Genomic DNA, 224,679 nt, shown 5'->3' with positions numbered 1-224,679 from the left:
TCGACCCGTCCTGCGTGACCAAGGGGTAAGCAGCATGTTCGGAAAACTCACATTAGAGGCGATCCCGTTCGATCAGCCCATCATTATGGGCGCGGCGGCGTTCATGGCGCTGATCGTCGTCGGCGTGCTCGGTCTCGTCACCGTGACCGGCAAGTGGAAGTACATCTGGACCGAGTGGCTCACGAGTGTGGACCACAAACGCATCGGCGTGATGTACATGATCGTGGCGGTGCTCATGCTCGTGCGCGGCTTCGCCGACGCGGTCATGATGCGTATCCAGCAGGCCATGGCGTTCGATTCGCCCGGCTACCTGCCGCCACATCACTTCGACCAGATCTTCACCGCGCACGGCGTCATCATGATCTTCTTCATGGCGATGGCGCTCATGGTCGGTTTCTTCAACCTCGTCGTGCCCCTGCAGATCGGCGCGCGCGACGTGGCGTTCCCGTTCCTGAACTCGCTTTCGTTCTGGATGACGGCGATCAGCGCGATCCTCATCAACCTCTCGCTCGTGATCGGCGAGTTTGCGAAGGTGGGCTGGCTCGCGTATCCGCCGCTCTCCGAATTGCAGTTCAGTCCAGACGTGGGGGTGGACTACTACATCTGGTCGGTCCAGCTCTCCGGTGTCGGCACGTTGATCACGGCCGTGAACTTCTTCGTCACGATCATCAAGATGCGCGCGCCCGGCATGACGCTCATGAAGATGCCCGTGTTCACGTGGACGGCGCTGTGCTCGAACGTGCTCATCATGGCCACGTTCCCGATCCTCACGATCGCGGTGGCGCTGCTCGGCCTCGACCGCTACGTCGGCACGCACTTCTTCACGAACGAGCTTGGCGGCAACGCCATGCTGTATCTGAACCTGATCTGGGCGTGGGGCCACCCCGAGGTGTACATCCTCGTGCTGCCTGCGTTCGGCATCTATTCGGAGGTGATGGCCACGTTCTGCAAGAAGCCGCTGTTCGGCTACAAGACGATGGTGTACGCCTCGTGCGCGATCATGGTGCTGGCGTTCCTCGTGTGGGCGCACCACTTCTTCACGATGGGTTCGGGCGCGGACGTCAACGCGTTCTTCGGTATCGCGACGATGATCATCGCCATTCCCACCGGCGTGAAGATCTTCAACTGGCTGTTCACGATGTATCGCGGCCGTGTGCACTTCACCGCGCCCGTGCTCTGGACCATCGGCTTCATGGTGACGTTCTCGATCGCCGGCATGACCGGCGTGATGCTCGCGATTCCGGGTGCGGACTTCGTGCTCCACAACTCGCTCTTCCTGATCGCTCACTTCCACAACGCGATTATCGGCGGCGTGGTGTTCGGTTACCTCGCGGGCCTGCAGTACTGGTTCCCGAAGGTGTTCGGTCTGAAGCCCAGCGAAAAGCTCGGCAAGGCGTCGTTCTGGTGCTGGTTCGTCGGCTTCTACGTGGCCTTCGTGCCCCTCTACGTGCTCGGTTTCATGGGCGCAACGCGCCGCACCAACCACTACGACGTGCCCGAATGGCATCCGTACTTCATCGTCGCCGCGATCGGCTCAGCGATCATCGCGCTCGGCATCGTGTTCCAGGTCCTGCTCTGGGTCATGGCCTTCGTCAACCGCAACAAGGCCGAATGCAAGGACGTGACGGGCGACCCGTGGGACGGCCGCACGCTCGAATGGGCAACGTCGTCGCCGCCGGCGGTCTATAACTTCGCGGTCATTCCGCACGTGGACGACATCGACGCCTTCGCACACATGAAGGAAGCGGGCCGCGGTCCGGGGCTCGTCGCGAAATATAGCGACATCCACATGCCGTCGAACACGTCGGCGGGCTTCTTCATCGGCATCTTCAGCCTCGTGCTGGGTTTCGCGGCAGTGTGGCACATCACGTGGCTTGCGGTGCTCGGGTTCGTTGGCGTCGCGCTGACGGTCATCCTCAAGAGCTTCGGCAACAACGACGGTTATTACATTCCGGCCGCGAAGGTCCGCGAGATCGAAGAACGCCGCTTTGGCACCGGCGCCGCCGTGCCCAAGCGTGACCTGGTCGCCGAGGAGGCAGTCTGATGTCACAGAAAACCAATGCGGCAACCTTTGCCGAACTCGCTCACCACGATCACCCACAGTCGCACTCGGTATTCGGCTTTTGGGTCTACCTGATGACTGACTGCCTGCTGTTCGCGGCGCTGTTCGCCACGTTCGGCGTGCTGGGCCACCAGTTCGCGGGCGGCCCCACGGGCAAGGACCTGTTCGACATTCCGGGCGTGGCGCTCGAAACGGCCGTGCTGCTGCTTTCGAGCATCACGTACGGCTTCGCGATGATCGGCGCGCACCAGCGCAAGAACGGCATGGTGCTCGGCTGGCTCGCCGTCACCTTCATTCTGGGCGCGTCGTTCCTCGTGCTCGAACTGCGCGAATTTTCGCACCTGATCGCAGAAGGCGCGGGCCCGCAGCGCAGCGCGTTCCTTTCGTCGTTCTTCACGCTTGTCGCCACGCACGGCCTGCACGTGTTCTTCGGCCTGATGTGGATGCTCGTGATGATGATCCAGGTGGTTCGCGCGCGGCAGCTGGGCGAGCAGGAGATCCGCCGCCTCACGTGCCTGAGCCTCTTCTGGCACTTTCTCGACGTGGTGTGGATCTGCGTGTTTTCTTTTGTCTATCTGGGGAGCGTGCTCTAAATGGCTCAATCTCATGCAGAGTCGCACGGCAGCCTCGGCAGCTATGTGGCGGGCTTCATTCTTTCGGTGCTGCTTACCGCGGGCGCATTCGGCATTGTCCTGCACGGCACGCTCGATGCCACCACGGCCATGATCGTGATCGCGGTGCTTGCCTTCGTGCAGGTGGTCGTGCACCTCGTGTTCTTCCTGCATCTGAACACGTCACCGGGGCAGGGCTGGAACGTGCTGTCGCTCGCGTACACGGTGCTGGCCGCCGCGTTCCTGATCTTCGGCACCATCTGGGTCATGCACAACGTCGGCGCACTCATGATGTCGCGTTAAGCGTTTGCCTCACGGGCTGGCGCCTCGCGCCCGCCTGAACTTGCGAAGCCGCACAGGCACCCGTCCTGTGCGGCTTTTTCGTTTTTGGAGCCAGGTCCACGTGCTTGACACCCATCCCGGGACACGCCTATTATGGCCATCAAATTGTTCGATTAACGATCATCGGTTCGACAGTCGAACAAATCGCACGAGGACGTGCGCGTTCGAGCTCCCATTTTCGCCCGCGCAGTCCGTCAATCTCAATCATCTTTGCATGGGATCGCATCAAGTGCCTGCGATCGAAAGGAGACTCACATGACGGAAGCATTCATCTGCGACGCGGTTCGCACGCCTATTGGCCGCTACGCGGGCGCCCTGGCCCAGGTTCGCGCCGACGACCTCGGCGCCGTTCCGCTCAAAGCGCTCATGGAGCGCAACAAGGACGTGGACTGGACGGCGATCGACGACGTCATCTACGGCTGCGCGAACCAGGCGGGCGAGGACAACCGTAACGTCGCGCGCATGTCGTCGCTGCTGGCGGGCTTGCCGCAGGCCGTGCCGGGCTCGACGGTGAACCGCCTGTGCGGCTCCGGCATGGACGCCGTGGGCATTGCCGCGCGCGCGCTCAAGTCGGGTGAAACCGGGCTGATGATTGCGGGCGGCGTGGAAAGCATGAGCCGCGCGCCGTTCGTCATGGGCAAGTCGGCGAGCGCCTTCGCTCGCGACGCCGCGATCTACGACACGACGATTGGCTGGCGCTTCGTCAATCCGCTGATGAAGCAGCAGTACGGCGTGGATTCGATGCCGGAAACGGGCGAAAACGTCGCCGTCGATTACAACGTGAGCCGCGCCGATCAAGATGCGTTCGCGGTTCGCAGCCAGCAGAAGGCGGCTCGCGCCCAGGCGGACGGGACGCTTGCGCAGGAGATCGTCGCGGTGACGATTGCGCAGAAGAAGGGCGATCCGATTGTTTTCTCGCGCGACGAGCATCCGCGTGAAACGAGCATCGAAGCGCTGGCCAAGCTCAAGGGCGTCGTGCGCCCGGATGGCTCGGTGACGGCTGGCAATGCTTCGGGCGTGAACGATGGAGCTTGCGCGCTGCTCCTCGCCAACGAGGAGAACGCGAAGCGTTTCGGGCTCGTGCCGCGTGCGCGCGTGCTCGGTATCGCGACGGCTGGCGTCGCGCCGCGCGTGATGGGCATTGGTCCCGGGCCCGCTACGCAGAAGCTCCTCGCGCGTCTGAACATGACCATCGACCAGTTCGATGTTATCGAGTTGAACGAAGCTTTTGCATCGCAAGGGCTCGCCGTGCTGCGCATGCTCGGCGTCGCGGATGACGATCCTCGCGTCAACCCTAACGGCGGGGCGATTGCACTTGGGCATCCGCTCGGGATGAGCGGCGCGCGGCTCGTGACGACCGCCACGTATCAGCTCCATCGCACGCAAGGTCGCTTCGCGCTTTGCACGATGTGTATCGGCGTGGGGCAGGGGATTGCGATCGCGATCGAGCGTGTCTGATTTTTGATCGCCCTGAATTGAAAAAGCCGCGGATCGATTTGGTCCGCGGCTTTTTTGTTTTGCTGCGCGCCTTCGTCCTTCCTTGAGGCGCTCTCGTTCAGGTTGGGTCGCCTACGTGCGGTTGCGACGGCAATGCCGAACGGTCCGCGGCCCGCGCAAGGCCCTTGTCGCGGTCGGCCGAGATATGGCTATTCGTTTCGCTCAAGCCCCGCTCGCTCATATGGCTCGCCGACCTTCCGTCCGCATGCAAGCTATGGCCGTGTGCGTGATGCCCCGCCCGGTCGCCCGCTCGCGCCAGGCCCTTGTCACGGTCCGCTGAAACGTGGCTGTTCGTGTTGCTGAAACCCACATGGCTCATATGGCCCAGCGACACGCCGTCCATGTGGCCGACGCTCGCGTGCCCAACGCCCACGCCCGCACCCAGCGCGGCGCCATTGCCATTTCCGCCGCCGTTGCCGCCTCCGCTACCACCGCCATTGCCGCCGCCATGCGCGTAGGCCGTAACCGATGCGCACGCCAGCAGGCAGGCCGCCGCTGCAATGATCGTTCGTGCTTTTCTCACTATCGTCTCCCCAAGACTTTCGACGCGTCGATTGTATGAGTAGCACCGATTGCCAGGTGTGCCCCATGTGTAATCGTCTGTAAGTACTGTATCGAGTCTGTCGGCGTGGTCCGTTGTTGCGGGCGCACGACGGTGATGTGCGTATGGAGTGCCAACTTTCAAAAAGCCTTCTGCAAACCTTTCCAGCATCCCGACCGGGCTATCCCGCATGCGGCGTCCCTGACTGCATGCATGTCGCCCCGCCATCTACTGGCGCATTCCATTGGTGCGCGTCTGTTCTGCGAATGTAGTTGTAAAATCAATCAAATTTTGCGACATGAGCGGATGGAATTTTGTCTTCCATGGTGGAATAGTGCTTAAAACAAGGCATTAAATAAATATCGATGTCTAAAAAATAAAATGAAGGAATCTCTATGGAAGCGCTCCCGCCTTTTGTGGAAGCGTTTCCGCCCGCCTGCCTCATTGATACAAGGCGCATAAGCACTAACCCGCACGCGCGAACGATGGTCGTCGACAAGCTACTGGCTTCCCCTGATATCGCTTACCCGAGAGCCTTGTCTCATGCGGTTTCGCGGGATCGGGAAGCATCGGTTCAGTGAAGGATTTAGCTAAAAGTGCCCCGCAAACAAAACGTTCATCAACGTTGCGGAGCGCACAATTCCCCGGTGAGAAATCAACTAAAAAGTAATCGCCTGCTCGACGAACTCGTTGACCGAGTCACACGAGAAGACGGGCAGGTCGGGGTGACCAATTAATCAATCAAGTGGAGTTAGACATGCAAAACATCATCGCTACGGCAAAGCGCTTCATCAACGACGAAGAAGGCGCAACGGCAGTCGAATACGGTTTGATCGTCGCACTGATCGCGGCGGTCATCGTAACCACCGTCAAGACGCTCGGCACCGACATCAATAACGCGTTCACCACGATCGTCAACGCGCTGTAACCGCTGCACCGTTCGGGGGGCGCCTGAAGGCGTCCACCCGAATACAAATCAATGAATGATGTGTCCGGCGATCGGTGTGCCGGACGATAGAACAAGCAGCGTGCCTGGCGTGTCCACCAAAGAGACACCTTGCCGCAACCGCTTGAACTACAAAAAAACCGAAACGGGGTAGACCATGATCATCGCGCATCTTCCGCCGCAGCCCATTCCGCTTGCGGTGACCTTGACAGTAGTGCTGGCGGCCAGCACGGACCTCACGACACGCCGCGTACCCAATCCCTTGATCGCATTCGGACTGATCGCATCGCTGGTAGCGCAGCTCTGGCTGAGCGGCCCGCTCGAGGGCTTCGCTCAATGGATCGAGGGCATTCTGGCGGGCTTCGCGCTTCTCTTTCCTGTTTATCTGCTCGGCGGCACGGCCGCGGGCGATGTGAAGCTCCTGATGCTCGTCGGCGCCTGGGTCGGCCCTGAAGCCACCCTGGCCGTCGCGATCATGACCTTCCTGTTCGGCGGCGGCTGGGCCCTCGCACTGGTTCTCGTGCGCGGACGCCTTTCCAGACTGCTCGCCAACGTCGCATGCCTGTTCGGCTCGCTGTCCCACGGCGGCCGGAAGCTGGGTCGCCTGGAAGAGATTCCGGGCGGGTCGGTCGGCATGATTCCCTACGCGGCCGCCATCGCCGCCGGGACCATCGTCGTGCTTTCCCGCGCCGCATAGTCCGGCCGCCGAATCCCACTGACACGCAACTAGCAAGGCGCCGCACGGCATGTCGCCGATCGACGCAATTTGATTAGGAGGACGACATGAAAAACAGGCGCGCTCTTTCCATGCTGGCGATTGCCATGCTCACCGGCTTTGCTGCGGTGCTATTCGCGTCGCGATGGCTCATTCAGACCTCGTCGGGGACGACGGTACCCGTGACCGTCGCTGCCGACGACATCAATCTCGGGCAGCCGCTGAACGAAGCGATGGTTCGCACGATCAACTGGCCGAGAGATAGCGTCCCGCCCGGCGCCTTCGCGACCCCGAAGTCGCTCGATGGGCGCGTGGTGCGCACGAGTCTCACGCGCGGCGAGCCGGTGCTCGAGTCGAAGCTCGCTCCGGTGGGAACGAAAGGCGGGCTCTCGGCCGTGATCGGCGAGGGGCGCCGCGCCATCACCGTGCGCGTGAACGATGTGGTGGGCGTGGCCGGCTTCGCGCTGCCCGGCAACTACGTCGACGTGATTGTGAATACCCAGCAGGGCGCCAATCACAACGATGGTCAAAGCATTTCCAAGATCGTCCTCGAGAAGATTCTCGTGCTGGCCGTTGCGCAGCAGGTCAATCGTGACGACACCGCGCCGAAGGTGGTCAATGCAGTCACGCTCGAAGTGACGCCGGAACAGGCCGAGCAACTCGATCTCGCGCGCAGCGTCGGCACGTTGTCGCTGGTGCTGCGCAACCAGGTGGACCACGACATGCTGAAGACGGACGGCGCGACCAAGCAAACGCTGCTCGGTCAACCGGTGCCCGTTCCGCTGCCGGCCGAGCCGCCCAAGCCGGTGAAGGTGAAGTATCACGCACGTGCGGAGGCGAAGCGAGACTGCATCGGCGTGCTTTCGGGGGTGCAGGGAAGTCAGGAATGCTTTTGAATCCATCTGAAGCGACTACGCACGTTAGATGCAAGTCGTGACAGGTACATAACGTGAGGAACGTGTGGATCTCGATCCAGACGATCTGCTACGGGGGACCACAAGATGAACGACCAAAAAGTTAAGCGGCTCGGGACGGACCAGCGAATTCACCGCCCATGGACGATCGCCACGGCGATCTGGGTCAGCGCCGGTCTCATGTGCGCGGGACCTGCTGGCGCCCAGGTGGCGGCCGAAGAGGGCGCACTCTCCAGGAACGCCGCCGCAGCGGCGCCGATGCAGATGGGGCAGATTGGCAAAGGACCGATGCAGATGACAATCAGCATGGGGCCGACGCCGGGCAGCACCGGCGCGCCCAAGGCCGTCGCAGGGCCGCTGCGCGGGCCGAACTGCGTGGGCGAGATCAGCGGCGAGCGCAGTGTCGTCGTGCCGCTCGGTAAATCGATTCTCGTGCCGGTCGACGAACCGGTGCGCAACCGCACGCTCGGCAACCCCGAGATCGCGCAGGCCACGATGGTGTCGCCGAGGACGCTCTATCTCGTGGGCCAGTCGGTCGGGACGACCAACATGATCGTGCAGGGCCGCAGCGGGACGTGCCAGGTGATCGACGTGATCGTGAGCGCGGACGCGGGCGGCCTTCACCAGGCGCTCGCGCAGCTTCTGCCCGACGAGCGCGACATTCGCGTCTCCACTGCCGCCGACAACCTTGTGCTCGCGGGGCACGTGTCGAGCGCCCAGGCGGCGCAACAGGCCGTCGAAATCGCGAAGGTGTTCGGTGTGACCCCGGCGGGTGGGCCCGGTGCCAGCACGAAGACGGGCGGCGTGATCAACATGCTGACGGTCGATTCGCCGCAACAGGTCATGCTCGAAGTGAAGGTGGCCGAGGTCGACAAGACGCTGATCGACCAGCTCGGCTCGGCGATCAACATCCAGGGCGGCTTCGGGTCCTGGACCGGCGCGCTCGTGAGCAATCTGCTCGCGGGCGTGTCGAGCGCATTCGCGCTTTCGAAGGCGAACAACAAGCCGTTCCAGCTCGCCATGGATGCGCAGAAGACCGATCAGCTCGTCAAGATTCTCGCCGAGCCGAATCTCGTGACGATCAGCGGCCAGGAGGCGACCTTCCTGGCAGGCGGCGAGGTCTTCATCCCGGTGCCGCAAAGTGGCGGAGGCTCAGGCGCCAACGTGTACACGCTGCAGAAGGAGGAGTTCGGCGTGGGCCTGAAGTTCACGCCCACGGTGGTCGGCAACGGCCGCATCAACCTCAAGGTGGCGCCGGAGGTTTCGGAGCTGTCGCCGACGGGCGTCACGCTGACCGCGTCGAACATCAACGGCTCGACGATCCTGCCGCTCATTACGACGCGGCGCGCCTCGACGACCGTGCAGATGGCCGACGGCGAGTCCTTCGCAATCGGCGGGCTGATCAGCAACAACATCACGGGCTCGCTCAAGGCGATACCGGGCCTCGGCGAGCTTCCCGTGCTCGGCGCGCTGATGCGCAGCACGTCGTTCCAGCAGGACCGCTCCGAGTTGCTCTTCATCATTACGCCGCATCTGGTGAAGCCGGTGAAGGCGCTCGCGCAGTTGCCGATGCCGACCGACAGCTTCACGCAGGTCAACGAGGCCGACGTGTACGCGACCGGCAACATGGAAGGGCGCGGTGCACGCAACACGGGTCGCTTCGCGCCTGCCGCGCCGCAATCGACGCAACCGGAGCCTGCCGGCGCGCCGCAGCCCGCGCCGTCGGCACCGACGCAGCCCGCCGCGGGAGCCGTCCCGGCGACGCCGGTCGCGCGGCCGGCGACAGTCGGCGAGATGGCGCTGCCGCACGAGAGCGGTGCCGTGGTGGTCGCGCAGGCGGTCGTCACGCAGCCGGTCACGGCGGCCCCGCTCGCGCCGCCACAGCCGGCGGGCGACGCTCAGCGCATCGAGCGGGATGCAGCCCGCATCGCCGCGGCCGAAGCCGTTGCTCACTGATCCGTGCCCAGGGGAACGTCATGACACGCAAACTTATCGCCACTCTTCGCCAGGCACTGCTGATCGTGCCGCTCGCGGCCGCACTCGGCGGTTGCATGACCAGCACGCCCATCTGGGATGCGCACTTCGGCGACGCCGTGAGGACGTCGATGCGCGCGCAGATCATCGACCCGGACGCCGCGCAGCACGCCTCGTCGCCGCAGGGCATCGACGGCAAAGCCGCCGACTCGGCGATGGTGCTCTACGACAAGTCTTACCAGCAGCCGCCCGCCGCCGACCACGCCTACTCGATGGGCGTAAACGGCAGCGCCGGCCAGTGAGGCGGCCGCGCACGGGCAACCTTCAGCGCAAGGATACGATCATGATCGACATACTCGTTACCTCAACGGATGAGGCGCGGCTTGGCGCTCTGCTGCGCCTGATCGCCGAATGCGGCGCCTACCGCACCACGCGTGTGAACGGCCGGCCTCTCGAGCTCGCGGGCCGCGCCGACACGCTCGAAGCGTTCGACGCGCTGATCGTCGACGCGCAGACGGTGCAGGGCGCGGACCTCGCGGCGGTGAGCGAGCTGTGCCGCCGCCACGAGCACCTCACGTGCATCCTGCTGCTTCCCGAGGCGTCGCCCGAGGCGCTGATCGAAGCGATGCGGGCGGGCTTTCGCGATGTGCTCACGGGCAGGCCGGAGCGCGCTGCGATCGGCGAGGCGCTGCAGCGCGCCGTTGGCCGGCGCGGCCAGCGCGGCGCGCGCGCCACGCGGATCGTCTCGTTCATGTCCTGCCGGGGCGGCGCAGGCACGAGCTTCATCGCGGCGAACGTCGCGCATCTCGTCGCGTCCATGCACGCGCAACGCGTGCTGCTCATCGATCTGAACCCGCTCTACGGCGATGCCGCGTTTCTCGTGACGTCCGAGACGCCGCCCTCGACGCTCGATCAGCTTTGTGCGCATGTCGACCGCATGGACGCGGCGTTTTTCGATGCGAGCGTCATGCATGTCGGCAGCCACTTCGACATCCTGGCCGGCGCCGGCGACCCGGTCAAGGCAGGCGAGATCCGTGCGGAGCGCCTCGAGTGGGTGCTCGGCGTCGCGATACCGCGCTACGACTGTGTGATCCTCGATCTCGGCCAGACGATCAGCCCGCTTTCGATGCTCGCACTCGATCGCAGCGACGAGATTCACGTCGTGCTGCAGACGAGCATGCCGCATCTGCGCGCGGGACGGCGTCTCATGGATATCCTCCAGTCGCTCGGTTACGGCCATGACAGGATCCGCCTCGTGCTGAACCGCCATACGCGCTACGGCGAGCAGGCGCGCGAAGCGGCGGCGGGCGTGCTCGGCATGAAGCCGCAGCAGGTCATTGCCGACGACCCTCGCGCGGTCGCCGAAGCGCTCAATCAGGGCGTGCCGATCGCAGACGCTGCGCGCAGCAGCCCGGTGACGCGCAGCCTGCAGGCGCTCGCCGCGAACATTGCCGTGCCCGTGCGCGCAACCGGCGGCACGAGCGCGAGGGGCGAGTCGCTCTTCGCGCGCCTCGTCGGCAGGCCGGCGACGCCGAAGCTCGGAACCCTTTAACGGAGACACGCCATGTCGCTTCGCGAACAGATCATCGGGCAACGCACGGAGGTGGGCGGTGCGGGGACCGCCGCCGGCCGGGCCCAATCCGACGCGTACCAGTCGTTGCGCTTCGAGATGCATCAGGCGGTGCTCGAACGTGTCGAACTCGAACGCCTCTCGCGCATGCCGCAGGAACAGATCCGCCAGGAGATCAGCGCGCTGATCGGGCGCCTTCTCGAGGACCGGAAGGCGCCGGCAAGCGACGCCGAACGCAGGCAGCTCTCCATCGACGTGTACGACGAGATGTTCGGCTTCGGTCCGCTCGAGGCGCTGCTGCGCGACCCGGGGGTTTCGGACATCCTCGTGAACACGGCGCGCCAGACCTATGTGGAGCGCAAGGGCCGGCTCGAACTCACCGACATCCAGTTCTACGACGATGCCCATCTGATGAAGGTGATCGAGAAGATCGTCTCGCGCGTGGGCCGGCGGATCGACGAATCGAGCCCGATGGTCGACGCGCGCCTGCCGGATGGTTCGCGCGTGAACGCGATCATCCCGCCGCTGGCCGTGGATGGCCCGCTCGTCTCGATCCGGCGCTTCGCCGTCAAGCCGCTGCAGGTGGCCGACATGGTCAATCTGCAGACGCTCACGCCACCCATGGCCGAGGTCCTCGACGGGCTGGCACGCGCCAAGGTGAACATCCTCGTTTCGGGCGGCACGGGTAGCGGCAAGACCACCTTGCTCAACGTGCTCTCGGGCTTCATTCCCGATAACGAGCGGATTGTGACGATCGAAGACGCCGCCGAGCTGCAGCTGCGCCAGGCGCATGTGCTGCGGCTCGAAACGCGCCCGCCCAATATCGAAGGACGCGGCGAGATCACGCAGCGCGCGCTCGTGCGCAACGCGCTGCGCATGCGGCCCGACCGCATCATCCTCGGCGAAGTGCGCGGCGCGGAGGCGCTCGACATGCTCAACGCGATGAACACCGGCCACGAAGGGTCGCTTGCGACGATCCACGCGAACACGCCTCGCGACGCGCTCACGCGCCTCGAGAACATGATCAGCCTGGGCGGCATCGCGTTGCCGCCGCGCACGATGCGCCAGCAGATCGCCTCGGCGATCACTGTGATCGTTCAGGTCGCGCGCTTGACCGACGGGCGCCGCAAGATCCTGAGCATCTCGGAGATCACCGGCATGGAAGGCGACGTGGTCAACATGCAGGAAATCTTCGCGTTCCGGCGCAACGGCATCGATTCGGGGGGCAACGTGCGCGGGTATTTCTGCGCGACCGGTGTGCGCCCCCAGTTTTGCGACCGGCTGTCCGCGTTCGGCGTGAACGTGCCGGATACGGTTTATGACCCGGGCCGTCGCTTCGAGACGATCTGAATCCTGCTCGGTGCATGCAAGGAGAAACGCATGAGCTCGACATTCATCACGGCAGCCGTGCTCCTGTTCGTCGCCGTAGTGCTGGGATGCCAGGGCGCGTGGGAGTGGTGGAACAGCCGCCACAGCGCGGTGGCCCGCCGTCTGCAGGCCCGTCTCGAAGCATTGGCGGCGGGGGGCGAAGCGCGCAAGGAAACGCTCTCGATCCTCAAGTCCCGGCGCCTGAGCAACTCGTCGCTGCTCGACCGTGCGCTGGGCATGACGCCGGGTATTCGCGCGCTCGACGCTTTCATCATGCAGGCGGGCGTACGCTGGTCGGTCATGGAGTTCCTCGGCATGTGCGCGGGGCTATCGCTCGCGGGTGCCGCAGTCGTATGGTTCGTGCATATGTCGCCCGCGGCGGTGCTTGCGGCTGCCGTGACCGGTGCGATCGCGCCCGTCGTCTATCTGAGGTGGCGCCGTGCACGCAGACTCCTGCAGTTCGTGCGCCAGTTGCCGGAAGTCTGCGACATGCTGGTGCGGGCGCTGCGCTCGGGACATGCCTTCTCCGGCGCGATCGACCTCGTCGGCACGCAGTTCTCCGAGCCGGCGGGCGGCGAGTTCCGCATCACGTTCGACGAGATCAACTATGGCGTGTCCCTCGGCGACGCGCTGACCGGACTCGCGAACCGCATGCCGGTGGCCGATCTGCGCTACCTCGTGATTGCCGTGCTGATCCAGCGCGAGACAGGTGGGAACCTGGCCGAACTGCTCGAAGGTATCGCGAGCCTGATTCGGGAGCGCTTCCGGCTCTTCGACAAGGTGCGGGTGCTCGCGGCCGAAGGCAAGCTGTCGGCGTGGGTGCTCGGCTTGCTGCCGTTCGGCTCGGCGGCGCTCATCCACGTGACCAACCCCACCTTTCTCGCGACGCTGTGGACGGATCCGGCGGGCGTGATGCTGCTGCAGATCGCGGCGTTCGACATGGTGTTCGGGGCGCTGTGGATTCGACGTATCGTGCGAATCCGCGTGTGAGGCGGTTTGGCTTTCGAGCAGAAAAAAAACACAGATTTCGACGGGGAAACATCATGCAAACGCTCGGCACAACGCAGTGGCTGTTGCTGGTCTGCCTGTTCGGCGGCGTGTGCGCACTGACCTTCGGTGCGCTCCATGTGCTCTCGCCGCGCAACCTGCGCCGGCGCATCGAGCAGGCAAGCGGCGAGGGGGGCGAAGGGGGGCTCGCCGCTGCGGCGCTCGCGGGCGGCCCCGGCGAGTCGGCATGGCTGGAGAAGCTGGCGGATCTTTCGGCGCCGCTTTCGAAGCTCTCGGTGCCCAGGGAAGGCTGGCATGTCTCGGCGCTGCGCGTGAAGCTCATGAACGCGGGCTGGCGCGCGCCGGGCGCGGTCGGCATCTACTTCGGCGCGCGCACCGTGCTGGCCATTTCGCTTCCGCTTGCGGCAGCCGTGTGGCGCGTGGGGTCGATGGCGCAGCTGGATCCGGGCCAGTTGCCGCTCCTGCTCGTCTCGCTCGCTGCCGTGGGCTACTACCTGCCTGGCGTCGTGTTGTCGCGCTGTATCGCGCGACGCAAGCGGACCATCTTCGAGGACTTTCCGGATGCGATCGACCTCATGACCGTTTGCGTCGAAGCGGGCCTGGGCCTCGATGCGGCCATGATGAAGGTCGCCGGGGAGATCCGGCTGCGCAGCCCTGTGGTCGCAAGCGAACTCGATCTGATGCTGCTCGAAATGCGCTCGGGCTTCTCGAAGGAGAAGGCACTGCGCAACTTCGCGATGCGCACCGGCGTGGAGGACATCGACGGGTTCGCGACGATGCTGATTCAGGCCGAACGCTTCGGCACGAGCATCGGCGCGTCGCTGCGCGTGCTATCGGACGCGTTGCGCACGCGCCGGCGCATGCGCGCGGAAGAGCAAGCGGCGAAGATCGCGCTGAAGCTGCTGTTTCCGTTGATGTTCTGCATCTTCCCGACGCTGCTCCTGGTGCTGATGGGGCCGGCGTTCATCAGCATCTACCGCTCGCTCGGGCCGAGCCTCTCGGGCGGCAACTGAGCGCGATTTCGCAGTGGATGGCACACACGCAGGGAGAGACACATGAAACGAGCGATGGCAGGCGCGCCACATCGGGCCGTCCTGGCGAGACGGCGTCAGGCCGTCACCTCTGGCCGGCATGCCCGCCGGTCGCCGCGCGCGGAGCGCGGTTCGACGATCGTCGAATTCGCACTGATCTTGCCGCTGTTGCTGATGCTGTTGTTCGGCATCGCGGAGATCGGCTTCATGCTCTACGACAAGACGGTGATCACCAGCGCGAGCCGTGCGGCCGCGAGACAGGGCGTGGCGTTTGGCGAAACCTCGACGGGGCAGCCGGTTTACCTTTCGGCCTCGACGATCCAGTCCATCGCGACAGGTGGACTATCGAGCATGCTGATCGGCCTCGGCAAAGCGACGACGCCGACCGTCACCGTCACGAGCTGCACGGCAGCAAGCAGCTGCACCACCGGAACCGGCTGCACCTCTGGCAACTCGCTGACGGTTGCCGTGAGCTACACGTTCCAGGGGCTCGTGCTGGGGGCCGTGATCAGCCCGTTCCCCGCGTCGTTCAAGAATGCGCTCACGCTCACGTCGTCCACGATGATGAGTTGCGAGTAGGGTCGCCACGCAGCTGCAAACCTTGCGAGGACCAACATGGACAAGATGACTCGACGCCGGCGCGTGGCGTGCATGCCGCGACTTTCGCGCCGCGAGAAGGGCACAGTCGCCATCCAGGTGGCCGTATTTCTCACCATGCTGCTTTTCGCGGCCGCTATTGCGATCGACATCGGGCGGTGGGTCGTCGTGCGCCATGAACTGCAAAATGCGGCGGACGCCGCAGCACTCGCGGGGGCACACACGTTGCCTGGTCAACTGGCCGCCAGCGCCGTACCCGCCACGTGGACGGCTGCCACGACCGCGGCGGACAGCGCCGCCACGCAATACGCCGGCGACAACGCCGCCAATGGCAAGGCGGCTTCGGCGCAGACCATACTCGTCGGCTACTACGACGTCGCCAACGTGCCGTCGACGGACGTTCCCACCTCGTTGTCGCAAACCATCACGTCGCCCACCGACAAGCCCGCCGTGCTCGTCACCGTCGGGCTGGCCGGCGGCAAGAATTTACCGCTGACTCTTGGATCGATGTTCGGCGTGACGAGCGTGCAAGCGAGTGCGACGGCCGTTGCCATTATTTCCGCGCCGGGGACGGCGCTGCCGGGCGTTCTTTTTCCGATCGCCATGAACCAGTGTGTTTATCAGAATCCGGCGTACTGGAGCAACGGTCAGCCGATCGCGGGCCAGGAGATCCAGATCGGCAATGGCGGGCCGTCGAACTGCGCTGGCGTGGCCGCGCAATGGACGGTGCTCACGCTCGACTCGAACCCGAGTGCATACGGCCCCTGCTCGGGCATGAGCCCGAGCAGCGTTCCCGCTGCCGATTGCCTGATGGTCAACGGCAACGGCCCCCCGCTATCGGTAGGCAATAACATCTCCATCCAGCCGGGCGTGAAGTCGACGATCTACAACAATTTCCCGGTCACGCCTCCCATGCAGGTGACGCTGCCGGTCGTTGCAGACGGCTCGATCATGAGCGGCGGCAGCGGTGGCGACACGCCGATCGTGGGTTTCGCTGCGTTCGACATTGACTACGTGATCGGGGCAAATGGCAATACGCAGCCACCATGCAAATCGAATCCGGTCTGCTCTAATTCGAAGGGCAATCCGCCATGCACGAAGTGCGTGATCGGGCATCTCACCTCGGGCCTCGCGGGGGGTACGACCGCCGGCGGCACCACGGCGTCATACTACGGCGCTGTCACGCCGCCGAGCCTCGCGCAGTTGCCATCGAGTGCGTGGTATTGAGCCCCTGCCGACGCAGACAGCAACGCCACGCTAAAAATAAGCATTTCGCGCTACGCAACAATTGCGCGATCCGTTTCAACACGTAATCGCACAGGATATTGAGCCTCTGCAAACTCCTCGGTAATTAGCCGTATTTGTTGGCGATAACTTGACCCGCCTTCGGCCAGGTAGCGTCCTCGTTTTAAGAGCCGCGCGTAGAATCGGCCGCACTTCGGCGCCACACGCCGATGCAAATACGGCAATCAATTCAAACCCGTTTGACGAGGAGAATGTGAATGACGAAGGCAGCGATTCTGGCGGCGGCATGGGTGATGGGCGTAGGCCTTTCGCAGGGGGCGTTCGCGCAAAACGACGCGCCCGCTTCGGCGCCGCAGGGGCAAAGCGCGCTCTCCAGCGCGGCGCAGGACGTGATTGCCAACGCGGAGCCGGTGCATATCCAGGCGAAGATCGTCGGCATCGATCGCGCTGCACGCGTCGTCACGCTGCGGGGGCCGCGCGGCAATGATGTCGATATCGCGCTCAGCCAGCAGGTCAACAACTTCGATCAACTTAAAGTGGGCGACACCGTCGACGTGCTCTACAAGAACGCGCTCCTCGTGACGGCCGAAAAGGTGACGGGCAAGGACAAGGGTATTCGCAAGCGTGTGGATACCAATGTCTATCTGCCCGCGTCGTCGGGCTACGACGCCGCGCGCCAGGTCGAAGTCCAGGCCACGGTGCAGCATATCAACGCGAAGAAGCGCGAAGTGACGCTGCGCGGCGCGTATCAGACCGTCACGCTGCAAGCCACGCCTGATATCGACCTCAAGACCTTGAAGGTCGGCGACACGGTCCACGCCGTGTTCGTTTCCGCTTATGCGTCGCAGGTGACGCCGGTCGCCGCCACGCAGTGAGCACCTAAAAAAGCCGGCGCAATATGGCGCCGGCTCCTTTTTACGATCCGAACGGGCGCCTCAGAAGGCGCCCGTTTTGCGTCTGGTCGTTACATGCCTGCCATGCACATGTACTTGATCACCACGTAGTCGTCCACGCCGTAGTGCGAGCCTTCGCGGCCCAGGCCAGACTGCTTCACGCCGCCGAACGGCGCGACTTCGTTCGAGATCAGGCCGGTGTTGATGCCCACCATGCCGTATTCGAGCGCTTCGGCCACGCGCCACACGCGGCCGATGTCGCGGCTGTAGAAGTAGGCGGCGAGGCCGAACTCGGTATCGTTCGCCATCCTGATCACTTCTTCATCGGACGAGAAGCGGAACAGCGGCGCGAGCGGCCCGAAGGTTTCGTCGCGCGCGACCTTCATCGCGGGCGTGACGCCGGTGAGGATGGTCGGCTCGAAAAAGCCATGGCCGAGCGCGTGGCGCTTGCCGCCCGTGGTCACCTGAGCGCCTTTCGCGAGCGCATCTTCGATATGCGATTCCACCTTCAGCACGGCCGCTTCGTTGATGAGCGGGCCTTGCGTCACGCCGGACTCCGTGCCGAGGCCGACCTTGAGCTTTTCCACCGCGTCGCGCAGTTTGGCCGCGAACGCGTCGTACACGGCGTCGTGCACGTAGAAGCGGTTCGTGCACACGCAGGTCTGGCCGCTGTTGCGGTACTTCGAGGCGATCGCGCCGGCGACGGCCGCATCGAGATCGGCGTCTTCGAAGACGATGAACGGCGCGTTGCCGCCCAGTTCCAGCGAGACCTTCTTGACCGTCGAGGCGCACTGGCTCATGAGCAGGCGGCCCACCGGCGTCGAGCCCGTGAACGAGAGCTTGCGCACCGTGGGGTTGCTCGTGAGCTCGCCGCCAATCGCCTTCGGGTCGCCCGTCACGACGCTGAATACACCGCGCGGCACGCCCGCGCGCTCGGCCAGCACGGCCAGCGCGAGCGCCGAGAACGGCGTGGCTTCGGCGGGCTTGAGCACGATCGGGCAGCCTGCCGCGAGCGCGGGGCCGACCTTACGGGTAATCATCGCGGCGGGGAAATTCCACGGCGTGATCGCGGCGCACACGCCGACGGGTTCCTTCGTCACGACGATGCGCTTGTCGTTGGCGGGCGTGGGGATCGTGTCGCCATAAATACGCTTGCCTTCCTCCGCGAACCATTCGAGGAACGACGCGGCGTAGCCGATCTCGCCCTTCGCCTCGGCGAGCGGCTTGCCTTGTTCCGTGGTGAGGATGAGCGCGAGGTCGTCGGCGTTTTCCATCATCAGGTCGTGCCACTTGCGCAGGATGACGCTGCGCTCCTTCGCGGTTTTCGCGCGCCATGCGGGCCATGCGGCATTCGCGGCGGCGATCGCGCGGCGCGTTTCGGCGGCGCCCATGCGCGGCACCGTGCCGATGACCGCGCCGGTGGCGGGGTTCTTCACTTCGAACGTAGCGCCGTCTTCAGCGCCTTGCCATTCGCCGTTGATAAAGGCGCTGGTTTGCAGCAGCGATGCGTCTTTCAGGTTCATGCTTGCACTCCGGTACGTGTTCATTCGATTCGCTTGGAACGACGAACGGCACAGCGGCAAGCGCCGGTGTGCCGTTTCGCGGCTGGCTCGCTGCTCGCGGGCCAGCATGTGGTGGGGGCTTACGCCGGCACGCCCACGGCTTCCTTGACCGACTCTTCGAGGATCGCGAGCGCTTCGTCGAACACGGTCTCCTGGATCGTCAGCGGGAACAGGAAGCGCACGACGTTCGAGTACACGCCGCACACGAGCAGCAGCAGGCCGCGGTTCAGCGCGGCGGTCTGCACGCGCTTCGTGAAGTCGGCGTCGGCTTCGCTCGTGCCCGGCTTGCAGAACTCTACGGCGTTCATCGCGCCGGGGCCGCGAATGTCGGCGATTTGCGGCACGTCGGCCTTCATCGCATTGAGCTTGGCCTTGAGCTTGTCGCCGAGCTTCGTGGCGCGCTCGCAGAGCTTTTCTTCTTCGATGATCTCGATCACTGCGTGGGCCGACGCCACGGCCAGCGGGTTGCCCGCATACGTGCCGCCGAGACCGCCGGGCGCTGCCGCGTCCATGACGTCCGCGCGGCCCACCACGCCCGAGAGCGGCATGCCGCCTGCCAGGCTCTTGGCGATCGTCATGAGGTCCGGCGTGACGTCGTAGTGTTCCATCGCGAACAGCTTGCCGGTGCGCGCGAAGCCCGTTTGCACTTCGTCGGCGATCAGCAGGATGCCGTGCGTGTCGCAGATTTTGCGCAGGCCGCGTACGAAATCGGCCGGCGCCTGGTAGAAGCCGCCTTCGCCCTGTACCGGTTCGAAGATGATCGCGGCGACGCGCTTCGGATCGATGTCGGCCTTGAACAGCATCTCGATGTGCTTAAGGGAGTCGGCCGTGCTGATGCCGTGGACCGAGTTCGGGTACGGGGCATGGTACACGTCGGCCGGGAACGGGCCGAACGCGAGCTTGTACGGGGCGACCTTGCCCGTGAGCGCCATACCCATCATCGTGCGGCCGTGGAAGCCGCCTGCGAAGGCGATCACGCCCGGACGGCCCGTATGGGCGCGAGCGATCTTGACCGCGTTTTCGACGGCTTCGGCGCCGGTCGTGAAGAAGGCGGCCTTCTTGGCGAAGCTGCCCGGCGCGCGCTGGGCGACCTTCTCGGCCAGCGAGACATACGACTCGTACGGCACGATCTGATAGGCCGTGTGCGTGAACTGGTCGAGCTGCGCCTTGATGGCAGCGACGATCTTCGGATGGCGGTGGCCCGTGTTGCACACGGCGATACCGGCGGCGAAGTCGATGAAGCGGCGGCCTTCCACGTCCCACAGCTCCGCGTTTTCGGCGCGCTCGGCGTAGAAGTCGCACATCACGCCCACGCCGCGCGGGGTAATGGCGTTCTTGCGGCTTTGCAGATCGGCGTTCTTGCTCACGTTCATCTCCTGTGGAATCGGTGTCAGTTCTGAAGTTGGCTGGCGGACCGGCAAGCAGTCCATGTCGCGACTATACTCACATTTGGCTCTAAATTTCAGAGCCATTCAGTGCAATCTTTAGGAGCCAATTTCGATGCGTGCGAGTGTTCTGTCCGATTGGCTGGCCCAACGGCTCGACCGCGGAAGCGCCCAGCCGGTGTACCGGCAACTGCACAAGCTGCTGCAGCAGGCGATCCTGTCGCGCGAGCTGCCGGCCGGGGCGCGGGTGCCGTCGTCGCGGCTGCTGGCGGCCGAACTGGGGATTGCGCGCAATACCGTGACGCAGGTCTACGAACAATTGGTGCTCGAAGGCTATGTCACGTCGGCAACGGGGCGCGGCACGTTCGTGGCGGACACGTCGCCCGACGAGATCGTGGGGGCGACGGAAATTGGCCCTATGCAAACGCGCAAAAATAGCGGCGCGTCAGGAGCCGTGCAGCCTTCGGGAGAAGTCGCAACTAACCGCCAGAGCGCGCGAGGCGCGGAGACGCTTGCCGCGGAGGCACCCGGAGCCGCGGCGGCAAGCGGACTGGGAGCCGCCACGCAGGCGCAGCGCCCCGCGGCGCGCGCACTCTCGGCGCGCGGCACGCGCCTGATTACCAGCGCGGGCGTATCGAAGCGCCAGGGCGGGGCGTTCATGCCCGGCGTGCCCGACGTCTCCCGCTTCCCCGCGCGCGTGTGGACGCGTCTGCACAACAAGTACTGGCGCAGCCTGCGCCCGGACCTGCTGACGTACGCGCCCGGCGGCGGGCTGGCGCTGCTGCGCCACGTGCTGGCCGACTATCTGCGCACTTCGCGCTCGGTACGCTGCTCGCCGGAGCAGATCATCATCACGACGGGGATTCATCAGTCCATCGACCTGGCCGTGCGTCTGCTTTCCGACCCCGGCGACACCATCTGGACCGAAGACCCGTGCTACTGGGGCGTGCGCAGCGTGCTGCATGTCTCAGGCCTCAATACGCGGCCGATCGCCGTGGACAGCGAGGGGCTCAACCCGTCGGCCGACGACTTCGCCGCGCCTGCGCCGCGGCTCATGCTCGTCACGCCTTCGCATCAGTACCCGCTCGGCATGGTGATGAGCCTCGCGCGCCGGCGCATGTTGCTCGAGTACGCGCGCCAGCATCAGTGCTGGATCATCGAGGACGACTACGACAGCGAGTTCCGTTACGGCAGCCGCCCGCTCGCGTCATTGCAGGGGCTCGATACGGCGGGGCAGGTGATCTACGTGGGCAGCTTCGGCAAGACGCTGTTTCCGGGCTTGCGCGTGGGGTATCTGGTCGCGCCGGAAGCGCTGGCGGAAAGCTTCGCGACCGCGAGCGCCGAGTTGTACCGCGAGGGGCAATTGCTGCAGCAGGCCGTGCTCGCGGAGTTCATCGCCGAAGGGCATTTCACCTCGCATATCCGCAAGATGCGGGCGCTCTACGGCCAGCGCCGCCAGGTGCTGCTGGACGCCGTTGCGCGCCGCTACGGCGACGCGTTGCCCGCCATGGGTGGCGACGCGGGCCTGCACGTCGTGATGCAGCTGCCCGAAGGCAGCGACGACCGCGCCGTGGCCGAAGCCGCGCTCGCGCGCAATATCGTGGTGCGGCCGCTTTCGGGGTATTACTCGTCGCGCGAGCGCGCGAATCCGGGCTTGCTGATCGGCTATGCCTGCGTGCCCGACGAGGAGATCGCGCCGGCGTTCGACACGCTTGCCGAGGCGATCGATACGACGCTACCCGCCTTCGTGTGAGCGAAGCCGTCACGACGGCGCGAGCCGCTCACAGCCGGATCAGCACCGCCCCGCAAGTCACGAGCGCGCACGCGACCATGCGGCGCGCCGTGAGCTTCTCGTTCATGAAGAGCCAGCCGATCAGTACGGCGAAGACCGACGAGAGTTCGCGTAGCGCGGAAACCATCGCGATAGGCAGATAACGGAACGCCTCGATCACGAGGCAATACGCCGTGAGCGCGAGCACGCCCGCGAGCACGCCGCGCGCGACCGCGGACTTCGACGTGAACATCCGCGCCGCGCCGCCGCGCAGCTTGCAGACCACGAGAAACTGCGGGACGTTCCAGAGCAGATACACCCACATGATGTAGCTGATGCCGTTACCGGCCAGGCGCGCGCCGAGTCCGTCGACGACCGAATACATCGCGATGAAAAGGCCCGTGAGCAGCGCATACGGTACGCTCTCGCCGGAAAAGCGCATGCCGCGCCTGAAAGCAAGCGACATGATGCCAAGCGAAACGAGCGCGACGCCCGTGGCCGCCAGCGCATGCAGGTCTTCGTGCGCGAACACCAGCGCCCCCCCGAATACGAGCAGCGGCGAAAGCCCGCGTGCGATGGGGTAGATCTGCCCGAAGTCGCCGCTGCGATAGGCGCGGATCAGCGTGAAGCAATACACGAACTCCAGCACCACCGAAGCGGCGATATACGGCCAGCTCGCCGGCGCGGGCAGCGGCAGCACGCACACGGCGATCGCGCTCACGACGATGTACGGCACCGAGAACATGCCGAGCAGCCAGAGGCGGTCGCCCGAAACATGGAGGAAGGCGTTCCAGCTCGCGTGCATGAGTGCCGAGAGCAGGACCAGCAGAACGACGAAACTGGCCATCGGGATTGCGAATCGAATGGTTTGTTGGAGACGCGGGCCGTTGCGGCCGCAATCATGTGATTATTCCAGCGAACGCGTGTGGCCGCCAGAAATAGGGAAAAGCCGTGCGAGCCGTCGTTGTGTTTCTATTCGGCTCGCGCGGCTGTTGGGGAACGCGTCAGATCACGCGCGCGCGCAGTCTTGCGGAGATCAGATCGATGGCCGTGACGACGACGATCACCATGATGAGAACGGCGCTGGTCTGCTGATAATCGAACGAGCGGATTTCTTCATACAGCACGACGCCGATGCCGCCCGCGCCCACCATGCCTACCACCATCGCCGAGCGCACATTCGACTCGAAGCGGTAGAGCGCATACGAGATCCACAGCGGCATGACCTGGGGCAGCACGCCGTAGATGATCTCGTCGAGCGGCGAGGCGCCCGTCGCGCGCACGCCTTCCACGGGGCGCGGGTCGATGGCTTCCACCGCTTCCGCAAAGAGCTTCGCGAGCACGCCTGTCGTGTGCACCCACAAGGCGAGCACACCGGCGAACGGCCCGAGGCCCACGGCCACGATGAAGAGCATCGCGAACACCATCTCGTTGATGGCGCGGCACGCGTCCATCAAACGACGCACGGGATGCAGCACCCAGGCAGGCGCGAGATTGTGCGCCGACATCAGCCCGAACGGCACCGCGCAGACGATGGCGAGCGCCGTGCCCCACAGCGCCACCGCGATCGTGACCCACATTTCCTGGGCATACGTGCGCCATTCCGTGAAGTCCGGCGGGAAGAAGCCGCGCGCGAACGTGCCCATGTTCGCGGAGTCGGAGAACAGGTCGAGCGGGCGCATGTCGGCGCCGCGCCACGCCACGCCGAGCAGCACGAACACGATGGCCCAGAGCGCGAGCGAGGACCAGCTGCGCTTGCCTGCCAGGCCGCTCGCCGCAAGGGCGGCCGCTTGCGGCGTGGCGGCGACGTTTGGCGTCGCCGCCGGCGTGGCAGCCGGCCTCGCGACTTCTGCCTGCGGCACGGCGCGTGAGCTGTCGAAATCCATTGCGCCCATTACTGCTTCGCAGGTGCGGCGAGCGCGCCGATCTTCGCGTCGATGGCCGCGATCTGGCTCTTGCGGTCGTCGTCGGAGAGATGCGTGTCGGCGGTGATCTTCTCTTTCTGCTGGAACAGCGCGACCTGGCGGATCGGCAGGAGCTGCGCGTCGCTGGCGGGCGCGAAGCCTGCATAGCCGGTGATATCGGCCATGATCTTCTTCTCGCGCGGATCGGTTTTGCCGTAGTGGTAGAAGAAGTCGCGCAGCTTCTGCTTGGTGGCTTCAGGCAGATCCTTGCGATACACGAGCGGGTCGGACGGAATGAGCGGCGAGGTCCACAGCACGCGCACCTGGGCAAAGCGGTCCGGGTGCTTCTGTTGCAGCGTGGAAAGCTCGATGGTGTTGTTGGTGGCGATATCCACCTTGTTGTTCACCACGGCAAGCAGGTTCGCTTCATGGCTCGACGGCAGCACGGTCTTGAAGTTCGTCGCGTTCACCGAAATGCCGCGCTTCGCGAAGAGGTAATAGCCCGGAATCAGCGTGCCCGAGGTCGAATTGGGGTCGCCCCAGCCGAGCGTGAGATCCTTAGTATTCTTGAACACATCGTCGATCGACTTCACGCGGCTGTTCACGTTGGTGATGAGCACCGACTTGTAGCCCGTGTCGCCGTTCGCGTAGAGCACCTTCGCGAAGATCTCGCCATTCGAGCGATCCACGGCTTCCATCGCCGAAGCGTTGCCGAAATAGCCGATCTGCACCTTGTTGAAGCGCATGGCTTCGATGATGCCCGAGTAGTCGGTGGCGAAGAACGCATTCACATGCAGGCCGGTCTGCTTGTTCAGGTCGTCGATGAACGGTTGCCAGCGTTGCTTGAGCACCGCCGACGAGTCGGTCGAGATGATGCCGAAGCTGAGGTCTTCCGCGTGAGCGGCCGCGCTGCCGAGCGAGGCAAACGCGACGGCGCCGGCGGCGCACCAGGAGAGCATGGAGCGGAACAGTTTCATTGGGGCGGTCCGTGGTGAGGGAAAACGTTGCGGGTTGGAAAAGGGTTGGGTTGCGCGATCAGGCCGCGCGAGGCTGCGCACCGAAGCGCGTTGCCGCGGGAGGCGCAGCATCGGGTTCGAGCAGCTCGCGCGCGGCGTTGCCATAGAGCTGTTGCAGCAGGGCGGGCGTGAGCGCCGCCGATGCGCCGTCGTACACCACGCACCCGTCGCGCAGCGCGATGGTGCGCGGGCAGTACTCCATGGCGATATCCACCTGATGCAGCGAGACGACCACCGTCAAGCCGTGATCGCGGTTGAGCATGCGCATCATGTCCATCACGCGGCGCGACGATGCAGGGTCGAGCGAGGCAATGGGTTCGTCGGCGAGAATGAGGCGCGCGCGCTGCACGAGCGCGCGGGCGAGCGCCGCGCGCTGCTGCTGGCCGCCCGAGAGATTCGAGGCGCGCTCGGCGACCTTGTGCGCGATGCCGACTTCGCCGAGCGCGGCCAGCATCAGCTCGCGTTCGGCGCGCGGAAAGCGGCCCGTGAGGCGTCGCCACAACGGCAGCCGCGACAGCGCGCCGATGAGCACGTTCGTTTCGACCGTGAGGCGATGCACGAGATTGAACTGCTGAAACACGAAGCCGATGTCGCGGCGAATGCGGCGCACTTCGCGCACGATGCGGCCGTCCTGCTGAATAGGACGACCAAGAATCTCGATGCGCGAAGGCTGCGGGTCGGAAGCCGTGAAGCCCGCAATATGGCGTAGCAAGGTCGATTTGCCCGAGCCCGATGCGCCGATCAGCGCGACCATCTCGCCAACGCCTACGCGCAGGTTGATTTCGTCGAGTGCCTTGCGGCCGCTGTCGAAGCTTTTCGAGAGGCGTTCGATGCGTATGGCGTCCATAACAATCCGTCGCTGTGTAGTCGAGGGCTCATTCTAGGAAGCGACTGTGACGGTTGAGTGAAGGTGTCGCGACGTCTAGACGACTACATGTTTTGCGGCCTTCCCATCGCGGAAAATTTCGCGAAAGATGTGACAGAGGCATGACGCTAAACATCTGTCACGCTCAATATCACGGGAAGCGGCTATATTGATGGGCGACGTACGTGCTGTCCCTGGTTTTCCTGACTTGTTGCTGACTCATTGTCGACAGGGGCGGCACTCGCAAGGCAGTTGTAGACAATGCGGCCGCACGCGGCGGCCCCGACCTGGGCGGCCCCACCTAGGCGGCCCCACCTAGGCGGCCCCACCTAGGCGGCCCCAACCAAACGAGCGACGAAACCCGGCGCCATATGCAGGCACTGAGCTTCCTACCCGACAGCTTCGAGGAATACGAGGATCTCAAAATGATCCTCGATGCCGGCGCGCGCTGGCTCGACATTCGCAGCGAGGGCGAAGTCGAGGTGCGCGGCCGTACGTTTCCTCTCTATGTGGCGGCAATCGGCTCGCGCGATCCGGCCGCGCCCGGCATTGGTTTTTTCGGGGGCATTCATGGGCTCGAGCGCATTGGCTCGCAGCTCGTGCTCGACTACATGCGCGCACTGGTGGGGCGTCTAGCCTGGGACGAACTGCTCCTGCGCCAGCTCGAGTCCGTGCGCATCGTGTTCGCGCCGATCCTCAATCCCGGCGGCATGTGGCTCGCCACGCGCGCGAATCCGAACGGCGTGGACCTCATGCGCAACGCGCCGCAGGACGCCGACGAGCGCGTGCCCTTTCTCGCGGGCGGCCAGCGCGTCGGCTCGTGGCTGCCGTGGTATCGGGGGCGGCGCGGCGCGGCCATGGAGATCGAGGCGCAGGCGCTCCTGAAGATCGTCGACGAAGAACTCACGCGGCGCCCGCTTTCCTTCGCGCTCGACTGCCATTCGGGTTATGGCTGGACCGACAGCATCTGGTTTCCATACGCGCGCACGCGCCGCCTCATACGCCATCTGCCCGAAATGTACGTGCTCAAGACGATGTTCGAGCGCGCGCATCCGCATCACGGCTACACCTTCGAGCCGCAGAGCCACCAATATTTGCTGCACGGCGACTTGTGGGATTGCGCGTACGATCGCGCGCCCGACAGCAACATCTTCCTGCCGCTCACACTCGAACTGGGCTCGTGGCTGTGGATCAAGAAGAACCCGCGCCAGATCTTTTCGCGTCAGGGCATGTTCAATCCGCTCTTGCAGCATCGCACCGCGCGGGTGCTGCGGCGTCACGCGAATCTGTTCGAGTTCCTCACGCGCGCCGCGTATTCCGCGCAGCGTTGGCTGCCCGAGGGCGTGATCCGCGAGGAGGTGCTGAAAAGCGCGATCGGGCACTGGTATCGCAAGCCGGGCACATGAGCGAACCGTGGATCCTGCTGCGCGGCCTCACGCGCGAATCGCGCCACTGGGGCGCGTTCGCCGCGCGGCTTGCGGCGCGCGACGGCGTGCTGCCGATCGACCTGCCGGGCAACGGCACCGCGGCCTACGTACGCTCGCCGCTCGCGGTGGACGACTACGTGGACGCGCTGCGCGCCGAGGCGCAGCGGCACGGCGCACGCGCGCCATACCGCGTGCTGGCGATGTCGCTGGGCGGCATGGTGGCGACGGCCTGGGCGCTGCGTTACCCCGAAGAAATAGACCGGCTCGCGCTCGTGAATACGAGCATGCGGCCTTTTAGCCGCATTCACGAGCGCTTGCGGCCCTCGGCGTGGCCTGCGCTCGTGCGCGTGGCGCGGCACTGGGATGGCGGCAACAGCGGCGACATTGCCGAGACGCTGATCCACGGGCTCACCTGCGCGCGCTGCGACACGCTCGCCGCCGACCTCGAAACGTGGCGCGCGATCCGCGCGAGCGCCCACGTGAGCCGCGCGAACGCGCTGCGCCAGCTAGCCGCCGCCGCGCGCTTCAAGGCGCGCGCCGTGCCGCGCTGTGCGGTGCTCGTGGTGTCGTCGCAAGGCGACCGGCTCGTGAACCCCGTTTGCTCGGCGCGGCTCGCGCGGGCCTGGGGCGCGCCGCACGTGGAGCATCCGTGGGCGGGGCACGATCTGCCGCACGACGATCCGCAATGGCTCGTCGATACGCTCCACGCGGGCGGCGTCGCCGCGAACGCCGCTGGCCAGGCCGCCGGGCGCGGTTGAGCGGCGCCGCCGCGCGTGCGCGCCGCCCACATCGTCTGTCCGGCGATTGCCCCATAATACGAAAACTCATCCGGCACTTTCAGGACGATTTCCAGACATGAACGACAAACCCGCCATTGGCGCCGCCGTGCCGCGCCTCACGAGCCTTTCGCACGGCGGCGGCTGCGGCTGCAAGATCGCGCCGGGCGTGCTTTCCGCGCTGCTCGCCCGCAGCACGCCGCTCACCACCGTGTTTCCGAACCTGCTGGTCGGCACCGAGACCGCCGACGACGCCGCGGTCTACAAGCTCAACGACGAGCAGGCCATCGTCGCGACGACGGACTTCTTCATGCCGATCGTCGACGACCCGTACGACTTCGGCCGCATCGCCGCGACCAACGCGCTCTCGGACGTCTACGCCATGGGCGGCAAGCCGATCCTCGCGCTGGCGCTCGTGGGCATGCCCATCAACGTGCTGCCGCACGACGTGATCGCGCAGGTGCTGCGCGGCGGCGAGGACGTGTGCGCGGCCGCGGGCATTCCCGTGGCGGGCGGCCATTCGATCGACTCCGTGGAGCCCATTTACGGCCTGGCGGCGCTCGGCGTGGTGCATCCCGAACGCGTGAAGCGCAACGCGTCGGCAAAGGCCGGCGACGTGCTCGTGCTCGGCAAGCCGCTGGGCGTGGGCGTGCTTTCCGCCGCGCTCAAGAAGGAAATGCTCGGCGACGCAGGCTACAAGGCGATGGTGGCCGCCGCGACCCTGCTCAACAAGCCCGGCGCGACGCTGGCGGAGCTGCCGGGCGTGCACGCCATGACCGACGTGACGGGCTTCGGCCTGCTCGGCCACACACTCGAAATCGCGCGCGGCGCGAATCTCACCGCGCGCGTGCACTACGCCGACCTGCCGTGGCTGCCGGGCGTGCAGAAGTTCGTCGATGACGGCGTGTACACGGGCGCCTCGGGCCGCAACTGGGCCTCGTACGGCGACGCCGTCACGCTCGCGCCCAGCCTGCCCGAAAGCGCGCGCACGCTGCTCACCGACCCGCAGACTTCGGGCGGCCTGCTCGTGGCCTGCGCGCCGGAAAACGTGGACGACGTGCTGGCGATCTTCCGCGCGGAAGGCTTTGGCGACGCCCGTGTGATCGGCGAACTGGGCGCAGGCCCGGCGCGCGTGGACGTCGCATGAGGGCCGTATGAGCGGAGAATCGCCGAAAGCCATCTTCTACGCGCTCGCTGCGAACTTCGGCATAGCGGTCTGCAAGTACGCTGCCGCGGCGTTCACGGGCTCGGGATCGATGTTCGCGGAGGCGATTCACTCCACGGCCGACTGCGGCAATCAACTGCTGCTGCTGTTCGGCCTGCGCCAGTCGCGCGAGCCGCCCACGCCGCTGCATCCCATGGGCACGGGCCGCGCGATCAACTTCTATTCGCTGCTCGTGGCGCTGCTGCTGTTTTTCGTGGGCGGTGCGTTCTCGGTGTACGAGGGCGTGCACCGGCTGATTGCGCGCGAGCCGTTGCGATTCGTGTATGTGGCGCTCGTCGTGCTCGGCATTTCCGTAGTGCTCGAAGCGTTTTCGCTTTACGGTGCGATGCGCGAGATTCGCAAGGGCGCGCCTACGAAGTCGTTGTGGCGCTGGGCGCGCGAAACGCGCGATTCCGACCTGCTCGTCGTGGCGGGCGAAGACATCGCCGCGCTGGCGGGTCTCGCCATCGCGTTCGCCGCCGTGCTGCTCACGGTCATCACGGGCAATCCGGTATGGGACGCATGCGGCTCGATCGGCGTGGGCGTACTGCTCATGCTGATTGCGTGGTTCATCGCGCGCGAAGTGAAGTCGATGATCGTCGGCGAATCGGCCAGCCCGGAAATGCGGCGCGATATCGAATCGTTCTTGCGCGCGCGGCCCGAGATTCGCAGCATCATCAGCCTCATTACCCTGCAATGGGGCAAGGAGGTGATGGTGGCGGTGCAGTGCGAAATGCTCGAGTACGACCACAGCCGCACCATGGTCGAGGCGATCAACGAGATCGAAGCCGATCTGCAGGCGCGCTTTCCCCTCGTGCGCTGGGTGTTTTTCGAGCCGGATTTCGTGAACCGGTAACGCCAGGGCCCGACGGTTGCAAAACCGCCGGGCCCTTTCACACGTTTCACATCTTCACGCGCGCTTCACATTTCAATGCCGAAACGGCGTCCACACGGGCGTGGTGTTGTCCCACTGCTCGAGTTCGGAAGGTACGGTCTGATTCATATTGGACTCCTACGTTTTTCGTCTTGCAATCGAAATGCCGATGCGTCTTGCGGGCTTATTCGCCAGCCTGCGCAACGCGCTGGGCGTTGTTCGCGCGGCTTTCCTGCAGCGCGATGCGTTGCGCTTGCGTGCGGCCGATCAGGCTTTGCTCGGGGTAGCTCGTCTTGTTCAGCGAAGGCAGCGTGCCGTCGCGATACGCGGCAGCGATTTCCGCCTTCACTTCGGCGCGGGTTTTCGGAGCGCTGTTGTCCTGGGCGAAGGCCGAAGCGCTGGCGGCGAGCGAGAGAACGAGCGTGGCGCCAATGGCGGCTGCGAGAGTGCGTTTCATGATCTGCTCCTTTTGTACTGATGCCACGTGGGTCGCGGCGACAGGAGCAAATGTAGTTGCGCAGCCGTTTGCGATAAACGGCCGGAACGCGAAAGCAATTGTCGAAAATCTGGAACAATCGCTGCACCGCGCCCGCAAAGCCTTTGCGGGCGCGGCTCTGAGGGTGGGCGCAGCGCTACGGCGTTACGCCGCCCAGCCTATGCGGCCCATTCCGAAATAACGGGCGTTTCGAGCGCCGGCGCGTTTTCGCGCTCTTCGAGCGTGCGCATCGTGCAGGCCTTGTCGAGCGAGGCGCGGCCGCTCAGGAGCGGGCAGCGGTCGAACACTTCGGCGATCCAGTCCACGAACACGCGCACTTTGGGTGACAGATGGCGGCTGTGCGGATAGACGGCCGAAATCGGCATGGGCAGCGGTTTGTAATCGGGCAGCACTTCGACGAGCGCGCCCGACTTCAGGTGCGGCAGCACCATGTAGCGCGGCCCCTGAATCAGGCCAAAGCCTTCGATGCCGCAGGTCACGTAAGCGTCCGCGTCGTTTACCGAGACCATGCTCTTGAGCTTGACCTCCACTTCCTTGCCGTCGACGAGAAACGCCCAGTCCATCACGCGACCCGTGCGCGACGAGAAGTAGTTCACGGCGCGATGCTCGGCCAGTTCTTCGAGCGTCTGCGGCATGCCGTGGCGCTCCAGATACGACGGCGCCGCGCACGACACGCCTTCGAAAATGCCAATGCGCCGCGCGACCAGCGACGAGTCCTGCAGCGCACCCACGCGCACCACGCAATCCACGCCTTCCTGCAGCAAGTCCACGGGGCGATCGGATAGCCCGAGTTGCAGGTCGATGTCCGGATAGCGCCCGTGAAATTCGCACAGCGACGGAATTATGATGAGCCGCCCGATCGAGCCGGGCATGTCGATGCGCAGTTTGCCGTGCGGCTTGCGGTTGCGATCCTGGAATGTGGTTTCCGTTTCCTCGACGTCCGCGAGAATGCGCACGCAGCGCTCGTAGTACGCCGCGCCATCGGGCGTGAGCGACAGACGGCGCGTGGTGCGATGCATGAGGCGCACGCCGAGAAACGCTTCGAGATTCTGAATGATCGTCGTGACCGAAGCACGCGGCATGTCGAGCGTTTCGGCAGCACGCGTGAAGCTGTTGGTATCGACGACGCGGGTGAACACCTGCATGGCCTGAAGGCGGTCCATTGCCACTCTCCAAAAAGCTTCGGTCGCACGGCGCGCGGCGTTCGAAAGAAACGCACGCGCAGAAAGAGGAGACAGATTGTTCAGGTGCGCCGAATTGTGTTGCCGGATTATAGGCATTTATTTGCAAGTCTGCCGAACCCACAATTCGTTCCATTCGAATCTACTCTCGCGCATTGCGCCGATTTGACATGGATGTCTTTAAACGCCCAACGTCTTGGACCTCCGCGGAGGAAGCGCCGCTGGCCGAAGTGCCCGCGGCCCTGCCTGTTACCGCGTCCGCCAAGCCTGGCAAGGTGCGCGCGCTGCTCACGACCGACGTGGTGATCGAAGGCTACGCCCAGCAGATTCCGCTGCGGCTGTACCGCCCGGAAGCCGCGAATGGTCTGCCGGTGTTGCTCTATTTCCACGGCGGCGGCTTCGTGCGCGGGTCGATCGAGGAAGCGGATGCGGTGGGGCGCTTTCTCGCAGAACGCTTACCAGCGCTCGTGGTGAGCGTGGGGTATTCGCTCGCGCCCAGGCACCCGTTTCCCGCCGCGCCAGAAGATGCGCATCGCGCGGCGCTGTGGGCGCTGACGCGGGCCCGCGCCTTCGGCGGCAATCCGAAGCGTGTGATCGCGGCGGGCCACGACGCGGGCGGCCAGATCGCCAACGTGCTCGCCTTCATGGGCCGCGATCGCGGCGACGTGAAGCTCGCGGCGCAGGCGCTGTTTGCGCCGATGCTCGACCCGAGCCTCACGCGTCTTGGCGACGAGGCGCGGCTTGGCTCGGATATCACCGCAAGCGAATGCGCGGCGTGTTATCGCGCGTATCTGCCCGATGCGACGCAGCGCATGCATCCCTACGCCGCGCCGCTCGAATCGCTGCGTCTTGGCGGCTTGCCGCCCACGCTCATCGTGACCGCACAGAACGACGTGCTGCACATCGAAGCGGAGAAGTACGCGAGCCGCCTGATCGACGCGGGCGTGCGCACCCAGGTGGTGCGCTACCCGAGCGTTTCGCACGCGAACCTCGCTGCGCATCCAGCCGCGCTCAGCGAGGCTGTACGGTTTTTCCAATGTTGCTTCGACGCGGGCGCGTCATAGACGAAGCACCCTTGCGGCGGTGCTGCCGAACCAGTGAAGAACAATCAACCATTATTTCTGGAGTCCGACATGTCACTTTTTTCGCAATCCCGAACCCGTATCGCGCTAGCGGTCATTGGCGTGCTCGTGGTCGCGGGCCTCGGCACCCTCGGGGCCATCCGCCTCGACTCGCACCCTGCCGTTGCCGCTGAAGCGCCGCCGGCACCCGAGGTCGATGTCGCAGCCGTGCTCAATCGCACCATCACCGACTGGCAGAGCTACTCGGGCCGCATGGCCGCCGTCGAGAAAGTGGAGATACGTCCGCAGGTTTCCGGCACGATCGTCTCCGTGAACTTCCGTGACGGCGCGCTCGTGAAGCAGGGGGAAACACTGTTCGTGATCGACCCGCGCCCGTACCAGGCGGCGGTCGATCAAGCCGCTGCGCAGCTGGCAGCCGCTCAGGCGCGCACGGGCTACGCGCAAAGCGACTGGGAGCGCGCGCAGCGCCTGATTGGCGACAACGCCATCGCGAAGCGCGATTACGACGAGAAGCAGAACGCCTCGCGCGAAGCGAACGCGAATCTCAAGGCCGCGCAGGCCGCGCTCGAAGCCGCGCAGATCAACCTGGGCTACACACGCATCGTCGCGCCGGTGGCGGGGCGTGTGTCGCGCGCCGAGATCACGGTGGGCAACGTCGTTTCGGCGGGCGCAAGCGCCGCGGCGCTCACGACGCTCGTTTCCGTTTCGCCCATCTACGCCGAATTCGACGCCGACGAGCAGACCTATCTCGACTACATCAGCCGCATGAAGGATGGCTCGAAGGTGCCGGTGGAACTGGGTCTGGCGAACGAATCGGGATATTCGCGCACCGGCACGATCGAGTCGGTGGATAACCGTCTCGACACCACGTCGGGCACGATCCGCGTGCGCGCGCGCTTCGACAACGCCGACGGCGCGCTGGTGCCGGGGCTGTACGCACGCATCAAGGTGGGCGGCAGCGCCCCGCACCCGGCGCTGCTCGTGGACGACGCCGCCATCGGCACCGACCAGGACAAGAAGTTCGTGTACGTCGTGGATAGCAGCGGCAAGATCGCGTACCGCACGGTGCAAACGGGCGGCCAGCAGGGCAACCTGCGCGTGATTCTGGGCGGCCTGAAGGCGGGCGACCACGTGGTGGTGAACGGCACGCAGCGCGTGCGCCCCGGTGAAGCCGTGCGCTCGCACATGGTGCCGATGAACGGCGACCCCGACGCCGATTCGACCAACACGGCAGCGAACCCCGGCGCCAAGGCAGCGAAAACGTCCTGACGAGCGGCGGGCGCAGGCGATCGCAGCGTACGCCTGTCCATCAGTCAGGATGCCTAAGCAGCAAGATTCGCGTCAAATTGAGCGTCATGAACAAGAGCAACCCATGAACATATCGAAATTCTTCATCGACCGGCCGATCTTCGCGGGCGTGCTGTCCGTGCTGATCCTGCTGGCCGGCGTGATCGCGCTGTTCCAGTTGCCGATCTCCGAGTACCCCGAGGTCGTGCCGCCTTCGGTGGTGGTCCACGCGCAATATCCGGGTGCGAACCCGAAGGTGATCGCCGAAGCCGTCGCCGCGCCGCTCGAGGAGCAGATCAACGGCGTCGAGAACATGCTGTACATGCAGTCGCAAGCCAATAGCGACGGCAATCTCACGCTCACGGTCACGTTTCGCCTCGGCACCGACCCGGACAAGGCCACGCAGCTCGTGCAGAACCGCGTGAACCAGGCGCTGCCGCGCCTGCCGGAAGACGTGCAGCGTCTTGGCATCACGACCATCAAGAGCTCGCCCACGCTCACGATGGTGGTGCACCTGATCTCGCCGGACAACCGGTACGACATGACTTACCTGCGCAATTACGCGCTGCTCAACGTGAAGGACCGCCTCTCGAACATCCAGGGCGTGGGCGAGGTGCAGCTGTGGGGTTCGGGCGACTACGCCATGCGCATCTGGCTCGACCCGCAGAAGGTGGCGCAGCGCAACCTCACCGCGAACGACGTGGTCAACGCGATTCGCGAGCAGAACGTGCAGGTGGCGGCGGGCGTGATCGGCGCGTCGCCTAGCGTGCCTGGCACGCCGTTCCAGCTCAACGTCAATGCCCAGGGCCGTCTGCGCACGGAAAGCGAGTTCGGCAACATCATCGTCAAGACGAATCCCGATGGCGGCGTGACGTACCTGCGCGATATCGCGCGTATCGAGCTGGCGGCCTCCGAATATGGCCTGCGCTCGCTGCTCGACAACAAACCGGCCGTTGCGCTCGCCATCAACCAGGCGCCGGGCGCGAACTCGCTCGCGATTTCGGACCAGGTGCGCGCGGCGATGAAGGAACTCAAGCAGGACATGCCGGCCGGCGTGGATTACCGCATCGTCTACGACCCCACGCAGTTCGTGCGCTCCAGTATCGAAGCCGTGGTGCATACGCTGCTCGAAGCGATCGCGCTCGTGGTGATCGTGGTGATCGTGTTCCTGCAAACGTGGCGCGCCTCGATCATTCCGTTGATCGCGGTGCCGGTGTCGATCGTCGGGACGTTCTCGCTGCTGCTTGCGTTCGGCTTCTCGATCAACGCGCTATCGCTGTTCGGGATGGTGCTCGCCATCGGCATCGTGGTCGACGATGCCATCGTGGTGGTCGAAAACGTGGAGCGCAATATCGCCAGCGGGCTATCCGCACGCGATGCGACGTATAAGGCCATGCAGGAAGTGAGCGGGCCGATCATCGCTATTGCGCTCACGCTCGTGGCCGTGTTCGTGCCGCTCGCGTTCATGAGCGGTCTTACGGGCCAGTTCTACAAGCAGTTCGCGATGACCATCGCGATTTCCACGGTGATCTCGGCGTTCAACTCGCTTACGCTTTCGCCGGCACTTTCGGCGCTGCTGCTGCGCGGTCACGGCGAGAAGGAAGACTGGCTCACGCGTGGGATGAACCTCGTGCTGGGCGGCTTTTTCCGCCGCTTCAACCAGGTGTTCCATCGCGGCTCGGAAAGCTATGGGCGCGGCGTGAACGGCGTGCTGCGCCACAAGGGCGCGATGCTCGGGGTCTATGTGGTGCTGATCGCCGCAACGGTGCTGATGGCGCGTGTGGTGCCGGGCGGCTTCGTGCCCGCGCAGGACAAGGAGTATCTGATCGCGTTCGCGCAACTGCCCAATGGCGCTGCGCTCGACCGCACCGAGAACGTGATTCGCGACATGAGCGCCATTGCGCTCAAGCAGCCCGGCGTGGAAAGCGCCGTGGCGTTCCCGGGCCTGTCGGTGAACGGTTTCACGAATAGTTCGAGCGCGGGCATTGTGTTCGTCACGCTCAAGCCGTTCAAGGAGCGCAAGGGCAAGGCGCTGTCGGCCGGCGCGATCGCGGGTGCGCTGAACCAGCAGTACGCCAGCATCAAGGATTCGTTCATCGCCGTGTTCCCGCCGCCGCCGGTGCTCGGCCTCGGTACGCTGGGCGGCTTCAAGTTGCAGCTGGAGGATCATGGCGCGCTCGGCTATGAGGCGCTCAACCGCGCGACGCAGGACTTCGTCAAGCGCGCGGCGCAAACGCCGGAGCTGGGCCCGACGTTCACGAACTATCAGATCAACGTACCGCAGCTGAACGTCGATCTCGATCGCACGAAGGCGAAGCAGCTTGGCGTGCCGGTCACAGACGTGTTCGATACGATGCAGATCTATCTGGGTTCGCTCTACGTGAACGACTTCAACCGCTTCGGACGCGTGTATCAGGTGCGCGTGCAGGCCGATGCGCCGTTCCGCCAGCGCGCCGACGACATCCTGCAACTGAAGACGCGCAACGCCGCGGGCGAGATGGTGCCGCTCTCGTCGCTCGTCACGGTCACGCCCACGTATGGCCCCGAGATGGTGGTGCGCTACAACGGCTACACCGCCGCCGACGTCAACGGCGGCCCGGCACCCGGTTATTCGTCGGGCCAGGCGCAGGCGGCGGCGGAACGGATCGCGGCTGAGGTGCTGCCGCGCGGCGTCAAGTTCGAGTGGACCGACCTCACGTACCAGCAGGTGCTGGCGGGCAATGCGGGCATCTGGGTGTTCCCGATCAGTGTGCTGCTCGTGTTCCTCGTGCTGGCGGCGCTTTACGAGAGCTTGACGCTGCCGCTCGCGGTGATCCTGATCGTGCCGATGAGCGTGCTGTGTGCGCTCACGGGCGTGTGGCTCACGCAGGGCGACAACAACATCTTCACGCAGATCGGCTTGATGGTGCTGGTGGGGCTCGCTTCGAAGAACGCGATCCTGATCGTCGAGTTTGCGCGCGAGCTGGAGCACGACGGACATACGCCGCTTACCGCTGCCATCGAGGCGAGCCGCCTGCGTCTGCGCCCGATCCTGATGACGTCCATCGCGTTCATCATGGGCGTGGTGCCGCTCGTGATCTCCAGCGGCGCGGGTTCGGAAATGCGTCATGCAATGGGCGTGGCCGTGTTCTTCGGCATGCTCGGCGTGACCGCATTCGGCCTGTTGCTGACGCCGGTATTCTATGTGGTGCTGCGCACGCTCGCGGGCGGCAAGATTCACGTCGCGCAGAAGGACAATGCGCGCAAGCCGCAGTCGATGGTCGACGCGTAAGGCGACAAGGGAAAATGATCAATATGACTAACGAATCCAGCTTGCGCTATCGCGCGCATGCCGTGCCGGGAGGCGGGCATGTCGCGCGTATCACACGAATCGCGGCGAGCGTCGCGCTCTTTGCCTGGCTCGCGGCCTGCTCGGTCGAGCCGACCTACAAGGTGCCCGACGCCGCCGTGCCCGCCGCTTACAAGGAAGCGCCGCAGCAAACGCAGAGCACGAATCCGCACGACGTGGGCACGTGGACGCCCGCGCAGCCCGCCGACGACACCCATCGCGGCGAATGGTGGACGGCGTTCGACGACCCGACGCTCGACAAGCTCGAGCAGCAGGCGCTCGAAGCGAACCAGGACCTCAAGGCGGCGGCCGCGCGCGTGCAGCAGGCGCGTGCCCTGACGCAGGCCGCGCGCGCCTCGTGGTTCCCGTCGATCGATGCGGGCTTCGGCCCGACCTATGAGCGCGCCTCGCCAGCTTCGCAGTATCTGCCGCAGAACGCCAATGTGCCCGCACAAACGCTGTGGCGCGCGCAGGCCACGGCGAGCTACGAGGTGGACCTGTTCGGCCGCGTGAGTTCGAACGTGCACGCGGCGCAGGCAGACGCCCAGCAAAGCGAAGCCTTGTTCCTCTCGGTGCAGCTCGCGTTGCAGGCCGACGTTGCGCAGAATTACTTCCAGCTGCGCCAGTTCGACTCCGACGTCGATTTGTACCGCCGCACGGTGGCGCTGCGCGAAGACGCGCTCAAACTCGTCGAGCGCCGCTTCAAGGAAGGCGACATCAGCGCGCTGGACGTCGCGCAGGCGCGCAACGAACTCGCGAGCGCGCGCGCCGACGCGGTGGGCGTCGCGCGTCAGCGCGCGGCCTCGGAGCACAGCCTCGCGATCCTGCTCGGCAAGGCGCCCGCGGACTTCACGTTCCCCGAAACGCCGCTCGCGCCGGTGCTCGTGCAAGTGCCGCCGGGCCTGCCTTCCACGCTGCTGGAGCGACGCCCCGACGTGGCCGCCGCCGAGCGCGCCATGGCGGCCGCGAACGCACGCGTGGGGCTCGCGAAGTCGGCGTTCTTCCCGCAGCTCAACATCACGGGTGCGGCCGGCTTCGAGTCGGCCACGCTCGGCGACCTGTTCATGTGGTCGAGCCGCGCGTTCCTGCTCGGGCCGCTCGCGGGTACGGCGCTCACGCTGCCGCTGTTCGACGGCGGCCGTCGCAAGGCGAATCTCGCCCAGTCGCGCGGGAAGTATGAAGAAGATGTTGCGCAATACCGCCAGCAGGTGCTCGTGGCCTTCCGCGAGGTCGAGGACAATCTCTCCGACCTGCGCCTGCTCGACGACCAGATCCGCGAGCAGAACGACGCGGTGAGCGCTTCGCAGCAGTCGGCGCACCTTTCGCGCACGCAGTACGAGGAAGGCGAGGTCAGCTATCTGAACGTGATCGACAGCGAACGGACGGTGCTCGTGTCGCAGTTGCAGGCCAGCCATCTGCAGGGCTCGCAGGCCGTGGCGACCGTCAACCTGATCCGCGCACTGGGCGGAGGCTGGGGCGACGCGAAGCCCGGCGACGCTCCGCCGGTGCCGCTCGCGGCGCGCTAGACCGCGCGTTGAACCGCGTGTCAAACCCCGCGTAAAAAGCTGCAACGCTCGCCGCCTGTGCATATCGCAGGCGGCGATTTCCTTTGCGCAATCGCTTCGTAGACCCGGCCCCGCCGCGCCCCTATCATCGTCTGGACCCATCTGGAGCCAACGCGATGGGCCCTCATCGCGTCGCTCCTCATTGAACGAAGTCCAACTTCCATCCGGGGAACGCGATGATCCGTGCCGTGCGCGCCGTGGGGCGCCCTTCCTTTTTCCAGCGCTTCGGCCTGCTGACGGCAATCGCCGTGTCGCTCGCGGCGGCGGCGCTCGACGCGCATGCCGACACCGCTACGCTCAAGATCGGCATTGCCACCACGCCGCAAACGCCCGCGCTCCAGGAGGCGGCGCGCGAGGCGAAAGCGCAGGGCGTGGACGTGAAGATCATCGAATTCACCGACTGGAATACGCCCAACGCCGCGCTCGCGAACAAGGATATCGACGCCAACTACTTCCAGCACACGCCGTTTCTGGAAAACGCCGAACAGCAGGGCGGCTACAAGTTCGTCGCCATCGCGCCGGGCACGATCATGAAGATCGGCCTGTATTCGAAGAAGGTGAAACGCTTCGAAGACCTGAAGGATGGCGCGACGGTCGCCATCGCGAACGATCCCGTGAACGGCGGCCGTGGCCTGCTGCTGCTGCAGCGCGCGGGCCTCATCAAGCTCAAGCCGGGCGTGGACTATCGCGCCACGACGCTCGACATCGTTGGCAATCCAAAACACCTCAAGATCGTGCAGCTCGAAGCGTCGCAACTCGCGCGCTCGCTCGACGACGTCGATCTCGCGCAAGGTTACCCAAGCTTCATCAAGCTCGCGGGCACCACCGATCCGAACAGCGCGCTGCTCTTCGACGGCGTGGAGAACAAGGCGTTCGCGATCCAGTTCGTGGTGCGGCCCGAGAGCGTGAACGATCCGCGCATCCGCAAGTTCATCGACATCTATCAGCATTCGCCGGCCGTGCGCAAGGAACTCGACAAGGCCTTCGGCAACCTCTACGCGGTCGCCTGGTAACGCGCGCAATTCGCGCACGAGGAGCAGCAATGATGAAATGGTTCGGAACGGCGCGCTTTATCGAGGCGGGGCCGGCAGCGGGCGAGGCGCAGGGCAACGCCGATGCGTCGCAGCCTGCGGTGGTGTTCGAAAACGTCGGCAAGACTTATGCGCCAGGCACGCAGGCGGCGCTCGCGGGCGTCGACTTGCAGGTGGCGCGCGGCGAAGTGTTCGGCATCATCGGGCGCAGCGGCGCGGGCAAGTCCACGCTGCTGCGGCTCGTGAACGGGCTCGAAAAGCCCACGAGCGGCGGCGTGCGGGTGAACGGCGTGGACGTGGGCGCACTCGACGAGCGCGCTCTGGTGGCGCTGCGGCGGCGCATCGGCATGGTGTTCCAGCACTTCAATCTGCTATCCGCGAAAACGGTGCACGACAACATCGCACTGCCGCTGAAAATCGCGGGTGTGCCGAAGGCCGACATCGAGGCGCGCGTGAACGTGCTGCTCGATCTCGTCGGCTTGAGCGAACGACGCGACGCGTGGCCCGCGCGCCTTTCCGGGGGCCAGAAGCAGCGTGTGGGCATTGCACGCGCGCTCGTGCACGAGCCCGATATCCTGCTGTGCGACGAGGCGACGTCGGCGCTCGACCCGGAAACCACGCGCGCCATTCTCGCGCTGCTGCGCGATATCAACCGGCGGCTCGGCGTCACCATCGTGCTCATCACGCACGAGATGGAGGTGATACGCGACGTCTGCGACACGGTCGCGGTGATCGAGCGCGGCGAGGTGGTGGAGCAGGGGCCCGTGTGGCGCGTGTTCGGCGATCCCCAGCACGACGCGACGCGCGCGCTCTTGCACACGCCCGGCCACGAGTTGCCCGACGACCTGGGGGCGCGTATTCACGCTGCGCCGCAAGCGGGCGCGCACGCGCTGTTCGACGTGCGTTTTACCGGCAACGAGGCGCAAGAGCCCGACCTCGCCACGCTCGCGCAGGCGTTCGGCGCGCAGGGCGTGCGGTTCGTGCATGGCGGTATCGAGCGGATTCAAGGGCGCGCGCAAGGGCGGCTAGTCGTTTCCGCACCGGTGCGAAACGCCGCCGAGGCCGCGTCGCTCGCCGAGCGTGCGCGTGGTCATGCGAGCCGCGTGGAGGTGCTGGGCTATGTCTGACGTGTGGATCACCGAACTCCTCGAAGGCATACGCGACACGTTGCTGATGGTCGGCGTATCGGCGGTATTCGCACTCCTGATGGGTATTCCCATCGCGCTGCTGCTCGTCACGACCGCGCGCGGCGGCATTCTGGAGCGGCCCGCACTCAACACCGCGCTGGGCGCGCTCGTCAATGCATTCCGCTCCACGCCTTTCATCATCCTGCTGGTCGCGTTGTTGCCGCTCACGCGCTTCCTCGTTGGCACGACGATCGGCGTGTGGGCCGCCGTGGTGCCGCTTTCCATTGCGGCCATTCCGTTCTTCGCGCGCGTGGCCGAAGTGAGCTTGCGCGAAGTCGATCGCGGCTTGATCGAGGCGGCCCAGGCCATGGGCGCGCAGCGCCGCCATATCGTCTGGCATGTGCTGTTGCCCGAGGCGCTGCCCGGCATGCTCGGCGGCTTCACGATCACCGTGGTGGCGATGATCGGCTCCTCGGCGATGGCGGGCGCCGTCGGCGCGGGCGGTCTCGGCGATCTCGCGATACGCTATGGCTATCAACGCTTCGACACGACGGTCATGGTCACCGTGATCGTGCTGCTGATCGCGATCGTCGCGGCGGTTCAGTTCACGGGCGACGTGCTGGTGCGGCGTCTTTTGCGGCGAACCTGAGCGACGCAAGCCGTTCGCCATGACGCGCGCGGCCCGCCAGCTGCGCGCTTCGCTTTTAGGGCATCACACTCGGGAAATATGGGAATGAACGAAGCACAGCGCCCACGCGGGCCGGAACACGACGCGCGTTTCGCCGCGCTGCTCGAAGCGCTGCGCGCGAGCGCCGCGCAACGCGATCTCGCAGGCGGCCACGCGGCCGCGGAAAAGCAGCGCATTGCCGACGCCGGGTTGCTCACGCTCGCGGTGCCGCGCGAATTCGGCGGGCAGTTCGGCGAGGACGGCGTGCGCTGGAGCGATATCTACGCGACGATCCGCGCGCTCGCGCGCGTCGACAGCGCGCTTGCGCATCTGCTTGGCTTCCAGTGCCTGCAGGTGGCGAGCGTCGAATTGTGGGGCAGCGCCGCGCAGCGCACGAACTGGCTGCAAGGCACCGTCGAGCATCGCTGGTGGTGGGGCAATGCCGTGAACCCCATCGACACGCGGCTCGTCGCGCAGTCGGACAGGGAAGGCGGCTGGCGTCTGCATGGCAGGAAGGGATTCTGTTCGGGCACCTACGGTTCGCAGATGATGACCGTGAGCGCGCACGATCCCGCTACGGGTAGCCCCGTGTTCGCGGTCGTGCCCACCATGCGCGCCGGAATCACGGTGCACGACGACTGGGACCCGATAGGCCAGCGTCAGACCGATAGCGGCACGGTATCGTTCGAGAATGTGGAAGTGCGCGCCGACGAAGTCTTGCAGCGCCCCGATACGCCGCGCGCCACGCTGCGCACGCTGGTCTCGCAAGGCGTGCTGACGAATCTGTTCGTGGGCCTCGCCGAAGGCGCACTCGAGGAAGCGCGCGCCTATGTGCTCGCGAACGGCCGCCCGTGGGTCAATTCGGGCGTGCAGCACGTAGCCGACGACCCGTTCCTGCAGCAGCGCTTCGGCGAGATGCGCGTGCAGTCGCTCGCGGCTGCGGTGCTGGCGGATCGTGCGGGCGCGCTGCTCGACGCCGCGTGGGACGAAGGCGAGGCGTTGAGCACGGCCACGCGCGCCGGAGTCTCGCTTGCGATTTCGGAGGCGAAGATCGTCGCGCATCGCGCCGCGCTCCAGGGCGGCGAGCAGCTTTTCGAGGCGTGCGGCGCACGCGCCACAGGCGCGGCGCTCGCGCTCGACCGGTTCTGGCGCAATGCGCGCGTGCATACGCTGCACGATCCGCTCGACTACCGCCTGCGCGACGTGGGCCGCTATACGCTCTTGAGAGAAGTGCCGCAGCCGACGCTGTACACTTGAGGGCCCGATCGCGTCACGTGCCGCGACGCGTCAACCCTTGAGGATCGAAGCGTTGGATTTCCGACTACCGACCACGGCAACGGCGCCGTTCTGCCCGTCCGAAGTGCAGGGCAGCATCGAGGTTTCGCCGCGCGCGCCGTTCTGGAAGAAGTTCTGGCAATTCGCGGGTCCCGGCCTGCTGGTGTCGATCGGCTACATGGACCCGGGCAACTGGGCCACCGACATCGAGGCGGGCTCGCGCTTCGGTTACAGCCTGTTGTTCGTGGTCGTGCTCTCGAGCCTCGCGGCGATCGCGCTGCAATGCCTTTCGATGCGTCTTGGCATCGTCACGCAGCGCGATCTCGCGGAGCTTTCGCGCGAGCGCTATTCAAGGCCCGTGGCGCTCGGCCAGTGGGTGCTCGCCGAGCTTTCGATCATCGCCTGCGATCTAGCCGAGGTGCTGGGCGGCGCGCTCGCGTTCCACCTCTTGCTGGGCTGCTCGCTGATGGTGGGTGTGGCGCTCACGGCGTTCGACACGCTAATTGTGCTGGGCTTGAAGGGCAAGAACTTCCGCTCGCTCGAGGCGATCATGGCCGGGCTCATCACCACGATCGGTCTCGGCTATGTGATCCAGCTCGCGCTCGTGAAGCCGCACTGGCCCTCGGTATTCGCGGGCGCGGTGCCGTCGTGGCACGCGATTTCCTCGGCGGAGCCGCTGTATCTGGCGATCGGCATTCTCGGCGCGACCATCATGCCGCACAACCTCTACCTGCATTCTTCGATCGTGCAGACGCGCGCCGTCAAGCGCGACCGTGCAAGCCTCGCGCAGGCCATCGGCCTGTCGCGCCTCGACACGATCGTCTCGCTGCTGATCGCGCTGCTCATCAACGCGGCCATCCTGATTCTGGCCGCGGCGGCCTTTCACGCCAACGGGCACACCCAGGTCACCGATATCGAACAGGCCTACAAGCTGCTCGCGCCGATCGTCGGCACGGGCGCGGCGGCAGTGCTGTTCGCGATCACGCTGCTTGCTTCCGGGCAAAGCTCGACGTTCACGGGCACCGTGGCGGGCCAGGTCATCATGGAAGGCTTCCTGCGGATGAAGATTCCGTGCTACCAGCGGCGGCTCATTACGCGCGTGCTCGCGCTGATCCCCGCCTTCGCGGGCGTCGCGCTGCTCGGCAACGGCGCGGTGGGCAAGCTGCTGGTGGCAAGCCAGGTGGTGCTGAGTCTGCAACTGCCGTTCGCGCTCTGGCCGCTCATTCGCATGACGAACGATCGTGCGCTGATGGGCGAGTTCGTGAACCGGCTCCCCACGCGGCTGCTGGCGTGGTTCCTGTTCGTCGTGATTTCGGCGGCGAACCTGTGGCTCGTCTGGCAGACGTTCAGCGGAAACTAGAAGCGGGAAAGGTGTAACAGGCGCGCGCCGTACAGGCGGCAAGCAGAGGCGGCAAACAAAGGCGGCAATCAGAAAGCGCTTCGCCGTCCGGTGCGCTCAGGCACCGGACGGTTTCGCGTCTTGGTCTCTCGTCCGGTTTAGCCGGATCTGCTCTCCTACGCTTATGCAGCCTCGGCAATGCCATCCGACGTTACCACTACCGGAAGGTCGCTCTCGGTCTGCTCGGCGCCCCGTCGCGCTGCAGCCGCCTTTTTCGTCTTGCCGGCTCGCGAAGGAGGCTGGCATGCGCCGCACACGACGTTGTGCTGAAGGTCGTGGCGATGCGCGACGAATTTACCGCCGCAACGGCAGCAAGGCGTCAACTGCAGAATATCGGCATCGAAAAACCGCACCAGGGTCCACGCACGCGTGAGGTCGAGCGCCGGCTCGGCCCCGCTGTGGCGGCAGTGTTCCAGATACAGCCGGAACCCCTTGGTGAGCGCGTCGAGATGCGAGCAACGCGCTTCGTTCTTGAGGAACAGGTACGTGTTATAGAACAGCGAGGCGTGGATGTTGGCCAGCCACGTCATGTACCAGTCCGCCGAGAACGGCAGCATACCTTTGGGCGGCGATACGCCACGGATCTCGCGATACAGGCGGATCATGCGGTCGCGCGAGAGCGTGAGTTCGCTTTCGAGCACCTGCATGCGCGCGCCCAGCTCGATCAGTGCGATCGCGCGGAATACTTCCTGAGCGTCTTCGGTGAGGCTGCGCCGCGTAGTCATGGACGTCACCCTCAGGCGAATTGACCAGCCGGCTGTCCCGCAAGCAGGATGGCCGCATGGGTAGCCGCCACGTCGGCATGCTTCGAAGTCTGCGTGAGCGCGGACAACATCGCATGGTCGTCGAAGCGGAAAAAACAGAGAAGCTGGTCGGAAGAGGCCAACCTGACGATCTGCGCGAGCGACAGAGCGCCAAGCAGATCGGCCAGTTCCGACGACAGTCCCAGTCGGAACATGCCGACCGGCTTGTCCTCGCGCAGCATGCGCTGTGCGAGCATCAGATACGACAAATTAATTTCGCGGATAGATTCCAGCGTCTCGCTGCTGCGGTCCATTTCTCTAGTTTCCGAAGCCCCGAATTTAACCCCCCGGCTTTTTCGCCGTTGTATCTTTTCTGGTCTTGTGGTCGATCTTCGCTCGTTGGCTCGATCTGACTCTTTGATACAGGTTGTTACATCTCGTAACAACCTTGGAGGGAATTGTATGAGGGCTTATCTCAGAAATCAATCCCTCGGATCAAAAATAATCGTACTGTTGTAAATTATTTTCGGTAAGTTTTGCTGCAATTTGAATCGTGCCTTGCGGCAGGCTATCGCGGCGCTGTTCGAGCCGGCCAAACAGGCCGTATAACCTTGGTTTATCAGGGTTTCCGCCAGATCGTCGATGCATGCGCAACGAATCGCCGCGAGACAGAAAACGTCGCCCGGTGGAATAAACGTTTAGAAATAACTTGGGTTGACAGGTAAAAAATACGGCTCTGCGGATTAATACCTATGACTATTGAGTTTGTAACAGGTGTTTCGACCCCGGCGACCTGTAACAGGGCAATGTGTAACTGAGATGTTACGAGTGCAGACGGTGGGACACACCGTTGGTTTCTGGAAAATATGCAGACTGGATATTGCGCGAAGATCGCACTTGTGAAACGTTTGCGATCCGCTGTCGAGACGCAATCCGGGTCGGGCCGGATTTTTGCGGCTTCAGGTCAGTAAGGGCACGGCTTCAATGAGGGCGGCGCCCACTAACAGACCGACTCGCGCGCCGGCGATACGCGGGCGACGAGCAGTCAGGCGATTTCAAAGTCGTTGTCGATAACCGTCGCGCCTCCTATACCGTATACAGCGACTGCCGACGTGCCGGTTATATCATGACGTGATATAAATGGCATACTGAAAGCGGCAATGCGGGTGCGGCGAGTTCGCCCACCCGGCGCCGGGCATCATCGGGGGAGGGATCATGGGCTCGTTCAACAGGATTCTGCTGTGTTACGACGCAACGCGCGAAGGCCGCCGGGCTTTGCGTGAGGGCGCCGACCTTGCGCGCGAATGCCACGCGCAAACGCATTTGCTGGCCGTGCTCGACCAGGCGCCGCTGCAATGGGGCACGGACATCGCGTCCGCCGTGCCGTTCGAAGCCGCGGAAGAGGCTGCGCGCGAGATTCTGCGTGACGGGGTGGCGTGCCTGCAGGACAAGGGGCTCGTGGCAACGGGACACTTCGTGGTGGGCCGACCGATCGACGTGATTGCGAGCTACTGCGCGGAACTCCAGCCCGATCTCATCGTGGTGGGCCACCACCGGCGCGGGCCGTTCAAGCGCTGGTGGGATGGGCGCGACGACCGCCTGCTGCTCGACCGCGTGTCGTGCAGCGTGCTGGTCGTCACCGCGCCGGATCCGGAGCCCGCGAAAGCGGCGGCCTGAGCCGCCGCCGCGACGCCCGAGCTGCAGGGATCAGCGCTGTGCCGCTCCGGCGCTGGGTTCGCCAAGAATCGGCGTGCGCTTGACTTCGGAGATGTAGAGCAGGATCAGCGAGACCCACACGATGCCGTAGAGCAGCATGAAGCAGCTCGAACGGATCTTGAGCCAGTCGAGCAGGATGCCGAACAGGATCGGCAGCAGAAACCCGCCCAGGCCGCCCGCCAACCCGACGATGCCGGTCACGATGCCCATGTTGGTCGGGAAGTCGTCGGCCACGTACTTGAACGTCGAGGCCATGCCGAACGCGAACACCGCGCCCAGCACGAAGGCCACCGCAACGAAGCCGAACACCGGCATGCTGATATGCAGCGCCGCCTGGCCGTCGATCGTGTGGATCACGAAGTCGGTGGGCGGGTACGAGAGAATGAACAGACAGATCCACGCCACCCACAGGCCCCACCACGTGACGGTGTGCGCGCCGAGCTTGTCGGCGAACACGCCGCCCACGGCGCGCAGGATCGAGCCCGGCAGCGAGAAGCCCGCGGCGAAGGCCGAAGCCATGACGAGCGACATGCCGTATTCGGCCTTCAGGTATTGCGGAATCCATAGCGAGAGCGCAGTGAAGCCGCCGAAGGTAATCGAGTAGTACTGGCACAGCCGCCACACGCGCGGGTCCGCCAGCACCTTGAACGAGTCGAGCAGCGAGCCGCTCGATTTGCCCGCGCCAGGGTCGCGCGCCGAACCGAACCAGAAAATCACGGCGGTCACGAGCAGCGCGACGGCGTAGACGCGCGGCACGAAGCGCCAGCCGTAGAGGTTTTCCAGCTGCGGCGTGACGAACAGGTTGACGGCGGCGCCCACCGTGCCCGCGCCGAAGAAGCCCATGGCGAAGCCGCGCTGGCTGGGCGGGAAAAAGCGCGCGACATACGGCGTACCCACCGCGAACGAGGCGCCCACGCAGCCGAGAAAGAGGCCGATGAGCAGGAATTGCCACAGCTCGCTCGCGTAACTGACGATATACACGGGCACGGCGCAGATCACGAGCAGCGTGGTCATGACGATGCGCCCGCCAAAGCGGTCGGTCCATGCGCCGAGCGGCAAGCGCATGAGCGCGCCCGTGAGCACGGGCGTGGCGGTGAGCAGGCCGAACTCGGTGCTGTTGAGCTGGAGCTCCTCGCGCAACTGCACGCCCAGCACGCCGAACATCATCCACACCACGAAACAGACGAGAAACGCGAGCGTGCTGACGAGCAGGACGGACCATGCCTTCGCGCCGACTTTCTCCGGCTGGGCTGCGCTCGCTACGGGGCGCGCCTGTTCGCTACGCAGATTCATGTTGCCTCCATCGCATGGGGGTGCACATCGACTTCACTGGACGAGTGGGCTCGTCGCGGCTTCCAGCGCGGCATTTTCGAGCGTCGCCTCGGAAGCCAGGATCGATACGTACTGCTGGATGGCTTTATGGCGCACGCGTTCGCTGAGAAAGCGCGCGATCTCGCCCGAGACTTCGTCGTAGGGCACCGGATTGCCCGGCACGCGCTGATCCACGCGCACGAGATGAAAGCCGAAGCGCGTGCGCACGAGGCGTGGCAGAACCCCGATGTCGGCGCAGTCGAACAGCGCCGATTCGAACTCGGGTACCGTGTCGCCGCGCGTGAGCTGGCCGAGGCTCCCGCCCACGCCCGCCGAAGGGCAGTTCGAGAACTGGCGCGCCAGCGCCTCGAAGGTGTCGGGCGCCTGCTGCAATTCGCGCAGGGTCTCTTCGGCCTTCTGGCGCAGCAGCGCGAGCGGCACGCGGTCGGTAATGGCGAAGAGGATGTGGCTCGCGTACACGAGTTCGTTGCGCACGAAGCGCTTCGCGTGCTGCGTGTAGTAGCGCTCGCCGTCTTCGCGCGTGGCCTCGGGCACGCGCAGCTCGCGTTCCAGCAGCGTGTCTAGCGCGCTGTCGTCGAGTTCGGCGTCAGGGGCCAGCAGGTCCAGCGCCACGGCGCGCTGGCGCAGCAGTTCGTGCACGACGAGCGTGCGCCGCGCGGCGAGCGCGGGGTCCGGTTCGTCGGCGTGATTGCCGCGCTCAGCCTCGATTGCCGCGAGTCCGATCTCGACGTCGTTCACGCGGGCAGGCAGGTCCTGCTGCTCTTCATGGGGGACCGCATTCATCATCGATAGCGCTCCTGGTTCCGGTTGTGGCGATTTAGCGCTTGCGCACGAGCTGGTACGGACGGATCAGATAGAACACCGAAGCGATGCCGCTCCAGATATGGACCATGCGCGTGAAGGGAGAAACGAGGAAGATCGTGAAGCCGAGCGCGATATGGGTCTGATAGACGAGCGGCACGCCGTCCAGCAGCCCGGCGATATTGGGCCGGAACGTCACCACGCCTTTCACGTAGTCGGTGAGCTGTTCGAACATCAGGCCGTCCATGTGGCGCGACGAGAGCACCACGGTCGCGAGCCCGAGCGCGAGTTGCACCCACAGCATGAACACGATGAGGATGTCCGACGCTTTGCTGTTCACGCGGATGCGCGTGTCGCCGAGCCGCCGCACGATCAGGATCGTGAGCCCGACAATGGCGAAGCTGCCGGCCACGCCGCCCGCGACCATTGCGAGCAACTGGTGCACGGTGGCCGAGATGAACGGCGCGACGAGCCAGTGCGGCGCGAGAAAGCCGACGAAGTGACCCATCACCACGACGAGAATGCCCCAGTGGAACAGGTTGCTGCCAAGGCGCAGCGCGCCGCGCCGCAGCAGTTGCGAGGAGTCGCTCTTCCACGTGTACTGCTCGCGGTCGAAGCGCACGAGCGAGCCGAACAGCAGCACCGCAAGGCAGATGTATGGATAAATGCCGAACAGAAACTGATGGAAGTATTGGCCCATGACGGCTCCTTGCTTGCGGTGTCCGAACAACGTGCTCAGCTAGCGTGTTGCGTGGTTTCAGCGTGGTGCTCGCCGCGGGTGGAACTCCACGGGCGCGATGGCCGGGCGCTCCGCGCCCATGAATTGCACGGGCTCGTCGGCCCAGGCCGCGTCGAGCGCTCGCAGGTGCTCCTTGTCGTGCGGCTTGCCCGCGTCGTCGTCGTGCGCGGCCTCGGGCAAATCGGTGCCGCCCGCGCCCGCGAGCGGCAGCAGTGCGCCTATCACGTAGGCGTAGTGGCTGTTGCGCCGGCTCAGCTCTTCGGTGATCGATTGCAGGATCGCGACGGTTTCACCCAGCAGCGCGCGCGCGTCGTTCGCCTCCAGGATCGAGAGGTATTCGAGAAACACGGGCAGATAGTCCGGCAACTGACCAGGCTGCAACAGCATGCCGTGTTTCTCGTAGGTCTGAACGAGGTCGATCATCGCCTGGCCGCGATCGCGTGACTCGCCGTGCACGTGCTCGAACAGATGCAGCGACGTTGCGCGGCCGCGATCGAACAACGCGACATAGTTTTCCTGCAGCGCGAGCAGATCGCGCGAACCGAGATAGTCGAGGAAGCGTTCGAGCTTCTCGCGCGCTTCGGCGCCGAACGCGCGCTCGCTGCGCACCATCGCGCGCAGCTCGTGCACCGCCTCGACGAGCTGCGCATCGGGGTACTCGAGCAGCAACGCAACGAGCCGGTACGTCATGGGCTGGGGACGAGCAGCGAACATGGTCAGATCTCCTGAATGGGTATCTTGCGATGCCCACTCTTCGGCGCGAACAGGCTCGCCTCCGATTTGCCGTCCGAGCAGCCATTGCCGAACGTGAAGCCGCACGACGAACGCAGGTCGAAGGCGTCTTCCGCGTACTCACGGTGCGTGGTGGGAATCACGAAGCGGTCTTCGTAGTTCGCGATCGCGAGATAACGGTACATCTCCTCGACCTGAGCCAGCGAGAGTCCTGCTTGTGCGAGCACCTGCGGGGCGTCCACGCGGTCGACCTGGCGCGCGCGCATGAACGCGCGCATGGCGAGCAGACGCTCCAGCGCGACCTGCACCGGCTTTTCATCGCCGGCGGTAAGGAGGTTCGCGAGGTAGCGCAGCGGAATGCGCAGCGAGTGCACGTCGGGCAGCCAGCCGTTCATGCTGAGTTCGCCGCTATTGGCGGCCGCATTGATGGGCGAGAGCGGCGGCACGTACCAGACCATCGGCAGCGTGCGGTACTCGGGGTGCAGCGGGAAGGCGATGCGCCAGTCGATCGCCATCTTGTACACGGGCGAGCGTTGCGCGCCGTCGATCCACGCCTGCGGAACGCCGTCGCGCGCGGCCTGCTCGATCACGGCCGGATCGAACGGGTCGAGGAAGACGTCGAGTTGCGCCTGGTAGAGATCCTTTTCGTCGGCGACGCTCGCGGCCTCTTGAATGCGATCGGCGTCGTAGAGCAGCACGCCCAGATAACGGATGCGCCCCACGCAGGTTTCCGAACACACGGTGGGCTGACCGACCTCGATACGCGGATAGCAGAAGATGCACTTCTCGGCTTTGCCGCTTTTCCAGTTGAAGTAGATCTTCTTGTACGGGCAGCCCGAAACGCACATGCGCCAGCCGCGGCACTTGTCCTGATCGATCAGCACGATGCCGTCTTCCTCGCGCTTGTAGATCGATCCGGAAGGGCATGCCGCCACGCACGCCGGGTTCAGGCAGTGCTCGCACAGGCGCGGCAGATACATCATGAAGGTGTTCTCGAACTCGCCGTAGATCTCCTTCTGCACGTTCTCGAAGTTATAGTCCTTCGAACGCTTCTCGAACTCGCCGCCGAGAATTTCTTCCCAGTTCGGGCCCCACTCGATCTTCTCCATGCGCTCGCCGCTCACGAGCGAGCGCGGCCGCGCAACCGGCGTGGCCTTCGTGTTGCCCGCTTCCTGCAGATGCGCGTAGTCGAACGTGAAGGGCTCGTAGTAGTCGTCGATTTCCGGCAGATGCGGATTCGCGAAGATTTGCGCAAGCAGGCGCCACTTTCCGCCCAGGCGCGGCTCGATCTGGCCGTCGGCCTTGCGCACCCAACCGCCGCGCCAGCGCTCCTGGTTCTCCCATTCCTTCGGGTAGCCGATGCCGGGCTTCGTCTCGACGTTGTTGAACCACGCGTATTCCATCCCCTCGCGGCTCGTCCAGACGTTCTTGCAGGTGACCGAACACGTATGGCAGCCAATGCACTTGTCGAGGTTCAGCACCATCGCAATCTGCGCGCGCACTTTCATGAGCTTTCTCCTTCGCGGACGGCCGCATTCACAGCGGCAGGCAACGGACCAACGGGCGTTTCCTCTGTGTCGAGCCAGTCGACGTTCTTCATCTTGCGCACGATGAGGAATTCATCGCGATTCGAGCCGACCGTGCCGTAGTAGTTGAAGCCGTAAGCGAGTTGCGCATAGCCGCCGATCATGTGCGTGGGCTTGAGTGAAATGCGCGTGACGGAGTTGTGAATGCCGCCGCGTGTGCCCGTTATTTCGGACCCCGGCGTATTCACGATTTTTTCCTGCGCGTGGTACATCATCACCATGCCGCGCGGAATACGCTGGCTCACCACGGCGCGCGCGCAAAGCGCGCCGTTCGCGTTGAAGCATTCGATCCAGTCGTTGTCGACCACGCCGATCTGCGCCGCGTCCTTCTCCGAGATCCACACGATCGGGCCGCCGCGCGAGAGCGTGAGCATCAGCAGGTTGTCGGTGTAGGTGCTGTGGATGCCCCATTTCTGGTGTGGCGTGATGAAGTTCAGCGCGAGTTCGGGGTTGCCGTTCGAGCGCGAGCCGGCCATCTTCTCGTAGCTGCCCGTGTCGATCGGCGGCTTGTACACGCACAGCGCCTCGCCGAACGCGCGCATCCACGTGTGGTCCTGGTAGAGCTGCTGGCGGCCGCTCAGCGTACGCCAGGGGATCAGCTCGTGCACGTTCGTATAACCCGCGTTGTACGACACGTGCTCCGATTCGATGCCGCTCCACGTTGGCGACGAAATGATCTTGCGCGGCTGCGCCTGGATATCGCGGAAACGGATTTTTTCGTCGGCGCGGGCGTCGGCGAGATGCGCGTGCTCGATGCCCGTGAACTTCGAAAGCGCTTCCCACGCCTTCCTGGCGACCGCCCCGTTCGTTTCGGGCGCGAGCGAGAGAATCGTTTCCGCGGCGTCGAGCGCGGTCTCGATGCGCGGGCGGCCCTTCGCGTCGCCGGCGTCCTCCGACTGGTCGCGGTAGTTCAGCGCGCCGAGCTCGTGGACTTCGTCCTCCGTATTCCAGCTAATGCCCTTGCCGCCGTTGCCGAGCTTGTCCATGAGCGGCCCGAGCGAGGTGAAGCGGTGATACGTCTCGGGGTAATTGCGCTCGACCGTGACCACGCCCGGCATGGTCCTGCCCGGAACCGGCTCGCATTCGCCGCGCTTCCAGTCTTCCACGCCGAATGGCTGGGCCAGTTCGCCCGCGGCGTCGTGCGCGATGGGCGCGAGCACTACGTCGCGCTCGACGCCGAGATGGCCGACGCTCAGTTCGGAAAAACGCTTCGCGATGGCCTTGAAGATCTCCCAGTCGCTGCGCGCCTGCCACGCGGGGTCCACCGCAGCGGAAAGCGGGTGAATGAACGGGTGCATGTCGGACGTGTTCATGTCGTCCTTCTCGTACCACGTGGCCGTGGGCAGCACGATGTCCGAGTACATGCAGGTGGTGGACATGCGGAAGTCCAGCGTGCAGAGCAGGTCGAGCTTGCCCTGGGGCGCTTCCTCGTGCCAGACGACTTCTTCGGGACGCGGCACGCCGTCCTTCACGACTTCCTCGCCCTGCACACCGTTCGTTGTGCCCAGCAGATGCTTGAGGAAGTACTCGTGCCCCTTGCCCGACGAGCCGAGCAGGTTCGAGCGCCATACGAACAGGTTGCGCGGGAATACGACCGGATTGTCGGGGTCCTCGCAGGCGAGCTTGAGGCTGCCGTCTTTCAGGCGGCGCGCGACTTCGGCGCCGGCCTTCGCGGGGTCTTCGAGCGAGCGGCCGAGCTCCAGCGGATTGCTCGTGAGTTGCGGAGCCGAAGGCAGCCAGCCCATGCGCTCGGCGCGCACGTTGTAGTCGATCGGCGCGCCGTGATAGTCGGCCTTGTTCGCGAGCGGTGAAAGCAGATCCGTGGGGTTCATCGGATCGTAGCGCCACTGGTCGGTGTGCGCATAGAAGAACGACGTGGCGTTCATCTGGCGCGGCGGCCGGTTCCAGTCGAGCGCGAACGCAAGTGCGGTCCAGCCTGTTTGCGGGCGCAGCTTTTCCTGGCCCACGTAATGCGACCAGCCGCCACCGGACTTGCCGACGCAGCCGCACATCACGAGCATGTTGATGATGGCGCGATACGCCATGTCCATGTGGAACCAGTGATTGATGCCCGCGCCGATGATCACCATCGAACGGCCTTCGGTCTTGTCCGCGTTCTCGGCGAACTGGCGCGCGACGTTGATGACGTCCGCGCGCTTCACGCCCGTGATCGCTTCCTGCCACGCGGGCGTGTAGGGCACGTCGTCGTCGTAGCTGTGCGCGAGGTCCTTGCCGCCCAGGCCCTGATCGAGCCCGTAGTTGGCCACGAACAGATCGTAGACGGTGGCCACGAGCCGCTCGCCGGCGGGCGTCGCCACGCGCCGCACGCCAATGCGGCGGCTCAGCACCGGCCCGTGCGCGGTGTGCGGGAAGTGCGGATGCGCGACGTTGCCGAAGTAGGGGAACAGCACGTCCACCACGTCGTCGTGCTTTTCCACGAGCGAGAGCGCGGGCTTGAGCGGCGCGCCATCGACGCTTTCCTCGCGCAGGTTCCACTTGCCGCGATCGGCGCCTTCCTGCTGGCCCCAGCGAAAGCCCACCGAGCCGAGCGGCACCGCGAACTCGTGGGTCGCGCTGTCGATCACCACGGTCTTCCATTCGGGATTGTTGTCCTGCGCGAGGGCGCCGTCGAAGTCGGAGGCGCGCAGATAGCGGTCGGGCACGTACTGGCCGTCGCGCTCGACGAGCGTGACGAGGCAGGACATGTCGGTGAAACGGCTGCAATAGTCGGCGAAATAGGCGCTCTTGCCGGCGAGGTGATACTCCTTGAGGATCACGTGGCCCATGGCGAGCGCGAGCGCCGCGTCGGTGCCCTGCTTGGGATGCAGCCAGATGTCGCCGAACTTCGCGCCTTCGGCGTAGTCGGGGAAGATCGACACGATCTTCGCGCCGCGATAGCGCGCTTCCACCATGAAGTGCGCGTCGGGCGTGCGCGTTTGCGGCACGTTCGACCCCCACATCACGATGAATGACGAGTTGTACCAGTCGGCGGACTCGGGCACGTCGGTCTGCTCGCCCCATGTTTGCGGCGAGGCGGGCGGCAGGTCGCAGTACCAGTCGTAGAACGAGAGGCACACGCCGCCGATGAGCGAGAGATAGCGCGAGCCGGCCGCGTACGACACCATCGACATCGCGGGAATGGGCGAGAAGCCGATCACGCGGTCGGGGCCGTGGCGCTTGATGGTGTGCACGTTCGCTGCGGCTGCGATTTCGAGCACTTCGCTCCAGTCTGCCCGCACGAAGCCGCCAAGACCGCGCCGCGTTTGATAACTTTTGCGCGCGGCATCGTCGTCGACAATGGCGGCCCACGCGGCAACGGGGTCGAGCGTGCGGCGCTTTTCGCGCCACAGCTTCACGAGCGCGCTGCGCACGAGCGGATACTTGAGGCGATTGGCGCTGTAGAGATACCACGAATAAGATGCGCCGCGCGAGCAGCCGCGCGGTTCGTGGTTGGGCATGTCAGGGCGAGTGCGCGGGTAGTCGGTTTGCTGCGTTTCCCACGCGACAATGCCGCCCTTCACATAGATCTTCCACGAGCAGGAGCCCGTGCAATTCACGCCGTGTGTGGAGCGCACGATCTTGTCGTGCTGCCAGCGTGTGCGGTACGCCTCCTCCCATTTTCGGTCTTCGTCTGTGACGGCGCCGTGACCGTCTGCGAATTGTGTTCGTGCCGCCGTGAAGTAACGCAGACGATCCAGAAAATGGCTCATGGCATCTCCAGCTTGTGTGTGCGTCAGGGACACCCGTATTTAAAAGTAGGAACAAGAAGAAGTAAAGGGGATGAATGTAATTGCTTTCGACGTATTTGTACGGATATATCGATTTTTCGCACTATTTGTCGAGCAGATGGCGAAACGTCACTTATGCAAAATGCACGTTATCGAGCGGATATGTTTGAAAACGATTCGTGTTTTAAAGCTTTCTGTCGATGATGGAAATCCCCATGAATTCATGGGTGAATCGCTCGGTTGGGCGCGGCGCGGCTTTTCCGGATTGCATCATCGGGCTGGAAATGATTCGTAAATCGGGTCCAAAAAACGCGCGAATTTTTGTAATTGATTGGGATTCACCCCACCCGAATACTTTGCTGCACGCCGAATTGCACGATCGTTGCGTGCGCATGAATCTAGAATGATTATTCCCGCTCGTTTCACGCGCCCGACATATTATCGGGCGCACCCGGCGCGGCCGCCTTGGGCGCGTCAAGGCGCGTGGTTGCGCAATGCCTGAGCGGTGCGCGGGTCGGCGGGAAAGAACGCTTCGATTGCCAGCTCGGAAAGCGTGATGTCGACCGGTGTGCCGAACACGGTGGTCGTGCTGTAGAACGCCAGTTCGCCAAGCACGGTGCGCACGCGCAGCGGCACGGCAATGTGATGGGCGATCGGTTCGGCGCTCGCGTTCGCTACGCCGGGCGGCGTGGGATACGTCGCGAGTTCCTCGTGTAGCGCGGCGAGCGCGGGGTCGGCGCACGCGTCGATCTGACGTTGCAGGCGCGTGAGCAGATGCGCGCGCCACTCGTGCCAGTTGACGATGCGCGGCGCCATGCCCTCGGGATGCAGCGAAAGCCGCAGCGCATTGATGGGCGCGGCGAGCAGCGCAGGCGAAGCGTCGCCGATGAGCGGCGCGAGCGCGCCGTTCGTGGCGACGATATTCCAGTGGCGGTCGACGGCCACGGCGGGATACGGTTCGTGGCCGCGCAGCACAAGATCGACCGCCTCGCGTGCGGCGGCGAGCTGCGGGTCGTCGAGCGCGCGTTCGCGATAGAGCGGCGCATAGCCCGCCGCCACGAGCAGCGCGTTGCGCTCGCGCAGCGGCACATCGAGTTGCTCGGCCAGATGCATGACCATCTCGCGGCTCGGCAGCGCGCGGCCCGATTCGACGAAGCTCAGGTGGCGCGTCGAAATCTCGGCTTCGGTTGCGAGCAGCAACTGGCTCATGCGCCGGCGCGTGCGCCAGTCGCGCAGCATCTCGCCGACGCTGCGGAGCCCGGCGCCGGACGGCGCGGCAGGGAGGATGGAAGCGAGCGTGTTCATGCCGCCGATTCTAGCGAAACGCGCGGGCAAGGCGATTACGTCTGAGGTAAAGAATTGGCCGGCAGCGGATATATGAAAACCTTGGGTTTATGTCCCTGCTGCATTCGTGGACGACGTTTACCGTGGGCCGCGCTATCGCCTAGAATGAAAAGTCTCACGGACTGTGGCGTCGCGCAGAGGAGACTGCCATGAGGGAAACCGTTGCTGCTTATCTGCTCGGACCAGGCGTCATGTTGCTGGTGTGTGCGGCCATGTGGGCCGTGTCGCGCCGCAGCAGAGGCGCGCTCGAGGCGCGCCTGACTCGCTGGCTCGACGCGCATCGGCCGCACGGCATGCATCACAAGCATTGAGCGTGCCAGCGCCGCGTCGGTTTGCGCGATGGCTTGAGCGCATCGCGAACGGATCGCGCCAGGGCTCGTCAGGCAAATTCCATAGCATTCCGAATCAATTCCCGAGTTAGTTCGTTTCGCTCCGGCGCATGGCGCGCCGTTCTTCGTGCCGCCTCGTCTGCTACTGCCGCCTCAAGTCGAGGGAACTGACCGTGCGCCTCGCGGTCATTCCGATATTGCATACCGGAGCCCTCCATGACCCGTCCCGCCGATTCCTTCATCATCTTCATCGCCCGCATCGCGCTCGCCATTCTGTTTCTCTGGGGCGGTGCCATGAAGCTGCTGGGATACGCGGGGTTCGTCGGCTACCTGCACTCGAAGGGCGTGCCGTATGCCTCGTACGGCGCGATCGTGGCGACCGCCGTCGAACTGCTCGGCGGCATTGCGATCGTGCTGGGCGTGCGCACGCGCGCGGTTGCGTTCCTGCTGGCCGTGTACGCTATCGTCACGGCGATACTCGGCCATGACTTCTGGAACATGACCCAGGCCGCGGCGCAACAGGACGCGGTCATTCATTTCTGGAAGAACGTGGCGATCGCGGGCGGTTTCCTGCTGCTGGCCGTGACGGGCGCGGGACGTGCTTCCATTGATGGTCTGCGCGCGCCGCGCGGCGGCGGCCTGCGAGGCTGACGGCTTCGCGTGGCGAAGCGCGAGTGTCGAATTGCAACCACCGGGCAACCGGGTGTAGAGGGAGCAGGCCTTGATACAGAACTTCGACTTCAACGTGGCAGGCAAGACCGGGCAGTTCTGCGCAAGTCTTGCGGAAGACGGCACGCGGCGCGTGTTCATCAGCGACGCGGATACCGCGAAGACGCTGGTGATCCTCGACGCCTCCGGACTCATCGGCACGCTCAAGGCAGAGCTCGAGGAGCCCGACCAGCTGATCGCTCACGCCATCCGCAAGGCGCAGAACGATGGCTTGATCGCCCGCGCAATCGACTCCGGCGCGATCCAGGAGGCGTCGCTGTAGGTCGGCACGCCAGTTCGCTGTTGCATCAGCGCGATTCCGGTTCGTTCACCCGCGCCGGCGCGGCGTGGCGCCCGCCCGCATGCGCCGGATCGGTCCTCACGAACCAGGCGAGCCCGGCCGCCGTGAGCAGGAGCGCCGTCGAGACCGCGGTTTCCGCGCGCAGGCCGGCTACCACCTGCGCCGCGCCCGCCCCGCCCGCGAGCGCGCCGAACGCCGCCACCCCTACCGCCCCGCCCGCCTGACGCGCCGTATTGAGCAGCGCAGAGGCCGTCCCCGCGCGCGCCGGCTCGACTGAGGAGAGCACGGCCGTGGTCATCGCCGGGACGGCCAGGCCCATGCCGGAGGGAATCAGCAGAAAGGCGAGCAGCACGAAGGCGAGCGGCGTCGCGGCGTCAACGCTGATCAGCAATGCGTAGCCGGCACCCGCAATCAGCGCGCCGATGATCATCGGCCGGCGCGTGCCGTAATGTGCCACCACATGGCCGCTCACGATGTTCGAGAGCAGGAAGCCGGCGGTGAGCGGAATGAACGCGAGGCCCGCCTGCAGTGGCGTCTCTCCCCGCGCATGCTGCAGATAGAGCGCGAGCACGAACACGGTGCCGTAATACGTGAGATTCACGCAGATACCGAACAGCACCGCCGCGCTGAACGTGCGGTTGCGCAGCATGGCGAGCGGCAGCATAGGGTCGCGTGCGCGTGCCTCGAGTGAGACGAACGCAAAACCCGCGACCAGCGCGAGCGCAAAGCCGCCCGCCACGGCCCAGTGCGTGAAGCCGAGCGGCCGCCATTCGATCACGGCGCCCGTAAAGGCCGTGAGCGCCACGATGGCGAGCAATTGGCCGGGCGCATCGAGGCTGCGCACGGCGGGCGCGCCGGCAGCGCTGGAGGCGTGCGCATGGCGGCGCGGCGGGGGAATCCACGCGAGCGCGGCCCACAGGCCTGCCGCGCACAGCGGCAGGTTCACGAGGAAAATGCTGCGCCAGCCGAACGCCGCGATCAGCAGACCGCCCGCCACCGGGCCGGCGGCGATCGAGATGGCGCCGGCGGCGGTCCAGAAACCCACTGCGCGCGCCCTGAGCGCCCGGTCGTGGCGGCACGCTTCGTTGAGCAGCGCGAGCGAATTGGGCAGCATGGCCGCGGCGCCTGCGCCCTGCAGCGCGCGGGCGGCGACCAGCATGACCGGATTGGCCGCGAGTCCGCAGGCCAGCGAGGCGAGCGCGAACACCACGAGCCCGATGGCGTAGAGGCGGCGCGCCCCGTAGCGGTCGCCGAGCACGCCGCCCGAGAGCATCAGCACCGCGAAGGCGAGCGTATAGGCGTCGACGATCCATTGCAGGCCCGCGACGTTCGCATGGAGATCGGTTGCGATGCGCGCGAGCGCGATATTGACGATGGTGACGTCCAGCTGCGTGACGACGAACCCGACGCTGACGGTCGCGACGATACGCGTGAGCGCGGGCGTGAAATGGACGTGGGGGGCGGGGGTGGGGTGTGAGGTATTCATGCGCCCATGGTAGGGCGCTCGCCGGCTTCGACGTTTCAGCGCGAGGTGAATCGTCGAAGCCGGCGGCAAAATGGTGCCGGACCAGTGGCGGCCGTCCCGTGCGCATTCAATGCGCACCCCGGCGCACTTACTGCTCGCGATGCGCGTCCTTGAAGAACAGCGTCGTGATCGCACCGAGCACGCAGATCGCGGCCACATAGTACGTGGGCGCGAGCGGCGCGGACTTCATCAGCAACGCGACGACGATCGGCGTAAGGCCGCCGAACACGGCGTACGCCACGTTGTACGAGAACGAGATGCCCGAGAAGCGCACCACGGGCGGGAACGCGTTCACCATCACGTAGGGCACCGCGCCGATCGTGCCGACCAGCAGCCCGCAGAGCGCATAAAGCGGCATGAGCATCGAGCTGTCCACGGCGATCTGGCGGAACAGCGTGTAGTACGCGATCGCGAGGGCGATGCCGCCGATGGCCAGCACGCGGCGCGCGCCGAAGCGGTCCGCGAGCGCGCCCGCGCTCACGCAGCCCACCGTGAGGAAGAGCGTCGCCACGCAGTTCGCGAGCAGCGACGTGGTGGCGTCGAGATGGAATTGCTTCTGCAGGAGCGGCGGCGTCATGAGGATCACGACGACGATGGCGGCCGAAAGCATCCACGTGAGCAGCATCGAGACGATCACGGCGCGGCCGTGGTCGCGCAGCACGGCCTTGAGCGGGATTTCGTCGGCGAGCGACTTGCGCGCCTGCATCTCCGCGAACACGGGCGTTTCGTGCAGCCACTGGCGCAGATACACCGAGAACATGCCGAACAGCCCGCCAATCAGGAACGGAATGCGCCAGGCGTACGCGGCGATGTCGCTCGGGGCGTAGTGATGATTGACCGCCGCGGCGATGAGCGAGCCGAGCAGGATGCCGAACGTGAGGCCCGCCGTGAGCGTGCCGCAGGCGTAGCCGATATGGCGGCGCGGCACGTGCTCGGAGACGAACACCCACGCGCCCGGCACCTCGCCGCCCACGGCCGCGCCTTGCAGCACGCGCAGCGCGAGCAGCAGCACGGGAGCGAGGATGCCGATCGTCGCATAGGTGGGCAGGCAGCCCATGGCGAGCGTGGGCAGCGCCATCAGCAGCACGGAGAGCGTGAACATGCGCTTGCGGCCGAGCAGGTCGCCGAAGTGCGCCATGACGATGCCGCCGAGCGGCCGCGCGAGGTAGCCCGCCGCGAAGATGCCGAAAGTCTGCAGCTGGCGCAGCCAGTCGGGAATCGTTGCGGGGAAGAACAACTGGCCGATAGCCGGCGCGAAGAACACGAAGATGATGAAGTCGTAGAACTCGAGGGCGCCGCCGAGTGCGGCGAGCCCGAGCGTCTTGTAGTCGCTGCGGGTGAGCGCGCGCGCAGCGGCAGGCGTGCGCACGCCAATTTCTGTTGCTTGCATTTCCGAAAAACCAGGGTGTTGTTATGTACGACGTTGTATGTAGCGCGTGCGGAACGCGCGTGGACGTCTGTGATGGCCGAATTTGCCTGGTGCGCGCGTGGCGCGGGGGCGGCGGTCGTCGGATAGGCGGGCGCAAGGGTGGGGCACGGCAACAGCGCGTCCGCGAGGGTGGGCGGACGTGCGACGACTTCAGGCCAGTGCGCGATTCTACAGGAAGCCTGCAAGCTGCCCGATGCGCGGCCCGTCAGGACGCTCACGCGCCGTTGTGGGAAAACGGTGAAGCGCGCTGGAATTCGGACTCGTCCGATGGGCAGATTTTGCACATATCCACAAAATTGCCCGGTTTCATCATCGAACCATCAGGGGCCCACCATGCGCATCGCGATTCTCCAGCGCGACGCTGACCATCGCCAGCAGCTCGAGCGCGTGCTGACGCAATGCGGTCACGCCTGCGTGCCGTCCAGCGACGCACTCCTGCTTGCCAGGACGCTGGCCGCATCGACTGTCGATATGCTCCTGCTCGACTGGCAGGGCTCGCGAATCGCCGGCACGGAACTGCTGAGAACCTTGCGGGCCGTGAACGGCAGCCAGATTCCGGTGCTGTTCGTCTCCGAGGACGCCTCCGACGAGAGCGTGGTGCGAGCGTTTTCTATCGGCGCGGACGACTACGTGTGCCTGCCGGTTTGTCCTTCGGTGCTGCGCGCGCGCGTGAACGCGCTCCTGCGCCGCGCGTTTCCCGACCGGTACGAGAACCTGACGATCGACGCCGGCCCTTATCACTTCGACATGCGGCATCAGGCCGTCAGCGTGCACGGCAAGCCCGTGCTGCTCTCGACCACGCAATACCGGCTGGCTGCGCTGTTCTTCTCGAATATCGGGCGCGTGCTCTCGCGCGATCACATTTACGCGATGGTGTGGGGGCGCGAGTTGCACACCTTGACCCGCACGATCGACAGCCACGTGTCGCGACTGCGTCTGTTGCTGGAGATCGACACGCCGAACGGCTTTCGGCTGCAGCCGGTGTACAAGAGCGGCTACCGGCTGTTGTGCCTGCAGGACGAAAATGAGGCGCTCGCCGCCGAAGGCGCGGAACTCGAGTCGGTTTGAGGCGAAGCGCTGCGATTCATTCTGTAGTTCGATAAAAAAAGACGGCGGCACGCCATGCGTGCCGCCGTCTTTTTTGTTCGATGCGTTGCGCGCCGCGCGGGGCAACCTCAGCGCGCGAGGCCGAGTCCCTGCAGCACGGCGTTGCCTTCCGACGTAAGGCGGATGCGCGGGTCACCGGCGTCGTCCTGCACCTGCTCGACGAGGCCGGCTTCCTTGAGCATCGGAATCTCCGGTTTGGCGTGCGCGTCGATCGGCGCATGCAGCAGCAACAGGAGGGTCGCAAGCTCGTGGTGGCTCAGCAACCGGCGCAACAAGGTGCGGCGAGCGGGCTTCGCGCCGGGCGTCGCCTCGTTGTCGACCTGACTTGTCGGCTGGATTTGCGGGTCTTGCTGTTTCACGAAACCTCCTGCAGCGTTCGTTTCTTCTAAGTGAAGCGATGATGCGGACGAAGACTTAAGCGATTCTTAAAACGCCCGGCGAAAATGTGTCATCGCGCTACACGGCGCTCATCAATGTAAAAAGCTGTAATAGAAAGGGCGCGAAGAGCCGCCGGCGGCGGCCGGGCAAAAACGGCCCGTCAAATGTTCAAGGCGCGCAGGTTTTACTCGCACCCTCGATCCACAGGTTCGAGGCGTGGCGTTTGCCGGCGTAATAGCGGTAGGTCGTCGCGCCGTTGTCGGTGCGAACCTTGATGACGTTCGAGTCGCCGAACTCGAGCATCTGGCCTTGCGGCAGCGGCGAGGTGGTGAAGCTGGCGCCGTGACGCGAGGCTTCGACGGTCAGGCACGAGATCACGTCCTGGACCGACCGGTTGGTTGTGGAATCGATGACCGGCTGACCGGCGTCCGGGTTGCTCTGGAACCACGCGCACGCGCCGAGCGTGAGCGAAAGGGCAAGGGGCACGGCAAGCTTCTTCATATTTCCCGGTATCCAACGAAATAGTCAATCATTATATCGGGAGCATGTGCCGTGCCACGGCGCTGGCGCAAAATGCCGCAAAACTGTCACGTGCTGGGCATCGGTGTTGCGGCAGTGCGACGTGCGTGCGGAGCCCTACATACTGGCGCGCAAGAACCTACGGAGCGAGATAGACTGTTTAAGGGGTGCCGTCTGGAAATCTGACGTGATGTCAGGAGAATACGCATGAACCGCCCATCGGTACGTTTTCCTGTTCGCGCCGCTGGCGCTGGCTCACTCTTCAGGTGGGTCAAGTGGGGATTCGTCGTCGCGTTTCTGGCCGCCCTCGTCATCATCGCGCGCATCGTTCAGATCGAAATCGACACGTCGCGCCTGCAGGCGCGCTACCTCTCCGAACTCACGCGCGACATCGGCTTTACGGTCGAAAACGGGCCGAGCCACAACATCCGCTTTCCCACCACGAACGGGCCGTACGACGTGCGGCTCGGTTATGCGCAGCTGCCCACCTTCGAGAACCGGCTTGCGGAACGCGGTTTCGCGATCGCCGCGCAGGCGCGCGATTCAGATCGCATGATCGCCGTGGCCGACGAGGGGCTTTTCCTGCCGTTCGAAGAAAAGGATCAGGCCGGGATCGTGCTGCGCGACGCAACGGGTGCGACGCTCTTCCATACGCGTTATCCGCAGCGCGCCTACGAGAATTTCGACGCGGTGCCGGCCGTGGTGCGCGACTCGCTGCTTTTCATCGAAGACAAATACCTGCTGGCCCAGGACCAGCCGAACCGCAATCCGGCCATCGACTGGGGGCGCTTTAGCCGCGCGCTCGTCGATCAGGGAGCGCGCTTCGTGAACCAGCATCAGCAAACGCCGGGCGGCAGCACGCTCGCCACGCAGATCGAGAAGTTCCGGCACTCGACGGGCGGCCGCACCTCCACGCCGCCGGAGAAGCTGCGCCAGATCGCCTCCGCTTCGCTGCGCGCCTATCTGGACGGCCCGCAGACCATGCCCGCGCGCCAGCAGATTCTCGTGCACTACCTGAATTCGGTGCCGCTCTCCGCCAAGCCGGGTGTGGGCGAAGTCAACGGTCTCGGCGACGGCCTCGCCGCCTGGTACGGGCGCGACTTCCGCGACGTCAATCGCATCCTGCGCGCGCCGCTTACGCCCGAGACGCTCGACGCGCAGGCGCTGGCGTTCCGCCAGGTGCTCTCGCTGCTGATCGCCCAGCGCGCCCCTTCATACTTTCTGCAAAAGAACAACGACGCACTCGCAAAGCTGACCGACAGCTATATCCGCCTGCTCGGCGCCGGCGGCGTGATTACGCCGGCGCTGCGCGACGCCGCGCTCGCCACGCAGCTCACGCTCGACCGCTCGAAGCCGTCCCAGCGAGCGCCGGTTTCATTCGTGGAGCGCAAGGCGGTGCTGACTCTGCGCACCCAGCTCATGCAGGCGCTGGGGCTGACGACGCTTTACGACCTCGACCGCCTCGATCTCACCGCCACGGCCACGCTCGTCGACAGCGTGCAGCAGGCCGTGAGCGACCGCCTTGCCGACGCCGCGACGAAGGACGGCGCGCGCCAGGCGGGTCTGGTCGGCTTCGAGATGCTGCGCCCCGCCGACGACCCTTCGAAGATCGCGTATAGCTTCACGCTGTTCGAGCGCAGCAGCGGCGAGAACCTCGTGCGCGTGCAAACGGACAGCGTGAACCAGCCGTTCGACATCAATTCGGGCGCGCGCCTGAATCTGGGGTCGACGGCGAAGCTGCGCACGCTCGTGACGTATCTGCAGATCGTGAGCGCGCTGCACGCGCGCTACGCGGCCGACGACGCGAAGTCGTTGCGCGCGATGCTGCCGCAAGTCGATCCGAGTGACGCGCTCACGCGCTGGGCGATCGACTATCTTTCGAAGACGTCCGACCGCTCGCTGCATTCCATGCTGGAAGCGGCCGTCGAGCGCAAGTACTCGGCCAACCCGGGCGAGACGTTCTACACTGGCGGCGGCGCGCAGAGCTTCAACAATTTCGAGTCGAGCGACAACGCGCAGATTCTGACCGTGCATCGCGCGTTCCAGCATTCGGTGAATCTGGTGTTCGTGCGGCTCATGCGCGACATCGTTCACTACGAGATGATCCAGACTTCGGGGCCACCCGCGCAATGGCTCGACGATCCTGTTGTGCGCACGGGTTTTCTCACGCAGTTTGCCGATGGTGAGAGCCAGGTCTACATGAAGCGCTTCTACACGCGCTACGCGGGCAAGAGCAACGACGAAGCGCTGGCGATCTTGCTGCAGCACACGCGCAAGGGCCCGGCGCGCATTGCGACCGTGCTGCGCAGCGTGAAACCCGACGGCAAACTGCCGTGGTTCGACGCACAGATGCGCGCGCAACTAAAGAACACGAAGTTCCAGTGGCTCGACGACGAAGACCTCGCGCACTACTACGACAAGTACGCCATCGACAAATTCAACCTCAACGACCGCGGCTATATTGCGGGCATTCATCCGCTCGAGCTGTGGCTGCTGAATTACTTGCGCGTGCACCCGGATGCGACGCTCGCGCAGGTTCAGCAGGCGAGCCGCGACACGCGCCTTTACACCTACAGCTGGCTCTTCAAGACGAAGTATCACGCGACCCAGAACCGGCGCATTCGCCACATGATCGAGCTGCGCGCGTATGACGCGATCGGCAAATCCTGGCGCGCGGTCGGTTATCCGTTCGACAGCATCACGCCTTCTTATGGCGCGGCGATCGGTGCGTCGGGCGACCGGCCCGCGGCGCTCGCGCAGCTCATCGGCCTGATTTCGAGCAATGGCGAAAAGCTGCCGACGCACAGCTTCGAGTCGCTCGACTTCGCGCGCGGCACGCCGTACGAGACGCACTTCGTTCATGCGTCCACGCCGCCGCAGGCGCTGATTTCGCCGGATATTTCGCAAGTGGTGCGCGAGCTGCTGACGTCGGTGGTGGAGGGCGGCACGGCCAAGCGCCTCGCCGACGGCATGACGCTCCCCGACGGCAAGACGCTGCCCGTGTACGGCAAGACCGGCACCGGCGACCAGCGCTTCAACGTGTACGCCCCGGGCGCGCGGCTCATCGAATCGCGCAAGGTGAACCGGAGCGCGACCTTCGTGTTCGTGATCGGCAACCGCTTCTACGGCACGCTCACGGCATGGGTGCATGAGCCGTACGCGGCGCGCTATACGTTCACGAGTGCGTTGTCCGTGCAACTGCTCAAGTCGCTCGCGCCGGTGTTGCAGCCGCTGCTCGAATCCAGGTCCGCGACGGACCGCGATGAGAAACCCGATCCTGTCCACGCCGCGCAGCAGATGACGCTCATCGACCCGCAATCGGGCGAAATGCGCCGTGTGGTGTGGAACGGCAAGGGGCTCGAATTCGACACGCACTGATTCGGCTTATTCGGAATCCAAAGCAAAACGCGAGGCTGGCGCAGATGCGCCAGGCCTCGCGTTCGTCTTTATGCGGTCTATATCCGCTTGAGCTTCAATATCCGTTCGGCGGCGGAGGCGGCGACCCCGGCGGGGGCGGCGGCAAATAGCGTGGTTGCGGCGCCGTCTGGAACTGCTGCTGCGGCGCCTGGAACTGCTGGGGCTGCGACATCGTCATGTTGCCGGGCGCCGGGATGCGGTTGCCGGTGGCGTACATGCATTGCAGATAAGCGTAGTCGTAACGGCGCTGCACGTCCCACGCGGAACCCTGTGCGTTGCCCATGCCGACCGCGCTGCCCGCAAGCAGGCCCGCGCCCGCGCCGATGGCCGCGCCCTGACCGCCGCCAAATGCGGCGCCCGCGGCCGCGCCGAGGGCGGTACCGACCACGGCGCTGCCCACACCGGCGCCGGTTGCCGCCTGGTTCGCGGTGACGCCGCCTACCTGCTGGAAGGCGAACTGGCGGCAGTTCGCGTCGTCGGCGCGGAACTGATCGAAGGTCTTGCCCGTGCCGGGCAGGGCCATCACGCTCGGCCCCGTGGGCGTCACGGCGCATGCGCTCAGCAGCCCCGCCGTGGCGAGTAGCGCGAGATACGTGTATTTCATGTGCGGCTCGATATTTTCAAGGTGTTCAGTTCGACGGCGCCGGCTGGGCGGGAACCGCGCGCCAGCCCGACGAACATTGCTTTACGTACGGATAGTAGGTTTTCGACTCGTCGCAGTAATACCAGGTGTCGGCGTTCGCCTGCTGGTCGCCCGCTGCATCGCCCGGCGCGGCGTTGACGGGGCCTTGCTGCGGATCCATGGCGGGGGCGCCGGCCTGCCCCTGCTCGATGTAGTCGGGCGCCTGCGGCGGCGGCGCGACGATCACGGCCGGTGGCGGCGCGTAGTAGTAGGGCGCGGGCGCGACCGGGTAGTAATACGGCACACCGGCGCCGAAATACACGCCGACACGCGCCGCCTGTGCTATGCCGCACGCGCCGAGAAGCGCGGCCGCAGCGGCCCCGAGAAACAGTTTCGACCTTCTCACACACGATCTCCAGAAACGGGCAGGCCGGAGCGACGGCGCGCGCCAGCCAATTATCGAACGCTATGACATTGCCGGATCCAATGCAATTACGCGAGTTGCACCGATTTTTCGAGTTGTTACAGAAGGCGCCGGGCTGGCGGGGCGCAAAGGGCGCCAGGGGTGCGTACGGCGCGCATCGGCTCGCTTCGCGGTCCATATTTCGCAGAAATGCGTGCAATGAGGTGCGAGCGTACGTCGCCCGGTTGTAATTATTGGACATCGATGCGCTTGCCGACGGTGTCCAATGTGAACATGGACGGCTCGCCTGGCCATCACAAATCGAAACGCCGTTTCGATCTTCTGGGCGCAGGCCCTTCGTCAGATTGACGTAGACTGCGCGCGCGCCTTACCGCGATGGTGCGCCACGGCGTACTTTCATAATTAATAAGGATTGCGACATGAATAAAGTTCTTGCTTGTCTTGTCGCGATGTCGCTGCTGGCCTCGTCGCTGGACTGCGCGTGCCGCCGGTCCGAACGTCGAGCTGTACGGCTCGTTCCAACTGGCCCGTACCGGGTTCGCGCTGCCGGTGCGCCGCCGTATCTGCCCGGGCTTTTCAACCTGCGCGGCATGCCGATTCCCGTGGTCGATCTGCGGCAGTTGCTACCTGAATGGCGGCCGAAGATAGCGCGCGCGTGGCCGAGGAAGCGGCGGTCTGACTGCCGGCCAGGGCGCGCCGGCTAGCGCGCGGCGCGTTCGCGCTCGAGCCGGCGCACGGCTTCGCCCACGTCCTGGCTGAACTGCGCGAGCGCGGCGAGTTCGAGGTTGGGCGGCTGCAGCGCCGACCAGAGGGCGTCCACGAGGCGCTCGGCCGTGGCGTCGATGTCCGTGCGGCGATTGGCGAGCGTCGCGTCCCACAGCACATGCTCCATGGGCCCGAATACCAGCGAACGCAGTAGCCGCAGCGGCAGGTCGTTGCGGATCTGTCCGCTTTCCTGGCCGCGCGCGAGCACGCGCATGAGCGGCGCCGTGTAGCGGCGCTGCATTTCCGTGAGCGCTTCGCTCAGATCGTGATGCCGCGTGCGGCCTTCCGAGAGCACCAGTTCGCAGATGCCGGTGCCGCTCTCCAGCATCAACTGCAGATGCATGCGCACGATGAATGCAAACTGCTGGCGCACGGTGCCGTCGCGCGGCAGGCCGCCTTCGATCGCGGCGATCGATTCGTCATACCAGTCGCCGATCACGCGCGCGCACAACTCCCGTTTGCCCCGAAAGTAGCTGAACACTGTCGCCTCGGACACGCCCAGGCGCTGGGCGATCTCGGCCGTGGTGGCGCGTGCGTACCCTTTTTCCGAGAATACGTCGCGCCCCGCCTGCAGGATCTCGCGCACGCGCTGCTGCGACTTGCGGCCCGCAGGCTGGCGGCGCGACGCGGGCAGGACGGCTTTCTGGGCGACGGCTTCCATATTGAGCTTGATTCAATTTACGTCAGGATGGAGTTGATTATCCGCGAAAAAAACGCTGCCGGACAAGGAAATTTCATCTTAATGACAAGTTGAGCGTCACTCAGAAATACCTATTGACGTTAACGTAAATCTGGCGTGAAATGTGCGTCCATGGGGCGAAGCTACGCCCGGTTCGAGATTCCCTGGAGACACACATGAGCAACGTACCCGGTTTGCAGTTCCCGCTCGGCGAAGAAGTCGAAATGCTGCGCGACAGCATCGCCGGCTTCGCGGCGAAGGAAATCGCGCCGCGCGCGGGCGAAATCGACCGCACCGACCAGTTCCCGATGGACCTCTGGCGCAAGTTCGGCGACCTCGGCGTGCTCGGCATGACGGTCTCGGAGGAGTACGGCGGCGCGAACATGGGCTACACGGCGCACATGGTCGCGATGGAGGAAATCTCGCGCGCGTCCGCATCGGTCGGCCTTTCGTACGGCGCGCATTCGAACCTGTGCGTGAACCAGATCCACCGCAACGGCAGCGAGGCGCAAAAGCGCAAGTACCTGCCGAAGCTCGTTTCCGGCGAGCACATCGGCGCGCTCGCCATGAGCGAGCCCAACGCCGGCTCGGATGTCGTGAGCATGAAGCTGCGCGCCGAAAAGAAGGGCGACCGCTACGTGCTCAACGGCACGAAGATGTGGATCACCAACGGCCCGGATTGCGACACGCTGGTCGTCTACGCGAAAACCGACCCTGAAGCGGGTTCGCGCGGCATTACGGCGTTCATCGTCGAGAAGGGCATGAAGGGCTTTTCGGTTGCGCAGAAGCTCGACAAGCTCGGCATGCGCGGCTCGCATACGGGCGAACTGGTGTTCCAGGACGTGGAAGTGCCCGAAGAGAACATCCTGGGCCAGCTCAACGGCGGCGTGAAAGTGCTGATGAGCGGCCTCGACTACGAGCGCGCCGTGCTGGCGGGCGGGCCCACCGGCATCATGGCCGCGGTCATGGACGCGGTCGTGCCGTACATTCACGACCGCAAGCAGTTCGGTCAGGCCATCGGCGAATTCCAGCTCATCCAGGGCAAGGTCGCGGACCTCTATACGACCTACCAGGCGTGCCGCGCCTATCTCTACGCAGTGGGCCGACAGCTCGACACAATTGGCCGGGACCACGTGCGCCAGGTACGCAAGGACTGCGCGGGCGTGATTCTCTACACCGCGGAAAAGGCTACGTGGATGGCGGGCGAAGCGATCCAGATCCTCGGCGGCAATGGCTATATCAACGAGTATCCGGTCGGGCGTCTCTGGCGCGACGCGAAGCTCTACGAAATCGGCGCGGGCACGAGCGAGATTCGCCGCATGTTGATCGGCCGCGAGCTGTTCGCGGAAACCATGTAATCCTAAGCAACTCACGGTAACGAAGGGAGGACGGGATGCCGGTCATCGAATCGAAGCTCAATCCGCGTTCGGAAGACTTCAAGGCCAATACGGCGGCACTGGAAGCGCTCGTCGCGGACCTGCGCGAGAAGATCCAGAAGCTTTCGCTGGGCGGCGGCGAGGCCGCGCGCGACAAGCACCTCTCGCGCGGCAAGCTGCTGCCGCGCGATCGCATCGCGCAGCTGCTCGATCCGGGCACGCCGTTTCTGGAGCTCTCGCAACTCGCGGCCTACGGCATGTACAACGACGACGCGCCGGGCGCGGGCGTCATCACGGGCATTGGCCGCATTGCGGGGCAAGAATGTGTGATCGTTTGCAATGACGCCACGGTGAAGGGCGGCACGTACTATCCGGTCACGGTGAAGAAGCACGTGCGCGCGCAGGAAATCGCCCAGGAAAACAACCTGCCCTGCGTGTATCTCGTTGATTCGGGCGGCGCGAACCTGCCGAATCAGGACGAGGTGTTTCCGGACCGCGATCACTTCGGCCGCATCTTTTACAACCAGGCGAATCTCTCTTCGCAGGGTATTCCACAGATCGCGGTGGTGATGGGCTCGTGCACGGCGGGCGGCGCGTATGTGCCGGCCATGAGCGACGAGTCGATCATCGTGAAGAACCAGGGCACGATTTTCCTCGGCGGCCCGCCGCTCGTGAAAGCGGCGACGGGCGAGGAAGTGAGCGCCGAGGACCTGGGCGGGGGCGACGTCCACACGCGCCTGTCCGGCGTGGTCGACCATCTCGCGCAGAACGATGCGCACGCGCTGGCCATCGCGCGTTCGATCGTCGGCAACCTGAACCGCACGAAAACGCCGCCCGTGGTGCTGCGCGAGCCGCTGCCGCCGCGCTTCGACGCGAAAAGCCTCTACGGCGTGATTCCCGTGGATACGCGCAAGCCCTTCGACGTGCGCGAGGTGATCGCCCGCATCGTCGACGACTCGGCTTTCGATGAATTCAAGGCGCGCTACGGCACCACGCTCGTGACGGGCTTTGCGCACATCTGGGGCCACCCGGTCGGCATCATCGCGAACAACGGCATTCTGTTTTCCGAATCGGCGCTGAAGGGCACGCACTTCATCGAGCTGTGCTGCCAGCGCAAGATTCCGCTGGTGTTCCTGCAGAACATCACGGGCTTCATGGTGGGCCGCAAGTACGAGAACGAGGGCATTGCGCGCAACGGCGCGAAGATGGTGACGGCAGTGGCCACGGCCAAGGTGCCGAAATTCACGGTCATCATTGGCGGTTCGTTCGGCGCGGGCAACTACGGCATGTGCGGCCGCGCGTATTCGCCGCGCTTCCTGTGGATGTGGCCGAACGCGCGCATTTCGGTGATGGGCGGCGAGCAGGCCGCATCCGTGCTCGCCACGGTGCGCCGCGACGGCATCGAAGCGAAGGGCGGCACGTGGAGCGCCGAAGAGGAAAATGCGTTCAAGCAGCCGATTCGCGACCAGTACGAATTGCAGGGCCATCCGTATTACGCGAGCGCACGTCTGTGGGACGACGGCGTGATCGACCCGGCGCAAACGCGCGACGTGCTCGGCCTGGGCCTTTCCGCCACGATGAACGCGCCGATCGAAGAGACGCGCTTCGGCGTGTTCCGCATGTGATGCATTGAGGACCAGACAATGCAATACGAAACGCTCACCGTAGAGTTCGCCGGACACGTGGCGACTGTCACGCTCAATCGTCCTGAGGTGCGCAACGCGTTCAACGAAGCGATGATCGCAGACGTCACGGCTGCGTTCACCGCGCTCGGCGCGCGCGACGATGTGCGCGCGATCGTGCTCGCCGGCAACGGCAAGGCCTTTTGCGCAGGCGCGGATCTGAACTGGATGCGCAAGATGGCCGGCTACTCCGATGCAGAGAATCGCGCGGACGCCATGCGTCTCGCGCAGATGCTCTCGGCTGTCTACCGCTGCCCGAAGCCGGTCGTCGCGCGCGTGCATGGCGACGCCTACGCGGGCGGCATGGGCCTCGTGTGTGCGGCGGACATCGTGGTGGCCGTGGAGACCGCGCACTTCTGCCTTTCCGAAGCGCGCCTCGGCCTCATGCCCGCCACGATCGCGCCTTATGTGATCCGCGCGCTGGGCGAGCAGGCTTCGCGCCGCTACTTCGTCACGGCCGAAGCCTTCGACTGCGCCACCGCGCAGCGGCTTGGCCTCGTGAGCGAGGCCGTGAGCGCCGAAGCCCTCGACGCCACCGTGCAACGCATCACCGAAACGCTCTGCGCGAACAGCCCGAATGCCGTGCGCGAGTGCAAGCAGCTCGTGCAGGACATCGCCGGCCAGACGATCGACGACGCCCTGATCGAAGGCACCGCCGTTCGCATCGCGCGTATTCGCGCGAGCGAGGAGGGGCGCGACGGCGTGTCGGCGTTCCTTGAAAAGCGCACGCCGCGCTGGCGCGATCAATAAGGCAAGAAGCAGGCAACGAAGCGAGGACAGCACATGTTCAACAAAATCCTGATCGCCAACCGCGGCGAAATTGCGTGCCGGGTTGCGGCGACGTGCAGGCGGCTTGGCGTAAAGAGCGTGGCCGTGTACTCGGACGCCGACGCGAACGCCAAGCACGTCGCGGCCTGCGACGAAGCCGTGCATATCGGCGAAGCGGCCGCGGCACAAAGCTATTTGCGCTATGAGCGCATCATCGACGCCGCGCGTGCCACGGGTGCGCAAGCGATTCACCCCGGCTACGGTTTTCTTTCGGAGAACGAAGACTTTGCCCGCGCGTGCGAAGCGGCCGGCATCGTCTTCATCGGGCCGCCGGTCGAGGCGATCGCCGCCATGGGCTCGAAAGCGGCCGCGAAGGCGCTGATGCATGCGGCGGCCGTGCCGCTCGTGCCGGGCTACCACGGCGACGACCAGGACCCCGCGCTTCTGCAACGCGAAGCCGATGCAATGGGCTACCCCGTGCTGCTCAAGGCGAGCGCGGGCGGCGGCGGCAAGGGCATGCGTGTGGTCGAGCGCAGCGAGGACTTCGCGGCGGCGCTCGCCTCGTGCAAGCGCGAGGCGGCCAGCAGCTTCGGCAACGACCGCGTGCTGATCGAGAAGTACCTCACGCGGCCGCGTCACGTCGAAGTTCAGGTGTTCGCCGACAAACATGGTGGCGCGGTCTACCTGTTCGACCGCGACTGCTCAGTGCAGCGCCGTCACCAGAAAGTGCTCGAAGAGGCGCCCGCGCCGGGTCTCGAAGACGGCGTGCGCCGCGCCATGGGCGAGGCGGCCGTGGCCGCGGCGCGCGCCGTGCACTACGAAGGCGCGGGCACCGTCGAATTCATCATGACGGGCGGCGACTTCTACTTCATGGAGATGAACACGCGCCTGCAGGTCGAGCACCCGGTGACGGAGATGATCACGGGCCTCGATCTCGTCGAATGGCAGTTGCGCGTGGCGGCGGGCGAGCCGCTGCCGCTCGGGCAGTCGCAGCTTTCGATCACGGGCCATGCACTCGAGGCGCGCATTTACGCGGAAAATCCGGCGCGCGGTTTCCTGCCCTCCACGGGCACGCTCAAGCATCTGCGCATGCCGGAGGGCGTCGAGTTCCGGCTCGGTGACGCGGGCCAGCGCGCGAGCGTGCGCATCGACAGCGGCGTGCGCGAAGGCGACACCATCACGCCGTTCTACGATCCGATGATCGCGAAGCTGATCGTGCACGGCGCCACGCGCGAGGACGCGCTTGCGCGTATGAAGCGTGCGCTCGAAGCGTGCGAGGTGGTGGGCCCGCATACGAACGTCGAATTTCTGCAGCGGCTCGTGACCTGTGAGCCATTTGCGAGCGCCGATCTCGACACGGGCCTGATCGAGCGTAACCATGACGCATTGTTCTCGCCGCAGCAGAAGCCGGTTCGCGAAGCGCTCGCGCTCGCGTGTGCAGCGCTGCTGGGCCGTGAGGGCGGCGCGGCGCATGGTGCGTCCCCGTGGCACGCGCTTTCGCACTGGCGCCTGAATAGCGGCTTCGCGCAATCGCTCTCCTGGCGCGATGTCGAAAGCGATACCGCGTTCACAGTGGCGCATACGCATGACGGCGGCGAGGAAACCCTGGCCTATGCGGCGCACGCGGCGCGCTACACGTGGTGGCGCGGCGAGGGCGTGGACGAATACGGCGCGACCATCGGCGACAAGCGCGTATCGGGCCGCGTATTCATCGACGGCGACGTGTTTCATGTGTTCTGCCTCGGCACGGCGATGGCGTTCGAGTGGCAGAACCTGCTCGCGCATGCGGCCGACACGGAGCACGGCGAGGGCCGACTGACTGCGCCCATGCCGGGCAAGGTGATCGCCGTGCTGGTCGAGCCGGGCGCCGTGGTCGAGAAGGGCGCGCCGCTCATCGTCATGGAGGCGATGAAGATGGAGCACACCATTGGCGCGCCTGCGGCTGGTAAGGTCACCGAAGTCTTGTATGGCGTAGGCGACCAGGTGGCCGACGGCGCGCAATTGCTCGTGCTCGAAGCGGCTTGAGGCCGCTTGAAGCGGTCTGACTTGCTGGACCATGAGTTCCTTCCGGCTTCCCCTGTAGCCGGAGAACGCCGTGAGAGTTTTGCCCTGGGGCGCTCTGCTAAAGCGGAGCGCCCTTTTTTTCGCGCTTGCGGACGAGAACCGCTCAGTGTTCCTTCGCGTGCGCGGCGAGCAGTTCCCGATGTCGCGCTTCGGTGGCGTCGTCGGCGGGGAACATGCATTCGAGGCGTAGTTCCTGGGCGGCGATGTTTTGCGGCGTTCCCACGCTCGTCACCATCGAGAAATAGCGAAGCACACTGCCGTCGTCGATGAAACTCAGCGGAATGACCGGCATGGTGGGCGTGCCGGCCGATCCATGACGCGCTTTCCAGTCGCCTGGCACGCCGGGGTACGCGAGCAATTCGTCGAGCAGCGTGCGTGTTTCTTCGTCGATCACACGGCCGACCGCTTCGCGATACACGCGTTGCAGCAAGCTACGCGAAACGTTCTCCCAGTCCGCGAGGAATGGGCGCATGCCCTGAGGATCGAACATCAAACGTAGCAAGTTGCGCGGGCTTGGGTGCGCCGCCATGTCGATGAAGTGGCCGAAGAAGCGCGGCGCGGCGTCGTTGGTCATCAGCACGTTCCAATGCCGATCCATGACGATGGCCGGAAACGGATCGTGCTGGCGAATGACCCGCTCGAGCGCGCGCACGACGTGCTGCATTTCCTGCGCGTTCCACGGCGCTTCCGAATAGACGGGCGCGTAGCCGGCGGCGAGCAGCAGGGCGTTGCGCTCGCGTAGCGGCACGTCGAGCGTCTGTGCAAGGGTCAGCAGCGTGTCTCGGCCCGGCACGCTGCGCCCGCTTTCAATAAAGCTGATTTGCCGCTGGGAAATCCCGGCGTCCAGCGACAAATCGAGTTGACTCACGCCGCGCGCATCCCGCCAATAGCGCAGCAGGGTGCCAAGTTCGCTTTGCGGCGCGTTTGGGTCGGGGCGCGTGGGGTTCATCGGTTCTCCGTGGTTGGGTGCGGACTCGATCGTGTATTGAGGATAGGCGCACATGCGCGGCTCGCCAATTACATGCGATGTAATCGGCGGGCGGCGCAGGAATCGCGCGCTTTGCGTGCGCCGCGTGCGGCCGGCTTCACTCGCGCGCACGTCGCGCAAAAACAGTGCGATGATTGAGTTTGGCTTTTCGGCAGACCTTTCCGGCCGAACCCTGGGAACTTGTCGCCGAGCTGACTCGCCATGGGGAGATACGGGGTCGGAATGCAAAACCCGCGTCCTTCACCATGGTCGTATCGCCCCTCTACGAGACAGGTGAGGTCATCATGCTTGGTGTTCGTAAAGCTGTGTTCCCGGTGGCGGGAATCGATACGAGCTTTCTGCCGGCAACGAAGGCGAGCCCGAAGGAAATGCTGCCGGTCATCGACAAGCCGCTCATCCAATATGCCGTTGAAGAAGCCATCGGTGCAGGCATTACCGAACTGATCTTTGTGACGGGCCGCGGAAAGCGCGTCATCGAAGATCATTTCGACAGGTCCTATGAGGTCGAACACGTGCTGAGGGCGCGCGGCAGGCAGAATCTCGTCGAACTCGTGCAGAGCATCAAGCCGGCCAATGTCGAGTGCGTCTATGTCCGGCAAGCCGAACCGCTCGGTCTCGGGCACGCCGTGCTTTGCGCGGAAAAGCTGATTGGCGACGAACCGTTTGCGGTCGTGCTCGCCGACGATCTGCTCGACGGCAAGCCTCCGGTTCTCGCGCAAATGGTCCATATCTTCAGCCATTACGATTCCTCGGTTCTCGCCGTAGAGGAATTCGAGTCGTGCGAGTCGACGAGTCATGGCGTGATCGACGGCCGGCATTGGGACGAGCGCGTGATCAGCGTGAGCCGCATCATTGAAAAGCCTACGCCCGAACTGGCGCCGTCGAGCTTCGGTGTGGCCGGGCGTTACGTGCTCATGCCGAGCATCTTCGAACATTTGCGCGCGCTGAAACCCGATACGAACGGCGAGATTCAACTCACGCCCGCCATTCATTCAATGCGCGAAGAGGAGCAGGTGCTGGCCTACGAGTTCGTTGGCAAACGCTACGATTGCGGCACCAAGCTCGGTTATGTTCAGGCGACGGTCGACTTCGCCCTGCGGCATGCGGAATTGCAGGAAACCTTCGACGCGTGGCTGCGTGAGCGCATTGGCGCGGCGCAACTGGGTGCGTGGGCCGCGGGTTCGATGCTGAGCCAACCGGCACCGGTCGCGCCCGGGCTCGCGCATTGAAGCCATGGCAGTTGCATAGGAGAATTGAACGATACTCGCGAACGCGCAGCCTCGATAACATGACATCGCATTGACCGGGTGGGATCTGACGATGCCGCCCTTTTTCAAGGCGATGCGAAGAAAGGATTGGTAAGAAACGGTGCAAGGTTCCGCCCCCCGCGCTGCTTTAAAATCGCGGCATGAACCCCAGCGTCCTCATTGTCGACGACGATCCCGTCGTGCGCGATCTGCTGAGCCGCTTCCTGCGCTCGCATAACTTCGATACGGCCGTGCTGCATGACGGCGTCCACCTCCAGCGCCGCCTCGAGCGCGAACGTCCGTCCATTGTGGTGCTGGACATCATGATGCCGGAGACCGACGGCCTCGAGGCCATTGCCGCCTTGCGCGCGGCCGGCGACGACATTCCCGTCATTTTCGTCACCGCGCGCGGCGCCGTGAGCGACCGCATTCGCGGGCTCTCGCTGGGCGCGGACGACTACTTGCCCAAGCCCTTCGATCCGCATGAACTGCTCGTGCGCATCCAGAACATCCTGCGGCGGCGCGGCCCCTCGACCGCCAGCGCACCCGAGGCACGGCGGCGCTACCGGTTCGGCGACTTCGAGCTCGACTTCACGATGCGCACGCTCTCCTGCGGCGACACGCAAATCCCGCTGAGGGAGAGCGAATTCGCGTTGCTGAAGGTATTCGCCACGCATCCCTACAAAGTGCTTTCGCGCACGCTGATCCACGATATCGTGCATCGCGACGAGCGCGAGTTCCACGAACGCAGCCTCGACGTGCCGATCTGGCGCCTGCGCCGCGTGATCGAGGCCGATCCGTCGAATCCGCGCCATATCCAGACCGTGCGCGGCAAGGGTTATGTATTCGTGCCGGACCCGGCGAATTATTCGGAGGCGCACGGCGCAGCAATTCAGTGAGAAGTCCGTTGAATACGCTGTTCGGGCGCATGGCATTGCTCTCGGCGGCGGTTTTGCTTTCCATGCAGCTCGGCTGGTTTTTGCTGCTTGCCCGCCAGCCGCCGCGCCATGAAGTCGATGGCTTCGCACGTGGTGTCCTGCTCGCGCTGCGCGTGGCCAGCGAAGAGCGCACCGGGGGCGGCACGCTGCCGCCCCCGGTGCATCTCGGCGGCTCACTCGAGCCGCCGAAGGATGGCGACCTGAGCGAGGTGTTGCGCGTGCACCGCGTGCCGGTGTGGAACGTGCCCAAGGACGTGCGCCTGCACGAACCGACGCGCAGGCCGCTAGTCGACTTGACACGTCATCTGCGCGAACAATTGCCGCCCGGCACGCAGTTCGCCGTGGACGACGCGCGCCCGCCGCAACTGTGGGTGCGCTTTCCGGGCAGCACGAGCTGGGTCGTCGTGCCGGTCGATATTCCGCCGCCGCCGCACTTCGTCATCGAGGGGATTTCGATGCTGCTGGCGGCGCTCACGCTGTCGTTCCTTGCCGCCTGGCAGATCCAGAAGCCGCTCGCGAGCCTCGCACACGCGGCGCGGCGGTTCGGCACCGGCGAGCGCATTGCGCCGCTCGAAGGCAAGGGGCCGCGCGAACTGCGCGACGTGAGCGCGTCGTTCAACGACATGATGCGCTGCGTGAACGAGGCCGAAGACGACCGCGTGGTGATGCTGAGCGGCATTGCGCACGATCTGAAGACGCCGCTCACGCGGCTCAAGCTGCGCGCGACCCTGATGGCCGAGGAGGCGGAGCGCAACGGCATGCTGCGCGACGTCGATTCGCTCACCCACATCGTCCAGCAGTTTCTGGAGTTCGCGCAACAGTCGCCCGACGCGGGCAGGCTATTGGGCGTCGACGGTTTTCTGCAAAGCCAGTTTGGCAATCCTGACGAAATCGAGGGCGGTAACGGGCCGCTGTTCGTGCTCGATCTGCGTGCAGGTCCCCGGTTCAAGCTCCCGCAGGTCACGCTGGACCGGCTCGTCACGAATCTGGTCGATAACGCGCTCGAGTATGGCGCCCCGCCGGTCGAAATCTCGACGGCGATCGAAGACGGGGCGTTCCTGATACGCGTACGCGATCACGGCGCCGGCATCGAACCCGAGCGCATTCCCGCCGCCATGAGGCCGTTCGTACGCCTGAATGCGGCGCGTGGCGGCGAAGGTCACTGCGGCCTCGGACTGGCCATCGTCGCACGGCTCGCGCGCGACAGCGGCGGCCAATGCGACGTCGAGAACCATCCCGACGGCGGCCTGCTCGTGAAGCTCAACTTTCCTGTCACCCACGGCTGATACGCCGTCACGAAAAAAGAGCGCGCCGAGCCCTCGCGGACCGGCGCGCAAACGTGCCAACGCTTGCAAAAGCGGGCGCTCGTGGACGTCTTGGGTCAGGCGGTCGTGCTGACGAACAGGCCGCTCGCGGCGCCCGAGCCCTGCTGCTGCAGGTTGCTCGCGAGCGTCGTGAGGAATTGCTGAAGCTCGGACGTCGTGCCGCTCGACGAACTGCTCGACGAGGCGCCCATGGCCGTCAAAAGGTTCTGGAAATCGGACGTCAATTCGCTGTCCGAACTGCTGCTACTGCTCGACGAGCTGCTTGCCGTGCTCGAATCGGAGGACGTGCTGCTCGAAGCCGACGAAAGCGTCTGCGCGAGGTTCGAGATCGCCGAAGCGAGATCGCTGCCGTAACCGCCTGCCGACGAGGGCGGCGGCGGCGGCGGGGGCATCATCGCTGCCGCAGTGGTCGTATCGCTCGTATCGCTCGACGTGGACGACGTGCTGGAGCTGGATGCCGTAGTCGCCGACGTAGCGCTTGCCGACGACACCGCGCTGCTGTCGCTGCTGTCGTCCGAAGCCGTCGTGGTGACGCCGCTCTGTTGCGCGGCGGCCTGGAACAGCGCGCCGAGGAATTGCTGAAGCGCGGCGGCAAGCGCATCGGGCGACGTGGACGACGTGCTCGACGTCGAAGCGGTGGAGCCGGAAGAAGAATCGGAACTGGTGGTGCTCGCGGACGCGCTGGCCGTGCTGTCCGAGGTGAAGCCGAGCGACGAGAGCGCCGACGCGATGGCGGCAGCAAGCGGATTGACGTTGTTCGAGTCCGACGAGGCATCCGAAGCCATGGGCATGCCCGACATCTGGCTGGTGCTCGTGGATTGCCCGTCTGCCTGGTAAGCGGCCCAGGTCGAATACAGTGAATTTGAGTTGGATAACGCGCTTATCGACATGTTTAGCCCCCCGGTGAATGTGCGATATGGTCGATGCCCGACCGAGATGGCTGGTCAGGCCACTCAGTCGGCGCAATCGTATGCCGTCTTTCGCCGCGGGAGGCGGCTTTGTAATTCGAGGAAAGAGTTCAGGTAAGGAATGCGTGCAATCCTTACCTTTCCTTTCCTCAGCCTGCTTCGTCGCGCACCGGCGGCGCAAAGCGCAGCGCCACGGCAATGCGGTTCCACGCATTGATATTCGCCACGGCGGCGGTCAAGAACGCCATCTGCTCGCCGGGAAACTGGCGCGCCACGTCTTCGTAGAGCGCGTCGCTCACGCCGTCATGGAGCTTCGCGGTCAGCGCTTCCGTGTAAGCCAGCGCCGCGCGTTCACGCTCGCTGAAGTATTCCGGCGCCTCGTGCCATGCGGCCACGAGATCGAGCTTGACGCCCGGCACGGCTTTCTCGCGTGCAATGTTGAGGTGGTACTGAATGCAGAACGCACAGCCGTTGATTTGCGAGGCGCGGATTTTCAGCAGCTCGGTGAGCGGCTTTTCGAGCCCGGAGGCGTCGACAGCCTTGCTCATGGCTGAGAGCGCAGCGGCCACCGGGGCGGCGTCGCGCACGAAGGTTTCGTAAGCAATGCGGGTAGAAGCGCTGGACATGACTGGACCTCGCGGAGTTTGGCCGTTAATATCAGAGCACGAACATCATATTCGAACTCTGACATCATGCGCAAGACAGCGAGGAAAGACCCGGCTTCGGCAAGGGGCGAGCACGCGAGCGCGATTCCGGCGGTCGGCGAGGGCAAGCGCGGCGAGGCGGGCTATTTCGGCTACCTGCTGCGCCAGGCGGGTGCGGCGCACCGTTTGCGCATGGAACGCGCGCTCGACGATCTCGGCATTACGCCGCCGCAATTCGTCGTGCTGACCATGCTGGTCGCTTACCCCGGCATTTCGGGCGCCGATCTCGCGAGGCTCGCGGCGCTCACGCCGCAAACGGTGAGCGTGATCGTCGCGAATCTGGAGCGCGGCGGCGCGATCGTGCGTCGCCCACACGCGGTGCATGGGCGCATTCAGCAGATCGACGTGACCGATGAGGGCGAGACGCTGCTCAGGCAGTGCCGCGCACGCGTGAAGAAGCTGGAGGCGCACATGGCCGCAGGCTTCACGGCCGAAGAGGAGCAGGTGATACGGCGCTGGCTGGTGAGCATCGCGCGCGAGGACGACGCGCGCTGAAATGCACCCTGGCGCGACTACGCGTTACTGCGAAGCGCTCTTCGTTTGCGCGAGGCTGCACGAATGGTCGAGCAGGCCTTCCGCCGTGCCGGTTCCGCCGTCGACATCGAGCCCGCTGTTCACGACGAGCCAGCCGTTGCGCTTTGCATCGGGGCCGGCGCCCGTCACGAGTATCGTCTGCACGGCCATGGTCTGTTGCGGGCCGAGATCGCGCTCGACCACGCGAAACGGATTATTGCTGTCCGAGAGGCTCGTCACGCGCGTGACGCGGTAGCGCGAGCCGTCGAGCGTGGTCCAGCGCCACGTGCCCGGCGCCATGTCGCCATACGGCGCGAGTGCCTTCGTGATGTCGGGTCGCATGCAATCGACGTGGATATGCAGTTGATTCTGCGTGCGGCGCTCCGAGGAATTGATCTCGAGACCAAGCTGATTGCCGGCGAGCGGCATGCCGAGCTTCGCCTCCACGAAGCGTCCCGCGCCCCATGCGCCGACCCAGTATTCGGGCGCGCCGCCGTAGAGAATCTCGGGGCTCTCGATGCCGCCCACGCGGTCGGTGGGGATCACGAGATACTGCGCGCGCCCTGCGATGTCCTTGAGCACGGCATAGCGCTTCTGGAAGTCGACGGTGGTGCAGGGGCCGGGCTTGCCCGTGTCGCGCATGTTCGGCACGCACTGGCCGCCGACGACTTTCCAGAGACCGTTGGAGTCGACCGCGGAGAGGCGCACACAGGCGCCGGTGGCGGCGAGCGCAACGACTGCGGCCGTGGCTACGGCAAGCCGGGACATCCGCATGAAAGGGGCAAGGCGCAAGGATCGCATCGGCACGAAATGTCTGGGTTCATTCGATCAAACGCGCCGCGCTGCGAAGCCTGCACGCGTCGCGGCGCGACGCAGCGCGCAGTGTAGCGCAATGGCCGTGACAGTCGCTTGTGCGCGGTTGGCGCGGCTTATTTGCGGCGCGGATGAAACGTGACCGGCTGCGTGCTCGATGTGTCCGTTGCCGCAGGCGTCGGTCCGCACGTGCCGCAGGTGCCGCAGCCGTCGCCGCAATCGCCGGTCGCGCCTTTGGGCTGCACGAAGCGCCCGAGGCGCTGTGCGAATGCGCTACGTTGCGGGCGCAACAGTGTGGCGGCCATGGCGGCCTGCACGCGCGTGGCCGTTTTCGGCGCGAGCTTGCGCAGCGTATAGACGAAGCTCGCGGCCACGAGCAGCGCGATCACCGCATATTGCGCGACGAGTCCGGCGGTCATACAAAGTGCCTCGCGATCTGATACGTGACGAACGAGGCCGCATAGGCCACGACGAACATATAGCCGAACGAAACCACGACGGCGCGCCACGAGCGCGTTTCGCGGCGAATCACGGCGAGCGTGGACATGCATTGCGGTGCGAATGCGAACCACACCATCAGCGAGAGGGCGCTGGCAAGCGAGAAGTTCTGCGCGAGCGTGTGGCCGAGCGCGGCGGTATCGGCGTCGCCGGCCGCCACCGAGTACACCGTGGCGAGCGCGGCCACCGCCGTTTCGCGCGCGGCGAACGCGGGGATCAGCGAAAGGCTCATTTGCCAGTTGAAGCCGAGCGGCTCGAACGGCCATTGCAGCGCGCGGCCGAGATAGCCGGCGATGGAGTAATCGATGGCGGGCAGCGTCGCGCCTGCGGGCGGCGAGGGGAACGTGGAGATGAACCACATCAGCACCGTGAGCGCGAGAATGATGCCCGTGAGGCGCTTGAGGAAGATCGCGCCGCGCTCCCACAGGCCGATGGCGACGTCGCGTGCGCGCGGCAGCCGGTACGAGGGCAGCTCCATGAGGAGCGCGTGTTCGCGGTGATCGCGGCGCAGGGTCTTCATGACCCAGCCCACCGCCATCGCGCCGATGATACCGGCGGCGTAAAGCGCGAAGAGCACCAGGCCCTGCAGGTTGAATACGCCGAAGATCATGCGGTGCGGAATGAAGGCGCCGATCAGCAGCGCATAAACGGGCAAGCGCGCCGAGCACGTCATGAGCGGCGCGACGAGGATCGTGGCGAGCCGGTCGCGCGGGTCGGAGATGCTGCGCGTGCCCATCACGCCGGGAATCGCGCACGCGAAGCTCGACAGCAGCGGAATGAACGAGCGTCCGGTGAGCCCCACCGCCACCATCATGCGGTCGAGCAGAAAGGCCGCGCGCGGCAGATAGCCCGACTCCTCCAGCACGAGGATGAAGAAGAACAGCACCAGAATTTCGGGCAGAAAGCCGAGCACGGTGCCGATGCCGCCGAACAGGGCGTCCGTCACGAGGCTGCGCAGCGGGCCGTCGGGCAGCGCCGCGCCGGCGGCCGCGCCGAGCCAGGTGAAGCCGTCGCCGATGGCGTCGGTGAGCGGCTTGCCGAGCGAATACACGGCCTGGAACACGAGGAACATCACGAACGCGAGGATCAGCGGGCCGAGCACAGGGTGCAGCGCGAAGCGGTCGATGGCGTCGTCGCGCGCGTCGGTGGCGCGCGGCATCGTCACGGCGCTCGCGAGGATCGCGCGCACCGTGACGTGCAGGTCGTCGTTGGCCGCTGCCGCCGTTGCGGTTCCTGCTGGCGTCTGGGGTTGTTCAGCCGTCGTGCGCTCGATCAGCTCGATGAGCGCTTGCGCGCCGCCGCGCCGCACGGCCACGGTTTCGACCACGGGCATGCCGAGCTGGCGCGCAAGCTCGGCAACGTTCACCTCGACGCCGCGGCGCTTCGCGGCGTCCATCATGTTCAGCGCGAGCACCATCGGACGCCCTATGCGCTGCACTTCGAGCACGAAGCGCAGATGCAGGCGCAGATTCGTCGCGTCGGCCACGCAGACGATCAGATCCGGCGCGGCCTCGCCCGGGTAGCGGCCGAGCAGCACGTCGTGCGTCACGCGCTCGTCGGGGCTCGTCGAATCGAGGCTGTAGGCGCCCGGCAGATCGAGCAGTTGCACCTTGCGGCCCGAGGGCGTGGCAAAGCGTCCTTCCTTGCGCTCGACCGTCACGCCCGCGTAATTGGCGACCTTCTGGCGCGCGCCGGTCAGCAGATTGAAGAGCGCGGTCTTGCCGCAGTTGGGATTGCCGACCAGCGCCACGCGCAGCGGCGTAACAGGAGCCAGGCTCATTGGGCGGTCTCCCCGTTCGTCGTCACGCTCACGCGCTGCGCTTCCGCGCGCCGCAATGCAAAGCGGGTCGAGCCGATCTGCACGAGCAGCGGGTCCGCGCCCCAGGGTGCGCGTGCAACCACGCGCACGGGCTCGCCCGCAACGAAGCCGAGGTCGCGCAGACGCTGCGCGATCGGGTCGGGGGCATCGATATCCTCGACACGCTCCACGAGGGCGGTCGCTCCTTTGGACAGATCGGTCAGACGCATAGGTGAGGGGCTTGCTTACAACGAATGAGAACTGTTCTCATTGTAGCGGCAGCGCCGTAGTTGTGGCGGCAAATGCGTCTTGAGTCCGTCGATGCGGGCGGGGAACCCACGGCCGAGGCGGGGTAGCGGTGGCGCGTGCGCTTATTTGCCGCAGCCTGCGCGCGGGTGCCCGGCGCCAAGGCCATTTAATCCGGATGGCTAATTGAATGATCGGCGCTGCAAGAATGCACCGCGCGGCTTGCTCGTTGCCAGGGTGGCCCGTGCGCTCAAATCTCCGGCGCAGGCAGCGTCCCGAGAATCGCTTCGAACGCGAGGCCGATCGCGAGCAGCCTGCGGTCGCCGCCGGCCGGACCGTCGAGTTCCAGCCCGACTGGCAAGCGCGCGTCGACCAGACCTGCGGGCAGCGCGAGGCCCGGAATGCCGGCGTTGCTCGCGGGATCGGTGTTGCGCAGATACGCCTCCATCTCGTCGATCGGCGCCGCGCCGTCGATCGACACGCGAGACGAACCGTTCAGCTCGTCGATCGGCACGGCGGCAAGGCGCGTCGTGGGAAAGAGCAGCGCGTCGAGGCCGCTGGCCGCGAAAGTCTGCGCGTAAAGCTGCTGCAGGCGCGGCCGCCACACCGTCATCGCAGCGTGATAGTCGCCGCCGCGCGCGTCGGCGAGCACGGCGTCGTAGGCCGCGCGCACGTCGGGGCTCGCAATGCGCGCGGCGACTTCGGCCACGGTTTGCGCGGGTGCGTGATTCGCAACGAGCCATGCGGCGAGATCGTCGATGGGCTCGTGCAGCGCGATCGCATAGCTCACGCGGTCGTTCAGCGCGAGCAGCTCGCTCATTTCGACTGGCACGAGCGTGACGCCCGCGGCTTCGAGCTTCGCGAGCGCGGTGCGCGCCACGTCTTCGAGCGCGGCTTCGAGACCTTCCCACAGCGGCGCGGGCAGGCCAATGCGCAGATTCGTCACGGCGGCCGGCGAAAGCGGGCCGTGCCCGGTGATCACGGCGTCGAGCAGTGCGACATCGGCTACCGTGCGCCCCATCGGCCCGACCGTGTCGCGCGTGTGGCTGATCGGCACGACGGCCTGCGGGTCGTGATAGCGGCGCTGCGTGCCGCCGTCGCCCACGCTCGGGCGCAAGCCGACAATGCCGCACAGCGCGGCGGGAATGCGCGTGGAGCCGCCGGTGTCGGTGCCGAGTCCGGCGGGCACGATGCGCGCCGCAATGGCGGCCGCCGTGCCGCCGGAGGAGCCGCCGGAAATTCGTTCGGGATCCCAGGGGTTGCGCACGGGCCCCGCATGCGGCGCGAGATTCGTGCTGGTGATGCCGAACGCCAGTTCGTGCATGTTGGCCTTGCCGAGCAGGATCGCGCCGGCATCGACGAGACGCTGGACCGAAGGCGCGTGACGGGCGGGCAAGAAGCCTTCGAGCGCGGGCGTGCCGGCCGAGGTTTGCAGGCCGCGCGTATTGATGTTGTCCTTCACGACCACGGGCAGTCCGGCGAGCGGCAGACGCGCGCGCTCGTTTGCGCCGAGCGCGTCGATGCGCTGCGCGGCGGCGAGTGCGCCTTCCACGTCGAGCACGGTTAGCGCGTTGAGGTTGGAGAGCGCCTGCGCGCGCGCGAGCAGCGTGGCGACGTAGTCGGCGGCCTTCAGTTGCCCCGCGTGGATAGCCTCGATGGCTTGCGTTGCGCTCAGTTCCAGTTGCTGGTCGACAGTCCAGGTCATGCAGCGTTCTCCTCGTGCGGCTATGCAGCCATGCTAACAACACGCGTGTCGCGTTGCTGCAGGCTACGCGTGTCCTACGTTGTGGCGCTACTTCTTCAAGAGGCGCAGCGCGAAGCGTGCGAGCGTGGGCACGAGCGTCGGTCGCAACAGGCGCGCGTCGTAGCCGCTCATGCGCGCGTCGTTTTCTTCGAGGCAAAGTTCGATCATCTCGCGCGCTTCGAGCGAGTCGCCCAGCCCCTCGCGGTTCGCGGGCAGAAAATTCGAGTCGCGCGCGTTGCCTTGTGGCGCGCTTCCTCGGCCGCGTCCATTTTGATCGCTTCGCGCAGCAGCGGGTCGCTCAAAGTTTGCGCGTAAGTCAGCACGCGGATCGAGGCGCGGCCTTCGGTCTGCACGGCGATGTCCCAGATCGGCCGCGACGTGAGGCGGCCGAGCGCGTCGGGCTCGAGCGTTGGCCAGTCGAGCACGGCGGGGCGGTACGGGGCGTGGGTGTCGAGCAGCATCCGGCAGAACATCTTGCGGCGTTCGTCCGATCCGATCCTGATGGGCCCTGGCGTGTCGTGAGTCCAGCGTCGCAGCGCGGCGTCCTGCTCGGAGATGAAGGCTGCGTCTTCGTCCGGATGCTTCAGGGTTTCGGACATGAGCATCTAACGTGAAGGGGGTATGACTCCTATTCTGTCACAACCGTAAGGAAGCAGGCGCACTCACGCGCAGCGGCGCTGCTGGTCGATCCACATGCGCGCCCAGCGGCAGGCGTAGGCGAGCGCGTGCCTTTCTTCGAAGAAGTAATCGAGTTCGTCGAACGAATGCTGCGCGCCCGGCTGCGTGCCAATGGTGAGATTGGCGGCGAAAAGGCCGTTCGGGAGTTGCTGCGCGCTGGGGGCGACGACGTAGCCTTTGTAGCGTAATGGTGTGTTCATGGCCGCGCTTCCTGCTGATCTTCTGCTGATTTGCTCGGGTTCTCGTTCTGGGTGGCGCGTGTGTTTTGCTGCCCACTCACTGTGCCGACACGGACCAGCGTACGGGCCGCCGTATGTCGGTGGAACCAATCATTCGTCGCAAGCAAATCACGTGTGGCCTGGGACGGTCAGCAGAATGATCCGGATGAGGCGAGGGGTGAATCCGGCTTCAATGTGGACCGGGCGGCAGGCGGCGTCTGTGGGATGGCGCACGCGATGCGCGCCGCGCGAGACCGGCAATGTGGGTTAGGGAACGTTTCCCGCCCCGCGCGCTCGACGGCGTGCGGGTGGGCAAGCGGGAGAGGTGGGGCAGCGTGTCAGACGGCGAGGCTCAGGCGCTTTTCGGTGCGCGGCGCGTTGGCGGCCTGCGCGCCGCCGACGCCGTTCAAGGCGCTCGCCAGCGGCGCCGCGTAGTGTTCCTGGCCGCCGAACGCGAGCGCAAACTGCGCCGCCTGGCGGCCGACCGTGGCGAGCTGTTCGGCGACCTTGGCGTCGGAGCACTGCTGCGCGCTCTCGAAGCGCGTCTCCAGCGTGTTGATGCCCGCGCCGAACGGCGTTGGCCAGCCGCGCAGCGCGTGCACGATCGAGCGCAGCGAGGTCAACACCGAGCCCGCGGCCTGCCAGCCATAGGCCGTGACGATGCAGCCCACCGCGCGGCCGTCGAGGTAGGGGCGATTGTCGGCCCGCAGTTCTTCGAGTGTGTCGAGCGCGTTCTTCACGAGCCCGGAAACGCCGCCGTGATAGCCGGGCGTCGCGATGATGACAGCGTCGGCGGCGCGCACGGCTTCGATCAGCTCGAGCTGGGCATCGGTGCGAGTGGAGTCCTCGGGCGCATAGTGCGGCAGCGTGTGCAGGAACGTGCCGCCGAATAATTGCGTGCGCGCGCCGGCGTCTTCGGCGCCGCGCAGCGCGAAAGCGAGCGCGCGCTCGGTCGACGAGGCGGCGCGCGTCGTGCCGCCGATGCCCACCACGAGCGGGCGGCGATGCGAATCGGAAATGCTCAAGGGGGACTCCCGGAAATGCGATGAGACCTGGCTCGCGCGTGATCGGGCAACGCGGCCACGAAGCCTGGCAGGCTGGAAAGGGTCATCTTAGAGAGCGCGCTGCGCGGAGCGAAACGACTTTTTGTTCTATCCATATGCCGGCAGCGCCAGGTTGCGCTGCGCCATGCGCTCCGAAATGCATATGCGAAACCATTGGTTGGACACGCGGCGGGCCGTGGCTAAGATGAAGCCGTCTCCTCCATGACATCTCCTTGACATGGGATTCGGCCCCGCACTTCTCCGGTGACGGGGCTGTTTTTTTTCTGGAGACGGGAACGGGCGGCGCTTCGAGGTCCTCGAGGCCGTGATTGCGGCAGCTGCGTGCCGTGCTCTATGTCGTGCTGTGCGCCGCTGACTGCGGCCACGCGCTAGCTCACACCGTCAGCACGTTGCCATCGGGGCCGATTTGCGGCGGAATTTCCGGCAGGGTGCCGTTGCCTGGCGCGGTGCGCCCGGGGGCGCCCGGCGTAGCCGGCAGCGTAGGCGCCGGAGCGCGCACGGCCGGTTCGGCGATCTTGCGGGTGGTGAGCTTGTCGGCAGAGGCAAGCTTGTGCTTGGTGCCGTGATGCGCCTTCTTGCCGGCATTGCCCGCATGCGCCGAGGGCGTGCGGGCTTCCGGCGGATTCCAGATCTCGATGTAGTGTTCCCCGGCGATCGCGGTGGACGCGAGGACGCCCAGCAAGGTCCCCGTGATGAAGAATCGCACGTCGTGTTCTCCGTTTCGATATACAGGCCGGGGCCGCACCATGCACCGGGGCGCGATGGAGCGGCGCAACCCGGTACGGCGACCGGGCGGCACGGCCGGCCGGCTGCACGCACTGTACATTCATACAGGCGCTTATGCAAACGTTTCACGACCTGCTGCGGGCGATGTGTTGCATGGGAGCGCCGCGGCCCGGCGGGGCGCCTTGCAGGGCTTGCGCCGGCGCTCGATCTGAGGTGTACGGGAGGCTCAGGCGTCGAGCGCAGCGCGGCTTTGCGCGATCGCGCCGTCTGCGTTCGGACCGTGGGAGCCGAGCCAGCGCCCGTAGCTGCGCGGCGAGAACGCGAGCGTGAGCACGATCATCGCGCTGATCGATACAGCGAGCATGATCCACGCGCCCGTGAAGCCGCCCGTGAGGTCGCGCACGCGGCCGGCCACGATGGGGGCGAGTGCGGCGATCACGAAGCCCAGACCCTGGACGAAGGCGACGAGGCGCGCGGCCACGCGGTGGTCCGCGCAATGGTCGAGCGCGGTGACGAGCGTGACCGAGAACGTGCCGCCGAGCCCCGCGCCGGCCGCCGCGACCCACAGCAGCGGCGCGGCCTCGGGCCATGCGGCGAGGCCGATCACGCCGACGAGCTGGCCACACAGGCCCAGAACGAGCCACGGACGCCGGTCCGTGAACGCCGCCGCGGCGAGCGGCAGGAGCAGCGCGCTGGCGGCCTGGAACACGGTCATCGCGGCGAGCAGCGAGCCGCTCGCTTCGACGCTCGCGCCATGCTGCTGATAGTAGGCGGGCAGCCACGCGACGAGACTCGTATAGCCGCCGTTTACTAGCCCGAAATGCAGGCCGAGCGTCCATGCCCGGCGCTTGCGCCAGACCGGCACCATTGCCGCGTCGGCATGCTCCTGGGAGGGCGAGGTGGCGGCCTGCTGTGCGCGCCGGCCTGCGCCGAACCCGCCGTTCAACACCCCCCAGATCGCGAGCGCGACCAGCGCCGGCAATGCCCAGACGGCAAGCCCCGCATGCCACGAACCACTGAGGCGCGCGACGAGCGGGCTCAGGCTCGCGCCGAGCCCGCCGCCGCCCATGATCGACGCCGAGAACAGCCCCATTGCGAGCGGCACCCGCGTGGCGAAGCGTTGCTTCATGACGGCGGGCAGCAGCGCCTGGATGGCCGCGACGCCCGCGCCGGCCGCGGCCGCCGTGAGCATGAGCGCGCCGCCGCTGGCGGCGAATGCGCGAGCCGCGCACGCCGCGGCAATCGCCACGAGCCCGAGCGCGACGCCGCGCGTCTCGCCGAGCCGGCGCGCGAGCAGGCCGGTGCCGAACGCGCCGAGCCCCATCGCGACGACGGGGAGGCTCGTGAGCAGCGATGCGCCGTAGAAGCTCAGCCCGGTGTCGTTGCGAATGGTCGTCATGAGCGGGCTGATCGAGGTGAGCAGCGGCCGCAGATTCAGGCCGATCGCGACGATCGCGGCATACCACGCGAGTACGCTGGCCGACTCGCCGGACGGCGTCTGGGAACCAATGGAGCGGTTTTGAGGGTTCAATGTGGTCAACCTTTTTACAGCTGTATGGTTGACCATTATACAAAATAATTGTCAACAATCTGACGATACCCGCTATGTCCGGCATGGGCGATCGAGTATGGGCGCGCGTCTATATCGCCTCGCCATGGGGCTCGCTACAATGCGACCTGACCCACCGACCCAACCCAGCTAGCGCGCCTGCCCATGGCCCAATCCTCCCGCCTCGCTCCGCCCCGCGATACCGACGAACCGTCCGATGTCGAAGCGCATGTCTATGCGTCGATTTCTTCCGCGCTGCTGGAAGGCAAGCTCGCGCCGGGCCAGCAACTGGTGGAGCGCGAACTCGCGGCGGCGTTCGGCTGCACGCGCGGCGCGTTGCGCAAGGTGCTGGCGCGCCTCGGCTTCGAAGGCAAGCTCGTGCTCGAACCCAATCGCGGCGCGTTCGTGCCGTCGCCCTCCGAGGACGACATACGCGCCGTGTACCGCGCGCGCCAGGTGGCCGAAGCGGGCGTGATGGTGAGCCTGTGCGGCACGCTCGACGCCGCGATGCGGCGCAAGCTCGCGGCCCACGTGCGCAGCGAGAAGAAGGCGTTGCGCGAGGCGCGTGTGGACGAAGCGGTGCGCCTCGCGGGGCAGTTCCATCTGCTGCTGACCGAGCAGGCGGGCGGCGCCGCGCTCGTGGAAGCGCTGGCGCAACTGGTCGCGAAAACGGAGCTCTACAAGGCCTTGTTCGATCCGTCGAAGGCGTCGATGTGCGCGCCCGACGAGCACGCGCAGATCATCGAGGCGCTCGAGGCGGGGGACCTCGCGGCGGCGCTCGCCACGATGCGTGCGCACCTGGGCGAGCTGGAGGAGCGGGTGGTGCAGCAGGCGCGTGCGCGCGCGGGCCGCGATCTCAAGACGGTGTTCGCGGATCTCGCGAACGGCTGAACGTGCAAGGCGCGCGTCAGCCCTGACCTACGCGCCGGCGCAACTCCTTCGAAGCCGCGAGCGGAATGCGCGCATCGTCCCACGTGGCGAGCCATTCGATCTCTTTCGCGGCGAACACCTGGCCATGATTGCGCAGCGCGTACTGCAATGAGTCGATGACGTGATTGCGGATGATTTCGGGCGTATGCGGGTCGTCGAGGACGATGCGCAAGGCTTCGAGCGTGGCCATTGTGCGGCTCCGGCGAATGTGGCGACCGCAACGTTATCGCACGACAAAAAAGCGCTTGTCGGGCGAGAAAAAATAGCCGGCAAAGCGCGCTTCAGTGCCGCGTGCGCTTGAAGATCTCGTACTCTTCGGCGAAGGCTCTCGCAACGGCGGGCCGCTCGCGCACGCGTTGCGCGTAGGTCGCGACGGCCTCCCATTGCGACACATCGATGCCCACGTACGGCGCCCAGTTTAGGACGGTCACGAGATAGGCGTCCGCGACGCTGAACGCGTCGAGCAGGAAGGTGCGCGATTCGAGATGCTGCGCGAGCAAGCCGAAGCGGCGCGGGATCTTGCCGCGCGCATAGTCCTTGACGGCCTCGTCCACGTCCTTGCCGAGCAGCGGCACGAACACGGCCTTGTGCAGCTCGGTGCCGATGAAGCCTAGCCATTGCTGCAGGCGCGCGCGCTCGCGCGTGCCCGCTGGCGGCGCGAGCCGTGCCTCGGGAAAACGGTCGGCCACCCACGGCAGCACCGCCGAGTTTTCGGTGAGCGTCCAGCCGTCGTCCTCGCGCAGCACCGGCACCTGGCCGAGTGCGTTGACGGCGAAGAAGTCGCCGCCTTCGGCGAGCTCCTTCGTGAGCGTATCGACCTGGATGTAGCGTGCCTGCGCGCCTGCCTCGTAGAGCGCGATGCGCGTGGCGAGCGAGCACGCCAGCGGGGCGAAATACAGATCCATCGTCATCCTCCATTGCGGGTTTTCGGGGTTTTCGGGCTTTTCGAATTTTTGTACTATAGTGAACAAAAATCGCCGATCCAATATTTCTATGCAATCCAGTACAAAAAAGGATAGCCGCCCGCGTGGGCGGCCGCGCGCCTACGATCCGCAAGAGGCGCTCGCCCGCGCGCGCGACACGTTCTGGCGCAATGGCTATGCAGGCACGTCGCTCGACGACCTGAGCGAGGCGACCGGCATGAACCGGCCGAGCCTATATGGCGCATTCGGCGACAAGCACGCGCTCTATCTGCAGACCATGGAGCGTTATGTGGAAGCGGGACGCACGGCGATGGAGTCCGCGCTGGACAGCGCAGTGCCGCTGCGCGAGGCGCTGATGCGTGTATTCGACGGCGCGCTCGGCTGGTATCTGCCGGCGCACGACGCAGCGCGCGGCTGCCTGCTGATCGGCACGGCGGCAGTGGAAGCCGTCAACGACGACGCGGTACGCGAGCGTCTTGCCGCTGGATTGCGCACGTTCGACAAGGCGTTCGAGCGGCGCCTGCGCGCGGCGCTCGCGCAAGGCGAGCTGCCGCCCGATGCCAGCGCGCCGATGCTGGCGCGCCTCGCCTCCGCGCTATTGCACAGCATGGCGCTGCGCGCGCGGGCCGGCGATTCGCGGGCCTCGCTGCGCGCCATGGCGGTGGCCGGCGTCACGCTGATCTGCGGCGCCGCGCCGGCTGCGGCCGATGCGCGTCCGGCGCGGCGCCGCGCGAAGTGATGTCACGCTAAAGCTTGCCTGCCGGCGTCTGCTACACGGGTCCGCATGCCGCTTTCCCTTGTTACACTGGCGCAGTCGCGCAAGGACGGCTTGCGCACTCGAAGAGGGGAACACGATGGTGCGCTACAGGCACTACAAGGGTGGCATTTACGAACTGGTTTGCGAGGCGACGCTCGAATCGGATCCTTCCGTCACGATGATCGTGTATCGCGCGGCGAACGGTACGATCTGGACGCGGCCCTCCAACGTGTTCTTCGAACTCGTCGAGTATGAAGGCGGACTCGTGCCGCGCTTCGCGCCCGTCAACTGATTCCTTTCACACTCGTCTTTTTCCACGCTTTAGAGGTTTCGCCGAATGCGTTTACTGATTGCGCTGATTCTGCCCTGGCTCCTGTTCTTCACCATTGGGCGTCCGATTGCGGGCATCGTCTGCCTGATCCTGCAAGTTACGCTGGTCGGGTGGATTCCGGCCGCGATCTGGGCCGTGTATTCGCTCAGCCAGTTCAAGACCGACCGGAAAATAGAGGACGCGCTCGGCCGTCGCGGCTAAATCCCTGAGCGGGCGTCTACGCGCCGCGTAGAGGCGCGTTCCGCGTTACAACGGTAACCCGTGCTCACAATTCAATAAGAACTTAACGCTGATTCTTCTTTCTTACAAATGGAAAGGAGAGTTCGCTATGTTCAAGTTCGTTCTCACGGTGGGCGCCATCGCGCTCCTTGCCGGGTGTGCGGTGGCCCCGGGCTACGACTATGGTTACGGCGGCTATGGCCAGCCGTACTCCACCGGTTATTACAGCGGCTACGCGCCGGGCTATGCGCCGACATATGGCAGCGTGAACATCGGCGTCTGGGGCGGTGGCGGCGGTCGCGATTATCACGGCGGCGACTGGCACGGCGGCGGCGGTGGCTGGCACGGTGGAGGTCCGGGTGGTCACGGTGGCGGTCACGGCGGACCTTGGGGGCCGCCGGGCGGCGGTCATGGGGGCGGCCCCGGCGGCGGCCATGGTGGCGGAGGCCACGGCGGTGGCGGTCACGGTGGCGGTGGACCGGGCGGCCGTTGATGCGGGCTTGCCGCTCACACTGGCGCCGCTTCGTGGTGCGCCATGATCCGCGCCGGGCCGGAAATCCGTTTCAAAACGAATCAGGCCCGCCACTCTCACGAGGGCGGGCCTGATGCTTTGCACGAGAACCCGGCGTCACAGCCGGGGTTGTCGCGAAACTTACTGGCTCGACTGCGACGTTCCATTCGTCGACGGGCCATAAGCCGTCGCGCGCTGCGCTGCGACCTTGGCTTCGGCAGCCTGAATGTTTTCCGGGTAGTGCATCCAGTCGCTCGGATCGTAGCCGGCGGCGCGCAGTTGCGCGAGATCGGCCCGAACTTCGGCACGGGTCACAGGTTGTTGCTGGGGTTGTGCCTGCGCGAACGCAGCGGCGGGCACGGCGACGATGGCGGCGAGCACAGCTGCCTTCAGAATCGACTTCATGACTAACCTCCGATTTTTTGTGGGGAGCCATCGCATCGGCGTGGCCCATCTCGACAATGTATGCGGGCGGAGGGTCAGGGTAAATACTTAGAAAACGAATTCAGTGTTCTCTTTGCGACAACAATCGGGTTCGAAATCTCCTGAAGTATTGCGCCAGGCACGTGCAATAAGGCGTGAAGGCCGTGGAACACCCGGCCCTAAAATCTCGCCGGATTATTGCGAAATCCGTAATTCCAATTCGCCTGAATCAGTCTGTATCCGGCCGGAGCGCTTGCCTAGAATCCACTCACAGCCAGCCGATGCGGCGAGTCGCAGCGAGCCGGCGGAGCACGACAGGGTATGCACCGTCGTTGCGCATCGACGTTAAATAATTCCGGAGGTTGTCACCATGAAGTCGCTTCTCAAGGCTGTTGCCGTCACCGTTGCTCTGGCCGCCCCGCTGGCCGCTTTCGCCCAGGCCGATCAAGGTCTGACCCGCGAGCAAGTGCGCGAGCAACTCGTTGAATTCCAGCAAACGAGCCGCAATCAGGCTGCAGTCGCCACCCAGACGGCCGCGCCGGTCGCCCAGACCGATGGCTCGTTCGGCGGCGTGAGCAACTCGACGTCGGTTGCGGGCGCTCGCTATGTGTCGGAAGCGGCTCGCACCGGTCCGCAATCGGTGTACTTCGGCGGCCAGTAAGCCTGTCGGCAGTACGCAGATAAAAGCGGCCCGCGATTTCGATTCGCGGGCCGTTTCGCATCCGGGCGCTGCGTTTTGCAGCCGCTACATCGCTTCCGCCTCTGGCACGTCGAGCACGAGATCCGTGCGCGCGACGGCCACGCAAGTCAGCACATAGCCCTCGGCTTTTTCCTCGCGGCTCAATCCGGGCCACTCGATCGTGAAGCTCACTTCGCCGCTCACCACGCGGCACAGGCAGGCGCGGCAGGTGCCGTTGCGGCACATGCGCGGCAGACGGATGCCCTCGAACGCCGCCGCTTCGAGCAAGGTCAGTTCGGGCGGCGCTTCGAAGCTGCGCCCGAGCGGCTCCACGCGGACGACGGGCACCTGCGGCGGGCCGTCCTGCACGCTTTCGTGGCTCATATCGCTCATGAAAGCGACACCCCGAGCAGCCGCCCCGCGCCCGCCGTGAACGCCGCCGCGGCGAGCCCGATCACGATCTGCCGGAACGCCGAGAAGGTTGCGCTGCGCCCGTTGAAGAGCGACGTGAACACGCCGACAAGGGCGAGCCCGCACGCGCTCAGCGCCACCGACTGCGCGATGGCCGTGACGCCGTGCGTCCACAGGAACGGGGCGGTCGGAAACGCCGCGCCGAGCGAGAAGAGGCAAAACGAGACGACGGCGGCCGACCACGGATTGCCGCCCAACTCTTTAGGGTCGATGCCAAGCTCCTCGCGCGCCAGCGTATTGAGCGCCTCGTCCTTGTTGCGCATGATCTGGGCGGCCACGCGGCGCGCTTCATCGGGATCGAGGCCCTTCGCCTGATAGATCAGCGCGAGCTCGTGGCGCTCGGCGTCGGGCGTGTGCTCGAGTTCGTCGGCTTCCTTCGCGAGCTGCGTGCGCGCCAGCTCCCGCGCGTTGGTCACCGAGAGCCATTCGCCGAGCGCCATGGAGCAGGCGCCAGCCACGAGGCCCGCAAGCCCCGTGAGCAAAATTGTGCGATTGACGCTGCCCGCGCCCGCCACGCCCATGATCAGGCAGAAGTTCGAGACGAGCCCGTCGTTCGCCCCCAGCACCGCTGCGCGCAGGTCGTTGCCCGACGTCGCGCTCTTGTGCCACGACTCGGCGGCGCCGATCGCTTCGCCGTGGCCGTGTTCGGGCTCGCGCTTCTTCGCGACGATCGCCTGGACGATGGCGGCGTGCTGCTGCTCCTGGGCGGAGAGCTTCTCGGCGCCGGGTTCGCGCGCGTAGCGGTCGCGGTCGGCGTATTCGGCGGCGGCGACGGTGGGCAGCACGAGCGAAGGGCCAAACGTGCGTGTGAGCGTTTGCAGCAAGCGAGTTTTTGCGCTGCGCCGATGCGGCGGGGGCGTGACGCCGTTGGCCGCGAGCTTCTCGCGCCAGACGCTCGCATGCTCGCGCTCGGAGGCGGCGAGTTCGGCGAAGATGCGGCGGCGCTCGTCGTCTTTCTCGACCGCGGATAGCGTGTCGTAGACGGCGGCGCTGTCGAGTTCGTCGGCGAGATTGCGCCGGAAGCGGTTGATTTCCTGAGCGGAGGCCATGGGCGCGCGGTGCGGGAAGCGATCCGCCAAGCTTACCCTGGCGTCGCGGTGGCCAGAAGCCGCACCTCGCCTCCTGCTTCGCTCCTGCCTGTCCGGTGCGCTCAGCGGCGCTGACGCAGATGCCGATAGACCGTGTTGCGTGCGAGACCGAGTTCGCGAGCCGCCGCAGAAACGTTGCCGCTGTGGCGCGCGAGGGTCTCTTCGATGAGCCGCGATTGCCAGACGGAGAGGCGCGCGGGCTCGGGTTCCGTGTCGCTCGTCCGGTTTTCGGCCGCGGCATCGGCGGACGGCTCCGCGCAGTCGCTCGCGGGGTCGCAATCGTGCATGAGGTCTTCGGGCAGATGCTCCATGTCGATGGCGTCTTCGCCTTCGGCCATGATCGCCGCCGTGCGCAGAGCGCTCGCGAGCTGACGCAGATTGCCCGGCCAGCGGCAGCGCGCGAAGCACGCCCGGACGGCCGGCGTGAGACGCGCGGGCGCGCCCGGCACCTCGCGCCGCACGATCTCGAGCATGCGGGCGACGAGCGCGTCGAGGTCGGTGCGTTCGGCCAGCGCCGGCAGCGTGACGACGAGGCCGTTGATGCGGTAGTAGAGATCCTCGCGGAACGTGCCTTCGGCGATCATCGCGCGCAGGTCGCGGTGCGTCGCGCAGACGATGCGCAAATCCACCGGCACCGCGCGCGTACCGCCGAGCGGCACGACGGCGCGCTCCTGCAGCACGCGCATGAGCCGCACCTGTTGCGCGAGCGGCATGTCGCCGATCTCGTCGAGAAACAGCGTGCCGCCATGCGCCTGCGCGATCTTGCCGGCGCTGCCGCGGCGCTTCGCGCCCGTGAACGCGCCGTCCTCGTAGCCGAACAGCTCCGCTTCGATCAGCGTGTCGGGCAGTGCGGCGCAGTTGAGCGCGACGAACGGGCCGTCGCGGCGCGGCGAATCGCGATGCAGCGCCCGTGCGAGCCATTCCTTGCCGGTGCCGGTGCGGCCGAGCACGAGCACGGGAATGTCGCGGCCGCGCACGCGCGCCACGCGCTGCAGGGCGGCGGCGAGCCGCGCGTCGCCGGTGTCGAGTTCGGCGAGCGTGGGCTGCGGCGTGGTGTCGGCTGCGTTGGGCGCCTTCGCGTGTGCGGGCGCGGGCGTGTACGGCGAGCGGGACGTTTCGGGTACGGCGCTTCGCGCGAACCTGGCGACGCCCGACATGGCCGCGCCGGGCGTGGCGCGCGCGATCACACGCACGCCGCTTGGCAGTGCGAGCGTGAGCGGCTCGCCGCTCGCGCGCATGAGCTGCTGCATGAATGCCGCGAACGGCTGGCCGAAGAGCGCCGCGAACTCGCGCTGCTGCAGCTCGGCGAGCGGCGCGCCGAACTGGAACAGGGCGCTGCGGTTTGCGCAGAGGAGCGTGCCATCGGCCGAGAATGCCGCCAATCCTTCGTAGAGCGTACCAATGAATTCCGCGCGCGCATGAAACTGGAGCCGGATGGCATCGGCGAATTCGGTGTTGAACAGATGGTTCTCGATCATCTGCGCCGACATGCGCACGAGCGCGAGCGTGTGCTTGTGAAAACCGCGCGACTCGCCGCTCACGTCGAGCGCGCCGAGCGTGCGTCCGTACGGATCCGCGATCGGCGCGCACGAACAGGTGAGGATGTGATTGGCGCGCAAAAAGTGCTCGCCCGCATGCACCGTGGTTGGCTGGCCTTCCACGAGCGCCGTGCCGATGGCATTCGTGCCGCGATGCTGCTCGGCCCAGGAAACGCCCGGGCGCAGCGCGACGCGCTGCGCTTTCTCGACGAAGTCGCTGTCGGCGAAGCTGTGGAGGATCACACCGTTGCGATCGGTGAGCAGCACCATGCTCTGCGTATCGACGATCTGCGCATGCAAGGCGTCCATGACGGGGCGCGCCTGATGATAGAGCGTGCGGTTCGTGTCGATCAGCTCGCGCAGGTCGGTGGCGGCCAGCGCGTCGAACTCGGGCGCCTCGGTGGCGCGCAGCCCGAGTGCGCGCGAGCGCGCGTGAGCCTGCGCGATGGCGTCCGCGCGGGCCGCGTCGTGCGGCGTGACGGGGCGTCGGGTCACTCGTGTCTCCAGTCGTTTTGGGCGCTACGCTGCGGCGCAGCATGGCAACTGCGCGCGCGGCGCCTCTGGGGCAGTTCATGGTACAGGATACGCGGCGGCTGCCAATTCGGGTTGAAGCCGGGTTGAACCCCGGGCTCAAGCCGCGACGGTGCCTCAACTGCGCCTTGAGTTTACTGGCGCGGGTGCCATGATGAAGGTGAGGGCGCATTCGCGTCGCGCCCCCGCTGAGTAGCGGAGTTCGTCATGGTGCACGGCGAATTGAGGATCGTGGTGGCGGTGCTCGCCACGTTCGTTGCGCTCTTTGGCCTCGGGTATGCGATTGACGGATTGATCTTCGACGAGAACAACGTCGTGCTCTCCGGAATGGTGACCGTGGCCCTTGGAATCGTCGCGTTCGTGGTGATGCTCACCCTGCACCCGAAGGACCTCGAAGATCTCGATCAGCCCCGGCATCGCGAATCCTGACGCGCCCGGGTGGCGCGCATGGTGCGATGCGGCAACCGGCGCAGCGCGTTGGCGCAGGGCCGGGGAGGAGAGTGTTTGTGCGCGCAACGGCGCACGCGCATGCTGCACCTGCGAAAAAGGGATCAGACGAAGACGCCGCTGGCTATTTCAGGTGTGTGACAACGTCGACTTTGCGGGCGGCAGGAAGTCGTCTAAAGTGAATCAAATCAACCTGCGCGAACGTGTCGTTCGCCAGGGTTGGTGTTGATCCGCGCGAGCCGGATCGGGGTGTTCCCAGGCACCAGGTTGGGGCAGCCCGAGGGCGGTTGAACGCGGCCTTTTCACCCTCCACCAAAGGCGACCACCATGCAGATCATGTTTCCGAATGAGGTGCCCGAGTACTCGGGCCCAGACCTGACCTTGGCGTTTCCGGCGATGATCGATGGCGAGCGGGTGGAGTGTCTGATCACGGCGGCGGCGCTGGAAGACCACTTCGGGGCGGCTTCGCCGCGCGCCGAAGACATGCTCAGCGCGTTCGACCATCATCGCGACCGCATCGAGGCTTGCGCGCGCCGTTTGCTCTCCGAAACACGTGCGCAGTGTCTCGTGCTGCGCAGCGGCTACGTGCGTTTCGTGCAGGCGCACGCGAGCGCGTAGTCAACGCAAAGGCGCCCGCCAGACGCGGGCGCTTTCGGTTCAACTGAATTTTTTTGCCGCGCCCGTTGAGGCGCGGCTTTCGTTTACGCGTGTGCCGCTCTGCCGCTAGATCATGCGGCGCAGCGTGTTATCGCGGAATACGATGTGATGCGCGATCGCCGCGAGCGCGTGCAGCCCGATCACCCAATAGAACAGATTGCCGATCAGCACGTGCGCGTCTTTGAGGAACTTGCGCGCGGCGGGGTCTGGGCCGACGAGCGTGATCTGCAGATCGAGCCCCGCGAGCGTGACCGGATGGCCGCCGGCGTTGATCATCAAAATGCCGAGGAGCGGCTGCACGAAGATGAACAGGTAGAGCGCGAGATGCACGAGGCGCGAGAGAAACGACAGCAGCGCGTTCGAGTCGATCTCCGCGGGCGCGCCGCGCCAAAGACGCCACGCGAGGCGCAGCACGGCAAGCGCGAGCACGAGCGAGCCCGCCCAGAAATGCACGTTGCTCCAGAACACGCGGCTGTCCGTGCCCTTGGGGCCGCGCACCTCGATCGCGAGATAGGCGAGCGCGACGAGCAGGAAAATGACCCAGTGAAAGAAGATGGCGGGCTTCGTGTAGCGTGCGGTTGCGGCGGGGTAAGTTGCCACGTGGCGGCTCCTGTGTACGGGGATCTGGAGATATCTTCCTATGATAAGGACGACGCGCCGTGCGGAGCGGCCAGGCGGCTGCGAAGTTTGATTCTGCGGGGTGGCGGCGGTGAAAAAGAGGCACGTTGCTGGCGAATCGCCCGCTAAAACAAAAAGGGTGGCGCGAAGCCACCCTTTTGCTTTTACGCGTTGCCGAGATAGAAGAACCGGAACAGGAACACGGCGGCGATGATCCACACGACCAGTTTCACGTCGCGCACGCGGCCCGTGAGGAGCTTCAGGCCCGCATACGAGATGAAGCCGAACGCCACGCCGTTGGCGATCGAGTAGGTGAACGGCATGACAAGCGCCGTGAGGGCGGCGGGTACGACTTCGGTGGCGTCGTCCCAGGGCAGATCGGCGAGTTCGCGCAGCATCAGGCACGAAACGTAGAGCAGCGCCGGCGCCGTGGCGTAGCCCGGCACGACGCCCGCGAGCGGCGCGACGAACAGGCACGCGAGGAACAGCACGGCCACGGTGAGCGCGGTCATGCCGGTGCGGCCGCCCGCCTGCACGCCCGAGGCGCTTTCGATATACGCCGTGGTCGACGAGGTGCCGAGAATCGAGCCCGCGAGAATCGCGGTGCTATCCGCGAGCAGCGCGCGGTTCAGGCGGTGCATCTTGCCGTGCACGAGCAGGCCGGCACGGTTGGCCACGCCCATCAGTGTGCCGGTCGCATCGAACAGCTCGACGAGGAAGAACACGAGCACCACGTTGAGCACGCCCGTGGAGAGCGCCGCCTTGATGTCGAGCTGAGCGAAAGTCGGCATGATCGACGGCGGCGGCGAGAAGACGCCGTGGAACTGGTTGCCGCCGAAGAAGAACGAGAGAATCGTGACGCCCACGATGCCGATCAGGATCGCACCGCGCACCTTCAGCACGTCGAGCGTGACGATCGCGAAGAAGCCGATGATCGCGAGGATCGTGTGCGGATCGTGCAGGTTGCCGAGTTCGACGAGCGTGGCCGGGCTGCCGACCACCACGCCCGAGGTCTTCAGCGAGATGATCGCGAGGAAGAGACCGATACCCGCTGTGATCGACACACGGATCGAATGCGGAATGCCATTGACGATGGCTTCGCGCACGCGCAGCAACGTGACGATGAAGAACAGGCACCCGGAGATGAACACCGCGCCGAGCGCGGCCTGCCACGTGAAGCCCATGCCCTTCACGACGGTATAGGCGAAATATGCGTTCAGGCCCATGCCGGGCGCGAGCGCGATGGGGTAGTTCGCGTAGAGGCCCATGACGAGCGAGGCGAGCGCCGCGACGAGGCAGGTGGCGACGAATACGCTTTCCTTCGGCATGCCGGCGTCGCCGAGAATGGCCGGATTCACGAAGATGATGTAAGCCATCGTGAGGAAAGTCGTGATACCGGCGAGCAGTTCGGTGCGCAGGTTGGTGCCTGCTTCTTCGAAACCGAAATAGCGTTTGATGGCGTCCATGAAGATCGGGCCCTTGAGAGTCGAGCGGGTTGTTCGCTGCTTGTTGGTGTGGTGTCTTGCGTGTAGCCGGCGCGGCTGGTCCTTGATGTGCCCATGCACGCGCGCGCATGCCGCAGCGTGCGGCTACGGGCGCGATTGTAAACAATTGTCCGTCGAGCGCAGAAAAGCCGTCGTCGTGAGCGTGGAACGGTTACAACAGCGCGCGTTGCGGTAGCAAGCGTGAGAGGGCGTGGCGAGTGCGCCCGTGGCGGGAGGCAATGGGCACGACCGCCCGCAGGCGCCGGGCGTTGCTTCGCCCGGTGCCGGGTTACTGCGGCCGTCCTGCAATCAAGCGGTTACTGAGACATTTGACCGGCGGGAGCGCCATGTCCGGCGCGCGCCGCACGCCGTTGCGCGACGATCGCGCCCGCACGTTGCGCGTTTTCCGGGTAGTCGATCCAGTCGAGCGGATCGTAGCCCGCCTGCCGCCATTCGATCAGATCCGCCCGGACCTGGGCTCGAGTCAGCGGTTGTGAGGGATCGTACGGTTGGGCCACCGCCGCAGCCGACGCGAAGCAGCACGCTGCGGCGAGGACGCCGAGCGCTACACGCGGAAGGGAGTTCATGGCAAGGCCTTTCATATTAGGGATATCCCTAAAAGTATAGGCGCTATCGCATTAAGTCAAAGGGGGATCGGGGGCTTCCTGGGTTACCCGCGATGCTTCGCAAAGTCGTTGCGGGCGTTTGCCGTGCGGTAGTCGGTCGGGCGTTGGCCGGTCCATTTGCGGAACGCCCGGTGAAACGCGCTCGGCTCCGCGAACCCGACCGCGGCGGCGACATCGGCGACTGAGCGGCCCGGCTCCTGCAGCGCCGCGATCGCGAGGTCGCGGCGCAATTCGTCCTTGATCGACTGGCAGCTGTGGCCTTCCTGGCTCAGCCGCCGGCGCAGCGTGGCCGGCGCCACGTTCAGGCGCTGTGCGATGGCGTCGGCATCGGGCCACGCGGTGACGGGCAGGGCGCGCAGCGCGCGTCGCACGCGCGCGGCGAACGAGCCCGGATTACGGTACTTCACGACGAAGTTGCCGGGCGCGTTGCGCAGAAACGCCCGCGCCGAGCCGGCAGTCTGGATCACGGGCAGTTCGAGAAAGCCGGGCGCGAATTCGAACCAGGTGGCCGGCTGATCGAACGCCATGTCGTCGCAGAGCATGAGCTGGTAGTCGTGCGCGGCGTCCGGCTGCTGGCAGCGAAAGCGCGCCGCGAGAAGCGGAATGCGCCGCCCCACGAGCCAGCACACGAGCCCGTAGACGAGGATGAACCAGGTGGCGTATGCGAACAGGGTGGGCGTGGGTTTGCCAGCGCGATGCGAGAGCGTGACGCGCACGCGCGTGGCGTCGATGTCGATCTCGCCCGACAGATCGTCGAGCACGAGCCGCATGAAGTGCACGGCGCGCTGCAGCGCCTGGCGGCCCGTGCTGGCGCCGAGCGCCGAGTGCGTCATGGCGATGAAGCTGCCGCTCTTCATCGCGTGCGAATCCTGGCCGAAGAATTCGTCGTCGAGCGCGCGCGCGATGCCCGACCACAACTGGCCGTATTGCGCCGCGCTCACGCGCGCCGCGGGCGCGAGCAGCACGGCCGGCGCGATGCCGGCGGCATCGGTGAGCGGCGCGGTTTCGAGGCCGCCCGCGCGCGCCAGCGCGAGCGTCTCGTTCACGAGGCTCATCGAGATCGTGCCTTTTTCGCTCAGTGTTTGCGTTCTCGCCGGTTGCACAGAGCCGCTTCCCAAAGGGTTATCACAGCCGATATGGTAAATCCGATCAGCGACTTTGAGCGTGGCGGGCATCGAATCCGGTCGCCCGCGTGCCTACACTTTTCACAAGCCTTGCAGCCGGGGCCGCATCGCGCCACAGTGGAAGGCAAGCGCAAGAGATACAGGAAGGGGACACACATGGACGAGTTCTACACCGACGACCAGCGCATGATTCGCGACGCCGCGCGCGACTTCGCAAGCGGGCAGCTGGCGCCGAATGCGGCGCAATGGGACCGCGACGGCAGGCTGCCGGACGAGGTGGTCAAGCAACTGGGCGAGCTGGGCTTTCTCGGCATGATCGTGCCGCAGGAGCAGGGCGGCTCGTACACCGACTACGTGGCCTACGCGCTCGCCATGGAGGAGATCGCGGCCGGCTGCGCCTCGTGCGCGACGCTCGTGAGCGTGCACAACTCGGTGGGCTGCGGGCCGATCCTGCAGTTCGGCACCGACGCGCAAAAGGACCGCTGGCTCGGCAAGCTCGCGAGCGGCGAGCTGATCGGCGCGTTTTGCCTGACCGAGCCGCAGGCGGGCTCAGAGGCGAATAACCTGCGCACGCGCGCCGAACTGCGCGACGGCAAGTGGGTGCTCAACGGCAACAAGCAGTTCGTGACCAACGGCTCGCGCGCGAATATTGCCATCGTGTTCGCCGTGACCGATCCCGACGCTGGCAAGCGCGGCATTTCCGCGTTCATCGTGCCGACCGATACGCCGGGCTTCAACGTCGGGCCGCACGAGAAGAAGATGGGCATCCGTGCTTCGGACACTTGCCCGATCTCGCTGGTGGACTGCGCGATTCCCGAAGCGAATCTGCTCGGCCAGCGCGGCGAAGGGTTGAAGATCGCGCTCGCGAATCTCGAAGGCGGACGCATTGGCATTGCCGCGCAGGCGCTGGGCATCGCACGCGCGGCCTTCGATGCGGCGCGTGCCTATGCCCATGAACGCGTGCAGTTCGGCGAGCCCATCATCAAGCATCAGAGCGTGGCTAACATGCTGGCGGACATGCATACGCGCATCAACGCCGCGCGGCTTCTCGTGCATCACGCGGCGCGGCTGCGCACGCTTGGCAAGCCGTGCCTTTCCGAGGCTTCGCAGGCCAAGCTCTATGCTTCCGAAATGGCCGAGGAAGTGTGCTCCCACGCGATTCAGATTCATGGTGGCTACGGCTTCCTGAATGACTATCCGGTGGAGCGCCACTACCGCGATGCACGCATCACGCAGATTTATGAAGGCACGAGCGAAGTGCAGCGGATGGTGATTGCACGGCAGCTTTGAGAAGAAATGAGGAAGACGAAGCAATAAAAAGCGAGCGCTTATGCGCCATAGCTATGCATGGGACCGGAGCAAGTGCTTTGCATGGGCCCGGAGTAAGTGCTAAAGCACTAACTCCGGGCGACAGCTAAAGCGCCAACTCCGGCTCGACAGGAGACGACGATGACCGGGTTCACCCCTTCCGCGCAGGCCTTCATCGACGCACGCGAGCTGCTGCTGCGTCACCGTACCGACTACGCACGCGCGTACGATGAATTCGCGTGGCCGAAGCTCGACACGTTCAACTGGGCGCTCGACTACTTCGACGTGATGGCGCGCGGCAACGACAACCCGGCGCTCTGGATCGTCGACGACCTCGCGGACGGCGGCATGCGCTATTCGTTCGCGCAGATGTCGGAGCGCTCGTCGCGCATGGCGAATTTTCTGCGCGAGCAGGGGGTTGCGCGTGGCGACCGCTTGCTGTTGATGCTGCCCAATCGCGTCGAACTCTGGGACGTGATGCTGGCGGCGATGAAGCTGGGCGCCATCGTGCTGCCCGCCACGACGCAGCTCTCGCCCGACGACGTGCGCGAACGCGTGGAAACGGGCGGCGCGCGCTACGTCGTGGTGGACGCCGCCGAACTCGGCAAATTCGATGCGCTCGACCAAAGCGTGAAGCGCATAGCGGTAGGCGCGGCGCCCAATGCGTGCGAAGGCTGGATCGATCTTTCGCGCGCGTACGAATCGAGCCCCGCGTTCGAACCCGACGGCCCGACGCGTGCCGCCGACCCGCTCCTGCTCTATTTCACCTCGGGCACGACCTCGAAGCCCAAGCTCGTCGAACACACGCACGAGAGCTACCCCGTAGGCCACCTCTCGACGATGTACTGGATCGGCCTCATGCCTGGCGACGTCCACTGGAACATCAGTTCGCCGGGCTGGGCCAAGCACGCGTGGAGCTGCTTCTTCGCGCCGTGGAACGCGCAGGCCTGCGTGTTCGTCTACAACTACGCGCGCTTCGTGCCGAAAGACACGCTCGCCGCACTCGTGCAATGCGGCGTGACCACGCTGTGCGCGCCGCCCACGGTGTGGCGCATGCTCGTGCAGGAGCCGCTCGCAACGTATGCGGTGAAGCTGCGCGAGATCGTGGGTGCGGGCGAGCCGCTCAATCCCGAGATCATCGAGCGCGTGCGTCACGCGTGGGGCATTACGATCCGCGACGGTTACGGCCAGACCGAAACGACCTGCCAGATCGGCAACTCGCCGGGCCAGCCCGTGGTGGCGGGTTCGATGGGACGGCCGTTGCCGGGCTACCGCGTGGAACTCGTCGATGCCGACGATCATCCCGCGAGCGAGGGCGAAATCGCGCTACCGATTGGGCGAGATTCGGCACACCGTCCGCTCGGCCTGATGACGGGCTACGCGAACAATGCGAAGGCGAGCGAATACGCCACGCGCAACGGCTACTACCACACGTCCGATGTCGCCTTGCGTCGCGACGACGGCTCTTACGTCTACGTGGGCCGCGCCGATGACGTGTTCAAGTCGTCCGACTACCGTCTGAGCCCGTTCGAGCTGGAAAGCGTGCTGATCGAGCACGAGGCGATCGCCGAGGCGGCGGTCGTGCCGAGCCCGGACGAGCTGCGCCTCTCGGTGCCGAAGGCCTTCGTCATCGTGCGTCAGGGCTTTGAGGCGGGCCCCGAACTCGCGCGCGAGGTGTTCCGCTTCTCGCGCGAAAAGCTCGCGCCGTACAAGCGCATTCGCCGCCTGCAGTTCAGCGACTTGCCCAAGACCATCTCGGGCAAGATCCGCCGCGTAGAGCTGCGCCGACGCGAAATGGAGCGCAGCGCCGAACCCGCGCGCCAGCCCGACGAGTATTGGGAAGAGGATTTTCCCGAGCTGCGCTGATATCCACACGGAGTCCGAAATGATCGAATTCGAGTACGCGCATGAGGGCGCGGTGGCCCTGCTCACGCTGTCGCGGCCGCCGGCGAACGCCTTTACGACCGATGGTTTGCGTCAGCTCCAGCAAGTCATCGAAGCGTTCGACCGCGAGCCGCAGGTGCGCGCGGTCGTCATCACCGGCAGCGGGCCGAAATTTTTCAGCGCGGGCGCCGACCTCAATGCCTTCGCCAGTGGCGATCGCGAGGTCGCACGCACGGCGGCGAGCGCGTTCGGCGCGGCATTCGAGGCGCTGCAGAAGGCGCGGCCCGTGGTCATCGCGGCGATCAACGGCTATGCGATGGGCGGCGGCCTGGAGTGTGCGCTCGCGTGCGATATCCGCATTGCCGAGGAGCATGCGCAACTCGCGCTGCCCGAGCCAGCCGTAGGGCTGCTGCCCTCCGGCTGCGGCACGCAGACCTTGCCATGGCTCGTGGGCGAAGGCTGGGCCAAGCGCATCATCCTCACGGGCGAACGCGTGGACGCGCAAACGGCGCTGCGCATCGGTCTCGTGGAGGAAGTCGTCGCAACCGGAGGCGCGCGCGAGGCCGCGCTCGCCATGGCCGCGCGTGTTGCGAGCTTGAGCCCGCAAGCGGTCACCTTCAGCAAGTCGTTGATCCATCAGGCGCGCAATGGCGTGCCGCGCGGCGCCGCGCTCGCCGTCGAGCGCGAGCGCTTCGTCGATCTGTTCGATTCGCCCAACCAGCGCGAAGGCGTCAACGCGTTTCTGGAAAAACGCAAACCGCGCTGGCATATTGAAACGGAGAACTAGGCAATGAATGCATCACCCGCTTCCACCCAGGCCGTAACGGAAGCCGAACAGGACGTGCTGTTTCGCGTGGTCAATCGCGTGGCGATCGTCACGCTCAACCGGCCGGCTGCGCTCAATGCGCTTTCGCACGCCATGGTGCGCGAGCTGGCCGTGCTGCTGGAACGCGTGCGCACGGACGACGGCATCGTCGCGCTCGTGCTGGAAGGTGCGGGCCCGAAAGGCTTTTGCGCGGGCGGCGACGTGCGCGCGATTTATCGGCTCGCACGCGAGAAAGCGCGCGAAGGCGCGAACGGCTGGCAGCAATTCTTCGTCGACGAATATCGTCTCGACTACGCGCTGCACACGTTTTCCAAGCCGCTCGTTGCGCTGCTCGACGGCGTGACGATGGGCGGCGGCATGGGTCTCGGCCAGGCGGCGGCGCTGCGCGTGGCGACTTCGCGCACGAAGATCGCGATGCCGGAAACGCGCATCGGGCTCTTGCCCGATGTGGGCGCGACGCACTTCCTCGCGAAGATGCCGGTGGAAATGGCGCTTTACGTGGGCCTGACCGGCGCAATGCTCAGCGGCGCGGACGCGCTGCATTGCGGCCTTGCGGATGCCTGCGTGCCGGGCGAATGGCTCGATGGCTACGAGGCGCGTTTGCTGGCCGCGCAGTGGTCAGGCGATCTGCATGCTTCGTTGCGCGAAGTATTCGTCGCGCCGTGTCACGAGGCTGACGATGGCGCGCTCGCTGCGTTCACGCCGCTCATCGTGCGGCACTTCGATCGCCGCCTGCGTGTCGAGCAGATCGTCGCAGCGCTGGGCGCCGACCTCGAACGCGAACACGCGCAAGCCGAACGAGCGTGGCTCGAAGCCACACTCGAAGCGCTCGCGCACTATTCGCCCACGATGCTCGAAGTCACGCGCGAAGCGCTGTTGCGAGGCCGCCAGATGACGCTCGCCGAGTGTTTTCGCATGGAGCTTGGCATCGTTGGCCGTGCGATCGATGAAGGCGACTTCTGCGAAGGCGTGCGCGCGCATCTCGTCGACAAGGACCGCAAGCCGCGCTGGGCGCCCGCCACGCTCGTCGAAGTACGGACCGAACGCGTGCAGCATTTTCTTGCGTCGCCTTGGCGCGGCGAGGCGCATCCGCTGGCGGACCTCGGCGCATAGCGGTTCAGTCGGAGGATTCGCGCGCTGACGGCTCGCGCAGTGCGGCGAGCCGTAGTGCACGTTCGGCGCTGAGTGCTGGCGCGCCCTGAGATGGACTCCGCGCACGCGTCAGCAGCCGCAGCGTGGCGACCGAACCTCCCACGGCGAGCAGCAGCGGAATCGCAAGATCGTGATTCGCGTGAGTGAATTCGAGAATCAGCACGGTCGCGGTGATGGGCATCTGCATCGAGGACGCGAGAAACGCGCCCGCACCGACGATCGCAAATGCACCCGGCGAAAGACCGGGCCACACATGGTTCACAAGCCCCGCGATCACGATGGCGAGCAGCGCGCCGTTCGCGAGCCCAGGCGTGAGCAGGCCGCCCTTGGCGCCCGCGCGCAACGTGGTCGTCGTGATGAACACACGCAGCACGAGCAGCGTGGCCGCGAGGCCGATGCCGAGATTGTCGTCGAAGCTCAGGCCGGCCGGCCCCTTGCCGTTGCCGAGCAACTGCGGAAACCAGATGGCCAGCAGGCCAATGCCCGCGAAATTCACCAACGTATAGAGCGGCAGCCGCCAGTCTTTGGGCGAGGCGTCGCGCGCGCGGCTCGTCACGCGTGAGAAAGCGTGCGCGGCCGCGCCGAACAGCGGCCCGCAGAGCACCGACCACACCACGAGCTGCGCGTTGATGCCATAGGCGGGCACGTGGTATTGCTGCGCGTCGCCGAGACCGATCCATGCAATTACGGCCGCGATGGCCGAGGTGCTGATCGCCGGCACCGCCACGGACCAGCCGAACGTGCCGAGCAGCACTTCGAGCACGAACATCGCGCCGCCGAGCGGCACGTTGTACACGGCCGCGAGCCCCGCGCCCGCGCCGCACGCGATCATGACGCGGCGCTCCGCGGCGGTGAGGCCCGTGCGCTTCGCGAGCCAGCTCGCGAACGCGGCGCCGATCTCGCGCGGCGCGACTTCGCGCCCGAGCGGCGAACCCATCGCGACGGTCACGATCTGCAGCAGCGCGTGCACGGTGGTCGCGAAAATGGGCATGCGCTTGCCGCCCGGCTTGATCGCCGCGCTGATGCTCACGAGCGGGCGCGCGTAGCGATAGAGCGCCCACCATCCGCCGCCGCCGATCAGCCCGCACGCCACGAGCACCGCCACGCGCCGCCAGGGCGCGGTATCCGTCACGCCTTGCAGAAAACTCTCCTCGCCGATGATGTGCCCCGCGCCGTAGCCATAGGCGACGTGCTGGATCGCGTGCAGCAGCAGCGCGAGCAGCATGCCGGAGAGGCCCGCGCCGATGCCGGTGAGCACGGTCACGATCGCCAGCGTGACGAGCGGGCTGCGTGGCGGCGGACGATCGGCGTTGGCGCGAGGGCGCGGCGAGGGTTGGGGCGCGGGTTGGTGCGTGACGGATGACACGGGGGGAAGACAGGCGTGGGAGTCGCCAGGCGACGGGCTGGCGCCCATTGTAGCGAGGGCATGGGGGCGGCGCGTCCAGCGCGCCCGGCACGTCCGCCCAACGTTCGGCACAAGCAAAAACGCCCGCCGTGAGTCACGCGGCGGGCGTTCGAATCGATGCAGCGCTTACAGGTAGCTGCAAACGTAGTCGAGCGTCTCGACCACTTCGATGTCGAAACGGCTCTTGCCCGGCACCGAGAACGACTCGCCGGCGCTGTAGGTCTTCCACTCGTCGGTGCCTTCCAGGCGGATGCGGCACTGGCCGGCCTGCACTTCCATCAGCTCGGCGGCGTCGGTGCCGAAGTTCAGCGTGCCCGGCAGGATCACGCCGAGCGTCTTGCGCGAGCCGTCGGCGAACAGCACGGTGTGCGACACGCACTTGCCGTCGAAGTAGACGTTGGCGCGTTTGACTACGGAAACCTGGTCGAATTGTGCTGCTGCCGTCATGGCGGTCTTCCTCTGTCTTCGTGAATGGAACCGGGCGCGCGGACGACGCATCGTCCTGGGCGAGGCCGCCATGATACCGGCAGTCGGTCGCGGCGGCCCCATGGCATCGCCATAAGAATTGCGAATTGAATGTTTACAAACAAATGACTAGTTATTACAATTGCTATCACAAATGCGAATCATGCGCATTTGCAACTACGACAATTCGCCGACCAACACGCTTACTCATGTCCGTCCATTTCCCGACGCGGATGCGCGCCATCGCCTCCGTCGCTGCGCTCTATTGCTCCGGTTTCTTCGCATCGCCTCTCGCGCACGCGCAGACCGCGCCCGCCGCCGATAGCCCCGCCGCCGCGAGTGCAGCGGCGGCAACGCCGGCATCGTCCACCGCGGCCGCGGAAAGCACGCTGCCCGCCGTGAAGGTCGTTTCGGCGCCTTCCGACATGCAGACCAAAACGCTCGAGTCGTACAAGTTCACCGCGCCGCTCATCGACACGCCGCGCTCCATCACGGTGATTCCAGAGCAAGTGCTGAAGGAGAAGAACGTCACGACGTTCCAGGACGCGCTGCGCACGGTGCCCGGCATCACCTTCCTGGGCGGCGACGCGGCGGCGAATCCGTCTGCGGACCGGCCCGTGATTCGCGGCTTCGAGTCGCGCAACTCGATCTTCGTGGACGGCATGCGCGACTCGGGCGTGCAGAACCGCGAAACCTTCGACGTGCAGAACATCAGCGTCATCAAGGGTCCGGACTCGGTGTATGCCGGGCGCGGGTCGGTCGGCGGCAGCATCGACATCACGACGAAGACGCCGCAGGCCGACAACTTCATCAACGGCAGCGTGGGCCTTGGCACCGATAGCTACCGGCGCGCCACCATCGACTGGAACCAGACGCTCAACGACACCACCGCGTTCCGCCTGAACGCCATGGGCCACGACGCCGACCAGGCGGGTCGCACCGACGTGTACAGCAAACGCTGGGGCGTGGCGCCCTCGATAGCGTTCGGCCTGAACACGCCGACCACGGTCACGGTGAGCTACTACCACCTGAACACCTACGACATGCCCGACTTCAGCGTGCCGTTCCGCTCGACGGGCGGCACGCCGGTGTCGTCCAACCGCGGCCAGTTCTACGGCCTGAACACGCGCGACTACCGCTACGGCCAGACCGACACGGGCGAAGTGAAGGTGGAGCACCGCATCAACGACGCGTGGAAGATCAAGAACACGACGATGTTCGGCCGCTCGACACTCGACTACGTGGCGACCAATCCGCAGTTGACGAGCGCGGCCTCGAACATCCTCAGCCTGCAGGCCAAGAGCGGCAAGTACGCGACCAACAGCGTCGCGAACCAGACCGAGGCGAACGGCAAGTTCGACCTGTACGGCATGCGCCACACGTTCACGGCAGGCGTGGAATTCAGCCACGAGCAGGACCTGTACGAGGGCTATCTCGTGAGCGATTCGGCGGGCAACAATATCCGCTCGGGCGGCCCGTGCTCGGTTGCGTATAACTGCGCATCGATCAACAACTGGAACCCGAACAATCCGTGGACGGGCAGCATCGTCCTCAATGGCGACAAGGGCTTCCCGGGGCCTGCCACGCATACGCAGACGAATATCGCTTCGGCGTACCTGTTCGACAGCGTGCAGCTTTCCGAGCGCTGGATCTTCAATGCGGGCTTGCGCTTCGACCGCTATGACGTGAGCGCGCAGCAGGCGGGCGTGGCCGATCTGTCGAACACGTCGAATCTCTTCAGCTACCAGTTCGGCCTCGTGTTCAAGCCCGTGCCGACCTTGAGCCTCTATGCGTCGTACGGCACCTCGGCGAATCCGCCGGGCTCGAATTCGGGCCTTGGCGGCGGCACGGATCAGATCACGGCCACGAACAAGGATCTCGCGCCCGAGCGCTCGCGCAATATCGAAGTGGGCGCGAAGTGGGACGTGCTCGATCAGCGCCTCTCGCTCACCACGGCGTTGTTCCAGACCGACAAGACCAACGCGCGCGTGAGCGACGGCCTGGGCGGCACGATCAATGCGGGCTCGCAGCGCGTGCGCGGCTTCGAATTTGGCTTCGCGGGCAACGTGACGAACAAGTGGTCGGTGTTCGGCGGCTATTCGTACCTCGATGCGATCACGACCGATGCCGGCCCTGCCAGCCCCGCGCTCTCCGGCTTGCCGATGGTGATGGTGCCCAAGCACAACTTCACGCTGTGGACGAGCTACGACGTGCTGTCGAAGCTCACGGTGGGTGCGGGCGCAACGGTTTCGAGCCTGACGTATGCATCGGTTTCGGCGACGTCGCGCAAGTGGACGCCGGGCTATGCGCGCTTCGACGCTGCGGCGACGTGGCGTGTGTCGAAGAAGATCGATCTGCAGCTCAACGTGAACAACATCTTCGACAAGGAGTACTACCAGAGCGCGTACCCGATCTACGCAACCTGGGCGCCGGGCCGCTCGGCGGTCGTGACGGTGAGCTTCTATCAGTAATCGCGAACGCCGCTAGCGGCGAGGCATGAAAAAAGGGGCGCTCGCCAGGAAGCGCCCCTTTTTCGTGGCCTGCAAGAATCAGCGCAGGCTCACTCCGGCTTCACCGCCACCGAAGCCTCGGAAGTCAGCATCATGAACGTGAAGCTCTCCTGCAGATACAGCTTCACGCTCTTGTCGTCATGCGACGAATACCCAATCGACACATCCTGCCCGAGGTGGAATGCGAAATCGCCGCCACGCGTGCTCAGGATCGCGCCGCCCTCGATGGCCGGCGCCCAGATGATCTCGCCGTTCACGAGGCGGCGAATGTGCTCGAGAATCGGATAGCCCATGTCGCTCGCTTCGCTCACAGCCGTGTACGCATCGGAGCCGAGCAGCACCGCATACGGGCCGTCCACGCCCTGCAGGCGCAACTGTTCGAGCGCCTTGGCGATGACCGTCGGGTAGTCGGCGATATCGGCCGGCATCGGCAGGATCGGGTTCGACGAGCCTTCGCGAATGCCGGTGATCTGCGCGGCCGTGTAGCCGTCGAAAATCGCGCGGTCTTCCGCGAACGCGAGGTGCGTGGCCGCGTCCTTGGCCGGCTGCCAGTCGGAGTCTTCGGCGCCGCGCTCCACGTCATCGATGGCGTCGCGCGAGAGTTCGAACGGCACCCGCAGTTCCACGATCGCCTTCACTTCGCGCTGGCGCGCGCGGATGCCTTCGAGCGGCGCTTCGATGCCGTTCTGGTGCCCGGTGCCGACTGCCGCGAGCGCCGGGCCGCCGGGGCCCTCGACGTCCACGACGCGGCGGCCCGCGAGCGAGCGCTTGAAGGTGCGCGCGACTTCTTCTTCGATTTGCGACCACGCGGCCGTGGAAATGGGCGCCAGCTCGCGATGGAGGTTATTCATACCGGGGTGCTCCTTTGAGGGATCCGATGGCGAGCGAGCCGTCCGCGCCGGGCGCGGCGGCAGGCTCGGTTGCTGTTTCCGATGCATGGCCGGCGCTCACCTCGATGGTGGGCGCGGCGCCCGGGTCGACTTCGGCGAGCGCTTCGAGCAGCGTCTGCGACGGCACGAAGAAGAGACCCCCCGTGACGGCGCGGCTGAAGTCGAGCAGCCGGTCGTAGTTGCCGGGCGGCAGGCCGACGAACATGTTTTCGAGCATCTGTTCGATCGGCTCGGGCGAGCGCGCGTAGCCGATGAAGTAGGTGCCGAATTCGGCCGAGCCGGGCCGGCCGAACGGCATGTTGTCGCGCAGGATCTTGATCTCGTTGCCCGCGTCGTCTTCGAGCGTGGTGAGCGAGCTGTGCGACCAGCTCGGCTTCACGGCTTCGTCCAGTTCGATGTCCTGGAGCTTGGTGCGGCCGATGATGTGCTCCTGGGCCTCCACGGCAAGCGCGTTCCAGCCTTTCATGTCGTGCATGTACTTCTGCACGAGCACGTAGCTGCCGCCGCAGAATTCGGGATCTTCGTTTTCGCCGATCACCGTGAAATGGACGGCTTCGTTGCCCGTCGGATTCTCGGTGCCGTCGACGAAGCCGATCATCGCGCGCATGTCGAAATTGCGAAAGCCGTGCACTTCGTCCACGGTCGTGACCGCGCCTTCCAGGCGCGTCATGAGCTGGGTGGCCAGTTCGAAACACAGGTCGGTTTCGTCGGCGCGAATGTGCAGCAGGATGTCGCCGGGCGTGGCGATGGCCTTGCGCTCGCCCGTGCCGAATTCGCGGAACGGGTGCAGGCCGGCCGGGCGCGGTTCGCCGAACAGCTTGTCCCATGCGTCGGACGAAAAGCCGACCACGCACGACAGATTGCCGGCGGGCACGCGCTTGCCGACCGCGCGCACGAGGTTGGCGACGTCGGCGCACCAGCCGCGCACGGTGGCGCGGCTCGCGGCGTCGTCGTTGACGGTCGCGACGATGAAGAAGGCGTTGCGCGTGACGGCGCTGGAGACGGACTGCGGTTCCTGCGTGAGAGAGGCCGGCGTCATGATATGGGGTATCGCTCGTGAGTCCTGAGTCGGGTTGGGGTTCTGCTGTGCCCGCATAGTTTAGCCAAACTCGGGGAAAACGGCCGTTTGCAGGCGAGAGGGGTGCCGTGCGAGGATGTGACAGTGATATCGACGTGCCCTGACGGGCAGGCCGGAGTAAGCGCTGAAGCGCTAACTCCGGATCGACAGCTTTGCATGGGACCGGAGTAAGCGCTGAAGCGCAAACTCCGGATCGACAGGAGACACACCATGTGGGACCACACCGAGCATGAAGGCTTCGAGATCTGGGTACTGCCGATTCCGGCGTTCGGGCCGCGCGCGCCCGAGCCGCTGTTCCACTACAGCGGCTACATCTGCCGCCACGGCGCGGACGCCCATGTCGAAGGGCGCAGCGTGCGCTTTCACGACATGATGCGCAACTACACGGGCCCCGACGCCGCGCTCGACGCCGCCTACGCGGACGCGCGCAAGCGCATCGACCGCTTCCATACCACGGGAAGCTGGGGCGAGAGCACGGCCTGAGCCTTCAATTGCCCTTTCAGCGGCCGCCCTGCACGATCAGCTTCACGGGCCGCCCTTCGCAGCCCACATCGCCCGGCAGCGCGAGCGTGCGCCAGCCCGCCGGCTGGCCAGGGGCGCTGAGGTCGGAAACGTCGTCGGGATAGGTCGTGACCACGTTGAACGGCCACGACCCGCGCCGCAGCCGCTCGTGGACGAGCGAGCCGACCCAGATCGGCGTGGCCTCGCCGTCGCCCGCGTGGCCATCGCCATTGCCGTTTCCATTGCGCCGCGGCGCGAGCGCGTAGCCCGAAGGCCAGAAGCGCAGCACGTCGCGGCGGCTGCCCGGCTCGCCCGCGTCGCCCGGCTTCCCGGCGAGGCGCGCGCGGGCGAACACGAGCGGCGAGGGCAGGCCGTTGTTCAGCTTCGGCAGCAGCGGCAGCGACAGCACGTCCACGTTCGGTGCGACAAGCGATAGCACGCTCCTCACCGAAATCTGCGGACCTTCGGCCCAGCCCGCGTCGCGCAGCGCCGCGCGCAGGTCGTCGGCGCTCGCGGCCCACTGGATCGTCATCGGCTCGCGGCGCGCGCCTTTCATGTCGAAGCGATAGCAGGCAAACGTCCTCCACAGCGAATCGCTCCACTGCATTTGCGAGAGGACGACAGGCGCCGTCGCAGCGGTCGTGGGCGGCGCGGGCATGCGCCCGGCCGGCACCGTCTGCAGCAGAACGGCGCCGACCAGCACGATCAGCACGATGGGCGGCACATATGCGCGTTGCGGCGGCCGCTTGGGATAGCGCCAGAGCGAGGTGAGCACCACGATCGCCACCCAGATCGCGGCGAAGGCCGCGCCGCCGATGGCGTCCGAGAACAGGAAGCGGTCGAAGTAGAGCCCCGCGAACGCCACGGCCACGACGATCCCGTTGCCGAGCGCGGCGACGAGCGCGGCCTCCAGCATGCTCGCGCGGCGCACGAGCAGGAACATCACGAAGCCGTAGACGATCACCATCGACGACACGCGGTCGCTCGGGAACACATAGGCCTCGACGGCCTGGCCGCCGCCCGGCGTCGCATGGTGGATCGCGAAGCGCAGGATGAGGATGAGCAACTGCGAAACGGCCGCCGCGATCATCCAGTAAGCGATGGTGCGCCAACGCCGCTCCAGCACCATCCATATGCCCACCGTCGCGACGAGCGCCGCGAGCGTCCAGGTGCTGCCGAGCGTTTCGACGCGCGCGAGGGCCGCGTCGGCCCAGGTGGTGCGGATCGATTGCAGGAACTGGCGCACGGACTGGTCGATCTGCACGAGCGGCGCGCCGCGCAGCACGTTGCCGAGCACATAGGAAAATACGGCCGCGCAGACCGGCACGAGGCCCGTGATGACGATGACGGGGCCGAGCGCGGGCTGCGCCGGGTCGAGCAGACGGGCGATGCGCTTCGAGGCGCGTCCGGGATGCTGCGCCGCCCACTGCGCCGCGCTGCGCCGCGACGCGCCGGCCCAGTTGTCGATGTGCAGGAGCAGCATGCGTACGAAGCGCCAGATGAGCCAGACCGCAAGCGCGACGATGCCGATGACGACCACCAGCCGGAACGACACCGCGCCCGCGAGCTGGAGCGAGGCGCCGAACACGACGCCCGGCACGATATGCGCGGGCGCCCAGACGAGCGCGGAAATCACGTTCATCATGAAGAAGCGCATGGGCTTCATGCCGGCCATGCCCGCGACGATCGGCACGACGGCGCGCAGCGGCGCGATGAAGCGCGCGAGGATCACGCTGCGCGTGCCGTGGCTCACGAAGTAGGCGTGCGCGCGCTCGAGAATGGCGGGGTGGCGGCTGAACGGCCACATCTGGGCCAGCGAGCCGCGGTAGCGATGGCCGATCCAGAAACTCACGCCGTCGCCGGCCACGGCGCCCGCAATGGCGCAGACGAAGAGCCAGCCGAGGTTGATCGTGCCGGTGGCGGCGAACGCGCCGGCAATGAACATCGCCGTGCTGCCGGGAATGAACGTGCCGATGAACGCGAGCGATTCGAGGAAAGCGGCGACCACGACAAAGGCGAGCGTCCACGTCGCGTGCGCGGCGAGCAGGTGCAGCAGATGATCGTAGGCGTGCTCCATGAGCGGGGCGGGTTCGTTTGCTGGGGCTCGCGGGACGGGCGCGAGATTGGACGGGCGGCCGTTCGCAACTGACCGCAAGCGGCGTGCGGGACCATCAGGCGCAATATAACCGGGCGCGCGCAACTACGTGCGACGCGAGGCCGGGCGGGGCGCGGAGAGGGGGCGAAGGTGGGGGCCGCGTCGCGCGGCGGCGACGCGGCGGGGTGGCGGCGGATTGGCGGCGTCTTGGCCGATCGCGCCAGCGCGTCCGGGTAAGACCGGGACCAGATTCAGATAACGCCTTTCTCCTTCAACCCGGCCAGCTGTTCCGCCGAATAACCGAGCATCGTCTGCAGGACCTCCTGCGTGCCTTCGCCCAGTTGCGGAGGCGCGTGCCGCACGGGCAGGCGTTCGCCGTCGAAGCGCCACGGCGGCGCGAGCACCGGCGTCGTGCCGCTTTCGGTATGCGGATGCGGCTGCTGCGTGACGAGCCCGCCACGCGTTGCGCGCGGCGACAGCAGCGCCTCGCGCAAGCCCGCCACTTCGCCGCACGGAATGCCCGCGCGCGCAAGCCGTTCGAGCAGCAGTTTGCGCGGGCGGCTGCCCAGTTCGCGCGTGAGTTCGGGCACGAGCGTTTCGCGGTTCTGTCCGCGCAGGATGTTGGTCTTGTAGCGGGCGTCGTCGGCGAGGTCGGCGCGCTCGATCACCTCGCGGCAAAAGCGCTCGAACTGCGCGTTGTTGCCCACGGTGATGACGAGCGGGCCGTCGGCCGCATCGAATACGCCATACGGCACGATCGACGGGTGCGCATTGCCGTAACGCGGCGGGTCCTCGCCGATCAGCAGCGCTTCGAGGCCGTAGTAAGCGGTAATCATGAGGCCGCAGTCGAACAGCGCCATCTCGATGTGGCGCCCGCGGCCCGTGCGCTCGCGCTCGTAGAGCGCGGCGAGCATCGCCTGTGCGGAATACATGCCCGTGAAAAGATCCACGGCCGCTACACCGAATTTGAGCGGCGGCTGGTGCGCTTCGCCGTTCATCGCCATGAGGCCCGTTTCACCCTGCACGACGAGGTCGTAGCCAGGGCGTTTCGCTTCCGGTCCCGTGCGGTCATAGCCCGAAATCGAGCAATAGATGAGACGCGGATTCTCCGCGCTCAGCTGTTCATAGCCGAGCCCGAGCTTTTCCGCACCGCCGAACTTAAAGTTCTGAACGACGATGTCGCTGGTTTTCGCCAGCTCGCGCACGATCTGCTGGCCTTCGGGCGTTTGCAGATCGAGCGTGATCGAACGCTTGTTGCGATTCACGCTGTTGAAATAGGCAGTCTCGGTTTTGCCGACGCGCACACCCCAGTCGCGCGTGTCGTCGCCACGCTCGGGATGCTCGATCTTGATGACTTCCGCGCCGAGGTCGCCAAGCACCATCGCGCTCCACGGTCCGGCCAGCACACGCGAAAGATCGAGCACGCGCACGCCCGATAGCGGCAAGCTGCTTTTGTCCGTCTGCATCAAGAGGTACTCCTGGTTCGTTGTCGGGGCAACGCAGTCGCCCCTCATGGCTCACGCCGCCTCACGCCCCAATGCGATGTAGCGCGCGAGATGATGATCCTCGTCGCCAAGCTGATGATCGATCATCACGAGCCGCTTTGCATAGTGCGCGAGCGGCAATTCCCACGTCATGCCAATGCCGCCGTGCAGCTGGATCGCTTCTTCGGCCACGCGCGCGCCGATGCGCCCGATCGTGTACTTGGCGGCCGAAAGCGCACGTTCGCGCGGCGCGCGCGGCGCGTCGATCGCCGCTGCCGCGTTGATGACCGCCGAGCGGGCCTGCTCGATTTCGAGCAGCACGTCCGCCATGCGATGCTGCAGCGCCTGGAAGCTGCCGATGGGCATGCCGAACTGCTTGCGCGTGCGCAGGTATTCGAGCGTGAAGTCGCGTGCGATATCCATCGCGCCCACGGCCTCCGATGCGAGCGCGACGATGCCGTATCCGCGTGCATGTTCGAGCGTCGCGAAGCCGCTGCCTGGCGCTCCGACGAGCGCATCGGCGTTCACCTTCACGTTGTCGAGCGCCACTTCCGCTGCGCGGCCGCCATCGATCTTGCGGTAGCCACGCAGGCTCACGCCCGCTGCATCGCGCGGCACGAGGAAGAGGGAGATGCCTGCTTCGGCGAATTCATCGCCGGAGGTACGCGCCGAAACGAGCAGCACGTCGGCATGTTCGGCATGCTGCACGACGCCCTTCGCGCCTTGCAGCACCCAGCCATCGCCGCTTTTCTCCGCGCGCGTCGCCACGCGTGCGTCCTCGTAGTGCGAACCCGGTTCGTCGTGCGCGAGCGCGGCGATTTGCGAGCCGTCGATGAACGAGGCAATGCGCGTGCGCTGCGCCTCGCTGCCCGCACGGGCGAGCGCGCGGCCAACGATTAGCGTATCGAGGAACGGCTCGACCACGAGTCCGCGCCCGAGCGCTTCGAACACCACGGCGACATCGAAGCCCGCGCCGCCAAAGCCGCCATCGGCCTCGTCGAACAGCGCGCCGATCACGCCGAGTTCGGCGAAGCGCTGCCACATGTCTGCGCTAAAGCCTTCCTCGGAGCGCGCGATTGTATCGCGCGTATTGAAACCGTATTGCTCTGAGATGAAACGATTGAGCGTATCCGCAAGCATGCGGCGGTCTTCAGTGTGCTGGAAGTCCATGGCGTGCCTCTCAAAGATCTCAAAGCCCGAGAATCATCTTGGAGATGATGTTCTTCTGAATTTCGTTGGAGCCGCCGAAAATCGACAGCTTGCGGTTGTTGAAGTATTGCGCGGCGGCGCTGGCGGCCTCAATGGGCCCGATTGCCTCGCCCGTATACCCCTCTTCGAGCGCTTCATCGACGAACGGCGCCGCATACGGCCCCATCGCGCGGCGCAGCAGCGAGGAAATTTCCTGGCGGATCTCGGTGCCGCGAATCTTGAGCATCGAGCTTTCCGCACCGGGCACGCCGCCGCCCGCCACCGCAGCGATCACGCGCAGGTTCGTCGTCTTCATGTTCTCCAGATCGATCTCGACCTTTGCGATGCGCGCCGCAAATTGCGGATCTTCGGCGAGCGGCTTGCCGTTGCGCGTGATTTTCTGCGCGGCGCGCTTCAGGCGCGCGAGCGCCGCCACCGAAAAGCCCACGCCCGCGATATTCGTGCGCTCGTACGTGAGCAGATATTTCGCGTAGGTCCAGCCCCGGTTTTCTTCGCCAACCAGGTTCGCCACCGGCACACGGACGTCGGTGAAGAACACTTCGTTCACCTCATGTTCGCCCTCGAGCGTGACGATGGGGCGAACTTCGATGCCCGGCGTGTTCATGTCGATCAGCAGGAAGCTGATGCCTTCCTGCTTGCGCACGTCGGTGGCGGTGCGCACGAGGCAGAAAATCATGTTCGCGTAGTGGCCGAGCGTGGTCCACGTTTTCTGGCCGTTCACCACGTAGTGGTCGCCGTCACGAACGGCGGTCGTGCGCAGCGAGGCGAGGTCCGAGCCTGCGCCCGGTTCCGAGTAGCCCTGGCACCACCAGTCCGAGCCGTCGAGAATGCGCGGCAGCCAGTAGCGCTTTTGCGCCTCGCTGCCGTACTTGATGAGCACGGGCCCGAGCATGTTCACGCCGAACGGCACGATGCGCGGCGCGCCTGCAATCGCGCATTCGTTCTCGAAGATGAACTTCTGCACGGCGCTCCAGCCGGGGCCGCCGTATTCCTGCGGCCAGTGGTTCGCGAGCCAACCGTTTTCGTGGAGGATGGCGTGCCATTGCGCCATGTCGTCGCGCGTGAGGTGCCGGCCGTTGCTCACCTTGCTGGCAAGGCGCTGTGGCAGGCGGTCGTTCAGGAACGCGAGCACTTCGCTGCGAAACGCCTCTTCTTCGGCGGTGAATTTGAGGTCCATGTGTGAAAAGCTCCTTCAGGGCACATTCAGGCCGATTGATTGAGGCTCGCGAAATTCTCGCCGCGCTCGACCAGTTCGACGAGCAGCGGCGAAGGACGCCAGAACAGCGGATCTTCCTTCGCATACTCGCGGATATCGGCGAGCACGCTGGCGAGGCCCACGGTATCTGCGTACTTCATCGGGCCGCCGCGATAGCGCGGGAAGCCGTAGCCGTAGAGCAGCGTGACATCCACATCGAGCGGACGCAGGGCGATCTTTTCATGCACGACGTTCGCGCCTTCGTTGATCATCGCGGCCATGTAGCGGCGCATGATGGCTTCGTCGCTGAAGGGGCGCGGCTCGATGCCGGCGCGCTCGCGCTCGGAGCGGATGATGGACTCGACTTCGGGGTCGGGCGTGCCCGTGCGTGCGCCTTCCGGGTACAGATAGAAGCCGCGGCCCGTCTTCTGGCCGAACCAGCCGCGCTCGCAGATGCGGTCCGCGATCTGCACGTAGCGCGCCTTCGGGTCGCGCGTGGCGGCGCGGCGCTTGCGCGTGGCCCAGCCGATGTCGCCGCCCGCGAGATCGACCACCTGGTACGGGCCCATCGGAAAGCCGAAGTCACGCACGGCCTTGTCGATCTGGTACGGCGAAGCGCCGTCTTCCATCAGATGATCCGCAGCGGTGCGGAACACTGCGAGAATGCGGTTGCCGATGAAGCCATCGCACACTCCCGCGCGCACCGGCACCTTGCGCAGCTTCTTCGCCAGCTCGAATGCCGTGGCGACCACATCGGCGCTCACCTGCTTCGGCACCACGATTTCGAGCAGCTTCATGATGTTGGCGGGCGAGAAGAAGTGCAGGCCTACCACGTCCTGCGGGCGTTTGATGCTGCCCGCAATGGCGTCGATGTCGAGATACGAGGTGTTGGTCGCGAGCACGGCGCCAGGCTTGCACACGCGGTCGAGTTCGGCGAACACGGCCTGCTTCACGGCCATGTCCTCGAACACGGCTTCGATGACGAGATCGGTGTTCGCAAGCGCGTCGTACGAGGTGCTGCCGCTGAAGCGCGCGAGGATCTGCGCTTTCGCTTCGGGCTTCATGCGGCCCTTGGCGATGAGGCCGTCGTAGACCTTTTCCACATGGGCGCGGCCGCGCGCGAGCGAGGCGTCGTCGCGCTCGATCATCGTCACCGGCAGGCCTGCGTCGAGCACCGCCACGGCAATGCCCGCGCCCATCGTGCCGCCGCCGATCACGCCGACGGTTTCGATCGCGCGCGGCTTCGCGCTCTTCGTTTCCGGGGCCTTCTGTACCTCGCGCTCGGCGAAGAATGCGTGCACGAGACCCGCGCGCTGCGGGCTTTCGAGGCATTCGAGGAACTGCTTGCGCTCGAAGCGCAGGCCCTCGTCGAACGAAAGATCGAGCGCGGCCTGCACGCAATCGACGATCTTCAGCGGCGAGAAGAGGCCACGCGACTTCTTCGCGGTCTCGGCGCGCGCGGCGTCGATCGCGGCTTGCGCCTGGGCGCGATCGGCGAGCGCCTGGGCGTCGCGTGTGCGGCGCACCGGCGTGTGGCCCGCGAGCAGTTCCTGCGCGTAGGCGAGGCCTTCGGCGAGGATGTCGTCGCTCGCGCCCACCCGGTCGACGAGGCCCAGCTTGTGCGCTTCCTGCGCGCTCGCGTGACGGCCGCTCAGCATCAGCGAGAGCGCCGCTTCGGCGCCGATCAGGCGCGGCGTGCGTTGCGTGCCGCCGGCGCCGGGCAACAGGCCCAGTTGCACTTCGGGCAGGCCGAGCTTCGCGCCCGCCACGGCGAGCCGGTAGTGGGCCGCGAGCGCCACTTCGAGGCCGCCGCCGAGCGCCGCGCCGTGAATGGCGGCGATCACCGGCTTGTGGCAGGCCTCGATGCGGTTGCAGACGTCGGGCAGCGCGGGCGGCTGCGGCGGCTTGCCGAACTCGCGAATGTCCGCGCCGGCAATGAAATTGCGCCCCGCGCCGACGATCAGCACGGCCTGCACGGCGTCGTTCGCCTCGGCATGCTCGATGGCGGCGGCGAGGCCGCGGCGCACGTCCACGCCCAGCGCGTTGACGGGCGGATTGTCCACGGTGACGAGCAGCACCTTGCCGCGCAGTTCATGAGTGACGGGGGAGGCGTTCACGGATTCGGATGCCATGGCGATGCTGTCTCCATAATGAGGGCCGGACTGGCGGGCCAGACGGCAAAGTTTCATGTTCGCGTCGATTCTCGGCGCGCCAGGAGTAATTGACAATCCCATCGCTCGTTGACAGACTGTCAAAGTATTTTTGACAATGGAAGTTGCCATGGACGTCAATGCGCTGACCCTGCTCGTCGAGATCCTCGACGCGGGCAACCTCAGCGAGGCGGCGCGCCGGCTCAAGATGAGCCGCGCGAACGTCAGCTACCACCTCAACCACCTGGAGAAGTCGATCGGCCTGCAGCTCGTGCGCCGCACCACGCGCCGTGTCGAGCCAACCGAAATCGGCCTGAAGCTCTACGAGCACGGCCGCGCGATCCAGAACGCGTTGCTCGCCGCGCGCGAATCGGTCTCCACGCTCGGCCAGAGCCTGCAGGGGCGCGTGCGGCTTTCGGTGCCGAGCGGCTACGGGCAGCTCGTGATGTCGGACTGGCTCATCCAGTTCAAGCGGATGTACCCCGGGATCGTGCTCGACGTGATGTTCGAAAATCGCGTGGAAGACCTGCTGCGCGACGAAGTCGATATTGCCGTGCGCGTGATGCACGAGCCGCCGCAGAATCTCGTGGCGCGCGATATGGGGCCGGTGAAGTACATCGCGTGTGCATGCACGCAGTGGGCTGACAAGCACGGCATGCCGCAAACGCTGGAAGATCTGGCGCGCGCGCCTGTCATCACGGCAACGGTGGTGGGGCGGCAATTGCGCCTTGCCGGTTATCTGAACGAGGACCGCCACGAGGTGTTGCTCGAGCCCTCGATCATTTCGGAAAACTTTCTATTTTTGCGCCAGTCGATTCTCGCGGGGCTCGGCGTGGGCATCGTGCCCGACTACGTGATGCACGACGACATTCGCCAGGGCGCTGCCGTCACGTCGCTCGACGCGTGGCGCTTGAGTATTTTCGGCACGCATATGTACATGCTCTACATGCCGAACCGCCACCACACGCGGGCGGCGTCCACCTTCATCGATTACGTGCTGGGCGAGGCCCGCAAGACCGGGCGCGGCGCGGCCGCATGAGCGGCGCCTGTAGCACGCCGTTACCCGCGCGAAGCTCCGCGCCGGTATTCAAGAGTCCTGTGCGGCATCGTCCGGGTTCGCGCGTTGCGCACGCTCGCTGCTTGCACCAACGCCGGCGGCGTCTGGGCGTCCGCGTGTGACGGACGAAACGGCCACGCGTTGCTGAATCCCGGCCTTCGTGAGCATATGCGCGCTGATGGGCGCGGTGAGAAACAGGAACGCCGGAATCAGCACTTCGTGCAGGCTCGCAAAATTGCTATGCGCGCTGAAGTACACAACGGAAGCGAGCACGACGCCGCCTACGCCGAGCGTGGTCGATTTGGTCGGCCCGTGCAGGCGCATGTAGAAGTCGGGCAGGCGCGCGAGGCCGATCGCGCCGATCAGCGTGAACCCGCTGCCAAGCAGGAGCAGCACGCAGACAATCGCTTCGATGACGGTTTGCATGGCGAAGCCCTAGTTCAGTTCGATGATGTCGCCGCGCTGCAGGTACTTCGTGAACGCGACGGTCGCCACGAACCCCATGACCGCGATGAGCAGCGCGATTTCGAAGAAGACCGTCGAGCGCAGCATGATGCCGTAGACGACGATGAGCGCGATCGCGTTGACGTTGAGCGTGTCGAGCGCAACAAGCCGATCGGGCAGCGAAGGCCCGCGCACGAGGCGCACGAGCGTGAGCAGGAACGCGAGCCCGAGGATCGCGAACGACACCGGAATGACGATAGCTAGCATGCGAAGATCTCCATGAGCGGGGCTTCGTAACGGGACTTGATCAAGGCGACGAGCGTGGCTTCGTCTTCGAGATCGAGCACGTGCACGACGAGGCGCCTGCGGTCGTCGGAAAGCTCGGCGCATAGCGTGCCGGGGCTCAGCGAGACGATGCTGATGAGCGCAGAAAGCGCGATTTCGTGGGTGCTGTCGAGCGGCACGTCGATGAAGGCGGGGCGCAGGCGCTTCGTCGGGCCGAGCACGAGCAGCGCGACTTCGAGATTCGCCACGAGGATGTCGTAGAGCACATGCCCCAGCAGCCGCACGAGCAGCCACGGTCTGCCGAAGCGCACAGGCGCGAGCCACAGCCCTTCGCCCACGCGGTAAGCGATGGCGGTGCCGAGCACGAGTCCAAGGAGCAGGTTGCCCGGTGACGCGTCGTTCATCAGCAAGACCCAGCATACGAGCAGCACGACGGTGAGCCAGGGGTGCGGAAAGAGCCTCTTGAGCATGTCAGCTTCCTCCGCCCTGTGACGTTTGCGCGGCCTGCGCGGGCAGGATCGCGTGAACGTAGGCTTCGCGGTCGAGCAACTGCGCGGCGGTGGCGTCGAGATACTGCTTGAGCGGGCCAGCGAACACCGTTGCCGCCACCACGCCCGCGAGCAGCAGCGCACACGCGGCGAGCTTGGCGCGGCTGCCGCGCGGCGCGGCGGCGGGTGCGCCGTCGTAGGCGCGTGCCGCGGGCATCGCCCACAGCAGGCGTGTGCCTGTGCGGCTGAGCGCGACGATCGACAGCAGGCCCGCAACCAGCACGGCGGGCCAGAGCACGACGGCCTGCGCAAGCGGCGTGGCAGCGAGTACCATGGCCTTGCCCAGAAAGCCCGAGAGCGGCGGCAGGCCGACTGCGCCGACCGCCGCCGCGAGATAGAGGACGCCGGCGAGGTTCGAGGGCCAGGGCGCGCGCACTTTTTCAGGGCCCGCGGCCGTGGGCGGCGTTGCGATTGGCTCGCCGTCCGCGTCGGGCGTGATGGCCGGTGCGGTAGCGTCGTCGAGCGATTCGAGCGAGGCGGGCTCGCGTGTTTCGGCTGCAGCGGGCACGACCGCAAGTTCGCTTGCTTCGGACTCCAGTGTATCGGCGAGCATGAACAGCGCGCCCGTGCATAGCGTCGTGCTGATAAGGTAGTACAGCAGCGCGCTCCACGCGAGCACGGTTTGCAGCGTGACCGCCGCAATCAGCAGGCCGACCGAGACCAGCACGAGAAAGCCGGTCGTGGTCTTGAGGCTCGATACCGCCAGCGCGCCGAGCGCGCCATAGACGATCGTCGCAATGGCGAGCCACCACGCCCATTGATGCAGGAATGCGTCGAGCACGCCGCCCGCCGCGCCGAACACGAGCGCGTCGCAGCGAAGCATTGCGTAGATGCCCACCTTGGTCATGATCGCGAACAGCGCGGCCACCGGCCCGATTGCGCTTCGATACGCCTGTGGCAACCAGAACGACATGGGGAACACGGCGGCCTTGAGGCCGAATACGAGCATGAGCGTCGCGCCCGCGAACTGCGCGAGGGGCAGCGACGCGGCATCCAGATGCGCGAGCCGCTCGCCCATGTCAGCCATGTTGAGCGTGCCCGTGAGGCCGTACAGCACGCCCAGCGCGATCAGGAAGAACGACGAGCCCACGAGGTTCAGCAGCATGTAGTGCAGGCCGTTGCGCACGCGGCGGCGGCCGCCACCATGCAGCAGCAGCGCGTAAGAGGCGATCAGCAGCAGTTCGAAGAAGACGAACAGATTGAAGAGGTCGCCGGCGAGAAACGCGCCATTCAGGCCCATCAGCTCGAACTGCACGAGCGCACGATAGTAGCGCCCGCGCCGGACATCGGCGCTCGTGGTGCCGAGCAGGCAGCAGCACGCGAGCAGCGCGGTCAGCACGAGCATGAGTGCGCCGAGCCGGTCGATCTGCAAGACGATGCCGAACGGCGCGGGCCACGCGCCGAGCGCATAGCTGGCAATCTGCCCTTGCGCCGCGAATTCGGCGAGCGCCACCGCAATGGGCAGCAGCGCGAGCGTGGCGATCACGTTGATCGCACGCTGCAGGCGTTTCGCGCGCAGCGGCAGCGCAACGATCGCGCCGGCCGCGAACAGCGGAATCAGGATCGGGAGGATGAGAGCGTGGTTCATTCGCCGCGCATCTCCAGGCCGCTGCGCTGCGGGTTGTCGCCGTCCACATGATCGGTGCCGTCGATCGCGAGCGCGCGCAGCGCGAGCACGACTGTGAAGGCCGTCATGGCGAAGCCGATCACGATCGCGGTGAGCACGAGCGCCTGCGGCACCGGGTCCGCATACTGCGCGCCCGGCGCGATCACAGGCGGCTTGCCGGTGGAGAGCCGGCCCATGCCGAGCAGGAACAGGTTGATCGCATACGAGAACAGCGTGATGCCGAGGATCACCGGCAGCACGCGCGCGCACAGCAGCAGGTAGAGGCCGCTCGCACAGAGCACGCCGAGCGTAATGGCGAAGGCGGCTTCCATCAGCTTTTCTCCACGGATTGCATGTCTTTGTCGCGCACGCCGAGGTGCGAGACGATCGTGAGCGTCGTGCCGACCACGGCGCCCAGCACGCCGAGGTCGAACAGCATGGCCGTGCTCAGTTCGATTTCGCCGATCAGCGGCACGTGCAGATGGCCGAACGCGCTGGTGAGGAAGGGGTGGCCAAGCACGATCGCACCCACGCCCGTTGCGGCCGCAACGAGAATGCCGAGGCCCGCGAGCGCGCGGTAGTTGATGCGGATGCGCGACTCGGTCCACAGCACGCCGCTCGCCACGTATTGCAGCAGGAGCGCAATGGAGATCACGAGCGAGGCGATAAAGCCGCCGCCCGGCAGATTGTGGCCGCGCAGAAAGATGAACGCGGCGACGAGCAGGGTGAGCGGCAGCATGAGGCGCGCGAGAATGGCGAGCAGCAGCGGATGCGACTGCGACGACCACGGCAGGCCGCCCGGGCCCGTGTCGGGCGATTTCAGGCGCAGGCCGCGCAGCAGCGCCTTCACGGCGAGCCCCGCCACCACCAGCACGCTGATCTCGACCATCGTGTCGAAGCCGCGGAAATCCACGAGGATCACGTTCACGACGTTGTGGCCGCCGCTGCCCGGCAGCGCGTTCGCGAGAAAGTACTGGCCGACGCCGCCGATGGGTGCGCGCGTCATCACCGCATACGCCACGCCGCCGATCAGCGCGCCGCCCGCGAGTGCGAGCACCGCGTTGCGGGTGCGCGCGGCGGGAGGCTCTTGCGCGCGCTGCACGACAGGCAGGAAGTAGATGGCGAGCACGAGCAGCAGGACCGTGACCACTTCCACGGAGATCTGCGTGAGCGCGAGGTCCGGCGCGGAAAAACGCACGAACGCCAGTGTGACGAGCAGCCCGCAGGTGCTCAGCATCACGAGCGCATAGAGCGTATTGGCGCGCACGAGCACGACGCCCACTGCCATCAGCGCCATCAGCACGAGGCCGACGAGCGTCATCGCATCGAGCGGCGCCGAGCGGTACGCGCCGTCCAGCGACCCAAGCGCGAGCAGCGCGGCGCCTGGCACGATCAGCATCGCCGCGATCATCCACGCGAGATACGCCGGCAGCGAGCGCGTTTCGAAGAGATTGACCACGACGCCCGCGGCTTTTTCGAGCTGCTGCACGAAGCGGTCGAAGCCTTCGCTCGCGTTCATTTCGGAAAGTACCGAACGATGATGGCGGAACGCGTCGCGGCGAAAGAAGAACAGCAGCGCGCCGCCCACGAACGACACGCAGCTCATCACGAGCGGCAGATTGATGCCGTGCCACAAGCTCAGGCTGTACGTGGGCACGACGCCGCCCAGCGCGAACCACGCCGCGGACTCGAGCATCTTGCCGATGGTTTGCTCCGGCACGAGGCCCACGAGCAGACAAATGATGACGAGAATCTCGACGGGCAACTTCATGAAACGCGGCGGCTCGTGCGGCGGGTAGTGCGGAAGGTCGTGGGGCGTTTCGCCGTCGAAGAACACGCCCCACACGAAGCGCAGCGAGTACGCGACCGAAAGCCCCGCGGCGATGACGGCGAGCGCGGGAATGATCCAGCTGAAGTCGCCGAGCAGACCTTGTGCAAGCGTTTCGCCGAAGAACATCTCCTTCGAGAGGAAGCCGTTGAGCAGCGGCACCCCTGCCATGGCGAGCGATGCCACGGCGGCCAGCGCGGCGGTATGCGGCATGAAGCGGCGCAGGCCACGCAGGCGGCCCAGGTCGCGCGTGCCCGTTTCATGGTCGATGATGCCCGCCGCCATGAAGAGCGAGGCCTTGAATACCGCGTGATTGAAGGTGTGAAAGAGCGCGGCGACGGTGGAGAGCTGCGTGTCGAGGCCGAACAGCAGCACGATGAGCCCGAGATGGCTGATGGTGGAATACGCGAGCAGCCCCTTGAGATCGCGCTGCACGAGGGCCATGGCCGCGCCGCCCGTGAGCGTGACGAGGCCGATCAGGCTCGTCACGTAGAAGAACCAGTCGGTGCCTTCGAGCACGGGGTAAAAGCGCGCGATAAGGAAGATGCCCGCCTTCACCATGGTCGCCGAATGCAGGTACGCGGAAACGGGCGTGGGCGCCGACATCGCATGCGGCAGCCAGAAGTGGAACGGGAACTGCGCCGACTTCGTGCAGGCCGCGAAAAGCACGAGCAGGAGTATCGCGGGATACAGCGGATTGCGCTGCACCTGGCCCGCATGCGCGAGCACGACGTCGAGGTCGTAGCTGCCGCAGACGTGGCCCAGCAGCAGCACGGCGGCCAGCAGCGCGAGGCCGCCCGCGCCCGTGATGGTGAGCGCCATGCGCGCGCCGCGCCGCGCTTCGGGGCGCGAAGGCCAGAAGCCGATCAGCAGGAACGACACGATGCTCGTGAGTTCCCAGAAGATCACGAGCAGCAGCAGGTTGTCCGACAGCACCACGCCGAGCATCGCGCCCATGAAGAGCAGCAGCAGCGCGTAAAGGCGCGGCAGCGACTCGCTGCCTGCGAGGTAGTAGCGCGCGTAGATAAAGACGAGCAGGCCGATGGCGAGCACGAGCAGCGCGAACATGAACGACAGGCCGTCCAGACGCAGCGCGAACGAGAGGCCGAGCTGCGGGATCCAGTCGGCTTGCCAGTGCAGCACACCATGGGTGGCCATGCCCACGCGTTCGCTGCCCAGCAGGCCCAGGCCGAACAGTGGGGCCGCGAATGCGACCCACGTGCCGGAGGCGGGCGCGTGACGTCCCGCGAACGCGACGAGCGCCGCGGCGACGAACGGTATTGCGACGAGCCACCCCATTGCCATTCGACACTCCCCGTGAATCCGGCAGGGCGCCGAGCCGCCGCGCCGCAGTTCACGATCATAGCCGCAAACGGGGACGGAGTTCATTCATGTGGCATCAAGGCGGCCACGGGGTGTCAAAGGAAAGAAGGGGGCGTCAGGTCCTCCGGCCTGGGGGCTCGTCGACGATCGTCACATCGGCCAGACGAAGGTTTCGTGAGCGCGCGTCGTTTTGCCGATGTCCACCGTGCGCCGCTCCGTGTTGCCGCCATGGCTCGCGGTGATCACATAGCGGCCGTCCGGAATCGAAACGAGCATGAACGGGCCGCGCGTGCGCGTGGAAAGAACTGGTGTGCCATGCATATCGGCGATCTTCACGGGCACGTTCGCGAGATACTCGTTGCCGCCCGCGGATTGCCGCGCGAATTCGAGCGAGAGCGGGTATTGATGCATCGCCGACTTGAACGCCGCCGACTGGTCGCTGCCGATGCCGCCCGATAGATATGCAATGTCGCCCTTGTGCCGGGCGGGCGGCAGGACGCCGGCCGTTGCGGTCGTGACGCCTGCATCGCCGGCTGCCGAAGTTGCCGCCCACGCGCCCGGCGCGCCGAATACCACGGCGAGCGCGAGCGCCGCGCCGATCCACGGAGTTGAGCGTGCTTGCATTTTCCACCTCCATCGATTCGTTGACCGGATGCCGGCACGCGTACCGCGTTGCCGCGTGCGAACGCGCGCCGGACGAATCGAGCGTAGGCAGGGCGGCTTAAAAGCCGCTTAAAACCGGCGCTTTTCGCGCCCGCATGCAAGAAGGCCGTCGCCCGCGCGTGGCGGGAAACGGCCCTGGACACTGCATGACGGCGTGTCGCAATAGCGACTACGCCATCAGTGCGGAATCATGCCGGTCAGCACATAAGCCTGAATCAGCGTCACCACGCCTACGACAGCCGCGAAGAACAGGCTATGGCGCACGGTGAAGCGGAACAGCGACGATTCTTTGCCGACGAGGCCGGTTGCCGCGCAGGCCACCGCGATCGACTGCGGCGAAATCATCTTGCCGCTCACGCCGCCCGAGGTGTTGGCCGCGACGAGCAGCGTGTCCGACACGTTGATCTGGTGCGCCGTGGTGTGCTGCAGCGAGCAGAACAGCGCGTTCGACGACGTATCGGAGCCCGTGAGGAACACGCCGAGCCAGCCGAGGAACGGCGAGAAGAACGGGAAGGCGGCGCCGGTGCCCGCAAGCGCGAGGGCGAGCGTGGACGACATGCCCGAGTAGTTCGCGACGAACGCGAAAGCGAGCACGAGACCGATGGAAAGCACGGGGCGGCGCAGTTCGCCGAGCGTTTCGAAGAACGCGGCCACGGCGGCGCGCGGCTTCATGCGCAGCAGGATCGCGGAGAGGATCGCGGTGATCATGATCGCGGTGCCCACGGCCGAGAGCCAGTCGAGCTTGAACACGGCTTCGTACGGCTTGGGCGACGCGACGATCGGCGCCGTGCGCACCACGAGCTGGTCGAGGCCCGGTACATGCAGGCTCAGAATCGTGCCCGCGAGCGGCCCCTTCGCTGCGAAGAGCGCCTTGAACGGCTTGACGCTCCACACGGTCACGATGGCCGTGAGCAGAATGAACGGCGACCACGCGCGCACGGTTTGCGCGATGCTGTACGGCGAAGCCTTGCGGCTCGAAGCCGCCGCACGCGAACCGCCACCGGCACCGCCGAAGCCGCCAAGCGCAGCGGCACCGCCACTCACCTTCAACCTCGTGCCTTGCGTTGCCCGGCGCGGCTGCCACACATTGAGGAACGCCGTGAGCGCGACGAGGCTCACGAGCGCCGAGGTGATGTCCGGCAACTCGGGCCCGATGTGGTTCGACGTGAAGTACTGCGTCACAGCGAAGCTGCCGCCGGCCACGAGCGCGGCGGGCCACGTTTCCTTCACGCCGCGCTTGCCGTCCATGATGAAGACGAGCCAGAACGGCACGAAGAGCGAGAGCAGCGGCAGCTGGCGGCCCGCCATCGCGCCGATCAGGAACGGATCGATACCCGTCACCTGGCCCGCGACGATGATGGGAATGCCCATCGCGCCGAACGCAACCGGAGCGGTATTGGCGATCAGGCACAGGCCCGCGGCGTAGAGCGGCTCGAAACCGAGGCCGACGAGCAGCGCGGAGGTGATCGCCACCGGCGCGCCGAAGCCCGCCGCGCCTTCGAGGAAAGCGCCGAACGAGAAGCCGATCAGCAGCAGCTGCAGGCGCTGGTCGTCGGTGATCGAGAGCACCGAGGCGCGGATGATCTCGAACTGTCCCGTCTTTACGACGATCTTGTAGAGGAACACCGCGGTGACGATGATCCACGCGATCGGCCAGATGCCGTAGGCAAAGCCGAAGCCCGCGGAAACGAGCGCCTGGCGCACGGGCATGCCGTATTCGAAGATCGCCACGGCGAGCGCGAGCAGCAGGGTGATCGCCGCGGCGACATGGCCCTTCATGCGCAGGCCGGCGAGCGCGACGAAGAAGAACAGAATGGGAATGGCGGCCACGAGCGCGGACAGCCAAAGACTGCCGAGCGGTGTGTAGATCTGGTACCAGGGTTGCACTACGGTCTCCTCCGATGATGCGGGTAGAAAATTTATGTGAGGCCGCCAGGCTTGCTGTGTGCGTTATTTCGCAGGCCTGACGACAGGGCCGCTATTGCGGCTGGTCGCGTTCGCGCAGCAGGTCGTGCAGGCTGCGCGGCGCGGGCTTGAGCGGCGTGCGATGCTGCGTCCAGCCCATTTGCTGCGAGGGCGCGAGCCCGCGCAGACGCGTCATGGCCCAGCGCAGCGCACGGTAGGCACGCGGGTGCGCGAACGCGCCGCTCCAGAAGCGCCAGATGAACTGCTCGCCCCTGCTGTGATTCGCGCCCTGGCCGCGCAACGGATGCGCGACGCTTTCCTCGGGGTCGCGGTTCGCTTCGGTGCGCAGGCGCACGAGCAGTTGCGGAATCGGAATGCGCACCGGACAGACTTCGCCGCACGCGCCGCACAGGCTCGAAGCGGTGGGCAACTCGGCGGTCGCGTCGAGCCCGAGCAGATGCGGCGAAATGATCTTGCCGATCGGCCCCGGGTAGGTCGTGCCGTACGCGTGCCCGCCGATGCGCGTGTACACGGGGCAATGGTTCATGCACGCGCCGCAGCGGATGCATTGCAGCGTGGCGCGCAATTGCTCGTCGGCGTAGGCCTGGCTGCGGCCATTGTCGAGCAGGACGAGATGCACCTCGCGCGGGCCGTCTTTCTCTCCTGCGCGGCGCGGGCTGCTGATCAGGTTGAAATACGTCGTGATGGGCTGGCCCGTGGCCGAGCGCGTGAGCAGGCTCGAAAGCGGCACAATGTGCTCGAGCTTCGCCACCACCTTTTCCATGCCCATGATCGCGATATGCACGTCGGGCACCGTGGTGGAAAGGCGGCCGTTGCCTTCGTTTTCCACGAGCCAGAGCGTGCCCGTATCGGCGGCGGCGAAGTTCACGCCGGAGAGGCCGATCTGCGCATCCACGAAGGCGCGGCGCAGCGCCCGGCGGCCCGTTTGAATGAGCGTGTCCACGTCCTCCGTGAAGGGCGTATCGGGGATGTGCGCTTCGAACAGGTGCCCGATGTCGCCCTTCGTCTTGTGGATCGCGGGCATCACGATGTGCGAGGGCTTCTCGCCCGCGAGCTGCACGATGTACTCGCCCATGTCCGATTCGATGCAGTCGACGCCGCGCTCCGCGAGGTAATGGTTGAGCTCGATTTCCTCGCTCGCCATCGACTTGCCCTTGATCACGCGCGTGGCCGCGTGGCGCTGCGCGATGGCGTGGACGATGCGGTTCGCCTCGTCGGCGGTCTCGGCCCAATGCACCTGAATGCCGTTCGCGCGCAGCTTCGTTTCCAGTTGCTCGAGCAGTTCAGGCAGGCGCGCGAGCGCATGCTGACGCACCGCTTCGCCGAGATCGCGCAGGGCTTCGAGTTCGTCCGCCTCGGGGAACTGCGCGGCGCGCTTGCCTTGCAGGAAGTCCATCGCGCCGCGAAAGCTCTTGCGCAGCTGCGGGTCGTCGAGCGCCGTGCGTGCGCGCTGGCGGAATTGTTCGGTCGGGACGAAATGAAGCGTGTTTTCCTGCGAGGTCTGCGTGGTCGTGCTCATTCGGCGGCTCCGTGCTGCACACCCGTTTCGCGATCCTCATCGGTCACGACGACGACCCACAGGGCGCGGGGACCATGCGCGCCATAGGCGGTGGTCTGCTGGATATCCGAGGTCTTCGACGGACCCGAGATCATCACGAGATTGGTGGGCATGCCGTCACGCCAGCGCTCCGCGGCCACGGCGGCATGCAGGTCGGCGTGCAGCGTGTTCGCGTGAATCAGCGCGACGTGCAGCGGCGGCACGAGCGAGACCGTGCGCGGCGCGTTCGCGTCGGGCACGACCACGAGCGTGCCCGTCGCCGCGAGGCCCGAGCGTGCGACGGTGAAGCCCGCGTCGATGGTGTCGAAGAGTTCGGCCTTCCACTGCTCGATCGGTTGCGCGTAATTGCGCGCCTGCACGGCGGCCGGCAGCGCTGCCTCGAGCGCCAGGCCTTCGGCGCAGGCGGTGTCGAGCAGCAGGCTGCGCACGCCCGCCGCTGCGAGGCGCGCAGCGAGATCGACGGCCCACGTTGCGGCGCTCGCGCAGATCACCTCGGCGTGCGCGGCTTCGAGCATGCGCTGGAACTGCGCGATGCGTTCGTTCAGCGCTTGCGGGGCAAGCGCCCGGCGCGCGGTGAAATGCGCGTCGATGCGCGCGTCGAGCGCTTGGAGCGTCGTCGCGGGTGCGGCGGGGGCATGGCCGCGCAGGCGTTGCAGCATGCGCGCACGCGCGCTCATCGTATCGACGTTCATGCGGCCTCCCCGCCGGTGCGGCGCCAGAGGAACGAGGCGAGGTGCTCCACGGCGAGCGGCGCGCCCTTGTGCGCCGCCGCGTGGCCGATGTTGAGCAGGCACCCGCAGTCGGCGGAAACGAGGCGCTCGCAGCCCGTGGCGCAGGCGGAGGCGATCTTGTCGGCGACCATCGCGCCGGAGATGTCCGGATGCTTGAGCGAGAACGTGCCGCCGAAGCCGCAGCATTCCGATTCGCGTTCGTGCTCGATGCGCGTGACGCCCGGCAGCGCATCGACGGCTTCGACGCCGTGCACGCGCGTGCCCATCTCGCGCCGCGCGCCGCAGGAGGTGTGCAGCACGACGCGCTCTTCGGGCTGGCGGACGGCACCCTGCGCGCCATACGCGTGGAAATCGACGTTCAGCACGCGTACGAGGAATTCCGTGAGTTCGTACACGCGCGCCGAGAGTCCCTCGGCGCGCGCGGCGTTGGCGGCGTCGTCATCGAACAGCGCGGGCCAGTGGTGGCGCATCATGCCCGCGCACGAACCCGACGGCACGATCACGGGCCAGGGCTTTTCGAAGAGTCCGAGTTGTGCGAGCGCGACCTCGCGCGCCTGGCGCGGGTTGCCGCTGCTGTAGGCAGGCTGGCCGCAGCAACTCTGGCTGCGCGGGAAATGGACCGTGAGGCCTTCGCGTTCGAGCAGCTTCACCGCGTCGAGGCCGGCTTGCGGCACGAACAGGTCGACGAGGCAGGTGGCGAACAGATAGACGTCGGTGGGGCGCTCGGTGGGGTATTGCCGTGGCTTCATGTCTCGCTCGGTGTCTTTGCGCGCTTTCGTGCTCCTTCTCCGCGCCCGGGGCCGGGCAGGTTGGGGACGAGCGCTGGTTTGGGCGCATAATTCCCGCTTCCGGCGAGCGGTTCAAACTGGTTGGACCACTTGCCGCAAGTTAGAACGAGACTCGGGTATGACAATGAGGGACAGGGCAGGCTCGCGCGGGCGCGTGGAGACCGTGATGCGTCAGATGGAGACGTCGCTGCTCGACGGCACCTGGCGCGCGGGAGCGAAGCTGCCTTCCGAGCGCGTGCTCGCGCTGGAATACGACGTGGCGCGCAACACGGTGCGCGAGGCGATCCAGCGCCTGGCCGCGCGCGGCCTCGTGCAAAGCCGCCCGGGCGCGGGCGTGTTCGTCACCGACCAGCTGCGCACGGGGTTTGCGTCGCCCTGGGGGCAACTCGTGGCCGATCATCCGGCCTTGCGCGAAGACATCCTCGAGTTTCGCCGCGTGCTGGAGGGCGCGACTGCGTATTTCGCGGCCCTGCGCGCGAGCGACGAGGATCTCGCGCGCATTCGCGCGCTGATGCAGGAGCTGGAGCGCACGCGCGAAGTGGACGACAAGGCCGCCGAAGCCGACACCGACGCGAAGCTGCACGAAGTGATCGCGCAGGCTTCGCACAACGCGATGTTCCTGCATCTGCACACGAGCGTGCTGGGCGTGCTGCGCGAGCACATCACGATCAACGGCACGGGGCTGCGCGTGCAGAACGAAGACGCGCCGGACCAGTTGCTGCTGCAGCACCGCACGCTGTGCGACGCGATCGTCGCGCGGCGTCCCGAGGAGGCGCGCACGGCGATGCAGACGCACATCGACTTCGTGCGCACACGGGTGGGAGATGAGATCGGCTGGCCCGAAAGTGGTCCAACCAGTGACGAAGCGCAGCGCGCCGCGCCAGCGGCTGCGCAGGCGGGCAAGCCGGCGCGCAAAACCGCGCGCAAGGCGTTGGGCGGCAAAGAGAAAACGCCAGCCGCCCGCGCTGGCCACGCGAACGCTGCTAAAGTCGGCTGATCGGGCCGACGGGCCTCATTCCGGGCCGCAGGCAGAGCATAGCCGCATCAGCAGGAGGAACGAATAAATGAACGAACGCGCCGCGCAAATCGTAGCGTTGAGCGCCGTGACGCTGACCGTCAGCGACATCGCGCGGTCGGTGCCCTTTTACGAGGCGCTCGGCTTCGTGCAGAGAGCCGGGCCGGCGGTGCCGGGTTTCGCGTCGTTCGAACTGGGCGGCGCGGCCGGCGTCTGCTATCTGAACCTGCTGGAGGGACCGCACGGCGCGGTGAACGGCTGGGGCCGCGTGATCTTCTACGTCGCCGACGTGGACGCCTTTTACGCCCACGCGCTGGCGGCCGGCGCGAGGCCAGAATTCGCGCCGCACGACGCGCCGTGGGGCGAGCGATATTTCCATCTCGTCGACCCGGACGGCCATGAGCTGAGCTTCGCCAGGCCGCTCACTTGAGCCGCCGCAATGCATTTGAAATATTCGTGACACTCGCTGCGCCGATAGTGGCGCGAGTTGACAGCATATCGACCAAGGAGAGAGTCGCCATGAATGAACTGGACCGCACGATGGACGCCGAACAACGGGATGTGGAACAGCAGGAAGCCGAACTGCAGCGCCGCCGGCGTCTGAATGAAGAGCTCATCGACGCCTACGACGAAGAGCTCGAAATGGAGGTCGACGACCGGCTGCAGGAAAGCGGTCTGCAGATCAGCGACGAGGCGCGTGCGCTGCGCCGCGTCTATTTCCGCGAGCTGATCCGTCTGCAGGGCGAGCTCGTGAAGATGCAGGACTGGATCGTGAGCACGGGGCACCGGCTCGTCGTGATCTTCGAGGGACGCGACGCGGCAGGCAAGGGCGGTGTCATCAAGCGCATCACGCAGCGGCTGAACCCGCGCATGTGCCGCGTGGCCGCTCTGCCTGCGCCGAACAACCGCGAGCGTACGCAGTGGTATTTCCAGCGCTACGCCCAGCATCTGCCGGCGGGCGGCGAGATGGTGCTGTTCGATCGCAGCTGGTACAACCGCGCGGGCGTGGAACGCGTGATGAACTTCTGCACCGACGACGAATACGAAGAATTCTTCCGCTCGGTGCCCGAGTTCGAAAAGATGCTCGTGAGGAGCGGCATCCAGATCGTCAAGTACTGGTTCTCGATCACCGACGACGAGCAGGAAGTGCGCTTCCAGAGCCGCATCGACGATCCGCTCAAGCAGTGGAAGCTCTCGCCGATGGACCTCGAAAGCCGCCGCCGCTGGGAGGCCTACACGCACGTGAAGGAAGTGATGCTGCAGCGCTCGCACATTCCCGAGGCGCCGTGGTGGGTCGTGCAGGGCGTGGACAAGAAGCGCGCGCGTCTGAACTGCATCCACCACTTGCTGAGCCAGGTGCCGTATCACGAGATCGAGCACCCGCAAGTCACGCTGCCGTCGCGCGTGCATCATCCGGATTACATTCGCCAGCCGGTGCCGGAGGATATGTTCATTCCGGATATTTATTGAGGGGTTGGCCCGTTCGCAACATTCAATTAAAAAGCCGCGCTCCCCTCACAGAGAGCGCGGCTTTTTTTCTGGCCGTTCGTGCTCAGAACACGTGCTTGAACACCCAATAAAGCGCCCCCGCCAGCACGATCGAAACGGGCAGCGTGAGCACCCACGCCATCACGAGGCTGCGCACCGTATTCCATTGCAGGCCCGAGCCGTTCGCGGCCATCGTGCCCGCCACGCCCGAGGAGAGCACGTGCGTGGTCGAGACCGGCAGACCGTACACGTCCGCCGCGCCGATCGTCACCATCGCCACGACCTCCGCGCAGCCGCCCTGGCCGTAGGTCAGGTGCTGTTTGCCGATGCGCTCGCCCACCGTCACCACGATGCGCTTCCAGCCTACCATCGTGCCGAGCCCCAGCGCGATCGCCACGGCGACCTTCACCCACGTCGGGATGAATTTCGTCGCGTGGTCGATCTGGCTGCGGAAGTTGTTGATGGACTTCAGGTCGTCGGCCGAGAAGGGCACCGCCTTCTGCTTGTCGAGCAGGCGGATCGCCTCGGAAATCACGTACATGTTGTTGCGCACGTTATCGACGACCGACTGCGGCACTGCCGCGAGCGAGCCGTAGCCGTGCACCTGTTCGGCCACCTGGTTCGACAGCGCGGCGAGCGCGGGCACCGTCGTGCTCGAAATCGCGCGGCGGCCGATGAAGCGTTCCACTTCGGCGCGCGGATCGGCGGGCGCGGCCACGCCGTTCGTGTAGCGCTCGAGCGCGCGCGTGGCGTCGTGTGCGACGGCGACGAAGGTCTGCGTCTGCTCGGCCGTCACGGCACGGTTCAGCGCATAGGCCGTGGGCACTGTGCCGATCAGGATCAGCATGATGAGGCCCATGCCCTTCTGGCCGTCGTTGGAGCCGTGCGCGAACGATACGCCCGTGCAGGTGAGGATGAGCAGCGAGCGGATCCAGAACGGCGGCGGTTCCTTGCCCTTCGGCTCCGAGTAGAGCGCGGGCACGCGCACGACGGCCTTGAGGATAAGCAGCAGCAGGCCGGCCAGCAAAAAGCCGACGATCGGCGAAAAGAGCAGCGACTTGCCCACGCCGAGCGCCTGGCTCCAGTCCACGCCGCTCGTGCCGTTCGCGCCGTGCATGAGCTGGTTCATGAGGCCCACGCCGATGATCGAGCCGATCAGCGTATGTGAGCTGGACGATGGCAGGCCGAAATACCACGTGCCCAGATTCCAGACGATCGCGGCGATGAGCAGGGCGAACACCATGGCGAAGCCCGCGCTGCTGCCCACCTGCAGGATCAGCTCCACAGGCAGCAGTTGCAGGATGCCGAAGGCCACCGCGCCGGTGGAGGTGAGCACGCCGAGGAAATTCCACGCGCCCGACCACATCACGGCGATATTGGGCGAAAGCGAGTGCGTATAGATGACGGTCGCGACCGCATTCGCGGTATCGTGGAAGCCGTTCACGAACTCGAAGCCGAGCGCGATCAGGAGCGCGATGCCGAGCAGGATCCAGGGCATCGCCGAGCTTTCGCGCACCGGCGAGAGATCGTCGGCGAGATGCATCCCCACGTACACGGCGCCCGCCGCGATGACGATGAGGAAGGCGAGCAGGCTGACGTTGCGCCCGCGCGCGGGGGCGGTGCCCGGTTGCGGTGACAGGGAAAATTCTGGCATGGCAGGCGGGCTCCTGGGGGAGGGAGTGGGCAAAGGTTTCGCCTCCGATCGTGAACCGCCCGGGTGTCCGTTTGATGACGGATTCGTGCCAGCCATGCCCGATGCATGCCCGATAGACCGGCGCCCCATCGATTCGCGCCGTCAGCAAGAGGATTGCGCAGATGCCAAAACGGGTTCTTTCGCTGCGTCTTCTGGTGCGCCGCTGGGCCATCGCGCGGGCGAAGGCGGCAACGGGCCTGATCGGCAACTATCCCTTTTTCGCAGGGCTCTCCGGCACGCTCGTCGCGACGGTGATGGCGATCCTGACCTACGCGGCGCTTTACGAGGGGCGTGCCGAAGAGTTGCGTCACGCGCAGGAGAACTCGCACAACCTCGTGCAGCTCATCAGCAACGACATTGGCCGCAATGTCGAAATTTACGACCTGTCGCTGCAGGCCGTGGTCGCGGCGGCGCAGCAGCCGCAGACCTGGAGCATGCCCGAGGCGCTGCGCCAGCGCGTGCTGTTCGACCGGGCGATGGCGGCGTCGAGGCTCGGCGGGGTCTATGTGATCGACGCCACGGGCCATGTGAAAGCCTCGCGCAGCAACGCCTCCGAGGTGTCACCCGCCGGCGTTTCGTTCGCCGACCGCGACTACTTCATCGTGCAGCAGCGCGACCCGCATGTGGGCCTCTTCGTTTCGAAGCCGTTCCATTCCCGCCTGCGCGGCGGGGCGCTCACGATCGGCCTCACGCGCCGCATCAACGCGCCCGACGGCACGTTCGCCGGCGTCGCGCTGCTCGGGGTGCGCCTCGACTATCTTCAGCAACTGCTCGAGCGCATCGACCTGGGCCCAGGCGGCCACCTCTTCATCCTGATGCGCGACGGCACATTGCTCGCGAGCAAGCCGCCCTCGATGCGCGGCGTCGGCTCGAACTACGAGGACCTGCCGAATTTCGCGTTCTTTTCGGGTCGCGACACCGGCACCTATACGTCGCACTCGGCGCTCGACGGGGTTGAGCGCATCTACACGTTTGCGCACGTGGGCAACTCGCCGTTCATCGTCGTCGTGGCGCCCGCCGTGGAGGATGTGCTCGCCGGCTGGCGGCGGCGCAGCTATATCGCCCTCGTGATGACCACGGTGTTCGGCGGCGCATGGGTCGTGGTGTCCTGGATGCTCGCATTCGCGCTGCGCGACAAGGTGGTGGCCGAGGGCAAGCTCCTGCGCCTCGCCGTCACCGACCCGCTCACGGGGCTTGCGAACCGCCGCGCGCTCGACAGCCGTCTCGCGCAGGAATGGCATCACGCGGTGCGCGAACGCACGCCGCTTGCCGTGCTGTTTTTCGATATCGACCACTTCAAGCTCTTCAACGACACCTACGGGCACGCCGCCGGCGACGAGGTGCTGGTGTTCGTGGCCGGGCGCATCGCCGCAGGATCGCGGCGCGCAACCGATCTCGCCGCGCGCTTTGGCGGTGAAGAGTTCGCGGTGGTGCTGCCGGGCACGGCGCTCGACGCCGCGACGCGCTTGGCGGAGAAGATCCGCAAACGCATCGAGTCGGACAAACTCACGCTGAGTGGTACGCACCATGGGTGCGTGACGGTGAGCGCGGGGTGTGCGAGCTGCAATCCGCCGGAGGGCGGCAGCGGGGCGAAGCTGCTGGCCGCTGCCGACCGCCTGCTCTACGAGGCCAAGGAAGCGGGCCGCAATCAGGTCCGGTCGCAGCAATGGACGGGCGAGGGGGCGCAGCCGCTGGTGGACTCCGAGGCCGGAACCCGAGGCCGCGATGCGCCCGCAACGCGAGGCTGAGGCGCGCCGGCTTTCGTGCGGCGCGCGACGTCCTCCATCCCGTTCAGCGCGCGGATTTCGACAGCCGGTGGCCGAGGCCGAGGTTCGAGACGATCTGCCAGGTATAGACGCGCGAATAGTGCACGCCGAACTGGCGGCCGATCAGCTCGCGCACGCGGCTGTTGGTCCACGCATCGCTCGCAAAGCCGTGCTCTCGAGCGGAGCCGTGCAGGGCGCTCGCGATCCAGCCTAGCGCGGCTTGATCGAGCACCGAAGGACGGCCGCCCACGCTCATCTGCTGGAGCGCGGCGAGTCCGCCGTCCTCGACGATGGACTTGTAGCGCCTCACCGTCTGGGCGGAAAGGTGGAGTGAGTCGGCGACGCTATTCACGGTCGCGCCTTCCATCAACATCTGGCCGGCGGCCATTCTTCTCGCGACGCTCGGCAGGTTCTCGGTTCGGGTAAGCATGTGTTCACTCGTCGACGAAAGATTCCGGACACGCGGCAATGCGGATGTGCCGCTCCTGTAACCCTTCCTGCAAGCGGGTCTTGTCGCTTGCCATGGACCCGGCGCCGGTGCGGTGACGCGGGAGCATGACGGACGGCGAAATCGACGCCCGGTGAAGGGCGCTTGTTGCGAAACGCCTCGGTGTTCCGCAGCGGATATTAATAATTGTTTTTGTAGGGAATGTGTATAGCTAGCGGAAAAATAGTCTGCTTGACTTGTGGATAATCCTGAACTAATGGGAAAAAACAACCGACTCGCGTTGGTCAACAATGGGCGCCGCCATTTCGTGCCGATCCCGCAATGCGAAGTTTGCTCCCATTGCAGCCAGTTAACCTGACTTAATTGCTCAAAGATTGGAAAGCAACACTCCGCATTGTTTTGTATGACTAATTCGGTATTCAGCATATATTGAGTTGAATCGCTTTTATCCAATATGGATTAAATAGTGGCGGTCGCACCTTTAGATGTTTGTTAGCGTGTTCGGCCACCACCCGGTAAAAAATGGCGTGCCTCGGCATGGGTGGCGACGGCGATGGAGCAATTTCAGGGAGTGATTTGATTTTTTTGTGCAGAATGTTTTCGCAAACATTTCGAATCGATTCGAATGCGGATTGGATTCGAATCAGCGAATGCAGAATGCCGGATTCGCCGCGCAGCGTATCGCGTAGCGAAACGGGTCCCTGAATCCTGCCGGGCCGCCAAATGCGTCTGCGCGTTTCGTCACACGATGCGCGGCATGGGCGGCGGCCCGCTTTCTGGCCGCTGCGGATGAATCAAGAACTCGATGAAAAGGTAGGTCGTTTGTTGCGCCGCGCTGCGAGCCGGCGCTCGCTCGTGCCGTACGGTGCGTTTCATGCCCTGTTCGCGGGCGACGTGCCGTTGCGGGTGCGTTACGAAAAGCTCGAGGCGGCCGCGGCCGCGCTATGCGAGCCGCGCGACGCCGACTATGCCTCGCTGCTCTCGACCGATTCGGGCCTGCCTGGCCCGGACTTCTATACGCGCTTCAAGCGCCTGCATACCGAGCGCTACTACGAAACGCTCGGCGCGGACCGGCATCGCATGCTGCGGCTTGCCGAAAAGCGTCAGCTCGCGAACGAGGAACGCGAGCGTGTCTATGCCCATTACCTGCGCTGTGTGGCCGAAGAAGCCTGCATGAACAGCGCTTGACGCGTGAGAGCGGCGCCATGCCGCTCTCTTGCCATTCACGATCCACACAAGGAGGCTACATGTCCACGCGCTATCGTTCTTCCGCGCCGCTGCTCGGCGCCATACTCGTGCTTGCCCTCGGCGCGTCGCCGCAGGTGCCGCTGTTTGCGCAGACGGCGTCCGATGCCGCGCCTGACAGTGCGCCCAACGCCGCGCTGCAGATCGGCGAGGTGCAGACCACGGCGACGGTCGTGAGCATCGACGCCGCCACCAACTCGGTCACGCTGCGCGGCGCGCGACGCAACCTGGTGACGGTCGCCGTCGATCCGGCAGTCGGCGACGTGAGCAAGCTCAAGCCTGGCGATCATGTGAACATCCTCTACAAGGAGGCGTTGCTGCTGCGCGCCGAAAAGATGGCCACGAGGGGCATACGCTCGCGCGTCGATACGGTCGCGACCACGCCCGCTTCCGGTGGCATGACGGCGACGGCGCGCAGCGTGCAGGTGATCGCGACGGTGGAGAAGATCGACCGCAAGAGCCGCAAGGTCGCGTTGCGCGGACCGAACCGCACGGTCGTGGTGGTGGCGCCGCCGGACGTGCCGCTCGAATCGATCAAGGTGGGCGACAGCATTCGCGCCGACTACGTGGGCGCGACCGCCGTGCATGTCACGCGCGACGGCCAGAACTTGCAGTGAGGCAGTGACGCCAGGGCGGCGTGGCTAGTCGGCGCGATTGCGGTCGCGCACGAGGATCGACACGTAGATCGCCGTGCAGACGATGATGACGGCCACGCCGGCAATCACCTTCTGGTGGTCGAAGTTGATGAGGCCGACCACCGCGATGGCGATGCCGGCGGCAGAGCCGAGCGTGCCCATTGCGGCCACGAAAATGCGCACCTTGCTCCAGACGCGATGGCGCCGCTCGGGACCTGCGCCTTCCATAAACCGATGCAGTCGATCAAACATGGCGGCTCTTCCGGGTTGGGTAGAAGACGGTCATGCGGGCGTGAATCAACGAGCGGCCCGGACCAGATCAAGTATAGCCAGCCCATTATTACGCGTTCTTTCAATTGGCTGCGCCCTCGCGCGCCGGAATTCCCGATCGTTTTTTGCGCGCGTTTAAGTTTGTCTTAATTTTGGCTCGCCATGATGGAGCGGTCGGGTCGATTTGATAGTTCGATTCGCGGTTGTTCTTCACGTCCCCTGTTGGCCGCCGATTCACTCGGCGGCCTTTTTTTTCGTCTGCCGTCGACGTTTGCTAGCGTCGAGCCCCGCGCATTCAAGCCTTATTTGTGATTCGTGGCGAGCGCGCCCGCGCTGTTTGCGCCGCCAAAGAGCTGTGTCAGATATTGCTGGTTGTTGTTCATGATCGACATGAGGTTATTGAGCGCGGTGAACTGGCGGTTGAATTTCGCAGTGAGCTGGGTTGCGCGCACATCGAGCATCGACGACTGTTTTTTGATGTCGTCGAGCTCCTTGTTGATGGCCGTGCTGCGCCGCTCGATGATGCCGCTCGACTGCACGTAGGGCGTAATGACGCTGTTGAGTTTCGCAGTCATGCCGCTACTGCCGAACAGCGCCGCAATCGCACTGTTGCCCGGCTGCAGCGCCTTCTTGAACGTCTCGTCGTCGATCTCAAGCTTGCCGCTCTTGTCGAGCTTGATGCCGATCTCGCCCAGCGAATGGGTCACGCCGTCGCTGCCCTTCACGCCCGCCGAAACGACCGCCGGCAGACTCGCCGCGAGGGTGCGCGCGATCGAGTCGCCGAGCAGGGCGCCCGCTTGCGCGCTCGTCGAACCGGTCGCGGCCGTGTAGGAGGTCAGCCCGTTCAGGGCATCCACATAGCCGTTGTACGCCTTCACGAAGTCGCGGATGGAGGTGCCCGTCGCTTCGGTGTCGGGGGCGATGGTGAGCGTTTGCTTTGTGCCCACCGAGGCGCTTGCGAGCTTGATCGTGATGTCGCTCACCACGCCCTCGACCGTGTTGCTTGCGCTCGTGACGCGCGTGCCGTCGATGCGCAGCTCGGCGTCGCCGGCTGCCTCGACTTCGCGCATCTGCGAGGAAGCGAGGCGCGCATCGAGGCCCGGGCCCGCCTGCACGTCGATCGCGTTGGCCGCGCCGGTCTTGTTCGCGGTCAGCACGAGGTGCTGACCGTCGGCGCCGTTGACGATCGAAGCCGTGACGCCGGGGTTGTCCTTCGCCCGGTTGATCGCGGCGACGACGTCGGTGAGCTTGTTGCTGCCCGCGGCGATTGTCAGGTGCATGGACTTGCCGCCCATCGAGATGTCGAGGCTGCCTTCCCCGAGCGTCTCGCCCGTGTCGAAGCTGTCCGACGCGAGCTTGTGCGCCGTCGCCAGGCGATCGACTTCGACCGTGAAGCTGCTCGCCACGGCGTTCTTGCCGGCCACCGCGCTCAAGCCCTTGTCCTTCTCGCTCGTCGTGGCGGTGAAGCGTTGCAGCGCGGCGCCATCCTTGAACGGCTCGAGTGCGGTCTGGAGCGAAGCGAGCGCCGACTTCAGCGTGCCGAGCGCCGATAGCGTCGTGTTGCTGGCGGTCTGCTTCGCGCTGAGGATGGCGCTTGGTCCCGCGATCTTTGCGTTGACGAGCGCCTTGACGAGCTGATTGACGTCGAGCGAGGAGTTGGTCGCGCCGCTGATGATCGACTGGGCGGCGTCGCTCAGCGCGCTGTTCGCGCTGGCGGTCGTGGTGTTCGTGATCGTGCTTGCCATGAAAGAAGTCCGTTCGTCCTGGTGCGTCGAGTCGACGGAACGCGCGAATGCGCGGCCATGCTTTCATTACGGCAAGCTTTCATGAAACTTTATGAAAGAAATGAAAAGATTTTGAAAAGTGTGCGACTTGCACTGCCCGGGCAGCCGGCCGCCCGCTTCAGACGTGCTCGGGGAAGCCCGAGCGGCCTTGTGTGAGGTCGGTGAGCGTGGTGCGCGCGGCGTCCACGGCGGTGGCGGGCAACTGGATCGTGAGGCGGACCGTCATGGTGTACTGGCTTTCCACGAGCGTGAACTGCTGCTGGTCGATCCAGTGGCGCACGCGGGTTTCGTCGGGATAGCCGAGTTCGACGGTGAGGCGCGCCTGCGCGATGCGCTCGACGCGTTCGGCCCCCTGTAAGGCGCTGGCAATGGCGTCGGTATAGGCGCGCACGAGGCCGCCCGCGCCGAGCTTCACGCCGCCGTAGTAACGCACCACGGCGGCGAGCACGCCGTCCAGGTCGTGATGGCGCAGCACTTCGAGGATCGGGCGCCCGGCGGTGCCGGAGGGTTCGCCATCGTCGGACATGCCGGACTGGCCGCCCGCGAGCAGCGCCCAGCAAACGTGCGTGGCGGTGGGATGTTCGTCGCGCAGACGGCGAATTTCAGCCATGGCCGCTTCGCGGTCGGCAACGGGAATGGCGTGCGCGATGAAGCGGCTCTTGCGGATATCGAGTTCCGCGCTGACGGGATGGGCGAGTGTGAAAGTTGGCACAAGCGGGGGGCACTGCAGGCGAAACCCCCATGTTAACCGATGCGCACGGGCCGGCTTTCGACGTCCGTCCCCATATCTTGCCAGTTTGCGTAATGGTGCTTTGCGCGAGACGCTAGTGACGCCCCGGCCTTCAGCCCGGATAATGCACGGCATGACGGATCTAGCTCTGGCTGGAGCGAAGCCGAACTCCTCATTCGGTGATCCGTCATCGTTCTTTCTTTCGCGGCGCCGCTGTACCGTTGCGGCAGACGTGATTCTCCCAAAGCACAGAAGCCAAAAAAAGCCCCGGTCGGACGGTGTCACGACCGGGGGTCACAAGGCTCGCCTGTTCTCAAGAGGCAATCCCACCTTAAGTCCGCAAAATTGCGTCCGCAATCGGAAAAAAAACCTGGTGCGCCTGGCGCCCAAAGGGCGCTAGTGTTCTCATTCGCGCGCAAAAAAAATCCCGGCCATCTCTGGCCGGGCAATGAGAATACACCGTGCGCTCCGGGGAACGAAACGCCCATCAACGTTACCCGCGGGCCGTGCGGCCGGCAACACTTCCCCATTACCTGCAATTACTGACGTCTGCCTTTCTGGCCGCGACCGGCGCGCGGCGCGGCAGGCCGGATCCGCCGTGTGGCGGGCATCACGGCAAAATTGATTCGCATATCGAATGATATCCGTGCGTTCGCACGCACATGGCGAAGTAAGGCGCCGAAATGCGCCGAGGCCGGTCTCCCCTGGGGAAGACCGGCCTCGGTGTGCCGCTTCGGCCGTCTCCGGAGGAGGCGGCCGTTAGATCACGCGTGCGTCATGCGGATCAATAACGCGGCGGGGGCGGCGGACGATGGTCGTCGTCGCGGTAGTGCTGGGGACCCGGATCGTGCGGATGATGGTGCATCCACTCGTCGTGCTCCCAATAGCGGTGGCCGTCGTAGTAACGGTTGTCGTGCCAGCCGATCGAGACGTGCGCCTCCACCGGCATCATGTGCGGTTGACCGTATTGCGGCGCCGAGTCGGCACGCAGCCCATACGGTGCGGATTGAGCGAAGGCGCTCGATGCGCCCATCAATGCGCCGCCGGCGATCAGGGCTGCGGCGATGGCGCGGGCGGGGGTCTTCCAGCTCTTCGTATTCATGAGTTACCTCCTCTTTGGTTGCGTCGTCAGTCACGCGGCATCGGGATGCCTTTGTGTTGCGACCACGGTTCAAAGCTTATCGGCCCGAAGCGGAGGAATACGTGACCACTTGTAAGCTTTCGTTTCATACGATTCTTCATGCAAGAAAGGCCGGTTTGACACTTGGCCCTTGATGCAGAAAGGATTAAGCGTCGCACCTGACAATCGGGAACGAGCCATAGGGGGTCGTGTTGTCAACTGACGTTACATTCGGGCGGCGCTGCCCGCCCGAATGCGTCACTTGTACCGGCCAGCAGGTCCCGCTGTCGTTCTTACCGGGGTGTTTTCGGCGCGGGTTGCGCGCCAGCTACGTCGATTGCGCTTTGCGAACCTAGTTGTGCGCGCAACTCATATTTCTGGATCTTGCCCGTGGCCGTGCGCGGCAGTTCGCCGAATCGCACGGCGCGCGGTACCTTGAAGTGCGCGAGAAAGAGCCGGCAGTGCGCGATGATTTCCTCGGCCGTGGCGCTCGCGCCGGGCCGCAGTTCGACGAACGCGCAAGGCACTTCGCCCCACTTCGGGTCGGGCATCGCCACGACGGCGGCGAGCGCGACGGCCGGATGGCGATACAGCGTGTCTTCCACCTCGATGCTCGAAATGTTCTCGCCGCCCGAGATGATGATGTCCTTGCTGCGGTCGGTAATGCGCACGTAGCCGTCGGGCGTCATCACGCCGAGGTCGCCCGTGTGGAACCAGCCGCCGTGGAACGCTTCTTCGGTCGCGCGCTCGTTCTTCAAATAGCCCTTCATGCAGATGTTGCCGCGGAACATGATCTCGCCGAGCGTTTCGCCGTCGGCGGGCACAGGTTCCATCGTCTGCGCATTGCGCACGCTCACGCCGCTTTGCAGGTGATAGCGCACGCCCTGACGTGCGGTGAGGCGCGCCTGTTCCTCGTCGGGCAGCATCTGCCAGCGCGCCTGCACCGCACATACGGCAGCGGGGCCGTACACCTCGGTCAGGCCATAGACATGCGTGAGTTCGATGCCGATCGCCTTCATCTTCGCGATCACGGCCGGCGCGGGCGGCGCGCCGGCCACCATTGTGTGCACCGTGTGAGCGATGCCTTCGCGAAACGCTGCGGGGGCGTCGGCGAGCGCGCCCTGCACGATGGGCGCGCCGCAATAGTGCGTGACGCGCTCGCTGCGAATGAGGTCGAACACGAGCTTCGCGTCGAACTTGCGCAGGCACACGTTCACGCCGGCGCGCGCGGCGACGGTCCACGCGAAGCACCAGCCATTGCAGTGGAAGAGCGGCAGCGTCCAGAGATACACGGCGTGCTTGGGCATGTCCCATTCGAGGATGTTGCTCACCGCGTTGAGGTACGCGCCGCGATGGTGATAGACCACGCCCTTGGGGTCGCCCGTCGTGCCCGAGGTGTAGTTCAGCGCAATGGCGTCCCATTCGTCGCGCGGCGGCTCCCAGGCGAACTCGGGATCGCCTTGTTCGAGGAACGCCTCGTAGTCGGTTGCGCGCGGGAAGCACTCGGGGTCGGCGGCCGCGATGTCGGCCACGCTGATGATCCTGAGGTTGGGGAATTCGAGCGCCGCGCGCTGCGCGAGCGCCGCGAATTCGGTATCGACGATCAACGCCTTCGCCTCGCCATGGCGCAGCATGAACAGCATGGTTGCGACATCGAGTCGCGTATTGAGCGTGTTGAGCACCGCGCCGAGCATGGGCACGCCGAAGTGCGCCTCGACCATCGCGGGGATGTTGGGCAGCAGCGCCGCCACCGTGTCGCCGCGGCCGATGCCCGCCCGCGCGAGCGCGCTCGCGAGCCGCCGCGTGCGCGCATAGGTTTCGCGCCAGTTGCGGCGGATGTCGCCGTGGACGACGGCCACGCGATCGCCATAGACTTCGGCGGCGCGGGCGATGAAATCGATCGGCGTGAGCGGCACATAGTTGGCTTCGCGTTGCGCGAGCCCTTCTTCGTAGGGGTGCAACATGGCGGTGTCTCCGAACGGTTATTGGTTTGTCGATATGATTCGCGCTACCGTAGCAGGGCCGCGCACGCCAGTCTGTCGCCGGCGCGACAGAGCGGGCCGCGACGCACGGTCCGCCCGACAAGATCGACCCAAAGATTGACCTAACCCCAGGAAAGCGCGATGTCGCAATCCATTATGCCCCCGGACGGGGCACCGCCCGCCCGCGATTCATGGCGCGAAGGCGAGCGCATCGACGCCGCCAACGCCGCGCGCCTGGCCGCGCTGTTCGAGCGTTGCGCGTGGTTCCGCGCGCTTGCGCCCGAGCATCGCGAGTGGGTGCTGGCGTCCTCGCATGCGCAGGGTTATGCCGCGGGCGCGATCGTCGCCGCGCGCGAAGCGCCCTCGGACTGGTGGCTCGGGGTGAGTTCCGGCCTCGTGAAGCTGGCGATCTTCAATGCATCGGGGCGCGGCTGCACGTTTTCGGGCGTGCCGCACGGCGGCTGGTTCGGCGAGGGGAGCGTGATCAAGCGCGAACCGCGCAAGTACGACGTGATCGCGCTGCAGCCGTCGCTCGTCATGGCCGTCGCCACCGAGACGTTCCACCGGCTCATGGACTGCAGCCTGCCGTTCAACCGCTTCGTGATCCATCAGCTCAACAACCGCATGGGCGAGTTCATCGCGTTGATCCAGAACAGCCGCTTGCTCGACGTGGATGCGCGCGTCGCGCAGTCGCTCGCGCAGATGTTCAATCCCGATCTCTACCCGGAGACGGGTCGTGCGCTCGACATCTCGCAGGAGGAGATCGGCATGCTGGCGGGCGCGTCGCGTCAACGGATCAATCAGGCCCTGCAGGCGCTCGAGCGCCAGGGGCTCGTCGCGCTCTCGTATAACCGCGTGGACGTGCTCGATCTCGACGGGCTGCGCGCGTTCGGCCGCGACCAGATCTGAGGATCGCAGAACTCCTTATCAATCTTGCGAGGAATAGAAGACTCTCTCCCTCGCGAGCCGGTTTTTAGGCGTGGCCGCGCTGCGTAGACTTTGCTCATCGAATTCATACGGAGAGCATGGTGAAAAACGCAATGCTGCGCGCGGCGCTGGTGTCGATGATGGCGATCGTTCCGGCGGTCTCGTTTGCCCAATCCGCCGGCACACACAACGGCCCGGTGACGCGCGCCCAGGTGCTGCAGGAATTGGTCGATCTGGAGTCGGTGGGCTACAACCCGGCTTCGGCGAACGACGCCACGTATCCGGAAGATGTGCAGAGCGCCATGCGCCGGCTCGCCGAAAAGCGCGCCAACGAAGCGCGCCTGGCGCAGGAGCAGGTCGCGCAATCGGGCTACGGCGCACCGTCCGCGCCCAATGCAGAAGCGGGCGCGCCCGCCGCCGTGTCCGGCAGCGAGCCGCCGCCCGCGTATCGCCATCATTGATGGCGGTGCTAACCGCGCCCTGAGCCGACCTTGGTGGCGCTGGCACCCTTGGCGCTCTCGGGCCCGGCCGCGACATCGGGCGGCACGCCGAGCAACTGGAGCGTGCCGGCCGTCACGCCCGAGAACACCGGCCCCGCGACCGTGCCGCCATAGAACGCCTTGCCCGCCGGATCGTCGATCATGACCGCGACGATCACGCGCGGCGCGCTCATCGGCGCCATGCCGACGAACAGCGCCCGATAGCGGTTCTTCGCGTAGCCCGCGCCGACCTGCTTGCGCGCGGTGCCGGTCTTGCCGCCCACCCGATAGCCATCCACATTGGCGGCGCGCCCGGTGCCGCCGTCGCTCGTGGCCATTTCCAGCATCTTGCGCATGGCCGCGGCCGTGGCCGGCGTCGTGACCGCGCGCGCCGCCGACGCGGAAGCGCCGCCCGCGCCGCCTGACGCATCGCGCAGGAGGGCGGCCGGATGCAGCGTGCCGTCGCCGGCGTAGGCCGTGTAGATCTGCGCCATCTGCAAAAGCGAAGTGGACAGACCGTAGCCGTATGCCATCGTCGCCTGCTCGATGGGACGCCAGCGCGCCCACGGCCGCACGCGGCCAGGCGCTGCGCCCGGGAAGGTGACGCCGGGCCTCTGCCCGAGCCCGTACTCCTGATACTTGTCCCAGATCGTTTGCGCGGGCAGATTCAGCGCGAGCTTGGCGAGCGCGATGTTGCTCGACTTCTGGATCGCCTCCGCCACGGTCATGCGGCCGTGATTCGAGGTGTCGTGAATCGTCGCGGGGCCGATGCGGTATGTGCCCGGCGCGGTGTCGATGATGGTGTTCGCGTTGACCTTGTGCAGGTCCATGGCCAGCGAAACGACCACGGGCTTGATGGTCGAGCCGGGCTCGAATGTGTCGACCACGGCGCGGTTGCGCAACTGCTTGCCGGTGAGCCGCGTGCGGTCGTTCGGGTCGAACGACGGCCAGTTCGCGAGCGCGAGGATTTCGCCGTTCTGCGCGTCGAGCACGACGACGCTGCCCGCTTCCGCATGATTCTTCGCCACGGCGGCTTTGAGTTGCGTGTACGCGAGCTGCTGCACGCGGCGGTCGATGGTGAGCTGCACGGTGTCGCCGTTGCGCGGCTGCACGCGCTCGCTCGGCTCGGAAACGACGCGCCCGAGCCGGTCGCGGATCACCTCGCGCTGCCCCGGCGTGCCGCGCAGGCGCGCGTTCGCGGCGAGCTCGACGCCTTCCTGGCCGGCGTCTTCGATGTCGGTGAAGCCCACCACGTGCGCGGCCGATTCGCCTTCGGGGTAGTAGCGCTTCGAGTCGGCGATCAGGGTGAGGCCGCCCGCGCCCATCTCGTCGATGTGCGCGGCGGTTTCGGCGTCCACCTGGCGCTTGAGCAGCACGAAGGAGCGGTCGCCGGCAACGCGCCGTTCGAGTTCCGCGAGCGGCATGTCGAGCAGGCGCGCAAGCGGCGCGTGCGCGGCGGCGTCGAGAAGTCGCGGATTCACCCAGACTTCGAAGCTCGCGAGGCTCACGGCCAGCAGTGCGCCGTTGCGGTCGACGATGCGCCCGCGCATGGCGTCGAGCTCCAGCGTGCGCTGGTAGCGCTTTTGGCCCTGCTTCACGTAAAAGCCGTGATTGGCAACCTGAATCCAGAACGCGCGCCCGGCCAGCGCCGCAAAGGCCGCGAAGGTGATGAACACGATGAACTTCGAGCGCCACGCGGGCAGGCGCGGCGCAAGCATCGGGTGACGGGTCGCGGTTGCGTGCGGGTCGCGCGGCGGTTTCCTGGAACGGATCATCAGTAAGGCAGATGGCGGGGGCAGAGTCACATTGTAAACATGATGTAATTTAATTGAAATGATGGGTGCGCACAGCCGCAAGGCAATTGGGCGTGCGTTGCACGCCGTCATGCGGCGCGAGCGGTGCAGGGGAGCGGGAGAGCGGGAGAGGCGCCAAGCGAACCGGGCCGCGAATGCGGCCCGACGGGAAGACAAGCAAACCGGCGGAGAGCCGGTGTGGCGACAACGTTATGCGTGCGCGGGCAAGCGGAAGCTCGCGATCGATTCGCGCAGCCCGCTCACCTGATCCTTGAGCGAATGGGCGGCGGCGGCGGCCTGTTCCACGAGCGCCGCGTTCTGCTGCGTGACCTGATCCATCTCGCCCACGGCGCGATTGACCTGTTCGATGCCGGCGCTCTGCTCGCGCGAAGCGTTGCTGATCTCTTCGAGGATTTCGTGCACGCGTCGCACCGACTGCACGATTTCGGTCATCGTCGAGCCTGCGTTGGTCACGAGATGCTGGCCTTCGGTCACGGTGCCGGTCGACTTTTCGATCAGCGCCTTGATTTCCTTGGCGGCGGTAGCGGAGCGCTGCGCGAGGCTGCGCACTTCGGCGGCCACCACTGCGAAGCCGCGGCCCTGTTCGCCCGCGCGCGCCGCTTCCACGGCTGCGTTCAAGGCGAGGATATTGGTCTGGAACGCAATGCCGTCGATCACGCCGATGATGTCGCCGATCTGCTGCGAGCTCGTCGTAATGTCGCCCATGGTGCGCACCACGTCGTCGACTACGGCGCTGCCTCGCGTCGCGACGTCGGCGGCCTGGCTCGCGAGCGATGCCGCATGCTGGGCGCTATCCGCGTTCTGGCGCACGTTCGCCGTCATCTGATCCATGCTCGACGCGGTCTGCACCAGCGCCGCGGCCTGTTCCTCCGTGCGCTGCGAGAGATCCGTGTTGCCCGCCGCAATCTCGTTTGCCCCCACGTTGATGTTTTCCGCGCCGCTGCGCACGCGCGAGACGGTTTGCACGAGCGCCGTCTGCATGGTGGCGAGCGCGCGCATCAGGCTGGTCTCGTTCGTGCCCTGCACCTGCAGGCGCAAGGTGAGGTCGCCCTCGGCGATGCGATTGGCCGCGTCCACCGCGCCTTCCAGTTCGCCGCCGATGCTGCTGCGCACGCTGCGCACCACGAGNACCATCACCGTGGTGGCGGCCGCGCCCAGCAGGAAGGTCACGCCGAGCCAGCGCAGCAGGCTGTCGTAGAACTCGGCGCGCACGTCGTCCATGTACATGCCCGTCACGATCACCCAGTCCCACGAAGCGAAGCGGCGGCCATAGCTCGTCTTCGGCACGGGCTCGCTGTGGCCGGGCTTGGACCAGAGGTAGTCGAGGAAGCCGCCGTTCGGGCCGCTCGCGACCCTGACGAGTTCGCTGAACACATGGGTGCCCGCGGGATCGGTGAAGTCGGCGAGCATCTTGCCGTCGAGCTCGGGCTTGATCGGATGCATCAGCATGACCGACTGCGAGTTGTTGATGCTCAGGTAGCCGTCGGTGCCGTAACGGATCGAGCCGATCACGGCGAGCGCCTGCTTCTGCGCATCGGCCTCGGGCATGACATTGCGTTGCGAGAGGCCGTAGTAGTAGTTCGTAATGCTCATCGCTTCATCGACGAGCGTGGTGAGCTGCGCGCGCCGCTCGCGGATCATCGACTCGCGGCTTTGCCAGGCGCCAAAGGCGACGATCAACAGCAGGCCGATCCAGAGGATCGCGATCATCGAGCGGAGCTTCTTGTTGAGGGTCATGTTCTGTATGGTCGGTCGGGTATTTCACAGGGCAGGATCGGTACGACTGGCGATACGTTGCCGCCAGAGTGTGTTTACGGCCCACGCAAACGTGCGCGAGACCCAGGGGGAACCCTGCTTAGGCAGCCTTTTCTTCATACAAAACAAAGACCTTTGACCTGGCTCATATGACGTTCCGCTGAAACACCCGCGAACGCGCCGACAAAAGCCACAAATTTCCTTGTAACTCCATGATTTGCCACTCTTTGCGGGGATGGACTGCGGATAGGAATCATTTCCGATATAGTCGCGACTTTGCCCCCGGCCGGCCTGACTTCGAGGCCTGCGATGACGCCGGGATGAAGGACCTTTCCCAACGATGCGACGCACACGGCGCAGTTCCCGCTGCCGCCCTCATGACGTCCACTGGAGCAACAAGAATGAACGCACGCGAACCCGCCCTGGTCCCCGCCGCTATTGCCACATCGCGCAGCGCGCGGCTGCGCCAGATGCTGACCAGCAACGAACTCGAATTCCTGATGGAAGCGCACAACGGCCTTTCCGCTCGCATTGCGCGCGAGGCGGGCTTCAAGGCGATCTGGGGCTCGGGCCTCTCGATCTCCGCGCAGTTCGGCGTGCGCGACAACAACGAGGCGAGCTGGACCCAGGTGGTCGACAACCTCGAATTCATGGCCGACGCGAGCGACCTGCCCATCCTGCTCGACGGCGACACCGGCTACGGCAACTTCAACAACGTGCGCCGTCTCGTGCGCAAGCTGGAGCAGCGCGGCATTGCGGGCGTGTGCATCGAAGACAAGCAGTTCCCGAAGACCAACAGCTTCATCAAGGGCGAGGCGCAGCCGCTCGCCGACATTGACGAGTTCTGCGGCAAGATCAAGGCCGGCAAGGACTCGCAGACCGACGAGCACTTCTCGATCGTTGCGCGCGTCGAGGCGCTGATCGCGGGCTGGGGCATGGACGAAGCGCTCAAGCGCGCCGAGGCGTACCGCCAGGCCGGCGCGGATGCGATCCTTATCCACAGCAAGCTCTCGAAGCCTGACGAGATCCTCACGTTCGCGCGCGAGTGGGCGGGCCGCGGCCCGCTCGTGATCGTGCCGACCAAGTACTACAGCACGCCGACCGATGTGTTCCGCAAGGCGGGCATCAGCACGGTGATCTGGGCGAACCACCAGATTCGCGCGGCCGTTTCGGCCATGCAGGCCGTTACCAAAACGATTTACGACACGCAAACGCTCGTCGACGTCGAAGACCGCATTGCTACGGTCAACGAAATTTTCCGTCTGCAAGACGCCGACGAATATTCGGAAGCCGAGGACCGCTACCTTTCGGCTACGTCGCGCGGCGCAGGCTCGGCGATCGTGCTGGCCGCGAGCCGCGGCTCGGGTCTCGACGTCTACACCGAAGACAAGCCCAAGGTGATGCTGCCGGTTGCGGGCAAGCCGCTCCTGCGCTGGCTCGTCGATGCGTTCAAGAAGCAGTCGGTCAACGACATCACCGTGGTGGGCGGCTACAAGGCCGAAGCCATCGACACGGCGGGCATCAAGCTCGTGCGCAACGAGCGCTTCGCGCAGACGAACGAACTCGCTTCGCTCGCGTGCGCGGTTGGCGCGCTCGATAACGACACGGTGATCTCGTACGGCGACCTGGTGTTCCGCAGCTACATCCTGCGCGATCTCGTGGAAAGCGAAGCGGACTTCAGCGTCGTGGTGGATTCGTCGCCCGAGTCGGAGAACAGCAGCACGCGCGACTTCGCATGGTGCTCGGCCGCCGACGAGCGCGATTTGTTCGGCAACAAGGTGTTCCTCGAGCGTGTGGCGAGCGATCCGGCCGCGAACGGCGCGGCCCCGCACGGCCGCTGGATCGGCCTCGTGAACGTACGCGGCGCGGGGCGCGCGAAGCTCGCGAAGAAGCTCGCGCAACTGCAAACGCGCGCCGACTTCGACACGCTCGACATGCCGGCGCTGCTCAACGCGCTGATTGCAGATGGCGAGAAAATCGAAGTGCAATATGTGCACGGCCACTGGCGCGGCGTGAACGACCTCGAAGACTTCCGTCGGGCAGGAGATTTTGCTCATGCGCAAACGCCGCTGGGCGCGGAGGGCCAGGCATGATCGAAGCCGCACAGTTCGTCGAAGCGGCGCGCTCGCGCGGCTTCGAGTGGTATGCCGGCGTGCCGTGTTCGTACCTCACGCCGTTCATCAACTACGTGCTGCAGGACGACTCGCTGCACTACGTGAGCGCGGCCAACGAAGGCGACGCGGTCGCGGTCATCGCGGGCGTGGCGCTCGCGGGCAAGCGCGGCGTCACGATGATGCAGAACTCGGGCCTCGGCAACGCCGTGAGCCCGCTCACGTCGCTTACGTGGACGTTCCGCCTGCCGCAACTGCTGATCGTGACGTGGCGCGGCCAGCCGGGCGTGTCCGACGAGCCGCAGCACGCGCTGATGGGCCCTGTCACGCCGCAGATGCTGGAAACGATGGAAATTCCGTGGGAGACTTTCCCCACGGAAGCCGATCAGATCGCGGCGGCGCTCGATCGCGCCATCGAGCACATGGACGAAACGGGCCGCCCGTACGCGCTCGTCATGCAGAAGGGCAGCGTGGCGCCGTACGAACTCGAGGGCGGCGGCGCGATGCCGGCGAAGCACGCGCTGCCCGTCGCGCAGGCCAGGTGGACCGAACGGACTCCTGATCAACTTCCCACGCGCCAGCAGGCGCTCGAGCGCGTGATCGCCGCGACGCCTGCCGAGTCGACGGTGGTCGTCGCCTCGACGGGCTTCTGCGGCCGCGAACTCTACGCGCTCGACGACCGCTCGAACCAGCTCTACATGGTGGGCTCGATGGGCTGCGTCACACCGTTCGCGCTCGGCCTAGCGCTGGCGCGGCCCGACCTGAACGTGGTCGCGCTCGACGGCGACGGCGCGGCGCTCATGCGCATGGGCGTGTTTGCAACGCTTGGCGCCTATGGCCCCGCGAACTTGACACACGTGCTGCTCGACAACGGCGCGCACGATTCGACGGGTGGCCAGGCCACCGTGTCGGGGCAGGTGTCGTTCGCCAACGTGGCCGCCGCGTGCGGCTACGCGGATGCCGTGGAAGGCGACGATCTCGCCTTGCTCGACAGCGTGCTCGCCGCCGCGCGCGAACGCGCGAAGAGCGCTTCGGGTGTCGAAGGCACGCGCTTCGTACGCCTCACGATTCGCCGTGGCACGCCCGACGGCCTGCCGCGCCCTACGATCACGCCGCCCGATGTCAAGACGCGCCTCATGCGCCACATCGGCGCCGCTGTCGACACGTCAGCTAAATAAGGAACTATACCGATGCTGCTGCTCAATCCCGGCCCGGTCACGCTCACCGAACGCGTGCGCCAGAGCCTCCTCCAGGAAGACCTGTGCCATCGCGAAAGCGAGTTCTTCGACGTGCAGGAAGAGGCGCGCACGCGCCTCGTGGGCGTCTACGATCTCGACCCCGCGCAATGGCAGGCCGTGCTCATGACGGGCTCCGGCACGGCTGCGGTCGAAAGCATGATCTCGACGCTCGTGCCCGCGAACGGCAAGCTGCTGATCGTCGAGAACGGCGTGTATGGCGAGCGCATCACCGCGATCGCGAAGCAGTACGGCATCGCGCATGAGGTCGTCAAGCACGACTGGATGCAGGCGCCGGACCTCGCGCGCATCACGGCCGCGCTCGACGCCGACAAGTCGGTCACGCACATCGCGATCATTCATCACGAAACGACCACGGGCCGCCTGAACGATCTGCGCGCACTGGGCGAGGCGTGTCGCGAGCGCGGCGTGAAAATGCTCGTGGACGGTGTGAGCAGCTTCGGTTCCGAAGCGATTGATTTCGGCGACACGAGCATCGCGGCGGTGGCGGCGACAGCGAACAAGTGCCTGCACGGCGTGCCGGGCGCGGCCTTCGTGATGGTGCGCCGCGCCGCGCTCGCGCCAGCGCATAGCCGCACCTACTATCTCGACCTCAAGCGCCTTGCCACGCTGCAGGACCAGCGCAATACGCCGTTCACGCCTTCCGTGCACGCGTATTACGCGCTTGTCGAGGCGCTGCGTGAACTCGCCGACGAAGGCGGCTGGCAGGCGCGTCACGCGCGCTATGCGGCGCTTTCGGAGCAGGTGCGCGCGGGGCTCGCCGCGCGCGGCATGGAGAGCGTGCTGCCGAAGGACGAATCGTCGGTGGTGCTGCGCGCGTTCCGCTTGCCCGCGGGCGTCGATTATCCGTTGCTGCATGACGCGCTCAAGGCGCGCGGCTTCGTGATCTATGCGGGGCAGGGCGGCTTGTCGGCGGAACTGTTCCGCATTTCGACGATGGGCGACATTCACGCCGCCGATGTCGAGCGCTTGCTTGCGGCGTTCGATGAAGTGAAGCGTTAAGGGCGTGTTTCGAAAGCGACTAGCGGGCGGCTTCGGCCGCCCGTTTGCTTTTGCGCCCGGCTTCAATATCCCGTGACCACCGCAAGCGCCAGCGTCGCCGAAGACAGCACGAGCAGCACGAGAAAGAGCGGCAGAATGAAGCGTAGCCACTCGCCAAAGCCCACGCGCGCCGTGGCGAGATACGCGAGCAGCATGCCGGAGGTGGGCGTGACCATGTTCGTGAGGCCGCCGCCCAGCACGAATGCGAGCACCGAGGTCTGGCCGCTCACGCCGGAAAGCTGTGCAATAGGCCCGATGATCGGCATGCTCACCGCGGCCTTGCCCGAGACCGAAGGAATGAACACGTCGAGCAGCATCTGCACGGCCATGAGCCCGTTGGCGATCCACACGCTGGAGCGTCCGTGCGCGAGGCGCGTGAAGTAGTCGATCAGCGTGTCGAGCACGAAGCTGTTCTGAAGGATCAATTCGACGGATGCCGCAAGCCCGATCAGGAGACCCGCGAGCACCATGCCCTTCATGCCGTCGACGAAGGCCTCCGACGCGCTGCGCGAATCGAGCCGTCCCACGAGCGCTGTCACGATGCTGATCGCCACGTAGAACGCGGAAAGCTCGACGTTTCCCCACTTCAGTTCGCGCGTGCCGAACACCAGTGCGGCGGCCGCAATGGCGAGGATGACGAGCGTCGCCTTGTGGCGGCGCGAGAGCGGCGTGGGCGCATGCAGCGCCTCGACGGCGGCCTCGCGCCGATAGCCGCTGCGACGCACATAAAGCAGCAGATACGCGATGCCGATCGTCAGAAACACCACGAACACGCCAAGCCGCAACGCCAGCCCGCTGAAAAGCGGCACGCCGACGATGGGCTGCGCCACCGCGAGCGAAAGCGGATTCGTGACCGACGCGATATAGCCAATCTTCGCGGCAATCGCGACGAGCGCCACCGCGAACAGATTCGAGAGGCCGAGCCGTTTCGCGAGGATCATCACCATCGGAATAATGACCAGGTACTCCGAAATAAATCCGAGCATGGTGCTGCCAAGCCCGATCAGGATCATGAGCAGCGGCGCGAGCACGTAGACGTTACCGGCGGTGAGCTGGAGCAGGCGGTCGATGCCGGCGTCGACTACGCCCGTGCGCTTCATGACGCCGAACATGCCGCCCACGAACATCACCATGACGATGAGCGGCGCGTTCTTGATGAGCCCGTTCGGTATGGCGACGAACACCGAGACGAGGCTCGCGGGCGTCGCATGGTCCGGCGTGCTCTTCGTCACTGCCGGCGCGACGAGCGCGGCGAGATCGCTGCTTTTCGGCACCACATGGTAGGTGCCCGGAATCACGAGCTTGTCGTGGCGCTCGAAGCGGCCCGCGTCGACGAACCAGGTCATCGCCAAGGCGGCGGCGAGCACCCAGAGCATCATGACGACAGGGTGCAGCATCTTGCCGTGCGGCCTGGTTTCCTGTTTTTCGCCTTCTGCTGGCGGCGTGTCTTCACGTGGGGAAGAGGGCGGAGCGACGATCATGATAAGGAATCCTCCATGCGTGCTCAGGCGGAAAGCGCCGCGGCGCGTGCGCCCGTAAAGCCGAGTTCGGCAGAGATCGCGTCGGCGCAGGCCTGAAGGCGTTCGAGGTAGTCGGGAATCTCGGCGCGGCCAATGCGCATTTCCGGTCCCGAAATGGCGACGGCCGCCACCGTCGCGCCCGACATATCACGCACCGGAGCGGAGATCGCCACCGCACCGGCCGTCACTTCGCCGAGACTCACGGCGTAACCCTTGCGCGCGATCGCATCGAGTTCCTCTACGAGCGCGATCAGGTCCGGCGCCTCGGGCATCTTCTTCATGCGCGCGAGATAGTCGGTGCGCACAGCACCGGGTGCGAACGCGAGCAACACCCTGCCCGAAGCGCCGTGGTTGATCGACCGGCGGTTGCCCACCGCGCCTACGGCGCGCACCTGGTGCGTGGTCTCGCAACGGGCGACGCAAACCGTCTCGAGGCCCTCGCGCACGCGCAGCACGATCGTCTCGTTGATGGCCTGGTTGAGCGCGAGCATGTGGCGCGAGGCCGAGCGTACGAGGGTGTTCTGCTGCGTGGCTGCCACGCCGAGCACGAAGGCTTGCGGACCGAGTGCGTAGGTCGCGGTTTGAGCGTCCTGCACGACATAGCGGTGCAACTCCAGCGTGCAGAGCATGCGATAGGTGCGCGATTTGTTGATGCCCAGTTGCGTGGACAACTCCGTTACGCCAAGGCCGGGATGCTCGGCCACATAGCTGAGCAGTTTGAGCGCGTTGTCGACGGCATCGACGATGTAGGTCATGACTAAGCTCACTTAGCGTTGAGTTGCGCACGCACCCAGTTGGCGAGGGCGTCGGCGAAGGCATCGAGGTCGCGCTTGAGCGTGTCGAAACCCGCATGCTTCGAAAACGCGGCTTCGTCCATGTAGAGCGCGCGGTTCAGTTCGATCTGGATGCTGTGGCGGTTGCGCGCCGGATCGCTCACGGCGCGCAGCAGGTCGCCGCCTTGGTACGGCTCGTTGATCTGCACGCGATAGCCGGCGGCCGCAAAGTGGTCGGCGACCCATTGCGTGAACGCCGGATCCGATGTCGTGCCGCGCCGGTCGCTGATGACGAAATCGGGGCGCGCCTCGCCCGAGTCGACGTTCATTTCGTTGCCGCGCGATTTCATGGAGTGACAGTCCACATGCCACAGCGCGCCGTGCTGCGCGTAGGCCGCTTCGGCCGCCTGCGCGAGCGCCGCGCGATAGGGGCGGTAATACGCGTCGATGCGGTGCCGGACTTCATCGACAGCAAGCTTGCGGTCGTAGAGCGGCACGCCGGGCAGCGCGTAGCGGCGGATCAAGCCCATCCCCCGCTGCGTGTACGGCTCGGGTGCGAGCGGTTCGGGCCAGGGCTCAGCGAGCAGTTCGGCGTCGATGTCGGTGATGGCGCGGTTCGGGTCGATATAGGCGCGCGGAAATCGTGCGCCGATCAGCACGCCGCCGCGCGCTGGGACGCCGCCCCACAGTTCGTCGACGAACGCGTCCCACGAGCTGAGGATCGCCTCGCGCGGCACGACGGTGCCGAAGTCGGCCGGCAGCGTGATACCGCTATGCGGGGAGTCGAACACGATCGGCAGGGGCGCGGCCTGTGCCGCAACGATGAAGCAGGGCGCGTGTTCGTCTGCGTGGGAGGAAGGTGGGTTGGTGTTCGTCATCGCTAGTCAGTTGCTTGTCGCATGTTTTAATGATTAAAACAGCGTTTTAATTTCAAGAGACAGCGTAGCGCGCGATAAAAATTGGGCCGATTGGGGTTTCCCCTGGAATGGCTCGGTAAAAATGGCGAATTGAACCAGCTGTAAAGGATTGCAGCGTTTTTGACGGACGCCGCGACGCCCCACTCAGTGTCGCGGGTGTGTGACAGATTCTTGACGAGACGGAAAGCCGGCCCGAATAATAAATAATACGCTGTTTTAAACAATAAAACAAGCGGGCGATAAGACGAGCCGTCGCCAACGGGGAGCGCAAGTGGGTAGCCGTTGCTCTGCGCCGCGCAGCGAGGCCGTTTCATCAGGATTACGAAAGATAGATCGCACCTGGCGGCGCGCATCTGGAGATCAACGTCAATTCACGGCACATCGAATGCCAGAAGGAGAAAAACGCATGTTTCAAGCATCCCGGCGCAGCCTCGCACTCGTCATCGGCGGTCTCGGTCTCGCGGCCTCGCACGCCAACGCGCAGTCGAGCGTCACGCTTTACGGCATCGCCGACGGCGGCTTCACCTACACGAGCAACCAGGGCGGCAAGTCGAACTTTCAGGCGACGGCCGGCAGCGAGCAGGGCTCGCGCTGGGGCCTGCTCGGCAGCGAGGATCTGGGCGGCGGCAATCGCGCGATCTTCCGCCTCGAGAACGGCTTCAACCTGCAGACCGGCACCGCGAGCGCGAACGGCCGCATCTTCGGCCGCCAGGCGTGGGTGGGGCTCGCGAGCGACCGCTGGGGCTCGCTCACGTTCGGCCGCCAGTACAACGCGGCGCAGGACTCGCTCGAACCGCTGCAAATGGCCGTGGAGACTTCGCAGTACGGTACGCACCCGTTCGACACCGACGACCTGAACAACACGTTCCGCACCGACAACTCCGTCAAGTACGTCACGCCCAAATTCCACGGTCTGACGATCAACTCGATGTACGGCTTCAGCAACAACGCAGGCAACTTCGGGACGAACCGTTCATGGAGCGTGGGCGCGAGCTACGCGGGCGGGCCGCTGCAGTTCGGCGCAGCCTATGTGCAGCTCGATCATCCGGCTACGGACACGACCGGTGCGATTCCTTCGGACAACTACTTCACGTTCCTGAAGGGCATTACGCAGCAGCGCATCTGGGGTGCGGGCGGTGTTTACACCTTTGGTAATCTCGGTGTGGGCGCGATGTACACGAACGTCGCGTTCGAACTGACGCCGCAAAGCCAGTACCAGCACTATCAGAACGCGGAAGTCAGCCTGCGCTATGCGATCACGCCGTCCATCCATGCCGCGATCGGCGAAACCTGGACGGGCGTGAATGCGAACGGCCAGAAGGATAGCTGGCACTACTGGCAAACGACCAGCGCGCTGCAATACTTCCTCTCGAAGCGCACAGACGTCTATCTCGACCTCATCTATCAGCGCGCGACGAATGCCGTGGCGCAGATCGAAGGGACGTCGGGTGCATCGAGCAACGGCAACCAGTTCCTCGCGGTAACGGGCATCCGCCACAAGTTCTGATCGGCTGACCCGGGCGGTCAGTTCGTGGCCCGCTCACGCGTGCCGATCGTGCTGGCCGCCTTCGCCTGCTTCGCCGGCTTGCGCCGCGCACGCGCCTTCTTGAGCCAGATGAGCACGCCGGTCACGCTGAGCATCGCGACGACAATGCCGGTAAAGCTGATGGCGATGCGTCCCGGCAGCCCGGCGATGCGCCCCGAATGCAACGGAAACTGCGCTTGCATGAAGATGTCGCCTGCGCTTCCGTGGCCGGGAATCTGCCTGCCGAGCACCTGGCCCGTGCGCGCGTTCATGATGAGCCAGGCATTGCCGAGGCCCGCGTCGCCGTGGTCGTTGCCGGCCTCGAAGTAGCCCACGCCATACACGCCGGAGGCGGGCAGCCCGAAAAGTCCGCCGGGCGGCGCCGTGATGCCTTCGCGGCGGCCCCTCCCGGCGGCTTCGGCCACGATGCGTTCGCGCGCAGCCGTTGCTTCGGCGGGCGTGAGCGCAGGGCCCGGCGCGACGATGCGGAACGGGTCCGGCGCGAGGGTCGAGAACACCGACACCACGGGGCGCACGACCTGCGCGCCGAGGTTCATCGAAATCGATGTGACGGCCACGACGATCAGGAGTCCCCAAAGCCACACGCCGCCCGAACGGTGCAGATCGAACGTGAGCGCATAGCCGCCGCGCTTCACGCGAAAGGCGAGCGACTTGCGCCAGCTTTTCAGGCTCGGGAATGCGAGCACGATCGCGATAAAGCCGTCGAGCAGCCATACCATCCCGACCACGCCCATCGTCCATACGCCGAAGTCGATGCCCATCTTCGTCGGCATGAACAGCGTGTAGTGGAGTTGGTAGAGGAAGGGAATCAGGTTCTGGCGCGCAAGCGAAGCCTTGCCCCACATGCGGCGGCCTTGCTCCTCGCCTGTGACAGGATCGAGCGCGACCTGGTTGAAGTCGAGCGCATAGGGCGCCTGGCTTGCGGGGTTCAGGCGCGGCGCCACCTGCGCGATCCAGGTATGGCCGGGCTCGACGGAAAGCGGCATGAAGGTCACGACCGCGTGCGGTTCCCCGGCCTCGAGACGCTTTGCGAGTTCGAGCGCGGGCAGCGGCGTGCCCGGTGTCGCGCTCCGGAAGAACGACGGGTTGAGCAGCGCGTCGAGTTCGTGGTCCCACGCGATCACGGCGCCGGTGAGTCCGGCGAGGAACAGGAAGGCTGCGGTGCCGAGACCGAACCAGCGGTGCAGGCGGACCAGCAGCGGTCTCATGCGAAACCTCGGGTCGCCGGCCGGCGCGCGGGGGCGAACGCGATCACGATTGGGCTCACGGCAATCTTGAAAAATACTGCAAATAGGAATCGTTTGCATTCTACGGATCGACCGTCGAAGGCGCAAGCTTTGCGAAAGGCGGGGATTTGGGGGCGGAAGAAGCGCGGAGCGCGCAAGGACGACCGCGGCGCTTGCGAACCGTCGTCGCGGGCGCCGCTATGGCCGTGAGACGCGATGCCCGGCCGTGGCGACCGGGCGCGTGATCACACGGGGTCCTTGTCAGGCGGTCCCTCGGGCTGCTGTGGTTCGTCGTTGTGATGGCCCGGTGCCGGCGGGGCGAGCGGGTCGCGTTCGGGGTCCCGCGTCGGATCGGCGAGTGGATCGGGAAGCGGATTCGTGTGCGAGCAGATCATCGCGAGGTCCTCTGCGCTAAAGCGTGTGGCCGTGTGGTGCGCGTCAGCTTATAGCGTAGGCGATCGATTGCATGCCTGGCACTCGCAATTGAACAATCGCAGCGCGCGAGTGCGCGCGAATCAGAGCCCGTCGAGGTCGGCCGGCGTGTCGACGTCGCGCAGAATGCCCGGGTCGTCGACTTCGATGCGCGTCAGCGGCTGTGTGCTCAGCAGGGCGCGAGCGCCCGCGTCGCCATCGAGCGCGACGAGCGCCGCGCGATGCGGGTAGCCGAAGCCCACCGGATGCCCGCGCTGCCCACGATAGAACGGCGCGACGAGCGGTGCCCCGCCGTCCAGTGCGCGCGCCACGGCTTCGATCGATTCGACGGCAATGCAGGGCATGTCGGCCAGCGCGACGATCCAGCTTTCCGCTTCATGATCGGTTTCCACGCCGGCAGCCAGGCTCGCGCCCATGCCGCGCGCGGCGTCGGGCGCGAACACCACGTCGCAGCCCGCGTCGTTGAGCACATGCGCGAGTGTTTCCGCCCCGGGACGCACCACGGCAATCACCTTGGGTACGACGCGCAGCAGCCGTTGCGCGGACTCGCGCGCGACGCACGTGCCTTCTGGAAGTGGAGCGAGGAGCTTGTTGCGCAGACCGTTGGGATCGAAGCGCGAACCGGTGCCGGCGGCGAGCAACACGCCGGTGGCGAACGAAGCATAGGCCATGGGTGTGGTACGCCCGCGAAGAGGGTGAGCAGTGATTGTGCGGCGCAAGCGCACGTGAGGCAAGCCCCGTGCGCGGCATTTGCCTGGCTTTCTCCTCCATTTGCCGACCGCGCATGCACTGTGCCGGTGCAGAGCCTGCATGGCAGGCCCCGCAATGCCGGTCACGCAAGCGAATTCATCTGCGGAACGACCTTGTCGAGCGTGATCGGCAAATCGCGCACGCGCACGCCCGTGGCGTGATACACGGCGTTCGCAATGGCCGCCGGCACGCCGGTAATCCCAATCTCGCCGATGCCGCGCACGCCAAGCGGATTGAAGCGCAGATCGGGTTCGCCGACGAACAGCACATCCAGCTCGCCGATGTCCGCGTTCACGGGCACGTGGTATTCGGCGAGATTGTTGTTCGCAATGCGGCCCATGCGCGTGTCGAAGAGGCCCTCTTCGTGCAGGGCCGTGCCTACGCCCCACACCATGCCGCCCATCAACTGGCTGCGCGCCGTTTTTTCATTGAGCACGCGTCCCACGTCGTACGCGCCGACGATGTGCGCCACGCGTATCGTGCCGGTATCGGCATCGACGTGCACTTCGGCGAACACGGCGCCGAATGAGTGAAACGCATACTGCTGCTTCTCCGCGCTTGGCTTCGTCGCGACCTGTGCCTCGAGCGGCTGGCCGCCCGCGCGCGCGATGACGGCGGCGGCCGGATCGCGGCGCGAGCTATCGCTGCGGCTCACGACCCAGCTGTCCTGCACGGTCACGTCGTCGTCGGCGAGCCCGTAGACGGGCGAGCCGCGATCGGCGCGCGCGAGCGCGATGAGCTTGTCGCGCACGGCGGTACACGCGGCCTGCACGGCGGGCGAGACACTCGCCGCCGACTGCGAGCCGCCCGAAACCGGCGCGCCCGGCAAGGTCGAATCGCCCAGCGCAAAGCGGATGCGGTTGGGTGGGAAGCCGAGCGCGTCGGCGGCCACCTGGGTCATCACCGTGTAGGTGCCGGTGCCGATGTCCTGAGTGCCCGAGGCGACCATCGCGTTGCCGTCGGGCAGGACGCGCGCCAGCGCGGCGGCTTCGCTGCGGTTCGCGGGATAGGTCGCGCTCGCCATGCCAAGGCCGATGAGCGTGTTGCCGTTGCGCATGGCGCGCGGCGTGGCGATGCGCCGCGACCAGTTGAAGCGTTGCGCGGCCGCCTCATAACATTGGCGCAGCGCTTTCGACGACCACGGCTTGCCGTCCTGCGGCTCGCTTTCTGCGTAGTTCTTCAGGCGCAGCGCAACCGGGTCCATTTTCAGTTGCCACGCCAGTTCGTCCATGGCTGATTCGAGCGCGAACGAGCCCGTGGTTTCACCGGGCGCACGCATGAAGGTCGGTGTGCCGACATTCAGGGGTACGACACGATGGCTCGTGCTGCAATTGGGCACCGCATACATGATGCGCGTGACGAGGCCGCACATCTCGAGCCAGTCTTCGAACGTGGACGTGTGGGCGAGCGTGTCGTGGCGCAGACCCGTGAGCGTGCCGTCCGCGCGCGCGGCGAGCGAGAGATGCTGCTCCGTGTGCGGGCGCGAGCCGACCGGCCCGAACATCTGCGGCCGCGCGAGCGCGAGCCGCACGGGGCGTCCCGTCTGCTTCGCGGCCATCGCGCACAGGCTCACATGCGACCACGACGAACCCTTGCAGCCGAAGCCGCCGCCGAGGAACGGCGAGATCACGCGCACGTTGTCCGGTGCGATACCGAACACGGCCGCCACCGCGTTGCGCGCGCCGCTCACCCCCTGGGTGGCGTCGTAGAGCGTGAGGTCCGGGCCGTCCCAGTGCGCCATCGTCGCGTGCGGTTCCATCGGATTGTGGAACTGCGTGGGCGTGGTGTAGACGGCCTCGAAGCGCACCGCGCCTTCGTGCAGTCCAGCTTCGACGTTGCCGCGCGTCGATTCGACTGGGCGGCCCATCGGGCTTGGCGGCGCGTGCGCGTCGCCTTTCGCACGGTTGAAGTCAAGCGTGGCCGGTGTCGGCGCGTAGACGATGTTGACGTGGCGCGCGGCATCGGTGGCGTGTTCCAGCGTGTCGGCCACCACGACCGCAACCGGCTCGTTGCTGTAGTGCACGACGTTGTCCTGCAGCAGCGTGAGGTGCCGTCCCGCCGGCGGCTTGAGCGGCGAGCGCCCGCCGTTGGGCAACCGCATCGCGCTCTGGTACGTCATGACGAGCAGCACGCCGGGCATGGACTGCGCGCGGCTCGTGTCGATCGACGTGATGGTGCCGCTCGCAATCGTGCTGGTGACGAGCACGGCATGGGCGAGCCGCGTCTCAGGGAAATCGCTCGCGTAGAGGGCGCCGCCCGTGACCTTGAGCATGCCGTCGATGCGGTCCATCGGTTGTCCGGTCAACGTGCTCATGCGAAATCTCCGGTCTTGTTGCCTTGCGCGCCGGCGGCGGCGAGCATCGTCGAGCGGACGATCGCGCGTTGCGCGAGCCCGAGCTTGAACGCATTGCCGCTCAGCGGCTTAGCCTGCGCGAGTTCCGCCGCAGCGGCCTCGCGTAACGTCGACTCGTTGAGCGTCTTGCCCGCGAGATGCTGCTCCGCCACGCTCGCGCGCCAGGGCCGATGCGCCACGCCGCCCAGCGCGATGCGCGCCGTGCGGATGCGGTGTCCGTCGAGTTGCAGCGCGCTCGCGACCGAGACGAGCGCGAACGCATAGCTCGCGCGGTCGCGGATCTTGAGGTAGTGCGCATGCTCGCTGAACAACGGTGGCGGCAAGTCGACCGAGGTGATCAGTTCACCTGACTGAAGCGTCGTGTCGAGATCGGGCCGGTCGCCGGGCAGGCGATGAAACGTCGCGAACGGAATCGTGCGCGCGCCGCCCGGACCGCTCACCTGCACGGCGGCGTCGAGCGCCGCGAGGGCGACGCTCATATCGGACGGATTGACGGCCACGCATTGTGCGCTTGCGCCGAGGATCGCATGCATGCGGTTGAAGCCGCCAATCGCCGCACAGCCGCTGCCGGGCGCGCGCTTGTTGCATTGGGTGAACGCGGTGTCATAGAAATACGGGCAGCGCGTGCGTTGCATGAGATTCCCGCCCACGGTCGCCATGTTACGCAGTTGCGGCGAAGCGCCGGCGAGCAGCGCTTGCGAGAGCAACGGGTAACGCGTGCGCACAAGCGTGTGATTGGCCGCGTCGCTGTTGCGCACGAGCGCGCCGATGCGCAGGCCGCCGTTGGGCAGCGTTTGAACCTGATCGAGCGCCTCGATGCGCGTGATGTCGATGAGCGTCACCGGATGCGCGACGCCGCCTTTCATGAGATCGAGCAGATTCGTGCCGCCACCGATGAACACCGCACCGGGACGCTGCGCGGCGGCAATCGCACCGTTCACATCGGCGGCGCGCTGGTACGAGATGGCATCCATTTCTGTGCCTCCGTGCTCAGGCGCCGGCCGTGTGCGCGTCGCGCACGGCGGCCACGATGTTGACATAGGCGCCGCAGCGGCAGATGTTGCCGCTCATGCGCTCGCGTATTTCGGCATCGCTCAGTTGCGCGGGGCGTGTGCGCACGTCGGGCGTGGCGGCGCTCGCGGCGCCTGCCGCGAATTCGCTCAGGCATGCCGTTGCCGAACACAGCTGGCCCGGCGTACAGAAGCCGCACTGGAAGGCGTCGTGCTCGATAAAGGCGCGCTGCACCGGACTCAACGTGGCCACGCCCGCGAGCCCTTCGACCGTGGTGATGCGCTGGCCTTCGTGCATCACGGCCAGCGTGAGGCAACTGTTGATGCGCCGTCCTTCGACGAGCACCGTGCAGGCGCCGCACTGGCCGCGATCGCAGCCCTTCTTCGTGCCGGTGAGGCCCGCATAGTCGCGCAGCGCATCGAGCAGCGTAACGCGCGGTTCGATATGCAGCGTGTATGCGCGGCCGTTGATGTCGAGCCGGACCGGTTGCGCGGGCGCGGGCGGCGGCGCTTCGGTTGGGGCGGTGGCCGGCGGCGCATTCTGTGCATGCAGATGAGGCGTCGCGCTCAACGCGGCAGCGGCGGCCGCCGATTGCAGGAAGCGGCGGCGTGCGACGTCGGCGGGCGCGCGGGAGGGGGAAGCTTGGGAGGCGTCGTCGCAATCGCACGGCGCATCGAGGGGACGTTCGTTGGACATGACGATTTGCGGACTCCAGGATGAAGACGGAACATAATCCGGGACTTCAGGCGCTGGCCGCGCGGGGTTGCGCAGGGCTTCGTCGCGCAGCGGCGCGCTTCTTTCGTGAAGCAATTCCGATGCCGCGGTGGCTCGGCCGGGCACTGCAGAACTGCAAATTGCACTTCTCGAACCCGAAAGTAAAGCGCTTACGTGTGAATTTTTCGCTGCCTGGTGCTTGATGGCGCAACGCTGTCACATGGCTGGCGCCAGCCCGGCGCGAAGCTGGCGTCGTGGACAGAAACGCAATGCAGCAGGCGGGAAAAGCGTATTGAAAGATCGTGCGCGGCGCGGGCGCGTTGCTTCGCGCAATGCTATGCGCGGTCTTCCTGAAGGTAACGATGCACGAAGGCGATCGCCATGCTGCCTTCACCAACGGCCGAGGCTACCCGCTTGACCGGGCTCAGCCGCACGTCGCCGCAGGCAAAGATGCCGGGTACGCTCGATTCGAGCAGATAAGGATCGCGCCGGTGCGACCAGCGCCCGGCTTTCACGGCGTCGTCGCCGGTCAGCACGTAGCCGCGTTTGTCGCAGGCGATCTCCGGCGGCAGCCAGCCCGTTTCCGCGTCCGCGCCAATGAATACGAACAGGCCGCCACATTCGCGGCGGCTCACGCTTGCGCTGGCCGTATTGAGCACGTCGATGGCGTCGAGATGCGTCTCTCCATACACGCCGACCACTTCCGAATTCAGTTCGACGCGGACGTTCTCCTTTCCCACCAACTGCTCGACGAGATAGCGCGACATCTTGTTCTCGAGCGACTCGCCGCGCACGATGAGCGTCACGGCGCGCGCATGATTGGCGAAGTACAGCGCGGCCTGTCCCGAAGAATTGCCGCCGCCGATCAGATACACGTCGAGTCCGTGCGTGCCGCTCGCCTCACTGCGCGCCGCGCCGTAATAGATGCCTTTGCCGATGAAGCGGTCGAAGCCTTCGATCGCAAGACGCCGCCAGGTGACGCCCGTCGCGAGAATGAGCGTGTGCGCGCGCACCACGTCGCCGCCGTCGAGGTGGACTGCGCGCGCGGCGGTATCGACGCGTGCAACCGCGCGCGTGACGAGGATTTCGGCGCCGAGGCGCCTTGCCTGCTGCAACGCGCGGCTCGCCAGTTCGTCGCCGGAAATGCCGCCAGGAAAGCCCAGATAATTTTCGATGCGCGAAGAGGTGCCCGCCTGGCCACCCGGTGCTTCACGCTCGACCACAATGGTACGGAGTCCTTCCGACGCACCATAGACAGCAGCGGCAAGGCCAGCCGGGCCGCCGCCGATGATCAGCGTGTCGTATTCCGCGAGACGCGGCTGGGTTTGCAGCCCCAGGCGTTCCGCCAGGTCGCGCGTCGCGGGGCGGCTCAGCAGGGTGCCGTCGGCGAGGCGCAAGGCGGGGCAGTGCTGGTCCTCGGGGCAGGGGCCGTTCCAGCGTGTTTTGAGTTCGGGCGCGTCGGGCGTCATCCACTCGCAGCTGATCTGGTTGCGCGCGAGGAACTGGCGCAGGTTCGCGCAAGCCGGGTCCCAGCGCGCGCCAACGAGCGTGACGCGTGTTTTCGGCGGCTCCGCGGAAAGGCCCTGCAAGCCGCCGATGCGTTCGCGGGCGAGCGCGCCCATGCGCGTGGCGACGTCCGGGGAGGCGGCGGCGAGCGCGTAGTAGTGCTGCGCGTCCACGCGCATGACGCGCGAGGGCACGGCTGCGCGATACGCGCCGGGAAACGGCGAGCTGAGCGCGAGCGGCACCTCGCCGAAGATCGTGCCGGGCAAGCGCCATCCAAGCGTGCGCTCGATGCCGTCAAAGAGCTTGACGACCTCCATCTTGCCGGACAGCACGGCATATAGCGCACGCTCGCCGCCTTCGTGCACGGCGTACTCACCAGGACTCAGGTGCAGGTCCGCGGAGGTTTGGGCGAGGCGTTCGAGTTCGGCTTCGGGGAGCGTGGAGAACAGCGGGATCGCGCGGATTTCGTCTGTGGTCAGCATGGCTTCGCAAGTCGCGGACAAGCAGGAAATGACGATGGGACAGCGGCGCGGGGACCGGGCCTTCGTGCTGAGGCGCGGCCGTTTTTTTGACGTCTCATGCAGTATAGGCGGCGCGCATGCGGACAATCGCCGAATTAATCGACTGACGAATTGCGCACGAGTGTCATTCGAGAGGATCGCTAACGATGTCGCCGGTGTCTAGTGCAGCCACGGCCTCGCGCAGCCAGACGAGCGCCGGATCGGCATGATTGCGCGGATGCCATGCCACATGCATCGAAAAGCCGCGTGCCTCGAACGGCAGCTCGAACAGGTCCACGCGGTCCCGGTAGCGCGCGATGAGCCGGTAAGGCAGCGTCGCCACGTAATCCGTGCGGGCGAGCACCTCGGGCACGAGCGTGAAGTGCTGCACCGAATGCGCCACGCGGCGGCGGCGGCCAAGCGCTTCGAGATGTTCATCCATGAAGCCGAAGAAGCTCGCGCCGCTGGTCGAAACGAGCACGTGCTCGAGCGCGCAATAGCTGTCCAGGTCGAACGGGGCCGCGCCGCGCGGGTGGCCTTTGCGCTGCGCCACGACGAAGCGTTCGTCGTAGAGCTTTCTGGCCTTCAGCGTTGGCGGCACCTGCTGCGCGGAGCCGAGCAGCAAATCGATTTCGCCGCGCTCGAAGCGCTCCGCGAGCGACCCGGATTCAATGGCGATGAACGCCAGCTGCAGTCCAGGTCCGGCCAGATGCGGCCACCCGATCATCAGCGGCAGGCCGAGCACGGCCACGCACTGGTCGCTCGCGGCGACGACGAAGCGCCGCGTGCCCGTGAGCGGATCGAACGCGGGCTCGCGGCGCACCACCGTTTCGAGCGTCTTGAGCGCCGCGTGCAGCGGCTCCATCAGTTCGAGCGCGCGCGCCGTGGGCGTCATGCCGCGGCCATTGGCGGCGGGGATGAGCAGCGGGTCGTCGAAGAGCTGGCGCAGCCGCGCGAGCTGCGCCGAAACGGCCGGCTGCGTGAGATTCAGGCGCGCGGCGGCCCGCGTCACGTTCGACTCGGCGAGCAGGGCGTCGAGCGACACGAGCAGGTTCAGGTCGACGCCAGAGAGATCAATCACGGTGATAGGTGGAATGTTGGCAATTGATTTCAAGAATACGTCTCGCTCGCCTAGAGTTCAATCCGTCAGATGCACACCCTTTCTGCTAGGAGAAGCCATGAAAGCCTGGATGCTCGATCAACCCGGCCAGCCGCTCGCACTGCGCGACGTGCCGCAACCCGAACCGCGCCGCGGCGCGTTGCTGGTGGGCGTGGAGGCCGTGCCGCTCCTGAGCTATACGCGCCAGTACGTGCAGGGCAAGCTGCCCTACGGCTACCCGCAGGGGCCGTTTTCGCCGGGGACCAACGGCATCGGCCGGGTGCTCGCGGTCGGCGCAGGCGTGTACGGCTATCGCGTCGGCCAGCGCGTGGCGCTGAGCCCCTACTGGGTTGCCGACGAGGCGCTGCGCGAGCCCGCCCAGGCGCTGCTCGGGCTCACGGCGATCAGCCCGGACAGCGCGCCCATGCTCGGCGATTTTCCGCACGGCACGCTGCGCGAAGCGGTCGAGTTTCCGGCCTCGACGGTGTTCCCGCTCGATGGCCTCGATCACGTGCCCTCGGCGCAGCTCGCGGCGCTCGGCAAGCTCGTGGTGCCGTTCGGCGGCCTGCGGCGCGGCCGGCTCGCGGCAGGCGAAACCGTGGTGGTGAACGGCGCGGCCGGCGCATTCGGCTCGGCGGCCGTGCTCGATGCGCTCGCACTCGGCGCGGGCCGTGTGGTGGCGCTCGGGCGGCGCGCGGCGGCGCTGGCGCCGCTAGCGAAGCTCGGCGGCGGACGCGTGGTCACCGTCGCGCTCAGCGGCGAGATGGCGCGCGACGTGGAGGCGATCCGTGCCGCCGCGAACGGCGGCGCCGATCTCGCCTTCGACATGGTGGGCCACGCCAGCGACCCGGGCGCCACGCTCGCCGCGCTGCGCAGCCTGCGCCGCAACGGCCGCATGGTGCTGATGGGCAGCATGGAGGTGGAGTTGCCGATCAAGTATGGCGAGATGCTCATCAACAACTGGGAGCTGATGGGACACTTCATGTACAGCGGTGCGGACTACCGTGCGCTGATCGCGCTCGTGCAGTCCGGGCAGCTGCCGCTCGAGGCGATCGACGTGCAGCGCCACGCGTTCGATGCGCTGGAGACCGCAATCGACGCGGCGGAAAAGGCGCAAGGGCTGACCTGCGTGACGGTTTGCGCGTCGTAAATCGTTTGAGCACGCCATAAACAAATCGGCCCGCAAGCGCGCTTGACGCTTGCGGGCCGCTGACGTTGCGAGTGCAACGACGCTCAGTCGATACCGTGGAACACGGCGTCGTCCGGGCCGAGGTACGCGGGCGGACGCCACACGGCGTCGCGCATCGAGTGCTGCACGAGATTTTCCACGCCCAGCAGTACCGCGAAAATCGCCATGCGCACCGGAATGCCGTTGTCGGTCTGGCGGAAGATCGCGAGGCGCGGGTCGTGGTTCAGATCGGTCGAGAGATCGTTGGCGCCCGGGCGGCTGTCGCGCGGCAGCGGGTGCATCACGAGCGTTTCGGCGCTGCAGCACTCGTCCATCAGCGCCTGGTTGATCTGGAATTCGGGCGTGTAGCCTTCGAACGACTCGTCGGCGAAGCGCTCCTTCTGGATGCGCGTGGCGTACACCACGTCCGCGCCGCGCAGACCCGCGCGCAGATCATGCGTTTGCTCGACCACGTGGCCGTTGGTTGAGATCTTGTCGACGATGTATGCCGGCATTTCGAGCTGCGGCGGCGAAATGAGCGTGAACTTGATGCCGCGATAGAGCGCGAGCAGCTTCACGAGCGAGTGCACCGTGCGGCCGTACTTGAGGTCGCCCACGAGCGCGATATGCGCGCCGTCGACGATCTTGCCGAGGCGCGAGAACTCGCGCTGGATCGTGTACAGGTCGAGCAGCGCCTGGCTCGGGTGTTCGCCGGGACCGTCGCCGCCATTGATCACGGGGATGTTCACGGCGCGCGCGAATTCGGCCACCGAGCCTTGATCAGGATGCCGAATCACCATCGCATCCACGTAGCCGGCCATCACGCGGCTCGTGTCGTAGATCGATTCGCCCTTGGCCATCGAGGAGAACGTGAAGCCGGTCGTGTCGCACACCGAGCCGCCCAGGCGGCAGAACGCGGCGCCGAAGCTCACGCGCGTACGCGTGCTAGCCTCGAAGAACAGGTTGCCGAGCACCGCGCCTTCGAGTACGCGCGAGATTTTCCGGCGGTGCGCGATGGGCTGCATGATGTCGGCCACGCGGAACAGGGCTTCGACGGACTCGCGCGAAAACTGGTCAACGGAAAGCAGTTGCGGCTTGCCCTCGAACTGCATCTGACTGGCGAGCGAGCGCGAATCTACGCTTTGCGTATAGTCTTCGCGCGGCTCGCCGTTGCCGACGATTTCCGAAACGAAGCGCTCGACGATCTCCGGCATGGCGCGCGATTCCTGCGACTCCTCGGGCAGCAGCCACGTGTCGAGCGCACGACGCGACACGCCGATGCGGCTCGCAAATGCGTCGCGGGTCATGTTCAGACGCCGCATGGCGTCACGGAGGAAGGCTTGTTGCGGAACGCTCATGCTGGCACCCGTGATTGCTGGTTAATGTACGCGGTGCGTATATTAGTTCGGTGGCGCGAGAAGTCAAGTTCTTTTGTCGGAAGAGCACTCGAGAGACCTTGCCGCGCGAGTGAGCGTGTACCGCGCGCGCAGCACGCCGCCTGCTGGCGCGCGCCCGAACACGAGCGATCTCGGTTACACTGCGCGACATGCTACGTAACCCGCTCCGCCACGATCTGCAGAATGTCACCGCCGCCACGCGCGCGGTGCCGTCGCTCGCGCAGGCCGCATCGGTGTGGGTGAAAGCCAAAGCCAAAAAACAGCCGCTCATCTGACCGGAGTCTGCTGTTCCGTCAGATGTGCGACGGAACAGCCAGTCGAAGGCGCCCCGCCTTCCGCCTCACTCCCGGCTTGCTTCCCTCCTGCGCACCGCTGAACGGGCCTTCCATACGGTCGAGTTCAAGGGAAAGTCATGTCTGAGTTTTCGGGTATCTGGATTCCGCTCATCACGCCGTTCAACGCCGGTGCAGTCGATCATGCTGCGCTCGACGCGCTCGTGCGCCACTACGTCGAGGCCGGCGTGGCCGGCTTCGTCGCGCTCGGCACGACCGGCGAGCCCGCCGCGCTGAGCGACGCGGAAGCGGACGACGTGCTCGCCACCGTGCTGGCGTCGGCGGGCGGCCTGCCGGTCGTGGCGGGCGTGAGCGGCAATCATACGGCGGCCGTCTGCGAGCGGATCGCGGCGCTCAACGAACGGCCTATCGCCGGTGTGCTGGCGGCTGCGCCTTACTACATCCGCCCTGCGCAGACGGGCGTGATCGGCCACTTCGCGGCGCTCGCCGATGCGAGCCGCAAGCCCCTGATCGTCTACGACATCCCCGCGCGCACGGGCGTGCACATCGAGTTGCCGAGCCTGCTCGAACTCGCCGCGCACGAGCGCATCGTCGCGGTGAAGGACTGCGGCGGCTCGCTCGACAAGACGCTCGCGCTGATTCTCGACGGCCGTTTGCAGGTGCTCTGCGGCGAGGACATCGACATGTTCGGCGCGATGTGCGCGGGCGCGAGCGGGGCGATTGCGGCGTCGGCGCATTGGCGGCCGGAGCGTTTCGTGGGGATGGCGCGCGCGTTGCAGGAAGGGCGCCTCGCCGATGCGCGCGCGATCTGGCACACGCTCGTGCCGCTCGTGCGCGCGGCGTTCGCCGAGCCGAATCCGGGGCCGGTCAAGGCGGGGCTGGCTGCGTGCGGGCTGATCCGCAATGAGCTACGCGCGCCGATGACGCGTGTGAGCGGTGAACTGGAGGCGTCGCTGGCGCGCCTCGTGGTTTGACGCCACCCGCGCGGGAAGGGGGCGTGGCGGGATGAGATGCCGGGGGCGGAAGCGCGGCGTGTGCCGCCGCGTGTACGCCGCCCGAAAGCGGCGCCTCTAGCGCGCCGCGCGTGCGTTCGCGGCGCTGGACGCGCGGCGGCGGCGCGTGCGAGGCCGTTCGACTGCGGCGGGTTCGCCGTTTAGCAGAATGCGGCGGCCGGGCACGTGCTGCGCAACGAGGCGCGCGATGTCGAGCGCCGTGCTTTCGGCGGGCACGACCTGGCGGCGGGCGCTGTCGTCGAGCGGCGTCGTCCATTCGACGAGCCGGTAGGCGCGGCCCCACGGATGCTGGAGCGGTGTGGAGACCCGGCACGACGCGACCGTCGAAGCGGCCCCGTCGCGCAGCAGGGACTGCAGGTGCACCAGCACATCGTCTTCAACCATGACCTCGCTCCTCCTAGGCTTGCCGCGCAAAAAAACGCCGCCGATGTTCCGGCGGCTCAACAGGGGTTGAGCCTATGGTTGCAGCAAAGAATTAAACCAACCTTAAGAGAGGAATCTGGGCGAAGTGTGCCCGGGTGACCGGGTGGGCCGATGAATGCGGCGGCGCGAGCCCTAAGCGGGCGCGCACCATCCAGAACAATGCGGCGGGGTGGAGCGGCCGGCCTGCGTGTGGCCGGCGCAAAGACAAGCTGACAGACGGCGATTAGTGCGGCTTCGTGCCATTTTGCCGCAGCGTCGCACGCGTCTTGCGCGCGGCGAAAAGCGGCAGATAGTCCTGGATGCGCGCTTGCGCTCGATATTCATTGAGCGTGTCGGCGTAGATGCGCGCGACCGTTTCCTCCGGCGTGTTGGTTTCTTCGGCGATGGTATGGACGATCTCGGAAGCATCGGCGGTCTTCGGCATGACTTGGCTCCGGTCAGCGAGGAGGGTTGGCAGGCGGCTTTGTATTCAAGGATATCCGGGCGCGGGATTCCAATTGAATCCGCCTATCGAGCAAAATCGCCGCACGCGCGTCGAAAGCGTGATCTGTCTGAGCTTTAACGCCCGCTCGCCCGCGAGCCCCGCATTTTCAGGACTTCCAGCGAAAAACGGCCACGGCGAGACAGAATGCCTGCGCCGTGGCCGCCTGATGGCGTGCGGCCATGGGCCGCACGCGGTCCTTATGCTGCGCTTTCGAGCGACGGGTAGTCCGTGTAGCCCGTTTCGCCGCGCGCGTAATACGTCGACGGATTCGGCGCGTTGAGCGGCGCGTTCAGTTCGAAACGGCGCGCCAGATCGGGGTTCGCGATGAAAAGCTGACCCCACGCGACCGCGTCGGCTTCGCCTGCCGCGAGCACGGCCTGTGCCGATTCGAGCGAGAACTTTTCGTTGGCGATGAACGGACCGCCGAATTCGGCCTTCAGCTGCGGCCCGAGACGGTTGTCGCCAAGCGATTCGCGCGCGAACAGGAACGCGATTTTGCGCTTGCCGAGCTCGCGCGCCACATAACCGAACGTCGCCGCCGGATTCGAATCGCCCATCGTGTGGGCGTCGCCGCGCGGTGCGATATGCATGCCCACGCGATTCGCGCCCCACACGTCGATACAGGCGTCGGTAATTTCGAGCAGCAGACGCGCGCGATTTTCGATCGAGCCGCCATAGGCGTCCGTGCGCTGGTTTGTGCTGTCCTGCAGGAACTGGTCGAGCAGATAGCCGTTCGCGCCGTGAATTTCCACGCCGTCGAAACCGGCCGCCTTCGCGTTGACTGCGCCCTGGCGGAATGCAGCGATCACGCCGGCGATCTCTTCCGTTTCGAGCGCGCGCGGCGTGACGAAGCCGCGTTGCGGACGCACGAGGCTCACGTTGCCTTGCGGCGCGATGGCGCTGGGCGCCACCGGCAGGTCGCCGTTCAGGAACACAGGGTCGGACACACGGCCCACGTGCCACAGCTGCAAGAAGATGCGGCCGCCCGCGGCATGCACCGCAGCGGTCACGGTCTTCCAGCCTGCCACCTGTTCTTGCGACCAGATGCCAGGCGTTTCGGCATAGCCGACGCCTTGCGGCGTCACCGAGGTCGCCTCGCTGATGATGAGGCCGGCCGTGGCGCGCTCGGCGTAGTACTTCGCCATGAGTTCGTTGGGCACGCGCACTTCGCCTGCGCGTTGACGCGTGAGCGGGGCCATGATGATGCGGTTCGGCAGCGTGAGGTCGCCGATCTGGATGGGGTCGAAAAGCGTTGCCATGTAGGGTCACCTTGTCTGCGGGCGCGGCCCGCGGGCTGAAAAGCGATACAAGAATCGAAACGGACGATGCAGATTCAGCGGATGTTTCGTCGCTGGGCAATCACAACTGCGCGTTCATATGGGCGATAAACGCCTCGATGACCGGCTCGTTGCGCTTGAAGAACACCCACTGCCCCACGCGTTTGGACGTGACGAGTCCGGCCTTCTGCAACACGGCCAGATGGGCGGACACCGTGGATTGCGAAAGCTCGCAATGCGCGTCGATCTTGCCCGCGCAAACGCCGTTTTCGAGCGGCAGCGCCTGGTCGCCGAAGTGCATCTGCGGCTCGCGCAGACACGCAAGGATCTCGCGGCGCACGGGATTGGAGAGCGCCTTGCAGATCGCGTCGACGTCCAGATCGGGAGTGGTAGAGGGGTTCTTCATTGAGGCTGCATCGTAACTGTCCGAATCATATATCGGAATTCTACGATATGGGCGATGACACTGATTTCAATAGGGTTGTCGGCTTCTAGCTCCGATTCGCGCTGACAGCGTAAGGTCTGTCACCACAAGGCAACGCCGCGCGCAAGCCGGGCCAGGCTATCCTGTGTCGCCGCGCAGCGCTTGCCTGCGCCGACCGATTAGCCAGGCAGGCCCCCCATGAATCTACGCCAACTCGAACATGTGGTCGCCCTCGCGGAAGAGGGTAGTTTCGCCCGCGCAGCCCAGCGCGTGCACCTGAGCCAGCCTGCCCTCAGCCGCAGCATCCAGTCCATCGAGGAAGAACTCGACATGGCGCTCTTCGACCGCACGACCCGCGAAGTGCAGATCACACCCGCGGGCGAAACGGTGGTCCGCAGGGCGAAGAAGGTGTTGTTCGAGGCGCGCTGTCTCGTGCGCGACGTGGACCTGCTGCGTAACCACAGCATAGGTTCGGTGAGCTTCGGGGCTGGCCCGTATCCGGCGGCCATGCTGCTTCCCGCGGTGCTCGACACGCTCGCGCAGCGCCATCCGCAGTTGCGCATCGACGCCCGAACCGACAACTGGAAAAATTCGCTCGAGGCCCTCTACAGTGAGGAACTCGACTTTCTGATCGTGGATATTCGTGGGGCGCCGACCATCAGCGAAGTCAACGTGATCCCGCTGCCCAGACATCGTGCGAGCTGGTATGCGCGCGAAGGCCATCCGCTTGCGCGCTTTGCATCACTGGACACGCACCAGCTGCAGGCGTTTCCGATCATTTCCGTTCCGCTGCCCGACCCGATGCGCGATGGGCTGCGCAAATGGCTGCGGTATGCGCCTGGCGACGAGCTGGACTTCCATCTCGTCTGCAACGATGTGAACGTGCTGCAGGAGTACGCGCGCAAGACGGACGCGCTCTTGCTGCTCACGTCACACGCGCTCTCGAATCCGTCGCGCATGACGGGCCTTGTGCCACTCTCACTGCCCTCGCGTTCGGCGCTCTGGCTCCAGTTCTGCATCATCCATCTGGCGGGGCGCACGCTCTCGCCAGCGGCGGAGCAGGCCATTCGCGCTGTGCAGGACGCGGCAGCAGCGAACCAGCCGTCAAGCAATTGATGCGCTGATCGCATCGATACGATGCAAATTATGCAGTTGTATTATTGATCTCCGCGTCGTTCAATCTCCGAACGCGGCAGCTCTCTGCGACCGGCTCGCACCGGCGTCGAACGAAGCGCCGCGAACGGAGACACAATGACGCCAGAGACACGCAGCAAGCGCCAGCGATGGGTAATCGTCGCCGGCCTGTTTTTCTTCCTCGCCATCAATTTCGCCGATAAGGCCCTGATCGGCCTGGCCGCCGAGCCAATCATGCGCGAGCTTGGGCTCACGCATACCCAGTTCGGGCGCATTGCCGCCAGCTTCTTCACTTTGTTCTCGATTTCCGCCTTGCTCGTCGGGCTGCTCGCGAACCGGGTAAAGGCGCGCTGGCTGCTGCTGGCGATGGCGCTCACGTGGTCGGTCGCGCAGGTGCCGCTGCTTGTGTTCGCAACCCCCGTCACGCTGATTATCTCTCGCGTTGTGCTTGGCGCGAGCGAAGGCCCGGCTTACCCCGTGGCCGTGCACGCGCTCTACAAGTGGTTCCCCGACCACGAGCGCACGGTGCCCTCCGCGGTTCTCACCATCGGCGCGTCGTTCGGCGCGGGCCTGATCGCGCCGGTCATCACTGCCGTGATCGTCCATTTCGGCTGGCATGCGGCGTTCGCCATGCTGGCCGTGGTCGGCGTCGTCTGGAGCGTAATCTGGCTGTGGATCGGCAAAGAGGGTTCGCTCGATGCTCATACGGGGCGCGCCGGGCATGGCGCAATCGATGCCGACTCGTTGCGCGCACATCCTTCTGAGCCAGCGTTGCCGCGACGCATTCCGCTTGCCGCGCTGCTCCTCGCTCGCACCTGTATCGGCAGCGATCTCAGTGGCTTCGCGGCTTATATGATCCTCACGCTGGCGACGATCTGGCTGCCAAGCTATCTCGTGCGTGTGGCCNGCTATTCGCTCACCGAAGTCGGCTGGATCGTCGTGCTGCCCGCGTTCGGGCAGATGGTGGCTGCGCCGCTGCTGAGCTGGTGGTCGCAGCGGCTGATGGCGCGTGGCGTATCGAGCCGTCATGCGCGCGGCACGCTCGGTACGGCAGCCGTGGTCGTGTCCGGTGCGGCGCTGATTGTCGTGCCCTTGCTTCCGGCAGGGTTGCTCCTCGTCGCCGCGGTGACGATTGCGTTTTCGCTCGCTTCGTTCACGTTCGTGACCGGTGTGACGCTGGCCGGCGAGATCGTGCCGCCCGCGCAGCGCGGCGGCGTGCTCGGCATCAACATATGCATCACGACGCTCGCAGGACTCGTCACACCGGCTGTGATGGGGCAGGTGATCGACCACGCCGCGGTCCAGGCCGACGGTTATCGCACGGGCATGATGCTGGCCGGCGTGTTCTCGGTCGTGGCGGGCGTGATCGCGGCCGCCCTGATCGATCCCGCCGCCGATCGCCGCCGCTTCGCCTCCCGTGGGTTCGCGGTGCAGGGCGCCCGCCTGTCCGCTCCGTTCGCTTCCGGCGAGCAATGATCCTGGCAGCTGCTTTCCGCAGACAGGCAGGAATGCTGACGACGTGACGCCGGAAGGCCTCGTTGCCGCCGACGCTGTCATCACATTCGAGCGCGCCGCGTAAATCGACTAGCACCGTTTTCCAGTCTGCCTGAACCATTACAAAGAACATTGCTTTGCTATGTACAACCAATCAATGAGTATCGCGGGAACCCAATCGCAAACGCGACACGAAGACCCCGTCGTCACGCTCGTTCGAATGTTCGCTGGGCCGCTCGCCATCGCGCGTTACCCCGTCGTCGAAGTCGTGCGCACCTGCGCGCTGCACACGTTGCCGCATTCCACGAGCCCGTTGCGACGGCCCTTCAATACGATCCATGCGAGCATGCGCCGCTGGACGCACGAAGACCGTGACATCGTCACACCGGCCAATGACTTTCTCTATCTGAATGCGTGGATCGATCTTTCCAAAGGGCCGGTGGTGCTCGACATTCCGGCTGTGGACGAAGACGGCTATTACGTCATCGAACTGCTCGACGCTTTCACGAACAACTTCACGAACCTCAGTCCGCGCAACGCGGGCACGCGCGGCGGGCGTTTCGTCCTGCATACGCCCGGGCAGCGCCCAACCGGCGATGGCGCGCCGGTAGCGTGCCCCACGAACCTCGTCTGGATGCTGGGCCGAGTGCTCGTTCAAGGCGACGACGATCTTGCCCGCGCGCAGCAAACGGCCCGTGCTTTCCGGCTCGACGGCGTGCAGGGCGAGGGCCCCGTTTGCGTGCGGCACTGGCACGAAAGCGGTGACAGCGCGCTCGACTTCTTCGAAAATGTTTTTCAATCGTTTGCGGACCTGCCGCCGCGCGAAGACGAAGCCGCGATGGTGAACGCGCTGGAACGCGTCGGCATCCGCGCTGCCAGCATGCGCGGCATGCTGGCGTTGCCCGAGCCGGTGCAGCAGGGTCTGCGGCTCGCCTACGCCGACGCGCAGCGTCTCATCGTCGCCTTCACGGAAAGCCGCACGCGGCTAAGCTGGACCCACAGCCTCGGACTTGGCCGCTACGGCCATGGGCATGTGCTGCGCGCCTGCATCGCCATGAAAGGGCTGGGCGCGCTCGCAGCCGACGAGGCCGTCTATGCCACCGCCGATTTCGACGAAGCGGGCGAGCACCTCGACGGCCGCCACCGCTACGAACTCTATTTCCCGCCGGGTGAACTGCCGCCCGTCGACGCGCTCTGGTCGCTCTCGCTCTATGGCGCGGATCGCTACTTCGCCGACAACCCGATTCGCCGCTACGCCATTGGCGATCGCACGCCCGGCCTGCAATACGACGCCGACGGCGGCCTGCGCATCCAGATTCAGCACGAGGCGCCGGACCCGCCGTCGAACTGGCTTCCCGCGCCGCCGGGAGGCTTCTATCTGATCCTGCGTTTCTACCATCCGAAGGCGGTGTTCCTCGAAGGGCATTACGCCATTCCGCCGGTACGCGCCGTCGAGGCATGAATGGCGCCGTGTCCGCGCGCTTTTCAACCCGGTTCATTAGCATAACGATATATCATGTCATCGTCTCTCGATTCAACAGAAACCGCGGCCTTTTCCGCGGATATGGCGCGCTTCGACCTGGCCGTCGAGGCCGTGCAGTTCGCACTGCCGCTTTACGAAATGGCGCGTATGCGTTCGTCTACGTGCCCGCGCGTCGATCGCGCAGGGCGCTATGCCGGCACATCTCCCGAGTCGCTCAATCGTTGGGCCAACGAATGGTTCCACACGCGCATGCTGCTCGGCCCGCACCACCGCCGCGTCGTCACGCCCAATAACGACACGCTTTATTCGAGTGCATGGCTCGACCTGAGCGATGGCCCGCTCGTGATCCGCGTGCCGGCCATGGATGCACGCTACTACGTGCTCGGGCTGCTCGATCTCTACACGAACCCGTTCGGTTATATCGGCACACGCACCACCGGCAACGAAGCCGGCGCGTTCTTCCTGCACGGTCCGGAATGGAGCGGAGAAGTGCCCACGGGCATGCGCGCCATCGCCTGTCCCACCCAGTCCGTGTGGTTGATCGGCCGCATTCTCGTGGACGGCGAAGCCGATCTCGCGGCGGGCGTGCATCTGCAGGATCAACTCGAGCTTGCGCCGGCGCCTGGCAGCGCGGCGCAGGTGCCAAAGCTAATCGACGCCGGCATTCAGCCCACCGAAAAGCTCGGCAATGCCCAGCGGTTTGCACAGGTCGTCAATGGCCTGCTGGCCGATGATCCGCCGCCGCGTGAGGCGCAACCGCACGTCGCGCGATTCGCGGGGCGCGGCATCGGCGGGCAATGGAAAGACCACGCGCTCGATGCCCACCAGCGCGATCTGCTCGAACGCGCGCTCAAGCATGTCATGGAAGACCTGGCGGGCGAACCGCCGCTCGCGCTGGGTGGCGGATGGGCGTTGCCGGTCGATGTGCACGCAACCTTCGGCGAAGATTACCGCGAGCGTGCCCAGGTGGCGCTCTGTTATATCGGCGCGCTCGGCGTGGACGAAGCGATGTACATCACCGCCGACGCCGATGCACAAGGCGCCGCGCTCGAAGGCAATGCTTCCTATGTCCTGCACTTCGCACCGGGCAACCTGCCCGCTGTCGATGCGTTCTGGTCGCTGACCGCCTATGAGAAAGCGACGTTTATGCTGGCCGAAAACGCCATCGGGCGCTATTCGCTCGGCGACCGTACGCACGGCCTGGAATACGACGTGGATGGCGGCCTGCGCATCGCTATTTCAGCGCGCATGCCTGCCGATCCGACTTTGCAGCGAAACTGGTTGCCCGCGCCGGCCGAGCGCTTCTACCTGGCATTGCGCTTGTACGTGCCGCGCGAAACGCATCTCGCGCGCACGTTCGCCTACCCGCACATCCAGCGCCTGGCCGACTGAGAAAAAACACGGGAAGCGGGGCCCGCGAGGGCCGCACTTCCCGCGTCGTATATTGGCTCAGATGGCGCGCGCTCGAGAGTCAGAAGCGATGCGTCATGCCGAGTGCTGCCGAGTACTGCTTGGTGCCCGGTTCGGTCACGCTCACGCCAGACCAGCTCGTGGTCGCGGTGCCGTTGTTCTTGAAGTAACCCGCGCGCACGTAAAAGCTCGTGCGCTTGGAGATCCAGTGATCGGCGCCGATCTGGAAGCCTGGCGTGTTGTCGTGCGCGCCGCGCACATTGCGATAGAGCGCGGCGAGCTGGATTTCGTCGACGGCCGTGGCCTGGATCGTCGCGCCCACCTCAGCGATGCTCAGCGAATGCGCGGTGCCGATCACGGCAGCGAGCGTGCGCGGCGCGGGATCATTCGCGCGCTGATACGAATAGTTTGCCTGAAGATTGACGGGTCCGATACGGTAAGCCAGTGCGGCAATGAAATGCTCCGTGCCGAGCAGCACGAGCGGCCCTGGCAACCGCGCAATCGTCTCCGTGCCGGGATGCTGGTACATGTATGCCAGCCCGACGTAGAGGCCTGCGCCCGTGTAGTTGACGCCGAGGTTCAGCGCGTTGCCCGTGGTTGCCGGAACGGGCTGCGTGACCGTGGCGGAGAGGGCGTACATCGCATAGCCCTGCACGCCGTAGAGCCGGGGCGTTTGATACAGGACCGAGTTGCTCAGGCGGCCGCCGTCGTACTGCGTCGAGAGCGTGTTGCGGTCTGCCGTGAGCACAAAGGCGGCGAACGGTGAGAGCACCTCATCGAGCTTGAACGGATCGGTCGGATAGACCACGCGGAAACTTGCGTTGTACTGCCGCCCGAACGTGAGCGTGCCGTAGCGCTCGTCCTTGAGACCCACCCACGACTGGCGATAGAAGAGCGCGCTGGTGTCGGCGAAAAGCCCGCCATTGTTGAGGTTGAAGCCCGATTCGACGGTGAACTGCGCCGTGAGCCCGCCGCCCAGGTCCTCCACGCCCTTGAGGCCGAAGAGCGACCCTGTGGAGCCGCCGCTCTTCATGGCAAACGTATGGGTGCCCCCGTTGCCGAGATACTGCAGAAAGGTATCGGCGGCGCCGTACAACGTGATGCTCGAATCGGTCGCCGCCGCGCTGCCGGCGGCAAGCGCCAGCGCGATGCCACACACTCCATGCATGCGAGAGCGCATGTATGTCTCCTCTAATTATGTGAATGTCATCAAATAAAGAATGACCGTGCTAATTAGAGGGGCGCCATAACAGGATGTCTATTGCATTGTTTTCATCGCGTTATTGCACGAAGCGCATGAATCTCTGGACCGCAATCGACGGCCTTGTTACGCGGTCACCTACCGTCGATGCCAGGAACCCGACGTCCCGGGGCGTGCGTTGACACCGGCACACATCTCCCTTTCCCTCCCCGCTTTTGCATAGTTTTGCGCTATGCAAAACATCGGGAAACAATGCTTGGCAGTCGAAATTTGGCGTCAGTTAATTCGCTCAATGTTTCGAGTGGGGCGGTTGATTCGCCCTGGCCCTACACCTGCTTTACACCTTCGCCACGCGTGTTGTTTTCAAAAAACACGCCGGCGAGAAAATGGAGACTGTTATGGCAGACAACCGCAACGCGGTTCCCCTGGTCGAGAAGCACACGATCGGTTACGTGCCCGAGAACGAGCGCCACGGCAAAGTCCGCGATCTCTTCACGCTTTGGTTCGGCGGCAACATTGCGCCGCTGCCGATTGTGACCGGCGCGCTCGGCGTGCAGATCTATCACCTCAATCTCATGTGGGGCATTGTCGCGATCATCGTCGGTCAGGCGCTGGGCGGCATTCTCATGGCGCTGCATTCCGCGCAAGGCCCGCAAATGGGCATTCCGCAAATGATCCAGAGCCGCGCGCAGTTTGGCTCGTGGGGTGCGCTGCTCGTGACGGTCATCGCCGGCATCATGTACGTCGGTTTCTTCGCGTCGAATATCGTGCTCGCAGGCAAGTCGCTGCACGGCATCGAATCGTCGATTCCGGTGCCCGTCGGCATCGTGATCGGCGCGTTGGGTTCGGGGCTGATCGGCATCATCGGATATCGCTTCATACACTTGCTGAACCGCATTGGCACATGGGTGCTCGGGATTGGGATCGCTGTGGGCTTCGGTTATATCGTCACGCACGTGCAATCGACGGACTTCCTCACGCGCGGTGGCTTCAACGTCGCCGGCTGGCTCGCGACGGTGTCGCTCTCCGCGCTGTGGCAGATCGCGTTCGCGCCCTACGTCTCGGACTATTCGCGCTACCTTCCGAAGAATGTGGGCGTCGCGTCGACCTTCTGGACGACGTACCTGGGTTGCGTGCTCGGTTCGACGCTTGCGTTCGTGTTCGGCGCGGTTGCCGTACTCGCGGTTCCGGCTGGCGCCGACACGATGGACGCCGTCAAGGCATCGACCGGTGCTATCGGCCCGTTCATGCTCGTGCTGTTTTTGCTGAGCGTGATTAGCCACAACGCGTTGAATCTGTACGGAGCCGTGCTTTCGGTCATCACGTCGCTACAGACATTCGCGTATCGCTGGATTCCGACCGCGAAGTCGCGCGCCGTGCTCTCGATCATTATCCTGACCGCGTGCTGCTTTGCGGCGGTCGGTGCGTCGAAGGACTTCGTCGGGCATTTCGTCGATCTCGTGCTCGCGCTGCTCGTGGTGCTCGTGCCGTGGACGGCGATCAATCTGATCGACTTCTATGTGATTCACAAAGGCCAATACGATGTCCAGTCGATCTTCCGTGTGGATGGCGGCATTTACGGCCGTTTCAATCCGCAAGCGTTGATCGCCTATGCAGTCGGGATTCTGGTGCAGATTCCGTTCATGAACACGCCGATGTATGTGGGTTCCTTCTCGGCGCATCTGGACGGCGCCGATCTGTCCTGGCTCGTGGGCATCGTCGTCACGACGCCGCTTTACTTGTGGCTCGCCACGCGCGACACGGCGTACCGCCGCCGGCTCAATCAGCCGTCCGCGCAGGTGCAGTGAATTGCCCGGATCGTCGCCGTCGCCTCGTTAATGCTTGAAGCGCAACCGCCGGATGTAGCTTTCGCAGAACGCGGCGAAGCGCTTCACGACTTCGCGTTGCCGCACGGTGCTCGACGTCGCGATGCCGAGCGTCGTCGCGGGAACCGCCTCCTTGAAGCGCTTGACGACAAACTCCTCGCCATCCACGGTGCGGCACGACTGAAGCGGAAAGTTGAGAATGCTGTAGCCGAGGCCGTTCGCCACCATGCCGCGCACGACCTCGGGCTGCGCTGAGCGGAACGCGGCGACAGGCCGGCTGCCTGCCGCGTCGAAAAGCGTCGAGAAATATTCGCGGCTGTGCGGAAGGTCGAGCATCACGTAAGGCTCCGGCAGAAGATCCTTTAGCGAGACCTTCGCTGCGCGTGCGAGCCGGTGATTTTTCGGGAGGATCACGTAAGGCGGCAGCGAGACGACGGGTAGGAAGGCGATGCCTTCCGCGATGTCGAGGCTATAGGTAAGCGCAATATCCAGCGAGCCGTCGCCGAGCCCGCTCAGCAGGCCGTCCTGATGCGCTTCCCTGGTGATGAACGTGATCGCCGAATGTTCGCGCAGGAACGCGCTGATGAGCGACGGCATGAGCGGCGGCGCAAGCGAAGCGAGGCAGCCGAGCGAGACGGTGCCGGATACGCCGCCATCCAGCTCTTGCGCCGTGAGTTGCAGTTCTTCGGCGCTTTTCAGGAGGCTGCGCGCGTGCACGAGCAGATCGCGGCCCGGTTGCGTGAGTGAAAGTCCGCTTGCGTGATGACGGATGAACAATTGCACACCGAACGATGCCTCCAGCTCGGCCAGCGCGGTCGAGATCGAAGGCTGCGAAATGTGCAGCCGCTTCGCCGCAGCGGTGAACGAAAGGGTTTCTGCCGTCGCGATGAAATAGCGCAGCTGGCGCAATGAATAGCGAATCGATACTCCGTCCATCTCAAGGAATCTCTCTCGAAGGAGCAACCTGGGCGGCCGATAGTCGGCGCCTGGTTGCATAGGTAAATCCGATGCAAGGGATTTTATTTTAATAGTTTTTCCTATCCTGCGTCGCGCGTACAGTTTGTTTCGACGAGCAGGACGTTATTCGTAATTTGAAGGAGAACAGCCATGAAGGCTGAAAAAGTATCCATCGACACACTGGTTATCGGCGCCGGTCAGGCGGGCGTGGCAATGAGCGAGCATCTCAGCAAGTCGGGCGTGCCGCATCTCGTGCTCGAACGCGATCGCGTCGCCGAGCGCTGGCGCACGGGCCGCTGGGATTCGCTGGTCGCCAACGGTCCTGCCTGGCACGACCGCTTTCCCGGCATGGAATTCGAAGGACTGGATCCCGATGCGTTCGCGGGCAAGGAACAGGTCGCCGACTATTTCGTCGCGTATGCAAAGAAGTTCAACGCGCCTATCCGCACGGGCGTGGAAGTGACGCATGTCGAACGCCTTCGAGGGCGCCCGGGTTTCACCGTTCAGACGAGCAACGGCACGTTCGAGGCGAATCGCGTTGTCGTGGCGACGGGGCCGTTTCAGCGTCCAGTGATTCCTGGCATCGCGCCAAAGGACCCGCGTCTCACCCAGATGCACTCGGCCGACTATCGCAATCCGGCCCAATTGCCAGACGGCGCGGTGCTGGTCGTCGGCGCGGGTTCGTCGGGCACGCAGATCGCCGACGAGCTGCGCCGTGCGGGCCGCACGGTGTATCTATCGGTCGGACCGCACGATCGGCCGCCGCGCGCTTACCGCAACCGCGACTTCTGCTGGTGGCTCGGCGTGCTCGGCGAATGGGACAAGGAGGTGGCGGGCCCCGGACGCGAGCACGTGACGATCGCCGTGAGCGGCGCGTATGGCGGCCAGACCATCGATTTTCGCCGGCTTGCGCATGAAGGCATGACGCTTGTCGGCGTCACGAAATCGTTCGACAACGGTATCGTCGCGTTCGAGCAAGATCTGGCGGTCAATCTCAAGCGCGGCGACGACAACCTGATGTCGCTGCTCGACGCCGCCGATGCCTGGGTCGAGCGCAACGGCATCGACCTGCCGAAAGATCCCGAAGCACGCTTCATTCCGGCCAATCCCGAGTGCGTGACGCATCCGCTGCGTGAACTGGATCTCGCGCAGGCCGGCGTGACGACGATCATCTGGGCGACCGGATTTGCCGTCGATTACAGCTGGCTGCGCGTCGACGCCTTCGACGAGCAAGGCAAGCCGAAGCATCAGCGCGGCGTCTCGAAGGAACCGGGCGTTTATTTCCTCGGTCTGCCGTGGCTGTCGCGGCGAGGGTCGTCGTTCATCTGGGGCGTGTGGCACGACGCGAAGCACATCGCCGATCACATCGGCACGCAGCGCAAGTACCTCGACTATCGCGACGCGGCCCAACGCGAACGCCCGGCAGCAGCCACGAATACGGCGCGCGACGAATCGCACGCAAGCACCCTCAACGAAATCGGAGTGAATTGATGCCTACCCATACCCGCATCCGCATGTTTAACACGAAGGATACCTATCCGAACCAGACGCTCGACAACGACCTGTGTCAGGCCGTCCGCGCCGGCAACACGGTCTACGTGCGCGGTCAGGTCGGCACCGACTTCGACGGCAAGCTGATCGGTCTCGGCGATCCGCGCGCGCAAGCGGAACAGGCGATGAAGAACGTCAAACAGTTGCTCGAAGAAGCGGGCAGCGACCTGTCGCACATCGTCAAGACGACGACGTACCTCATCGATCCACGTTATCGCGAGCCGGTCTATCAGGAAGTCGGCAAGTGGCTCAAAGGCGTGTATCCGATCTCGACCGGGTTGTGCGTGAGCGCGCTCGGCCAACCGCAATGGCTGATGGAAATCGACGTCATCGCGGTGATTCCCGAGAACTGGACGCCTCGCGAGGCATAAGGAGCGGCGCATGACATTCTCAATCGTCGGACGTTGCCGGGAGACCGGACAACTGGGTATTGCCATCAGTTCGTCGAGTATTGCGGTGGGCGCGCGTTGCCCCTGGGTGCGGGCAGGCGTCGGCGCGGTTGCGACGCAGAATGTCACGCTGCCCGCGCTGGGCCCGCGAATCCTCGATCTCATGCAACGGCAGGCGCTTGCGCCGCATGTCGCGTTGAAAGAGGCCCGCGATACCGACGCGTTCGATGCGTATCGGCAGGTCACGGTGATCGACGCTCAGGGCCGCACCGCGTTCTTCACAGGCGACAACGCGCTCGGGTTGCATCATGCGGTGGCCGGCGATCAATGCGTCGCGGCCGGCAACATGCTCGCCGCGACGAACGTCGTCGATGCGATGGTGCACGCGTTCGAGCGGGCGCAAGGATTGCTGGCCGAGCGTTTGCTGGCCGCGATGCACGCCGCGGTCGGGGCAGGCGGGGAAGCGGGCCCGGTCCATTCGGCCGCGCTGAGGGTCGTCGACCGGCAGGTCTGGCCGATCGTGGATTTGCGAGTCGATTGGGCCGACGCCGAACCCATCGGACAACTCGCGCAGCTATGGCGAGCGTATCTTCCGCAGATGCAGGATTACGTCACGCGCGCGCTGGATCCGACCGCGGCGCCAAGCTATGGAGTGCCAGGCGATGAGTGAGCGTTCCAGCCGCGCGCTGCTCGAACGGCTGATCGGCTTTGAGACCATCAGCCGTGAGTCGAATCTCGAACTCATTGCATTCGTGCAGCGTTATCTCGCCGATCTTGGTGTCGAAAGTGAGCTGTTTCACAACGCCGAGCGCACGAAAGCCAGTCTCTTTGCGACTATCGGACCGCGCGATAAGGGCGGCGTTGTGTTGTCGGGACATACGGACGTCGTGCCTGTCGCGGGGCAGGCGTGGACTGTCGACCCGTTTCGGCTCACGGAAGAAAATGGACGGCTCTACGGGCGCGGCACGGCGGACATGAAGGGTTTTCTCGCGTGCGTGCTCGCGGCGGCGCCCAGGTTCGTCGAGCGCAAGCTGGACGTGCCGCTCCATATTGCGTTTTCATACGACGAAGAAGTGGGCTGCCTCGGTGTGCGCCCGATGCTCGCAGAACTACAAAAGCGCGCACACAAGCCGCGTCTGTGCATTATCGGCGAGCCGACGGAAATGAGGCCCGTGCTCGGCCACAAGGGCAAGCTCGCCATGCGCTGCCGGGTGAAGGGCGCGGCGTGTCACTCGGCGTACGCGCCGTATGGCGTGAACGCCATTCAATACGCGGCGCGGCTCATTAGCAGGCTGGAAAGCATCGGCGAGGAACTCGTCCAGCCCGAACATCACGACGAACGCTTCGATCCGCCGTACTCGACGGTGCAAACGGGCGTCATCTCGGGCGGGCGTGCGTTGAACATCGTGCCCGCGGAGTGTGAGTTCGACTTCGAAGTGCGCTCGATACCGGGCTTCGAGGCGCAATCGGTGGCAGACCGGATCGAGTCGTATGCGCAGGCGGAACTGCTGCCGAAAATGCGCAAGGTGCAAGCCGATACTGCCATCGAATTCGAGCCCTTGAACGCTTATCCAGGGCTTGCGACGCCGCCTGATAGCGAAGCGGCGCAGCTCCTCGCCGTCATCAGCGAGCTGAGCGACTTCGGTACGGTTGCGTTCGGCACCGAGGGCGGATTGTTCACGCGCGCGGGAATTCCCACGGTCGTGTGCGGGCCCGGCAGCATGGAGCAAGGTCACAAGCCAGACGAGTTCGTGAGCGTCGATCAACTCGGCCGCTGCGATGCGATGCTGACGCGGCTTGCCGCGCAGCTCGAAGCCGCGTAGCGCGTTCCGCGGCTTGGGGCCGACGCATTCGGTTCGGCCCGAGCCCGTTGCCATCGTCCGGGTTGCCGCTCCCTTGGCGACACACTGCCTGCGTTCAGGCTACGCCGTCGCCCGCTGAGCAACCGTGGCCGCGACGCGCGCGCGGCTCACATACGCCAGCGCGGACAAACTGATCATGGCGGTCGCAATCAGCCAGTAGCTCGGCGCGCTCTTCTCGCCGGTGGCGCTCAGCATCCACGTGACGATGGCCGGGGTGAAGCCGCCGAACACGGTCACGCCGATGTTGTAGCCGATCGACATACCGGTGGCGCGCGTCGCGGCCGGGAAGATCTCGGCCATGAGCGCGGGCAGGGCGCCGAAATAGATCGACTTCAGGAGCGCGAGCCACGCAATCAGCACGAAGAGCGGCAGCGCACTCGCATGGCTGGTCGCCCAGGCGAAGCCGGGGTAGGCGCTCGCGAGAAAGAGCAGCGCCACACAGGTCATCTGCGTGCGCCGCCCGATGCGGTCGGACAGATGCCCCGCGAACGGCGTGACGACGGTGAGGATCACGCCGCCCGCCATCGTCGCCGCGAAGCCGGTTGCCGCCGGCAGATGCAGCTGGCGGATCGCGAACGTAGGAATGTATTGCAGCAGATAGTTGACCGCCGTCGAGACGGTCATCAGGCCGATCGCCGTGAGCACGAGCCGCTTTTGCTGGCCCAGCACTTCGCGCACGGGCGTTTCGGTGCGCGCGGTGCGCTTGAAGTCCTCGGCGTCTTCAATGAAGCGGCGCAGATAGAGGCCCACCGGACCAATCAGTAATCCGAAGAAAAACGGCAGGCGCCAGCCCCAGGCCGCGAGGTCGGCGGGCGCCATGAGGCGGGCGAGACCGTAGCCGAACGAGGCCGCGAGCAGCGTGGCGAGGCCTTGCGTGGCGAACTGCCAGCTCGCGAGGAAGCCGCGCCGGTGCGGTGCATGCTCGATCAGCATGGCCGTGGACGCACCGAACTCGCCGCCCGCCGAAAAGCCCTGGATGAGCCGTGCGGCGAACACCGCGAGCGGCGCGGCGAGACCTATCGTCGCGTAGTCGGGAATCAGCGCGATGATCGCCGTGCCGACCATCATGAGGCTGACCGAGATCATGAGTGCGGCCTTGCGTCCGCTGCGGTCGGCATAGGCGCCGAGCACCGCGCCGCCGAGCGGCCGCACGAGATACGACGCGCCAAAGGTGCCGAACGTGAGCAGCATCGAAACGGTTTCGTTGACCGCCGGAAAGAAATGCTTGCCGATGTACACCGCGAAGAACCCGTAAATGGCGATGTCGAACCATTCGAGCGCGTTGCCGGCGGAGGTGGCGATGACGAGCCTGACAAGGCTCACGGGTTGTTTTGCGGACATGGCGGCAGGCACCTTTATCTGGGTCGTCAGGCGAGGGCGTCGGTGGGTTGCGTCGCGTGCGCTTGCGCTTTCGCAGAGGCGCGTGTCGCGGCGAGACGCGCGGCATCGTCGCCGAGGTCCCACCAGAGTCCGGCCATCACGGCGAGCGCTTCGCGCGCGACGGAGCCGAGCAGGTGTTCGTTCGGCGCGTGCTGCGCGCAGGCCGGATACGAGTGCGGGACCCAGAGCGTCGGCATCCCGAGCGTGTACGCGAATACATCGTTCGGCACCGTGCCGCCGAGGTTCGGCAACAGCGCGGGCTTCTTTCCAGTCGACGCGCGCAGCGAATCGAGCGCCCAGTGCACCCAGGCGTCGTCGGGGTCGAGCCGCGTCGCGGCGGACGTCTGCGTGACCCGCACCTGCACGTCGTCAAAGCCAAGCCGCGCGAAGTGCGCTTCGAGATGCTCGCCCACGCGCGCGGCATCGGTGCCCACCACGAAGCGAAGCTGGCAAGTGGCCTTGGCCGTGGGCGGGATCGCGTTGACCGGCGCATCGGGGTTGCCGGTCTTGAACGCGAGCACTTCGAGCGTGTTCCAGGCGATCACGCGCTCGGTGGGCGTGAGGCCGGGCTCGCCCCAGTCGGGATCGATCGCGGGTGCGTCTTCGTCGCCGCCGAGCACGATGTCGGCAAGCGCCTCGCGCACGCTCGCAGGCACGGGCGGCGGACGCAGACCGTCCACGGCGATGGCGCCGCGCCGGTCGACGAGGGTCGCGATCGCGTGCGACAGCACGACGGCTGGATTGCGCAGCGCGCCGCCCCAGTTGCCCGAGTGATGCGCGCCACGGCGCAGATCGACGAGTAGTTCGAACGTCACGCCGCCGCGCGAGCCGAGGAAGAGCGTGGGGCGTTCGGCCAGCACGCGGGGGCCGTCGGAGGCGATGAACACGTCCGCCGCGAGCGCGTCGCGATGGGCGGCGCACACGGCGTCGAGGCCCGGCGAGCCGATTTCCTCGCCGGTTTCGAAGATCAGCTTCACGTTGTAGCCGAGCTTGCCGCCGCGTGCGTCCAGCACCGCGGCGAGCGCGGCGAAATTCACGGAGTGCTGGCCCTTGTTGTCGGCGGTGCCGCGGCCATACCAGCGGTCGCCTTCCACGGTGACGGTCCAGGGCGCGAGACCTTCGCGCCACTGCTCGTCGTAGCCGCGCACGACGTCGCCGTGGCCGTAGGTCAGCACGCCCGGAAGCGCAGGGTCTTCGATGCGCTCGGCGATCAGAAACGGCGCGCGCGCGCCCGCGGGATTCTCGACCACGCGGCACGTGAAGCCGAGCGGCATGAGGGAGGGCATCACCTCGTCGGCGAGATAGGCGACGAGCGCGCGGGCCTGCTCCGGATTCTGGCTTTCGGTGCGAAAGCCCACGCGGCGCTGAAGGTCGGTGAAGAGCGCGCCGGAATCGTAGACGTGCACGGCGCGGTCGATGGCGGTTTGTCGGGTCTCGTTCAAAAGGGCTCCTCTTATGCCTGGGTGCGGGGAATGAAAGCAGTCTAGGAACGTCAAAAATTCGCAACAATTTCAAAATTTGCGGATAGCATTGCCGAAATGGCAACGCAATGAACGCACACTGAACGGATGAGCCGATGCTCCATGGAATCGCCTTGCGCTACTTCGTCGAGGTCGCGCGCACCGGGTCGCTGGCCGCGGCCTCGGAGAACCTGCACGTCGCCGTTTCGGCGATCAGCCGGCAGATCAGCAAGCTGGAGGAAGACGTGGGCACGGCGCTCTTCGAGCGCATGCCGCGTGGGATGGTGCTGACCGAATCGGGCGAGCGGCTGGCCGAGCACGCGCGGCGCGCGCTGCTGGAGGGCGATGCGGTGCTCGCCGAGATCGCCAAGGCCAAGGCGCTCGGGCACGGCATCGTCCGAATCGGCTGCACGGAGGGCTTTACGCGCTCGTTCCTGCCCCACGTGCTCGCGCAGCATCACGCCGCCGCGCCGCACGTGCATTTCAATCTGCGCTCGGGCACGCCTTCGCAGGTCGAGCAGTGGGTGGCCACGGGCGAGGCGGACCTGGGGCTGGCGTTTTCGAGCGGCGACCCCGCGAAGGTCTACGTGCAGTACAGCGCACAGGCGCCGGTCTGCGCGCTGCTCGATCCGGAGCATCCGCTGGCGCAGCGCGCCTCGCTCACGCTCGCGGACCTGCGCGACTATCCCGTCGCGCTGCTCGAGCGCGGCAACACCGCGCGCCAGCTATTCGACGAATGCTGTGCTCGGCACGGCATCAAGCTCGAGCCCATCCTCACGAGCAACAATTCGAGCGCCTTGCATGCGTTCGCGGCGCTGGCGGGCGCGATTACGCTCGGCAGCCGGCTCTCGCTTGCGGGCCTCGCGGACGATCTTTCGCTGGTGGCGAAGCGCTTCGACGAACCCACGCTCAACCAGCGCAACCTGTGTGTGATGACGATGCGCGACCGGCGACTTTCGCGCCCCATCGAGGGGGTGCTGAGGGCCCTGATCGTGGCGATCGAACGCGTGTTGTGATGACCCGGCGCGTCAGCGGTTGCTCGCGCGCCCCGTCATGCGTCCCAGGATGTCCACGCGCTGCACCAGTTGGTGGTAGATCACCGCGAGCACGTGCCCGGCGATCAGTACGTACGTCAGGTACGCCAGCCAGTAGTGGACCTTCGAGCCGAGATGGCCGAGCGCCTTGTCTGCCGGCACGACGGCGGGAACCTGAAACAGCCAGAACCAGTTCACCGGATGGCCTCCGCCATACGAGTTGATATATCCACTGATCGGCATGGCAATGAGAATCAGATACAGCAAGCCATGACCGATATGCGCGAGCTTCTGCTCGAACGCCGGAATGCGTTGCGGCAGCGGCGGCGCGGAGCCGGAAAGCCGTGTCACCACGCGGATCAGCGTGAGCAGCAGGACGGTCAGGCCAATCGACTTGTGGAAATTCACCCAGCTGCCGCGCGACGGGTCATGACGGTCCATCGTCGTCATGTACCACGCCACCGGGATCACCACGAACATGCATAGCGCGGTCAGCCAATGCAGCACGCGCAGCGTCAAGCCGTAGGTGGGACGTGCGAACGACAACGCAGAAACGGAGTGCGGGGTTCGAGACATGGTAAAGGCCTTTTCGCGGTCGAATTGGCCAAGCCTGCCACAAAAACGGCTCTGCGGAACATCCTCGACCGATGCAGTTTTGTTAGGTCCCGTTACAACGGCTGTCGCCAAAATGACATTGGATGATAAGTCAACCAGAATTCTTCGATGGATTTCCCTTATCTAGTTGCCAGTTGACCTGCCGATAACTGCGGAATGTGATTCGGCCTGTCTGTCTTACCTTGGTCATCAGTTGCATTGTCAATCAGGAGTCGGGAATTCCATGTCCAGCAATTTCGCAGAAGCCCCGTTTGGCGAGGCGTACGCCCCAGCCAATGCCGCTCGCCGGGGAGCGGCCGTCGAAAGCCCGCTCATGAACGCGCGCAAACGAGCCGACCGGGCTTGCGCGCTGGTCAACTGGATTCTTCTGGCCGGCGCCTTGGGGATCGGCTGGAACTTCGACGCGCTCACGCCGGTGCTCGTCGTCGGATTGCCGCTCGCGCTCGTGTCCACCCTGCTCGCACTTGCCCTGCCGGGGCACAAGATCACCAGGATGGGGTCCGCGCTCACCTTCATGGGCGGCGCGGCCCTTTTGATCGACGTGGGGGGCGGGCAGGACGAGTTTCACTTCGTGGTGTTCATCCTGCTCTCGCTGCTGCTTGCCTATCGCGACGTGCAGGTCGTGCTGCTCGCTACCGGCTTCATCTCCGTCCAGCAACTCGCGTTCAACTATTTTCAGGCGTGGGGCTGGCCTGTCAGGGTCTTTGCGCAGACGGGCTTCGATGTCGTGGCGCAGCACTGGGCGTTTCTCTGGCTGCAAACCTTGTTCATCGCGGCGATTTCGGCGCGCCAGGAGCGCGACGCGAACATTGCGGGCGAACTCGCGGCCATGTCGGAGGGGATCGGCCAGGCTTCGGGCTACATCACGCTGAGCGAGCAGGCGCGGCCCGCAAGCGACGTGGCCGGCGCATTCCACGCCACGCTCGCGGCCGTGCGTAAGACGCTGCTGCAGGTGCGCGACAGCGTGAGCGAAGTTTCGGAGTCCGTAGCAGGAACCAGCGCGCGTAACGCCGTCCTTTCGGAGCGGACCGGGCAGCAGCGCCGTTCGCTCGAAGGCATGGTCGCGGCAATGGAGCAGCTCAAGCAAAGCGTGCACGAGAGCGTCGATCACGCCATGACGGCCAGCGCGCTGGCGGGCTCGGCGAGCGAGGTCGCGACGCAGGGGCGCGGGGCGATCAAGGCGGTGATCGAGACGATGGGCGACATTTATCGCTCGTGCGAACGCATTACCGACATCATCGGCGTGATCGACGGCATCGCGTTCCAGACCAACATTCTCGCGCTCAACGCTTCGGTCGAGGCAGCGCGTGCGGGCGATCAGGGGCGGGGGTTCGGGGTGGTGGCGGAGGAGGTCCGCACGCTGGCCCAGCGCAGCGCCTCGGCGGCGAAAGAGATCCGGGTGCTGATCGGCGAGTCGGTCGAGCGCGCCCGCACGGGCAATGGTCTCGTCGAAAGCGCGGGCAACACGGTCGGCGAGGTGCTCGAAAGCGTCACGCGCCTGTCGGCCATCGTTCACGAGATGGCGACGGCCACTGGCGCGCAGCGCGCGGGCATCGACCAGATGGGCGAGAACATCGCCGGTATCGACGTGGCGATACGCGAAAACGCGGCGCATGTCGCCGATACGGTCGAGCAGGTCAGGCAGCAGCATCGCCAGACCGAGCTGCTCGCCAGCGCGGTCAAGGTGTTCAGGCTGGATTGAATGTCCTCGCGCGCGATTTCAGGGAGCGACCCTTCGGTGTGAGCGACAGTCCGTTCTGCCAGACCATTTTGTTACACCTCTTACGGGGCTTGGCCTGTGGCGTTACAAAGCCCTTTCACGTTGGCCGCTATACTCGGTTCCGTCTCAAAAACGTAAGAGAACAACTATGTCGAAGAAAATCATCCAGATGGTTGCCGTTGCTGCGCTGACTGCTGCGGCCTCGCTGCCGGTGCTGGCCGGCGATATGAACAACGCACTGGGTGGCGCGCTCGGCGGCGTCGCCGGCGCTGCCGTAGGTGGCGCCGTGGGCGGTAGCACCGGCGCGGTGATCGGGGGCGCGGTGGGCGGCGGCGCGGGTGGCGCGGTCACCTCGAATCGTCGCGAGCGCACGGGCGCCATCATCGGCGGCGCGCTCGGCGGCGGCGCAGGCACGGCGGCGGGCAACGCCATGGGCGGTCGCACGGGCGGCCTGCTCGGCGCGGCAGTGGGCGGCGGCGCAGGCTCGGCGCTCGGCGGCAATATCTCGCGCTCGAACTCGTACGCCGACGACTATTCGCGCGGCTATCACGGCAAGCGCCACAACAAGCACCGTCACTACGACTAAGCACCGCTTGCCGGGCGCAACGGCGACGCGCCGCTGCGCCTCGTTATTTCGCGCCGCCGCCTGCGGCGGCGCTCGCCGGGCCGTTCTGGCCCGCGCGGAATTTCCTCCCCTCTCGGGCTCGACCTCATCCGGGTGCCGGCGGCTTCGCGCTATTTGATTCGGTATGCCAGGCGATTTTCCCGGTATCGGTGAGCCTCAATCCTGCCGCGGTTTGCGTCGCCATGAGCCATGCGGCCGCTCCTTGTCGCGCTCGGCCGCGGCGAGCGCGACGCGCAGTTGCGTGTGGTTCAGTGGCATGCAGTAGGCCGGTTTTGCGCGCTCGAAGCGCCAGCTATCGGCAAGCGATCCCGCGTCGAGCGCGTCGAAGTCGAGCTGTGCGTGCAACGCGGCCACGAGTGCCTTCGCTTCTTCATTGTCTGCCGCGACGGGTAGCGCGCGCCGTCCGCCTTCGACAGGCGGCCGCTCTTCGCGCGGCAGGTCGTACGCAAGAATCGCACTGAACGCCTTGACCACCCGTGCGCCACTGAGTTGCTGCGCAACGCGCTCGCTCGTGGCCTCGCGGTGTTCGTCGAACGCCGCAATGGCGCCGTCGCGCGCCGGATAGTAATTCATGGTGTCGATGACGACTTTGCCGGTGAGCGTTTTGACCGGTATCTCGCCGAGCGCGGACAGCGGCAGCGCCGCGATCACGATCTCGCCGAACGCCGCGGCCTGCTCCAGCGTGCCGATCCGGCAGCCCAGCGCCGCCGCTTCTCCCGCGCGCGCCTTCGGATCGCGCGACGAGAGCATCACCTCATGTCCCGCCTGCGCGAGAAGTTTGCCCAGCGTCGAGCCGATCTCGCCCGCGCCGAGAATGCCGACAGCCAATCGATGTTCGTTCATGGGAAGCCCCGTGGTTTGCTATGGAGACCCCAGCGTAGCGCCGAAACTCCCATGCGATAATCGGCCATCCGGGTGAAACACTTGAAACGTTGGATTTCCAATCGTGGACAAATTGACCAGCATGACCGTGTTCGTGAAGACCGCCGAATCCGGTTCGTTCACGGCGGCGGCGCGCATGCTCGCGATGACGCCGCAGATGGCGGGCAAGCACGTCGACGCGCTGGAAAAGACGCTAGGCGTGCGCCTGTTGCAGCGCTCGACGCGCAAGCATGCGCTCACGGAAGCCGGCCGCGCCTATTTCGAAGCCTGCCGGCGCGTGCTCGAAGAGGCGGCCGCCGCTGAGGCCGTCGCACTCGCACAGACCGCCCACCCGCAAGGCACGCTGCGCGTGACGGCGCCCGTCGCGTTCGGCGCCTTCCGGCTTGCGCATGAAATCAAGGCCTTTCTCGCAGACTGCCCGGACGTGAAGGTCGATCTCGTCCTGAGCGACCGGCAGTTCGACCTCTTGCAGGACGGTTTCGATGTCGCGTTTCGCATCGGCGCGCTGCCCGACTCGCAACTGGTCGCGCGGCCGCTCGCGCCCTATCGGCTCGTGCCGTGCGCCGCGCCGGCCTATCTCGCCGCACACGGAACGCCGGCGCATCCGCGTGAACTCACGCAGCACGTGTGCCTCGATTACGCGTTCGACAGCTTTCCGGCGCCCCAAACGTGGAACTTCAAGGACGGCGACACACAGATCGAAGTCGAGCCGCGCGGCCAGCTGCGCAGCAACGACACCCGCGCGCTGATCGCGGCGGCGGAGGCGGGCGTGGGAATCGTGCTGGCGGGCGAGCCGAACCTCGCGCCGTCGGTGGCGGCGGGGCGGCTCGTGCCGCTGCTCGAGGCGTATGCCGCGCCGGTGCGGCCCATGCATCTGCTTTACGCGGATCGCCGCGCGCAGGCGCCCAAGCAGCGCGCGTTCGTGGCGTGGGCGCTGGCGTGCTTTGGCGAGGCCGGCAGCGTCACCGGCGCGCGGGCGCCGGCGTCGCCACATGTTCGTCGTTCGGTGCGCAAGCCGCGCGCGCCACGCACCATCACGCCCGCAGCGTAGTCAGGTCTCGCTACGGAAGGCGGCGTTGAGCGTCGCGCCGGGGGCCGCGCCTTCGAAGCCGTCGAAACGCCCTTCGGTGAGCCGTTGCGCCGCGTGCATGAAGCCGCCCCACGCGGTGCGGGCGAGCGCGCCGCCCACGCTCACGCGGCGCACGCCGAGCGCGGCGAGATCGTCGAGCGTGAAGGCCGACTTCGCGCCGATCAGCACGTTCACGGGCTTCGGCGCGACGGCGGTGACGACGGCCACGATCTGCTCGCGCGTCTGGATGCCGGGCGCATAGAGGCAATCCGCGCCCGCCTGCGCGTACGCCTGCAAGCGCGCGATGGCGTCGTCGAGGTTGGGCACGCCGGCCACAAAGTTCTCCGCGCGGCCAACGAGCACGGTGTCGCCGCCGCGCGCGTCGATGGCGCGCCGCGCCGCGCGCATGCGCTCGACGGCGATCTCGATCGGCAGCAGCGGCGCTGCGTCGTCGCCGGTCGAGTCTTCCACGGAAAGCCCGGCGACGCCGGTTTCGACGGCGAGGCCCACGCTTGCTTCGACGCCTGCAGGATCCGCGCCGAAGCCGCTTTCGAAGTCGGCGTTCACGGGCAGGTCGGTGGCCGCGACGATCTCGCGCAGGTGCGCGAGGATCGCGTCGCGCGGCAGGGTGTTGTCGGCATGCCCGCGCGACCATGCGAACCCGGAGCTGGTGGTCGCGAGCGCCTTGAAGCCGAGGCCCTGGAGATAGCGTGCGCTGCCCACGTCCCACGGATTCGGCAGCACGAAGCAACCGGTGGCGTGCAGCGCGCGAAAGTCGGCGCGTTTCTCGGCAATGGTGCGGGCGGGTCCTGACATGGCAAGTTTCCTCCTGGCTCGTGGGTGGGCGGCGGGGCGTCTGCGCGGGCGTGCGCATCCTCCGACGCCGGTCACCGATTGTGACCGAATTCCTGGATTCCCGAATCGAACGGCGTTCGCTTGCGCAGCGATTTTGCACAAAGATAAGGATCGCGAATTAAATGAATGCCTACGAAGGCGATGGCATGCAACGGCTCGAAACGAGGAAAAGAAGGGCGCAGCCGTTATGATATGCGTTCTTTTTATTTTGCCGTCCAGCCGCGATGTCCAAAACCAGCGCTCCGAAAGCCACGCCGCCCCGCATGTCCGATGTCGCTCGTCTCGCGGGCGTTTCGAAAATGACGGTGTCCCGCGTGATGGCGGGGCGCAGCGCGTCGGAGGCGACCCGCGAACGCGTGCAGCGCGCTATCGACGAGCTGGGCTACGTGGCCGATGCGGCGGCCGGCGCGCTTTCCTCGGGGCGCTCGTCGTTCGTCGCGGTGCTCGTGCCATCGCTTTCCAGCTCCAACTTCTCGGACACCGTGAGCGGCCTCACCGCGGTGCTTGAACCGCAAGGGCTCGAACTGCTGATCGGCGATACCGACTACTTCCTCGATCGCGAGGAGCGTCTCGTGCGCCAGATGCTGCGCCACCAGCCGCGCTGCATCGCGCTCACGGGCGCGCAGCATACGGACGCCACGCGCACGCTGCTGCAGCGCTCGGGCGTACCGGTCGTCGAGATGTGGGATCTGCCCACGGAGCCGATCGACATGGCCGTGGGCTTTTCCAACGTGAGCGCCGCGCGCGAGATGGTGCGCTATCTCGCGGACAAGGGGCATAGCCGCATCGGCTTTCTAGGCGGTGCGGGCGACCTTGACCGGCGCGGTCTCGACCGCCTCAAGGGCTTTCAGATGGAAATGAAGGCGCTCGGGCTCGAAAGGCACCGCGTCGTGCAACTCGGCGACTCGCCGGTCACGATGAGCCACGGCGCGCCCGCCATGGCCGAGCTGCTCGAGCGCTGGCCCGACACGCAGGCCGTCATGTGCGTGAGCGACATGTCGGCGTTCGGCGCGATCATGGAATGCCAGCGGCGCGGCGTCAGCGTGCCCCGTGATATAGCGGTTGCCGGCTTCGGCAACTTCGAGATCGCGGCGTGCTGCCATCCGGCGATCACCACGATTTCGGTCGATGCCTACGGCATTGGCCAGCGCACGGGCGAGGCGATCGTCGCCGCCCTCGCGGCAGTGGACGGCGCGAGCGCGTCGCATCCCGTGAAAACACGCATTCAGTACACCGTCGTGCCGCGCGCGAGCGCTTGAGCCTCTTCAAAGCCCCTTGGCGATACGCTGCGCCATCTCGACCACCGCGATGGCGAGCCGCTTTTCGCGGCGAGCGTCCAGCCGCTCCAGCGGCAGGCTCGCGCTGACCGCCACACGCTTGCCAAGCGCCGTCACGCCGACGAACGCCGCGAAGCACGCGATGCCCGCCGTCACTTCTTCCCGCTCGTGCGCGAGGCCGGAGCGGCGTATCGCGGCGAGCGCCGCTATGAGGTCCTGCTTGCGCGTGATGGTGTTGGCCGTCACAGCGGGAAGCTGACGCGGCAGGATGGCGTTGACCTCATCATCGGACAGGCTGGCGAGCAGCGCCTTGCCCAGCGCGCTGCAGTGCGCCGGTAGCCGCGAGCCGAGATCGGAGACGAGACGCACGGGCCGCGCGGGGTCCTCGCGCGCGAGATACACGACCTCCGCGCCGTCCAGCACCGCAAGCTGAACCACTTCGTTATGCGTCGCGACGAAAACGGTCGCTTCCTGGCGGAACACTTCCTGGAGCCGATCGTGCCGCACGTAAGTGCTGCCTAGCTCGAACAACGTGAGGCCGACGATATAGCCGTCGGTGCGCTTTTCGATCCAGCGCCGGCGCTCGAGCGAGTCGAGCATCAGATAGAGCGTGCTGCGCGAGAGGCCAGTGGCCTGCGCGATCGCCGCTGCGCGCATCGGACCTTGAGCGTGTGCGAGCACGTCGAGAATATCGTGTATGCGCCGGAGCGCCGGAACTTCGTAGGGTGAGGACATGGAGCCGCGCGGCGGGTTTGCCGACCAAAAGATCATCCAACAGGCTGGAAATACTAACACCACGTTGGATACGCGTATGAGCGCATCGACATTTCTCAGCGGCATCGTTCCTTGGTATCGTTGCACCCACGAATCAACGGAAACGGTTTGAACGCCACGACGCGCGAGGCGCGCCGTATGTTCGGGAGAGTCGCGAAAGATGAAGTATTCGAATCTGGTCGAGCGGTTGCAGGGCCGTCGCACGACGGCGTGGGAGATCCATCACGCAGCGGTGCAGGCCGCGGCGCGTGGCGAGGACGTGATCGTGCTGAGCGTGGGCGACCCCGACTTCGGCACGCCCGCGCCCATCGTCGAGCGCGCCGTGGCCGCGCTGCGCGAGGGCGATACGCACTACTCGGCCATCATGGGCCGCGAGCCGCTGCGCGAAGCGATTGCACGCGAGCATGCGCAGCAAAGCGGGCGCGCGGTTGGCGCACAGAACGTGATTCTTTGCGCGGGGGCGCAAAACGGCTTGTTCGCATCGTCGCTCTGTTTGCTGGAGGCCGGCGACGAAGTGCTCGTGCCCGAGCCGATGTACCTGACCTACGAGGCAGCGATCCGCGCGTCGGGCGCGACGCTCGTGCCGGTGCCCGTCGATCCCGGGAACGGCTTCCATCTCGACTGTGACGCGCTCGATGCCGCCGTCACGCCGCGCACGCGCGCGATCTTCTTCGCGACGCCGTGCAACCCCACCGGCGCGGTGATGCCGCGCGAACACCTCGAACGCGTCGCGCAGCTGGCCAGGCGGCACGACCTGTGGGTGCTCTCCGACGAGGTCTACGCCGACCTCACGTTCGAGCGTGAGCACGTGAGCATCGCCGCGCTCGAGGGCATGGCGGAGCGCACGGTCACGCTCGGCAGCCTCTCGAAGTCGCATGCCATGGCGGGCTGGCGCCTTGGCTGGGTGATCGCGCCGGAAACGATGATTGCGCATCTGGCGCGGCTCGCGCTCTGCATGCTCTACGGGCTGCCCGGTTTCATCCAGGAGGCGGCGATCACGGCGCTCGACAACCGCGCGCAGATCGTCGCGCAGATGCGCGAGATCTATCGCCGCCGGCGCGACATCGTCTACGAGCGGCTGGCGGGCGTGCCGGGGCTCAAGTGCCTGTTGCCGGAGGCGGGCATGTTCATGATGATCGACATCCGCGGCACGGGCCTCGACACGCAGGCGTTCACCTGGCAGCTGTTCGAGGCGCAGAAGGTTTCCGTGCTCGACGCAAGCGCGTTCGGCGAGACCGCGAACGGCTATGTGCGGCTGGGTTTCGTCGTGGACGAAGCGAGGCTCGTCGAGGCCTGCGAGCGCATCGCGGCGTTTGTCCGGGAGCGCGCCGCGGCCGCGACGCGCTAGCGGGTCTCGAAGTAGAGGCGGGTGGGCTCGAACAGATCGGCGGGCAATGCATCCCGCGTGAACCACGCCCACCGCGCGCACTTGTCGGGTTCCGCGACGACTGGCGTGCCCGGCGCGGCGGCCTCGACGAACAGCGTCACATGACGCACGCGGCTGGCTTCGAGCCAGCCGCTGGCCCAGCCGGCGGCTTGCGCCTCGATCATTTCCAGGCCGGTTTCCTCACGCAGCTCGCGTGCGGCCGCGGCGAGCGGATCCTCACCGGAGTCGACCTTGCCGCCGGGGAACGCCCACGTGTCGCGTCCCCATGCGCTTTTGCGCAGGCCGAGCAGCCACGCATCGCCGTTGCGTACGACGACGCCCACGCCGAGCACGGTGACGGGAGCGTTCATGTCATCAGTCATGCTTTGTCGATATTGATCTGGAATCCGAATCAATTGAGAGGCCGATCGCAGGCTGCACGCCGCTCCGCCTTTGCGGGGCGCGCAGCAAAAGCGGGCAGGCTCAGCGTTCGCCGTCGAAGAGATCGTTGAGCATCTCGTCGAAGGCGGCCTGGGCGTCTTCCAGTTCCTGGAGCGCCATGTCGAAGGTCTGCAGCGCGAACTGCGTCGGCTTGCCATCGCCTTCCGGCGGAAACTGCGACTGCAGCGAGGTGAACGCCGACTTGACGCGTTGGGTCGCGGCCAGTACGCGGTCCATGGCGGCGGCTTCTTCGGCTCGTGCCTGTTCTGGGGTCATCGAAAACTCCGTTCTTACGTGAATGGGGTTGGGTGCGTTCAGGGCAGGGGCAGTCCGCCCTCGGCTTTCACTTCGCGCAGCGACAGCGCCGATTCGACCGAGGTGACACCGGGCAAGCTGCGCAAGTGGTCGCGCATGAAGGTGCCGTAGTCGTCGAGATCGCGGGCTACCACCTGCAAAATATAGTCGGCCGTGCCGGATACGTTGTGGCACGACAGAATGCGCTCGATCGCCAGCACCTCGCGCTCGAAGCGGTCGGCCAGCGCGCGGTCGTGCACGGCGAAGCGCACCGAGACGAATCCCACCACGCCATAGCCGAGCGCGCGGCGCGAGAGCACGGCCCGGTAACGCTCGATATAGCCGTCCTGTTCGAGGCGCTTGAGGCGCCGCGCGCACGGCGTTTCGCTCAGGCCCACCGTTTCGGCGAGCCGTGCGTTCGGCATGCGCCCGTCGGTTTGCAGCGCGCCGAGTATCGCCCGGTCGAGTTTGTCGAGGTCGCTCATGGCGGTTAGGGGAGTTCTGGTGCGGATTCGGGAATCTTAGCGCATTCCGCCAATCTCTGGCTAAAGTGGTATGAAAATCGCCATAAATCGCTCTGCGTGTAGCGGCAAGATAGAGCCTCTTTCACGCGAGGCCAACATGATTTCCGCCCACCTGCTGTTGATGTTCATTGTCGCCCTGATTATCGTCTGCGCGCTGCCCGGCGCCGACATGGCGCTCGTGATGCAGACCAGCATGAACCGCGGCACGCGCAGCGGCTTCGCGGCGGCCTGTGGCCTGGGACTCGCGCGCGCGACCCACGTGACGCTTTCGGCCTGCGGTCTCGCGGCCTTGCTGCACAACGCGCCGTGGCTTTATGAGGTCGTGCGCTACGTGGGGGCGGCGTATCTCACGTGGATCGCCGTGCAGATCTTCCGCGCACCGGCGTTCGCGATGCCCGAGCAGGAGGGCGTGGCGGTGGCGCGGCCGCTTCGCGCCGATTTCGCCAAGGGCCTGCTCACGAACCTGCTGAACCCGAAGGCGCTGCTGTTCTGCTCGGTGCTGCTGCCGCAGTTCATCCGGCCCGAGGTGGGCTCGGTCTGGCTGCAGGTGTCGGTGCTGGGCGTGCTGCTGGTTGCCGTATGCGCGCTCTTCGACGTGATCTACGTGCTGGGCGCCGCGCGCATCGCCGTGTGGTTGCGCGGCCATCCGCTGGCGCAGACGGTCCAGAAATGGGCGTTTTCGTCCGCGTTGATCGGCTTCGCGCTGCGGCTCTCGCTCGATTGACGCCGCTGCCGGGAACGACCGTTGCGAGAAGGCGCGCGGCGCGCAAGGCGCCGCACGCTTTTTTATTGCTTGCGTTTAGCGGCTCGCGTTAGCGCCCGCCAAGATAGTCGAGCTTGCCCAGCTCCACGCCGTTGTGACGCAGGATGTCGTAGGCCGTGGTGACATGGAAGAAGAAGTTGGGCAGCACGAAGCCCAGCAGATAGCTCTGGCCCGTGAACTCGATCGGGCCGCTGCGCATCTTGAGCGTAATGCTGCGCGCTTCCGTGCCGTCGATCTGCTCCGGCTTGAACCCGTTCAGATAGTCGATGGTCTTCTGGATACGGGCATGCAGTTCGTCGAAGGTGACCTCGACGTCCTCGAATTTCGGCGCCTCCACACCGGCGAGGCGCGCGGCGCAGCCCTTTGCGGTGTCGGTGGCGATGTGGATCTGACGCAGGAGCGGCAGCATGTCGGGGAAGAGCCGCGCGCCCGTCAGCGCGGTGGGGTCGATCTGCTTTTCCGCCGCGTGCGCCTGCGCCTTGCCGATGATGTTTTGCAGATTGGTGAGGCCGCGCACGAGCACGGGCACCGATGCTTGATACATGGAAATGGACATGGGGTTTCCTCGTTTCTTCGAATGCGCGCGATGCGCTCCGCTCTGGAGCTGACCGGGCGGCCCATTATGCGCTATCGCGTCGCGTGCTGCCATCGGCCAAACGGCCAGCATCGGCGCGACGGCCGGGTGTTTCGCCGGGCGCATGAATTACCTGGGATTACAAATCAAAAATTCCTTGTGAAACCTTGAGGGTTGGGAGCGCTTGCGGCGAGGCAGTGCGGGCCGGCGCGCGATGTGCGCAACAGCATGCCTGCAGGCCGATGTGCGCAATTGCCCTGACAATATTTGATTGTGGTTTAATAGCCCGGCACCAACCATCCATTCCGCATCGTGCAGCACGATGCGCTCAACCATGAACGCAGAAAAGGCAGCAATACGCCGCATCGCGCGCCGCATGGCAGAAGGCATTGTTTGTCGCACTGGCGCGCCGCGGTGGCGCGCGCGAGTGTTGCGCGTTTCGCTGCTGGCGCTCGCGACGGGCAGCGCGGCGCCGGCCGCATTCGCGCAAGATCCACGGCTGCTCGATACCCGCGTCACGCAGGAGTCGGTGACGGACACGATCTGCCGTCCGGGCTACGCCGATACCGTGGCGCCGCCGTTCGACGAGACCATGGCGCTGAAGGACCGCATGCTCGCGGCGCGCGGCATCGACGCCGACGACGGTGTGGGCTACGCGCTCGACCGGCACGTGCCGATCGTCCTCGGCGGGTCGCCGGACGCCACGGCCAACTTCGATCTCATTCCCTGGGGCGGCCACGCGGGCGAGCGCCGCAAGTCGCTGCTCACGGTGCGCCTGAAGCGCTGCGTGTGCGCGGGGCGCATGACGCTAACCCAGGCGCAGGCCGCGATCTCCGGCAACTGGGTGCACCAGTACGATCGCCTCACCCGCATGGACTGCGGCGGGTCGGCCGACGAGACAACCTCGGCAAGCCGCGACGACGGGTCCTGAAGCGCCGTTTCGCGCGCACCTTTCCTCCCTCGGGCACGCTGATTGCGGACCGGATCACACATGCGCAGCAGGCAATCAGGCGGCAATCGGTTAGCCGTCTGCCGCCAGACAATATGCCGCAGCGCACCGCTCAGCAAATGCGACTATGCTGACATTCATCAACACAAGGGAGTCACAATAATGCTCACGTCCAGTCTTTTGTTACTTGGCGTCGCTGCCGTGCTCGGCCAGGTGGCGTGGACCCGTACCCGCGCTCGCGCGAGCCTGCAGCCCGTGCGCGTACGCGTACGCGCGACGCAACCCCGTCGGTTCCGCTGAGCGCTGCACGTCGACTCCGAATACCCCGCGAGGTAGGCTGTCATGCACCTGACCGTCTGGAATGTTCCTGAAACCTGCAGCGAGCAGGATGTGCGCAGCTTTTTCGAGCGCGAACTCGGCAAGTACGCCAAGGGCATCACCGTTTATGACGCAGGCACGCCCAACGCGCACGCGGACCTCGAACTCGATTCCGAAGTGCCTTACGTGGCCGACGCCGTGGCGCGCGAACTTCAGTCCCGCCGCCTCGCGGGCGTCGCGCTGAGGGTGAGCGCGCCGCCGTTCGACGACGAGGAGCCGCCGCAACGCAGCTGAGCCGTTCGCGCCGCGTTTCAGCGGCCGTCGTCGGCGGTGTCGTACGGTGTATAGGGCAGCGCCCGCTTGTGGCGCGTCGACTCGTAAAAGCGAAAGATCGTCTCGTACGCGCGTTCGCTCACCGGTTTGCCTTCCAGAAAGTCGTCGATCTCGTCATAGCCGATCCCGTAGGCGTCTTCGTCAGGATGCAGCGGGCGCAACGTTTCCAGATCCGCAGTGGGCGTTTTCTCCACCAGCGTGGCCGGAGCGCCCAGCGCCCGCGCCAGCGCGCGCACGCGCCGCTTGTTCAGGCCCGCGAGCGGCAGTACGTCGGCGCCGCCGTCGCCGAACTTCGTGAAAAAGCCCATTAGCGATTCCGCCGCGTGATCCGTGCCGATCACCAGTCCCGCTCGCGCACCGGCCACCGCGTACTGCGCGATCATCCGCTCGCGCGCCTTGATGTTGCCGTGAACCATGTCCTGCGCGCTCTCGTCGGCGAAGGCGAGGCCGCTCGCCGTGAGCGAGGCGAGCATCGCGTCGGCGGCGGGGCGCATGTCGACGGTCAGGATTTCGTCCGCGGCGATAAAGGCGAGCGCGGCGGCGGCGTCCGCTTCGTCGCGCTGGGTGCCATAGGGCAGACGCATCGCGACGAAACGTGCCGACGTCTGCCCCTGCGCGCGCAGGCTTTCCACGCTCAGCTGCGCGAGGCGCCCGGCCGTTGCGGAGTCGATGCCGCCGCTGATGCCCAGCACGAGCGTCTGCAGCCCGCTCGCCTGGAGGCGCTGCCCGAGAAAGCGCACTCGCTGCTCGATTTCGGCTTGTGCGTCAAAGCGTCCGGCGACATTCAGCTCGACGATGATGCGTCGCTGGCGGGCGAGGCGGTCGGCTTCGGGGTTGGCGTCCGATCGGATGGACATGGGCGGTTCCTCAATCTGGCTGCGCACGCGACATATGCGCGCAGTCTGCGTTGTCTGGTCTAATGTCGGGTGGTCGTGGCGCTGTCAGCGACGCCGCACGGACGGCGCCCGACGTATCCGACTTCAGACAAGACGCACAATCGGCCGGACTCACGATGAACGACAATTTTTCGCGGCGCATGGGCGCTCGCGTACGCGGTGGCGTCCGGGGCGACGCCCCGAAACTTCCCCATCATAGAGCGCGGTGGTCGGGCGCGCCGGCGCGCCGCGCAATAGTCGCCGCACTTTGCAGCTGGTTTTACGCTTCGTGGGCGGCAAGCGCCGCTTACGCCTCCGACGCCGCGACGGCTTCCGGCGCGCACGTTGCCTCGGGCGCCGTGCGCAGCGCGCCGGTGCAGGCGGCGTCGAAGCCGGCCGCGTCGGGCCCATCGGCTGCTTCGGCTGCTTCGGGTGCATCGGCGGCTCGGCCGTTTGCCAAAGCGGCTTCGGCGGCTTCCGCTGCTTCTGTGCCCGCGCCTGCTTCGGCGGCTTCGAGCGCTTCGAGTGCGTCTGCAGCTTCGTCGGCGCAGCCGGCTTCCGCGGCCTCGGCCGCGTTGGCCGCCTCCGCGCCTCCCGCGCTCGTGCTGCCCATTCACCGGATGCTCACGCCGGAGGAGGCCGTCGAGGAAACCCGCGGCGCACTCGAAATGCGCAAGCGCTTCGCGCGCAACGTCAACCGGCGCCTGCATGTGCCGCTGGCCGAGCAGCGCGCGTACGGTCAGCGCTTGCAGGCTGCGCTCGAAGAGAAGAACCTCGGCGCGCTGGCGGGCGAGTTCGTTATCCTCGTCGATCGCAGCGCGAATGTGCAGGCGCTCTTCATCTACTTCCGGGCCATGCCCGACGAGCCGTGGCTCATGATTGGCGCGTCGCCGGTCGCGACCGGACGCCCCGGCGAGTTCGACCACTTCCTCACGCCGCTCGGCGTGTTCGAGCACACGCCGCTGAACATGGACTTCCGCGCGGAAGGCACCATGAACCAGAACAACATCCGCGGCTATGGCCGGCGCGACATGCGCATCTACGACTTCGGCTGGGTGGACGGCGAGCGCGGCTGGGGCAAGGGCGGCTATTCGCAGATGCGCTTCCAGATGCATGCCACCGACCCTGACCGCCTCGAGCCGCTGCTTGGCATCCGCCACTCGAAGGGCTGCGTGCGGATTCCCGCGACGCTCAACGCGTTCATCGACCACTACGGCATCATCGACGCCGAATACCAGGCGCTGGTCGACGAGGGCAAGTCGCTCTGGGTCCTCCACTCGGACCGCGAGATCACGCCGTGGGCGGGCCGCTTTGTCGTCGTGGTCGATTCGGAGCGCAAGACGCGCCCGGCGTGGTCGCCCGCACCCGGCGGGAAGGCGCGCGCGAAGGTGCCGGCCGGCGCCGACACCGCCGACTGAGCGCGCGATCCGGCGAGGGCGCGCAGGCGCGTGCGCAGGCGCTACGCGCGCCGCGCGAGCAGCACGCCCGCGAGCGCGACGCCGAAGCCTGCCATCTGCACGGGCGTGAGTGTTTCGCCGAACAGCAGCCAGCTTTCGAGCGCCGCGAGCGGCGGCGCGAGAAAGAGCAGCGCCGTGGCGCGGGCGGCGTCGCCGTGGCGCACCATCCACACGAGCAGCGTCACGCCCGCGCCCGAGAGCATCGCAATGCCCCACGCCAGCGAGAACCACAGGGTCGGCGTCGAGATCCAGCGCGTCTCGCCGAGCACGAGCGCGAGCACGGCGGCGACGATGGCCGCGCCCAGGTTCTGCACGGCGCTCGCGCTGCGAATGTCGGCTTGCGCGAGCGAAGTCTTCTGGTAAAGCGTGCCCGCCGTGATCGATCCGACTGACACCACCGCGACCACCACCACGAGCAGCGGATTTGCGTGAGCGTGCGTGTGCGCGGTCGCGGCAGCGGCGTCCGTGATCGCGCCGCCGCCGGCGTGCATGGCGGCGTACAACTTCGGGCTCAGCACGAGCACGACGCCGGCGAGGCCGAGCGACATGCCGGTCCAGCGCCGCGGCGGCAGGCGCTCGCCGAACGTGCGTGCCGCGATGGCGGCCGTCAAGAGCGGCTGGAGCGCGCCGAGGAGCGCCATCACGCCCGCGCTCAAGCCCTGCGCGACCGCCCAGTAGCCCGCGCCCAGATAGACGCCCTGCAGGAGCGCGCCGGCGAAGAGATGCTTGCCGATTTCGCGTCCGCGCGGCCAGGGCGCGCGCATCGCCAGCGCGACGATAGTGAACAGCGCCGCCGTGCCTGCGAAGCGCGCCAGCAGGAACAAGTTGGGATCGGCGTAGGGCGCGATGGCGCGCGCGACGACGAAACCCGTCGACCACAGGACGACGAAAAAGGTGGGGGCGAGGGTGGCGAGCATCGGTGTCGAAGTGGGCGCGCGCTGACGCCGCGTGGAAAAACACGAAAGGCTCGGAGTATCGCGCGACGTGCAGGTTGCGGTCTTGTTCAGGACTGCACTGGCCCGGACGCGCGCCGCTCGACGATGCGAACGCAACTAACTGCCTAGCCCGTGCTGCGCCAGCTAATGCAGACATCACAAAGCTGGAAACGCTAGCAGCGCCTAGCTTCCAAACAACACGGCCGTCACACCAATCAAGCCGCCGCAGACCGCACAGGCGAGCAGCAGCGCGCGCGTGCGCCGATGCTCGCGGCGCCAGGCGTCGAGCAACGCGGCCTGCTGCGCGGCTTGTCCCGCAGCGGGACCGAGTCCGCCCTTCGCGTGGTGCTCGAGGAAGTGGAACACCATCTGCGGCACGCGCGGTGCGATTTGCGCGAGGTGGGGTAACTCCTGCGAGAGTCGCCGGATCCAGCCGCGGTGGCCGAGATCTTGCCGCGCGATATCGGCGAGCGTGTGCCGCGCGATGCCCCACGCATCGACGCCCGGATGGATCGAGCGGGCCAGCTGCTCGGCCTGGCCGAATGCGCGCTGCGCGGCCACGAGGCGCGGCGAGACTTCACCCCCGAACGGCTGCACCGAATGCAGCAGATGATGGAACAGCGCCCCTGCGCTGCGCTCGTCGGTGTCGCTCGCGAAATGCGCTTCGCTGCGCGTGCGCAATTCGGCCTCGATCTGTTCGGTGCGTGCATGCGTGGGCACATGACCCGCCATGTGATGCAGTGTGGCGAGCCGGCCGTAGTCCTGTTCGAACAACGCGGTCGCGCCGTGCACGAAGAATTCGCGTTCAGGCGAAGAAAGGCTCGTCATCAGCGCGGCGCCCGCGAGCACGAGGCGGCCGCGCGTCTCGGGTTCGACGCTCACCGCGACCCGGCTGGCGTCGAGGGCCGCATGGAAGAACCCGTGCTCGAACGCCTGGCGCGTGACCACTTCGATCAGATGGGCCGCCACCTGCGTGACGTTGATGTGGTGCTCGGCAAGCCCGGCGATATCGGTCGCGCGCACGGTGTCGATGTGCTGCACCGCGATCGTCTGAGGGGTGCAGAGGTCCCAGATCACGTCGGGCACGACGATGCGCGGGTCATCGCCGAGCTGATGGCCGCTCTGGCTCAGGTTCGCGGCCTGGGCGCGCAGGTCGAAGCGGCGGTGCAGATCGTCGCGCAGCGCCTGCGCGAGCGCGTGCAGCTGCAGCTTGCGCGCGGCGCGCGAAAAGCGCTCTATCCAGCGGGCCACGGCGCACAGCAGCGCGGCGTCGTCGTCGACTTCCTGGACCTGTTTTGCGCGCAGCACGCGCAGCGTGATCGTCTGGTGGCCGTTCACCGGCAGCGCGAGCCGCGCAATGTGTGTCTGCTCGCACCAGCCGTTGTGGGCCGGCTTGGGGGCGATCCACGTGAACACCGTTGCGGGCGGTTTGCCGAGCGCGGCCCGCAGCGTGGTGTCGAGCGTCTCGCCCGCGAGGGGTTCTTCGAAATGCTCGATGGAGTCGATCGCGTCGTGCAAGGTCGCGCCCGCGAGTTCGGGGCGCGTGGCGAGCGTTTGCGCGAAGGCCGCGGCGAGCGGTGCGAGACGCGGCAGCGAACCATGCAGGCGCGAGGCGAGACGCGGGTCGCCGTGCAGGTTCGAGGCGAGCGTGAGGAACCAGTGCAGCTTGTGATGCTCGGGCGCGGCGAGCCAGATCAGCCTGAAGCCATAACGCAGTGCACAAAACAGCAGACGCAGTTGACGAAGTCGTGAACGCATGAATTCCAATGGTCATCGCATGAGCGCGCGGTCTCCACGAGATTAGCAGGGATGCGCCCGCGATGGCAGGGCGGGCTCGTTCTGCGCATGCGTAATACAATACGGCGGCTTTTCCGGATTCACGTCGGACTCACTTCATTACCCGCGTTTTTTCCACGCACGACCCGCGCCCATCGAGATGCTCGCAGAACAACGTCACCAATACATCCTCTCGCAAGTGAACCGGACGGGCGCGCTTTCCGTGGCGGATCTCGTGCGCGAACTGCGCGTCTCGCGCGAGACGATCCGGCGCGACCTCAATACGCTCGCGGAGCGCGGGCTGCTCGTCACGACTCACGGCGGCGCGCTCTCGAGCGATCGCCGCGAGCCCGATCTCGACGTGCGCGAAGCCGCCAACGCGAGCGCCAAGCGCGCGATCGGCGAACGCGCGGCGGAGTTCGTGCCCGACGGCGCCTCGGTCATCATCGATTCCGGCAGCACCACGCATGCGCTCGCGCGCGCACTCACGGACCGCCATCGGCTCACGGTCTATACCAACGACTGGCGCATCGCGCTGTTGCTCGGCCGCCGCAACGAAAACCGCGTCACGCTGCTGGGCGGCGAGCTGTCCGACCACGAGGAGGCGACCTTCGGCCTCGACACCGTGCAGCAGCTCGCGCAGTACCACGCCGATTTCGCGTTCGTCGGCGCGGGCGGCATTACCGCCGACGGCTGGCTCACCGACTACTCGCGCATGGTCGCCGAGGTGCGCAGCCGCATGCTCGCGGCCACGGCCTGCGCGATCGTCGTCGCCGACCACTCGAAGTTCGGGCGCGTCACGCCCGTGCGCATCAACGGTTTCGAGCAGGCGCGCTACGTCATCACCGAGCTTGCGCCCGAAAAGAGCGTCGCGCGCGCGATTACGGCGCGCGGGCCCGAACTCGTCATCGCCTGAGTCTTCCTGCGGCGTGGCGCGACGCGCGCTGCGTTTGCCCGTCTACACGTCTGCATGGCTGCCGTCAACACCGCTGCCGGCGGAATCATCACGCGTATGTGGCTTGTCGAATATTGGCGAATTGTGGAATTTTTTGACAAACGCCACAATCGTCATGCGCATGTCATCAAAACCTGTGATTCTTGCGGGGCCCGTCCAGATGGGCCGGTAAGCGAGGTGAGCGGCAATTCCGCGGCTTCGCCGGGCCGGTCGGTGCAGATGGAAAGCGTCGGATTGTAGACAATCTGCAATCCACGATGCGAGACCATCATCAGACGGGCAATGACAGGCGGCGCAGTCCGCCGAAGTTCGGATTGTTCAGCCCAGTTCGATCCATTCAATCACAAACGCATCGGGTATCCCGAGCATCTGGTTTTGCCTTCGGAGAGTGACATGAACCACACGAATTCCCATCGCGCGGGTTTTGCACGCAAGCTGCTGCCGATCGCGGCCGCCGCAGCGCTGCTGGGCGCAGCAGCGAGCGCGCATGCCGCCGACGCCGTCGTGCTGTACACGGCCGACGGCCTCGAAAATCTCTACAAGGACGTGCTGCCGGCCTTCGAGAAGAAGGAAGGCGTCAAGGTCAACATCGTGACGGCGGGCAGCGGCGAAGTGGTGAACCGCGCGAACGTCGAGAAAGACTCGCCGAAGGCCGACGTGATCGTCACGCTGCCGCCGTTCATCCAGCAGGCGCAGCAAAGCGGCCTGCTCCAGCCGTACCAGAGCGTGAACTACAAGAATGTCCCGACGATCGCGAAGGCGACCGACGGTTCGTGGGCGACGTTCGTGAACAACTACTTCTCGTTCGCGATCAACCCCGATGTCGTGAAGAACGAGCCGAAGACGTTTGCCGACCTGCTGCACCCGGACTACTCGGGCAAGGTCGCGTACTCGAACCCGGCCACGGCGGGCGACGGCATGGCCGTGATCATCCTCACGACCTCGCTGATGGGCGAAGACAAGGCGTTCGACTACCTCAAGAAGCTCGAGCAGAGCGCGAAGTTCCACACCAAGGGCACGGGTTACCTCGACGTGCTGCTCTCGCGTAACGAAATCTCGGTGGCCAACGGCGACCTGCAGATGGATCTCGACGACGCTGCCAACGGCGGCCTCTCGCTCAAGCCGATCTTCCTGGCGGCCGACGCTGGCGGTCATCCCACGACGTTCCAGCTGCCGTACGCAATCGGCCTGATCAAGAGCGGTCCGAACCAGGCTGAAGGCAAGAAGCTGATCGACTATCTGATGTCGACGGACGTACAGTCGAAAGTGCCGGACATCTTCGGTATTCCGGGCCGCACGGACGTGGCGCTTACGGGCAAGAACGGCGAAGCCGTCAAGCAGGCCATCAAGGGCGTGAAGCTGATTCCGGTGGACTGGAACCAGGTGATGGCGAAGAAGGCCGACTGGACGACGCGCTGGAAGAACGAAGTGATCGGCTCGTCGGGCAAGCAGCTCGAAGTCGTGAAGCCGAAGTAAGCAACTGTACCTGCAACTTTGTATGGGACCAGAGTAAGGCGCCAAAGCGCCAACTCTGGCCGACAGGAGATGAACCCGGTGAATACCGCAAGCCTCGCGCCGGCCGGCATGGCCCGCGCGCTGCCGGATGTGTCCGGACTGACTGACGCCACGGACGCCTCCGGCGCCGCGGGCGTGCAGATCGACCACCTGAGCGTGCGCTTCGGCGCGCGCACTGTCCTCGACGATCTGTCGCTCACGATCCGCCGCGGCGAACTGTTGACCGTGCTGGGCCGCAGCGGCTGCGGCAAGACGACCTTGCTGCGTTTCATCGCCGGGTTCATCGAAGCAGATGGACTCGCGGGCTCGCTCACCGTGGCGGGCCGCGACCTGACCCATGTGCCGCCGCATCAGCGCAACCTGGGTCTGCTGTTCCAGAGCTACGCGCTCTTCCCGCATCTCTCGGTGTTCGAGAACGTCGCGTTCGGGCTGAAGGCGCGCCGCGTGCCGTCGCGCGACATCGCGCGGCGCGTGGCCGACGCGCTCAAGCTCGTGCAACTCGGCGACTCGGGCCACGTCATGCCCGCGCAGCTCTCGGGCGGAATGCAGCAGCGCGTGGCGCTCGCGCGTGCGCTCGTGATCGAGCCGGATGTGCTCCTGCTCGACGAGCCGCTCTCGGCGCTCGACGCCAATCTGCGCGCTTCGGTGCGCTCCGAATTGAAGGCGTTGCACGAACGCCTGCCCGATCTCACGATCGTCTGCGTGACGCACGATCAGGACGACGCGCTCGTGCTCTCCGACCGCACGCTGCTGATGCGCGATGGCCACATCGCGCAGCTCGGCACGCCGCAGGAACTCTACGACTCGCCCAACGACGCCTACGTGGCCCGTTATCTCGGCGCGGCGAACCTGCTGCCGCCGAACGTCGCGTTCCCGGTGGGCGACGCGCGCCACGACGTGCGCGACAAGCTCGCGTGCCTGCGCCCCGAAAGCCTGCGCGTGGTGCCGCTCGGCGAAGGCTCGCTGCACGGCACGATCGAATCGGTCGAGTGGTATGGCTCGGTGCTCTCGGTGCCGGTGCTGCTCGACGCGATGCCGAACGAACCGGTGCTCGTCACCATGCAGCGCGGCCACGGCATGACGCCGGCGAAAGGCATGCGTGTGTCCCTGCGTTACGAGGCTGATGATGTCGTCCTTATCAACCCCTGATTCCGCCCTGGCTCTGCCCAGCGCCGACGCGCACGCGGCCGCTGTGCGCCGCCGCGAACGGCGCGCGCAATGCCATATCGCGTTTCTGCTCGTGTTCGTGCTCGGGCCGCTCGTGGTCTATCCGCTCGTACGTCTCGTGCTGCTGAGCCTTTCGGGCGCGCATGGCTTGAGCTTCCACGCGTACGAGACGTTCTTCGGCAATCCCGATTCGCGGGGCGTGATCGTCACGACGCTGTGGATCCTGTTCCTGAGCGCGGGTCTGGCTTCCGTGCTCGGCGTCGCGCTCGCCGCGCTGCTGTTCTTCAAACCGTTTCCGGGCGCGCAGCTCGTCACGCGTTTTCTGGAACTGTTCGTGGCGTTCCCGTCGTTCCTCGTCGCGTTCACGCTGATTTTTCTGTACGGCTCGCAGGGCTCGGTGAGCATCGGGCTGCAACGGCTCTTTCATTTGCAGGCGCCGCCGCTCGACTTCCTGTTCGGCATCGGCGGCGTGGTGCTCGCCGAAGTGGTGTTCTACGCGCCGTTCGTCGTGCGCCCGACGCTCGCCGCGTTCGCGCTGCTCGACATGCGCCTGATCGAAGCCGCACGCAGTCTCGGCGCGAACAGCCGGATGGTCGCGCTGCGCGTGATCCTGCCGCTCGCGTGGCCGGGTATCGCGGCGGGCACGATCCTGTGCTTTCTGCTGACGTTCAACGAGTTCGGCATTCTGCTCGTGCTCGGCAGCGCGCACCTCATCACGCTGCCGGTGGCGATCTACAGTTCGGCCACGGTCGATCTCGATCTGCCGACGGCCGCCGCAGGCGCCGTGGTCATGCTCGCGATGTCGCTTTCCCTGTATGCGCTGTATCGGCGCGTGAATCGCCGCAGTCATGGAGGCGCGCGCAATGTCAACTAATCCCGTCGCCGGTTCCGACCGTATCGCGCTGCCGCCGAAGCATCTTCGTGCGCGGCCTGTCGAGCGCAGCCTCATCTCGCGCGTTGCCAGCGCGGCACTGCTTGGCTTCGCGGCGCTGCTGTGCTTCTGGCTTTTCGTGTTGCCGGTGATCGTCGTCGCGTTGTCGAGCGTCGCGTCGCACTGGTCGGGCACGATCTTGCCCGACGGTTTCAGCACGCGCTGGTTCGAACGCCTTGGCTCGAGCGACTTCGATGCGCTCGCAACGAGTCTCGAAGTCGGCTTCGGCGTGGCGGTGCTCGGCACGGCGCTCGGTCTGTGGCTCGCACTCGCGCTCGAAGGGCGCGACCGGCGCGGTCTGGGCGCGGTCGTCGATACGCTCGCGATGGTGCCCAACGGCGTGCCGAGCGTGGTGCTCGGCCTCGCGGTGTTGATCGCGTATCACAAGGCGCCTGTGGATCTGTCGAGTTCGGCTGCGATCGTCGTATTCGTGCAGCTCGCGCTTGTGTTGCCGTTCTGCTATCGATGCGCTTCGGCCGCGCTGCGTTCCGAGCTGACCGTGCTGCGCGAAGCGGCAGCGAGTCTCGGTGCGCCGCCTTCGATGGTGCTGCGCCGCGTGGTGCTGCCGCAGCTCGTGCCGGCCATCCGCGCGAGTCTCGCGCTGGGCTTCGCACTGTCGCTCGGCGAACTGGGTGCGACGCTCACGGTGTATCCACCGGGCTTTGCGACGGTGCCGATCGTCGTGGTGGGCGCAGTCGAGCGCGGTTACTACCTGCCGGCTTCGGCGCTCTCGCTGGTCCTGTTGCTCGTGTCGCTGGCGGCGCTGGTGCTGATCGCGTCACGTGTGCCCCGCCGGCGGGCGGACTGAGTGGATGGATGCCATGCGGTTCGATGCGCCGCAGGCGCGCAACAGACGGACAAGGCACGACGTGCAAGATTCGATGAGCGAAGAGCGCGCGAGTAGCGGCAACGCGGGCGATCCTGATCGCGATCCTCAGACATTGTCCGACACGACGCCGCTTGCCATGGTGCGCCAGCATTCGCTCACTGCGCTGGTGCGCGACGAGATCGAGCGACGCATCGCGGCCGGCATGCTCGCACCCGGCGACAAGCTCAACGAAGCCGACTGGGCGGCTCGCCTGGCCGTCTCGCGCGGACCCGTGCGCGAAGCGTTTCGCGCGCTGGAGCAGGCCGGCCTCGTGCGCAACGAGAAACATCGGGGTGTGTTCGTGCGCAGCGTCGGCGCGGCTGAGGCCCAGGAACTGGGCGTAGTGTGCGCGGCGTTGCGCGAAGCGGCGTGCCGGATGCTGGCGCCGCGCATCGACGCGGCCCAGGTCGCCGAGTTGCGCGAGCACCTCAACGCGATGCGCGACGCGGCAGTCGCCGAGAAGGGCGAGGCTTTTCTGCAAGCGCGCGACGCGTTTCGCGCGTCGCTCTTCGCCTCGGCTGGCAATGCCAGGCTGCGCGAGACCTATGAGGGGACCGTAAGCGAATTGCGGCTCTCGTCGCGGCGTGCGGCGCCGGCGCACAGCGCAATGGATGCATCGTATGCGGGGCATCGGGCACTGTTGAGCGCGCTCGCGTCGCGCGACGCCGACGAATCGGCCAGGCGCATGCGCGAGTCCTGCGGCGACTGAGAGCAGAAGGAACGATGGTCGGCGCGCTCGTGTGGGCCGTCGCCGTATTCACGTCATAGAGGAGTTGAAGAAGATGGCACTGAGCCTCGCGGATATTCGTGAGCTGTTCGAGACGTACGGCGCCCTGGGCTATAGCGGCGAGCCGGTCACGCAACTGGAGCACGCACTGCAAAGCGGCGCGCTGGCAGAAGAAGACGGCGCGACCGAAGAGCTGACCGCGGCGGCGTTCCTGCATGATCTGGGTCACCTGCTCAACCGTCAGGGCGAAACGCCGACCGAACGCGGCATCGACGATCTACACCAGTACTATGCGCTGCCGTTCCTGCGGCCCGTGTTGCCCGATAGCGTGCTGGAACCGATCCGCTTGCATGTGGATGCGAAGCGCTACCTCTGCGCCGTCGATGAAGCGTATTTCGGCTGCCTTTCCGCAGACTCGGTGCGCAGCCTTGAATTGCAGGGTGGCATCTTCAATGCCGATGAGGCGCGCGATTTCGCTGCGCGCCCCCACGCCGAAGACGCGGTGCGCCTGCGCCGCTGGGACGATCTCGCGAAGGTGGCCGGCAAGCCGACGCCGGATCTCGACCACTATCTGCAGCTCGTCGAGCGCGTTATGCAACGCCACGTTTGAGGCGATTGCGCTCACGCGTTTTTCCGAATTTCACGCGAGTCAAAAAACCGCTTGCAAGATGTCACCTGCGTGACTAGAATTCCGGTCTTTCGCGCTTTCGATGAAGGCGCGGGGAGACGGGAAGCCCAGGCGAAAGCCTTGGGGTGACTGGGTCTGCGGGTGATTCGAAGTTGAGCGGCAGGTTGAACGAAGTTAAAAAACCTGTTGACAGATCGCCAGACAGTCTTCATAATCTCGTTTCTCTGCTGCTGACGCAGCAACGCAGAAGGAAGCCGGTAGTTGAGTGGTTGTCTGAACGAAACTGCGCGGCACTTTCGCGATCGATCTTTAAAAATTTACAGCCGA

General features: G+C 65.9%; 210 protein-coding genes and 5 pseudogenes (1 of these 215 only partly in view). 105 read left to right on the top strand and 110 right to left on the bottom strand.

Translation table 11 applies throughout. The features are described from left to right. The 5 genes from cyoA to pcaF form a co-directional block, all read left to right on the top strand. Positions 1-29: the 3' portion of a ubiquinol oxidase subunit II gene (gene cyoA, locus A3CW_RS0105565; RefSeq protein ID WP_035512391.1), read on the top strand. 865 nt of this gene lie to the left of the window's left edge; only the last 29 of its 894 coding nucleotides appear in the window; its start codon lies off the left edge, out of view; its stop codon occupies positions 27-29. A gap of 5 nt (positions 30-34) precedes the next feature. Continuing rightward, entirely contained in the window at positions 35-2,044 is a 2,010-nt protein-coding gene (gene cyoB / locus A3CW_RS0105560) for a cytochrome o ubiquinol oxidase subunit I (protein ID WP_028202670.1), read from the top strand. Then, a complete protein-coding gene (cyoC, locus tag A3CW_RS0105555; protein WP_028202669.1) occupies positions 2,044-2,655 on the top strand; it encodes a cytochrome o ubiquinol oxidase subunit III in 612 nt (203 codons plus the stop codon). Before cyoB ends, cyoC begins: the two co-directional genes overlap by 1 nt. Continuing rightward, positions 2,656-2,976, top strand: coding sequence for a cytochrome o ubiquinol oxidase subunit IV (gene cyoD, locus A3CW_RS0105550; protein WP_028202668.1), 321 nt, complete (start codon positions 2,656-2,658; stop codon positions 2,974-2,976). A 294-nt stretch (positions 2,977-3,270) separates the two neighbouring features. Then, the gene (gene pcaF / locus A3CW_RS0105545) at positions 3,271-4,473 is read left to right on the top strand and encodes a 3-oxoadipyl-CoA thiolase (RefSeq protein WP_028202667.1); all 1,203 of its coding nucleotides are present in this window, start codon (positions 3,271-3,273) and stop codon (positions 4,471-4,473) included. Between the two features lie 97 nt (positions 4,474-4,570). Here the strand turns inward: pcaF and A3CW_RS50090 are convergent, their stop codons facing one another. Together A3CW_RS50090 and A3CW_RS52245 are read right to left on the bottom strand one after the other, a co-directional pair. Further along, on the bottom strand, positions 4,571-5,035 hold the full coding sequence (locus A3CW_RS50090; RefSeq protein WP_051481248.1) for a hypothetical protein: 465 nt from the start codon (positions 5,033-5,035) through the stop codon (positions 4,571-4,573). 298 nt (positions 5,036-5,333) lie between these two features. Further along, entirely contained in the window at positions 5,334-5,552 is a 219-nt protein-coding gene (locus A3CW_RS52245; RefSeq protein ID WP_154677866.1) for a hypothetical protein, read from the bottom strand. 258 nt (positions 5,553-5,810) lie between these two features. On the opposite strand from A3CW_RS52245, the gene A3CW_RS50560 reads away from it, so the two are divergent. The 12 genes from A3CW_RS50560 to A3CW_RS0105480 all read left to right on the top strand — a co-directional run bounded on the left by A3CW_RS50560 (position 5,811) and on the right by A3CW_RS0105480 (position 17,296). After that, positions 5,811-5,981, top strand: a complete 171-nt coding sequence (locus A3CW_RS50560; RefSeq protein ID WP_063750804.1) for a Flp family type IVb pilin — start codon at positions 5,811-5,813, stop codon at positions 5,979-5,981. Between the two features lie 178 nt (positions 5,982-6,159). Beyond that, on the top strand, positions 6,160-6,696 hold the full coding sequence (locus A3CW_RS0105530) for an A24 family peptidase (protein WP_028202666.1): 537 nt from the start codon (positions 6,160-6,162) through the stop codon (positions 6,694-6,696). A gap of 86 nt (positions 6,697-6,782) precedes the next feature. Beyond that, positions 6,783-7,610 (top strand): Flp pilus assembly protein CpaB, encoded by an 828-nt coding sequence (gene cpaB, locus A3CW_RS0105525; RefSeq protein WP_028202665.1) that lies wholly within the window; start codon positions 6,783-6,785, stop codon positions 7,608-7,610. Positions 7,611-7,715: 105 nt separating this feature from the next. Further along, positions 7,716-9,584 carry a type II and III secretion system protein family protein gene (locus A3CW_RS45365; RefSeq protein WP_081771533.1) on the top strand — a complete coding sequence of 623 codons (1,869 nt, stop codon included), beginning with the start codon at positions 7,716-7,718 and terminating at the stop codon, positions 9,582-9,584. A gap of 20 nt (positions 9,585-9,604) precedes the next feature. Next, positions 9,605-9,904 (top strand): hypothetical protein, encoded by a 300-nt coding sequence (locus A3CW_RS0105515; RefSeq protein WP_028202664.1) that lies wholly within the window; start codon positions 9,605-9,607, stop codon positions 9,902-9,904. 41 nt (positions 9,905-9,945) lie between these two features. Further along, positions 9,946-11,154, top strand: coding sequence for an AAA family ATPase (locus A3CW_RS0105510; RefSeq protein ID WP_028202663.1), 1,209 nt, complete (start codon positions 9,946-9,948; stop codon positions 11,152-11,154). A gap of 12 nt (positions 11,155-11,166) precedes the next feature. Further along, positions 11,167-12,522 (top strand): CpaF family protein, encoded by a 1,356-nt coding sequence (locus A3CW_RS0105505; protein ID WP_028202662.1) that lies wholly within the window; start codon positions 11,167-11,169, stop codon positions 12,520-12,522. A 30-nt stretch (positions 12,523-12,552) separates the two neighbouring features. Then, positions 12,553-13,530: a type II secretion system F family protein gene (locus A3CW_RS0105500; RefSeq protein WP_028202661.1), complete on the top strand. Its 978-nt coding sequence runs from the start codon at positions 12,553-12,555 to the stop codon at positions 13,528-13,530. Between the two features lie 53 nt (positions 13,531-13,583). Then, complete coding sequence (locus tag A3CW_RS0105495; RefSeq protein ID WP_028202660.1) at positions 13,584-14,561, top strand: type II secretion system F family protein; 978 nt, start codon at positions 13,584-13,586, stop codon at positions 14,559-14,561. A gap of 42 nt (positions 14,562-14,603) precedes the next feature. Beyond that, the gene (locus A3CW_RS0105490; RefSeq protein ID WP_245623544.1) at positions 14,604-15,158 is read left to right on the top strand and encodes a TadE/TadG family type IV pilus assembly protein; all 555 of its coding nucleotides are present in this window, start codon (positions 14,604-14,606) and stop codon (positions 15,156-15,158) included. Between the two features lie 36 nt (positions 15,159-15,194). Further along, entirely contained in the window at positions 15,195-16,403 is a 1,209-nt protein-coding gene (locus tag A3CW_RS0105485) for a pilus assembly protein TadG-related protein (protein ID WP_081771532.1), read from the top strand. Between the two features lie 275 nt (positions 16,404-16,678). Next, positions 16,679-17,296 carry a hypothetical protein gene (locus tag A3CW_RS0105480; protein ID WP_051481245.1) on the top strand — a complete coding sequence of 206 codons (618 nt, stop codon included), beginning with the start codon at positions 16,679-16,681 and terminating at the stop codon, positions 17,294-17,296. An 89-nt stretch (positions 17,297-17,385) separates the two neighbouring features. Here A3CW_RS0105480 and gabD read toward each other — a convergent pair whose 3' ends face one another. Together gabD and gabT are read right to left on the bottom strand one after the other, a co-directional pair. Then, the gene (gene gabD, locus A3CW_RS0105475; RefSeq protein WP_028202656.1) at positions 17,386-18,861 is read right to left on the bottom strand and encodes an NADP-dependent succinate-semialdehyde dehydrogenase; all 1,476 of its coding nucleotides are present in this window, start codon (positions 18,859-18,861) and stop codon (positions 17,386-17,388) included. A 95-nt stretch (positions 18,862-18,956) separates the two neighbouring features. Next, on the bottom strand, positions 18,957-20,249 hold the full coding sequence (gene gabT, locus A3CW_RS0105470) for a 4-aminobutyrate--2-oxoglutarate transaminase (protein ID WP_028202655.1): 1,293 nt from the start codon (positions 20,247-20,249) through the stop codon (positions 18,957-18,959). Between the two features lie 127 nt (positions 20,250-20,376). On the opposite strand from gabT, the pseudogene A3CW_RS54530 reads away from it, so the two are divergent. Both A3CW_RS54530 and pdxR read left to right on the top strand, forming a co-directional pair. Next, positions 20,377-20,670 (top strand): annotated as a pseudogene (locus A3CW_RS54530) (GntR family transcriptional regulator); the annotation flags it as partial. A 165-nt stretch (positions 20,671-20,835) separates the two neighbouring features. After that, positions 20,836-22,014, top strand: a pseudogene (pdxR, locus tag A3CW_RS0105465) (MocR-like pyridoxine biosynthesis transcription factor PdxR); the annotation flags it as partial. A 28-nt stretch (positions 22,015-22,042) separates the two neighbouring features. On the opposite strand, the gene A3CW_RS0105460 reads toward pdxR, so the two are convergent. From A3CW_RS0105460 to phnC, 4 genes are all read right to left on the bottom strand, one after another. Continuing rightward, complete coding sequence (locus tag A3CW_RS0105460) at positions 22,043-22,879, bottom strand: EamA family transporter (protein ID WP_028202653.1); 837 nt, start codon at positions 22,877-22,879, stop codon at positions 22,043-22,045. Positions 22,880-23,036: 157 nt separating this feature from the next. Continuing rightward, positions 23,037-23,918: a phosphonate ABC transporter, permease protein PhnE gene (phnE, locus tag A3CW_RS0105455; RefSeq protein WP_035512444.1), complete on the bottom strand. Its 882-nt coding sequence runs from the start codon at positions 23,916-23,918 to the stop codon at positions 23,037-23,039. A gap of 8 nt (positions 23,919-23,926) precedes the next feature. After that, entirely contained in the window at positions 23,927-24,913 is a 987-nt protein-coding gene (phnD, locus tag A3CW_RS0105450; protein WP_028202651.1) for a phosphonate ABC transporter substrate-binding protein, read from the bottom strand. A gap of 58 nt (positions 24,914-24,971) precedes the next feature. Then, a complete protein-coding gene (phnC, locus tag A3CW_RS0105445; RefSeq protein WP_028202650.1) occupies positions 24,972-25,799 on the bottom strand; it encodes a phosphonate ABC transporter ATP-binding protein in 828 nt (275 codons plus the stop codon). A 389-nt stretch (positions 25,800-26,188) separates the two neighbouring features. On the opposite strand from phnC, the gene A3CW_RS0105440 reads away from it, so the two are divergent. From A3CW_RS0105440 to A3CW_RS0105425, 4 genes are all read left to right on the top strand, one after another. Continuing rightward, a complete protein-coding gene (locus A3CW_RS0105440; protein ID WP_028202649.1) occupies positions 26,189-27,223 on the top strand; it encodes a M14 family zinc carboxypeptidase in 1,035 nt (344 codons plus the stop codon). Further along, entirely contained in the window at positions 27,220-28,002 is a 783-nt protein-coding gene (locus tag A3CW_RS45360; RefSeq protein WP_051481244.1) for an alpha/beta fold hydrolase, read from the top strand. The genes A3CW_RS0105440 and A3CW_RS45360 overlap by 4 nt, the downstream gene beginning before the upstream one ends. A 97-nt stretch (positions 28,003-28,099) precedes the next feature. Beyond that, entirely contained in the window at positions 28,100-29,167 is a 1,068-nt protein-coding gene (selD, locus tag A3CW_RS0105430) for a selenide, water dikinase SelD (RefSeq protein WP_028202648.1), read from the top strand. A 7-nt stretch (positions 29,168-29,174) separates the two neighbouring features. Beyond that, the gene (locus A3CW_RS0105425) at positions 29,175-30,080 is read left to right on the top strand and encodes a cation diffusion facilitator family transporter (RefSeq protein WP_028202647.1); all 906 of its coding nucleotides are present in this window, start codon (positions 29,175-29,177) and stop codon (positions 30,078-30,080) included. A 202-nt stretch (positions 30,081-30,282) separates the two neighbouring features. On the opposite strand, the gene A3CW_RS0105420 is transcribed toward A3CW_RS0105425, so the two are convergent. Next, positions 30,283-30,555 (bottom strand): DUF4148 domain-containing protein, encoded by a 273-nt coding sequence (locus A3CW_RS0105420; protein ID WP_028202646.1) that lies wholly within the window; start codon positions 30,553-30,555, stop codon positions 30,283-30,285. Between the two features lie 197 nt (positions 30,556-30,752). Beyond that, positions 30,753-31,757, bottom strand: a complete 1,005-nt coding sequence (locus A3CW_RS0105415) for a LysR family transcriptional regulator (RefSeq protein WP_028202645.1) — start codon at positions 31,755-31,757, stop codon at positions 30,753-30,755. A gap of 188 nt (positions 31,758-31,945) precedes the next feature. Here A3CW_RS0105415 and A3CW_RS0105410 point away from each other — a divergent pair, with 188 nt between their 5' ends. The 9 genes from A3CW_RS0105410 (at position 31,946) to A3CW_RS0105370 (ending at position 44,497) form a co-directional block, all read left to right on the top strand. Then, positions 31,946-32,839: an alpha/beta hydrolase gene (locus A3CW_RS0105410; RefSeq protein WP_035512385.1), complete on the top strand. Its 894-nt coding sequence runs from the start codon at positions 31,946-31,948 to the stop codon at positions 32,837-32,839. A 69-nt stretch (positions 32,840-32,908) separates the two neighbouring features. Continuing rightward, on the top strand, positions 32,909-34,126 hold the full coding sequence (locus A3CW_RS0105405) for an efflux RND transporter periplasmic adaptor subunit (protein WP_028202643.1): 1,218 nt from the start codon (positions 32,909-32,911) through the stop codon (positions 34,124-34,126). Between the two features lie 103 nt (positions 34,127-34,229). After that, on the top strand, positions 34,230-37,415 hold the full coding sequence (locus A3CW_RS0105400) for an efflux RND transporter permease subunit (protein WP_028202642.1): 3,186 nt from the start codon (positions 34,230-34,232) through the stop codon (positions 37,413-37,415). A 23-nt stretch (positions 37,416-37,438) separates the two neighbouring features. Beyond that, complete coding sequence (locus tag A3CW_RS45355) at positions 37,439-38,998, top strand: efflux transporter outer membrane subunit (RefSeq protein WP_051481275.1); 1,560 nt, start codon at positions 37,439-37,441, stop codon at positions 38,996-38,998. Positions 38,999-39,213: 215 nt separating this feature from the next. Continuing rightward, a complete protein-coding gene (locus tag A3CW_RS0105390; RefSeq protein WP_035512383.1) occupies positions 39,214-40,050 on the top strand; it encodes a MetQ/NlpA family ABC transporter substrate-binding protein in 837 nt (278 codons plus the stop codon). 29 nt (positions 40,051-40,079) lie between these two features. After that, positions 40,080-41,195, top strand: a complete 1,116-nt coding sequence (locus tag A3CW_RS0105385) for a methionine ABC transporter ATP-binding protein (protein ID WP_028202640.1) — start codon at positions 40,080-40,082, stop codon at positions 41,193-41,195. Further along, a complete protein-coding gene (locus A3CW_RS0105380) occupies positions 41,188-41,844 on the top strand; it encodes a methionine ABC transporter permease (RefSeq protein WP_028202639.1) in 657 nt (218 codons plus the stop codon). Before A3CW_RS0105385 ends, A3CW_RS0105380 begins: the two co-directional genes overlap by 8 nt. 84 nt (positions 41,845-41,928) lie before the next feature. Then, a complete protein-coding gene (locus A3CW_RS0105375) occupies positions 41,929-43,119 on the top strand; it encodes an acyl-CoA dehydrogenase family protein (protein ID WP_028202638.1) in 1,191 nt (396 codons plus the stop codon). A gap of 52 nt (positions 43,120-43,171) precedes the next feature. Beyond that, positions 43,172-44,497: an Nramp family divalent metal transporter gene (locus A3CW_RS0105370; RefSeq protein WP_028202637.1), complete on the top strand. Its 1,326-nt coding sequence runs from the start codon at positions 43,172-43,174 to the stop codon at positions 44,495-44,497. Between the two features lie 161 nt (positions 44,498-44,658). Here the strand turns inward: A3CW_RS0105370 and flhC are convergent, their stop codons facing one another. The 3 genes from flhC to A3CW_RS52240 all read right to left on the bottom strand — a co-directional run bounded on the left by flhC (position 44,659) and on the right by A3CW_RS52240 (position 45,927). Beyond that, entirely contained in the window at positions 44,659-45,261 is a 603-nt protein-coding gene (gene flhC / locus A3CW_RS45350) for a flagellar transcriptional regulator FlhC (RefSeq protein WP_051481243.1), read from the bottom strand. An 11-nt stretch (positions 45,262-45,272) separates the two neighbouring features. After that, complete coding sequence (gene flhD, locus A3CW_RS0105360) at positions 45,273-45,593, bottom strand: flagellar transcriptional regulator FlhD (RefSeq protein WP_028202636.1); 321 nt, start codon at positions 45,591-45,593, stop codon at positions 45,273-45,275. Between the two features lie 181 nt (positions 45,594-45,774). Next, positions 45,775-45,927 (bottom strand): hypothetical protein, encoded by a 153-nt coding sequence (locus tag A3CW_RS52240; RefSeq protein ID WP_154677864.1) that lies wholly within the window; start codon positions 45,925-45,927, stop codon positions 45,775-45,777. A gap of 567 nt (positions 45,928-46,494) precedes the next feature. Between A3CW_RS52240 and A3CW_RS45345 the strand changes: the two genes are divergently transcribed. Next, a complete protein-coding gene (locus A3CW_RS45345; protein WP_035512381.1) occupies positions 46,495-46,956 on the top strand; it encodes a universal stress protein in 462 nt (153 codons plus the stop codon). 30 nt (positions 46,957-46,986) lie between these two features. Here the strand turns inward: A3CW_RS45345 and A3CW_RS0105350 are convergent, their stop codons facing one another. From A3CW_RS0105350 to A3CW_RS0105325, 6 genes are read right to left on the bottom strand one after another with little or no spacing between them, the layout of a single operon-like run. Continuing rightward, entirely contained in the window at positions 46,987-48,288 is a 1,302-nt protein-coding gene (locus A3CW_RS0105350) for an MFS transporter (protein WP_028202635.1), read from the bottom strand. Between the two features lie 33 nt (positions 48,289-48,321). Next, entirely contained in the window at positions 48,322-49,110 is a 789-nt protein-coding gene (locus tag A3CW_RS0105345; protein WP_035512440.1) for a peptidylprolyl isomerase, read from the bottom strand. A gap of 34 nt (positions 49,111-49,144) precedes the next feature. Further along, on the bottom strand, positions 49,145-49,828 hold the full coding sequence (gene narI, locus A3CW_RS0105340; RefSeq protein ID WP_028202633.1) for a respiratory nitrate reductase subunit gamma: 684 nt from the start codon (positions 49,826-49,828) through the stop codon (positions 49,145-49,147). A gap of 57 nt (positions 49,829-49,885) precedes the next feature. Continuing rightward, positions 49,886-50,581: a nitrate reductase molybdenum cofactor assembly chaperone gene (narJ, locus tag A3CW_RS0105335; protein WP_035512378.1), complete on the bottom strand. Its 696-nt coding sequence runs from the start codon at positions 50,579-50,581 to the stop codon at positions 49,886-49,888. A gap of 2 nt (positions 50,582-50,583) precedes the next feature. After that, positions 50,584-52,107: a nitrate reductase subunit beta gene (gene narH, locus A3CW_RS0105330; RefSeq protein WP_028202631.1), complete on the bottom strand. Its 1,524-nt coding sequence runs from the start codon at positions 52,105-52,107 to the stop codon at positions 50,584-50,586. Further along, positions 52,104-55,895, bottom strand: coding sequence for a nitrate reductase subunit alpha (locus A3CW_RS0105325; protein ID WP_028202630.1), 3,792 nt, complete (start codon positions 55,893-55,895; stop codon positions 52,104-52,106). Before A3CW_RS0105325 ends, narH begins: the two co-directional genes overlap by 4 nt. 233 nt (positions 55,896-56,128) lie before the next feature. Here A3CW_RS0105325 and A3CW_RS52235 point away from each other — a divergent pair, with 233 nt between their 5' ends. Further along, the gene (locus A3CW_RS52235) at positions 56,129-56,320 is read left to right on the top strand and encodes a hypothetical protein (RefSeq protein ID WP_154677863.1); all 192 of its coding nucleotides are present in this window, start codon (positions 56,129-56,131) and stop codon (positions 56,318-56,320) included. Between the two features lie 67 nt (positions 56,321-56,387). Here the strand turns inward: A3CW_RS52235 and A3CW_RS0105320 are convergent, their stop codons facing one another. Next, positions 56,388-57,218 (bottom strand): helix-turn-helix domain-containing protein, encoded by an 831-nt coding sequence (locus A3CW_RS0105320; RefSeq protein ID WP_051481242.1) that lies wholly within the window; start codon positions 57,216-57,218, stop codon positions 56,388-56,390. A 188-nt stretch (positions 57,219-57,406) separates the two neighbouring features. On the opposite strand from A3CW_RS0105320, the gene A3CW_RS53230 reads away from it, so the two are divergent. The 3 genes from A3CW_RS53230 to A3CW_RS0105305 all read left to right on the top strand — a co-directional run bounded on the left by A3CW_RS53230 (position 57,407) and on the right by A3CW_RS0105305 (position 58,577). Further along, positions 57,407-57,568: a hypothetical protein gene (locus A3CW_RS53230; RefSeq protein WP_169739094.1), complete on the top strand. Its 162-nt coding sequence runs from the start codon at positions 57,407-57,409 to the stop codon at positions 57,566-57,568. Between the two features lie 234 nt (positions 57,569-57,802). Continuing rightward, the gene (locus A3CW_RS0105310; protein ID WP_028202628.1) at positions 57,803-58,237 is read left to right on the top strand and encodes a DoxX family protein; all 435 of its coding nucleotides are present in this window, start codon (positions 57,803-57,805) and stop codon (positions 58,235-58,237) included. 70 nt (positions 58,238-58,307) lie between these two features. Beyond that, positions 58,308-58,577: a hypothetical protein gene (locus A3CW_RS0105305; RefSeq protein WP_028202627.1), complete on the top strand. Its 270-nt coding sequence runs from the start codon at positions 58,308-58,310 to the stop codon at positions 58,575-58,577. A gap of 25 nt (positions 58,578-58,602) precedes the next feature. Here A3CW_RS0105305 and A3CW_RS0105300 read toward each other — a convergent pair whose 3' ends face one another. Together A3CW_RS0105300 and A3CW_RS0105295 are read right to left on the bottom strand one after the other, a co-directional pair. Continuing rightward, positions 58,603-60,081 carry an MFS transporter gene (locus A3CW_RS0105300; protein ID WP_028202626.1) on the bottom strand — a complete coding sequence of 493 codons (1,479 nt, stop codon included), beginning with the start codon at positions 60,079-60,081 and terminating at the stop codon, positions 58,603-58,605. Between the two features lie 127 nt (positions 60,082-60,208). Continuing rightward, entirely contained in the window at positions 60,209-61,510 is a 1,302-nt protein-coding gene (locus tag A3CW_RS0105295) for an MFS transporter (RefSeq protein ID WP_028202625.1), read from the bottom strand. 372 nt (positions 61,511-61,882) lie between these two features. Between A3CW_RS0105295 and A3CW_RS0105290 the strand changes: the two genes are divergently transcribed. Further along, entirely contained in the window at positions 61,883-62,617 is a 735-nt protein-coding gene (locus tag A3CW_RS0105290; protein ID WP_028202624.1) for a response regulator transcription factor, read from the top strand. Between the two features lie 107 nt (positions 62,618-62,724). Here the strand turns inward: A3CW_RS0105290 and A3CW_RS0105285 are convergent, their stop codons facing one another. After that, complete coding sequence (locus A3CW_RS0105285; protein ID WP_028202623.1) at positions 62,725-62,994, bottom strand: hypothetical protein; 270 nt, start codon at positions 62,992-62,994, stop codon at positions 62,725-62,727. Positions 62,995-63,202: 208 nt separating this feature from the next. Then, the gene (locus tag A3CW_RS0105280; RefSeq protein ID WP_028202622.1) at positions 63,203-63,535 is read right to left on the bottom strand and encodes a hypothetical protein; all 333 of its coding nucleotides are present in this window, start codon (positions 63,533-63,535) and stop codon (positions 63,203-63,205) included. Positions 63,536-63,760: 225 nt separating this feature from the next. Here A3CW_RS0105280 and A3CW_RS45340 point away from each other — a divergent pair, with 225 nt between their 5' ends. Then, positions 63,761-66,931 carry a transglycosylase domain-containing protein gene (locus tag A3CW_RS45340; protein ID WP_081771531.1) on the top strand — a complete coding sequence of 1,057 codons (3,171 nt, stop codon included), beginning with the start codon at positions 63,761-63,763 and terminating at the stop codon, positions 66,929-66,931. Between the two features lie 94 nt (positions 66,932-67,025). Here the strand turns inward: A3CW_RS45340 and A3CW_RS0105270 are convergent, their stop codons facing one another. The 3 genes from A3CW_RS0105270 to A3CW_RS0105260 all read right to left on the bottom strand — a co-directional run bounded on the left by A3CW_RS0105270 (position 67,026) and on the right by A3CW_RS0105260 (position 69,442). Next, positions 67,026-67,574 (bottom strand): glycine zipper family protein, encoded by a 549-nt coding sequence (locus tag A3CW_RS0105270; protein WP_035512374.1) that lies wholly within the window; start codon positions 67,572-67,574, stop codon positions 67,026-67,028. A gap of 25 nt (positions 67,575-67,599) precedes the next feature. Then, positions 67,600-67,998 carry a hypothetical protein gene (locus A3CW_RS0105265; RefSeq protein WP_028202620.1) on the bottom strand — a complete coding sequence of 133 codons (399 nt, stop codon included), beginning with the start codon at positions 67,996-67,998 and terminating at the stop codon, positions 67,600-67,602. A gap of 718 nt (positions 67,999-68,716) precedes the next feature. After that, complete coding sequence (locus tag A3CW_RS0105260) at positions 68,717-69,442, bottom strand: TetR/AcrR family transcriptional regulator (RefSeq protein ID WP_028202619.1); 726 nt, start codon at positions 69,440-69,442, stop codon at positions 68,717-68,719. A 194-nt stretch (positions 69,443-69,636) separates the two neighbouring features. On the opposite strand from A3CW_RS0105260, the gene A3CW_RS0105255 reads away from it, so the two are divergent. The 4 genes from A3CW_RS0105255 to A3CW_RS0105240 are packed head-to-tail and all read left to right on the top strand — an operon-like array spanning position 69,637 to position 75,311. Beyond that, the gene (locus tag A3CW_RS0105255; protein ID WP_028202618.1) at positions 69,637-70,818 is read left to right on the top strand and encodes an isovaleryl-CoA dehydrogenase; all 1,182 of its coding nucleotides are present in this window, start codon (positions 69,637-69,639) and stop codon (positions 70,816-70,818) included. 35 nt (positions 70,819-70,853) lie between these two features. Then, the gene (locus A3CW_RS0105250; RefSeq protein WP_028202617.1) at positions 70,854-72,461 is read left to right on the top strand and encodes a carboxyl transferase domain-containing protein; all 1,608 of its coding nucleotides are present in this window, start codon (positions 70,854-70,856) and stop codon (positions 72,459-72,461) included. A gap of 18 nt (positions 72,462-72,479) precedes the next feature. Continuing rightward, positions 72,480-73,268, top strand: a complete 789-nt coding sequence (locus A3CW_RS0105245) for an enoyl-CoA hydratase/isomerase family protein (protein ID WP_028202616.1) — start codon at positions 72,480-72,482, stop codon at positions 73,266-73,268. A gap of 33 nt (positions 73,269-73,301) precedes the next feature. After that, positions 73,302-75,311: an acetyl/propionyl/methylcrotonyl-CoA carboxylase subunit alpha gene (locus tag A3CW_RS0105240; protein WP_028202615.1), complete on the top strand. Its 2,010-nt coding sequence runs from the start codon at positions 73,302-73,304 to the stop codon at positions 75,309-75,311. Between the two features lie 142 nt (positions 75,312-75,453). On the opposite strand, the gene A3CW_RS0105235 is transcribed toward A3CW_RS0105240, so the two are convergent. Continuing rightward, on the bottom strand, positions 75,454-76,299 hold the full coding sequence (locus A3CW_RS0105235) for a helix-turn-helix domain-containing protein (RefSeq protein WP_028202614.1): 846 nt from the start codon (positions 76,297-76,299) through the stop codon (positions 75,454-75,456). Positions 76,300-76,622: 323 nt separating this feature from the next. On the opposite strand from A3CW_RS0105235, the gene galU reads away from it, so the two are divergent. The 3 genes from galU to A3CW_RS0105220 all read left to right on the top strand — a co-directional run bounded on the left by galU (position 76,623) and on the right by A3CW_RS0105220 (position 79,809). Then, positions 76,623-77,567 carry a UTP--glucose-1-phosphate uridylyltransferase GalU gene (galU, locus tag A3CW_RS45335; protein ID WP_081771542.1) on the top strand — a complete coding sequence of 315 codons (945 nt, stop codon included), beginning with the start codon at positions 76,623-76,625 and terminating at the stop codon, positions 77,565-77,567. A gap of 179 nt (positions 77,568-77,746) precedes the next feature. Beyond that, positions 77,747-78,484 (top strand): response regulator, encoded by a 738-nt coding sequence (locus tag A3CW_RS0105225; RefSeq protein ID WP_028202613.1) that lies wholly within the window; start codon positions 77,747-77,749, stop codon positions 78,482-78,484. Next, the gene (locus A3CW_RS0105220) at positions 78,481-79,809 is read left to right on the top strand and encodes an ATP-binding protein (RefSeq protein ID WP_028202612.1); all 1,329 of its coding nucleotides are present in this window, start codon (positions 78,481-78,483) and stop codon (positions 79,807-79,809) included. The genes A3CW_RS0105225 and A3CW_RS0105220 overlap by 4 nt, the downstream gene beginning before the upstream one ends. A 95-nt stretch (positions 79,810-79,904) precedes the next feature. Here A3CW_RS0105220 and A3CW_RS54245 read toward each other — a convergent pair whose 3' ends face one another. Then, positions 79,905-80,039 carry a hypothetical protein gene (locus A3CW_RS54245; RefSeq protein ID WP_281175080.1) on the bottom strand — a complete coding sequence of 45 codons (135 nt, stop codon included), beginning with the start codon at positions 80,037-80,039 and terminating at the stop codon, positions 79,905-79,907. On the opposite strand from A3CW_RS54245, the gene A3CW_RS52230 reads away from it, so the two are divergent. Genes A3CW_RS52230 through A3CW_RS0105200 form a run of 3 tightly spaced genes read left to right on the top strand, consistent with a single transcriptional unit; the run spans position 80,038 to position 80,685 of the window. Beyond that, positions 80,038-80,202, top strand: a complete 165-nt coding sequence (locus tag A3CW_RS52230) for a hypothetical protein (protein WP_154677862.1) — start codon at positions 80,038-80,040, stop codon at positions 80,200-80,202. The two genes, A3CW_RS54245 and A3CW_RS52230, sit on opposite strands and share 2 nt — an antisense overlap. Before the next feature lie 51 nt (positions 80,203-80,253). After that, positions 80,254-80,430: a hypothetical protein gene (locus tag A3CW_RS52225; protein ID WP_154677861.1), complete on the top strand. Its 177-nt coding sequence runs from the start codon at positions 80,254-80,256 to the stop codon at positions 80,428-80,430. A 27-nt stretch (positions 80,431-80,457) separates the two neighbouring features. Beyond that, positions 80,458-80,685: a hypothetical protein gene (locus A3CW_RS0105200; RefSeq protein ID WP_028202611.1), complete on the top strand. Its 228-nt coding sequence runs from the start codon at positions 80,458-80,460 to the stop codon at positions 80,683-80,685. 220 nt (positions 80,686-80,905) lie between these two features. Here A3CW_RS0105200 and A3CW_RS0105195 read toward each other — a convergent pair whose 3' ends face one another. Continuing rightward, positions 80,906-81,382 carry a carboxymuconolactone decarboxylase family protein gene (locus tag A3CW_RS0105195; protein ID WP_028202610.1) on the bottom strand — a complete coding sequence of 159 codons (477 nt, stop codon included), beginning with the start codon at positions 81,380-81,382 and terminating at the stop codon, positions 80,906-80,908. Between the two features lie 66 nt (positions 81,383-81,448). Here A3CW_RS0105195 and A3CW_RS0105190 point away from each other — a divergent pair, with 66 nt between their 5' ends. Further along, the gene (locus A3CW_RS0105190) at positions 81,449-81,955 is read left to right on the top strand and encodes a MarR family winged helix-turn-helix transcriptional regulator (protein WP_028202609.1); all 507 of its coding nucleotides are present in this window, start codon (positions 81,449-81,451) and stop codon (positions 81,953-81,955) included. 24 nt (positions 81,956-81,979) lie between these two features. Here A3CW_RS0105190 and A3CW_RS0105185 read toward each other — a convergent pair whose 3' ends face one another. From A3CW_RS0105185 to A3CW_RS45320, 10 genes and pseudogenes are all read right to left on the bottom strand, one after another. Next, on the bottom strand, positions 81,980-82,747 hold the full coding sequence (locus tag A3CW_RS0105185; RefSeq protein ID WP_245623543.1) for a CDP-diacylglycerol diphosphatase: 768 nt from the start codon (positions 82,745-82,747) through the stop codon (positions 81,980-81,982). Between the two features lie 155 nt (positions 82,748-82,902). Beyond that, a complete protein-coding gene (locus tag A3CW_RS0105180) occupies positions 82,903-83,205 on the bottom strand; it encodes a DUF6587 family protein (protein WP_028202607.1) in 303 nt (100 codons plus the stop codon). Continuing rightward, entirely contained in the window at positions 83,202-85,064 is a 1,863-nt protein-coding gene (feoB, locus tag A3CW_RS0105175) for a ferrous iron transporter B (protein ID WP_028202606.1), read from the bottom strand. The genes A3CW_RS0105180 and feoB overlap by 4 nt, the downstream gene beginning before the upstream one ends. Further along, a complete protein-coding gene (locus A3CW_RS0105170; protein ID WP_028202605.1) occupies positions 85,061-85,312 on the bottom strand; it encodes a FeoA family protein in 252 nt (83 codons plus the stop codon). Before A3CW_RS0105170 ends, feoB begins: the two co-directional genes overlap by 4 nt. 266 nt (positions 85,313-85,578) lie before the next feature. After that, positions 85,579-87,033, bottom strand: a complete 1,455-nt coding sequence (iaaH, locus tag A3CW_RS0105165; RefSeq protein WP_028202604.1) for an indoleacetamide hydrolase — start codon at positions 87,031-87,033, stop codon at positions 85,579-85,581. A gap of 87 nt (positions 87,034-87,120) precedes the next feature. Beyond that, positions 87,121-87,671: pseudogene (locus A3CW_RS0105155) on the bottom strand (hypothetical protein). A 63-nt stretch (positions 87,672-87,734) separates the two neighbouring features. Further along, positions 87,735-87,950, bottom strand: coding sequence for a hypothetical protein (locus A3CW_RS0105150; protein WP_028202602.1), 216 nt, complete (start codon positions 87,948-87,950; stop codon positions 87,735-87,737). Between the two features lie 356 nt (positions 87,951-88,306). Next, complete coding sequence (locus tag A3CW_RS45330) at positions 88,307-88,993, bottom strand: NADPH-dependent FMN reductase (RefSeq protein ID WP_051481241.1); 687 nt, start codon at positions 88,991-88,993, stop codon at positions 88,307-88,309. Between the two features lie 412 nt (positions 88,994-89,405). Next, entirely contained in the window at positions 89,406-89,738 is a 333-nt protein-coding gene (locus A3CW_RS45325) for a hypothetical protein (protein ID WP_035512371.1), read from the bottom strand. A 246-nt stretch (positions 89,739-89,984) separates the two neighbouring features. After that, positions 89,985-91,268 (bottom strand): cyanate transporter, encoded by a 1,284-nt coding sequence (locus A3CW_RS45320; protein WP_245623551.1) that lies wholly within the window; start codon positions 91,266-91,268, stop codon positions 89,985-89,987. Positions 91,269-91,472: 204 nt separating this feature from the next. Between A3CW_RS45320 and A3CW_RS0105130 the strand changes: the two genes are divergently transcribed. Continuing rightward, positions 91,473-92,198, top strand: a complete 726-nt coding sequence (locus tag A3CW_RS0105130; RefSeq protein WP_028202601.1) for a GntR family transcriptional regulator — start codon at positions 91,473-91,475, stop codon at positions 92,196-92,198. Positions 92,199-92,214: 16 nt separating this feature from the next. Here the strand turns inward: A3CW_RS0105130 and A3CW_RS0105125 are convergent, their stop codons facing one another. Both A3CW_RS0105125 and A3CW_RS0105120 read right to left on the bottom strand, forming a co-directional pair. Next, the gene (locus A3CW_RS0105125) at positions 92,215-92,427 is read right to left on the bottom strand and encodes a hypothetical protein (RefSeq protein WP_028202600.1); all 213 of its coding nucleotides are present in this window, start codon (positions 92,425-92,427) and stop codon (positions 92,215-92,217) included. A 91-nt stretch (positions 92,428-92,518) separates the two neighbouring features. Continuing rightward, positions 92,519-93,142 (bottom strand): glutathione binding-like protein, encoded by a 624-nt coding sequence (locus tag A3CW_RS0105120; RefSeq protein ID WP_028202599.1) that lies wholly within the window; start codon positions 93,140-93,142, stop codon positions 92,519-92,521. A gap of 88 nt (positions 93,143-93,230) precedes the next feature. On the opposite strand from A3CW_RS0105120, the gene A3CW_RS0105115 reads away from it, so the two are divergent. The 4 genes from A3CW_RS0105115 to A3CW_RS50750 all read left to right on the top strand — a co-directional run bounded on the left by A3CW_RS0105115 (position 93,231) and on the right by A3CW_RS50750 (position 94,960). Next, positions 93,231-93,899 carry a TetR/AcrR family transcriptional regulator gene (locus tag A3CW_RS0105115; RefSeq protein WP_028202598.1) on the top strand — a complete coding sequence of 223 codons (669 nt, stop codon included), beginning with the start codon at positions 93,231-93,233 and terminating at the stop codon, positions 93,897-93,899. Between the two features lie 115 nt (positions 93,900-94,014). Continuing rightward, positions 94,015-94,209, top strand: a complete 195-nt coding sequence (locus A3CW_RS0105110) for a DUF1653 domain-containing protein (RefSeq protein WP_028202597.1) — start codon at positions 94,015-94,017, stop codon at positions 94,207-94,209. Positions 94,210-94,254: 45 nt separating this feature from the next. Next, positions 94,255-94,449: a YqaE/Pmp3 family membrane protein gene (locus A3CW_RS0105105; protein ID WP_028202596.1), complete on the top strand. Its 195-nt coding sequence runs from the start codon at positions 94,255-94,257 to the stop codon at positions 94,447-94,449. 127 nt (positions 94,450-94,576) lie between these two features. Then, positions 94,577-94,960 (top strand): hypothetical protein, encoded by a 384-nt coding sequence (locus tag A3CW_RS50750; protein ID WP_081771530.1) that lies wholly within the window; start codon positions 94,577-94,579, stop codon positions 94,958-94,960. Between the two features lie 159 nt (positions 94,961-95,119). On the opposite strand, the gene A3CW_RS45315 is transcribed toward A3CW_RS50750, so the two are convergent. Next, the gene (locus A3CW_RS45315; RefSeq protein ID WP_035512435.1) at positions 95,120-95,383 is read right to left on the bottom strand and encodes a DUF4148 domain-containing protein; all 264 of its coding nucleotides are present in this window, start codon (positions 95,381-95,383) and stop codon (positions 95,120-95,122) included. 388 nt (positions 95,384-95,771) lie between these two features. Between A3CW_RS45315 and A3CW_RS0105090 the strand changes: the two genes are divergently transcribed. Then, a complete protein-coding gene (locus A3CW_RS0105090; protein ID WP_028202594.1) occupies positions 95,772-96,062 on the top strand; it encodes a DUF4148 domain-containing protein in 291 nt (96 codons plus the stop codon). An 84-nt stretch (positions 96,063-96,146) separates the two neighbouring features. Here the strand turns inward: A3CW_RS0105090 and A3CW_RS0105085 are convergent, their stop codons facing one another. From A3CW_RS0105085 to A3CW_RS0105075, 3 genes are all read right to left on the bottom strand, one after another. Beyond that, positions 96,147-96,473, bottom strand: a complete 327-nt coding sequence (locus A3CW_RS0105085) for a 2Fe-2S iron-sulfur cluster-binding protein (protein WP_245623542.1) — start codon at positions 96,471-96,473, stop codon at positions 96,147-96,149. Further along, complete coding sequence (locus tag A3CW_RS0105080) at positions 96,470-97,600, bottom strand: VIT1/CCC1 transporter family protein (protein ID WP_028202592.1); 1,131 nt, start codon at positions 97,598-97,600, stop codon at positions 96,470-96,472. The genes A3CW_RS0105085 and A3CW_RS0105080 overlap by 4 nt, the downstream gene beginning before the upstream one ends. 101 nt (positions 97,601-97,701) lie before the next feature. Next, positions 97,702-99,672 carry a sigma-54-dependent Fis family transcriptional regulator gene (locus A3CW_RS0105075; protein WP_028202591.1) on the bottom strand — a complete coding sequence of 657 codons (1,971 nt, stop codon included), beginning with the start codon at positions 99,670-99,672 and terminating at the stop codon, positions 97,702-97,704. A 243-nt stretch (positions 99,673-99,915) separates the two neighbouring features. Between A3CW_RS0105075 and A3CW_RS0105070 the strand changes: the two genes are divergently transcribed. Together A3CW_RS0105070 and A3CW_RS0105065 are read left to right on the top strand one after the other, a co-directional pair. Next, on the top strand, positions 99,916-100,137 hold the full coding sequence (locus A3CW_RS0105070; protein WP_028202590.1) for a DUF2964 family protein: 222 nt from the start codon (positions 99,916-99,918) through the stop codon (positions 100,135-100,137). Positions 100,138-100,482: 345 nt separating this feature from the next. Continuing rightward, on the top strand, positions 100,483-100,773 hold the full coding sequence (locus A3CW_RS0105065; RefSeq protein ID WP_028202589.1) for a DUF1488 family protein: 291 nt from the start codon (positions 100,483-100,485) through the stop codon (positions 100,771-100,773). A 105-nt stretch (positions 100,774-100,878) separates the two neighbouring features. Here the strand turns inward: A3CW_RS0105065 and A3CW_RS0105060 are convergent, their stop codons facing one another. The 4 genes from A3CW_RS0105060 to A3CW_RS0105045 all read right to left on the bottom strand — a co-directional run bounded on the left by A3CW_RS0105060 (position 100,879) and on the right by A3CW_RS0105045 (position 104,595). Continuing rightward, positions 100,879-101,412 (bottom strand): cytochrome b, encoded by a 534-nt coding sequence (locus A3CW_RS0105060; RefSeq protein ID WP_028202588.1) that lies wholly within the window; start codon positions 101,410-101,412, stop codon positions 100,879-100,881. A gap of 182 nt (positions 101,413-101,594) precedes the next feature. After that, entirely contained in the window at positions 101,595-102,896 is a 1,302-nt protein-coding gene (locus A3CW_RS0105055) for an NCS2 family permease (protein WP_028202587.1), read from the bottom strand. 335 nt (positions 102,897-103,231) lie between these two features. Further along, entirely contained in the window at positions 103,232-103,501 is a 270-nt protein-coding gene (locus A3CW_RS0105050) for a DUF4148 domain-containing protein (protein WP_028202586.1), read from the bottom strand. A gap of 83 nt (positions 103,502-103,584) precedes the next feature. Continuing rightward, positions 103,585-104,595: an AraC family transcriptional regulator gene (locus tag A3CW_RS0105045; protein WP_035512369.1), complete on the bottom strand. Its 1,011-nt coding sequence runs from the start codon at positions 104,593-104,595 to the stop codon at positions 103,585-103,587. 225 nt (positions 104,596-104,820) lie between these two features. On the opposite strand from A3CW_RS0105045, the gene A3CW_RS0105040 reads away from it, so the two are divergent. The 4 genes from A3CW_RS0105040 to A3CW_RS0105025 all read left to right on the top strand — a co-directional run bounded on the left by A3CW_RS0105040 (position 104,821) and on the right by A3CW_RS0105025 (position 109,795). Next, a complete protein-coding gene (locus tag A3CW_RS0105040; protein WP_028202584.1) occupies positions 104,821-105,954 on the top strand; it encodes an acyl-CoA dehydrogenase family protein in 1,134 nt (377 codons plus the stop codon). A gap of 159 nt (positions 105,955-106,113) precedes the next feature. Beyond that, the gene (locus A3CW_RS0105035) at positions 106,114-107,838 is read left to right on the top strand and encodes an AMP-binding protein (protein WP_028202583.1); all 1,725 of its coding nucleotides are present in this window, start codon (positions 106,114-106,116) and stop codon (positions 107,836-107,838) included. 19 nt (positions 107,839-107,857) lie between these two features. Further along, the gene (locus A3CW_RS0105030; RefSeq protein WP_028202582.1) at positions 107,858-108,643 is read left to right on the top strand and encodes an enoyl-CoA hydratase; all 786 of its coding nucleotides are present in this window, start codon (positions 107,858-107,860) and stop codon (positions 108,641-108,643) included. A gap of 3 nt (positions 108,644-108,646) precedes the next feature. Continuing rightward, complete coding sequence (locus A3CW_RS0105025; RefSeq protein WP_028202581.1) at positions 108,647-109,795, top strand: enoyl-CoA hydratase/isomerase family protein; 1,149 nt, start codon at positions 108,647-108,649, stop codon at positions 109,793-109,795. Positions 109,796-109,799: 4 nt separating this feature from the next. Here A3CW_RS0105025 and A3CW_RS45310 read toward each other — a convergent pair whose 3' ends face one another. Both A3CW_RS45310 and ppnP read right to left on the bottom strand, forming a co-directional pair. Further along, complete coding sequence (locus A3CW_RS45310; RefSeq protein WP_081771528.1) at positions 109,800-111,248, bottom strand: chloride channel protein; 1,449 nt, start codon at positions 111,246-111,248, stop codon at positions 109,800-109,802. Positions 111,249-111,365: 117 nt separating this feature from the next. Next, positions 111,366-111,686, bottom strand: coding sequence for a pyrimidine/purine nucleoside phosphorylase (gene ppnP, locus A3CW_RS0105015; RefSeq protein WP_028202580.1), 321 nt, complete (start codon positions 111,684-111,686; stop codon positions 111,366-111,368). 227 nt (positions 111,687-111,913) lie between these two features. Here ppnP and A3CW_RS0105010 point away from each other — a divergent pair, with 227 nt between their 5' ends. After that, complete coding sequence (locus A3CW_RS0105010) at positions 111,914-114,175, top strand: TonB-dependent receptor (RefSeq protein ID WP_028202579.1); 2,262 nt, start codon at positions 111,914-111,916, stop codon at positions 114,173-114,175. A gap of 89 nt (positions 114,176-114,264) precedes the next feature. Here the strand turns inward: A3CW_RS0105010 and A3CW_RS0105005 are convergent, their stop codons facing one another. Both A3CW_RS0105005 and A3CW_RS0105000 read right to left on the bottom strand, forming a co-directional pair. Then, positions 114,265-115,065 carry a family 1 encapsulin nanocompartment shell protein gene (locus tag A3CW_RS0105005; RefSeq protein ID WP_028202578.1) on the bottom strand — a complete coding sequence of 267 codons (801 nt, stop codon included), beginning with the start codon at positions 115,063-115,065 and terminating at the stop codon, positions 114,265-114,267. After that, the gene (locus tag A3CW_RS0105000) at positions 115,058-116,143 is read right to left on the bottom strand and encodes a Dyp-type peroxidase (protein ID WP_028202577.1); all 1,086 of its coding nucleotides are present in this window, start codon (positions 116,141-116,143) and stop codon (positions 115,058-115,060) included. Before A3CW_RS0105000 ends, A3CW_RS0105005 begins: the two co-directional genes overlap by 8 nt. 249 nt (positions 116,144-116,392) lie before the next feature. Here A3CW_RS0105000 and A3CW_RS45305 point away from each other — a divergent pair, with 249 nt between their 5' ends. After that, positions 116,393-116,665 (top strand): hypothetical protein, encoded by a 273-nt coding sequence (locus A3CW_RS45305; RefSeq protein ID WP_051481238.1) that lies wholly within the window; start codon positions 116,393-116,395, stop codon positions 116,663-116,665. Between the two features lie 16 nt (positions 116,666-116,681). Here the strand turns inward: A3CW_RS45305 and A3CW_RS0104990 are convergent, their stop codons facing one another. From A3CW_RS0104990 to A3CW_RS0104970, 5 genes are all read right to left on the bottom strand, one after another. After that, complete coding sequence (locus A3CW_RS0104990; protein ID WP_028202576.1) at positions 116,682-118,760, bottom strand: VTT domain-containing protein; 2,079 nt, start codon at positions 118,758-118,760, stop codon at positions 116,682-116,684. A gap of 269 nt (positions 118,761-119,029) precedes the next feature. After that, the gene (locus tag A3CW_RS0104985) at positions 119,030-120,244 is read right to left on the bottom strand and encodes a CaiB/BaiF CoA transferase family protein (RefSeq protein WP_028202575.1); all 1,215 of its coding nucleotides are present in this window, start codon (positions 120,242-120,244) and stop codon (positions 119,030-119,032) included. 51 nt (positions 120,245-120,295) lie between these two features. Then, a complete protein-coding gene (locus tag A3CW_RS0104980; RefSeq protein ID WP_028202574.1) occupies positions 120,296-121,432 on the bottom strand; it encodes an acyl-CoA dehydrogenase family protein in 1,137 nt (378 codons plus the stop codon). Between the two features lie 19 nt (positions 121,433-121,451). Then, positions 121,452-122,648, bottom strand: a complete 1,197-nt coding sequence (locus A3CW_RS0104975; protein ID WP_028202573.1) for an acyl-CoA dehydrogenase family protein — start codon at positions 122,646-122,648, stop codon at positions 121,452-121,454. Between the two features lie 26 nt (positions 122,649-122,674). Further along, positions 122,675-124,798: a 3-hydroxyacyl-CoA dehydrogenase NAD-binding domain-containing protein gene (locus A3CW_RS0104970; RefSeq protein ID WP_028202572.1), complete on the bottom strand. Its 2,124-nt coding sequence runs from the start codon at positions 124,796-124,798 to the stop codon at positions 122,675-122,677. A 148-nt stretch (positions 124,799-124,946) separates the two neighbouring features. On the opposite strand from A3CW_RS0104970, the gene A3CW_RS0104965 reads away from it, so the two are divergent. Then, entirely contained in the window at positions 124,947-125,855 is a 909-nt protein-coding gene (locus tag A3CW_RS0104965; protein ID WP_028202571.1) for a LysR family transcriptional regulator, read from the top strand. 48 nt (positions 125,856-125,903) lie between these two features. On the opposite strand, the gene A3CW_RS0104960 is transcribed toward A3CW_RS0104965, so the two are convergent. The 11 genes from A3CW_RS0104960 to A3CW_RS0104910 all read right to left on the bottom strand — a co-directional run bounded on the left by A3CW_RS0104960 (position 125,904) and on the right by A3CW_RS0104910 (position 137,534). Further along, positions 125,904-126,299 (bottom strand): Na+/H+ antiporter subunit G, encoded by a 396-nt coding sequence (locus A3CW_RS0104960; RefSeq protein ID WP_028202570.1) that lies wholly within the window; start codon positions 126,297-126,299, stop codon positions 125,904-125,906. 9 nt (positions 126,300-126,308) lie between these two features. Continuing rightward, on the bottom strand, positions 126,309-126,584 hold the full coding sequence (locus A3CW_RS0104955) for a K+/H+ antiporter subunit F (RefSeq protein WP_028202569.1): 276 nt from the start codon (positions 126,582-126,584) through the stop codon (positions 126,309-126,311). Further along, positions 126,578-127,072, bottom strand: coding sequence for a Na+/H+ antiporter subunit E (locus A3CW_RS0104950; RefSeq protein ID WP_028202568.1), 495 nt, complete (start codon positions 127,070-127,072; stop codon positions 126,578-126,580). The genes A3CW_RS0104955 and A3CW_RS0104950 overlap by 7 nt, the downstream gene beginning before the upstream one ends. A 1-nt stretch (position 127,073) precedes the next feature. Next, a complete protein-coding gene (locus A3CW_RS0104945; protein ID WP_028202567.1) occupies positions 127,074-128,738 on the bottom strand; it encodes a monovalent cation/H+ antiporter subunit D in 1,665 nt (554 codons plus the stop codon). Beyond that, positions 128,735-129,088, bottom strand: a complete 354-nt coding sequence (locus tag A3CW_RS0104940; protein WP_028202566.1) for a Na+/H+ antiporter subunit C — start codon at positions 129,086-129,088, stop codon at positions 128,735-128,737. Before A3CW_RS0104940 ends, A3CW_RS0104945 begins: the two co-directional genes overlap by 4 nt. Further along, positions 129,088-131,889, bottom strand: a complete 2,802-nt coding sequence (locus A3CW_RS0104935) for a monovalent cation/H+ antiporter subunit A (protein ID WP_028202565.1) — start codon at positions 131,887-131,889, stop codon at positions 129,088-129,090. Before A3CW_RS0104935 ends, A3CW_RS0104940 begins: the two co-directional genes overlap by 1 nt. A 168-nt stretch (positions 131,890-132,057) precedes the next feature. Next, on the bottom strand, positions 132,058-132,531 hold the full coding sequence (locus A3CW_RS45300) for a hypothetical protein (RefSeq protein ID WP_051481237.1): 474 nt from the start codon (positions 132,529-132,531) through the stop codon (positions 132,058-132,060). 216 nt (positions 132,532-132,747) lie between these two features. Next, positions 132,748-134,457 carry a lactate permease LctP family transporter gene (locus A3CW_RS0104925; RefSeq protein WP_028202564.1) on the bottom strand — a complete coding sequence of 570 codons (1,710 nt, stop codon included), beginning with the start codon at positions 134,455-134,457 and terminating at the stop codon, positions 132,748-132,750. A 91-nt stretch (positions 134,458-134,548) separates the two neighbouring features. Then, positions 134,549-136,015 (bottom strand): LutB/LldF family L-lactate oxidation iron-sulfur protein, encoded by a 1,467-nt coding sequence (locus tag A3CW_RS0104920; protein ID WP_028202563.1) that lies wholly within the window; start codon positions 136,013-136,015, stop codon positions 134,549-134,551. Then, on the bottom strand, positions 136,012-136,731 hold the full coding sequence (locus A3CW_RS0104915) for a LutC/YkgG family protein (RefSeq protein WP_028202562.1): 720 nt from the start codon (positions 136,729-136,731) through the stop codon (positions 136,012-136,014). The genes A3CW_RS0104920 and A3CW_RS0104915 overlap by 4 nt, the downstream gene beginning before the upstream one ends. Before the next feature lie 11 nt (positions 136,732-136,742). Beyond that, the gene (locus tag A3CW_RS0104910; RefSeq protein WP_028202561.1) at positions 136,743-137,534 is read right to left on the bottom strand and encodes a (Fe-S)-binding protein; all 792 of its coding nucleotides are present in this window, start codon (positions 137,532-137,534) and stop codon (positions 136,743-136,745) included. Between the two features lie 205 nt (positions 137,535-137,739). On the opposite strand from A3CW_RS0104910, the pseudogene A3CW_RS45295 reads away from it, so the two are divergent. The 3 genes and pseudogenes from A3CW_RS45295 to ppk2 form a co-directional block, all read left to right on the top strand. Then, positions 137,740-138,393 (top strand): annotated as a pseudogene (locus tag A3CW_RS45295) (FadR/GntR family transcriptional regulator); the annotation flags it as partial. A gap of 244 nt (positions 138,394-138,637) precedes the next feature. Beyond that, positions 138,638-139,018, top strand: coding sequence for a VOC family protein (locus tag A3CW_RS0104900; RefSeq protein ID WP_028202560.1), 381 nt, complete (start codon positions 138,638-138,640; stop codon positions 139,016-139,018). Between the two features lie 110 nt (positions 139,019-139,128). Then, positions 139,129-140,058 carry a polyphosphate kinase 2 gene (ppk2, locus tag A3CW_RS0104895; RefSeq protein WP_245623550.1) on the top strand — a complete coding sequence of 310 codons (930 nt, stop codon included), beginning with the start codon at positions 139,129-139,131 and terminating at the stop codon, positions 140,056-140,058. A gap of 82 nt (positions 140,059-140,140) precedes the next feature. Here ppk2 and A3CW_RS0104890 read toward each other — a convergent pair whose 3' ends face one another. Next, positions 140,141-141,730, bottom strand: a complete 1,590-nt coding sequence (locus A3CW_RS0104890) for an inorganic phosphate transporter (RefSeq protein WP_028202558.1) — start codon at positions 141,728-141,730, stop codon at positions 140,141-140,143. A gap of 161 nt (positions 141,731-141,891) precedes the next feature. Here A3CW_RS0104890 and A3CW_RS45290 point away from each other — a divergent pair, with 161 nt between their 5' ends. Further along, positions 141,892-143,517 carry a sensor domain-containing diguanylate cyclase gene (locus tag A3CW_RS45290; RefSeq protein ID WP_063750802.1) on the top strand — a complete coding sequence of 542 codons (1,626 nt, stop codon included), beginning with the start codon at positions 141,892-141,894 and terminating at the stop codon, positions 143,515-143,517. 43 nt (positions 143,518-143,560) lie between these two features. Here A3CW_RS45290 and A3CW_RS0104880 read toward each other — a convergent pair whose 3' ends face one another. Further along, entirely contained in the window at positions 143,561-143,965 is a 405-nt protein-coding gene (locus A3CW_RS0104880; RefSeq protein WP_028202557.1) for a helix-turn-helix domain-containing protein, read from the bottom strand. Positions 143,966-144,772: 807 nt separating this feature from the next. On the opposite strand from A3CW_RS0104880, the gene A3CW_RS45285 reads away from it, so the two are divergent. Then, on the top strand, positions 144,773-145,171 hold the full coding sequence (locus tag A3CW_RS45285) for a hypothetical protein (protein ID WP_154677860.1): 399 nt from the start codon (positions 144,773-144,775) through the stop codon (positions 145,169-145,171). Between the two features lie 59 nt (positions 145,172-145,230). After that, entirely contained in the window at positions 145,231-145,845 is a 615-nt protein-coding gene (locus A3CW_RS0104865; RefSeq protein ID WP_028202556.1) for a hypothetical protein, read from the top strand. Positions 145,846-145,869: 24 nt separating this feature from the next. On the opposite strand, the gene A3CW_RS0104860 is transcribed toward A3CW_RS0104865, so the two are convergent. The 5 genes from A3CW_RS0104860 to A3CW_RS0104840 form a co-directional block, all read right to left on the bottom strand. After that, the gene (locus A3CW_RS0104860; protein WP_245623541.1) at positions 145,870-146,115 is read right to left on the bottom strand and encodes a DUF2964 family protein; all 246 of its coding nucleotides are present in this window, start codon (positions 146,113-146,115) and stop codon (positions 145,870-145,872) included. A gap of 320 nt (positions 146,116-146,435) precedes the next feature. After that, positions 146,436-147,878: a flagellar filament capping protein FliD gene (fliD, locus tag A3CW_RS0104855; RefSeq protein ID WP_028202554.1), complete on the bottom strand. Its 1,443-nt coding sequence runs from the start codon at positions 147,876-147,878 to the stop codon at positions 146,436-146,438. A gap of 157 nt (positions 147,879-148,035) precedes the next feature. Beyond that, on the bottom strand, positions 148,036-148,629 hold the full coding sequence (locus A3CW_RS0104850; protein WP_028202553.1) for an IMPACT family protein: 594 nt from the start codon (positions 148,627-148,629) through the stop codon (positions 148,036-148,038). 802 nt (positions 148,630-149,431) lie between these two features. After that, the gene (locus A3CW_RS0104845) at positions 149,432-149,749 is read right to left on the bottom strand and encodes a hypothetical protein (RefSeq protein WP_028202552.1); all 318 of its coding nucleotides are present in this window, start codon (positions 149,747-149,749) and stop codon (positions 149,432-149,434) included. Positions 149,750-150,060: 311 nt separating this feature from the next. Further along, positions 150,061-151,731 carry an acyl-CoA synthetase gene (locus A3CW_RS0104840; RefSeq protein ID WP_028202551.1) on the bottom strand — a complete coding sequence of 557 codons (1,671 nt, stop codon included), beginning with the start codon at positions 151,729-151,731 and terminating at the stop codon, positions 150,061-150,063. 174 nt (positions 151,732-151,905) lie between these two features. Between A3CW_RS0104840 and A3CW_RS0104835 the strand changes: the two genes are divergently transcribed. Both A3CW_RS0104835 and A3CW_RS0104830 read left to right on the top strand, forming a co-directional pair. Beyond that, a complete protein-coding gene (locus A3CW_RS0104835; RefSeq protein WP_051481274.1) occupies positions 151,906-152,658 on the top strand; it encodes a Crp/Fnr family transcriptional regulator in 753 nt (250 codons plus the stop codon). A gap of 119 nt (positions 152,659-152,777) precedes the next feature. After that, on the top strand, positions 152,778-153,137 hold the full coding sequence (locus A3CW_RS0104830) for a DUF4148 domain-containing protein (RefSeq protein ID WP_028202549.1): 360 nt from the start codon (positions 152,778-152,780) through the stop codon (positions 153,135-153,137). Between the two features lie 8 nt (positions 153,138-153,145). On the opposite strand, the gene A3CW_RS45280 is transcribed toward A3CW_RS0104830, so the two are convergent. Continuing rightward, positions 153,146-154,930 carry a peptidoglycan D,D-transpeptidase FtsI family protein gene (locus tag A3CW_RS45280; RefSeq protein ID WP_051481235.1) on the bottom strand — a complete coding sequence of 595 codons (1,785 nt, stop codon included), beginning with the start codon at positions 154,928-154,930 and terminating at the stop codon, positions 153,146-153,148. 228 nt (positions 154,931-155,158) lie between these two features. Continuing rightward, on the bottom strand, positions 155,159-156,706 hold the full coding sequence (locus A3CW_RS0104820; RefSeq protein ID WP_028202548.1) for a methyl-accepting chemotaxis protein: 1,548 nt from the start codon (positions 156,704-156,706) through the stop codon (positions 155,159-155,161). A gap of 419 nt (positions 156,707-157,125) precedes the next feature. Between A3CW_RS0104820 and aepX the strand changes: the two genes are divergently transcribed. The 3 genes from aepX to A3CW_RS0104805 are packed head-to-tail and all read left to right on the top strand — an operon-like array spanning position 157,126 to position 161,093. Next, a complete protein-coding gene (gene aepX, locus A3CW_RS0104815; RefSeq protein ID WP_028202547.1) occupies positions 157,126-158,817 on the top strand; it encodes a phosphoenolpyruvate mutase in 1,692 nt (563 codons plus the stop codon). Then, positions 158,814-160,013 (top strand): phosphonopyruvate decarboxylase, encoded by a 1,200-nt coding sequence (aepY, locus tag A3CW_RS0104810; RefSeq protein WP_028202546.1) that lies wholly within the window; start codon positions 158,814-158,816, stop codon positions 160,011-160,013. The genes aepX and aepY overlap by 4 nt, the downstream gene beginning before the upstream one ends. Positions 160,014-160,025: 12 nt before the next feature. Beyond that, positions 160,026-161,093, top strand: a complete 1,068-nt coding sequence (locus A3CW_RS0104805; RefSeq protein WP_028202545.1) for a 2-aminoethylphosphonate aminotransferase — start codon at positions 160,026-160,028, stop codon at positions 161,091-161,093. A gap of 62 nt (positions 161,094-161,155) precedes the next feature. Here A3CW_RS0104805 and A3CW_RS45275 read toward each other — a convergent pair whose 3' ends face one another. Genes A3CW_RS45275 through A3CW_RS0104790 form a run of 3 tightly spaced genes read right to left on the bottom strand, consistent with a single transcriptional unit; the run spans position 161,156 to position 164,303 of the window. After that, complete coding sequence (locus tag A3CW_RS45275) at positions 161,156-162,613, bottom strand: YfcC family protein (RefSeq protein ID WP_051481234.1); 1,458 nt, start codon at positions 162,611-162,613, stop codon at positions 161,156-161,158. A gap of 23 nt (positions 162,614-162,636) precedes the next feature. Next, the gene (locus A3CW_RS0104795; RefSeq protein ID WP_028202544.1) at positions 162,637-163,407 is read right to left on the bottom strand and encodes an IclR family transcriptional regulator; all 771 of its coding nucleotides are present in this window, start codon (positions 163,405-163,407) and stop codon (positions 162,637-162,639) included. Between the two features lie 8 nt (positions 163,408-163,415). Continuing rightward, the gene (locus tag A3CW_RS0104790; protein ID WP_028202543.1) at positions 163,416-164,303 is read right to left on the bottom strand and encodes an N-formylglutamate amidohydrolase; all 888 of its coding nucleotides are present in this window, start codon (positions 164,301-164,303) and stop codon (positions 163,416-163,418) included. Between the two features lie 445 nt (positions 164,304-164,748). On the opposite strand from A3CW_RS0104790, the gene A3CW_RS0104785 reads away from it, so the two are divergent. After that, positions 164,749-165,849, top strand: coding sequence for a porin (locus A3CW_RS0104785; protein ID WP_028202542.1), 1,101 nt, complete (start codon positions 164,749-164,751; stop codon positions 165,847-165,849). 17 nt (positions 165,850-165,866) lie between these two features. Here the strand turns inward: A3CW_RS0104785 and A3CW_RS45270 are convergent, their stop codons facing one another. The 8 genes from A3CW_RS45270 to A3CW_RS45265 all read right to left on the bottom strand — a co-directional run bounded on the left by A3CW_RS45270 (position 165,867) and on the right by A3CW_RS45265 (position 175,494). Further along, positions 165,867-167,096, bottom strand: coding sequence for a PepSY-associated TM helix domain-containing protein (locus A3CW_RS45270; protein ID WP_035512363.1), 1,230 nt, complete (start codon positions 167,094-167,096; stop codon positions 165,867-165,869). Between the two features lie 263 nt (positions 167,097-167,359). Continuing rightward, positions 167,360-167,509, bottom strand: a complete 150-nt coding sequence (locus A3CW_RS53225; protein WP_169739093.1) for a hypothetical protein — start codon at positions 167,507-167,509, stop codon at positions 167,360-167,362. 120 nt (positions 167,510-167,629) lie between these two features. After that, a complete protein-coding gene (locus A3CW_RS0104770; RefSeq protein ID WP_028202541.1) occupies positions 167,630-168,217 on the bottom strand; it encodes a nucleotidyltransferase family protein in 588 nt (195 codons plus the stop codon). 161 nt (positions 168,218-168,378) lie between these two features. Further along, complete coding sequence (locus A3CW_RS0104765; RefSeq protein ID WP_028202540.1) at positions 168,379-170,610, bottom strand: xanthine dehydrogenase family protein molybdopterin-binding subunit; 2,232 nt, start codon at positions 170,608-170,610, stop codon at positions 168,379-168,381. Further along, positions 170,607-171,623: an FAD binding domain-containing protein gene (locus tag A3CW_RS0104760; RefSeq protein WP_028202539.1), complete on the bottom strand. Its 1,017-nt coding sequence runs from the start codon at positions 171,621-171,623 to the stop codon at positions 170,607-170,609. The genes A3CW_RS0104765 and A3CW_RS0104760 overlap by 4 nt, the downstream gene beginning before the upstream one ends. Positions 171,624-171,639: 16 nt before the next feature. Continuing rightward, a complete protein-coding gene (locus A3CW_RS0104755) occupies positions 171,640-172,356 on the bottom strand; it encodes a (2Fe-2S)-binding protein (protein WP_028202538.1) in 717 nt (238 codons plus the stop codon). A 353-nt stretch (positions 172,357-172,709) separates the two neighbouring features. Then, positions 172,710-174,362: an FAD-dependent oxidoreductase gene (locus A3CW_RS0104750; protein ID WP_028202537.1), complete on the bottom strand. Its 1,653-nt coding sequence runs from the start codon at positions 174,360-174,362 to the stop codon at positions 172,710-172,712. 163 nt (positions 174,363-174,525) lie between these two features. Next, entirely contained in the window at positions 174,526-175,494 is a 969-nt protein-coding gene (locus A3CW_RS45265; protein WP_081771525.1) for a LysR family transcriptional regulator, read from the bottom strand. Between the two features lie 64 nt (positions 175,495-175,558). Between A3CW_RS45265 and A3CW_RS0104740 the strand changes: the two genes are divergently transcribed. Next, complete coding sequence (locus tag A3CW_RS0104740; RefSeq protein ID WP_028202536.1) at positions 175,559-176,629, top strand: zinc-binding dehydrogenase; 1,071 nt, start codon at positions 175,559-175,561, stop codon at positions 176,627-176,629. Between the two features lie 83 nt (positions 176,630-176,712). On the opposite strand, the gene A3CW_RS0104735 is transcribed toward A3CW_RS0104740, so the two are convergent. Further along, on the bottom strand, positions 176,713-178,005 hold the full coding sequence (locus A3CW_RS0104735; RefSeq protein ID WP_028202535.1) for an aspartate carbamoyltransferase: 1,293 nt from the start codon (positions 178,003-178,005) through the stop codon (positions 176,713-176,715). 451 nt (positions 178,006-178,456) lie between these two features. On the opposite strand from A3CW_RS0104735, the gene dapA reads away from it, so the two are divergent. Continuing rightward, positions 178,457-179,311, top strand: a complete 855-nt coding sequence (gene dapA, locus A3CW_RS0104725; protein WP_028202534.1) for a 4-hydroxy-tetrahydrodipicolinate synthase — start codon at positions 178,457-178,459, stop codon at positions 179,309-179,311. Positions 179,312-179,503: 192 nt separating this feature from the next. Here dapA and A3CW_RS45260 read toward each other — a convergent pair. The 4 genes and pseudogenes from A3CW_RS45260 to A3CW_RS0104705 all read right to left on the bottom strand — a co-directional run. Next, positions 179,504-179,734: pseudogene (locus tag A3CW_RS45260) on the bottom strand (DUF2866 domain-containing protein); the annotation flags it as partial. 262 nt (positions 179,735-179,996) lie between these two features. After that, positions 179,997-180,197 (bottom strand): DUF3562 domain-containing protein, encoded by a 201-nt coding sequence (locus A3CW_RS0104715; RefSeq protein ID WP_028202533.1) that lies wholly within the window; start codon positions 180,195-180,197, stop codon positions 179,997-179,999. A 257-nt stretch (positions 180,198-180,454) separates the two neighbouring features. Continuing rightward, positions 180,455-181,516, bottom strand: coding sequence for an alkene reductase (locus tag A3CW_RS0104710; RefSeq protein ID WP_028202532.1), 1,062 nt, complete (start codon positions 181,514-181,516; stop codon positions 180,455-180,457). A 100-nt stretch (positions 181,517-181,616) separates the two neighbouring features. Continuing rightward, positions 181,617-181,940, bottom strand: coding sequence for an ArsR/SmtB family transcription factor (locus A3CW_RS0104705; RefSeq protein ID WP_028202531.1), 324 nt, complete (start codon positions 181,938-181,940; stop codon positions 181,617-181,619). 216 nt (positions 181,941-182,156) lie between these two features. Here A3CW_RS0104705 and A3CW_RS0104700 point away from each other — a divergent pair, with 216 nt between their 5' ends. The 4 genes from A3CW_RS0104700 (at position 182,157) to A3CW_RS0104685 (ending at position 187,461) form a co-directional block, all read left to right on the top strand. After that, complete coding sequence (locus tag A3CW_RS0104700; RefSeq protein WP_028202530.1) at positions 182,157-183,074, top strand: LysR family transcriptional regulator; 918 nt, start codon at positions 182,157-182,159, stop codon at positions 183,072-183,074. Positions 183,075-183,209: 135 nt separating this feature from the next. Then, on the top strand, positions 183,210-184,568 hold the full coding sequence (locus A3CW_RS45255) for an MFS transporter (RefSeq protein ID WP_051481233.1): 1,359 nt from the start codon (positions 183,210-183,212) through the stop codon (positions 184,566-184,568). 238 nt (positions 184,569-184,806) lie between these two features. Then, positions 184,807-186,048, top strand: coding sequence for a DUF1254 domain-containing protein (locus tag A3CW_RS45250; protein WP_154677859.1), 1,242 nt, complete (start codon positions 184,807-184,809; stop codon positions 186,046-186,048). Positions 186,049-186,102: 54 nt separating this feature from the next. Continuing rightward, positions 186,103-187,461, top strand: coding sequence for a DUF1254 domain-containing protein (locus tag A3CW_RS0104685; RefSeq protein WP_081771524.1), 1,359 nt, complete (start codon positions 186,103-186,105; stop codon positions 187,459-187,461). A gap of 79 nt (positions 187,462-187,540) precedes the next feature. On the opposite strand, the gene A3CW_RS0104680 is transcribed toward A3CW_RS0104685, so the two are convergent. Continuing rightward, positions 187,541-188,659, bottom strand: a complete 1,119-nt coding sequence (locus tag A3CW_RS0104680) for a porin (protein ID WP_028202528.1) — start codon at positions 188,657-188,659, stop codon at positions 187,541-187,543. A 419-nt stretch (positions 188,660-189,078) separates the two neighbouring features. Between A3CW_RS0104680 and A3CW_RS0104675 the strand changes: the two genes are divergently transcribed. Then, the gene (locus tag A3CW_RS0104675; protein WP_035512359.1) at positions 189,079-190,488 is read left to right on the top strand and encodes a purine-cytosine permease family protein; all 1,410 of its coding nucleotides are present in this window, start codon (positions 189,079-189,081) and stop codon (positions 190,486-190,488) included. 27 nt (positions 190,489-190,515) lie between these two features. On the opposite strand, the gene A3CW_RS0104670 is transcribed toward A3CW_RS0104675, so the two are convergent. Then, entirely contained in the window at positions 190,516-191,442 is a 927-nt protein-coding gene (locus tag A3CW_RS0104670) for a LysR family transcriptional regulator (protein WP_028202526.1), read from the bottom strand. A gap of 171 nt (positions 191,443-191,613) precedes the next feature. Between A3CW_RS0104670 and A3CW_RS0104665 the strand changes: the two genes are divergently transcribed. Genes A3CW_RS0104665 through argE form a run of 4 tightly spaced genes read left to right on the top strand, consistent with a single transcriptional unit; the run spans position 191,614 to position 195,226 of the window. Further along, a complete protein-coding gene (locus A3CW_RS0104665; protein ID WP_028202525.1) occupies positions 191,614-192,954 on the top strand; it encodes a flavin-containing monooxygenase in 1,341 nt (446 codons plus the stop codon). Next, positions 192,954-193,385 carry a RidA family protein gene (locus A3CW_RS0104660; RefSeq protein ID WP_028202524.1) on the top strand — a complete coding sequence of 144 codons (432 nt, stop codon included), beginning with the start codon at positions 192,954-192,956 and terminating at the stop codon, positions 193,383-193,385. Before A3CW_RS0104665 ends, A3CW_RS0104660 begins: the two co-directional genes overlap by 1 nt. Positions 193,386-193,395: 10 nt before the next feature. Then, positions 193,396-194,073, top strand: coding sequence for a DUF1028 domain-containing protein (locus tag A3CW_RS0104655; RefSeq protein ID WP_028202523.1), 678 nt, complete (start codon positions 193,396-193,398; stop codon positions 194,071-194,073). Continuing rightward, a complete protein-coding gene (gene argE / locus A3CW_RS0104650) occupies positions 194,066-195,226 on the top strand; it encodes an acetylornithine deacetylase (protein WP_028202522.1) in 1,161 nt (386 codons plus the stop codon). The genes A3CW_RS0104655 and argE overlap by 8 nt, the downstream gene beginning before the upstream one ends. Before the next feature lie 99 nt (positions 195,227-195,325). Here argE and A3CW_RS45245 read toward each other — a convergent pair whose 3' ends face one another. Together A3CW_RS45245 and A3CW_RS45240 are read right to left on the bottom strand one after the other, a co-directional pair. After that, complete coding sequence (locus A3CW_RS45245) at positions 195,326-196,606, bottom strand: MFS transporter (RefSeq protein ID WP_035512358.1); 1,281 nt, start codon at positions 196,604-196,606, stop codon at positions 195,326-195,328. A 26-nt stretch (positions 196,607-196,632) separates the two neighbouring features. After that, the gene (locus tag A3CW_RS45240; RefSeq protein WP_154677858.1) at positions 196,633-198,087 is read right to left on the bottom strand and encodes a M20 family metallopeptidase; all 1,455 of its coding nucleotides are present in this window, start codon (positions 198,085-198,087) and stop codon (positions 196,633-196,635) included. Between the two features lie 134 nt (positions 198,088-198,221). Between A3CW_RS45240 and A3CW_RS45235 the strand changes: the two genes are divergently transcribed. Then, entirely contained in the window at positions 198,222-199,121 is a 900-nt protein-coding gene (locus tag A3CW_RS45235) for a LysR family transcriptional regulator (RefSeq protein ID WP_035512356.1), read from the top strand. A gap of 12 nt (positions 199,122-199,133) precedes the next feature. Here A3CW_RS45235 and A3CW_RS0104630 read toward each other — a convergent pair whose 3' ends face one another. Then, positions 199,134-199,715 carry a cytochrome b gene (locus A3CW_RS0104630; RefSeq protein WP_081771523.1) on the bottom strand — a complete coding sequence of 194 codons (582 nt, stop codon included), beginning with the start codon at positions 199,713-199,715 and terminating at the stop codon, positions 199,134-199,136. A 262-nt stretch (positions 199,716-199,977) separates the two neighbouring features. Here A3CW_RS0104630 and A3CW_RS45230 point away from each other — a divergent pair, with 262 nt between their 5' ends. Next, on the top strand, positions 199,978-201,456 hold the full coding sequence (locus A3CW_RS45230) for a methyl-accepting chemotaxis protein (RefSeq protein ID WP_051481232.1): 1,479 nt from the start codon (positions 199,978-199,980) through the stop codon (positions 201,454-201,456). A gap of 166 nt (positions 201,457-201,622) precedes the next feature. After that, positions 201,623-202,060: a hypothetical protein gene (locus tag A3CW_RS0104620; RefSeq protein ID WP_028202521.1), complete on the top strand. Its 438-nt coding sequence runs from the start codon at positions 201,623-201,625 to the stop codon at positions 202,058-202,060. Positions 202,061-202,255: 195 nt separating this feature from the next. Here A3CW_RS0104620 and A3CW_RS0104615 read toward each other — a convergent pair whose 3' ends face one another. Beyond that, positions 202,256-202,942: an NADPH-dependent F420 reductase gene (locus A3CW_RS0104615; protein WP_245623540.1), complete on the bottom strand. Its 687-nt coding sequence runs from the start codon at positions 202,940-202,942 to the stop codon at positions 202,256-202,258. Positions 202,943-203,045: 103 nt separating this feature from the next. Between A3CW_RS0104615 and A3CW_RS45225 the strand changes: the two genes are divergently transcribed. Then, the gene (locus A3CW_RS45225) at positions 203,046-204,032 is read left to right on the top strand and encodes a LysR family transcriptional regulator (protein ID WP_081771522.1); all 987 of its coding nucleotides are present in this window, start codon (positions 203,046-203,048) and stop codon (positions 204,030-204,032) included. On the opposite strand, the gene A3CW_RS0104605 is transcribed toward A3CW_RS45225, so the two are convergent. Continuing rightward, entirely contained in the window at positions 204,033-204,866 is an 834-nt protein-coding gene (locus A3CW_RS0104605; RefSeq protein WP_028202519.1) for an isocitrate lyase/PEP mutase family protein, read from the bottom strand. It lies immediately after the preceding gene. 302 nt (positions 204,867-205,168) lie between these two features. Here A3CW_RS0104605 and A3CW_RS0104600 point away from each other — a divergent pair, with 302 nt between their 5' ends. Then, entirely contained in the window at positions 205,169-206,164 is a 996-nt protein-coding gene (locus A3CW_RS0104600) for a LacI family DNA-binding transcriptional regulator (protein ID WP_028202518.1), read from the top strand. A 6-nt stretch (positions 206,165-206,170) separates the two neighbouring features. Here A3CW_RS0104600 and A3CW_RS0104595 read toward each other — a convergent pair whose 3' ends face one another. Continuing rightward, a complete protein-coding gene (locus A3CW_RS0104595; protein ID WP_028202517.1) occupies positions 206,171-206,917 on the bottom strand; it encodes an IclR family transcriptional regulator in 747 nt (248 codons plus the stop codon). Between the two features lie 199 nt (positions 206,918-207,116). Here A3CW_RS0104595 and A3CW_RS0104590 point away from each other — a divergent pair, with 199 nt between their 5' ends. Continuing rightward, a complete protein-coding gene (locus A3CW_RS0104590; RefSeq protein ID WP_028202516.1) occupies positions 207,117-208,304 on the top strand; it encodes a pyridoxal phosphate-dependent aminotransferase in 1,188 nt (395 codons plus the stop codon). Here the strand turns inward: A3CW_RS0104590 and A3CW_RS53040 are convergent. From A3CW_RS53040 to A3CW_RS0104575, 3 genes are all read right to left on the bottom strand, one after another. After that, positions 208,301-208,693, bottom strand: coding sequence for a nucleotide triphosphate diphosphatase NUDT15 (locus A3CW_RS53040; protein ID WP_028202515.1), 393 nt, complete (start codon positions 208,691-208,693; stop codon positions 208,301-208,303). The two genes, A3CW_RS0104590 and A3CW_RS53040, sit on opposite strands and share 4 nt — an antisense overlap. A 112-nt stretch (positions 208,694-208,805) precedes the next feature. Next, positions 208,806-209,039 (bottom strand): hypothetical protein, encoded by a 234-nt coding sequence (locus tag A3CW_RS0104580; protein ID WP_028202514.1) that lies wholly within the window; start codon positions 209,037-209,039, stop codon positions 208,806-208,808. 38 nt (positions 209,040-209,077) lie between these two features. Then, on the bottom strand, positions 209,078-209,542 hold the full coding sequence (locus tag A3CW_RS0104575) for an Lrp/AsnC family transcriptional regulator (RefSeq protein WP_028202513.1): 465 nt from the start codon (positions 209,540-209,542) through the stop codon (positions 209,078-209,080). Between the two features lie 136 nt (positions 209,543-209,678). Between A3CW_RS0104575 and A3CW_RS0104570 the strand changes: the two genes are divergently transcribed. Then, positions 209,679-210,305, top strand: coding sequence for a LysE family translocator (locus tag A3CW_RS0104570; RefSeq protein WP_028202512.1), 627 nt, complete (start codon positions 209,679-209,681; stop codon positions 210,303-210,305). 88 nt (positions 210,306-210,393) lie between these two features. On the opposite strand, the gene A3CW_RS0104565 is transcribed toward A3CW_RS0104570, so the two are convergent. Further along, positions 210,394-210,900 (bottom strand): DUF1993 domain-containing protein, encoded by a 507-nt coding sequence (locus A3CW_RS0104565; protein ID WP_028202511.1) that lies wholly within the window; start codon positions 210,898-210,900, stop codon positions 210,394-210,396. 445 nt (positions 210,901-211,345) lie between these two features. On the opposite strand from A3CW_RS0104565, the gene A3CW_RS45220 reads away from it, so the two are divergent. Further along, positions 211,346-211,849: a hypothetical protein gene (locus tag A3CW_RS45220; protein WP_407669699.1), complete on the top strand. Its 504-nt coding sequence runs from the start codon at positions 211,346-211,348 to the stop codon at positions 211,847-211,849. 360 nt (positions 211,850-212,209) lie between these two features. Continuing rightward, positions 212,210-212,479, top strand: a complete 270-nt coding sequence (locus A3CW_RS0104555; RefSeq protein WP_028202510.1) for an RNA-binding protein — start codon at positions 212,210-212,212, stop codon at positions 212,477-212,479. Positions 212,480-212,496: 17 nt separating this feature from the next. On the opposite strand, the gene nadE is transcribed toward A3CW_RS0104555, so the two are convergent. Continuing rightward, positions 212,497-213,375 (bottom strand): ammonia-dependent NAD(+) synthetase, encoded by an 879-nt coding sequence (gene nadE / locus A3CW_RS0104550; RefSeq protein ID WP_035512354.1) that lies wholly within the window; start codon positions 213,373-213,375, stop codon positions 212,497-212,499. 155 nt (positions 213,376-213,530) lie between these two features. On the opposite strand from nadE, the gene A3CW_RS0104540 reads away from it, so the two are divergent. Beyond that, entirely contained in the window at positions 213,531-214,811 is a 1,281-nt protein-coding gene (locus A3CW_RS0104540) for a L,D-transpeptidase (RefSeq protein WP_407669698.1), read from the top strand. Positions 214,812-214,852: 41 nt separating this feature from the next. Here the strand turns inward: A3CW_RS0104540 and A3CW_RS0104535 are convergent, their stop codons facing one another. Both A3CW_RS0104535 and A3CW_RS0104530 read right to left on the bottom strand, forming a co-directional pair. Continuing rightward, positions 214,853-215,767, bottom strand: a complete 915-nt coding sequence (locus A3CW_RS0104535) for a DMT family transporter (protein ID WP_028202506.1) — start codon at positions 215,765-215,767, stop codon at positions 214,853-214,855. 201 nt (positions 215,768-215,968) lie between these two features. Then, complete coding sequence (locus A3CW_RS0104530) at positions 215,969-217,543, bottom strand: ABC1 kinase family protein (protein ID WP_028202505.1); 1,575 nt, start codon at positions 217,541-217,543, stop codon at positions 215,969-215,971. Between the two features lie 178 nt (positions 217,544-217,721). On the opposite strand from A3CW_RS0104530, the gene A3CW_RS0104525 reads away from it, so the two are divergent. The 7 genes from A3CW_RS0104525 to A3CW_RS0104495 all read left to right on the top strand — a co-directional run bounded on the left by A3CW_RS0104525 (position 217,722) and on the right by A3CW_RS0104495 (position 224,334). After that, the gene (locus A3CW_RS0104525; protein WP_028202504.1) at positions 217,722-218,477 is read left to right on the top strand and encodes a DeoR/GlpR family DNA-binding transcription regulator; all 756 of its coding nucleotides are present in this window, start codon (positions 217,722-217,724) and stop codon (positions 218,475-218,477) included. 432 nt (positions 218,478-218,909) lie between these two features. Then, complete coding sequence (gene phnS, locus A3CW_RS0104520) at positions 218,910-219,992, top strand: 2-aminoethylphosphonate ABC transporter substrate-binding protein (protein WP_028202503.1); 1,083 nt, start codon at positions 218,910-218,912, stop codon at positions 219,990-219,992. A gap of 78 nt (positions 219,993-220,070) precedes the next feature. Beyond that, positions 220,071-221,180, top strand: a complete 1,110-nt coding sequence (gene phnT / locus A3CW_RS0104515) for a 2-aminoethylphosphonate ABC transport system ATP-binding subunit PhnT (protein ID WP_028202502.1) — start codon at positions 220,071-220,073, stop codon at positions 221,178-221,180. Next, the gene (locus tag A3CW_RS0104510) at positions 221,158-222,072 is read left to right on the top strand and encodes a 2-aminoethylphosphonate ABC transporter permease subunit (protein ID WP_028202501.1); all 915 of its coding nucleotides are present in this window, start codon (positions 221,158-221,160) and stop codon (positions 222,070-222,072) included. Before phnT ends, A3CW_RS0104510 begins: the two co-directional genes overlap by 23 nt. Next, a complete protein-coding gene (gene phnV / locus A3CW_RS0104505; protein ID WP_035512349.1) occupies positions 222,062-222,937 on the top strand; it encodes a 2-aminoethylphosphonate ABC transport system, membrane component PhnV in 876 nt (291 codons plus the stop codon). Before A3CW_RS0104510 ends, phnV begins: the two co-directional genes overlap by 11 nt. A gap of 157 nt (positions 222,938-223,094) precedes the next feature. Next, entirely contained in the window at positions 223,095-223,706 is a 612-nt protein-coding gene (locus A3CW_RS45215; protein WP_245623549.1) for a GntR family transcriptional regulator, read from the top strand. Positions 223,707-223,779: 73 nt separating this feature from the next. After that, complete coding sequence (locus A3CW_RS0104495; RefSeq protein WP_028202499.1) at positions 223,780-224,334, top strand: phosphonate degradation HD-domain oxygenase; 555 nt, start codon at positions 223,780-223,782, stop codon at positions 224,332-224,334. Positions 224,335-224,679 lie beyond the last annotated feature (345 nt).

The sequence above is a fragment of the Paraburkholderia nodosa DSM 21604 genome (assembly GCF_000519185.1).
GTDB lineage: Bacteria > Pseudomonadota > Gammaproteobacteria > Burkholderiales > Burkholderiaceae > Paraburkholderia > Paraburkholderia nodosa.
The sequence above is the reverse complement of the archived record's forward strand: the minus strand, read 5'-3'. Positions and strand labels throughout refer to the sequence as shown.

Excerpts from the sequence above, each read along its gene's own strand:
- A3CW_RS0104970 (WP_028202572.1), bottom strand. The coding sequence starts at position 124,798 with ATGGCATCCGAATCCGTGAACGCCTCCCCCGTCACTCATGAACTGCGC.
- A3CW_RS0104980 (WP_028202574.1), bottom strand. The coding sequence starts at position 121,432 with ATGGACTTCCAGCACACTGAAGACCGCCGCATGCTTGCGGATACGCTC.
- A3CW_RS0105420 (WP_028202646.1), bottom strand. The coding sequence starts at position 30,555 with ATGAAACGCACTCTCGCAGCCGCCATTGGCGCCACGCTCGTTCTCTCG.
- A3CW_RS0105310 (WP_028202628.1), top strand. The coding sequence starts at position 57,803 with ATGACCCGTCCCGCCGATTCCTTCATCATCTTCATCGCCCGCATCGCG.
- A3CW_RS0104740 (WP_028202536.1), top strand. The coding sequence starts at position 175,559 with ATGAAAGCCTGGATGCTCGATCAACCCGGCCAGCCGCTCGCACTGCGC.
- A3CW_RS0105485 (WP_081771532.1), top strand. The coding sequence starts at position 15,195 with ATGGACAAGATGACTCGACGCCGGCGCGTGGCGTGCATGCCGCGACTT.
- A3CW_RS0105295 (WP_028202625.1), bottom strand. The coding sequence starts at position 61,510 with ATGCAAGCAACAGAAATTGGCGTGCGCACGCCTGCCGCTGCGCGCGCG.
- A3CW_RS0105375 (WP_028202638.1), top strand. The coding sequence starts at position 41,929 with ATGAACGAAGCACAGCGCCCACGCGGGCCGGAACACGACGCGCGTTTC.
- phnE (WP_035512444.1), bottom strand. The coding sequence starts at position 23,918 with ATGGATTTCGACAGCTCACGCGCCGTGCCGCAGGCAGAAGTCGCGAGG.
- A3CW_RS0104935 (WP_028202565.1), bottom strand. The coding sequence starts at position 131,889 with ATGGCAATGGGGTGGCTCGTCGCAATACCGTTCGTCGCCGCGGCGCTC.
- A3CW_RS0105440 (WP_028202649.1), top strand. The coding sequence starts at position 26,189 with ATGCAGGCACTGAGCTTCCTACCCGACAGCTTCGAGGAATACGAGGAT.
- A3CW_RS0105005 (WP_028202578.1), bottom strand. The coding sequence starts at position 115,065 with ATGAATAACCTCCATCGCGAGCTGGCGCCCATTTCCACGGCCGCGTGG.
- A3CW_RS0104605 (WP_028202519.1), bottom strand. The coding sequence starts at position 204,866 with ATGTCAGGACCCGCCCGCACCATTGCCGAGAAACGCGCCGACTTTCGC.
- A3CW_RS0105035 (WP_028202583.1), top strand. The coding sequence starts at position 106,114 with ATGACCGGGTTCACCCCTTCCGCGCAGGCCTTCATCGACGCACGCGAG.
- nadE (WP_035512354.1), bottom strand. The coding sequence starts at position 213,375 with ATGTCCATCCGATCGGACGCCAACCCCGAAGCCGACCGCCTCGCCCGC.
- A3CW_RS0105185 (WP_245623543.1), bottom strand. The coding sequence starts at position 82,747 with ATGCGGATGTCCCGGCTTGCCGTAGCCACGGCCGCAGTCGTTGCGCTC.
- A3CW_RS0104910 (WP_028202561.1), bottom strand. The coding sequence starts at position 137,534 with ATGAAGCCACGGCAATACCCCACCGAGCGCCCCACCGACGTCTATCTG.
- A3CW_RS0104835 (WP_051481274.1), top strand. The coding sequence starts at position 151,906 with ATGCCCCCGGACGGGGCACCGCCCGCCCGCGATTCATGGCGCGAAGGC.
- aepX (WP_028202547.1), top strand. The coding sequence starts at position 157,126 with ATGAACGCACGCGAACCCGCCCTGGTCCCCGCCGCTATTGCCACATCG.
- A3CW_RS0105495 (WP_028202660.1), top strand. The coding sequence starts at position 13,584 with ATGCAAACGCTCGGCACAACGCAGTGGCTGTTGCTGGTCTGCCTGTTC.
- A3CW_RS0105000 (WP_028202577.1), bottom strand. The coding sequence starts at position 116,143 with ATGACGCCGGCCTCTCTCACGCAGGAACCGCAGTCCGTCTCCAGCGCC.
- A3CW_RS0104555 (WP_028202510.1), top strand. The coding sequence starts at position 212,210 with ATGCACCTGACCGTCTGGAATGTTCCTGAAACCTGCAGCGAGCAGGAT.
- A3CW_RS0104675 (WP_035512359.1), top strand. The coding sequence starts at position 189,079 with ATGGCAGACAACCGCAACGCGGTTCCCCTGGTCGAGAAGCACACGATC.
- A3CW_RS0105235 (WP_028202614.1), bottom strand. The coding sequence starts at position 76,299 with ATGAACCCCACGCGCCCCGACCCAAACGCGCCGCAAAGCGAACTTGGC.
- pcaF (WP_028202667.1), top strand. The coding sequence starts at position 3,271 with ATGACGGAAGCATTCATCTGCGACGCGGTTCGCACGCCTATTGGCCGC.
- feoB (WP_028202606.1), bottom strand. The coding sequence starts at position 85,064 with ATGAGCCTGGCTCCTGTTACGCCGCTGCGCGTGGCGCTGGTCGGCAAT.
- A3CW_RS45230 (WP_051481232.1), top strand. The coding sequence starts at position 199,978 with ATGTCCAGCAATTTCGCAGAAGCCCCGTTTGGCGAGGCGTACGCCCCA.
- A3CW_RS0105260 (WP_028202619.1), bottom strand. The coding sequence starts at position 69,442 with ATGGAAGCCGTCGCCCAGAAAGCCGTCCTGCCCGCGTCGCGCCGCCAG.
- A3CW_RS0105300 (WP_028202626.1), bottom strand. The coding sequence starts at position 60,081 with ATGAATACCTCACACCCCACCCCCGCCCCCCACGTCCATTTCACGCCC.
- A3CW_RS0104575 (WP_028202513.1), bottom strand. The coding sequence starts at position 209,542 with ATGAGCGACCTCGACAAACTCGACCGGGCGATACTCGGCGCGCTGCAA.
- A3CW_RS0104615 (WP_245623540.1), bottom strand. The coding sequence starts at position 202,942 with ATGAACGAACATCGATTGGCTGTCGGCATTCTCGGCGCGGGCGAGATC.
- flhD (WP_028202636.1), bottom strand. The coding sequence starts at position 45,593 with ATGGACCGCAGCAGCGAGACGCTGGAATCTATCCGCGAAATTAATTTG.
- A3CW_RS0104840 (WP_028202551.1), bottom strand. The coding sequence starts at position 151,731 with ATGTTGCACCCCTACGAAGAAGGGCTCGCGCAACGCGAAGCCAACTAT.
- A3CW_RS0105290 (WP_028202624.1), top strand. The coding sequence starts at position 61,883 with ATGCGCATCGCGATTCTCCAGCGCGACGCTGACCATCGCCAGCAGCTC.
- A3CW_RS54245 (WP_281175080.1), bottom strand. The coding sequence starts at position 80,039 with ATGGGCGCCTCGTCGAGCAGTTCGTCGAGCGGCACGACGTCCGAGCTT.
- A3CW_RS45365 (WP_081771533.1), top strand. The coding sequence starts at position 7,716 with ATGAACGACCAAAAAGTTAAGCGGCTCGGGACGGACCAGCGAATTCAC.
- A3CW_RS0104965 (WP_028202571.1), top strand. The coding sequence starts at position 124,947 with ATGGACGTCAATGCGCTGACCCTGCTCGTCGAGATCCTCGACGCGGGC.
- A3CW_RS0104785 (WP_028202542.1), top strand. The coding sequence starts at position 164,749 with ATGTTTCAAGCATCCCGGCGCAGCCTCGCACTCGTCATCGGCGGTCTC.
- A3CW_RS0105010 (WP_028202579.1), top strand. The coding sequence starts at position 111,914 with ATGTCCGTCCATTTCCCGACGCGGATGCGCGCCATCGCCTCCGTCGCT.
- A3CW_RS0105240 (WP_028202615.1), top strand. The coding sequence starts at position 73,302 with ATGTTCAACAAAATCCTGATCGCCAACCGCGGCGAAATTGCGTGCCGG.
- A3CW_RS0104705 (WP_028202531.1), bottom strand. The coding sequence starts at position 181,940 with ATGAAGAACCCCTCTACCACTCCCGATCTGGACGTCGACGCGATCTGC.
- A3CW_RS0105385 (WP_028202640.1), top strand. The coding sequence starts at position 40,080 with ATGATGAAATGGTTCGGAACGGCGCGCTTTATCGAGGCGGGGCCGGCA.
- A3CW_RS0105050 (WP_028202586.1), bottom strand. The coding sequence starts at position 103,501 with ATGAACTCCCTTCCGCGTGTAGCGCTCGGCGTCCTCGCCGCAGCGTGC.
- A3CW_RS0104660 (WP_028202524.1), top strand. The coding sequence starts at position 192,954 with ATGCCTACCCATACCCGCATCCGCATGTTTAACACGAAGGATACCTAT.
- A3CW_RS53225 (WP_169739093.1), bottom strand. The coding sequence starts at position 167,509 with ATGATCTGCTCGCACACGAATCCGCTTCCCGATCCACTCGCCGATCCG.
- A3CW_RS0105245 (WP_028202616.1), top strand. The coding sequence starts at position 72,480 with ATGCAATACGAAACGCTCACCGTAGAGTTCGCCGGACACGTGGCGACT.
- A3CW_RS0104975 (WP_028202573.1), bottom strand. The coding sequence starts at position 122,648 with ATGGACCTCAAATTCACCGCCGAAGAAGAGGCGTTTCGCAGCGAAGTG.
- A3CW_RS0105120 (WP_028202599.1), bottom strand. The coding sequence starts at position 93,142 with ATGGATCTGTATTTCGCCCCGCTGGCGTGCTCGCTCGCCACGCGCATC.
- A3CW_RS0104990 (WP_028202576.1), bottom strand. The coding sequence starts at position 118,760 with ATGGAGCACGCCTACGATCATCTGCTGCACCTGCTCGCCGCGCACGCG.
- A3CW_RS0105425 (WP_028202647.1), top strand. The coding sequence starts at position 29,175 with ATGAGCGGAGAATCGCCGAAAGCCATCTTCTACGCGCTCGCTGCGAAC.
- A3CW_RS0104680 (WP_028202528.1), bottom strand. The coding sequence starts at position 188,659 with ATGCGCTCTCGCATGCATGGAGTGTGTGGCATCGCGCTGGCGCTTGCC.
- A3CW_RS0104665 (WP_028202525.1), top strand. The coding sequence starts at position 191,614 with ATGAAGGCTGAAAAAGTATCCATCGACACACTGGTTATCGGCGCCGGT.
- selD (WP_028202648.1), top strand. The coding sequence starts at position 28,100 with ATGAACGACAAACCCGCCATTGGCGCCGCCGTGCCGCGCCTCACGAGC.
- A3CW_RS0104530 (WP_028202505.1), bottom strand. The coding sequence starts at position 217,543 with ATGCGTTCACGACTTCGTCAACTGCGTCTGCTGTTTTGTGCACTGCGT.
- A3CW_RS0104900 (WP_028202560.1), top strand. The coding sequence starts at position 138,638 with ATGAACGAACGCGCCGCGCAAATCGTAGCGTTGAGCGCCGTGACGCTG.
- A3CW_RS0105510 (WP_028202663.1), top strand. The coding sequence starts at position 9,946 with ATGATCGACATACTCGTTACCTCAACGGATGAGGCGCGGCTTGGCGCT.
- A3CW_RS0104525 (WP_028202504.1), top strand. The coding sequence starts at position 217,722 with ATGCTCGCAGAACAACGTCACCAATACATCCTCTCGCAAGTGAACCGG.
- A3CW_RS0104805 (WP_028202545.1), top strand. The coding sequence starts at position 160,026 with ATGCTGCTGCTCAATCCCGGCCCGGTCACGCTCACCGAACGCGTGCGC.
- ppnP (WP_028202580.1), bottom strand. The coding sequence starts at position 111,686 with ATGACGGCAGCAGCACAATTCGACCAGGTTTCCGTAGTCAAACGCGCC.
- A3CW_RS45215 (WP_245623549.1), top strand. The coding sequence starts at position 223,095 with ATGGTGCGCCAGCATTCGCTCACTGCGCTGGTGCGCGACGAGATCGAG.
- A3CW_RS0105415 (WP_028202645.1), bottom strand. The coding sequence starts at position 31,757 with ATGGACCGCCTTCAGGCCATGCAGGTGTTCACCCGCGTCGTCGATACC.
- A3CW_RS0105025 (WP_028202581.1), top strand. The coding sequence starts at position 108,647 with ATGAATGCATCACCCGCTTCCACCCAGGCCGTAACGGAAGCCGAACAG.
- A3CW_RS0104595 (WP_028202517.1), bottom strand. The coding sequence starts at position 206,917 with ATGTCCTCACCCTACGAAGTTCCGGCGCTCCGGCGCATACACGATATT.
- fliD (WP_028202554.1), bottom strand. The coding sequence starts at position 147,878 with ATGGCAAGCACGATCACGAACACCACGACCGCCAGCGCGAACAGCGCG.
- A3CW_RS0105040 (WP_028202584.1), top strand. The coding sequence starts at position 104,821 with ATGGACGAGTTCTACACCGACGACCAGCGCATGATTCGCGACGCCGCG.
- phnS (WP_028202503.1), top strand. The coding sequence starts at position 218,910 with ATGAACCACACGAATTCCCATCGCGCGGGTTTTGCACGCAAGCTGCTG.
- A3CW_RS45285 (WP_154677860.1), top strand. The coding sequence starts at position 144,773 with ATGAATCAAGAACTCGATGAAAAGGTAGGTCGTTTGTTGCGCCGCGCT.
- A3CW_RS0105080 (WP_028202592.1), bottom strand. The coding sequence starts at position 97,600 with ATGGCCTCCGCTCAGGAAATCAACCGCTTCCGGCGCAATCTCGCCGAC.
- A3CW_RS45280 (WP_051481235.1), bottom strand. The coding sequence starts at position 154,930 with ATGATCCGTTCCAGGAAACCGCCGCGCGACCCGCACGCAACCGCGACC.
- A3CW_RS0104570 (WP_028202512.1), top strand. The coding sequence starts at position 209,679 with ATGATTTCCGCCCACCTGCTGTTGATGTTCATTGTCGCCCTGATTATC.
- A3CW_RS0104495 (WP_028202499.1), top strand. The coding sequence starts at position 223,780 with ATGGCACTGAGCCTCGCGGATATTCGTGAGCTGTTCGAGACGTACGGC.
- A3CW_RS45275 (WP_051481234.1), bottom strand. The coding sequence starts at position 162,613 with ATGATCGTCGCTCCGCCCTCTTCCCCACGTGAAGACACGCCGCCAGCA.
- A3CW_RS0104750 (WP_028202537.1), bottom strand. The coding sequence starts at position 174,362 with ATGCTGACCACAGACGAAATCCGCGCGATCCCGCTGTTCTCCACGCTC.
- A3CW_RS0105480 (WP_051481245.1), top strand. The coding sequence starts at position 16,679 with ATGACGAAGGCAGCGATTCTGGCGGCGGCATGGGTGATGGGCGTAGGC.
- A3CW_RS0105030 (WP_028202582.1), top strand. The coding sequence starts at position 107,858 with ATGATCGAATTCGAGTACGCGCATGAGGGCGCGGTGGCCCTGCTCACG.
- A3CW_RS0104920 (WP_028202563.1), bottom strand. The coding sequence starts at position 136,015 with ATGAGCACGACCACGCAGACCTCGCAGGAAAACACGCTTCATTTCGTC.
- A3CW_RS0105125 (WP_028202600.1), bottom strand. The coding sequence starts at position 92,427 with ATGGCCACGCTCGAAGCCTTGCGCATCGTCCTCGACGACCCGCATACG.
- A3CW_RS0104940 (WP_028202566.1), bottom strand. The coding sequence starts at position 129,088 with ATGGAAGCCGCCTTCGCCATTACGCTCGGCGTGCTCTGTGCGAGCGGC.
- A3CW_RS0104590 (WP_028202516.1), top strand. The coding sequence starts at position 207,117 with ATGAAGTATTCGAATCTGGTCGAGCGGTTGCAGGGCCGTCGCACGACG.
- A3CW_RS45315 (WP_035512435.1), bottom strand. The coding sequence starts at position 95,383 with ATGAAGTCGATTCTGAAGGCAGCTGTGCTCGCCGCCATCGTCGCCGTG.
- A3CW_RS0105500 (WP_028202661.1), top strand. The coding sequence starts at position 12,553 with ATGAGCTCGACATTCATCACGGCAGCCGTGCTCCTGTTCGTCGCCGTA.
- gabD (WP_028202656.1), bottom strand. The coding sequence starts at position 18,861 with ATGAACACGTACCGGAGTGCAAGCATGAACCTGAAAGACGCATCGCTG.
- A3CW_RS0105170 (WP_028202605.1), bottom strand. The coding sequence starts at position 85,312 with ATGCGTCTGACCGATCTGTCCAAAGGAGCGACCGCCCTCGTGGAGCGT.
- A3CW_RS0105195 (WP_028202610.1), bottom strand. The coding sequence starts at position 81,382 with ATGTCCAGCGCTTCTACCCGCATTGCTTACGAAACCTTCGTGCGCGAC.
- cpaB (WP_028202665.1), top strand. The coding sequence starts at position 6,783 with ATGAAAAACAGGCGCGCTCTTTCCATGCTGGCGATTGCCATGCTCACC.
- A3CW_RS0104710 (WP_028202532.1), bottom strand. The coding sequence starts at position 181,516 with ATGGCAACGCTTTTCGACCCCATCCAGATCGGCGACCTCACGCTGCCG.
- phnD (WP_028202651.1), bottom strand. The coding sequence starts at position 24,913 with ATGAAACTGTTCCGCTCCATGCTCTCCTGGTGCGCCGCCGGCGCCGTC.
- A3CW_RS0105400 (WP_028202642.1), top strand. The coding sequence starts at position 34,230 with ATGAACATATCGAAATTCTTCATCGACCGGCCGATCTTCGCGGGCGTG.
- cyoC (WP_028202669.1), top strand. The coding sequence starts at position 2,044 with ATGTCACAGAAAACCAATGCGGCAACCTTTGCCGAACTCGCTCACCAC.
- A3CW_RS0104760 (WP_028202539.1), bottom strand. The coding sequence starts at position 171,623 with ATGGATGCCATCTCGTACCAGCGCGCCGCCGATGTGAACGGTGCGATT.
- phnC (WP_028202650.1), bottom strand. The coding sequence starts at position 25,799 with ATGGACGCCATACGCATCGAACGCCTCTCGAAAAGCTTCGACAGCGGC.
- A3CW_RS0105490 (WP_245623544.1), top strand. The coding sequence starts at position 14,604 with ATGAAACGAGCGATGGCAGGCGCGCCACATCGGGCCGTCCTGGCGAGA.
- A3CW_RS0105345 (WP_035512440.1), bottom strand. The coding sequence starts at position 49,110 with ATGAATGCGGTCCCCCATGAAGAGCAGCAGGACCTGCCTGCCCGCGTG.
- A3CW_RS0104985 (WP_028202575.1), bottom strand. The coding sequence starts at position 120,244 with ATGCAGACGGACAAAAGCAGCTTGCCGCTATCGGGCGTGCGCGTGCTC.
- A3CW_RS0105180 (WP_028202607.1), bottom strand. The coding sequence starts at position 83,205 with ATGACCGCCGGACTCGTCGCGCAATATGCGGTGATCGCGCTGCTCGTG.
- A3CW_RS45355 (WP_051481275.1), top strand. The coding sequence starts at position 37,439 with ATGACTAACGAATCCAGCTTGCGCTATCGCGCGCATGCCGTGCCGGGA.
- cyoB (WP_028202670.1), top strand. The coding sequence starts at position 35 with ATGTTCGGAAAACTCACATTAGAGGCGATCCCGTTCGATCAGCCCATC.
- A3CW_RS0105065 (WP_028202589.1), top strand. The coding sequence starts at position 100,483 with ATGCAGATCATGTTTCCGAATGAGGTGCCCGAGTACTCGGGCCCAGAC.
- A3CW_RS45290 (WP_063750802.1), top strand. The coding sequence starts at position 141,892 with ATGCCAAAACGGGTTCTTTCGCTGCGTCTTCTGGTGCGCCGCTGGGCC.
- A3CW_RS45300 (WP_051481237.1), bottom strand. The coding sequence starts at position 132,531 with ATGCAAGCACGCTCAACTCCGTGGATCGGCGCGGCGCTCGCGCTCGCC.
- argE (WP_028202522.1), top strand. The coding sequence starts at position 194,066 with ATGAGTGAGCGTTCCAGCCGCGCGCTGCTCGAACGGCTGATCGGCTTT.
- A3CW_RS0104655 (WP_028202523.1), top strand. The coding sequence starts at position 193,396 with ATGACATTCTCAATCGTCGGACGTTGCCGGGAGACCGGACAACTGGGT.
- gabT (WP_028202655.1), bottom strand. The coding sequence starts at position 20,249 with ATGAACGTGAGCAAGAACGCCGATCTGCAAAGCCGCAAGAACGCCATT.
- A3CW_RS0104915 (WP_028202562.1), bottom strand. The coding sequence starts at position 136,731 with ATGAGCGCGCGTGCGCGCATGCTGCAACGCCTGCGCGGCCATGCCCCC.
- A3CW_RS45310 (WP_081771528.1), bottom strand. The coding sequence starts at position 111,248 with ATGGGCGCCAGCCCGTCGCCTGGCGACTCCCACGCCTGTCTTCCCCCC.
- A3CW_RS0105150 (WP_028202602.1), bottom strand. The coding sequence starts at position 87,950 with ATGAACACACCATTACGCTACAAAGGCTACGTCGTCGCCCCCAGCGCG.
- A3CW_RS0104535 (WP_028202506.1), bottom strand. The coding sequence starts at position 215,767 with ATGCTCGCCACCCTCGCCCCCACCTTTTTCGTCGTCCTGTGGTCGACG.
- flhC (WP_051481243.1), bottom strand. The coding sequence starts at position 45,261 with ATGACTACGCGGCGCAGCCTCACCGAAGACGCTCAGGAAGTATTCCGC.
- A3CW_RS0104795 (WP_028202544.1), bottom strand. The coding sequence starts at position 163,407 with ATGACCTACATCGTCGATGCCGTCGACAACGCGCTCAAACTGCTCAGC.
- A3CW_RS0104865 (WP_028202556.1), top strand. The coding sequence starts at position 145,231 with ATGTCCACGCGCTATCGTTCTTCCGCGCCGCTGCTCGGCGCCATACTC.
- A3CW_RS0104790 (WP_028202543.1), bottom strand. The coding sequence starts at position 164,303 with ATGACGAACACCAACCCACCTTCCTCCCACGCAGACGAACACGCGCCC.
- aepY (WP_028202546.1), top strand. The coding sequence starts at position 158,814 with ATGATCGAAGCCGCACAGTTCGTCGAAGCGGCGCGCTCGCGCGGCTTC.
- A3CW_RS0104700 (WP_028202530.1), top strand. The coding sequence starts at position 182,157 with ATGAATCTACGCCAACTCGAACATGTGGTCGCCCTCGCGGAAGAGGGT.
- A3CW_RS45340 (WP_081771531.1), top strand. The coding sequence starts at position 63,761 with ATGAACCGCCCATCGGTACGTTTTCCTGTTCGCGCCGCTGGCGCTGGC.
- A3CW_RS0104770 (WP_028202541.1), bottom strand. The coding sequence starts at position 168,217 with ATGGCCTATGCTTCGTTCGCCACCGGCGTGTTGCTCGCCGCCGGCACC.
- A3CW_RS0105190 (WP_028202609.1), top strand. The coding sequence starts at position 81,449 with ATGCGCAAGACAGCGAGGAAAGACCCGGCTTCGGCAAGGGGCGAGCAC.
- A3CW_RS53230 (WP_169739094.1), top strand. The coding sequence starts at position 57,407 with ATGAGGGAAACCGTTGCTGCTTATCTGCTCGGACCAGGCGTCATGTTG.
- A3CW_RS50560 (WP_063750804.1), top strand. The coding sequence starts at position 5,811 with ATGCAAAACATCATCGCTACGGCAAAGCGCTTCATCAACGACGAAGAA.
- A3CW_RS0104960 (WP_028202570.1), bottom strand. The coding sequence starts at position 126,299 with ATGCAAACCGTCATCGAAGCGATTGTCTGCGTGCTGCTCCTGCTTGGC.
- ppk2 (WP_245623550.1), top strand. The coding sequence starts at position 139,129 with ATGGACGCCGAACAACGGGATGTGGAACAGCAGGAAGCCGAACTGCAG.
- A3CW_RS45270 (WP_035512363.1), bottom strand. The coding sequence starts at position 167,096 with ATGAGACCGCTGCTGGTCCGCCTGCACCGCTGGTTCGGTCTCGGCACC.
- A3CW_RS0105505 (WP_028202662.1), top strand. The coding sequence starts at position 11,167 with ATGTCGCTTCGCGAACAGATCATCGGGCAACGCACGGAGGTGGGCGGT.
- narI (WP_028202633.1), bottom strand. The coding sequence starts at position 49,828 with ATGGGCCAATACTTCCATCAGTTTCTGTTCGGCATTTATCCATACATC.
- A3CW_RS52230 (WP_154677862.1), top strand. The coding sequence starts at position 80,038 with ATGGCCGTCAAAAGGTTCTGGAAATCGGACGTCAATTCGCTGTCCGAA.
- A3CW_RS0105410 (WP_035512385.1), top strand. The coding sequence starts at position 31,946 with ATGGATGTCTTTAAACGCCCAACGTCTTGGACCTCCGCGGAGGAAGCG.
- A3CW_RS0105515 (WP_028202664.1), top strand. The coding sequence starts at position 9,605 with ATGACACGCAAACTTATCGCCACTCTTCGCCAGGCACTGCTGATCGTG.
- A3CW_RS0105255 (WP_028202618.1), top strand. The coding sequence starts at position 69,637 with ATGAGCAACGTACCCGGTTTGCAGTTCCCGCTCGGCGAAGAAGTCGAA.
- A3CW_RS0105250 (WP_028202617.1), top strand. The coding sequence starts at position 70,854 with ATGCCGGTCATCGAATCGAAGCTCAATCCGCGTTCGGAAGACTTCAAG.
- A3CW_RS0104620 (WP_028202521.1), top strand. The coding sequence starts at position 201,623 with ATGTCGAAGAAAATCATCCAGATGGTTGCCGTTGCTGCGCTGACTGCT.
- A3CW_RS0105325 (WP_028202630.1), bottom strand. The coding sequence starts at position 55,895 with ATGAGCCATTTTCTGGATCGTCTGCGTTACTTCACGGCGGCACGAACA.
- A3CW_RS0105090 (WP_028202594.1), top strand. The coding sequence starts at position 95,772 with ATGAAGTCGCTTCTCAAGGCTGTTGCCGTCACCGTTGCTCTGGCCGCC.
- A3CW_RS0104565 (WP_028202511.1), bottom strand. The coding sequence starts at position 210,900 with ATGTCCATTTCCATGTATCAAGCATCGGTGCCCGTGCTCGTGCGCGGC.
- A3CW_RS0105460 (WP_028202653.1), bottom strand. The coding sequence starts at position 22,879 with ATGGCCAGTTTCGTCGTTCTGCTGGTCCTGCTCTCGGCACTCATGCAC.
- A3CW_RS0105085 (WP_245623542.1), bottom strand. The coding sequence starts at position 96,473 with ATGAGCGATATGAGCCACGAAAGCGTGCAGGACGGCCCGCCGCAGGTG.
- A3CW_RS0104670 (WP_028202526.1), bottom strand. The coding sequence starts at position 191,442 with ATGGACGGAGTATCGATTCGCTATTCATTGCGCCAGCTGCGCTATTTC.
- A3CW_RS0105055 (WP_028202587.1), bottom strand. The coding sequence starts at position 102,896 with ATGGACGCCATCAAACGCTATTTCGGTTTCGAAGAAGCAGGCACCAAC.
- A3CW_RS0105070 (WP_028202590.1), top strand. The coding sequence starts at position 99,916 with ATGGTGCACGGCGAATTGAGGATCGTGGTGGCGGTGCTCGCCACGTTC.
- A3CW_RS45360 (WP_051481244.1), top strand. The coding sequence starts at position 27,220 with ATGAGCGAACCGTGGATCCTGCTGCGCGGCCTCACGCGCGAATCGCGC.
- A3CW_RS0104950 (WP_028202568.1), bottom strand. The coding sequence starts at position 127,072 with ATGCTCAAGAGGCTCTTTCCGCACCCCTGGCTCACCGTCGTGCTGCTC.
- dapA (WP_028202534.1), top strand. The coding sequence starts at position 178,457 with ATGTCTGAGTTTTCGGGTATCTGGATTCCGCTCATCACGCCGTTCAAC.
- A3CW_RS0104630 (WP_081771523.1), bottom strand. The coding sequence starts at position 199,715 with ATGTCTCGAACCCCGCACTCCGTTTCTGCGTTGTCGTTCGCACGTCCC.
- A3CW_RS0104580 (WP_028202514.1), bottom strand. The coding sequence starts at position 209,039 with ATGACCCCAGAACAGGCACGAGCCGAAGAAGCCGCCGCCATGGACCGC.
- narH (WP_028202631.1), bottom strand. The coding sequence starts at position 52,107 with ATGAAAGTGCGCGCGCAGATTGCGATGGTGCTGAACCTCGACAAGTGC.
- iaaH (WP_028202604.1), bottom strand. The coding sequence starts at position 87,033 with ATGACCTGGACTGTCGACCAGCAACTGGAACTGAGCGCAACGCAAGCC.
- A3CW_RS0104600 (WP_028202518.1), top strand. The coding sequence starts at position 205,169 with ATGTCCGATGTCGCTCGTCTCGCGGGCGTTTCGAAAATGACGGTGTCC.
- A3CW_RS0105390 (WP_035512383.1), top strand. The coding sequence starts at position 39,214 with ATGATCCGTGCCGTGCGCGCCGTGGGGCGCCCTTCCTTTTTCCAGCGC.
- A3CW_RS53040 (WP_028202515.1), bottom strand. The coding sequence starts at position 208,693 with ATGAACGCTCCCGTCACCGTGCTCGGCGTGGGCGTCGTCGTACGCAAC.
- A3CW_RS0105045 (WP_035512369.1), bottom strand. The coding sequence starts at position 104,595 with ATGAGCCTCGTGAACGAGACGCTCGCGCTGGCGCGCGCGGGCGGCCTC.
- A3CW_RS0105225 (WP_028202613.1), top strand. The coding sequence starts at position 77,747 with ATGAACCCCAGCGTCCTCATTGTCGACGACGATCCCGTCGTGCGCGAT.
- galU (WP_081771542.1), top strand. The coding sequence starts at position 76,623 with ATGCTTGGTGTTCGTAAAGCTGTGTTCCCGGTGGCGGGAATCGATACG.
- A3CW_RS0105110 (WP_028202597.1), top strand. The coding sequence starts at position 94,015 with ATGGTGCGCTACAGGCACTACAAGGGTGGCATTTACGAACTGGTTTGC.
- A3CW_RS0104880 (WP_028202557.1), bottom strand. The coding sequence starts at position 143,965 with ATGCTTACCCGAACCGAGAACCTGCCGAGCGTCGCGAGAAGAATGGCC.
- A3CW_RS0104845 (WP_028202552.1), bottom strand. The coding sequence starts at position 149,749 with ATGAATACGAAGAGCTGGAAGACCCCCGCCCGCGCCATCGCCGCAGCC.
- A3CW_RS0105130 (WP_028202601.1), top strand. The coding sequence starts at position 91,473 with ATGGCCCAATCCTCCCGCCTCGCTCCGCCCCGCGATACCGACGAACCG.
- A3CW_RS0104755 (WP_028202538.1), bottom strand. The coding sequence starts at position 172,356 with ATGTCCAACGAACGTCCCCTCGATGCGCCGTGCGATTGCGACGACGCC.
- A3CW_RS0104765 (WP_028202540.1), bottom strand. The coding sequence starts at position 170,610 with ATGAGCACGTTGACCGGACAACCGATGGACCGCATCGACGGCATGCTC.
- A3CW_RS0105350 (WP_028202635.1), bottom strand. The coding sequence starts at position 48,288 with ATGAATCTGCGTAGCGAACAGGCGCGCCCCGTAGCGAGCGCAGCCCAG.
- A3CW_RS52235 (WP_154677863.1), top strand. The coding sequence starts at position 56,129 with ATGAATTCATGGGTGAATCGCTCGGTTGGGCGCGGCGCGGCTTTTCCG.
- A3CW_RS0104510 (WP_028202501.1), top strand. The coding sequence starts at position 221,158 with ATGTCGTCCTTATCAACCCCTGATTCCGCCCTGGCTCTGCCCAGCGCC.
- A3CW_RS0105280 (WP_028202622.1), bottom strand. The coding sequence starts at position 63,535 with ATGAAGAAGCTTGCCGTGCCCCTTGCCCTTTCGCTCACGCTCGGCGCG.
- A3CW_RS0104860 (WP_245623541.1), bottom strand. The coding sequence starts at position 146,115 with ATGTTTGATCGACTGCATCGGTTTATGGAAGGCGCAGGTCCCGAGCGG.
- A3CW_RS0104715 (WP_028202533.1), bottom strand. The coding sequence starts at position 180,197 with ATGCCGAAGACCGCCGATGCTTCCGAGATCGTCCATACCATCGCCGAA.
- A3CW_RS45345 (WP_035512381.1), top strand. The coding sequence starts at position 46,495 with ATGGGCTCGTTCAACAGGATTCTGCTGTGTTACGACGCAACGCGCGAA.
- A3CW_RS50750 (WP_081771530.1), top strand. The coding sequence starts at position 94,577 with ATGTTCAAGTTCGTTCTCACGGTGGGCGCCATCGCGCTCCTTGCCGGG.
- cyoD (WP_028202668.1), top strand. The coding sequence starts at position 2,656 with ATGGCTCAATCTCATGCAGAGTCGCACGGCAGCCTCGGCAGCTATGTG.
- A3CW_RS0105115 (WP_028202598.1), top strand. The coding sequence starts at position 93,231 with ATGCAATCCAGTACAAAAAAGGATAGCCGCCCGCGTGGGCGGCCGCGC.
- phnV (WP_035512349.1), top strand. The coding sequence starts at position 222,062 with ATGTCAACTAATCCCGTCGCCGGTTCCGACCGTATCGCGCTGCCGCCG.
- A3CW_RS52240 (WP_154677864.1), bottom strand. The coding sequence starts at position 45,927 with ATGCATCGACGATCTGGCGGAAACCCTGATAAACCAAGGTTATACGGC.
- A3CW_RS45250 (WP_154677859.1), top strand. The coding sequence starts at position 184,807 with ATGTTCGCTGGGCCGCTCGCCATCGCGCGTTACCCCGTCGTCGAAGTC.
- A3CW_RS0104540 (WP_407669698.1), top strand. The coding sequence starts at position 213,531 with ATGAACGACAATTTTTCGCGGCGCATGGGCGCTCGCGTACGCGGTGGC.
- A3CW_RS0104945 (WP_028202567.1), bottom strand. The coding sequence starts at position 128,738 with ATGAACCACGCTCTCATCCTCCCGATCCTGATTCCGCTGTTCGCGGCC.
- A3CW_RS45245 (WP_035512358.1), bottom strand. The coding sequence starts at position 196,606 with ATGTCCGCAAAACAACCCGTGAGCCTTGTCAGGCTCGTCATCGCCACC.
- A3CW_RS0104685 (WP_081771524.1), top strand. The coding sequence starts at position 186,103 with ATGTCATCGTCTCTCGATTCAACAGAAACCGCGGCCTTTTCCGCGGAT.
- A3CW_RS0104955 (WP_028202569.1), bottom strand. The coding sequence starts at position 126,584 with ATGCTAGCTATCGTCATTCCGGTGTCGTTCGCGATCCTCGGGCTCGCG.
- A3CW_RS0105320 (WP_051481242.1), bottom strand. The coding sequence starts at position 57,218 with ATGAACACGCTCGCTTCCATCCTCCCTGCCGCGCCGTCCGGCGCCGGG.
- A3CW_RS0105270 (WP_035512374.1), bottom strand. The coding sequence starts at position 67,574 with ATGAAATACACGTATCTCGCGCTACTCGCCACGGCGGGGCTGCTGAGC.
- A3CW_RS45305 (WP_051481238.1), top strand. The coding sequence starts at position 116,393 with ATGTGGGACCACACCGAGCATGAAGGCTTCGAGATCTGGGTACTGCCG.
- narJ (WP_035512378.1), bottom strand. The coding sequence starts at position 50,581 with ATGTTCGCTGCTCGTCCCCAGCCCATGACGTACCGGCTCGTTGCGTTG.
- A3CW_RS0105105 (WP_028202596.1), top strand. The coding sequence starts at position 94,255 with ATGCGTTTACTGATTGCGCTGATTCTGCCCTGGCTCCTGTTCTTCACC.
- A3CW_RS45235 (WP_035512356.1), top strand. The coding sequence starts at position 198,222 with ATGCTCCATGGAATCGCCTTGCGCTACTTCGTCGAGGTCGCGCGCACC.
- A3CW_RS0105405 (WP_028202643.1), top strand. The coding sequence starts at position 32,909 with ATGTCACTTTTTTCGCAATCCCGAACCCGTATCGCGCTAGCGGTCATT.
- A3CW_RS0104735 (WP_028202535.1), bottom strand. The coding sequence starts at position 178,005 with ATGAGCGTTCCGCAACAAGCCTTCCTCCGTGACGCCATGCGGCGTCTG.
- A3CW_RS0105380 (WP_028202639.1), top strand. The coding sequence starts at position 41,188 with ATGTCTGACGTGTGGATCACCGAACTCCTCGAAGGCATACGCGACACG.
- A3CW_RS0104890 (WP_028202558.1), bottom strand. The coding sequence starts at position 141,730 with ATGCCAGAATTTTCCCTGTCACCGCAACCGGGCACCGCCCCCGCGCGC.